This is a genomic window from Devosia equisanguinis, from assembly GCF_900631955.1.
In the GTDB taxonomy this organism is placed as follows: domain Bacteria; phylum Pseudomonadota; class Alphaproteobacteria; order Rhizobiales; family Devosiaceae; genus Devosia; species Devosia equisanguinis.
Genome location: NZ_UZWD01000038.1, coordinates 1 through 230,203, shown reverse-complemented (window position 1 = coordinate 230,203; position 230,203 = coordinate 1). Strand labels below are relative to the sequence as shown.

General features: G+C 61.9%; 212 protein-coding genes, 3 tRNA genes and 1 pseudogene (1 of these 216 cut by a window edge). 132 read left to right on the top strand and 84 right to left on the bottom strand.

Annotated features, from left to right (window positions below; translation table 11 throughout):
• From gyrA to DEVEQU_RS15985, 8 genes are all read left to right on the top strand, one after another.
• On the top strand, positions 1–1,802 hold the 3' portion of the coding sequence (gene gyrA, locus DEVEQU_RS16020) for a DNA gyrase subunit A (RefSeq protein WP_223214258.1). It extends 949 nt beyond the left edge of the window; 1,802 of the gene's 2,751 nt are visible here — the last part of the coding sequence; the start codon falls outside the window, past its left edge; its stop codon occupies positions 1,800–1,802.
• Positions 1,803–1,866: 64 nt separating this feature from the next.
• The gene (locus tag DEVEQU_RS16015) at positions 1,867–2,367 is read left to right on the top strand and encodes a GNAT family N-acetyltransferase (protein ID WP_164550445.1); all 501 of its coding nucleotides are present in this window, start codon (positions 1,867–1,869) and stop codon (positions 2,365–2,367) included.
• A gap of 69 nt (positions 2,368–2,436) precedes the next feature.
• A complete protein-coding gene (gene coaD, locus DEVEQU_RS16010; protein WP_126151593.1) occupies positions 2,437–2,931 on the top strand; it encodes a pantetheine-phosphate adenylyltransferase in 495 nt (164 codons plus the stop codon).
• Positions 2,928–3,515, top strand: a complete 588-nt coding sequence (locus DEVEQU_RS16005) for a peptidylprolyl isomerase (protein WP_126151592.1) — start codon at positions 2,928–2,930, stop codon at positions 3,513–3,515. Before coaD ends, DEVEQU_RS16005 begins: the two co-directional genes overlap by 4 nt.
• A gap of 124 nt (positions 3,516–3,639) precedes the next feature.
• Positions 3,640–4,152, top strand: a complete 513-nt coding sequence (locus tag DEVEQU_RS16000) for a peptidylprolyl isomerase (protein WP_126151591.1) — start codon at positions 3,640–3,642, stop codon at positions 4,150–4,152.
• Positions 4,153–4,325: 173 nt separating this feature from the next.
• Complete coding sequence (locus DEVEQU_RS15995; protein WP_126151590.1) at positions 4,326–4,775, top strand: DMT family transporter; 450 nt, start codon at positions 4,326–4,328, stop codon at positions 4,773–4,775.
• Between the two features lie 68 nt (positions 4,776–4,843).
• Positions 4,844–5,926: a tRNA preQ1(34) S-adenosylmethionine ribosyltransferase-isomerase QueA gene (queA, locus tag DEVEQU_RS15990; RefSeq protein WP_126151589.1), complete on the top strand. Its 1,083-nt coding sequence runs from the start codon at positions 4,844–4,846 to the stop codon at positions 5,924–5,926.
• On the top strand, positions 5,923–6,549 hold the full coding sequence (locus tag DEVEQU_RS15985) for an exopolysaccharide biosynthesis protein (protein WP_126151588.1): 627 nt from the start codon (positions 5,923–5,925) through the stop codon (positions 6,547–6,549). Before queA ends, DEVEQU_RS15985 begins: the two co-directional genes overlap by 4 nt.
• A 4-nt stretch (positions 6,550–6,553) precedes the next feature.
• Here DEVEQU_RS15985 and cysW read toward each other — a convergent pair whose 3' ends face one another.
• The 4 genes from cysW to DEVEQU_RS15965 all read right to left on the bottom strand — a co-directional run bounded on the left by cysW (position 6,554) and on the right by DEVEQU_RS15965 (position 9,768).
• Positions 6,554–7,363, bottom strand: coding sequence for a sulfate ABC transporter permease subunit CysW (cysW, locus tag DEVEQU_RS15980; RefSeq protein ID WP_126151587.1), 810 nt, complete (start codon positions 7,361–7,363; stop codon positions 6,554–6,556).
• A complete protein-coding gene (gene cysT / locus DEVEQU_RS15975) occupies positions 7,363–8,199 on the bottom strand; it encodes a sulfate ABC transporter permease subunit CysT (RefSeq protein WP_206437870.1) in 837 nt (278 codons plus the stop codon). Before cysT ends, cysW begins: the two co-directional genes overlap by 1 nt.
• A 109-nt stretch (positions 8,200–8,308) precedes the next feature.
• Positions 8,309–9,307 (bottom strand): sulfate ABC transporter substrate-binding protein, encoded by a 999-nt coding sequence (locus tag DEVEQU_RS15970; protein WP_126151585.1) that lies wholly within the window; start codon positions 9,305–9,307, stop codon positions 8,309–8,311.
• A 209-nt stretch (positions 9,308–9,516) separates the two neighbouring features.
• Positions 9,517–9,768, bottom strand: a complete 252-nt coding sequence (locus DEVEQU_RS15965; protein ID WP_126151584.1) for a GlsB/YeaQ/YmgE family stress response membrane protein — start codon at positions 9,766–9,768, stop codon at positions 9,517–9,519.
• Positions 9,769–9,927: 159 nt separating this feature from the next.
• Between DEVEQU_RS15965 and DEVEQU_RS15960 the strand changes: the two genes are divergently transcribed.
• Positions 9,928–10,842: a phosphotriesterase family protein gene (locus DEVEQU_RS15960; RefSeq protein ID WP_126151707.1), complete on the top strand. Its 915-nt coding sequence runs from the start codon at positions 9,928–9,930 to the stop codon at positions 10,840–10,842.
• A 102-nt stretch (positions 10,843–10,944) separates the two neighbouring features.
• Positions 10,945–11,688: a GGDEF domain-containing protein gene (locus DEVEQU_RS15955; RefSeq protein ID WP_126151583.1), complete on the top strand. Its 744-nt coding sequence runs from the start codon at positions 10,945–10,947 to the stop codon at positions 11,686–11,688.
• Positions 11,689–11,701: 13 nt separating this feature from the next.
• On the opposite strand, the gene rimO is transcribed toward DEVEQU_RS15955, so the two are convergent.
• Positions 11,702–13,027 (bottom strand): 30S ribosomal protein S12 methylthiotransferase RimO, encoded by a 1,326-nt coding sequence (rimO, locus tag DEVEQU_RS15950; RefSeq protein WP_126151582.1) that lies wholly within the window; start codon positions 13,025–13,027, stop codon positions 11,702–11,704.
• A 232-nt stretch (positions 13,028–13,259) separates the two neighbouring features.
• Here rimO and DEVEQU_RS15945 point away from each other — a divergent pair, with 232 nt between their 5' ends.
• Positions 13,260–13,643 (top strand): DoxX family protein, encoded by a 384-nt coding sequence (locus DEVEQU_RS15945; RefSeq protein WP_126151581.1) that lies wholly within the window; start codon positions 13,260–13,262, stop codon positions 13,641–13,643.
• A 158-nt stretch (positions 13,644–13,801) separates the two neighbouring features.
• A tRNA-Leu gene (locus DEVEQU_RS15940) sits at positions 13,802–13,885 on the top strand.
• 240 nt (positions 13,886–14,125) lie between these two features.
• Here the strand turns inward: DEVEQU_RS15940 and DEVEQU_RS20025 are convergent.
• The 3 genes from DEVEQU_RS20025 to DEVEQU_RS15925 form a co-directional block, all read right to left on the bottom strand.
• Positions 14,126–14,686 carry a DUF3817 domain-containing protein gene (locus tag DEVEQU_RS20025; RefSeq protein ID WP_206437868.1) on the bottom strand — a complete coding sequence of 187 codons (561 nt, stop codon included), beginning with the start codon at positions 14,684–14,686 and terminating at the stop codon, positions 14,126–14,128.
• A 109-nt stretch (positions 14,687–14,795) separates the two neighbouring features.
• Entirely contained in the window at positions 14,796–15,104 is a 309-nt protein-coding gene (locus DEVEQU_RS15930) for an AzlD family protein (RefSeq protein WP_126151580.1), read from the bottom strand.
• Positions 15,088–15,816, bottom strand: a complete 729-nt coding sequence (locus DEVEQU_RS15925) for an AzlC family ABC transporter permease (protein WP_126151579.1) — start codon at positions 15,814–15,816, stop codon at positions 15,088–15,090. Before DEVEQU_RS15925 ends, DEVEQU_RS15930 begins: the two co-directional genes overlap by 17 nt.
• Positions 15,817–16,089: 273 nt before the next feature.
• Here DEVEQU_RS15925 and DEVEQU_RS15920 point away from each other — a divergent pair, with 273 nt between their 5' ends.
• Entirely contained in the window at positions 16,090–17,448 is a 1,359-nt protein-coding gene (locus tag DEVEQU_RS15920) for an MATE family efflux transporter (protein ID WP_126151578.1), read from the top strand.
• Between the two features lie 70 nt (positions 17,449–17,518).
• On the opposite strand, the gene DEVEQU_RS15915 is transcribed toward DEVEQU_RS15920, so the two are convergent.
• Complete coding sequence (locus DEVEQU_RS15915) at positions 17,519–17,791, bottom strand: hypothetical protein (RefSeq protein WP_126151577.1); 273 nt, start codon at positions 17,789–17,791, stop codon at positions 17,519–17,521.
• Between the two features lie 96 nt (positions 17,792–17,887).
• Positions 17,888–19,471, bottom strand: a complete 1,584-nt coding sequence (locus tag DEVEQU_RS15910) for a serine hydrolase (protein ID WP_164550444.1) — start codon at positions 19,469–19,471, stop codon at positions 17,888–17,890.
• A 325-nt stretch (positions 19,472–19,796) separates the two neighbouring features.
• Here DEVEQU_RS15910 and clpS point away from each other — a divergent pair, with 325 nt between their 5' ends.
• The 5 genes from clpS to DEVEQU_RS15885 all read left to right on the top strand — a co-directional run bounded on the left by clpS (position 19,797) and on the right by DEVEQU_RS15885 (position 24,925).
• Positions 19,797–20,216, top strand: coding sequence for an ATP-dependent Clp protease adapter ClpS (clpS, locus tag DEVEQU_RS15905; RefSeq protein ID WP_126151575.1), 420 nt, complete (start codon positions 19,797–19,799; stop codon positions 20,214–20,216).
• Between the two features lie 9 nt (positions 20,217–20,225).
• Positions 20,226–22,565 (top strand): ATP-dependent Clp protease ATP-binding subunit ClpA, encoded by a 2,340-nt coding sequence (gene clpA / locus DEVEQU_RS15900; protein ID WP_126151574.1) that lies wholly within the window; start codon positions 20,226–20,228, stop codon positions 22,563–22,565.
• 156 nt (positions 22,566–22,721) lie between these two features.
• Entirely contained in the window at positions 22,722–23,312 is a 591-nt protein-coding gene (locus DEVEQU_RS15895) for a TetR/AcrR family transcriptional regulator (protein ID WP_211199031.1), read from the top strand.
• A gap of 13 nt (positions 23,313–23,325) precedes the next feature.
• Entirely contained in the window at positions 23,326–24,534 is a 1,209-nt protein-coding gene (locus tag DEVEQU_RS15890) for a GDSL-type esterase/lipase family protein (RefSeq protein WP_126151573.1), read from the top strand.
• A gap of 25 nt (positions 24,535–24,559) precedes the next feature.
• Positions 24,560–24,925 carry a YciI family protein gene (locus DEVEQU_RS15885; RefSeq protein WP_126151572.1) on the top strand — a complete coding sequence of 122 codons (366 nt, stop codon included), beginning with the start codon at positions 24,560–24,562 and terminating at the stop codon, positions 24,923–24,925.
• A 75-nt stretch (positions 24,926–25,000) separates the two neighbouring features.
• On the opposite strand, the gene DEVEQU_RS15880 is transcribed toward DEVEQU_RS15885, so the two are convergent.
• The 9 genes from DEVEQU_RS15880 to DEVEQU_RS19945 all read right to left on the bottom strand — a co-directional run bounded on the left by DEVEQU_RS15880 (position 25,001) and on the right by DEVEQU_RS19945 (position 32,111).
• Complete coding sequence (locus DEVEQU_RS15880; RefSeq protein WP_126151571.1) at positions 25,001–25,633, bottom strand: pyridoxamine 5'-phosphate oxidase family protein; 633 nt, start codon at positions 25,631–25,633, stop codon at positions 25,001–25,003.
• 92 nt (positions 25,634–25,725) lie between these two features.
• The gene (locus DEVEQU_RS15875) at positions 25,726–26,373 is read right to left on the bottom strand and encodes a YoaK family protein (RefSeq protein ID WP_126151570.1); all 648 of its coding nucleotides are present in this window, start codon (positions 26,371–26,373) and stop codon (positions 25,726–25,728) included.
• Between the two features lie 54 nt (positions 26,374–26,427).
• Positions 26,428–26,844: an HIT family protein gene (locus DEVEQU_RS15870; RefSeq protein WP_126151569.1), complete on the bottom strand. Its 417-nt coding sequence runs from the start codon at positions 26,842–26,844 to the stop codon at positions 26,428–26,430.
• A 16-nt stretch (positions 26,845–26,860) separates the two neighbouring features.
• Positions 26,861–27,988, bottom strand: coding sequence for a hypothetical protein (locus DEVEQU_RS15865; protein ID WP_126151568.1), 1,128 nt, complete (start codon positions 27,986–27,988; stop codon positions 26,861–26,863).
• Between the two features lie 53 nt (positions 27,989–28,041).
• A complete protein-coding gene (locus DEVEQU_RS15860) occupies positions 28,042–29,238 on the bottom strand; it encodes a GNAT family N-acetyltransferase (RefSeq protein ID WP_386849519.1) in 1,197 nt (398 codons plus the stop codon).
• The gene (locus DEVEQU_RS15855) at positions 29,207–29,968 is read right to left on the bottom strand and encodes a glycerophosphodiester phosphodiesterase family protein (protein ID WP_126151567.1); all 762 of its coding nucleotides are present in this window, start codon (positions 29,966–29,968) and stop codon (positions 29,207–29,209) included. Before DEVEQU_RS15855 ends, DEVEQU_RS15860 begins: the two co-directional genes overlap by 32 nt.
• Positions 29,969–30,047: 79 nt before the next feature.
• Entirely contained in the window at positions 30,048–30,506 is a 459-nt protein-coding gene (locus tag DEVEQU_RS15850; protein ID WP_126151566.1) for a RidA family protein, read from the bottom strand.
• Complete coding sequence (locus DEVEQU_RS15845) at positions 30,503–31,831, bottom strand: DNA polymerase IV (RefSeq protein ID WP_126151565.1); 1,329 nt, start codon at positions 31,829–31,831, stop codon at positions 30,503–30,505. The genes DEVEQU_RS15850 and DEVEQU_RS15845 overlap by 4 nt, the downstream gene beginning before the upstream one ends.
• Before the next feature lies 1 nt (position 31,832).
• On the bottom strand, positions 31,833–32,111 hold the full coding sequence (locus DEVEQU_RS19945) for a DUF3572 family protein (protein WP_164550443.1): 279 nt from the start codon (positions 32,109–32,111) through the stop codon (positions 31,833–31,835).
• Positions 32,112–32,282: 171 nt separating this feature from the next.
• Here DEVEQU_RS19945 and DEVEQU_RS15835 point away from each other — a divergent pair, with 171 nt between their 5' ends.
• Together DEVEQU_RS15835 and DEVEQU_RS15830 are read left to right on the top strand one after the other, a co-directional pair.
• Positions 32,283–32,654 carry a response regulator gene (locus tag DEVEQU_RS15835; protein WP_126151563.1) on the top strand — a complete coding sequence of 124 codons (372 nt, stop codon included), beginning with the start codon at positions 32,283–32,285 and terminating at the stop codon, positions 32,652–32,654.
• Positions 32,655–32,741: 87 nt separating this feature from the next.
• Complete coding sequence (locus tag DEVEQU_RS15830) at positions 32,742–34,112, top strand: PleD family two-component system response regulator (RefSeq protein ID WP_126151562.1); 1,371 nt, start codon at positions 32,742–32,744, stop codon at positions 34,110–34,112.
• A gap of 381 nt (positions 34,113–34,493) precedes the next feature.
• On the opposite strand, the gene rpmG is transcribed toward DEVEQU_RS15830, so the two are convergent.
• The 4 genes from rpmG to DEVEQU_RS15810 all read right to left on the bottom strand — a co-directional run bounded on the left by rpmG (position 34,494) and on the right by DEVEQU_RS15810 (position 38,171).
• On the bottom strand, positions 34,494–34,661 hold the full coding sequence (gene rpmG, locus DEVEQU_RS15825) for a 50S ribosomal protein L33 (RefSeq protein ID WP_046104197.1): 168 nt from the start codon (positions 34,659–34,661) through the stop codon (positions 34,494–34,496).
• 96 nt (positions 34,662–34,757) lie between these two features.
• Positions 34,758–35,153, bottom strand: coding sequence for a DUF983 domain-containing protein (locus tag DEVEQU_RS15820; RefSeq protein WP_126151561.1), 396 nt, complete (start codon positions 35,151–35,153; stop codon positions 34,758–34,760).
• Positions 35,154–35,156: 3 nt separating this feature from the next.
• A complete protein-coding gene (rnr, locus tag DEVEQU_RS15815; RefSeq protein WP_126151560.1) occupies positions 35,157–37,436 on the bottom strand; it encodes a ribonuclease R in 2,280 nt (759 codons plus the stop codon).
• 63 nt (positions 37,437–37,499) lie between these two features.
• Entirely contained in the window at positions 37,500–38,171 is a 672-nt protein-coding gene (locus tag DEVEQU_RS15810) for a hypothetical protein (protein ID WP_126151559.1), read from the bottom strand.
• Between the two features lie 119 nt (positions 38,172–38,290).
• Between DEVEQU_RS15810 and DEVEQU_RS15805 the strand changes: the two genes are divergently transcribed.
• Positions 38,291–39,334: a dipeptidase gene (locus DEVEQU_RS15805; RefSeq protein ID WP_126151558.1), complete on the top strand. Its 1,044-nt coding sequence runs from the start codon at positions 38,291–38,293 to the stop codon at positions 39,332–39,334.
• A 36-nt stretch (positions 39,335–39,370) separates the two neighbouring features.
• Here the strand turns inward: DEVEQU_RS15805 and DEVEQU_RS15800 are convergent, their stop codons facing one another.
• The 6 genes from DEVEQU_RS15800 to DEVEQU_RS15775 form a co-directional block, all read right to left on the bottom strand.
• Positions 39,371–40,072: a polysaccharide deacetylase family protein gene (locus DEVEQU_RS15800; protein WP_126151557.1), complete on the bottom strand. Its 702-nt coding sequence runs from the start codon at positions 40,070–40,072 to the stop codon at positions 39,371–39,373.
• A 143-nt stretch (positions 40,073–40,215) separates the two neighbouring features.
• On the bottom strand, positions 40,216–42,852 hold the full coding sequence (gene topA, locus DEVEQU_RS15795; RefSeq protein WP_126151556.1) for a type I DNA topoisomerase: 2,637 nt from the start codon (positions 42,850–42,852) through the stop codon (positions 40,216–40,218).
• A gap of 109 nt (positions 42,853–42,961) precedes the next feature.
• A complete protein-coding gene (gene dprA / locus DEVEQU_RS15790) occupies positions 42,962–44,092 on the bottom strand; it encodes a DNA-processing protein DprA (RefSeq protein ID WP_126151555.1) in 1,131 nt (376 codons plus the stop codon).
• 2 nt (positions 44,093–44,094) lie between these two features.
• The gene (gene plsY / locus DEVEQU_RS15785; protein WP_126151554.1) at positions 44,095–44,703 is read right to left on the bottom strand and encodes a glycerol-3-phosphate 1-O-acyltransferase PlsY; all 609 of its coding nucleotides are present in this window, start codon (positions 44,701–44,703) and stop codon (positions 44,095–44,097) included.
• Between the two features lie 97 nt (positions 44,704–44,800).
• Positions 44,801–46,093: a dihydroorotase gene (gene pyrC / locus DEVEQU_RS15780; protein WP_126151553.1), complete on the bottom strand. Its 1,293-nt coding sequence runs from the start codon at positions 46,091–46,093 to the stop codon at positions 44,801–44,803.
• Positions 46,090–47,061, bottom strand: a complete 972-nt coding sequence (locus DEVEQU_RS15775; protein ID WP_126151552.1) for an aspartate carbamoyltransferase catalytic subunit — start codon at positions 47,059–47,061, stop codon at positions 46,090–46,092. Before DEVEQU_RS15775 ends, pyrC begins: the two co-directional genes overlap by 4 nt.
• Positions 47,062–47,391: 330 nt before the next feature.
• Here DEVEQU_RS15775 and DEVEQU_RS15770 point away from each other — a divergent pair, with 330 nt between their 5' ends.
• The gene (locus tag DEVEQU_RS15770; RefSeq protein WP_126151551.1) at positions 47,392–47,940 is read left to right on the top strand and encodes a DUF2442 domain-containing protein; all 549 of its coding nucleotides are present in this window, start codon (positions 47,392–47,394) and stop codon (positions 47,938–47,940) included.
• Here the strand turns inward: DEVEQU_RS15770 and ruvX are convergent, their stop codons facing one another.
• Positions 47,941–48,348 (bottom strand): Holliday junction resolvase RuvX, encoded by a 408-nt coding sequence (gene ruvX, locus DEVEQU_RS15765; protein WP_126151703.1) that lies wholly within the window; start codon positions 48,346–48,348, stop codon positions 47,941–47,943.
• A 119-nt stretch (positions 48,349–48,467) separates the two neighbouring features.
• On the opposite strand from ruvX, the gene DEVEQU_RS15760 reads away from it, so the two are divergent.
• From DEVEQU_RS15760 to DEVEQU_RS15735, 6 genes are all read left to right on the top strand, one after another.
• A complete protein-coding gene (locus tag DEVEQU_RS15760) occupies positions 48,468–48,992 on the top strand; it encodes a hypothetical protein (protein WP_126151550.1) in 525 nt (174 codons plus the stop codon).
• A gap of 89 nt (positions 48,993–49,081) precedes the next feature.
• Positions 49,082–49,369, top strand: coding sequence for an Asp-tRNA(Asn)/Glu-tRNA(Gln) amidotransferase subunit GatC (gatC, locus tag DEVEQU_RS15755; protein WP_126151549.1), 288 nt, complete (start codon positions 49,082–49,084; stop codon positions 49,367–49,369).
• 2 nt (positions 49,370–49,371) lie between these two features.
• Positions 49,372–49,854, top strand: a complete 483-nt coding sequence (locus DEVEQU_RS15750; protein WP_126151548.1) for a GNAT family N-acetyltransferase — start codon at positions 49,372–49,374, stop codon at positions 49,852–49,854.
• On the top strand, positions 49,851–50,309 hold the full coding sequence (locus DEVEQU_RS15745; protein ID WP_126151547.1) for a hypothetical protein: 459 nt from the start codon (positions 49,851–49,853) through the stop codon (positions 50,307–50,309). Before DEVEQU_RS15750 ends, DEVEQU_RS15745 begins: the two co-directional genes overlap by 4 nt.
• Complete coding sequence (gene gatA, locus DEVEQU_RS15740; RefSeq protein WP_126151546.1) at positions 50,302–51,786, top strand: Asp-tRNA(Asn)/Glu-tRNA(Gln) amidotransferase subunit GatA; 1,485 nt, start codon at positions 50,302–50,304, stop codon at positions 51,784–51,786. Before DEVEQU_RS15745 ends, gatA begins: the two co-directional genes overlap by 8 nt.
• Before the next feature lie 120 nt (positions 51,787–51,906).
• Positions 51,907–52,224: a hypothetical protein gene (locus tag DEVEQU_RS15735; RefSeq protein ID WP_126151545.1), complete on the top strand. Its 318-nt coding sequence runs from the start codon at positions 51,907–51,909 to the stop codon at positions 52,222–52,224.
• Positions 52,225–52,231: 7 nt separating this feature from the next.
• Here DEVEQU_RS15735 and DEVEQU_RS15730 read toward each other — a convergent pair whose 3' ends face one another.
• Complete coding sequence (locus DEVEQU_RS15730) at positions 52,232–52,843, bottom strand: DUF998 domain-containing protein (protein ID WP_126151544.1); 612 nt, start codon at positions 52,841–52,843, stop codon at positions 52,232–52,234.
• Between the two features lie 79 nt (positions 52,844–52,922).
• On the bottom strand, positions 52,923–53,180 hold the full coding sequence (locus DEVEQU_RS15725) for a YjhX family toxin (protein ID WP_126151702.1): 258 nt from the start codon (positions 53,178–53,180) through the stop codon (positions 52,923–52,925).
• Positions 53,181–53,438: 258 nt separating this feature from the next.
• On the opposite strand from DEVEQU_RS15725, the gene DEVEQU_RS15720 reads away from it, so the two are divergent.
• The 3 genes from DEVEQU_RS15720 to gatB all read left to right on the top strand — a co-directional run bounded on the left by DEVEQU_RS15720 (position 53,439) and on the right by gatB (position 55,922).
• Positions 53,439–53,753, top strand: coding sequence for a chorismate mutase (locus DEVEQU_RS15720; RefSeq protein ID WP_126151543.1), 315 nt, complete (start codon positions 53,439–53,441; stop codon positions 53,751–53,753).
• Positions 53,754–53,846: 93 nt separating this feature from the next.
• On the top strand, positions 53,847–54,305 hold the full coding sequence (locus tag DEVEQU_RS15715) for a GNAT family N-acetyltransferase (protein WP_164550442.1): 459 nt from the start codon (positions 53,847–53,849) through the stop codon (positions 54,303–54,305).
• Positions 54,306–54,422: 117 nt separating this feature from the next.
• A complete protein-coding gene (gatB, locus tag DEVEQU_RS15710; RefSeq protein ID WP_126151541.1) occupies positions 54,423–55,922 on the top strand; it encodes an Asp-tRNA(Asn)/Glu-tRNA(Gln) amidotransferase subunit GatB in 1,500 nt (499 codons plus the stop codon).
• Between the two features lie 32 nt (positions 55,923–55,954).
• On the opposite strand, the gene DEVEQU_RS15705 is transcribed toward gatB, so the two are convergent.
• The 4 genes from DEVEQU_RS15705 to purM all read right to left on the bottom strand — a co-directional run bounded on the left by DEVEQU_RS15705 (position 55,955) and on the right by purM (position 58,930).
• Positions 55,955–56,143: a hypothetical protein gene (locus DEVEQU_RS15705; protein ID WP_126151540.1), complete on the bottom strand. Its 189-nt coding sequence runs from the start codon at positions 56,141–56,143 to the stop codon at positions 55,955–55,957.
• A gap of 93 nt (positions 56,144–56,236) precedes the next feature.
• The gene (locus DEVEQU_RS15700; RefSeq protein WP_126151539.1) at positions 56,237–57,130 is read right to left on the bottom strand and encodes a DMT family transporter; all 894 of its coding nucleotides are present in this window, start codon (positions 57,128–57,130) and stop codon (positions 56,237–56,239) included.
• Positions 57,131–57,272: 142 nt separating this feature from the next.
• Positions 57,273–57,809 (bottom strand): phosphoribosylglycinamide formyltransferase, encoded by a 537-nt coding sequence (gene purN, locus DEVEQU_RS15695; protein WP_230405486.1) that lies wholly within the window; start codon positions 57,807–57,809, stop codon positions 57,273–57,275.
• Between the two features lie 44 nt (positions 57,810–57,853).
• Positions 57,854–58,930, bottom strand: coding sequence for a phosphoribosylformylglycinamidine cyclo-ligase (gene purM, locus DEVEQU_RS15690; RefSeq protein ID WP_126151701.1), 1,077 nt, complete (start codon positions 58,928–58,930; stop codon positions 57,854–57,856).
• A gap of 134 nt (positions 58,931–59,064) precedes the next feature.
• Here purM and DEVEQU_RS15685 point away from each other — a divergent pair, with 134 nt between their 5' ends.
• From DEVEQU_RS15685 to DEVEQU_RS15670, 4 genes are read left to right on the top strand one after another with little or no spacing between them, the layout of a single operon-like run.
• Positions 59,065–60,159, top strand: a complete 1,095-nt coding sequence (locus DEVEQU_RS15685) for an AI-2E family transporter (protein WP_126151537.1) — start codon at positions 59,065–59,067, stop codon at positions 60,157–60,159.
• On the top strand, positions 60,143–60,865 hold the full coding sequence (locus DEVEQU_RS15680) for a P-loop NTPase family protein (RefSeq protein ID WP_126151536.1): 723 nt from the start codon (positions 60,143–60,145) through the stop codon (positions 60,863–60,865). Before DEVEQU_RS15685 ends, DEVEQU_RS15680 begins: the two co-directional genes overlap by 17 nt.
• Positions 60,865–63,030, top strand: a complete 2,166-nt coding sequence (locus DEVEQU_RS15675; protein ID WP_126151535.1) for an RNA degradosome polyphosphate kinase — start codon at positions 60,865–60,867, stop codon at positions 63,028–63,030. The genes DEVEQU_RS15680 and DEVEQU_RS15675 overlap by 1 nt, the downstream gene beginning before the upstream one ends.
• Before the next feature lie 2 nt (positions 63,031–63,032).
• On the top strand, positions 63,033–64,568 hold the full coding sequence (locus tag DEVEQU_RS15670) for a Ppx/GppA phosphatase family protein (RefSeq protein WP_164550441.1): 1,536 nt from the start codon (positions 63,033–63,035) through the stop codon (positions 64,566–64,568).
• Positions 64,569–64,574: 6 nt separating this feature from the next.
• Here DEVEQU_RS15670 and rnd read toward each other — a convergent pair whose 3' ends face one another.
• The gene (gene rnd / locus DEVEQU_RS15665; protein WP_126151533.1) at positions 64,575–65,744 is read right to left on the bottom strand and encodes a ribonuclease D; all 1,170 of its coding nucleotides are present in this window, start codon (positions 65,742–65,744) and stop codon (positions 64,575–64,577) included.
• Between the two features lie 196 nt (positions 65,745–65,940).
• Between rnd and aspS the strand changes: the two genes are divergently transcribed.
• The 13 genes from aspS (at position 65,941) to DEVEQU_RS15600 (ending at position 81,430) form a co-directional block, all read left to right on the top strand.
• Entirely contained in the window at positions 65,941–67,731 is a 1,791-nt protein-coding gene (gene aspS, locus DEVEQU_RS15660) for an aspartate--tRNA ligase (RefSeq protein ID WP_126151532.1), read from the top strand.
• A gap of 131 nt (positions 67,732–67,862) precedes the next feature.
• On the top strand, positions 67,863–69,464 hold the full coding sequence (locus DEVEQU_RS15655) for an EAL domain-containing protein (protein WP_126151531.1): 1,602 nt from the start codon (positions 67,863–67,865) through the stop codon (positions 69,462–69,464).
• Positions 69,465–69,579: 115 nt separating this feature from the next.
• A complete protein-coding gene (locus DEVEQU_RS15650) occupies positions 69,580–71,865 on the top strand; it encodes an NADP-dependent malic enzyme (RefSeq protein ID WP_126151530.1) in 2,286 nt (761 codons plus the stop codon).
• 109 nt (positions 71,866–71,974) lie between these two features.
• A complete protein-coding gene (locus DEVEQU_RS15645) occupies positions 71,975–72,373 on the top strand; it encodes an FtsB family cell division protein (protein WP_126151529.1) in 399 nt (132 codons plus the stop codon).
• Between the two features lie 113 nt (positions 72,374–72,486).
• The gene (gene pdhA, locus DEVEQU_RS15640; protein ID WP_126151528.1) at positions 72,487–73,506 is read left to right on the top strand and encodes a pyruvate dehydrogenase (acetyl-transferring) E1 component subunit alpha; all 1,020 of its coding nucleotides are present in this window, start codon (positions 72,487–72,489) and stop codon (positions 73,504–73,506) included.
• A 95-nt stretch (positions 73,507–73,601) separates the two neighbouring features.
• Positions 73,602–74,987, top strand: a complete 1,386-nt coding sequence (locus DEVEQU_RS15635; RefSeq protein ID WP_126151527.1) for a pyruvate dehydrogenase complex E1 component subunit beta — start codon at positions 73,602–73,604, stop codon at positions 74,985–74,987.
• An 11-nt stretch (positions 74,988–74,998) separates the two neighbouring features.
• Positions 74,999–76,396, top strand: coding sequence for a pyruvate dehydrogenase complex dihydrolipoamide acetyltransferase (locus tag DEVEQU_RS15630; protein ID WP_126151526.1), 1,398 nt, complete (start codon positions 74,999–75,001; stop codon positions 76,394–76,396).
• Between the two features lie 11 nt (positions 76,397–76,407).
• A complete protein-coding gene (locus DEVEQU_RS15625) occupies positions 76,408–77,058 on the top strand; it encodes an SGNH/GDSL hydrolase family protein (protein ID WP_206437867.1) in 651 nt (216 codons plus the stop codon).
• Between the two features lie 23 nt (positions 77,059–77,081).
• The gene (gene lpdA / locus DEVEQU_RS15620; RefSeq protein WP_126151524.1) at positions 77,082–78,521 is read left to right on the top strand and encodes a dihydrolipoyl dehydrogenase; all 1,440 of its coding nucleotides are present in this window, start codon (positions 77,082–77,084) and stop codon (positions 78,519–78,521) included.
• A gap of 86 nt (positions 78,522–78,607) precedes the next feature.
• Positions 78,608–79,648, top strand: a complete 1,041-nt coding sequence (locus DEVEQU_RS15615) for a Gfo/Idh/MocA family oxidoreductase (RefSeq protein ID WP_126151523.1) — start codon at positions 78,608–78,610, stop codon at positions 79,646–79,648.
• A gap of 77 nt (positions 79,649–79,725) precedes the next feature.
• Positions 79,726–80,676 carry a lipoyl synthase gene (gene lipA, locus DEVEQU_RS15610; protein WP_126151522.1) on the top strand — a complete coding sequence of 317 codons (951 nt, stop codon included), beginning with the start codon at positions 79,726–79,728 and terminating at the stop codon, positions 80,674–80,676.
• Positions 80,677–81,123, top strand: coding sequence for a type II toxin-antitoxin system RatA family toxin (locus tag DEVEQU_RS15605; RefSeq protein ID WP_126151521.1), 447 nt, complete (start codon positions 80,677–80,679; stop codon positions 81,121–81,123).
• Positions 81,124–81,127: 4 nt separating this feature from the next.
• Positions 81,128–81,430, top strand: coding sequence for a putative quinol monooxygenase (locus DEVEQU_RS15600; RefSeq protein WP_126151520.1), 303 nt, complete (start codon positions 81,128–81,130; stop codon positions 81,428–81,430).
• A 13-nt stretch (positions 81,431–81,443) separates the two neighbouring features.
• On the opposite strand, the gene DEVEQU_RS15595 is transcribed toward DEVEQU_RS15600, so the two are convergent.
• Together DEVEQU_RS15595 and DEVEQU_RS15590 are read right to left on the bottom strand one after the other, a co-directional pair.
• Positions 81,444–81,947, bottom strand: a complete 504-nt coding sequence (locus DEVEQU_RS15595; protein WP_126151519.1) for a CinA family protein — start codon at positions 81,945–81,947, stop codon at positions 81,444–81,446.
• Positions 81,948–83,144, bottom strand: coding sequence for a bifunctional 2-C-methyl-D-erythritol 4-phosphate cytidylyltransferase/2-C-methyl-D-erythritol 2,4-cyclodiphosphate synthase (locus tag DEVEQU_RS15590; protein WP_126151518.1), 1,197 nt, complete (start codon positions 83,142–83,144; stop codon positions 81,948–81,950). It abuts the gene before it with no gap.
• 169 nt (positions 83,145–83,313) lie between these two features.
• Here DEVEQU_RS15590 and dusB point away from each other — a divergent pair, with 169 nt between their 5' ends.
• The 7 genes from dusB to hflX all read left to right on the top strand — a co-directional run bounded on the left by dusB (position 83,314) and on the right by hflX (position 92,658).
• Positions 83,314–84,315, top strand: a complete 1,002-nt coding sequence (dusB, locus tag DEVEQU_RS15585; protein ID WP_223214256.1) for a tRNA dihydrouridine synthase DusB — start codon at positions 83,314–83,316, stop codon at positions 84,313–84,315.
• Entirely contained in the window at positions 84,312–85,451 is a 1,140-nt protein-coding gene (locus tag DEVEQU_RS15580; RefSeq protein WP_126151517.1) for a two-component system sensor histidine kinase NtrB, read from the top strand. Before dusB ends, DEVEQU_RS15580 begins: the two co-directional genes overlap by 4 nt.
• Positions 85,448–86,896, top strand: a complete 1,449-nt coding sequence (gene ntrC / locus DEVEQU_RS15575; RefSeq protein ID WP_126151516.1) for a nitrogen regulation protein NR(I) — start codon at positions 85,448–85,450, stop codon at positions 86,894–86,896. Before DEVEQU_RS15580 ends, ntrC begins: the two co-directional genes overlap by 4 nt.
• Before the next feature lie 189 nt (positions 86,897–87,085).
• Positions 87,086–89,461 (top strand): sensor histidine kinase, encoded by a 2,376-nt coding sequence (locus tag DEVEQU_RS15570; protein ID WP_126151515.1) that lies wholly within the window; start codon positions 87,086–87,088, stop codon positions 89,459–89,461.
• Positions 89,462–90,844 (top strand): nitrogen assimilation response regulator NtrX, encoded by a 1,383-nt coding sequence (gene ntrX / locus DEVEQU_RS15565; RefSeq protein WP_126151514.1) that lies wholly within the window; start codon positions 89,462–89,464, stop codon positions 90,842–90,844.
• 186 nt (positions 90,845–91,030) lie between these two features.
• Positions 91,031–91,282, top strand: a complete 252-nt coding sequence (hfq, locus tag DEVEQU_RS15560) for an RNA chaperone Hfq (RefSeq protein ID WP_126151513.1) — start codon at positions 91,031–91,033, stop codon at positions 91,280–91,282.
• A gap of 8 nt (positions 91,283–91,290) precedes the next feature.
• On the top strand, positions 91,291–92,658 hold the full coding sequence (hflX, locus tag DEVEQU_RS15555; protein WP_126151512.1) for a GTPase HflX: 1,368 nt from the start codon (positions 91,291–91,293) through the stop codon (positions 92,656–92,658).
• A gap of 57 nt (positions 92,659–92,715) precedes the next feature.
• On the opposite strand, the gene mazG is transcribed toward hflX, so the two are convergent.
• Positions 92,716–93,525: a nucleoside triphosphate pyrophosphohydrolase gene (gene mazG / locus DEVEQU_RS15550; RefSeq protein WP_126151511.1), complete on the bottom strand. Its 810-nt coding sequence runs from the start codon at positions 93,523–93,525 to the stop codon at positions 92,716–92,718.
• Between the two features lie 374 nt (positions 93,526–93,899).
• On the opposite strand from mazG, the gene DEVEQU_RS15545 reads away from it, so the two are divergent.
• The 7 genes from DEVEQU_RS15545 to DEVEQU_RS15515 all read left to right on the top strand — a co-directional run bounded on the left by DEVEQU_RS15545 (position 93,900) and on the right by DEVEQU_RS15515 (position 102,443).
• Positions 93,900–95,723, top strand: a complete 1,824-nt coding sequence (locus DEVEQU_RS15545; RefSeq protein WP_126151510.1) for an ABC transporter permease — start codon at positions 93,900–93,902, stop codon at positions 95,721–95,723.
• Positions 95,723–96,871 carry an ABC transporter ATP-binding protein gene (locus tag DEVEQU_RS15540; protein WP_126151509.1) on the top strand — a complete coding sequence of 383 codons (1,149 nt, stop codon included), beginning with the start codon at positions 95,723–95,725 and terminating at the stop codon, positions 96,869–96,871. Before DEVEQU_RS15545 ends, DEVEQU_RS15540 begins: the two co-directional genes overlap by 1 nt.
• Positions 96,872–96,906: 35 nt before the next feature.
• Positions 96,907–98,004: an ABC transporter substrate-binding protein gene (locus DEVEQU_RS15535; protein WP_126151508.1), complete on the top strand. Its 1,098-nt coding sequence runs from the start codon at positions 96,907–96,909 to the stop codon at positions 98,002–98,004.
• 65 nt (positions 98,005–98,069) lie between these two features.
• On the top strand, positions 98,070–99,176 hold the full coding sequence (locus tag DEVEQU_RS15530) for an ABC transporter substrate-binding protein (RefSeq protein WP_126151507.1): 1,107 nt from the start codon (positions 98,070–98,072) through the stop codon (positions 99,174–99,176).
• Positions 99,177–99,343: 167 nt separating this feature from the next.
• Positions 99,344–100,189 carry an inositol monophosphatase family protein gene (locus tag DEVEQU_RS15525; protein ID WP_126151506.1) on the top strand — a complete coding sequence of 282 codons (846 nt, stop codon included), beginning with the start codon at positions 99,344–99,346 and terminating at the stop codon, positions 100,187–100,189.
• Positions 100,186–100,833, top strand: a complete 648-nt coding sequence (locus DEVEQU_RS15520) for a dual specificity protein phosphatase family protein (protein WP_126151505.1) — start codon at positions 100,186–100,188, stop codon at positions 100,831–100,833. The genes DEVEQU_RS15525 and DEVEQU_RS15520 overlap by 4 nt, the downstream gene beginning before the upstream one ends.
• Positions 100,830–102,443, top strand: a complete 1,614-nt coding sequence (locus DEVEQU_RS15515) for a metallophosphoesterase family protein (protein WP_164550439.1) — start codon at positions 100,830–100,832, stop codon at positions 102,441–102,443. The genes DEVEQU_RS15520 and DEVEQU_RS15515 overlap by 4 nt, the downstream gene beginning before the upstream one ends.
• A 6-nt stretch (positions 102,444–102,449) precedes the next feature.
• Here the strand turns inward: DEVEQU_RS15515 and DEVEQU_RS15510 are convergent, their stop codons facing one another.
• On the bottom strand, positions 102,450–103,466 hold the full coding sequence (locus DEVEQU_RS15510; protein WP_126151503.1) for a LacI family DNA-binding transcriptional regulator: 1,017 nt from the start codon (positions 103,464–103,466) through the stop codon (positions 102,450–102,452).
• A 238-nt stretch (positions 103,467–103,704) separates the two neighbouring features.
• On the opposite strand from DEVEQU_RS15510, the gene DEVEQU_RS15505 reads away from it, so the two are divergent.
• The 3 genes from DEVEQU_RS15505 to DEVEQU_RS15495 all read left to right on the top strand — a co-directional run bounded on the left by DEVEQU_RS15505 (position 103,705) and on the right by DEVEQU_RS15495 (position 107,677).
• A complete protein-coding gene (locus DEVEQU_RS15505; RefSeq protein WP_126151502.1) occupies positions 103,705–105,360 on the top strand; it encodes a Na/Pi cotransporter family protein in 1,656 nt (551 codons plus the stop codon).
• A gap of 316 nt (positions 105,361–105,676) precedes the next feature.
• A complete protein-coding gene (locus DEVEQU_RS15500; protein WP_126151699.1) occupies positions 105,677–106,732 on the top strand; it encodes an ABC transporter substrate-binding protein in 1,056 nt (351 codons plus the stop codon).
• A gap of 75 nt (positions 106,733–106,807) precedes the next feature.
• The gene (locus DEVEQU_RS15495) at positions 106,808–107,677 is read left to right on the top strand and encodes an inositol monophosphatase family protein (protein WP_223214254.1); all 870 of its coding nucleotides are present in this window, start codon (positions 106,808–106,810) and stop codon (positions 107,675–107,677) included.
• 132 nt (positions 107,678–107,809) lie between these two features.
• Here DEVEQU_RS15495 and DEVEQU_RS15490 read toward each other — a convergent pair.
• Positions 107,810–107,886, bottom strand: a tRNA-Arg gene (locus DEVEQU_RS15490).
• Between the two features lie 76 nt (positions 107,887–107,962).
• Between DEVEQU_RS15490 and DEVEQU_RS15485 the strand changes: the two genes are divergently transcribed.
• Together DEVEQU_RS15485 and prfB are read left to right on the top strand one after the other, a co-directional pair.
• Complete coding sequence (locus DEVEQU_RS15485; RefSeq protein ID WP_126151501.1) at positions 107,963–108,490, top strand: peptide deformylase; 528 nt, start codon at positions 107,963–107,965, stop codon at positions 108,488–108,490.
• Positions 108,491–108,539: 49 nt separating this feature from the next.
• A protein-coding gene (gene prfB / locus DEVEQU_RS15480) for a peptide chain release factor 2 (protein WP_126151500.1) occupies positions 108,540–109,668 on the top strand; the annotation gives its coding sequence in 2 pieces (ribosomal slippage) (positions 108,540–108,608 and positions 108,610–109,668; 1,128 coding nt in all).
• A 65-nt stretch (positions 109,669–109,733) separates the two neighbouring features.
• Here prfB and DEVEQU_RS15475 read toward each other — a convergent pair.
• A complete protein-coding gene (locus DEVEQU_RS15475; RefSeq protein WP_126151499.1) occupies positions 109,734–110,873 on the bottom strand; it encodes a M23 family metallopeptidase in 1,140 nt (379 codons plus the stop codon).
• Between the two features lie 72 nt (positions 110,874–110,945).
• Positions 110,946–111,455 (bottom strand): peroxiredoxin, encoded by a 510-nt coding sequence (locus tag DEVEQU_RS15470; protein WP_126151498.1) that lies wholly within the window; start codon positions 111,453–111,455, stop codon positions 110,946–110,948.
• 141 nt (positions 111,456–111,596) lie between these two features.
• Between DEVEQU_RS15470 and DEVEQU_RS15465 the strand changes: the two genes are divergently transcribed.
• Entirely contained in the window at positions 111,597–115,073 is a 3,477-nt protein-coding gene (locus DEVEQU_RS15465) for an AsmA-like C-terminal domain-containing protein (RefSeq protein WP_126151497.1), read from the top strand.
• Between the two features lie 57 nt (positions 115,074–115,130).
• Here DEVEQU_RS15465 and tyrS read toward each other — a convergent pair whose 3' ends face one another.
• Together tyrS and DEVEQU_RS15455 are read right to left on the bottom strand one after the other, a co-directional pair.
• Positions 115,131–116,381 (bottom strand): tyrosine--tRNA ligase, encoded by a 1,251-nt coding sequence (tyrS, locus tag DEVEQU_RS15460; protein WP_126151496.1) that lies wholly within the window; start codon positions 116,379–116,381, stop codon positions 115,131–115,133.
• Positions 116,382–116,513: 132 nt separating this feature from the next.
• A complete protein-coding gene (locus DEVEQU_RS15455; RefSeq protein WP_126151697.1) occupies positions 116,514–117,176 on the bottom strand; it encodes an alpha/beta hydrolase in 663 nt (220 codons plus the stop codon).
• 284 nt (positions 117,177–117,460) lie between these two features.
• Between DEVEQU_RS15455 and DEVEQU_RS15450 the strand changes: the two genes are divergently transcribed.
• From DEVEQU_RS15450 to aroA, 8 genes are all read left to right on the top strand, one after another.
• On the top strand, positions 117,461–118,606 hold the full coding sequence (locus DEVEQU_RS15450) for a cysteine desulfurase family protein (RefSeq protein ID WP_126151495.1): 1,146 nt from the start codon (positions 117,461–117,463) through the stop codon (positions 118,604–118,606).
• Between the two features lie 63 nt (positions 118,607–118,669).
• A complete protein-coding gene (gene sufB, locus DEVEQU_RS15445) occupies positions 118,670–120,199 on the top strand; it encodes a Fe-S cluster assembly protein SufB (RefSeq protein WP_126151494.1) in 1,530 nt (509 codons plus the stop codon).
• A gap of 60 nt (positions 120,200–120,259) precedes the next feature.
• Complete coding sequence (gene sufC / locus DEVEQU_RS15440) at positions 120,260–121,021, top strand: Fe-S cluster assembly ATPase SufC (RefSeq protein WP_126151493.1); 762 nt, start codon at positions 120,260–120,262, stop codon at positions 121,019–121,021.
• Complete coding sequence (sufD, locus tag DEVEQU_RS15435) at positions 121,021–122,229, top strand: Fe-S cluster assembly protein SufD (RefSeq protein WP_126151492.1); 1,209 nt, start codon at positions 121,021–121,023, stop codon at positions 122,227–122,229. Before sufC ends, sufD begins: the two co-directional genes overlap by 1 nt.
• A gap of 79 nt (positions 122,230–122,308) precedes the next feature.
• Positions 122,309–123,529, top strand: coding sequence for a cysteine desulfurase (locus tag DEVEQU_RS15430; protein WP_126151491.1), 1,221 nt, complete (start codon positions 122,309–122,311; stop codon positions 123,527–123,529).
• A gap of 10 nt (positions 123,530–123,539) precedes the next feature.
• Positions 123,540–123,911: an SUF system Fe-S cluster assembly protein gene (locus DEVEQU_RS15425; RefSeq protein WP_126151490.1), complete on the top strand. Its 372-nt coding sequence runs from the start codon at positions 123,540–123,542 to the stop codon at positions 123,909–123,911.
• Positions 123,912–123,965: 54 nt separating this feature from the next.
• Complete coding sequence (locus DEVEQU_RS15420; RefSeq protein WP_223214253.1) at positions 123,966–124,346, top strand: HesB/IscA family protein; 381 nt, start codon at positions 123,966–123,968, stop codon at positions 124,344–124,346.
• A 119-nt stretch (positions 124,347–124,465) separates the two neighbouring features.
• On the top strand, positions 124,466–125,746 hold the full coding sequence (gene aroA, locus DEVEQU_RS15415; protein ID WP_126151489.1) for a 3-phosphoshikimate 1-carboxyvinyltransferase: 1,281 nt from the start codon (positions 124,466–124,468) through the stop codon (positions 125,744–125,746).
• Between the two features lie 51 nt (positions 125,747–125,797).
• Here the strand turns inward: aroA and DEVEQU_RS15410 are convergent, their stop codons facing one another.
• The 3 genes from DEVEQU_RS15410 to parE form a co-directional block, all read right to left on the bottom strand.
• Positions 125,798–126,865 carry a GGDEF domain-containing protein gene (locus DEVEQU_RS15410; RefSeq protein WP_126151488.1) on the bottom strand — a complete coding sequence of 356 codons (1,068 nt, stop codon included), beginning with the start codon at positions 126,863–126,865 and terminating at the stop codon, positions 125,798–125,800.
• A 143-nt stretch (positions 126,866–127,008) separates the two neighbouring features.
• On the bottom strand, positions 127,009–128,400 hold the full coding sequence (locus tag DEVEQU_RS15405; RefSeq protein ID WP_223214252.1) for a DEAD/DEAH box helicase: 1,392 nt from the start codon (positions 128,398–128,400) through the stop codon (positions 127,009–127,011).
• Positions 128,401–128,739: 339 nt separating this feature from the next.
• Complete coding sequence (gene parE / locus DEVEQU_RS15400; protein ID WP_126151486.1) at positions 128,740–130,749, bottom strand: DNA topoisomerase IV subunit B; 2,010 nt, start codon at positions 130,747–130,749, stop codon at positions 128,740–128,742.
• Positions 130,750–131,561: 812 nt separating this feature from the next.
• Here parE and DEVEQU_RS15395 point away from each other — a divergent pair.
• Positions 131,562–133,079, top strand: a complete 1,518-nt coding sequence (locus tag DEVEQU_RS15395) for an ABC-F family ATP-binding cassette domain-containing protein (protein WP_126151485.1) — start codon at positions 131,562–131,564, stop codon at positions 133,077–133,079.
• 7 nt (positions 133,080–133,086) lie between these two features.
• On the opposite strand, the gene DEVEQU_RS15390 is transcribed toward DEVEQU_RS15395, so the two are convergent.
• Positions 133,087–134,256: a GGDEF domain-containing protein gene (locus DEVEQU_RS15390; protein WP_126151484.1), complete on the bottom strand. Its 1,170-nt coding sequence runs from the start codon at positions 134,254–134,256 to the stop codon at positions 133,087–133,089.
• Positions 134,257–134,889: 633 nt separating this feature from the next.
• On the opposite strand from DEVEQU_RS15390, the gene DEVEQU_RS15385 reads away from it, so the two are divergent.
• From DEVEQU_RS15385 to DEVEQU_RS15335, 11 genes are all read left to right on the top strand, one after another.
• On the top strand, positions 134,890–135,333 hold the full coding sequence (locus DEVEQU_RS15385; RefSeq protein ID WP_223214251.1) for a pseudoazurin: 444 nt from the start codon (positions 134,890–134,892) through the stop codon (positions 135,331–135,333).
• Positions 135,334–135,417: 84 nt separating this feature from the next.
• Positions 135,418–136,842, top strand: coding sequence for a hypothetical protein (locus DEVEQU_RS15380; RefSeq protein ID WP_126151483.1), 1,425 nt, complete (start codon positions 135,418–135,420; stop codon positions 136,840–136,842).
• A complete protein-coding gene (locus DEVEQU_RS15375; protein WP_126151482.1) occupies positions 136,843–141,093 on the top strand; it encodes a VWA domain-containing protein in 4,251 nt (1,416 codons plus the stop codon).
• A 16-nt stretch (positions 141,094–141,109) separates the two neighbouring features.
• Positions 141,110–142,126 carry an AAA family ATPase gene (locus tag DEVEQU_RS15370; RefSeq protein ID WP_126151481.1) on the top strand — a complete coding sequence of 339 codons (1,017 nt, stop codon included), beginning with the start codon at positions 141,110–141,112 and terminating at the stop codon, positions 142,124–142,126.
• Positions 142,123–142,998 (top strand): DUF58 domain-containing protein, encoded by an 876-nt coding sequence (locus DEVEQU_RS15365; RefSeq protein WP_126151480.1) that lies wholly within the window; start codon positions 142,123–142,125, stop codon positions 142,996–142,998. Before DEVEQU_RS15370 ends, DEVEQU_RS15365 begins: the two co-directional genes overlap by 4 nt.
• Complete coding sequence (locus DEVEQU_RS15360; RefSeq protein ID WP_126151479.1) at positions 142,995–143,969, top strand: ABC transporter ATP-binding protein; 975 nt, start codon at positions 142,995–142,997, stop codon at positions 143,967–143,969. The genes DEVEQU_RS15365 and DEVEQU_RS15360 overlap by 4 nt, the downstream gene beginning before the upstream one ends.
• Complete coding sequence (locus DEVEQU_RS15355) at positions 143,966–144,718, top strand: ABC transporter permease (protein ID WP_126151478.1); 753 nt, start codon at positions 143,966–143,968, stop codon at positions 144,716–144,718. Before DEVEQU_RS15360 ends, DEVEQU_RS15355 begins: the two co-directional genes overlap by 4 nt.
• Positions 144,719–144,740: 22 nt before the next feature.
• Positions 144,741–145,754 (top strand): ABC transporter substrate-binding protein, encoded by a 1,014-nt coding sequence (locus DEVEQU_RS15350; protein ID WP_126151477.1) that lies wholly within the window; start codon positions 144,741–144,743, stop codon positions 145,752–145,754.
• Positions 145,751–146,623, top strand: a complete 873-nt coding sequence (locus DEVEQU_RS15345; RefSeq protein ID WP_223214250.1) for an ABC transporter ATP-binding protein — start codon at positions 145,751–145,753, stop codon at positions 146,621–146,623. The genes DEVEQU_RS15350 and DEVEQU_RS15345 overlap by 4 nt, the downstream gene beginning before the upstream one ends.
• 26 nt (positions 146,624–146,649) lie before the next feature.
• A complete protein-coding gene (locus tag DEVEQU_RS15340) occupies positions 146,650–147,444 on the top strand; it encodes an ABC transporter permease (protein WP_223214249.1) in 795 nt (264 codons plus the stop codon).
• Positions 147,445–147,447: 3 nt separating this feature from the next.
• A complete protein-coding gene (locus DEVEQU_RS15335) occupies positions 147,448–148,305 on the top strand; it encodes a transporter substrate-binding domain-containing protein (protein ID WP_126151475.1) in 858 nt (285 codons plus the stop codon).
• A 5-nt stretch (positions 148,306–148,310) separates the two neighbouring features.
• On the opposite strand, the gene DEVEQU_RS15330 is transcribed toward DEVEQU_RS15335, so the two are convergent.
• The 8 genes from DEVEQU_RS15330 to DEVEQU_RS15295 form a co-directional block, all read right to left on the bottom strand.
• On the bottom strand, positions 148,311–148,919 hold the full coding sequence (locus DEVEQU_RS15330; protein ID WP_126151474.1) for a zinc metalloprotease: 609 nt from the start codon (positions 148,917–148,919) through the stop codon (positions 148,311–148,313).
• Entirely contained in the window at positions 148,916–149,761 is an 846-nt protein-coding gene (locus DEVEQU_RS15325) for a substrate-binding periplasmic protein (protein WP_126151473.1), read from the bottom strand. Before DEVEQU_RS15325 ends, DEVEQU_RS15330 begins: the two co-directional genes overlap by 4 nt.
• Positions 149,762–149,847: 86 nt before the next feature.
• On the bottom strand, positions 149,848–151,611 hold the full coding sequence (locus tag DEVEQU_RS15320) for a pyrroloquinoline quinone-dependent dehydrogenase (protein WP_126151472.1): 1,764 nt from the start codon (positions 151,609–151,611) through the stop codon (positions 149,848–149,850).
• Between the two features lie 69 nt (positions 151,612–151,680).
• Complete coding sequence (locus DEVEQU_RS15315) at positions 151,681–152,205, bottom strand: c-type cytochrome (protein WP_164550438.1); 525 nt, start codon at positions 152,203–152,205, stop codon at positions 151,681–151,683.
• A 275-nt stretch (positions 152,206–152,480) separates the two neighbouring features.
• Positions 152,481–153,773, bottom strand: a complete 1,293-nt coding sequence (locus DEVEQU_RS15310) for a type III PLP-dependent enzyme (RefSeq protein WP_126151470.1) — start codon at positions 153,771–153,773, stop codon at positions 152,481–152,483.
• Positions 153,760–155,292 (bottom strand): AMP-binding protein, encoded by a 1,533-nt coding sequence (locus DEVEQU_RS15305; protein ID WP_126151469.1) that lies wholly within the window; start codon positions 155,290–155,292, stop codon positions 153,760–153,762. Before DEVEQU_RS15305 ends, DEVEQU_RS15310 begins: the two co-directional genes overlap by 14 nt.
• Positions 155,289–155,555 carry an acyl carrier protein gene (locus DEVEQU_RS15300; RefSeq protein WP_386849518.1) on the bottom strand — a complete coding sequence of 89 codons (267 nt, stop codon included), beginning with the start codon at positions 155,553–155,555 and terminating at the stop codon, positions 155,289–155,291. The genes DEVEQU_RS15305 and DEVEQU_RS15300 overlap by 4 nt, the downstream gene beginning before the upstream one ends.
• 27 nt (positions 155,556–155,582) lie before the next feature.
• Positions 155,583–156,428, bottom strand: a complete 846-nt coding sequence (locus DEVEQU_RS15295) for a hypothetical protein (RefSeq protein ID WP_126151467.1) — start codon at positions 156,426–156,428, stop codon at positions 155,583–155,585.
• Positions 156,429–156,737: 309 nt separating this feature from the next.
• Between DEVEQU_RS15295 and DEVEQU_RS15290 the strand changes: the two genes are divergently transcribed.
• On the top strand, positions 156,738–158,120 hold the full coding sequence (locus DEVEQU_RS15290) for an exopolysaccharide biosynthesis polyprenyl glycosylphosphotransferase (protein ID WP_164550437.1): 1,383 nt from the start codon (positions 156,738–156,740) through the stop codon (positions 158,118–158,120).
• Positions 158,121–158,123: 3 nt separating this feature from the next.
• On the opposite strand, the gene DEVEQU_RS15285 is transcribed toward DEVEQU_RS15290, so the two are convergent.
• Genes DEVEQU_RS15285 through DEVEQU_RS15275 form a run of 3 tightly spaced genes read right to left on the bottom strand, consistent with a single transcriptional unit; the run spans position 158,124 to position 161,588 of the window.
• Positions 158,124–158,885, bottom strand: coding sequence for a polysaccharide deacetylase family protein (locus DEVEQU_RS15285; RefSeq protein WP_164550436.1), 762 nt, complete (start codon positions 158,883–158,885; stop codon positions 158,124–158,126).
• 16 nt (positions 158,886–158,901) lie between these two features.
• Positions 158,902–160,182 (bottom strand): O-antigen ligase family protein, encoded by a 1,281-nt coding sequence (locus tag DEVEQU_RS15280; RefSeq protein WP_126151464.1) that lies wholly within the window; start codon positions 160,180–160,182, stop codon positions 158,902–158,904.
• Positions 160,179–161,588 carry a GumC family protein gene (locus tag DEVEQU_RS15275; RefSeq protein WP_164550435.1) on the bottom strand — a complete coding sequence of 470 codons (1,410 nt, stop codon included), beginning with the start codon at positions 161,586–161,588 and terminating at the stop codon, positions 160,179–160,181. Before DEVEQU_RS15275 ends, DEVEQU_RS15280 begins: the two co-directional genes overlap by 4 nt.
• Before the next feature lie 461 nt (positions 161,589–162,049).
• Here DEVEQU_RS15275 and DEVEQU_RS15270 point away from each other — a divergent pair, with 461 nt between their 5' ends.
• The gene (locus DEVEQU_RS15270) at positions 162,050–163,363 is read left to right on the top strand and encodes a lipopolysaccharide biosynthesis protein (protein ID WP_126151462.1); all 1,314 of its coding nucleotides are present in this window, start codon (positions 162,050–162,052) and stop codon (positions 163,361–163,363) included.
• A 41-nt stretch (positions 163,364–163,404) separates the two neighbouring features.
• The gene (locus tag DEVEQU_RS15265; RefSeq protein WP_126151461.1) at positions 163,405–164,844 is read left to right on the top strand and encodes an exopolysaccharide biosynthesis polyprenyl glycosylphosphotransferase; all 1,440 of its coding nucleotides are present in this window, start codon (positions 163,405–163,407) and stop codon (positions 164,842–164,844) included.
• Here DEVEQU_RS15265 and DEVEQU_RS15260 read toward each other — a convergent pair.
• Together DEVEQU_RS15260 and DEVEQU_RS15255 are read right to left on the bottom strand one after the other, a co-directional pair.
• Positions 164,838–165,911 (bottom strand): glycosyltransferase family 2 protein, encoded by a 1,074-nt coding sequence (locus DEVEQU_RS15260; RefSeq protein WP_126151460.1) that lies wholly within the window; start codon positions 165,909–165,911, stop codon positions 164,838–164,840. The two genes, DEVEQU_RS15265 and DEVEQU_RS15260, sit on opposite strands and share 7 nt — an antisense overlap.
• Positions 165,911–166,927, bottom strand: coding sequence for an endo-1,4-beta-xylanase (locus DEVEQU_RS15255; protein WP_223214248.1), 1,017 nt, complete (start codon positions 166,925–166,927; stop codon positions 165,911–165,913). Before DEVEQU_RS15255 ends, DEVEQU_RS15260 begins: the two co-directional genes overlap by 1 nt.
• Positions 166,928–167,150: 223 nt before the next feature.
• Here DEVEQU_RS15255 and DEVEQU_RS15250 point away from each other — a divergent pair, with 223 nt between their 5' ends.
• The 9 genes from DEVEQU_RS15250 (at position 167,151) to DEVEQU_RS15210 (ending at position 175,888) form a co-directional block, all read left to right on the top strand.
• Entirely contained in the window at positions 167,151–168,059 is a 909-nt protein-coding gene (locus DEVEQU_RS15250; protein WP_329601476.1) for a glycosyltransferase family 2 protein, read from the top strand.
• Positions 168,060–168,110: 51 nt separating this feature from the next.
• On the top strand, positions 168,111–169,079 hold the full coding sequence (locus DEVEQU_RS15245; protein ID WP_126151459.1) for a glycosyltransferase family 2 protein: 969 nt from the start codon (positions 168,111–168,113) through the stop codon (positions 169,077–169,079).
• Positions 169,080–169,135: 56 nt separating this feature from the next.
• Entirely contained in the window at positions 169,136–170,257 is a 1,122-nt protein-coding gene (locus DEVEQU_RS15240) for a hypothetical protein (RefSeq protein WP_126151458.1), read from the top strand.
• Positions 170,258–170,341: 84 nt separating this feature from the next.
• A complete protein-coding gene (gene asnB / locus DEVEQU_RS15235; protein WP_126151457.1) occupies positions 170,342–172,291 on the top strand; it encodes an asparagine synthase (glutamine-hydrolyzing) in 1,950 nt (649 codons plus the stop codon).
• A 14-nt stretch (positions 172,292–172,305) separates the two neighbouring features.
• Positions 172,306–172,560 carry an acyl carrier protein gene (locus DEVEQU_RS15230; RefSeq protein ID WP_126151456.1) on the top strand — a complete coding sequence of 85 codons (255 nt, stop codon included), beginning with the start codon at positions 172,306–172,308 and terminating at the stop codon, positions 172,558–172,560.
• Between the two features lie 4 nt (positions 172,561–172,564).
• A complete protein-coding gene (locus DEVEQU_RS15225; protein WP_126151455.1) occupies positions 172,565–174,085 on the top strand; it encodes a class I adenylate-forming enzyme family protein in 1,521 nt (506 codons plus the stop codon).
• Positions 174,086–174,091: 6 nt separating this feature from the next.
• Positions 174,092–175,084 (top strand): NAD(+) synthase, encoded by a 993-nt coding sequence (gene nadE / locus DEVEQU_RS15220; RefSeq protein WP_126151454.1) that lies wholly within the window; start codon positions 174,092–174,094, stop codon positions 175,082–175,084.
• A gap of 95 nt (positions 175,085–175,179) precedes the next feature.
• On the top strand, positions 175,180–175,665 hold the full coding sequence (locus DEVEQU_RS15215) for a CAP domain-containing protein (RefSeq protein WP_164550434.1): 486 nt from the start codon (positions 175,180–175,182) through the stop codon (positions 175,663–175,665).
• Positions 175,655–175,888, top strand: a complete 234-nt coding sequence (locus DEVEQU_RS15210) for a sulfurtransferase TusA family protein (RefSeq protein WP_329601475.1) — start codon at positions 175,655–175,657, stop codon at positions 175,886–175,888. The genes DEVEQU_RS15215 and DEVEQU_RS15210 overlap by 11 nt, the downstream gene beginning before the upstream one ends.
• Positions 175,889–175,892: 4 nt before the next feature.
• Here the strand turns inward: DEVEQU_RS15210 and DEVEQU_RS15205 are convergent, their stop codons facing one another.
• Complete coding sequence (locus DEVEQU_RS15205; protein ID WP_126151452.1) at positions 175,893–177,062, bottom strand: D-alanyl-D-alanine carboxypeptidase family protein; 1,170 nt, start codon at positions 177,060–177,062, stop codon at positions 175,893–175,895.
• 158 nt (positions 177,063–177,220) lie between these two features.
• On the opposite strand from DEVEQU_RS15205, the gene DEVEQU_RS15200 reads away from it, so the two are divergent.
• A complete protein-coding gene (locus tag DEVEQU_RS15200) occupies positions 177,221–177,790 on the top strand; it encodes a DJ-1/PfpI family protein (protein ID WP_126151451.1) in 570 nt (189 codons plus the stop codon).
• Between the two features lie 70 nt (positions 177,791–177,860).
• Positions 177,861–178,277, top strand: a complete 417-nt coding sequence (locus tag DEVEQU_RS15195) for a winged helix-turn-helix transcriptional regulator (protein WP_126151450.1) — start codon at positions 177,861–177,863, stop codon at positions 178,275–178,277.
• A gap of 66 nt (positions 178,278–178,343) precedes the next feature.
• Here DEVEQU_RS15195 and DEVEQU_RS15190 read toward each other — a convergent pair whose 3' ends face one another.
• From DEVEQU_RS15190 to mgtE, 4 genes are all read right to left on the bottom strand, one after another.
• A complete protein-coding gene (locus tag DEVEQU_RS15190; RefSeq protein WP_223214247.1) occupies positions 178,344–179,204 on the bottom strand; it encodes a division plane positioning ATPase MipZ in 861 nt (286 codons plus the stop codon).
• Between the two features lie 101 nt (positions 179,205–179,305).
• Positions 179,306–179,731 carry a DUF1489 family protein gene (locus tag DEVEQU_RS15185; protein ID WP_223214246.1) on the bottom strand — a complete coding sequence of 142 codons (426 nt, stop codon included), beginning with the start codon at positions 179,729–179,731 and terminating at the stop codon, positions 179,306–179,308.
• Positions 179,728–180,405: a glutathione S-transferase family protein gene (locus DEVEQU_RS15180; protein WP_126151448.1), complete on the bottom strand. Its 678-nt coding sequence runs from the start codon at positions 180,403–180,405 to the stop codon at positions 179,728–179,730. The genes DEVEQU_RS15185 and DEVEQU_RS15180 overlap by 4 nt, the downstream gene beginning before the upstream one ends.
• Before the next feature lie 429 nt (positions 180,406–180,834).
• Positions 180,835–182,250 carry a magnesium transporter gene (mgtE, locus tag DEVEQU_RS15175; RefSeq protein ID WP_126151447.1) on the bottom strand — a complete coding sequence of 472 codons (1,416 nt, stop codon included), beginning with the start codon at positions 182,248–182,250 and terminating at the stop codon, positions 180,835–180,837.
• Positions 182,251–182,376: 126 nt separating this feature from the next.
• Between mgtE and DEVEQU_RS15170 the strand changes: the two genes are divergently transcribed.
• From DEVEQU_RS15170 to DEVEQU_RS15160, 3 genes are all read left to right on the top strand, one after another.
• A complete protein-coding gene (locus DEVEQU_RS15170) occupies positions 182,377–182,715 on the top strand; it encodes an MmcQ/YjbR family DNA-binding protein (protein ID WP_126151446.1) in 339 nt (112 codons plus the stop codon).
• Between the two features lie 201 nt (positions 182,716–182,916).
• Positions 182,917–183,687 carry a WecB/TagA/CpsF family glycosyltransferase gene (locus DEVEQU_RS15165; protein ID WP_126151445.1) on the top strand — a complete coding sequence of 257 codons (771 nt, stop codon included), beginning with the start codon at positions 182,917–182,919 and terminating at the stop codon, positions 183,685–183,687.
• Between the two features lie 96 nt (positions 183,688–183,783).
• Positions 183,784–184,620: an alpha/beta hydrolase family protein gene (locus DEVEQU_RS15160; RefSeq protein ID WP_126151444.1), complete on the top strand. Its 837-nt coding sequence runs from the start codon at positions 183,784–183,786 to the stop codon at positions 184,618–184,620.
• A 111-nt stretch (positions 184,621–184,731) separates the two neighbouring features.
• On the opposite strand, the gene DEVEQU_RS15155 is transcribed toward DEVEQU_RS15160, so the two are convergent.
• Positions 184,732–184,816: transfer RNA gene (locus DEVEQU_RS15155), tRNA-Leu, on the bottom strand.
• A gap of 148 nt (positions 184,817–184,964) precedes the next feature.
• A complete protein-coding gene (locus tag DEVEQU_RS15150; protein ID WP_126151443.1) occupies positions 184,965–185,198 on the bottom strand; it encodes a FliM/FliN family flagellar motor switch protein in 234 nt (77 codons plus the stop codon).
• A gap of 51 nt (positions 185,199–185,249) precedes the next feature.
• On the opposite strand from DEVEQU_RS15150, the gene lipB reads away from it, so the two are divergent.
• Both lipB and DEVEQU_RS15140 read left to right on the top strand, forming a co-directional pair.
• A complete protein-coding gene (gene lipB, locus DEVEQU_RS15145; RefSeq protein ID WP_223214245.1) occupies positions 185,250–185,990 on the top strand; it encodes a lipoyl(octanoyl) transferase LipB in 741 nt (246 codons plus the stop codon).
• Between the two features lie 64 nt (positions 185,991–186,054).
• A complete protein-coding gene (locus DEVEQU_RS15140) occupies positions 186,055–186,594 on the top strand; it encodes a DUF4282 domain-containing protein (RefSeq protein WP_126151441.1) in 540 nt (179 codons plus the stop codon).
• A 396-nt stretch (positions 186,595–186,990) separates the two neighbouring features.
• Here DEVEQU_RS15140 and DEVEQU_RS15135 read toward each other — a convergent pair whose 3' ends face one another.
• A complete protein-coding gene (locus tag DEVEQU_RS15135) occupies positions 186,991–189,465 on the bottom strand; it encodes a penicillin-binding protein 1A (RefSeq protein WP_126151440.1) in 2,475 nt (824 codons plus the stop codon).
• A 75-nt stretch (positions 189,466–189,540) separates the two neighbouring features.
• Positions 189,541–190,767 carry an N-acetylmuramoyl-L-alanine amidase gene (locus tag DEVEQU_RS15130; RefSeq protein ID WP_164550433.1) on the bottom strand — a complete coding sequence of 409 codons (1,227 nt, stop codon included), beginning with the start codon at positions 190,765–190,767 and terminating at the stop codon, positions 189,541–189,543.
• A 599-nt stretch (positions 190,768–191,366) separates the two neighbouring features.
• On the opposite strand from DEVEQU_RS15130, the gene DEVEQU_RS15125 reads away from it, so the two are divergent.
• A complete protein-coding gene (locus tag DEVEQU_RS15125; RefSeq protein WP_126151438.1) occupies positions 191,367–194,090 on the top strand; it encodes an Rne/Rng family ribonuclease in 2,724 nt (907 codons plus the stop codon).
• 456 nt (positions 194,091–194,546) lie between these two features.
• Here DEVEQU_RS15125 and DEVEQU_RS15120 read toward each other — a convergent pair whose 3' ends face one another.
• Positions 194,547–195,593 (bottom strand): DNA topoisomerase IB, encoded by a 1,047-nt coding sequence (locus DEVEQU_RS15120; protein ID WP_126151437.1) that lies wholly within the window; start codon positions 195,591–195,593, stop codon positions 194,547–194,549.
• Positions 195,594–195,839: 246 nt separating this feature from the next.
• Between DEVEQU_RS15120 and DEVEQU_RS15115 the strand changes: the two genes are divergently transcribed.
• Positions 195,840–196,124 carry a hypothetical protein gene (locus tag DEVEQU_RS15115; protein WP_164550432.1) on the top strand — a complete coding sequence of 95 codons (285 nt, stop codon included), beginning with the start codon at positions 195,840–195,842 and terminating at the stop codon, positions 196,122–196,124.
• Between the two features lie 12 nt (positions 196,125–196,136).
• Here DEVEQU_RS15115 and DEVEQU_RS15110 read toward each other — a convergent pair whose 3' ends face one another.
• The 3 genes from DEVEQU_RS15110 to DEVEQU_RS15100 are packed head-to-tail and all read right to left on the bottom strand — an operon-like array spanning position 196,137 to position 200,947.
• Complete coding sequence (locus DEVEQU_RS15110; RefSeq protein ID WP_126151435.1) at positions 196,137–199,283, bottom strand: efflux RND transporter permease subunit; 3,147 nt, start codon at positions 199,281–199,283, stop codon at positions 196,137–196,139.
• A 3-nt stretch (positions 199,284–199,286) separates the two neighbouring features.
• On the bottom strand, positions 199,287–200,486 hold the full coding sequence (locus DEVEQU_RS15105) for an efflux RND transporter periplasmic adaptor subunit (protein ID WP_126151434.1): 1,200 nt from the start codon (positions 200,484–200,486) through the stop codon (positions 199,287–199,289).
• Positions 200,483–200,947 (bottom strand): GbsR/MarR family transcriptional regulator, encoded by a 465-nt coding sequence (locus DEVEQU_RS15100; protein ID WP_126151433.1) that lies wholly within the window; start codon positions 200,945–200,947, stop codon positions 200,483–200,485. Before DEVEQU_RS15100 ends, DEVEQU_RS15105 begins: the two co-directional genes overlap by 4 nt.
• Positions 200,948–201,109: 162 nt before the next feature.
• Here DEVEQU_RS15100 and DEVEQU_RS15095 point away from each other — a divergent pair, with 162 nt between their 5' ends.
• From DEVEQU_RS15095 to DEVEQU_RS15010, 18 genes and pseudogenes are all read left to right on the top strand, one after another.
• Positions 201,110–201,880, top strand: coding sequence for an MBL fold metallo-hydrolase (locus DEVEQU_RS15095; RefSeq protein ID WP_126151432.1), 771 nt, complete (start codon positions 201,110–201,112; stop codon positions 201,878–201,880).
• Between the two features lie 233 nt (positions 201,881–202,113).
• Positions 202,114–202,518 (top strand): annotated as a pseudogene (gene rplU, locus DEVEQU_RS15090) (50S ribosomal protein L21); the annotation flags it as partial.
• Between the two features lie 132 nt (positions 202,519–202,650).
• Positions 202,651–202,917 (top strand): 50S ribosomal protein L27, encoded by a 267-nt coding sequence (gene rpmA, locus DEVEQU_RS15085; protein ID WP_126151430.1) that lies wholly within the window; start codon positions 202,651–202,653, stop codon positions 202,915–202,917.
• Between the two features lie 119 nt (positions 202,918–203,036).
• On the top strand, positions 203,037–203,564 hold the full coding sequence (locus tag DEVEQU_RS15080) for a GNAT family N-acetyltransferase (protein ID WP_164550431.1): 528 nt from the start codon (positions 203,037–203,039) through the stop codon (positions 203,562–203,564).
• Complete coding sequence (locus tag DEVEQU_RS15075) at positions 203,561–204,088, top strand: GNAT family N-acetyltransferase (RefSeq protein ID WP_126151428.1); 528 nt, start codon at positions 203,561–203,563, stop codon at positions 204,086–204,088. The genes DEVEQU_RS15080 and DEVEQU_RS15075 overlap by 4 nt, the downstream gene beginning before the upstream one ends.
• Positions 204,079–204,603, top strand: a complete 525-nt coding sequence (locus DEVEQU_RS15070) for a GNAT family N-acetyltransferase (RefSeq protein WP_126151427.1) — start codon at positions 204,079–204,081, stop codon at positions 204,601–204,603. The genes DEVEQU_RS15075 and DEVEQU_RS15070 overlap by 10 nt, the downstream gene beginning before the upstream one ends.
• Positions 204,600–205,172, top strand: coding sequence for a GNAT family N-acetyltransferase (locus DEVEQU_RS15065; RefSeq protein WP_126151426.1), 573 nt, complete (start codon positions 204,600–204,602; stop codon positions 205,170–205,172). Before DEVEQU_RS15070 ends, DEVEQU_RS15065 begins: the two co-directional genes overlap by 4 nt.
• A 19-nt stretch (positions 205,173–205,191) precedes the next feature.
• A complete protein-coding gene (obgE, locus tag DEVEQU_RS15060) occupies positions 205,192–206,235 on the top strand; it encodes a GTPase ObgE (RefSeq protein WP_126151425.1) in 1,044 nt (347 codons plus the stop codon).
• Positions 206,236–206,407: 172 nt separating this feature from the next.
• Positions 206,408–207,541: a glutamate 5-kinase gene (proB, locus tag DEVEQU_RS15055; RefSeq protein ID WP_126151424.1), complete on the top strand. Its 1,134-nt coding sequence runs from the start codon at positions 206,408–206,410 to the stop codon at positions 207,539–207,541.
• Positions 207,538–208,818, top strand: a complete 1,281-nt coding sequence (locus DEVEQU_RS15050; RefSeq protein ID WP_126151423.1) for a glutamate-5-semialdehyde dehydrogenase — start codon at positions 207,538–207,540, stop codon at positions 208,816–208,818. The genes proB and DEVEQU_RS15050 overlap by 4 nt, the downstream gene beginning before the upstream one ends.
• A 166-nt stretch (positions 208,819–208,984) precedes the next feature.
• Positions 208,985–209,623: a nicotinate-nucleotide adenylyltransferase gene (locus DEVEQU_RS15045; RefSeq protein WP_126151422.1), complete on the top strand. Its 639-nt coding sequence runs from the start codon at positions 208,985–208,987 to the stop codon at positions 209,621–209,623.
• 247 nt (positions 209,624–209,870) lie between these two features.
• Positions 209,871–210,197 (top strand): ribosome silencing factor, encoded by a 327-nt coding sequence (gene rsfS, locus DEVEQU_RS15040; protein ID WP_126151689.1) that lies wholly within the window; start codon positions 209,871–209,873, stop codon positions 210,195–210,197.
• A 15-nt stretch (positions 210,198–210,212) separates the two neighbouring features.
• Positions 210,213–210,695 carry a 23S rRNA (pseudouridine(1915)-N(3))-methyltransferase RlmH gene (gene rlmH / locus DEVEQU_RS15035; protein WP_126151421.1) on the top strand — a complete coding sequence of 161 codons (483 nt, stop codon included), beginning with the start codon at positions 210,213–210,215 and terminating at the stop codon, positions 210,693–210,695.
• A 96-nt stretch (positions 210,696–210,791) separates the two neighbouring features.
• On the top strand, positions 210,792–212,216 hold the full coding sequence (locus DEVEQU_RS15030; RefSeq protein ID WP_126151420.1) for a murein hydrolase activator EnvC family protein: 1,425 nt from the start codon (positions 210,792–210,794) through the stop codon (positions 212,214–212,216).
• A gap of 7 nt (positions 212,217–212,223) precedes the next feature.
• Entirely contained in the window at positions 212,224–213,642 is a 1,419-nt protein-coding gene (locus DEVEQU_RS15025; protein ID WP_223214244.1) for a S41 family peptidase, read from the top strand.
• Positions 213,643–213,787: 145 nt separating this feature from the next.
• Positions 213,788–214,918, top strand: a complete 1,131-nt coding sequence (locus DEVEQU_RS15020) for a divergent polysaccharide deacetylase family protein (protein ID WP_126151419.1) — start codon at positions 213,788–213,790, stop codon at positions 214,916–214,918.
• A gap of 11 nt (positions 214,919–214,929) precedes the next feature.
• Complete coding sequence (locus DEVEQU_RS15015; protein WP_206437864.1) at positions 214,930–215,466, top strand: RNA pyrophosphohydrolase; 537 nt, start codon at positions 214,930–214,932, stop codon at positions 215,464–215,466.
• Between the two features lie 7 nt (positions 215,467–215,473).
• Positions 215,474–216,163 (top strand): aspartate/glutamate racemase family protein, encoded by a 690-nt coding sequence (locus DEVEQU_RS15010; protein ID WP_126151417.1) that lies wholly within the window; start codon positions 215,474–215,476, stop codon positions 216,161–216,163.
• Between the two features lie 8 nt (positions 216,164–216,171).
• On the opposite strand, the gene DEVEQU_RS15005 is transcribed toward DEVEQU_RS15010, so the two are convergent.
• The 6 genes from DEVEQU_RS15005 to DEVEQU_RS14980 all read right to left on the bottom strand — a co-directional run bounded on the left by DEVEQU_RS15005 (position 216,172) and on the right by DEVEQU_RS14980 (position 223,520).
• Positions 216,172–218,328, bottom strand: coding sequence for a methyl-accepting chemotaxis protein (locus DEVEQU_RS15005; RefSeq protein WP_126151416.1), 2,157 nt, complete (start codon positions 218,326–218,328; stop codon positions 216,172–216,174).
• A gap of 213 nt (positions 218,329–218,541) precedes the next feature.
• Complete coding sequence (locus tag DEVEQU_RS15000) at positions 218,542–218,967, bottom strand: F0F1 ATP synthase subunit epsilon (protein ID WP_126151415.1); 426 nt, start codon at positions 218,965–218,967, stop codon at positions 218,542–218,544.
• An 85-nt stretch (positions 218,968–219,052) separates the two neighbouring features.
• Positions 219,053–220,492, bottom strand: a complete 1,440-nt coding sequence (gene atpD / locus DEVEQU_RS14995; RefSeq protein ID WP_126151414.1) for a F0F1 ATP synthase subunit beta — start codon at positions 220,490–220,492, stop codon at positions 219,053–219,055.
• 21 nt (positions 220,493–220,513) lie between these two features.
• Positions 220,514–221,401, bottom strand: coding sequence for a F0F1 ATP synthase subunit gamma (locus tag DEVEQU_RS14990; protein WP_126151413.1), 888 nt, complete (start codon positions 221,399–221,401; stop codon positions 220,514–220,516).
• 22 nt (positions 221,402–221,423) lie between these two features.
• Positions 221,424–222,959, bottom strand: coding sequence for a F0F1 ATP synthase subunit alpha (gene atpA / locus DEVEQU_RS14985; protein WP_126151412.1), 1,536 nt, complete (start codon positions 222,957–222,959; stop codon positions 221,424–221,426).
• Positions 222,960–223,520, bottom strand: a complete 561-nt coding sequence (locus tag DEVEQU_RS14980; RefSeq protein ID WP_126151411.1) for a F0F1 ATP synthase subunit delta — start codon at positions 223,518–223,520, stop codon at positions 222,960–222,962. It abuts the gene before it with no gap.
• 432 nt (positions 223,521–223,952) lie between these two features.
• Between DEVEQU_RS14980 and DEVEQU_RS14975 the strand changes: the two genes are divergently transcribed.
• Together DEVEQU_RS14975 and DEVEQU_RS14970 are read left to right on the top strand one after the other, a co-directional pair.
• Positions 223,953–224,207, top strand: coding sequence for a type II toxin-antitoxin system ParD family antitoxin (locus DEVEQU_RS14975; RefSeq protein ID WP_126151410.1), 255 nt, complete (start codon positions 223,953–223,955; stop codon positions 224,205–224,207).
• Positions 224,194–224,481: a type II toxin-antitoxin system RelE/ParE family toxin gene (locus DEVEQU_RS14970; protein ID WP_164550429.1), complete on the top strand. Its 288-nt coding sequence runs from the start codon at positions 224,194–224,196 to the stop codon at positions 224,479–224,481. Before DEVEQU_RS14975 ends, DEVEQU_RS14970 begins: the two co-directional genes overlap by 14 nt.
• Before the next feature lie 4 nt (positions 224,482–224,485).
• On the opposite strand, the gene DEVEQU_RS14965 is transcribed toward DEVEQU_RS14970, so the two are convergent.
• A complete protein-coding gene (locus DEVEQU_RS14965; protein WP_126151408.1) occupies positions 224,486–226,654 on the bottom strand; it encodes a primosomal protein N' in 2,169 nt (722 codons plus the stop codon).
• Between the two features lie 92 nt (positions 226,655–226,746).
• Positions 226,747–227,754: an omptin family outer membrane protease gene (locus tag DEVEQU_RS14960; protein WP_164550428.1), complete on the bottom strand. Its 1,008-nt coding sequence runs from the start codon at positions 227,752–227,754 to the stop codon at positions 226,747–226,749.
• A 76-nt stretch (positions 227,755–227,830) separates the two neighbouring features.
• Here DEVEQU_RS14960 and DEVEQU_RS14955 point away from each other — a divergent pair, with 76 nt between their 5' ends.
• The 3 genes from DEVEQU_RS14955 to DEVEQU_RS14945 form a co-directional block, all read left to right on the top strand.
• A complete protein-coding gene (locus tag DEVEQU_RS14955) occupies positions 227,831–228,760 on the top strand; it encodes a tyrosine recombinase XerC (RefSeq protein ID WP_126151687.1) in 930 nt (309 codons plus the stop codon).
• 70 nt (positions 228,761–228,830) lie between these two features.
• The gene (locus DEVEQU_RS14950) at positions 228,831–229,787 is read left to right on the top strand and encodes a DMT family transporter (RefSeq protein ID WP_126151406.1); all 957 of its coding nucleotides are present in this window, start codon (positions 228,831–228,833) and stop codon (positions 229,785–229,787) included.
• An 81-nt stretch (positions 229,788–229,868) separates the two neighbouring features.
• A partial coding sequence (locus DEVEQU_RS14945) for a hypothetical protein (RefSeq protein ID WP_206437863.1) occupies positions 229,869–230,203 on the top strand: 335 nt, incomplete at its 3' end.

Sequence of the window (230,203 nt, the reverse complement as noted above, 5' to 3'; positions counted from 1 at the left end):
GTGATGCGCTCCCCGATGTGGTGCTGAACCAGCTCTATCGCTTCACGCCGCTGCAAAGCTCCTTCGGCTGCAATTTCGTCGCGCTCAACGGCGGCAAGCCGGAGCTGATGAACCTCAAGCAGATTCTCGATGCCTTCATCGAGTTCCGTGAGGAAGTCGTTACCCGTCGCGCCCGCTTCCTGCTCAACAAGGCCCGCGACCGCGCCCACGTCTTGGTCGGCTTGGCCGTGGCGGTTGCAAATATCGATGAAGTCATCGCACTCATTCGCACTGCACCGGACCCGGCTACCGCCCGCGAGCAGTTGATGACGCGCCGCTGGCCGGCCGCCGACGTGGCGCCGCTGATCGCGCTGATCGACGATCCGCGCCATCGCATCAACGAGGACGGCACGTTCAATCTCTCCGAAGAGCAGGCGCGCGCCATTCTCGAGCTGCGTCTGGCACGCCTCACGGCCCTTGGTCGCGATGAAATCGGCGATGAACTCAATGGACTAGGGGCAGAGATCGAGGACTATCTCGATATTCTGCGGTCGCGCGATCGCGTGCGCGACATCATCCGCACGGAACTGGAAGAAATCCGCGACCAGTTCGCCACTGCCCGTCGGACCGAAATCTCCGATCATGCGGCCGATTTCGAGGACGAAGACCTCATTGCCCGCGAAGACATGGTGGTGACCGTCAGCCATGGCGGCTACATCAAGCGCGTTCCGCTGTCTGCCTACCGGGCGCAGAACCGTGGCGGTAAGGGCCGCTCCGGCATGGCCACGCGCGAGGAAGATTTCGTTTCGCGTCTCTTCGTGGCCAATACCCACACGCCGGTGCTGTTCTTCACCAGCCGTGGCATTGCCTACAAGCTCAAGGTCTGGCGCCTGCCGCTTTCCGCCGCCAATGCGCGTGGCAAGGCGCTGATCAACATCCTGCCGCTGGAGCAGGGCGAGCGCATCACCTCGATCATGCCATTGCCCGAGGACGAGACCTCCTGGGGCAATCTCGACATCATGTTCGCGACGACCCGCGGCACCGTCCGCCGCAACTCGCTGGCCGACTTTGTCGAGGTGCGCCAGAACGGCAAGATTGCCATGAAACTCGACGAGGGCGACGAGATCGTCGGCGTCGACACCTGCACCATCAATAACGACCTGCTGCTGACGACGGCGCATGGTCAGGCCATCCGCTTCCGCGTCGATGATGTCCGCCTGTTTAAGGGACGTGACTCCATGGGCGTGCGCGGCATTCAGCTTGCAGATGGCGATAAGGTCATTTCCATGGCTGTGATCAACCACTCGGACGCCTCTGCGGAAGAACGCGCCGCTTATCTCAAAATGAGCCGTGCTATGCGCGGTGAGATCGAGGACGCTGCGGGTTCGGACGAGGGCGACGTGGTCGCTGGCGACCTGCCGCAGGAGCGCTATGCCGAAATGGGTGCGCTCGAGCAGTTCATCCTGACCATTTCCGAGAACGGCTACGGAAAGCGCACCTCCAGCCACGAATACCGGATCACCGGGCGCGGCGGTAAGGGCATCGTGGCCATGGCGGTCAACAAGCGCAACGGTAATCTCGTCGCGTCCTTCCCGGTGGAAGATGAAGACCAGATCATGCTGATCAGCGACGGCGGCCAGACCATTCGCTTGCCGGTTGGCGGCGATAAGCCGATCCGCATCGTTAGCCGCGGTTCGCAGGGCGTGATCGTGTTCGATACCGCCGAAGACGAAAAGGTCGTCTCGGTCGAGCGGATCAGCGAGCCGGAAAACGACGAGGACGAGGGCGGTGACGCTCCGCCCGCCGAACCTGTCGCAGAGTAAGATCAAGGGGCGCTTCGGCGCCCCTTTCGTTAAGCGGCCACGTATATTTGAGAGACCAAATTCCTTGTCTCATTCAGACGTCGAGATCGTTGACCTCCGGCAGGCGCCAGAGTGTCTGGCTTTGGTCGCAAACCGTATCTGGCAGACCTGGTGGGAGGCAGATGGCTACACGTTGGCCGACGTCGTGACGGCGTTGGAGGATGTGATCAAGGCGGCCGACCATCCGTTTACGCTGGTGGCAGTCCGCCAGCGCCAGTTCCTCGGCACGGTGACCAGCATCATGGATGACATTGGTGCGCGGCCTGATTGGGGGCCGTGCCTTGCTGCGCTCTGGGTTGAACCCGAGGCGCGCGGCGAGGGCTTGGGGGAAGCACTGATGCATGCCGTAAGCCAACGCCTGTCAGCGCAGGGCTTCGAGCGCGTCTACCTTTCAGCCAAGCCCAAGATGCGGGCCTACTACCTGCAGCGTGGCTGGACCATGATCGACAGTGACATCGACAAGGACCATCAAGATGTGTTCATGCGCCTGTTGACCCCATGCCATGATGGTGCCGCCGAACGGTAATCCGGCTCCATCAGCTTGCCAAATCGCGGAACCCCGTGACAGAAGTTTGTGCAGAAAAGGGGGAAGAGCATGAGCAGTCTGGTCGGGTTTTATCCGGGGTCTTTCGACCCTCTCACCAACGGCCATCTCGATGTCATCGAGCGTGCCTGCAAGTTGGTGGATACGCTTGTCGTTGCTGTCGGCGTCAGCGCCACCAAGAAAAACCCGCTCTTTACCCATCAGGACCGCGTCGCCATTCTCGAACAGGTGCTCCCGGCCATTGGCAAGCGCACCAACACCGAATTTCGTATCGTCGATTTCTCGGGACTGATGGTCAATGCGGCCCGCGATAACGGGGCCAAGCTGATCATTCGCGGCCTGCGCGACACGACCGACTACAATTATGAGATGCAGATGGTCGGAATGAACGCGCAGATGGCGCCCGACCTGCAAACCGTGTTTTTGCCCTCCAGCCCGCCGGTGCGGCATATCTCGGCCACATTGGTGCGCCAGATCGCCGAAATGGGCGGGGATATTTCCGCCTTCGTCCCGCAAATCGTCCTAAAGGCTCTGCAGTCCAAATGATCAAGCTGACCCGCCGCACCTTTGCCGCACTCGCCCTTGGCGCGACGCTCGTCGCCGCCAATCCGGTTTTCGCCCAGACCGGCACGCCCCATCTGATTCTGACGCTGGACGACGGCGTGGTCGATATCGAGCTGTTGCCTGCCATTGCTCCCAAGCATGTCGAGCGTATCGTCACCCTCACCGAGCAGGGCGCCTATGATGGCGTGGTCTTTCATCGCGTGATCGACGGCTTCATGGCCCAGACCGGCGACGTCCAGAACGGCAAGGCTGATAGCCCGAATTACAACCTCGCCATGGCCGGTACGGGTGGTTCCGATCTTCCCGACGTCGAGGCCGAGTTCAATTCCGAAAGCTTCCAGCGCGGTGTTGTCGGCGCCGCCCGCTCGCAGAATCCGAATTCGTTCAACTCGCAGTTCTTCATCACCACCGCCGATGCCAGCTTCCTCGATGGCCAGTACACGGTGTTCGGCAAGGTCGTCTCGGGCATGGAGGCCGTGGACGCTTTGGAGAAGGGCCCGCAGTCCCAGAATGGCGCCGTGGCCAATCCCGACAAGATCATCACCGCAAAGATCGAATACAAGTAATTCGAATGGCATATGGGGCGCGCCGATCGCGCTGCCCCCATCAAGCGCAAGGCTTTGCCTTGCGCTTGGCGTTTATTGCCCCTAAATCCGGGCCACCGTTCCTCTGAACCGAAAGAGACATGCCATGGCTTATGCCGATCCCGAAAACACCCTCGTTATCGAAACCACCAAGGGCAAGGTCGTCATCGCCATGCGTCCCGACGTGGCTCCCGGCCATGTCGAGCACATCAAGAAGCTCGCGCGTGAAGGCGCCTATGACGGCGTGGTGTTCCATCGCGTCATTGACGGCTTCATGGCCCAGACCGGCGACGTGAAGTTTGGCAATACCAATCTGCCGGAGTTCAATCCCTCGCGCGCCGGCACCGGCGGTTCGCAATATCCGAACATCAAGCAGGAATTCAGCGCCGAGCCGCATCTGCGTGGCACCGCGTCCATGGCCCGTGCCCAGGACCCGAACAGCGCCAATTCTCAGTTCTTCATCTGCTTCGCCGATGCGCCCTTTCTCAACCGCCAGTACACGGTGTGGGGGCAGGTGATCGAGGGCATGGAAAATGTCGACCAGATCAAGCGCGGCGAGCCGGTGATCAACCCGGACAAGATGGTCTCCGTCAAAGTCGCAGCTGACATCGCTGAATAAACTGGTACTGGCGGCTTCGGCCGCCAGTCTGCTTTCTGGCCTGCCGATCGAAAGACGCGGCCGGAGCGCTGAGTCTTGCTGCCACTCTCTGGACGATGACCTGCCAATCGAGTGAGCATGGGGCTATGGCCACTGATTCCGTGGCCATCGTCGGAAAGAGATCGACTTTGAAAATGGATGCTATTCTTTGGGCGCTGATGGGCGTCATCGCCGGCATGTGCATTGCCGTTCAGGCGCCGATCAATGCCAGTCTCGGGCGGGCGCTCGAGGTGCCGGTTGCGGCGGCCGCAGTATCGTTCTTGGCTGGTGGCATCGTGCTTTGGGCTCTGGCCTTCATTTTCAGCCATCTGAGTGGCGTTGCCATCAATTTTGGTGCTCCCCAGCCCTGGACCTTCGTCGCCGGCGGCTTGCTGGGGGCATTTTACGTGTTCTCCAACATCACACTGACGCCGATGATCGGCGCGGCAGCTGTCATGGCTCTATCGGTCGCGGGACAGTTGGTGGGGGGCCTGTTTCTCGACAAGATCGGCTTCATGGGCATGGCCGTGCGCGAAATCAGCATGGGGCGGTTGGCGGGGGCTGTGCTTCTGGTCGTTGGCGCGGTCATGATCCGTGTGCTTTAGCCGCATTACGGCAACTTTGCTGCCCCAGACCCGTTCCCGCTGCGCAGCACAAATGCTAACGAGCCGATATGCGCGTTTCTGATTTCGACTTCGACCTGCCCGAAAACCTCATCGCCCTTCATCCCGCCGAGCCGCGCGACAGCGCCAGGCTCCTGGTGGTCGAGGAGGGCAAGCCGTTGCTCGACCGGCACATTCCCGACCTCAAGCAATTGCTGCGTCCCGGCGACGTGCTCGTGGTGAACGATACACGGGTGCTGCCCGCCGAGCTAAAGGGAACGCGAATTCGCGGCGAGAACCGGGCAGGGGTGTCGTTCAACCTGCACAAGCGGGTCGACGCCCATACCTGGCGCGCTTTCGCCCGTCCGGCCAAGAAACTGGCGCTTTTGGACGAACTCGAGCTCGGCAATGGCGGCGCTGCCGACGCCCTCCTGGCCCGTGTCAGTGGGCGTGGTGAATCAGGGGAAGTGACGCTGGAGTTTGAACTCGGCGGCGCGGCCCTCGATGAGGCCATCAAGTCGCACGGCGCCATGCCGTTGCCGCCCTATATCGGCGCCAAGCGTGGCGTCGAGGAGCGCGACAAGGTCGATTACCAGACCGTATACGCGGCCGAGGATGGCGCTGTCGCCGCTCCGACCGCGGGCCTTCATTTCACCGAAAGCCTGTTGCAACAGCTGGCCGAGATGGATGTGGCCATGGAACGGGTGACGCTGCATGTCGGTGCTGGCACCTTCTTGCCGATGAAGGTCGACGACACCGACGACCATGTCATGCATTCCGAATGGGGCGAGATCGATCAGGCCACGGTCGAGCGCATCAAGGCACGACGCGACGCCGGTGGGCGCGTGGTGGCCGTCGGCACGACCAGCCTGCGTCTTCTGGAAACAGCATCGCTGGCTACCGGCGAGCTAATGCCTTTTGTCGGGGATACCGACATCTTCATCACGCCCGGCTTCCGCTTCCGGACCGTGGATCTGCTGATGACCAATTTCCATCTGCCCAAATCCACACTGTTTATGCTGGTCAGTGCCTTTGCCGGCTTCGACACCATGAAGGCGGCCTATGGCCACGCCATCGCTGATGGTTATCGCTTCTATTCCTACGGTGACTCGTCGCTGCTGCATCGCGCGCCACACCCCAGGGACCGCGCGTGACGCCCAGGCCGCGTCCGGTTACTCGTTACACCAACCGCATCGTCGCCGTGCTGCGGCGCGAAGCTGAGGGTGATGCCTCCAAGCTGACCATTGCGCGGCTGATTGAAGCCATGGGGCCACAGGCCCACAGGGTATTGATCCTGATGTTGACCCTGCTCAACATGATCCCGGGCCCCCCAGGCTTCGGCGGCACTATTGCCTGGACAACATTTGCGGTTGCTCTGGCCATGGTGCTGGGTCGCCCCATCCGATTGCCTGGCATCATCGGTCGCCGAAAACTGCCGCTCAACGCCTTGTTGAAAGGCAGCGAGCAGGTGGCCAAGGTGACGCGTTTCGTTGCACGCTTTTCCAAACCGCGCCTACGTTCGATGACCGGTGCGGCGGCGACTGTGCCCTATGGTATCTTCACCATGGTGGTGAGTGTGGCGATGACTATTCCCATTCCCTTCATCAATGCCATTCCCAATGTCGGGCTCTGCGTTCTTGCCTTTTCCGTGCTCAATCGCGACGGTGTCGGCGCCATTGCGGGTGTTTTAATCGCCTGCATCGGCTTGGTCATCGAGGTGCTTCTCATCCTCGGCGCCATCAATCTTAGTTTCGTGGCCTTTGACGCACTGTTTTAGCGCCTCAACGATGCTCCCATGCTTCCAGCAGCGATTTGGCGATCAACGTCAGTACGGCAATGAGTGCGAGCGTCGAGGCCGCCGCGAAAGCGCCGGTAATATTGAAGTCGTTGAAGAGAAGGTTGATCTGCAGCGGTAGCGTGTTGGTTTGCCCACGAATGGCACCCGACACCACCGACACGGCGCCGAACTCGCCCATGGCGCGTGCATTAGTGAGAACGGCGCCATAGACCAGTGCCCAGCGGATATTCGGCAATGTCACGTGAAAGAACATCTGCCAGCCATTGGCACCCAGCGAAAGCGCCGCTTCCTCATCCTCGGTGCCCTGCTGGCTCATCAGCGGAATGAGCTCGCGCGCGACGAATGGGGCAGTGACGAAAAGACTGACCAGGACAATGGCGAGCGGCGTGAACATGATCTGGATGCCGACCGCCTGCAGTGTGGGGCCAAGCAGGCCCTGGCCACCATAAAGAAAGAGGTAGACCACGCCAGCGACGATTGGGCTCATGGCGGCGGGCAACTCAATGATGCTGATCAGCAATTGCCGTCCACGAAAACGGAACCGCGTCACCAGCCAGGCCAGGCAAGTTCCTATCACGATATTGGTCGGCACCACGATCAGCGCGGTCACCACGGTCAGGCCAATGGCGTGCAGCGTGTGCGGTTGGACGATATTTGCCAGGTAGACGCCGATGCCTTCGCGCAGGGCGAAGGAGAATATCAGCACCAAGGGCACCACCAAAACCAGTCCGGCCAGCAAGAAGGCGATGCCTATAAGGGTGATTTCTGCGAGCGAGCGGGCAGGGTGGTGCATCAGGCCTTCCGATCCACATAGCGGGTTTGCCAGGCAGCGAGTGCGTTGGTGGCGATCAGCGTCAGGAAGGCGACCAGCAGCAGCACAAAAGCCAATGCCGCAGCAGCTTCGTAGTTATATTCGTCTAGCCGGATGAAAATCAGCAGCGATACGATCTCCGTCAGTCCCGGCAGATTGCCGGCGATGAATACCACGGCGCCGAACTCGCCAAGCGAACGGGCAAAGGACAGCACGCAACCGCCGATAAACGCGGGAAGAATGGCGGGCCAGATCACCCGCGTGAAGACCTGGAGCGACGAGGCCCCCAGCGTTTTCGCCGCTGCTTCCAACCCTTCGTCCAGATCTTCCAGCACTGGTTGGACGGCGCGGACGACGAAAGGGATGGACGTGAAGGTCATGGCAGCAATGATGCCGAGTTGCGTGTAATTGACCTTGAGGCCATTGGGCTCGAGAAACTGCCCGTACCAGCCATTATTGGCAAACAGCGTCACCAGCACCAGCCCAGCCACCGCCGTTGGCAGAGCAAAGGGCAGATCGACCAACGCGTCCAGGATACGGCGCCCTGGAAATTGGTAGCGCGTCAGCACCCAGGCCAGCAGCAAGCCAACAATGCCGTTGAGTACCGTCGCGACGATGGCAGACGAGAAGGTAATCTGGTAGGCCGCGAGCGCGCGGCGCGAGGTGGTGATCCGCCAGAACTCAGCCCAGCCCATGCCGCCCACCTTGAGCAGCATCGCCGTGATCGGCAGCAGGATGATGAGAGTGACGTAGAACAGCGATACGCCCATGGTCAGCCCGAAGCCGGGGAGCAGATGCTTGCTGCGGGATCTGGGCATTGGCCGCCTTTTATGCGTTAGGCGGGCATTGCCCGCCTGTGTCATCCGCTGTTGATCGCAATCCACCCGCCCGCGTCGGCGACGCAGGCGGATGGCTGTCGATGTGGGATTACTGGTTCACGAAAACCGTATCGAGCAGGCCGCCATCGGCGAAATGCTCTTCGGCAACCTTGGCCCATCCGCCGAACGCTTCGTCGATATTGACCAGGCGTACGGCCGGGAAACGGTCCGCGAACTCGGTCGCAACCGCTTCATCATTGACGCGGTGGTTGCGCTCCGCCGCAATGCGCTGGCCGTCGGTCGAGTAGAGGAAGTCGAGATAGGCCTTGGCGAGATCACGGCTGCCACGCGCGTCCACCACCTTGTCGACGATGGCAACGGGGAACTCGGCGAGCAGGCTCACCGACGGCGTGACGGCCTGGTACTTGTCGGCTCCAAGAAGGTCCACTGCGCTCAGCGTTTCGGCCTCGAAGGTGATCAGCACGTCGCCGAGCTCACGCTCCGTAAAGGCCGTGGTAGCGCCGCGGCCGCCAGTCTCGAACACCGGCACGTTGAGGAACACCTTGGTCAGATATTCTTCCACCTTCGCCTGATCGCCGCCAAAGGCTTCGTTGGCCCAGGCACGCGCCGCGAGATAGGTGTAACGCGCATTGCCCGAGGTCTTGGGATTGGGGAAGATCACCTTCACATCGTCCCGGGCGAGATCGGCCCAGTCGGTGATGTTCTTGGGGTTGCCGGCGCGCACCAGGAAAGAGGGGAAGGAATAGAAGGGCGATGCATTATTGGCGAATTCGGTCTGCCAATCTGCAGAGACGAACCCGCCTTCGACCAGCTTGTCGATATCTGTGACCTGATTGAAGGTCACGACATCGGCAGGAAGACCCTCGAGAATGGCGCGGGCCTGTGTCGATGTGCCGGCATGCGACTGGTTTACCGTGACCTCGGTGCCGCTGTGCGCCGCATAGGCTGGCACGAAAGCGGCATTCTCGGCTTCGAACAGCTCGCGAGCAATGTCATAGGAGGCATTGAGGATATCAGTGGGCTGGGCCAGGACCGGGGTGGCGCTTAAAACCAGCGCCGCGGCAAGGGAGGCAACAAACTTGTTCATCGGACGCTAAATCCATCTCGTTCGGGTCGAATTAGCGTCGTTGTTGCCGTGGTCCGAAGCGGGGGTAAAGCGGCAAAAAACCGTTTGGGATGACTAATTTAACCGCCATGGCGGTTTGGGAAAAGACGTTGCGCCACATGCTTGGACCACGCCATTTCCTTCCAGTCGGGAAATGGCCGGACACCGCAATAGGCGTCCGGCCAAACCTGTTATCGCGACACAGCGCGACCTATGAAGATGATAATGCAGGCGCCGATGAATCCGGCGATGAGGTAGCCAAGCCAGCCACCGAAAGAGATCCCCAGAAGGCCGAACACCAGGCTGGCGATAATTGCGCCGACAATACCGAGCAGCACATTCTTCAGGATACCGCCACCAGCGTTCATAAACATGCTTGCCAGCCACCCGGCGACGCCGCCGATGATGATGGCCGCGATCCAACCCACTCCGTCAAAACCCATTTGCCTTCTCCTCGCATTGAGTCCTTCGACAACGCGAGCGTGGCACACTGGTTGCGAAAGGCAAGGCCCACGGCAGTCTCCCAAAATCTTGCGATGTCGATCGCATCTTTACACGCGGGAAATGAGCAGTGGCTGTGGCTAAAAAAGAGGGAGATGGTGATGCCGCAGTTGATAACCACACTGGGTCGCTTTGATCGTGAGCAATTGGGACTGATTCTTCCCCACGAGCATGTGTTTGTCGATTTGCGCACCCCTGACCAGCCGGGCTACGCCACCGGGGATGCCGAGGATGTGGTGCGGCTGATGGCGCCAGAAATCGAGGCGATCAAGGCGCAGGGCGTGACGGCCCTGGTTGAGTGCTCCACCGGCGGCGTCGGCCTGCGGGTCGATATCGATCTTGCGGTGTCAAAAGCCACCGGCCTGCCTATCGTGGTGCCGACAGGCAATTATCGCGAGCCATGGATTCCCGACTGGGTCCGTGACGCCAGCGACGCCGACCTCGAGCGCTGGATGGTCAGAGAATTGGTCGATGGCGTCGGAGACACCGGCGTTGTGGCCGCCTGGATCAAAGTGAGCGCTGGAGACGATGGTATCACGCCGATCGAAACCCGGATCCTGCGCGCTGCCGCCCGCGCCTCGGCACAGACCGGCGCCATAATCGGGTCCCACACGATCAAAGGCCGAGTCGTGCTGGACCAGCTCGACATCATCGAAGCCGAAGGCGGATCGGCGAGCCGTTTCATCTCCATCCACACCCAGGAGGAGAAGGATTTTGGCCTGCACGAAGAGCTCTTTGCCCGCGGTGCCTGGCTTGAATTCGACCATATCGGTCGCGCACCCGACGACGACATTGTCGCTCTGGTGCGTCGAGCGCTCGAGGCCGGGCAGGGTGAGAGGCTGCTGCTCAGCCATGACCGCGGCTGGTACGACCCCGCGCAGCCGGGCGGCGGAACGCCCATGCCCTACACACATCTCGTGGCCTCGTTCCTGCCCGCGCTGCGGGCCGCGGGCGTGGATGAGGCAGTAATCACGCGATTGACCCACGATAACCCTTTCAACGCTTTCGCGCGCTAGGTTCGCCCGCCCCAAATAGAAGCAATTGCAGATAGCTCGCTCTGACTTTGTTTACGCGAGTCTGAGACCACAGGCGGGATGCGTGTCGGTCGGCTGAGAGTAATGCAAGTGAAATGGCCATCCCGTTATGTTCTGCGTAAGACGGCGTTGGTGTCGGTGATCGCAGCTGCGATTTCCATTTCTTTATCCACCGGCGTTCGCGCCGTGCTTGGGATCGAAGCGGATACTGTGACGGTTCTCGTCCGCTTGATCCTGCCGTTCGCCATTGCCATTCCAATTGCCCTGGTAGGCTTTTCGAAGCTGGAAGAAACGCTGAACGCCTATCGTGACCTGATGCGCAAGAGCAGCGAACTGGCTCGCCGTGCGGCAACCGATCCGCTGACGGGGCTGCTGAACCGTCGCAGCTTCATCGAGCAGTTCGATCTCACCATGGCGCACGGTGTCGGCGGGCTTTTCGTGCTTGCGGACGCCGATCGCCTAAAGGCCATAAATGACCAATATGGCCACCTTGCCGGCGACGATGCCATCATTGCCCTGGGGAAAGCTCTAGAGACTGTGATGGGGGCTGATTGTCTCATTGCGCGCATCGGCGGCGACGAGTTCTGCGCTTTCGTGCCCAACCGCACCGCGACGCTGAATGACGCCCAACTCGCTGAAATCAATCGGCTCGCCACTGAAGGTTTCGCCACCCGCAGCGGCAATGACCGCCAGCCCGTTTCCGCGACTTGCGGGTCGGTGGTGCTGCGACCACCAACCACCTTCCGGGAGGCAATCGAGCGCACCGACCGTCGGCTCTATGGTGAGAAGCAGGCACGCTCGAGCTCCGGCGCGGTTCAGTTCGCCTGAGCCACCGAGGCGTTTATTGGGCAGCAGGTTCGGCGAAAAGGTCGTATTCGTCGTTGTCAGTGACATTTACCGAGACGATGTCGCCGATCTTGATATTGGTCGCATTGTCGATGATGACCTGACCATCAATCTCCGGCGCGTCCCACTTGGAGCGAGCGATGGCGCGGTTTTCTTCCGGGCGCACGTCGTCAACGATCACGTCGATGGTCCGACCGACCTTCTTCTGCAACTGATGGAACGACACGTTCTGCGCCACTTCCATCAGCTGCGCAAAACGCTCTTCCTTGACCTCGTCGGGCACGACACCATCGAGTTCGTTGGCTGTGGCGCCGGTGACCGGCTCATACTTGAAGCATCCGGCCCGGTCGATTTCGGCTTCCTCGATGAAATCGAGCAGCATTTCGAAATCTTCCTCGGTCTCGCCAGGGAAGCCGACGATAAAGTTGGAGCGCACGGTGAGATCTGGCACCTGGCGCTTCCAGTCGAGAATGCGGTTGAGCGTCTTTTCCTGGTGTGCCGGGCGGCGCATGGCCTTCAACACATTTGGCGAAGCGTGCTGGAAGGGAATGTCGAGATAGGGCAGGACGAGGCCCTCTGCCATCAGTTCCGTCACCGGATCGACATGCGGATAGGGATAGACATAGTGCAGGCGCACCCAGGCGCCGAGCTCGCCCAGTTCCTTGGCGAGGTCATAGAACTTGGCCTTCACCTCGCGACCGCGATACTTGGAGGTGGCATATTTGATGTCCAGGCCATAGGCACTGGTGTCCTGGCTAATCACCAGCAGTTCCTTGACGCCAGAGCGGATCAGGCCCTCGGCTTCGGACAAGATGCCGGCGGCAGGACGCGAGGCGAGGTCGCCGCGGATCTGCGGAATAATGCAGAAGGAGCAGCGATTGTTGCAGCCTTCGGAAATCTTGAGATAGGCGTAGTGGCGCGGCGTCAGCTTCAGCCCGCTCTCCGGCACCAGGTCAACGAACTTGTTCGGCACGGGCGGCAAATGGTCATGCACCGCCGAAACCACGCTTTCATATTGATGCGGGCCGGTGATGGCGAGCACCGAGGGGTGGGTCTCGCGGATGAGGTTTTCCTCGACGCCCAGGCAACCGGTAACGATCACCTTGCCGTTTTCATTCAGCGCTTCACCAATGGCCTCGAGACTTTCCTGCTTTGCCGAGTCGAGGAAGCCGCAGGTGTTCACCAGGACGATGTCTGCGCCCGCATAGTCTCGGCTGAACGAATAGCCTTGCGCCCGCAATGTCGTCATGATGCGCTCGCTATCCACAAGCGCCTTGGGGCAGCCGAGGCTGACGAGTCCGATTTTAGGCGCCTGAGTCATCTGCGCAGCATGGTCCAGTCATTTGAAAGATAGCGCGTCATATAGAATCTTTGACGGTTACGCAATGTGACTGCCCCCGCACGCGATGCTGGTCTGGTTTGCCGCCAACGCCCAACACGGCAAGTTGATAGTGTTTTCGCGAACAGTGCGTCTGACATTGGTGCAATTTTGCGATGTAATTGGATGCGCTACCAAATCCCCCCGCGCTAGTACCGGCGCAGCATGAAAGAGCATTTCCATGACCGATCGTCTCTCCGCATACGCGCCGCAGGCTCTTGCCGTGCTGCGCATCGTCGCCGCGCTCCTGTTTTTCCTCCACGGCACGCAAAAGCTGTTCGGCTTCCCCGCCACCGACTTCATGCCGCCAGTGGGTAGCATTTTCTGGTTTGCCGGCGTGATCGAGATCATCACCGGCATCGCCATTGCCCTGGGCTTCTTCACCCGCCCGGCAGCGTTCATTGCCTCGGGCACCATGGCCGTCGCTTATTGGATGGTACACGCGCCCGGCAATCTGTTCCCGGCCAATAATGGCGGCGACGCCGCGATTCTGTTCTGCTTCGTCTTCCTTTACCTGGTCTTTGCTGGCCCGGGTGCCTGGAGCATCAACAAGCGTTGATAAGCACCTGCGCCAGGATCGCACTGTGAATGAGGGCTGCTCCGCTGGAGCGGCCCTTCTTGTTGCCGAGGCAGTTGCGACGACCGCTCTGGTGGATGCGCGAGTTTTGCAGCTTGCGAGCCGCGAGCGGCGATGCTACGCAGGCACCGCTTTGGATTGCCCCTCTGGCGGAATGGTAGACGCAGAGGACTCAAAATCCTCCGCCGCGAGGCGTGCCGGTTCGAGTCCGGCGGGGGGCACCAAAGATTTCAAAGAGCGCAGTTATTTCACGTTTCTAGGTGGTTAGCGGGCGAACGTGCCCACCCCATTTCCGCGACGTGTCGTTTGTTACTTCATGGACTGGAGTAGCCTACAGGTTTTGGCTTCAGGCCGGATCTATCAATGTAACGCGCAGCGGATGGCAATCACACTATATCCGTGCCCTCGACCCGCTGGCCGACTGTAAGCGAAGCGGGCGCCCCCCCTCACCGGCCGGCGGCAACTTACTGCGATAGCTCAGCCTCTTTGCGCTTCAGGAACGAGTCGTTCAGAAACGTCCCGAACGGGAAAAACGATGCGATTGTGGTTCTGGCCCATTCCAGAACTGTGAAGCTTTTTCCCCATAGGGCAACGATCATCATCAACAGATAGGCCAGAAAAGCCCATCCATGGATGGTGCCGACTGGAGGCACCAGATCTGGGAAATCGAAGAAGTACTTTGCTGGCATGGCTACGAAAAATAGCGCCAGGGTGGTCACGCCTTCAAGAATGGCGACGTATCGGAAAGCTTTAAACATGCTGCCGATATCGTACTTCACCCTCGAGGTGTCGTCGTGACCGATTGTCGCCCTGAACTGGCTTCGTCCATAGACCACGCGTTTGAGGCGACGAGTGACGCGACGCGTATGGTCAGTTTTACGCCGGAGGAAGACCAAACGCCTCGACGCCCATCCATCGCTTGAACGGGTGCGGCGTTTGCCCCGAATGAAGTCGGCAGCGCTGACGCATAGGCAATGGCTTGTGGATCCTGAGAAAATTACACTTTGGTCTTTGATCGCCGCCATCGTTTTGCAGTCTCGATAGGTCTCGTCAGCGCATTCTTCGGATAATTGGCCCGGGCTTACATTGCGATGCTGACGGAGCTCAAGCGCTACTCTCACAAAAACGCCTATCTTACGCGCCCAGCCAGAGGCGCATGAGAAAGATTGTCAGTACGCCGCTGGCCATTGCCGCGAAGAGATTTCGCGTGACGAGGAACACGACAGTTGTTGCGGCAGCAGCGATGACTTCGGCGATTGATCCAGAGACGAGGGCCGGCGCGACAAGGGCAGCGAGCACTGCTCCCGGGATGTGACGAAGCCAAGCTGCAGCAAAGCCGGTGCGCGGCAGGCGATCAGCCAGCAAAAGGCCGCTCGCCTTGATGGCAATGGTCATAAGCGCCATGCCGAGAATTGCGAGGACCGCTTCAGGACTGGTGTGCATGTTTGCGCACCTCCATGATTGCACCCGCCAGGCTGCCGACGATACCACCCACAAGAATGTGCCAACTCCCCTGCAGCCAATGCTGGGTGACAATGGCGGCCAGGGCGGCCACAAACCATGGCAGAAGATCGCCCCGGCCTTTCCACATCCCCAGCAGCAGGGCGAGGAATGTAGCCGTGAAGGCAAAGTCGAGCCCCCAGCGCGAGGGGTCATCAATGGCCGAGCCCAGGAAATAGCCGGTGAGATTTGTCGACATCCAGGAAATCCAGGCGAGCGCGCCTCCGCCCATCAGAAACGCCACGCTACCCTGGCCGCGCGCCATTGCGGCGACGGTCATGGCCCAGTTCTCGTCCGTCACCAGATACATGCTGAGCGCCCCGCTCCCGAGTTTGTCCTGGGGAAACAGCGGTCGCAGCGTAGCTGTCAGAAGCAGGTAGCGGAGATTGACAATCAGTGCCGCCAGCACGAGCGGGCCGATGGGCAGGGTCGCCGGGGTACTGGTCCAGAGGTCGAGTGCAACGAATTGCGCCGACCCCGCAAACACAAAGCCGCTCATCATCATGACTTCAAGCGCGCTCAACCCCGCCCCGCGCGCCAACACGCCCCAGACCAGACCATAGGCAGCGACCGAAATGGCCACCGGCACGCATGCGCGTGCTCCGGCCAGAAACTGGTCTAGGACGAGGGACGGGTTTGGATTTTGCGCACTCATCAGGCTCGCATATCACGGAGCCGGCAGCAGAATGCCATGATTATTGCTGATGGGGATCATCGCTGCCACTGATGGCACTCCCGTCTCGATTGACGAGGGCTTGAGCCGGGCGTAGATAGTCCGCCGTGTCATTGCCGAGCCTCCAGCGCCCGTCCAGCCAGCATCCGTCTACTTCGGTGCAAAGCGGTCCCACCGGCGCACTAGTCCGCTAGTTGTGCCGCCCCCGGGGCCGAGCGAGTTGACCTGCGCGTTTTCGTTCCCCGGAGTGTTCACATGAACCCCCATTCGACTCGACCGCTGTGGCAGCGGTTTGCCGTCTTCCTCGTCCCGCTTATGGCCTCGAATATTCTTCAGGCGTTGTCGGGGACGATCAATTCTATCTTTATCGGCCAGATGATCGGAGTGGATGCGCTGGCGGCGCTTGCCACCTTCTTCCCGATCCTGTTCTTTCTCATCAGCTTCATCATCGGCCTCTCCGCCGGCTCGACCATCCTGATCGGGCAGGCCTGGGGCGCGCGCAATGTCGACCGCGTCAAGCAGGTGACAGGCACAACCATTACCGCCGCCGTAGTAATGGGCCTGGTCGTCGCGATCATCGGCTCGGTTTTTATCGAGCAGATCATGAGCGTGCTCGGCGCGCCGGAAAATATTCGGCAGACCGCCATCGACTACGGACGCATCATGTTCCTCGGCATGCCGGGTTTCTTCGTCTTCCTCGTGGTCACTTCGGTGCTGCGCGGGGTTGGCGACACCATCACGCCGCTGTTCTCGCTTCTGCTCTCCATGGTCGTTGGCATCATCCTGACGCCGGCGTTGATCGAGGGCTGGTGGGGCTTGCCGGCACTGGGCGTCAACTCGGCTGCCTGGGGCTTCATCGCCGGCTTCGTCATCGTCTTGGTGTTTCTGTTCTTCTACATGCGTGCCCGCAAGATGCCGCTGGCTCCAGATGCGACCATGCTTCGTGCCTTGAAGCCGGACTTCAAGCTGCTAGGTCTTATCCTAAGGCTAGGGGTTCCTGCTGGGCTGCAGATGGTTGTGGCGTCTGTGGCCGGCATCGTGGTGGTCGGGCTGGTCAATCGCTTCGGTTCCAATGCGACAGCTGCCTATGGCGCTCTCAACCAGGTGCTGAACTATGTGCAGTTCCCAGCCATGTCGATCGGCATCGCCACCTCGATCTTCGGCGCCCAGGCGATTGGGGCGCGGCGGCAGGAACAGCTGGGCGCCATCACCCGCACGGCCTTGATGATGAACCTGATCATCACCGGCGCGCTGATTGCCTTGGCCTATCTGTTCAGCGAACGCCTGGTTGCACTGTTCATCACCGACCCTGAGGTGATCGATCTTACTCAGCATTTGCTGCACATCGTGCTCTGGGCCATTCTCCCCTTTGGCTGGGGTGTGGTGTTTTCGGGCATGATGCGCGCCAGCGGCATGGTCTACGCACCCATGGCCATTGCGCTGGCGGCGATCCTCATCATCGAGCTGCCCGGCGCCATCTGGCTGAGCCAGACCGACTTGGGCCTCTCCGGCATCTGGGTTGCCTATGCAGCCAGCTTTACCGGCATGATGCTGATGCAGGCGGCTTGGTATTATTTCGTCTGGCGTCGCAAGGACATCGTGGCGCTGGTCTAGGCGCCGCAAACGAAAAGACCGGCGACATGTTGGTGTCGCCGGTCGCTCAAAGGCCAATCTGTCGGTTCTGTCAGTTATCGCCCAGCGTCAGCCGAACGGCGCGTTTGCCACCGGGGGCGAAGACATCGACTTCGACATGGACCGGATCCTGTGCCATGCGGCGGGTCCGGGCAGACAGCGCCATCACCACCGCCAGCAGGTCGCCGACCGAACGGCGCTGACGGGGCATTATGCTGTCGCTAAGACCGGCCAGCACCCGATTGCGTACGCGCATATCGGGCGAGGCCAGGGGAGAGCGGCCGATGAAACCGGCCAGTTCGATGAGGGCGTTCCGTTCACTCATGGGGCTACTCCAAACACAAGCACCAAGCTGTTTCCCCGTTCACCGGCCGGCGCTTGTTCGCGCTGTACCTATTCTTTTTGCGGCTGTTTCCAGCCGTTAGCCCTGCATGGCGAGACACGCCAGGCTCTGATCCTTGAGACGGTTGCACATGGTCGTGGCGTCGTCGCGATTGCCGAAACCGATGAAGCGGGCACGATAGAACGTCTGACCGTTCTTCTCGAAGCGTTCGACATAGGAGCGGAAGTCACCAAGGCCATTCACCTTGCGGGCCGCATCCGAAAGCATGGCGCGAGCGCTGTCCTCGGAGGGGCCGGCGCCGATCTGCACGATCCAGCCACCGACATCAGGCGTCGCCTGAGCCACCGATCCCGAAGTCATCAGGTCGATCGGCTGGTTGTCATTGGCCTGAACGCTGCCCGGGGGCAACAGCGGCGCGGATGCCGGAGTCTGGCCGAGGGCGGCCGGTGGAGCGCCTAGATTATAGGTTTCGCTGAGCCATGCACCGATCACGTCCTGGCTGGGATAGGCAGGCTGCGGCGCCTGGGTGGGAGCAGCAAGGACGGCGGCAGCCTGCACGGCGGGCTGCAATGTCTGTGCGGTCGGGGGCGGCAGCGGCATGGGTGCAGTGCTGGCCACGGCAACGGGCTGTGCCTGCATCGGCTGGCTCTGCGGCTGCGCACCATTGGCAGCCACAAGCGCGGCGAAGCGGAAGGCCGGCATCGGCATGGGGGTGACGAACACCGGCTGCGTCGGCTGAGCGACGGCAACCTGCACATTATTGTTGCCCTGGCGGCCCGGCAGCGGCACCAGCGCGGTGCGCTGATAATCGCCGCGGCGACCCTTGGGCAGGTAGTTGGCCACAAGCTGACGCACCTTTTCATCACGCGCGCCGGCCGAATTGAAGCCAAAGGCGACGATGACGATGTGGCGGTTATCTTTGCGTGCGGCGGTCAACAGGTTGGAACCGGCAGCATTGATGTAGCCGGTCTTGATGCCGTCGACGGCACCCATATAGCCGAGCACGCGGTTATGGTTGCCATAGGTTTTCCCGCCGAAGCGGAAGGCAGTGGTCTGGAAATACTCGTAATATTGCGGGAAATGCTGGTAGACGGCGATGCCCAGGATAGCCTGGTCGCGCACCGTGGTCAGCTGACCGCCATCGGGCAGGCCAGAAGCGTTGCGATAGGTGGTGTTGCGCATGCCCATGGCGCGGGCCGTAGCGGTCATGCGCTCGGCGAACTTTGTTTCCGAGCCAGAAATATTTTCTGCAATGACCCTGGCAATGTCGTTGGCCGAGAGGGTCACCAGAGCCTTGATAGCGTCCTCAACCGAGATGGTGGCACCGGCCCGCAGGCCCAGCTTGGTCGGAACCGCCGAGGCGGCGTGACGGGACACGGTCATCTTGGTGTTGAGCGAGAGATTTCCGGCGTTCAACTCCTGGAACAGGATGTAGAGCGTCATCACCTTGGCCACGGAGGCGGGGTAACGCTTGGAGTCGGCGGCTTCCTCGTAGAGAACCTGTCCGGACTTGGCGTCCACGACGATGCCGGCATATTTGCGGAGGTTTTCAATCGCGTGCGCCGGTGCTGCAGCGTGCAGGCTGACGGCAAGCGACAGAAAAAGTGCTGCAAGGGCGCGGAAAAACACGACGCGCCAGGGGGTCTTCGCCAGGAAAATCACCCGGTACTCCAATTACTCAATCGGGCGGCCTCATGCCCGTACGCAACACAACAATCGATGTTCCGAGTGGTCCCCAAACCCCGCAACATCATCCTTTTCGACAATATGGCCTGCGCCGTTACCATTCCGTAAAATGCAATCGATTTTTGGTGCTGAGTCTCCAAATGGCCACGAGGCAATGCGATGCCTCTTCAATCCCGGCCTGACCGAACCTCCGCGGCGCGGTCAAATAATCGGGATGGCATGGCCCTTAACACCGCGCCATTTTTGCTTACATAATGCACCTAACCAGCTGCTTCGTTTCCTCTGGCGACAGTCGACCCCAATGACCATGATTTCTCTTGAGCCCATCCCGTCCAAATCCGCCGCATTCCAGCAGCGCCAGGGCTTTGCCTTGGTCAGCGGACCTGCGGACAAGGACGATGGGAAAGGCGGCGGCAACGATGCAGGTTTTGAAACCGGGACGGCGACCAAGACGCGTCCCAAAACCAAGCGGCCGAACCTGTACCGGGTTCTGCTGCTCAACGACGACTACACGCCGATGGAATTCGTCGTTCTGGTGCTGCAGGACGTCTTCAACAAGTCGCGCGAAGACGCCATGCGCATCATGCTGCACGTTCACCAGAAGGGGGTGGGTGAGTGCGGCGTATATCCTTACGAAGTCGCCGAAACCAAGGTGACCCGCGTCATGGATACGGCACGCAAGAACCAGCATCCGCTGCAATGCGTGATGGAAAAACAGTAGGAACATCATATGCCCTCATTTTCGCGCGGACTCGAAAAGGCCCTGCATCAGGCAATGAACCTGGCTCGGGAGCGTAACCATGAGTTCGCCACGCTCGAGCACCTCCTGCTGGCGCTGACCGACGACCGCGAGACGATCGCCGTGCTCACCGGCTGCGACGTCGATATCGACGCGCTCAAAAGCGACCTCGAAGATTTCATCAACGAAGAACTGGACAGCCTCGTCGTGCAGAACGGCCAGGATGCGCGTCCCACGGCGGCGTTCCAGCGCGTCATTCAGCGCGCCGTTATCCATGTTCAATCCTCCGGCCGCGAAGAGGTGACTGGGGCCAACGTGCTCGTCGCTATTTTCGCCGAACGCGAGAGCCACGCCGCCTATTTCCTCGAACAGCAGGACATGAGCCGGCTGGACGCGGTCAATTTTATCTCCCACGGCATCACCAAGTCCGGCCATAGCGAAGAGCGCAAGGTGCGCGGCGCCGAGGACGGGGAGGGCGCGGCCGAAGGCGCTGCGGAAAGTAAGAAGAGTTCGGCACTCGCCGATTTCTGCGTCAACCTCAATGACAAAGCCAAGGCCGGCAAGGTTGATCCGTTGATCGGTCGTGATGCCGAACTGCGCCGCACCATCCAGGTGCTCTGCCGCCGCTCGAAAAACAATCCGCTCTATGTCGGTGATGCCGGCGTGGGCAAGACCGCGATTGCCGAGGGTCTGGCCCGCAAGATCGTCGAGGGCGATGTTCCAGAGGTGCTCAAGGAAGCGGTGATCTACTCGCTCGATATGGGCTCGCTGCTTGCTGGCACCCGCTATCGCGGTGACTTCGAGGAGCGTCTCAAGCAGGTGATGAAGGAGCTCGAGAAGATGCCGCATGCGGTGCTCTTCATCGACGAAATTCACACCATGATCGGCGCCGGCGCAACCTCCGGCGGCGCGCTCGATGCGTCGAACCTGCTCAAGCCAGCCTTGGCCAGCGGGGCGATCCGCTGCATCGGCTCGACCACCTACAAGGAGTACCGTCAGTTCTTCGAGAAAGATCGGGCTCTGGTTCGTCGCTTCCAGAAGATCGACGTCAATGAGCCGTCTGTCCCGGACGCCATCGAGATCGTGAAGGGCTTGCGGCCCTATTTCGAAGAGTTCCACAAGATCAAGTACACGGACGAGGCTCTCAAGGCCGCCGTGGAACTCAGCGCGCGCTATATCACCGATCGCAAGCTGCCCGACAAGGCCATCGACGTGATCGACGAGACCGGCGCCAGCCAGATGCTGCTTCCCGAGGACCAGCGCAAGAAGCTGATTGATGTGGAGGATATCGAAACCACCATCGCCTCGATTGCTCGCATTCCGCCTAAGTCGGTGTCCAAGTCCGATGCCGAACTCCTGTCGGGACTGGAACAGAGCCTGCGCACGGTTGTGTTTGGACAGGACGATGCGATCACGGCACTGTCCTCGGCGATCAAGCTGGCCCGTGCCGGCCTGCGCGAGCCGGAGAAGCCGATCGGTTCGTACCTGTTTACCGGTCCGACCGGTGTCGGCAAGACGGAAGTCGCCAAGCAGCTGGCCGATACGCTCGGCGTCGAGCTCCTGCGCTTCGATATGTCCGAATATATGGAACGCCATACGATCAGCCGCCTGATCGGTGCGCCCCCGGGCTATGTCGGCTTCGACCAGGGCGGATTGCTCACCGATGGCGTCGACCAGCATCCGCATTGCGTGGTGCTGCTGGACGAAATTGAGAAGGCTCATCCGGACCTCTACAATGTGTTGCTCCAGGTGATGGACCACGGCAAGCTGACCGATCACAATGGCAAGGCGGTCGACTTCCGCAATGTCATCCTGATCATGACGTCGAACGTTGGTGCATCCGAACTGGCCCGCTCGCCCATCGGCTTTGGCCGCAAGCGCGAGAAGGGCGACGACGAAGAGGCGATCAACCGCACCTTCTCGCCGGAGTTCCGCAACCGCCTCGACGCGATCATCTCCTTCGCGCCGCTGCCGCGTGAAGTGGTGCGCCGCGTCGTTGAGAAATTCGTGCTGCAGCTTGAAGGCCAATTGGCCGAACGCGGGGTCACGATCAACCTTACGCCCGAAGCCGCCGACTGGCTGGCCGAGCACGGTTATGACGAACGTATGGGTGCACGCCCGCTAGGTCGCGTGATCCAGGAATACGTCAAGAAACCGCTGGCCGATCAGGTGCTTTTCGGGGAACTCGTCAATGGCGGCAATGTCACCGTGGCCGTCGTCGGTGAAGGCTCCGAGGCCAAGCTGGAACTGGTAGCCACCCCACCGCGTCCAGCAAAGCCCAAGGCGTTGCCTAAGCCGAAGAAGCCAAAGGCAACGGCAGACAAGAGTTGACGCTGCCAGCAGCGTTAACCATGAAGAGGCCGGGAGCGATCCCGGCCTTTTTGTATTCGATGTCCGCACGCCTGAACCCCCGGCATGTCACTCCGTCGGCATCTTGCCAAACAAAACTAACACTGTTAGGAAAAAGGCTAATACATATCGTTTTGGGTGCATGCGGTGGTCAGGGTAGGCCTAACACGAGACAAAATCATCGCAGCGGCGGCCAGGCTTGCCGATGAAGACGGGTTTGACAGCCTGACGCTGGCGGCAATTGCAAGACTGTTCGACGTGCGGTTGCCCAGTCTCTATGGCCATGTGGAAAGTGTGCACGAGCTCAAGAAGGGCGTCGCTCTTCTCGCTCTGCAGCGTCTGGCTGACCGGACGGAAGAAGCGGTCGCAGGGCGGGCAGGCAGAGACGCTTTGTTCGGACTGGCCAATGCCCATCGCGACTTCGCGCGCCAGCATCCGGGCCTGTTCCAGGCGTCTCGTTATCCACTTGATGGTGCAAGCGCCGCAGCCAGTGGCGGCGCGCGCCTGGCGCGGGTCAACCACGCGATGCTGCGGGGCTATAACCTCGAAGACGAAGACCGTGTCCACGCCACGCGGTTGATCGGCTCATTCGTCTTGGGCTTTTCTCTGCTGGAGCTGGCCGGGAGCTTCAGCCACAGCGCCCCGGATGTCGAGCTGTCCTGGAACCGCGACATCGACGCCCTTGATGCTCTGTTGCAGAGCTGGGCGAGCCAAACAAACAAGAGCTGAAAGCGCCTGCAAGATGAAAGCCCCCCGCTTAACGATCACCACAGCAATCGCACCATCTCTGATGCGCGGCTTTGCCGAGCTTGGGCGGACTGATTTTGGCGTGCTGCCCCACCGCCTGCCGGCGAAGGCGCGCGCACAATGTTCAGATCCACAGTTGGCTATGGTTGAAACCGAGCCCTCTGCCGTTCGGCTGGTGTTTCAGACCGTCGCCACCGCTATCGAGCTCGACGTCATGACCACGCGGCGTCAGATTGTCGGCGTTCCTCCTCGGCCGGTCGGCGTCTTTGACTTGTGCGTCGATGGCCGACTTGAACGCCAGTTATCGGCAAAGGACGCAACCATCCTGCGTTTCGACATGGCCTCTGGAGCCATGGCTCGCGAAGCGGCGGCAGTACAAACGCTTCGCTTTGACGGCCTGGCAGGTAATGAGAAACGCGTAGAGATCTGGCTACCGCACAACGAGGTCACCGAGCTCGGCGTCTTGAGGTCGGATGCGCCGCTCAACACGGTTTCGGAAGAGGGCAGGCCGCTTTGGGTGCACCACGGAAGTTCGATCAGCCACGGCTCCAATGCTACCTCGCCGACAGGAATCTGGCCCGTCATTGCGGCGGCATCCGCTGGCCTCGATCTGATGAATATGGGATTTGGCGGCAATGCTCTGCTCGACCCGTTCACCGCTCGCGCCATCCGCGACAGGCCGGCCGATGTCATCAGCGTCAAGATCGGCATCAACGTGGTCAATGCCGACCTGATGCGGCTGCGCGCTTTCGGACCTGCTGTGCATGGATTTCTCGACACCATTCGCGATGGCCATCCCGACACGCCGCTGCTCGTCATTTCGCCGATCTACTGTCCGATCCACGAAACCACGCCCGGTCCAGGTATGTTCGACCTTGATGCTCTAGCGAGGGGCGAGACAAAATTTGTCGCCCTTGGCAAGGCCGAGGAGGTCCGCTCGGGCAAGCTAACCCTCAGCGTTATTCGCGAGCAGCTTGCGGCCATTGTCGAGCAACGGAGCGGTGAGGACGCCAACATTCATTATTTGGACGGGCGGCATCTTTACGGCGAAGCCGACCATGAGCGCCTGCCGCTGCCAGATCGTTTGCATCCCGACGCTGAAACGCATCGCCTCATTGGCGAGCGGTTCGGACCGGTCTTGCAAAAATTGATGCCAATGTCGAATTCCGCCGCTCTCGCTCGTCGTGGTTCAGAACGCCCATGATACCGGGGCACACAGGAGACTGACGATGCGCTACTTCATGTCCATTATTCCGCCGGCCGACCTCAAGCCCGAGGATGTTAGTCAGGAGCTCATGGATGCCATGGGGCCCTGGATGGAGAAGAACCTGGCCTCAGGCGCGCTGGTGTCCACTGGCGGCCTTAAGCCGGTGAGCGAGGGACGGCGGCTGGGTGGGCAGACTGGCGCGGTAGTCATAACCGATGGCCCTTTTGCAGAAGCCAAGGAAGTCATTGGCGGCTACGCGGTTTTTGAGGCGCCTGATGTGGAAGCGGCGTCGCGGATCGCCCAGGAGTTTCTGCAGCTGCATATCGATTCAGGTCTGATCGATGTGGTGCTGGAACTGCGCGAGATCGCTGGCGGGGTCAATATCTGAACGAGCGGTTTAGCGGGCAGGCGCCTATGGGCTCGTCGCCCGTTTCGTTTAGCGGCCATGTGCAGTGGGCACCGGTCAGTAAAGTGTGCGCTTGTAGTCTTCTTCCAAGCCGGCATCGATCCTGGCCATTTCCTCCGGACCCGGCGCGACCGAGGTCTCATCCAGGATAATCTTGATCAGCGACGGCATGGCTTTGCGGTCCTGGTGATGCGCAGGGTCCCAGAGATGCGAACGCCGGAATGCCTTGGCGCAATGCATGAAGACTTCGCGAACCTCCACGACGATGGCGAGCGTCGGCCTGCGATTGTTCACCACCATTGTCTCGAGCAAGGTCGGGTCGGTGGTCAGTTTGGCAGTGCCGTTGACGCGAAGCGTATCGTCGAAACCGGGAATGACGAACAGCAGTCCCACATTGGGGTTGGCAACGATATTGGACAGGCTGTCGAGCCGATTATTGCCTGGGCGGTCGGGGATTGCGAGCGTCTTGTCATCGAGGATGCGCACAAAGCCAGGCGGATCGCCGCGCGGACTGACATCGGCGCGGCCCGCAAGGTCCTGTGTCCCGATGCAGACAAAGGGCGAGCGAGCAATGAATTCGCGTGAGTGTACGCCCAAGCTACTCTGAAATTTCTGCACCGCCAGGTCGTGCGTGGCGGGATAAAGTGCACGCAGCGTCTCCTCGTCCTCGATCAGGTGAGTTGCGTCCATATCGTCCTCCTCGAAACGGATGTGGTGGCCTTACCACGTTCATCTCAGAATGAGGTACGTACATCATTTTTGTCAAGCGCAAGAACCTTGCCTCACCCGGCCTCTCGGCTGCCGGCCAGAAGATGGCCCATAGTGAAGGCACCGTATACGGCGATAGGGATGTAAAGCGCGTGAATGCCAGCCCAGCGGTAGGCGAGGGCGCCGGCGGTAGCGCCGCCGAGAAGCCCGAACCAGATACCCAGATGCTGCAGCCAGCGCAGCGGAGGTACCTTGCCTTGCAGGGCGAGGGCCAGCTCCTGGCCTGCAGTATAGAGCGTGCCGGTAACGAAAGTAGCGCCGAGTCGCACTGTGCTTCGCATCGGCAGGATGGCATTTTGCGCGCCGGCCGAGGCCGCGAGGACCAGCATGGCGATGGCGGACGGCACGCCGGCCAACACCAAGGCTGTCGTAAGGCAGACCCCAACAAACACGGCGCCGCTCACCGCCGCAGGGCCCCACCGAACATTTGAAAAAGCCAGCGCCGCACCGATCACTGAGCCGATGAAGAATAGAGCCACCAGGGCCATGGTCATGCCGAAGACTGGGTAGGCGCCTGCCACGAGCGCGGCGCCGCCTTGGGTGGTATTGCCGCTCATGAATGAGACGAAATAGCCGCCCAATTCGATAAAGCCGACTGCATCTATGAATCCCGCCGCGCCGGTCAGCAGCATGCCGAGGACGAGATGCCGTGCTGGAGCCATCGGCAATACCCCTTTGGTCTCGCGGCTACACGCCGCATCGTTCGGCGATGAGGACTAGATGTGGGCGCCGATGTCTTTGGCCAGAGCTGCCAGTTCAGCGTCATTAGCGCGGCCGCCGGCATGGGCCCCAAGAGCCACGCCCTCATAGACTGGAATGAGGTGGAAATGCAGGTGGAACACGGTCTGTCCAGCCGGTGCCTCGTTGAACTGGGCCAACCGCACGCCGTCGGCATTAGTGGCCGCCTTTACTGCCTGCGCCACCCGCTGCACCAGTGGCATCAGGGCACTGAGCGCCGCCGGATCGGCATCGAGCAGGTTGCGCGATGCAGCCTTGGGGATGACCAGGGTATGGCCCTTCGACTGCGGAAAGATGTCCATCATTACCAGAGCGGTCTCGTCCTCATAGACCTTGTGGCAGGGCATGTCGCCCTTGAGGATCGTCGCGAAAATATTGTTGGGATCGTAGCTCATCGCACCCTCATGGATTTTATTCGCCTGCCGTAGCCGGGGCTTCCTCGCCCTGGTTTTTGGCGTAACGGAAACGGAAGAAGTTGAGAACGGCCAGGCCGGTCAGCGTCACCGGTACATATTTAAAGCCGCGCGTAATGAAGAACAGCGCGATACTGACCGCGGTTTCGGCACTCATCGCGCCCTTGCCCATTGCCGAGGTAAATGACGATGGCACGATGTGGCGGTAGATGAGATCGTTCGAGCGATAATAGCTGCGCGCACGGGCGGCAAAGGCACGCTTTGAGGAAGAGTAATCCTTCAGCTCGTCTAGTCCCATATCGCCGTGAAACTCTACCTCAGAGCCGACAGCCCAGACTTCGGGAGCGGTCAGGCGTGCCTTGCCGTGTTCCACAAAGAGATCGATGAGATCGCGAAACGTCACATAATTGGCATTCCAGCAGTCATCGCTCTTGGCGCCATGCGCCAACACTAGAACATCGGCGCGCTCGAGTTTGTCACGGATCGCATCATACTGCCCGGGTGAAAAGTCCACGCCCGATTTGGCAGTGTCGACAATGGCCCCGCGTTTTTGCAGCGCCTTGACCATGGCCGCGCCGAAAGCGCCGCTTGCGCCGGTGACGAGAAACCGCCGGCCCTCGATCTGGCAGGTGGTGCCCATGATCAGGTCAAAGGCATTGGTGAATGACGAAAAGAAATTGTGCGGATAGACGTGATGCATGGCATGGTAGTTGTTGTTCACCCACAACAATCCCTGTTTGCCGCCGACACGGTCCATCGACATGTGATTGTAGTCCAGTCCCTCTTCACGCAGCGTTTGCACCAGCATGACCGTGCGGATGACCGCCACAGCGGCAATGGGTGGCCAAGGAAACACCAGCAAGAACAGTGCGGTTCCGACCATGCCGGTCAAGTACTCCGGCAGAATGTGAAACCAGATATTTGCCCGGGCATAGGCCGGGTTGACCTGCATATCCAGTCCTAGAAATTTGTGGTGCACCCAGTGCCACGACGAGAATTTGCGCAGCAGCGGATTGGTGGAGCGCTCCCAGCGATGCAACAACCAATGGAGCGCGTCGAATAAAGCCGTCGATACGACGAAAACGAGTCCTGCCTGCAGCAGGAAGATCAGAATGTCCCAAACCATGATGCCTGTTTAGGCCCTGCCGTCGCCCACGCAAAGAACTTTTGCCCCTCGCATCACCGTTGTTGCCGGTCACCGCGCCGGAATGGCGTAAATTCTTCGAGAATTTCTTGCTCGCGCGCCACGGCGGCCTGTTCTTCACGAAGATAGTCGGCCACCGCGTGGCGCAGTCCCGGATGGGCGATCCAGTGCGCGGAATGAGTCGTCACCGGAGCATAGCCGCGTGCCAGCTTGTGCTCGCCTTGGGCGCCAGCTTCGACGACAGCCAGTTTGTGCGCGATGGCATAATCGATGGCCTGGTAGTAGCACACCTCGAAGTGCAGGAATGGCACGTCGCGCGTCGCGCCCCAGTTTCGGCCGAACAGACGATCGCGGCCCCGGAAATTGATGGCGCCGGCGATAGGCTCGTTGCCATCATAAGCCAGCATCAGCACCACCCGATCGGCCATGTACTGCCCGAGCAACGAGAAGAAAGCGCGGTTGAGATAGGGGCGCCCCCATTTCCGCGCGCCAGTATCCTCATAAAAAGCGAAGAAGGCGTCCCAGTGCTCCTCGCGCAAGTCAGTGCCTGAAAGCCACTTGACCGTTATTCCGTCGGCCAGGGCGTCGCGACGCTCGCGCCGGATGACCTTGCGCTTGCGCGATGACAGGGTGTCGAGGAACTGCTCGAAATCGGCAAAGCCCTCATTGCGCCAATGGAATTGCGTGTCTTTGCGCGTCAGCCAGTCCAGTGAGCCGGCCAGTTCCACCTCTGCATCGGGCAGGAAAGTGAGATGCACCGAGGACGCATTCCGCTGTCCGGCCAACTGCTGGGCCGTGGAGAGCAGGGCCGCCTGAATGTCGATTTGTCCCGATGGCACCAGCAGTTTCGAAGCCGTCGCTGGGGTAAAGGGCACCGAGCCCTGCAGTTTGGGATAGTACTGCCCACCCGCACGCTCCAGCGCATTGGCCCAACCATGGTCGAACACATATTCGCCCATGGAGTGGGATTTGAGGAATAGGGGCAGTAGGCCGACAGACACGCCTTCGGCATTGTTCAGCAGGATGTGCTGCGGCTGCCAGCCGGTGCGTGCAGTGGCGCAACCGGATTCTTCGAGCGCCAGAAAGAACGCGTGGTCGAGGAATGGATTGTCGACCACGCCATCTGTGGAAGGGACAAGGCTGTTCCACACCGCGGCGGGGATGGACGCCGTGGTGGGGTGGATATTTGCCGTTAAGCCGTCAGTCGACACGGTCGGGATTGAAGCCTTCAAAGACGATCTGATCGATATGGGGACGCGCGGCCTCCGCTTCAACGGCGGAGCGGATGGTCCAGGCGGTGATCGGTTTACCAAGCGCGCGCCAGAACACGATCGCCGGCAGTGTCAACGCGGCCTTGTCGCAGGAAATGAAATCGAACTGCGTTTCATGCCAGTGGAGAAGGTGGCGCATGCTGTAGCGCTGCTCCTCTGTGATCCCTGGCGGATAGTCTTCACCCTCATAATCGTAGGTGATGATCCCGCGCGGACCGGCAAAGCCGAAGTCACGGATCAGGCTGATCAAGCGCGGATCGAATGACTCAACGGTCACTGCGCCGTTGTAGCGGGCCAGCGAGCCGGCCGCCGCCTCTGCCAGGCGCCGGGTGGCCTCGGCATCGGGCTGGTGCTTGAGTTCGATCTGCAGCAGGGCGCGGCCATCGATCTGCTCGAGGAAAGCATCCAGCGTCTGCGGCCGGTCACCGGCCTTGCTGTCCTTGAGGCCGATATGGGTCAGCTCAGCAACCGGCCGATCACTCACCAGTCCTGTTTCGCCCGTCAGCCGATCGAGCACCTCGTCGTGAAAAACCACTGGCACCCCGTCCCGGCTCAGCTGCAAGTCGCACTCGATGGCGAAATGGCCCGCAATGGCCGCTTCGAATGCGGCGGCACTGTTCTCGACGATGCCGGCGGCGCGATCATGCAGGCCGCGATGCGCGATGGGACGGGGAAAGAGCTGGCTGGTCATGGCTTCCTGCCGAAATGGTGAAGGCGCGTCGGATGCCACAGCTTCATGACAAACCGATCACGCCTCACCGGTAGATCGATTAAACCTCGATCACCGCATCAATTTCGACCGCAGCGCCGAGGGGCAGGGCGGCTACGCCGAAAGCGGCGCGAGCATGCTTGCCCTTGTCGCCCAGGACGCCGACCAACAGGTTCGATGCCCCATTGGCCACCAGGTGCTGCTCGAAGAACTCTGGTGTCGAGGCGACCAGCACGGTGAGCTTGAGGATCTGCTTGATCTCATGCAGCGGCACGCCGGCCATATTGACGACCTGAGAGAGAATGTTGACGGCGGCCAGTTCAGCCGCGTTGCCACCTTGGACCACATTCATGTTATCGCCGAGCCGCCCTTGTACGACGCCCTGCTCATTGCTCGAAATCTGGCCGGAAACATAGATGAGGTTGCCGCTGCGGGTCACCGGAACATAGCTGGCCACCGGTGCCTTTGCGGGCGGGAGCTCGTAGCCATACTCGCGCAGCTTCTGGATCGGATCGGTCATCGTGTCTTGCCTTCGATATCGTCTGTTTCTTCCGCGGACTGCGGCTGGGAATCGGGCCGCGCCGTATAGAGTTTACCTCGTACCACGGCCTCGCGCCCAAAGCGCGTACGAACACGGTCCATGGCCCGTTCGGCGGCAGCCTTTCGCGCCACCTGAGGCTCCAGCAGATCGGCCGGGTCAGACCCATCTGCCGCATCGAGACCGGAGACCCCGATGCCGATCAGCCGGAATGGCGTACCGTCCGCCTCGTGCTGCAACAGACCCAGCCCGGTTTCATAGAGCATGCTGGCCAGTTGCGTTGGCATCATCAAATGCCGCGCCCGCGTGCGCAACCGAAATCCGGCAGTTTTTAGCTTCAGCGTCACCGTGTCGCCGACCACGCCCTTGGCCTTGAGCCGCTCGGACAGGCGCTCGCAGCATTTGAGCAACTGGGTGGAGAGCTCTTCGATGCTCGTGATGTCGGTGTTGAATGTGGTTTCCGAGGAGATGGTCTTCATCTCGCCGTCTATGCTGACCCGGCGACTGTCCTGGCCCCGTGACAATCGCGCCAGGCGCGCGCCGGATTCGCCATAGAGCCGCAGCAAGCGCACCGGGTCTTCCTGCTGCAACTGGCCGATGGTCACATAGCCGTCCTTGCGGAGCGTTTCGCTGAACACCTTGCCGACGCCGAAGATCAGGCCGATAGGCCTCGGCGCGAGAAAATCGAGGGTTTCGGCGGCACCGATCACCGCAAAGCCGCGCGGCTTGTCGAGATCGGAGGCAACTTTGGCCAGAAATTTGTTGTGGCTCAGCCCCACCGAAATGGTCACGCCGACATCTTGCTCAACCGTGCGGGCAAAGCGCGCCAGGGACAGGGCAGGGGGCGCCTTGTGCAGGCGCTCTGTACCAGTGAGGTCGAGAAAGGCCTCGTCGATCGAGAGCGGCTCGACCAGCGGCGTCAGCGTTTCCATATGGCGCCTGATCTGCCGGCTCACCTCCACATATTTGCTCATATTGGGCTTGATGATCACGGCCTGGGGACAAAGCTCGCGTGCCTTGAACATCGGCATGGCCGAGCGCACGCCAGATTGCCTGGCAATATAGCAGCAGGTGGACACCACGCCGCGTACCCCGCCGCCAATGATCAGCGGCTTGTTCGCGAGGGAGGGATCATCGCGCTTCTCGACAGATGCGTAAAAGGCGTCGCAGTCCACATGGGCAATGGACAGAGCGAAAAGTTCGGCATGCCAGCGGACACGTGGCGATCCGCAGGATGGACAGCGCGTGGGCGCCGCCGCCGCCGGCGCCGATGAAAGGCAATCGCGGCAGAGCCAGGCCGCCTGCATGTCAGCCGGCCGGATTGAGCTTGTGCCAGACGCGCATGAAGGTCTCTGGCGTTAGGCCGCTATTGGCACAAAGAGCGAGTAGAATCCCCTCATTGGCGGCAAAGTGGTCGATGAGGCCCTGCTGCAGCCGACGCGAGCCCAGCGAGGCCCGCAAGGTGTGCGGGTCGAAGCCGGCCTGCTCCATGAAGGCCAGCAATTCTTCAGGATGCTCTGCCAGGTAAGCCAGGCAGAGATCCGCAAGTTCGGTAATGTCTGGTGCGGCACGGCTGGACAACGGCAAGACCCGCCCCCATTTGGTGTTTTGTAACGGTTTGAATGCTAAAGCATCGGCAGGAGAATGCGAACTGGTTTCCGGTTCGTTCCGGTGCGAAAAACGCGGAACAGGGTGTTTGACGGCAGGCGTTCGAATCGAACGTCTCGCCGATCTTTCCCGGCGCCGAAGTGAGGAATGATGCCCAAGTCGGTCATGATCGTGGAAGACAACGAGCTGAACATGAAGCTCTTCAACGATCTGCTGGAATCGCGTGGCTATCGCGTCATCCAGACGCGCAATGGCATGGAGGCACTGGATTTGGCCCGCGCGCACATGCCCGACCTGATCCTGATGGATATCCAACTGCCTGAAGTTTCCGGCCTTGTGGTCACCAAGTGGCTCAAGGACGATGACCAGCTTGCCCATATTCCCGTCATCGCTGTCACCGCCTTCGCGATGAAAGGCGATGAGGAGCGCATTTTGCAGGGCGGTTGCGAAGGGTACATCTCCAAGCCGATTTCCGTGTCTCACTTTCTGGAAACCATTGCCCACTATATTGGGCCCGCCTGACCTATCCGGCGCGCCCCGTGGCGCCACAGGCATGCTCGACGCCGGCGATGAGACGCCCGGCGGGCCCACACGTGTCGAGGTATTGGCGTGACCGCCCGCGTACTGATCGTAGACGACATCCCCACCAATATCCGCCTGCTTGAGGTTCGCCTGACCGCGGAATATTTCGAGGTGGTCACGGCCACCTCCGGGCAACAGGCGCTTGAAATATGCCAGACGCAGGACATCGACATCGTCCTGCTCGATGTGATGATGCCGGGAATGGACGGCTTCGAGGTCTGCCGCCGCCTCAAGGCCGATTCGCGCACCCATCACGTGCCGGTGTTGATGGTGACGGCGCTCGATCAGCCCTCCGACCGGGTCAAGGGCCTGGAGGTTGGTGCCGACGACTTCCTGACCAAGCCCGTCGACGACATGCAGCTGATGGCGCGTGTCAAAAGCCTCATCCGCCTCAAGTCGCTCACCGACGAGCTGCGCGCCCGCGCGCTCACCGGCCAGCAGATCGCCATCGAGGACGCATTGCGCGCCATGGACCAAATTTCCGCCAGTGGCGGCTCGGTCCTGATTATTGATACGGATGCGCGCCATGCCGACCGCATCAAAGGCCACCTTGCACCGGAACATCAGGTCGATGTGTTGACCCAGCCCGCCGATGCGGTTTTTCAGGTTTCTGGCGCCTCCTACGAGCTGGCCCTGGTCAGCATGAGTCTGACGGATTTCGATCCCCTGCGCGTCTGCTCGCAGATCCGCACACTCGAGCATGCGCGCAACCTGCCCATCATTCTGATGGCCGACGAGGCCGACAAGCCGCGTGTGGTGCGGGCGCTTGACTTGGGCGTCAACGACTTCATCAGCCGTCCGGTCGAGCGCAATGAGCTTGCCGCGCGGGTACGCACGCAGATCCGCCGCTATCGCTATGCCATGGAATTGCGCGAAAGCGTCAACCACACCATGGCGCTGGCCGTTACCGACGAGCTGACGGGCCTCTACAACCGTCGCTATTTTGATCGTCATCTCAACGTCATGCTCGGCAAGGCGCAAGCCCAGGAACGGGACATGGCGCTGATGATTCTCGATATCGATCACTTCAAGTCGGTGAACGACAATTACGGCCACGACATCGGCGACGCCGTACTGCGCGAGTTCTCGGCCCGGCTGAAGCGCAATATTCGCGGCGTCGATCTTGCCTGCCGCTTCGGCGGCGAAGAATTCGTGGTGCTGATGCCCGACACTGATTGGAGCAATGCTGAAGTGGTCGCTGAGCGGGTGCGGCAGGCCATTGCCGAACGGCCGTTCGACGTCGGTCTGCCGCGTCCGCTGTCGATTACGGTGTCCGTCGGTGTGTCGCTCAATGAATCGCTGACGGACACGCCTGAAATGCTGATCAAACGGGCCGATGTGGCGCTGTATCGGGCCAAGCGCGAAGGACGCAACCGCGTGATCTTCGACGCCGCCTAGCCGCCACCGCCGTTAGGGTTATCTGTTATAGTTAACAAAGAGTTGCTTGGCGTTAACCAAGGGAATTGCTTGGTTATGGGCAGGCCCGGACTTAGTGTCTGTTCAGAAGGGGGCAGTTGCTCACCCTTTACAGTTCCCTACGGTCCACCTCAGGTCCGCCGCAACTCCTGAGTTCCGTAGGGCGGTTGGTCCGGATGCGGTTAGAGTGGCCTCTTCGACATGCCGCTCCGGACCAGCCACTCTTTCTTCGAAACTATTGATTGATGACGTTTGGGGTCAAGGCGCAAGCTGGACATCACAACATTCCATCGACAGTTCCGACAAAAACAAAACCCCGCAATCGCTTGCGGGGTTTTGGGCATTCAAAGCTGGAAGACCAAATTACTTGATCTTGGCTTCCTTGAACTCGACGTGCTTGCGGACGACCGGGTCGTACTTCTTGAACGCCAGCTTTTCAGTCTGGGTACGGGCGTTCTTCTTGGTCACGTAGAAAAAGCCGGTATCGGCCGTCGACACGAGTTTGATCTTGATAGTGGCGGCCTTGGCCATTTGGGTCGTCCTTCACAAAACGAAAGGCGCTGCATCTGGGGCAGCGCCGGAATTTGAGCGCAAACTACGGATTTGCGCTGGATTGTCAAGCGCGGATCAGTCGGCCTGGCCGGTTCCGAAGCCATACATGCGGTTTGCCCATTGCAGACCGACAATCGCCCCCTTGATCGAGGGCAGGATAGCCAGCGGCAGGACAATGGCCAGCGGGATCATGGTCCAGACATAGGTCATCGGCTCGACCCTGTAGGCCATGTCCATGTGCAGCATCAGGAAGATGATGACGTGCCCGACAATGGTGATGGCGATGTAGGGCGGAAAATCATCGGCGCGATGATGATTGAGTTCCTCGCCGCACACATTGCACTGGTCCGCAACCTTGAGATAGGCGCGAAACATCTTGCCCTGGCCACAATGGGGACAACTGCACAGTGCGCCGCGCCCCATAGCCTGGCCGACGCTGCGATGCTCGAGAACTTGGGTTTGCTCTTCCATAGCTTACCTCTTTCTCCGACCCTTTGGGCCGAAGCTCCTAGATGGGCCCTTCGAGGCCCGGCGGCCAGATGGCGGATTGCCGCGCCTACCTTCGGTCAGGAGCTCGAAGCGGAGTGCCCCGGCTACCGGGGCGGCCTCGAGCAGACGCACCTCGACGCGGTCGCCGAGCGCAAATGTTTCGCCGGAGCGCTCGCCGATCATCGCCTGGCGTTCCTCGACATAGCGATAATAGTCCTGGCCCAGCGTCGAGGCCGGCACAAAGCCATCGGCCCCGGTCTCGATGAGGCGGATGAAGAGGCCCGACCGGGTAACGCCCGAGATCCGGCCGTCGAATCGAGCGCCGATCTTGGTCGCCAGGAACTGCGCCAGCAGACGATCCGAGGTCTCGCGTTCCGCCATCATGGCGCGGCGTTCGGTGGCCGAAATATGCTGGGCAATGCCTGGGAGCTTCGTGGCTTCCTGCTCGCTCAGGCCATCGTCGCCCAATCCGAGTGCCTGGATCAGCGCTCGGTGCACGATGAGGTCGGCATATCGACGAATGGGCGATGTGAAATGGGCATAGCGGTCGAGATTGAGGCCGAAATGACCATAGTTCTCCGCCGCATACTCGGCCTGCGCCTGGCTTCGCAGGACCATTTCGCTGACCTGCTCGATACTGCCGGCCTTGCGCGCCTGATGAAGAATGCCGTTGAAGTCCGAAGCGCGCACCGCATCAGTTTTCTTGACCGAAATGTCGAGGCTCCCCAGGAAATCGCGTAGGGCCTGCAGCTTTTCCGAGGATGGCTCGTCATGCACGCGATAGAGCAGGTCACTGCGCTTTTGCTCCAGCGTCTCGGCCGCGGCCACATTGGCCAGGATCATCATCTCTTCGATCAGCCTGTGCGCGTCCAGCCGCTCGGGAATGCGGATGTCTGCCACCATGCCCTTGTCGTCGAGCACGATCTTGCGTTCCGGCAGGTCGAGATCGAGCGGCCCACGATGGTCGCGCGCCTTTGCCATCGCCGCATAGGCCGCCCAGAGCGGCCGCAGGATAGGCTCCAGCAGTGGTCCTGTCTGATCATCGGGATTGCCGTCGATGGCCGCTTGCGCCTGCTGGTAGCTGAGTTTAGCGGCCGAGCGCATGAGAATGCGGTGGAAAGTGTGGCTGCGTTTGCGGCCATCGGCCCCCAGAACCATGCGCACGGCGAGCGCGGCGCGTGCTTCTCCTTGCTTCAGCGAGCACAGATCGTTGGAAATGCGCTCCGGCAGCATCGGCACCACGCGGTCGGGGAAGTAGACCGAATTACCGCGCAGATAGGCCTCCCGGTCCAGCGCTGTGCCGGGGCGTACATAGGCGGCAACGTCCGCAATGGCGACAGTGACAACGTAACCACCGGGATTGGCTGCATCCTCATCCTTGGCGGCGTGCACGGCGTCATCGTGATCCTTGGCGTCAGGCGGGTCGATCGTCACCAGCGGCAGATCGCGCCAGTCTTCGCGCCCTTTAAGCGTGGCCTCCTTGGCCTCTTCTGCCTCGCGGATGACGCTATTGGGGAACTTGTACGGAATTTCGAGGCTGTGGATGGCAATCAGGGAAACCGCGCCCTCCGAGGCCGGGTTGCCGATCACATTGGTCACCCGAGCGCGCGGGATCATCAGCCGGCCGGACAGCTTCACCTCGACCTCGACCAGATCGCCATCGGCGGCATTTCCAAGATCGCCCAGCGGAATGCGCATTTCCTTCTGCTTGCGATCCACCGGAATGAGGCGTGCGCCCTCATTGTCCATGCGCACGATGCCGATCTGCGCCCGACGTGGCTTGTCGAGCACCTTCATCGGCTTGGCTGAATAGTCCGGAACGGGACCGTCGCCCGCATCGATCCGGGCGAGGATGCGGTCGCCGGGGGCAGGGGCCACCCTGGAATGGGCATCGACCAGGACCCGAACGCGCGGCATCTCGCCTTCTTCAGGATTCCACTGCGCCGGAAAGGCATGCAGATTGTCCGGATCGGCATCGCTGGGAATATCGAGCACAGTCACATGGGGCAGGGCCGCGGTGCGGCGCAGCGCCTTGCGGGTCCGGGTGATCACCCCTTCGCCTTCCAGCTCGGCTAGCATGGCCTTGAATGGCCGGCGCATGTCCCCCCGAATGCCGAACACTTTTGCCAGGTCACGCTTGCCCTTGATGTCGTCCTGTTCAGCCAGGGCAGCGAGGAGCTGCTCGCGGCTCGGGAGTTCCGAGGCGCGCGTCTGCACAGCACGCTTGGGGCCGGAAGTGTTTTTGGATTTTGGTGTTTTGGCCATTATTCGGTTTCTGCGGGATGAGCCCCTTAGATAAGGCACTCACCCCGCTTTGCCAAATCGAGGTCAGTAACTTTCGGCGACACCGCAGCGCCACTGGCTGTATTCGTCCACGAAGCAATAGAGCTCCCAGTCGTGATCGACGATCCGGGCGGTGGATTGCGATTCCTCCTCACATACTGAAAGCTTAACGCGCATCGGATAAATGACCGCGTTTTCAGGCGCGCCATTGGTCACCAGGGTCGCGCCCTGACCCTCGAGCATCGAGCGCGTATTGTAGAAGGGGTCGCCGTGAACGAGTGAATGGATGGTGACGCTTACGTCATAGCCGTCCGTGGCTACCCCGGTGAAGTAGTCGCGGATCAACTGGCGCATCAAGTCATCGGACGCGGTAACGCTGCCATCGACGATCCCGGCATATTGCGTCATTTCGCAGCTTTGCGCCAAGTCATTGCCCGGTGTGATGGGGCCTGGCTGTGGGGCAGGGCGAGCCCAGGCGTCCCGCTGCTTGGCGAGATCTTCGTTCCAGCCCTCTATTTCCGGGCCCATCGTGCCGTCCGGATGCTCATAGCGGAAGCTGCATTTGGGGTAGGGCGTGGTCCAGCATGACAGGATGCGGGCCATAGTGCCCTTGTCGTCGATCTGAAAGTGATCGCCTGCCTGAACCTCGGCGGCGGAAGCGTGGCTGCCGGTCAGGGCGAGCACTACAAACGTAACGGCAGTGGTAATGAAGCGCATGGCGAATTCCCAATTGGAACTCGAATATAGCTTTAATAGCTCACTGAGCCAATATTTAAGTTGGGGTTGTGATCGGCATCGGCAGCGGGTTGGATGGAACGCTCAAAGAGAGCGATTCCATGAACATTCCATTTTTCGACGGCCACAATGACACCCTGCTGCGTCTGGTGGATCATGCGCGCCAGGACAAGGCGGCACTGTTCATCGAGGGCACGGCAGACGGCCATATCGATCTGCCGCGCGCCCGCTCCGCCGGCATGGCTGGGGGCTTTTTCGCAATGTTCCCGCCGCCTCTCGCGACCAGCCTTGCCGGGGTGGCTGCAAACCCCATGGGCGACGGACAATTGCCGCCCGACCTCGATCTCGCTCCAGCGCAGCGCTCGACCTTCGCCATGGCGGCACTGCTCTATCGCCTTGAGCGCTTGGGCGCACTGTCGGTTTGCCGCTCGGCCGCCGATATTCGAAGCGCTATAGCCGCCGAGCGAATGGCGGCCATTTTTCATATCGAAGGTGCTGAAGCCATCGATCCGGCCTTCGACAGTTTCGAATTGCTTTATGCGGCGGGCCTGCGGTCCATCGGGATAACCTGGAGCCGCGCCAATGCCTTTGGCACCGGCGTGCCTTTCCGGCACAATGCCGATCCTGAAATCGGCCCGGGTTTGAGCGATGCCGGCAAAGCTCTGGTCCGGCTGTGCAATGCGCGAAACGTGCTCGTTGATCTCAGCCATCTCAACGCTGCCGGGTTCCGCGACGTTGCCGCCATTTCGACGGCCCCGCTCGTTGCGACCCATTCCAATGTCCACGCCATCTGCCCCTCGACTCGCAATCTCATGGATTGGCAGCTTGCCGCCATTCGCGAGAGCAGCGGCATCGTCGGCCTGAACTATGCCACGGGCTTTCTGCGCCCCGATGGACGGTTTGTCGCCGACACGCCCATCGAGCTGATGGTGCGCCATGTCGATGCACTCATCGAGGCCGTAGGCGAAGATGGTGTCGCCCTCGGCGGCGATTTCGACGGCGCCATGGTTCCGGCCGATATCGGCGATGTCACCGGCGTGCCAAGACTACTGCAGGCGCTCATGGACAAAGGCTATGGCGAAACGCTGGTGCGCAAGATCGCACTGGACAACTGGCTGAGCCTGATTGAACGGACCATCGGCTGAGGTGGGCCCGCCGTCCGTGAGGTGTCGCGCAAGGGCTTAAAGGTCGCCCAGCCGAACGAACTGGTAACCACTCCGTTTCAGTTCCATCAGACCCCGAGCAATGCCCTCGCCAGCGGCGCGTTTGGGCTGGTTGATATGGGCGATGATGACATCGCCATCCTTGGCTTTGCGGATTTGCGCCTCGGCCGCTGCCGCCGAGGCGGTCGCGCCGTAGTCGGCATTGAGCGAAAAACCGGCAACGCGAAAGCCGAGACGGCCGATTTCATCCAGCGCGTCCTGGGTATAGAGCGCCGTAGCACCGCGGAACCAACCGGGCTTGGTACCAAAGCTGGCAATGATCGCCTGGGCGCCGCCCAGCACTTCGTCGTCAACCGCGGCCAGGGTGCCGGCGGGGGTGATGCCATAAGGCTTTTCCGTTCCCGTGACCGCCGGAACATGATTGCGACCGTGATTTTCGATGTTGAACAGGTCCGGCCGCCTCGCCAGCACCGCCACAGTCTCGGCATTGACCAGCAGCCAGCGCTCGGTGACGAACAGGGTCACCGGAATGTTCTCAGAGATAATGACGTCAAGGATGCGATGGTCGATATCGCCGGAGCAGGCATCCAGGGTCACCGCCACGCGCGGCACGCTCGACTGCGCCTTTGGAAGGTGCAGGGCCGGTTCGAGCAATGTGCCCGCAATTGCGGGCGCCAGGCTCAACATTGCCGCCACACAGACAGTCACGATCAGCCGCATCGCCATCTCCGCCGGATTTGACCTCAGAGTGGTCAGTCAGGCGACCGAGTCGCAAGCAGATTTGCGCGTTGAGGTCACTGACTGACGGCAGAGACCTCAATGACCAAGCCACACTCGGGCGTACCCGAGTGCGCGTCACACCATTAAAATGGAACGTCTTCGTCGGCCACCTTCTTGGCTGCCGTCTTCTTAGGCGCTGCCTTCTTGGCCGGCGCTTTCTTTGCGGCGGTATCGGTCTTGGCTGCAGCCGCCTTCTTAGCTGGTGCCTTTTTGGCCGGCGCCTTCTTCACTTTGGTGCCGGTCACTTCGGCGCGGGCAGCAATCCACTGCACGGCCTGCTCCAGCGTCACGTCTTCCGGCTTCACATCCTTGGGGATGGTGGCGTTGACCTTGCCCTGGTTGACATAGGGGCCATAGCGGCCGGCGCGCACGGTGATGGCACCGTTGTCGTGCTCAAAAGTCTGAATGGCAGCCACGGCAGCACCGCCACCACGCTTGAACCCACCGGCAGCCTTCTGCGCAATGAGGTCTACGGCGCGGTTCAGCCCGACCGTGAACACCTCTTCGACATCCGGCAGATTGGCATATTTGCCGTCATGCAGGACAAATGGCCCGTACCGTCCGATACCGGCTGATATCGGCAGGCCAGTCTCGGGATGCAGACCCACTTCACGCGGCAGCGACAGCAATTGCAGCGCCTTGTCCAGCGTCAATGCCCCAGTCTCCCAGCCCTTGGGCAGCGAGGAGCGCTTGGGCTCCTTGCCGTCACCGAGCTGCACATAAGGGCCGAAGCGGCCGGTCTTGAGGAAAACCTCCTCGCCGCTTTCCGGATCTGTACCCAGCACGCCATCGCCCGCTGCGGCTTCCGATGACTGGCCCGAGGCCGCATCGGACAGCTGCATGGTATGCTTGCATTCGGGATAATTCGAGCAGCCGATGAAAGCGCCGAACTTGCCCAGTTTCAGAGACAGTGTGCCGGTGCCGCAGGTCGGGCAGCGGCGTGGATCGGAACCATCTTCCTTGGGCGGGAAGATGTGGTCGGCCAGCAGGTCATTGAGCGCGTCGAGCACTTCGGACACGCGAAGGTCCTTGATCTCCTCGACATTGCCCATGAAGTCGCGCCAGAAGTCACGCAGCACCTGCTTGTAGTCGAGGTCGCCTGCCGAGATTTCGTCCAGCTGTTCTTCGAGCCCTGCAGTGAATCCGTACTCTACATAGCGGGTGAAAAAGCTCTCGAGGAAGGCCGTGACGATGCGGCCGCGATCTTCCGGATGCAGCGCCTTGCCTTCCAGGCGCACATAATCGCGGTCTTTGAGCGTCGTCACCGTAGCCGCATAGGTCGAGGGACGGCCGATCCCCAGCTCTTCCATCTTCTTGATCAGGCTCGCCTCGGTATAGCGGGCGGGCGGCTGGGTGAAATGCTGCTCGATCTCGACCTTCTTGAGCTCGGGCTTGTCACCGATTTTCAGCGGGGGCAGCTCGCGGCCATCCTCGTCGTCCTCGCCATCGGTCTTGGCCTCGACGCCATAAAGAGTGAGGAAGCCGGGGAAGGTGACGACGGAGCCGGTGGCGCGCAACATCAGGGCGCGGGCCGGAACATTGACCGCGATATCAACCGTGGTGCGGTCAATTTCGGCGGAAGCCATCTGACTGGCAAGGGTACGCTTCCAGATCAACCCATAGAGCTTGGACTGGTCGGCATCCAGATTGAGCTGCTCGGGCCGCTTGAACATGTCGGTGGGACGGATGGCCTCGTGCGCTTCCTGGGCGTTCTTGGCCTTGGTCTGGTAGATGCGGGCCTTCTCCGGCAGGTATTCCTCGCCGAAGTATTTCCCGATTACCGAACGCGCCATGGCAATGCCTTCAGGCGCCATCTGCACGGCGTCGGTACGCATATAGGTGATGAGACCGTCTTCGTAGAGCCGCTGCGCGATTTGCATGGTGCGGTTCGGCGACAGCCCGAGGCGCGAGGAGGCATCCTGCTGCAGCGAGGAGGTGGTAAACGGGGCGTAGGGATTGCGCTTGGTCGGTTTCTTCTCGACATTGGCGACGTTGAACTGCCCGGCTTCGATCAGCGTCTTCAGCGCCGTCGCGTCCTCGCCGGTCTTGATGTCGAGCTTGTCCGTCTTCTTGCCGTCGACCGAGAAAAGGCGCGCGACAAAATTCTTGCCAGACTGCGCCAGTTGGGCCTCGACCGACCAATATTCATCGGCCTTGAACTTCTCGATCTCGGCTTCGCGGTCAGAGACCAGGCGAAGCGTCACCGATTGCACACGGCCAGCAGAGCGCGAGCCCGGCAGCTTGCGCCAGAGAATGGGGGAGAGCGTGAAGCCGACCAGGTAGTCGAGCGCGCGCCGCGCCAGATAGGCATCGACCAGCGGCATGTCGATGTCGCGGGGCTTGGCCATGGCCGCGGTGACCGCGTCCTTGGTGATGGCGTTGAACACCACGCGCTGCACCGGCGTGTCTTTCTTCAGCGCCTTTTTCTGCCGCAGCACATCCAGAATATGCCAGGAGATCGCCTCGCCCTCGCGATCAGGGTCGGTTGCGAGGATCAGTCCGTCGGCGCCCTTGAGCGCACCGGCAATGTCGGAAATGCGCTTCTTGGAGGCGGTGTCCACTTCCCAGGACATGGCGAAATCCTCGTCGGGACGCACCGAGCCATCCTTGGCCGGCAGGTCACGGACGTGGCCGAAGCTGGCAAGAACCTCATAGTCCTTGCCCAGATATTTGTTGATTGTCTTGGCTTTAGCCGGACTTTCAACGACGACGACCTTCATTCCGCTATCCGTTCCGCAACGCACTCTCAAAGAGCGCGCAACATGGTGAACGCAAATGCCGGTGTCAACGGGGCGTATTTTCGGCGCGCTGTCCGCTCAGCGCCGAGGCTCAGCTAAACCTCAACGCCACCAACTGACCGCTCGACCACTCGACGCGTCCCCCAAGGTCAAGCTCGAGCAGCAGGATCTGCATGGCGGCCGGGGCAATCCCGGTTTGCGCCACCAGTTCATCCACCTCGATCGGTGTCGTCGATAAAGCGGCCAGCAGCCGCTCGCGATCACTTTCTGCCGGCATGGCCTCGTCGGCACCGAATTCGCCATCCGGCAGCCATTCCGGATCGAAGAGGGCGCTGCGGGCAGGGTCGGCACTGCCCAGCACCTCCACGATGTCCCTCGCACTGGTGATCAGCCGCGCCCCTTGCTGAATCAAGGCGTTTCCACCCTCGGCGCGCGGATCGAGCGGCGACCCGGGAACCGCGAAGACGTCGCGGTTCTGTTCCAATGCCAGCCGGGCAGTGATCAACGAGCCAGATCGCTTTGCGGCCTCGACCACGACAATGCCCAACGACAAGCCGGAAACCAGCCGGTTGCGCCTGGGGAAATCGCGCGCCCGTGGCTCCCAGCCCAGCGGCATTTCGGTCAACAATGTCCCGCCATTATCGAGAATGTCGTGGGCCAGCGGGATGTTTTCGTCGGGATAGATGCGATCGAAGCCGCCCGCCAGTACAGCGACCGTTCCGGTATTGAGGCTGGCACGGTGGGCCGCCGCATCTATGCCGCGTGCCAGGCCCGAAACCACCGTGTAACCCAGCGCGCCCAGTTCTTCAGCCAGCAGCCGTGTCATCTTGACGCCGGCCGAGGACGCGTTGCGCGCTCCGACCACGCCAACCGTTCGCAACCAATCCACCCGATCGCCGCCTGCCATGGTCAAGAGCGGCGGCGATGCAGCGATATGCAGCAGGTGGGGCGGGTAATCACTTTCGCCCTGCGCCACCAGTCGGGCGCCATAGCGGCTCAGCCCGGCCATTTCGTCTTCCGCCTGGGACTGGGAAATGACGCTGAGTGTACGACTCGACTTGCCGGAGAGCGTGGGCAAGGCGGCAATGGCTGCCTCTGCCGAGCCGAAGCGATTGAGCAATTGGCGGAAGGTGACCGGGCCGACATTGTCAGTCCGCAACAGGCGAAGCCAGGCGATGCGTTGGGCCGGCGTGAGCTCTGTGGTCACCCGGCCCCGAACCATGATCAGGCCGCTTTCCTGCCGCCGCCGATACTGGGCTCCGTGCCTTTGATCAGCCGCGCGATATTTTCCCGATGCTGGAAGAACAGCAATAGAGCGAGGCCCGTCACCACCAGCGCCAGGCGTTCGCTGCCCAGCACATAGGCGAAGATCGGCGCGGTTGCGGCAGCTGTGAGCGCGGCCAGCGAGGAAATCTTGCGGGTGAAGGCGATGAGCAGCCAGACGGCGCAGAAAATCAGGCCGACAATCCAGTTGAGCGCCAATAGCGAGCCGATCATGACTGCGACGCCCTTGCCACCCTTGAAGCCGAGCCAGACCGGAAAACAATGTCCCAGAAAGGCACCCAGGGCCGCGACTCGAGCGGCGTCTTCGCCCCAGAAGTGACGGGCCAGAAGCACCGGGATGACCGCTTTGAGGGCGTCGAGCACCAGCGTGCCGGCGGCCAGACCCTTATTGCCGGTGCGCAGTACATTGGTGGCCCCGATATTGCCGGAGCCAATGGCGCGGATGTCCCCGAGTCCGGCGGCACGAGTCAGGATCAACCCGAAAGGGATGGACCCGCACAGATAGCCGAGGACCAGCGCGTAAAGCAGCGGCAGGATTTCGGTGGGCATGTTCTGTCTCCCTCGTTAACCAAGACAACTACCCTCAGCCACCCCGCCTTCACAAGAGGGCCGGCGTGAGGAATGTTGAGAACTGCGGTGCCCCACCTTACTCTGCTAACTGGTAGACGGTCTTGCCACCGACAATGGTGCGCATCACCTTGCCGGCAAGGCGCGCGCCCTCGAAGCTGGTATTACGAGACTTGGAGCGAAGCGAAGCCTCGGTCACCTGCCAGGGATAGTCGAGATCGATCAGGATCAGGTCGGCAGGCGCGCCTCTGGCAATGCGGCCACTCGCGAGTCCGAGAATCTGTGCCGGGCGAATGGTCATGGCCCGCAGCAGTGTGAGCAGGTCGATTTCCTCCGCATGCACCATCCGCAGCGCCGCACTCAGCAGCGTTTCAAGGCCAATGGCGCCGTTGGAAGCCTCGGCAAAGGGCTGGCGCTTTACCTCGGTGTCCTGCGGGTCGTGGTCGGAGTGGATGGTATCGATGACCCCGGCACGCAAGCCATCGACCAAGGCGCGTCGATCGTCCTCGCCTCGTAGCGGCGGGTTGAGCTTGAAATAGGTGCGGTAGCGGCCGATGTCGTTTTCGTTGAGGCAGAGATTGTTGATCGACGCCCCAGCGGTGATCCGGCCATTCCTGGCCTTGGCTGCCTGCACCAGCTCCACCGAAACCGCTGTTGAAATCTGGGCTGCGTGGTAACGCACCTTGGCAAGCGCAGCCAGTTGCAGGTCGCGCGCCAGGGGAATGGTCTCAGCTTCGCGGGGAATGCCCTTGAGCCCGAGAATGGTGGCAAAGAAACCCTCATTCATCACGCCGTCGCCAACCAGTGCCGCGTCGGCAGCCTGATGCACGAAGGCCATGTCGAAATTGGCGGCATAGCTCATCGCCGTCCGCAGCAGCGCGCTGGACTGGATCGATTGCGCACCATCGGTGAGACAAACCGCGCCGGCTTCCTTCAGCAAGCCAAACTCCGTCATCTCCTTGCCGGCCAGCCCCTTGGTGATCGCAGCCGCAGGCAGGATGCGGGCAGGGGATTGCGCCTCAGCCCGGCGAATAAGGAAGTCCACCAGCGCGCCATCGTCCACCACCGGGGTCGTATCCGGCATCATCACGAAAGACGTGACGCCACCCGCGACCGCAGCGGCGCCCGCCGAGGCGAGTGTCTCGCGGTACTCCTTGCCTGGCTCGCCGACGAAGACGCGCATGTCGACCAGCCCTGGCGCCAGCACCAGGCCATTGGCATTGACCACTTCGGCATCGTCGGGGACACCGACAGGGCCACCCAGCGCCAGGTCGCTGATGCGGCCATCTTCAACCAGCACGGCGCCCATCTGGTCGGTGCCGGAAGCGGGATCGACGACGCGCGCGTTCTCGATAAGCAGGGGCCGGGTCATGCGTCATTCCTCGCAGGAAGCAGGGCATCAAGCACGGCCATGCGCACGGCCACCCCCATTTCGACCTGGTCGGTGATCACCGAGCGGGAACCATCGGCAATGGCGGGATCGATCTCCACGCCGCGGTTCATAGGACCGGGATGCATGACGATGGCATCGGATTTGGCATAGGCCAGCTTGGCCTCGTCGAGCCCATAAAAGCGGTAGTATTCGCGAACCGAGGGGATCATCTTGCCGTTGGCGCGCTCGTGCTGCAGGCGCAGCATCATTACCACGTCGGCCCCCTTGAGCCCCGCTTCCATGTCGGTGAACACCTCGGTGGCCAGGTTTTCAATGCCCGCTGGAAGCAGGTTGCGTGGAGCAATGACGCGGGTGCGCACATGCAGCGCGCCCAGCAGCAGCAGGTTTGATCGTGCGACGCGCGAATTGGCGATATCGCCGCAAATGGCGACGGTCAGTCCAGCAAGCGTGCCCTTGTGGTTACGGATCGTCAGGGCATCGAGCAGCGCCTGGGTCGGGTGCTCATGCGCGCCGTCGCCGGCATTGACCACCGAGCAGCCGACCTTCTGGCTCAGCAGTTCGACCGCCCCGGCCGCAGAATGACGCACCACCAGCACGTCCGGCCGCATCGCGTTGAGGGTCGCCGCAGTGTCGATCAGCGTTTCGCCCTTCGAAACCGACGAGGTCTTGACCGACATGTTGACCACCAGCGCGCCCAAGCGCTTTCCGGCGATCTCGAACGAGGACTGGGTGCGCGTCGATGGCTCGAAGAACAGATTGATCTGCGTCTTGCCAGACAGCGTCGGAAGCGACTTCCGCTCCTGCCGAGAAATGGCGATCATTTGCTCGGCGCGATCCAGCAGGTCGATGATTTCGTGCTGCTTCAGATCGGCAATGGAAATGAGGTGTCGCTGGGCGAACGGGGGGAAGTCACCGGATTGCCCGGCGGGAGAATTCTGCTGCGGCATGTCGCATCCCTTGCGATTTGCTGCGGTCTAGCGGAGGGGCGGGCAGGGGGCAAGTCCCGCGCCAAATTATTGCGTTAAACTTTAAGGCCTACCTATTTGACACAACTGAAATAATAGAACATTATGTGAACATAAAGTGATCCAAAAGATAATTTGTGGCACCTTAAGTATGAACGCGTATTGAAGCTTTGGTGCGCACTTGCTGCTCTATGTCTGGCAATTTTGTTCAGATAAGGCGCAGTCGCATGAAAAAGTGGATGGCGTGCAGGGTTGTTAGGCTTGGTACTTCTGCTGGGTGGAATGTCGCGAGCAAAGTGCGGAAATTGATGTGTGAATGTTTGCGAAGTCGCTGCGCTGGCGAGCTTAGCGTGCATTTTGGTTTGCGTTGGCGGTGCAGATTTAAACATCGAAAAAGGTAACGACGAGGTCTGGATGAGCCAGGTTCTGCTTCTTCAGGGGGAAAAAAATCGCCTAAAGCGCGTGCATCCACTTACAGGTTATTTTGTTCGGGTTACCTGGTCGGATGATGTCACTGAAATTAAGGACTTGGGCCCTCTTTTGCTTAATCATCGAGCGTTCAGCAAAGTGCGCTCTGATAGCGACCTGTTTGACACCGTTCAAGTCGGTGACCAAGGCCGCAGACTCGTCTGGGATGATGGTGCCTCACTGAACATTAGTGCCATTGAGAAGCTGCCGCGAACCAGCATGGATGCTTCTGAGTTCAAGAGCATTATGGCCGATTTGCACCTTAACAGCGATGCGCTGGGACGATTGCTGGGGTTGTCACGGCGAGCCATTACTGGCTATCGAGGTGGCGTTCCCATTCCAAATGCAGTGGTGTTGGCAATGCGCTATGTTGCGCAGCGCTGGGATGCTTAATCAAGCCTTCCGAAGTCGATCCAAAGCGCCTTGCAGAATGTAGCTGGCCGCAAGCTTGTCGACCACTTCGGCGCGGCGGTCGCGGCGAAGGTCGGCTTCAATCATCATGCGGGTCACAGCCGAGGTCGAGAGGCGTTCATCCCAGAAGGCGATAGGCAGGTTGATCCTGGGCGCGAGATTGCGGGCAAAGGCCCTTGTCGATTGGACGCGCGGTCCCTCCGTCCCATCCATGTTGAGCGGGAGTCCCAAGATCAGAGCGACCACCTGATTCTGCGTGATCAGCTCAACGATCCGCTCCGCATCCTGCGTGAATTTGGTGCGCTTGATCGTCTCGAGCGGCGTGGCCGAATAGCGCATGCCGTCTGAGATCGCGACCCCAATGGTCTTAGTCCCGAGATCGAGCCCCATGATTTTGCCGGTCTGCGGAATTTCGGCGAGGGGATTGTCGAGGGTCACGTGGGGCTCGCTGAATGGGAAGTAATTGTCCTATAGGCTGTGGCATGTCGGTTGGCGAAGGAAAAGGGCTGATGAAACTTACCTGGTTCGGAAACACCGCCTTTCGCCTGCATATTGGTGGTCAGATCATTGTACTTGATGCTGCTGCAGCCCCGAATGGGGTGGATGCTGCTGAGGTGCTGAGTGGTGCTGATCGGGTAATTGAACGCAACGTGAATGAGCCGCTTCTCGATGCGCGGACATGGAGACCCCGCCCGCGGGAGCGCCTGCTCGATGCCGGTGATCTGCCTCGGCCCGTCGACATCTGGTCGCTCGGGCCCGATTGCATTTTGCTGGATGCCGACGAAGATGCGCCGTTGCTGTTAATCGCCGGTCCCTTGCCGACACTGGGTCGTTGGGCCGAAAAGGCGATCGTCATTCTTGCCGGGCAGCAGTTGATGCGGCGAGGCGAACAGCTGGTTGATGCGGTGATTCCACGCCTCATCGCATTAGCGGGTAGCGACGCCGAGGTCGAGGCAGCCTTTATTCAATTGCCTGCCAAACTCGACGGAGCAGGGCTGTTGGCTCTCTCCCCTGGCCTTGCCGTGGAAGTCTGATCCGACGCATAAGCCATTTTCATTGTCATTATGCCCGGCGCGTTGCTAATAACGCGACGAAGACGCCGTTATCCCAGTTGGAGTTTGCCATGTCCGTCGACGCCGCCACCGTCAAGCGCATCGGGCGCCTCGCGCGCATCCGCATCGAGGAGGAGGAAGTCGCCGGCTACCAGCAGGAGCTCAACGCCATTCTCGGCTTTGTCGAGCAACTGAGCGAAGTCAATGTCGAGGGCGTAGAGCCCATGACCTCGGTGACACCGATGAGCCTGCGCCGCCGTGACGACGTCATCAGCGACGGTGGCTATGCTGAGAAGATCGTCGCTAACGCGCCGCTCTCGGAAGATAATTTCTTCATGGTGCCGAAGGTGGTCGAATAAAAATGGCGGTGTCGATTGCCATCGAGACCCCGCTGCAGGATGACGTTCGCGCGCTCGTTGCCGCGCTGAATGATCACCTGTTGCCGCTGTCCCCGGAAGAGTTCCAGTTCAAGATGACTGTGGAGCAGATGGCCGGCAGCGATACCACGCTGTTTGTCGCTCGCGACGAGGCGGGGCAGGCGGTGGGCATGGGGGCGCTCAAGGTACACAGCCCCCAATTGGGCGAAGTCAAACGCATGTTTACCTTGCCCGAAGTGCGCGGGCAGCGCGTTGGCCGGCATTTGTTGGAACGCATCATCGAACTGGCCCGCGAGCGCAAGCTGGATGTCGTGATGCTTGAGACCGGCACCGGTGATGGCATGGCCGAGGCGCATCGTCTCTACACCCGCTACGGCTTCGTCCCACGTGGCCCGTTCCTCGACTATCCCGACAGCGAATGGTCCGCCTTTTTCGAATTGCCATTGATGGCGGAGGCGAAAGCATGAAATCGACGGCTCTTCCGCTTCTTCTGCTGCTGGGGGTGGGCATCGCTCACGCGCAGGAGGACCTCGTCATCGACCAAAGCAAGCTCTACGTCACCGAGCCGAAGGCGTGCCAAGCCATCGAGACGCAGAGCATCGACGCGTTTGTGGAGATGGATTTCCTCAGCCTGACCTTCGAAGGCGGTATCCAGTCTCTCGAATTCCACTGCAATTTCTATGACATCAAGAGCCGGCCCAACACGCCGCTCCTGTTTGTCGATGCTGTATGCTCGCTACCTGGCGAACTCTATCCGGACAGCTTTGCCATCGCGCCCAATGGTGAGGATTCCATCCTCGTTGTCTCCGGCACGGAAACGACTCTGGGTCTGGCAGGAAGCGAAGCACCACCATCCGACTTTCCTGTCGGTACCACGATTTATCACCGCTGCGACAATCTGAGCGAGATACCCATTGACTGACCTGACCAAACTCAGCCTCGCCGATGCCCGCAAGGGCCTCAAGGACAAGAGCTTCACCGCGCTGGAGCTGACCGACGCCTATATCGGCGCCATCGAGGCCGCCAATCCGAGCCTGAACGCCTATGTAGCCACCACGCCGGAACAGGCGCGCGACATGGCCAAGGTCAGCGACGAAAAGCTGGGCAAAGGGCAGGGCGGGTCGCTGGAAGGCATTCCGCTCGGGATCAAGGATCTCTTCGCCACCAAGGGTGTCCACACCCAGGCGGCCAGCCACATTCTCGATGGCTTCAAGCCGGAATACGAATCCACCGTTACGGCAAATCTCTGGCGCGATGGCGCAGTCATGTTGGGCAAGCTCAACATGGACGAATTCGCCATGGGCTCGTCTAACGAGACCTCCTACTACGGTCCCGTGATCAGCCCGTTCAGGGCCGATGGCAGCAATGCCAATCTCGTGCCTGGCGGCTCCTCGGGTGGTTCAGCTGCTGCAGTCGCCGCATGGCTTTGCGCTGGCGCGACCGCGACCGATACGGGAGGCTCCATCCGCCAGCCTGCCGCTTTTACGGGCACAGTCGGCATCAAGCCCACTTATGGACGCGCCTCGCGATGGGGCACCGTAGCCTTCGCCTCCTCACTCGACCAGGCCGGCCCCATTGCCCGCACCGTCGAGGATGCGGCAATTCTGATGACATCGATGTCCGGCTTCGATCCCAAGGATTCGACCAGTGTCGATATTCCGGTTCCCGATTTTGCTGCCGCCGTTGAGCGTGGTGTGAAGGGGCTGACCATCGGTGTTCCCAAGGAATATCGTATGGACGGCATGCCCGCGGAGATCGAAAAGCTCTGGACCCAGGGTCTCGAATGGCTCAGGGCCGAGGGCGCGACGGTCAAGGACATTTCCCTGCCGCACACCAAATACGCGCTGCCTGCTTACTACATCGTCGCTCCTGCCGAAGCCTCGTCCAATCTCGCCCGCTATGACGGCGTGAAATATGGCCTGCGCGTTTCGGGCAAGGACATTACGGACCTCTACGAGCTGACCCGTGCGGCCGGCTTCGGTCGCGAGGTCAAGCGCCGCATCATGATCGGCACCTATGTGCTCTCCGCAGGCTATTTCGACGCATATTACGTCAAGGCGCAGCAGGTCCGCACACTAATCAAGAAGGATTTTGAGGACGCCTTTAATGCCGGCGTCGACGCCATCCTGACTCCTGCCACACCGTCTGCCGCGTTCGGCATTGGCGATGAAGCGCTGGCCGCCGATCCGGTCGCCATGTACCTCAACGACGTCTTCACCGTCACCGTGAACATGGCTGGCCTGCCGGGCATCGCCGTTCCGGCTGGCAAGGACGGGCAGGGGCTTCCCTTGGGCCTGCAGCTTATCGGCAAGCCCTTCGACGAAGAGACCCTGTTTGCAGCCGCGCGCGTCATCGAAAAGAGCGCCGGCGGCGACTTCGCACCCAAGCGCTGGTGGTAAGGCAAATACCGGGCGGCGCTTGATTGCGCCGCCGTTCCGGCCTATTTGCGGCCAATGCACAAGTTTAAACTGGTAGTGACGCGCCCCCTGGCAGCGTCCGGGCCGACAGGGGTTACGCCGATGGCCGTTGATATCTTTACGACGCTGGATTGGTCCGAGCCGCCCAAGGACATGAGCAAGCCGCTGCAGGCGCTGTGGTGGCTGAAGAAGGGCGAACTGCGCGTCGGTCCCGAATGGGAAAAGGCGCATAATATCGTCCAGTCCATGGAAGGCGTTCAGGCCTTCGACTGGGTCCATGCATTGATGCACTGGATCGAAGCCGATATGGGCAATGCCGATTACTGGTACCGCCGCGCCGGCAAGCGCCGCGCCACCGCCAGCGTTTCATCCGAGTGGGAGCACATCGCGGCCGCACTGAGCGAAGTCACGCGACACTGATCCGACATTATCGGGTGGCGCGCGCCTCTATTGTGGCGAGTGCCGCGATCCAGATCAGATAGCTGCCGATGGTCAACCGCTGATATAATCCCATCAGCGGCAGGCTTTGTGCCGACGCCATTGCCGCCAGCGCGCCCGATACCAGCATGACCGCCAATAGCGCCAAGGTTGTTCTGGTGAAGGTGGGATACTGCCGGCGCGCCCGCCAGCCCCAGGCCATGGCGCCAAGGGCGGCTATGCAGGTCAGCACCAGCAATCCTGCCAACACCATGTGGACAATGCCGGGCACCGTAGCCGGCGTGCCCTGCGCATCCATAGGTGCCAGTTCGATCAGCACGCCGAAGAGACCGTTGAAAAGGATCATGACTGCGCCGACTTGCAATATGCGATGATCCATGCGGCCGCTCACCAAAAGGCCCACTCCAAACACCAGCAGCAGCATATTGTAGGCCACAAATGCCGCCGATATTGGAGTGGCATACACCGCCCCGGTTTCGAAGAGCGCGCTGACCGGCTGGGACAGATGGTCGTATCCGGGCGTTATGTCGCCACCAACCAGGACGGTGGCGACATAGACAATCGGTGCCGCAATTCCGGCGAAAAGCATATATCTGCGCATGGCACCACCAACTGACCGAGTAGTCCCACCATGCGCAGATTTGACGCGTGTGTGTTGATCGACGTCAAGCCGCCATGGCTTACCGGTTGTCCACCTGACTGCGGACTAATTCCAGACCACGCCGCGTGATGCTATAGGGGCCTCCGCCTTGCGATCGGATCGCTTTCTTCGCCCTGAGTTTGTTGAAGATCAGCGGCGTCAAGCCGCTCATCAGCCAGCCGTCTCGATTGAAAAACTCGAATTCGGCGATTTTGCCGCGTTGGTCTCGAATGACGGCGATACGGCCACCCTGCGCGAGGGCGTGCAGCACCCGCTGTTCGTTCCGGGAAATATCCATGGAAAAGTCTGAAAGCCTGAATGGCGGCCAAGTGGCCGCAACAAACGGAGCCCTGCCGGCATCACGCGCGGCAGCGGCTTGGTTCACTCATGCCCGCCGCTTTTGGACGGGCTATCAGGCAATCTCAGACTGGCTAGACATGCTGTAGAATTAGGCCTGCACGGCGTTAATGACCAGAGCCTGCGACGCTAGTGGGTTGAATTCAGTACGGTCACGGTGCAAACCAGCAACAGCTTTTTCTGAGCCGAGGATAGTGCCGTGACCGCTGCCAAAATGCCCGCCCAATGCGAAACCAAGGATGACGTTCGCGCCGAGATCGATCGGATCGACCAGGCTTTGATCGCCCTGTTCGCGGAACGGCACGGTTACGTGACCCGTATGGCAGAGATCAAGACCGACCCGCACGAAGCCTATGACCCGGCGCGCATCGAGGCCATCGTTGCAAAAGTGCGCGCTCGCAGTTTGGACCTTGATCTCGACGAAGATCAGGCCGAACTTATCTGGCGGACCCTGATCGATTGGAACATCAATTACGAGAAGGGCATCATCGCGGCACGTCGCCGCGCAAAATAAGCGGGCCACCCGCCACGCGTGGGTCGTCCCGAAACGGGGGTGATCATGCCGGCTATCTCCATACGCAAGGCCATACAGGCAGACAGACCTGCAATGGCCAGCATTGCCTATCGTGCCTGGGAGAGCGGCATCTTGCCGATCTTGCCGGATAAGCCGGGGCAGGAGGAGGCGGAACGCCATCGCCTGGCCCGCGCGGTGGAGTTTGGCTGGCAACACGCCATCAGCGCCGAAATCGATGGCGTCGTGGTCGGCTGGTGTTCGCGCGCCCCCAGCCGGTCCTATGTCCCGTTTCTTTTCGTCATGCCCGAATTGCAAGGCCACGGCATCGGCGCCCAGCTCCTGTCCCGCATGGAGACCATTCTGGAACTGGAGGGAGCCGAGCGCATCCTGCTCGAAACGCCTGCCGATCATGTTCGGGCCGTCCGTTTTTATGAGCGGCAGGGCTACCATATTCTGGCGCTGAAGGCCGATGCGCGAGCCGGGCACGATCCGTTCGCCAGCGTCCACCTGGAAAAGCGCCTGCGTCCCTATAGCGGCATTATCGAGGGTTAGGTCGGCACAGACGCCTCGCGTCGGCTTTAGGTCAGCGCCAACTGCCGAGCCCTGTTGCAACCCTTGCCCAACATCGCTAAGCACGAACTGAAAAATTCCGACTTTCAGGACTGCCAAGTGACCCTCGTCGATACCCGCACCCCCGACAAGAAGCGCCTGATTTCCGGCTCGACCGGCGATTGGGAAGTGATCATTGGCATGGAAGTGCATGCGCAGGTAACAAGCGAAAGCAAGCTGTTCTCCGGCTCATCGACCGAGTTCGGCAACCCGCCGAATGCCAATGTCAGTTTCGTCGACGCAGCCATGCCCGGCATGCTTCCGGTGATCAACGAGGAATGCATCCGACAGGCCGTGCGCACCGGCCTTGGTCTCAAGGCGCAGATCAACAAGCGCTCGGTGTTCGATCGCAAGAATTACTTCTACCCCGACCAGCCGCCCGGCTACCAGATTTCCCAGTACAAGGACCCGATTGTCGGGGAGGGCAAGGTGCTGCTCGACATCGACGGCGAGCGCGTCGAGATCGGCATCGAGCGCCTGCATCTGGAAACTGATGCCGGCAAGCTTATTCATGACCAGCACCCGAATATGAGCTTCGTCGACCTGAACCGAGCCGGCGTTGCATTGATGGAAATCGTCTCCAAACCCGATATGCGATCGTCGGAGGAGGCCAAGGCCTATCTCTCCAAGCTGCGCACCATCCTGCGTTATCTTGGCACCTGCGACGGCAATATGGAGCAGGGCTCCATGCGCGCCGACGTCAACGTCTCCGTGCGTCGTCCCGGTGGCGAGTTCGGCACCCGTTGCGAAATCAAGAACGTGAACTCGATCCGCTTTGCTGGCCAGGCAATCGAATACGAAGCCCGTCGACAGATCGATATTCTTGAAGATGGCGGCGAGATCGACCAGGAAACCCGCCTGTTCGACCCCAAGAATGGCGAAACCCGCTCCATGCGCTCCAAGGAAGACGCGCAGGACTATCGCTACTTCCCCGATCCGGACCTGCTGCCGCTCGAGTTCGACGATGCCTTTATTGCTGGACTCGCTGAAAACCTGCCAGAACTGCCCGATGAGAAACAGGCGCGCTTCATCCGCGATTATGGCGTCACTGCCTATGACGCCATGGTGCTGACCCTCGATCGCGAAACCGCCGATTACTACGAGGCCTGCGTCGCCTTTGGTGGCGGCAAGCGTGACGGCAAGGCCGTGGCCAATATTCTCAACGCCGACGTGGCAGCCTTCGCCAATAGCCAAGGTCTCGCCGTCTGGGAAACCCACCTCAAGCCGAGCCAGATTGCCGGCCTGGTCGACCTCATTGCCGGCGGTACCATCTCGTCCAAGGGCGGCAAGGATGTCTTGCAGATTCTCATCGCCGAAGAACCGGAAGGCGAACCCGCCGACATCGTCGAGCGTCGCGGCCTGAAGCAGGTGACCGATCTCGGCGCCATCGAGAAAATCGTCGACGAAATCATCGCCGCCAATCCGGATCAGGTGGAAAAGGTCAAGGCCAAGCCGACCATGATCGGCTGGTTCGTCGGCCAGGCCATGAAGGCCTCGGGTGGAAAGGCCAATCCACAGGCACTGAACGAGCTGATGAAACAAAAGCTCGGCATCGAATAGGAACAGGCGGCCCTAGGGCCGCCTTTTTCATGTCATGGATTGATGTCGTGGCCCGGCTCTGGCGGCAGGTTGGGGTCGAGCGGTTCGGTATCCTGGTCGTTCCGCAGCGGCGAGGTATGGGGGTTCTCCGCATCGCCAGTGGGCAGACCCACGGGCATCGGCGGCACCGGCTCTTGCCGACGATGCGGAGCCTCCGGCTCACGTTTGCGCGGATTTGTCATGGCATCCTCCTGTTGGCTTGGCCGCGACCGCCATTTAGGGCTGGCACGCAGCGTCTGTTAGCCAACGAAAGCGACCGGTCTTATGTTCCGCTTCTAGCCTGGCTGCCCCACCCGCCACATGCGCCGAATGCGGCCATCGATGAACAACAGGCCGAAAAAGATCACCAGCATGCCCAGTACCTGGATGGGCAATACGGTTTCGCCAAGCGCCGTCACGCCGATCAGCAGCGCGGAAATCGGCGCGATGAAGGTGGTGGTGGCGAAATTGGTCGGACCGACGCGCGGCAGGATGCGGTACATGATCTGGAAGGTGAAAGCGGTCGAGAGCAGGCCAATGGCCAGCGCAGCGCCCCAGGTTTCCGGCCGCGTCATCACCGGTACGCCCTCGGCGAAAAATGCTACCGGGATTGCCACCAGCGCAGCGCCGGTCAGCGCGATCGATGCAAAGGCTGTAGGCTCTACATGCTTGTAGCTGCGGGTAATGTTGAGCGACAGAGCGTAGCACAGCGTTGCCCCCAGGCATGCCGCAATGGCCCAGATCTGCGAGCTGCCGCCTGACGACAGGGCCGGGGACACCAGGATCGCCGCCCCGACAAAGCCGATGAACACGCCGGTGAATTTGGTCCGCGTTGCCTTCTCGCCGCCAATCCAGAAGTGCGAAACGATCGCTGTAACCATCGGCGTCAGCGCATTGATGATGGCCGCGATGCCGCTGGCGAGATGCGCCTGGGCTAATGGGAAGAGTGCAAAGGGGATCGCATAGGCGATGACGCCGAGGGCACCCAGCTGCAGCCAGAGTTTGGGGTCGCGCGGCACCGGTTTGCGCAGCGCCATGAGGAAAACCCAACAGCCGATCGCGCCGATTCCGACACGCAAAGACGTCACCCAGAGCGGGCCGATCTCGCGAATGAGGATGGCGTTGAAGACGAAGGAACAGCCCCAGATAGCGCCGAGGAGAACAATCAGAAACCAGTCACGCAGACTCATGCGGCACCTCTTGGAAGAGGCGCGACGCTACGCCGACCCGGAACGAAGGTCGAACCGATTTTCACGATGGGCCTGATCAATTGCGGTGATGAGGCCTATCGGCTTGGCAGCAGGTGAGCGGCCGAAATCGAGGCCTTTTACGCTAAGCCCGAACCTCGCCTGAGGCCAGCATCCGCAGGGCCTCGGGGTAAATCCGATGCTCCTCGACCAGGATCCGGTCGGCAAGACTTTCCGGCGTATCGCCCGGGAGGACCGGCACCCGCGCCTGGAGGATGGACGGGCCTTCATCGAGCCCCGGGGTCACGAAGTGCACGGTGCAGCCATGTTCGCTAACGCCATCGGCGAGCGCCCGCTCGTGGGTGTGCAGCCCCTTATAGGCGGGAAGGAGGGATGGATGGATGTTGATCATCCGGCCCTGCCAGCGATCGACAAAATCCTCGCCCAGGATGCGCATGAAGCCTGCAAGGCAGACATAGTCCACCTCCCAGCTTTCCAGCACCTGAGTCATGGTGTCTTCAAACATGTCGCGGGTTGGAAACTTGCTCTGCGCTAGTGACGCCGTAGCGATCCCATGGCCGGCCGCAATAGCAAGGCCCGGTGCGGCCGCCCGGTTCGACAAGACCCCCACGATTTCAGCGGGATAGTCCGGCGCTTGCGCAGCAGCAATCAGCGCCGACATGTTTGATCCGCGTCCGGAGATCAGGATGGCAACGCGCTTCCTGCTCACAGGGACAGGGCCCCGCGGAAGGTCACTGGTTCGCCCTGGCGTGCGGTCAACTGGCCGACAATGGCAGCGGTCTCGCCATTGGCGACGAGGCTTTCCACCAGCTTCTCGGCATCTGCCGGCGATACGGCGACCAGCATGCCCACGCCACAATTGAAAGTGCGGAGCATTTCGCGCTCGCTCATTCCGCCCACCTTGCTCAGCCAGCCGAACACGGCCGGCACCGAAATAGCGCCAAGGTCGATATCGGCCGCCAGCTGCTCGGGCAGCACACGTGGAATATTGTCGATGAAGCCACCGCCGGTGATATGCGCCAGCGCCTTGATCCCAAGCCCGGCCTTGAGCGCCGCCAGCAGCGGCTTCACATAGATACGGGTGGGCTCGAGCAGTGCCTCGGCCAGCGTCTTGCCGGTCGCAAATGGTGCAGTGGCATCCCAGCCGAGGCCCGAGAGCTCGACGATCTTGCGGACCAGCGAATAACCGTTGGAATGCACGCCCGAGGAGGCAATGGCCACCAGCACATCGCCTGCGGCAATATCAGGCCGCGGCAACAGCGCACCGCGCTCGGCGGCGCCCACTGCAAAACCGGCGAGATCGTAGTCATTTCCGTGGTACATGCCCGGCATTTCGGCGGTTTCCCCGCCGATAAGCGCACAACCTGCCAGCCGGCAACCATGGGCTATGCCTTCGACGATAGCCGTGCCCTGCGCGACGTCGAGCTTGCCTGTGGCAAAATAGTCGAGGAAGAACAGCGGCTCGGCGCCTTGCACCACAAGATCGTTGACGCACATGGCCACCAGGTCCTGCCCGATCGTATCGTGCTTGCCGGTGTCGATGGCGATCTTGAGCTTGGTGCCGACCCCATCATTGGCGGCCACCAGCACGGGATCGACAAAGCCAGCGGCCTTCAGATCGAACAATCCGCCAAAGCCGCCGATCTCGCCATCGGCGCCGGAACGCCGAGTGGAGCGGACGGCGGGCTTGATGGCTTCGACAAGCGCATTGCCAGCGTCGATGTCGACACCGGCCTGCTTGTAAGACAGACCGTTTGGTGGCAGGTTTTGGGCGTCGGACATGAGCGTGGTGCCAATGCTGGGGATATCGGGCACATACTAATGCCCAAGACCCGGGTTGGTTGAACTTTTCGGTGCTGGCCGTTAGAGGGCCTGATAGCTTCTTGGATACACAGACGCAAGGGCCGCCCGGCACCATGAACCTTAGAAATCAAGTGCTGGTCTGGATCGGCTTCTTCCTGGTGCTGATCCTGCTGTTGTGGGTTTTCCGCGGCATCCTGCTGCCCTTCGTGGTCGGTTCGGCGCTCGCCTACCTGCTCAATCCAATCGTAAACCAGCTGCAACGCTGGAAAATCGGTCGCGCCTGGGGCACCGCCCTCGTGCTGCTTGGTGTTGTCGCCATCGTTGTCAGCATTTTCGTCATGCTGCTGCCACTGGTGATACAGCAGGTGATCGGTCTTATTCAGCGTCTCCCTGGTTACGCCGCCGATCTGCAGGCACTCGCCCGCCGTTGGGCGCCGGAGCTCAACCAGTGGCTTGGCCCGGAGCGCGCCGCCCAGGTCGAACGCAGCGTGTCCGATCTTTTGGGGCAGATGGTGGGTCTGGTCGGCGTGGTCACCACCGAGATCGTCAATTCCAGTATCACCGTGATCAGCGTCATCGGTTTTGTCATCGTCACCCCGGTGGTCGCCTTCTATCTGCTGCTCGATTGGGACGGCATGGTACGTGGGCTGCATGGCCTGCTGCCACGTCGCCACAAGGCCGAAATCCTGGGTATTTTCCGCGATATCGACAGCTCCATGGCCGGTGTGATCCGCGGGCAGGGCGGTGTATTGTTGATCGACGCCGCCTACTATGCCACCGCGCTATCGCTGATCGGGCTCAATTTCGGCCTCGCGGTCGGTTTGATCGCCGGGCTTTTGAGCTTTATTCCCTTCGTGGGCTTCGGCTTCGGTTTTACGCTCTCGGTGGGCATCGCCATCGTGCAGTTCTGGCCGAACTGGTGGATGGTTGCCGCCGTGGCCGGCATTTTCCTGGTCTGGCAGTTCATCGAGGGCAACATCCTTTATCCCAAGCTGGTTGGGTCTTCGATCAACATCAATCCCGTCTGGCTGATGTTCGCCCTGCTGGCCTTTGGCACCTTGTTCGGCTTCCTTGGCTTGTTGCTGGCGGTGCCGCTGGCGGCCATTGGCGGGGTGCTGGTGCGCTATGGCGTGCGCAAGTACAAGGCCAGTTCGCTCTATCTGGGGCCGGGACGCGGGACGGGAACTAGCGATGTCACCCTTGACTAGCAGCGCCCGGCAACTGCCGCTCGACCTTGGTCATGAGCCATCGCATGGCGAGGATGATTTCCTGGTTGGCGAAGGTAATGCGCTGGCCTATGGCCGCATCACCGCATGGCCAGATTGGTCCGATGCGACCACCGTCCTTCTCGGTCCCGCAGCCTCGGGAAAGTCGCACCTGGCGCGCATCTTTGCCGATCGCAGTCAGGCCATCGTCACCGGTCCGGAAACGCTGGCTCGTTTCGCAGGCGGCACCGGTGGCGAAAACCTGATCATCGAAGATGTCGACCGAGCCGGTTTTGATGAGCACGACCTGTTCCATGTGCTCAACCAGGCCATGCGAGGGCAGCGCGCTTTGTTGCTCACGGCACGGACCGAGCCACAGGATTGGCCATTCAAGACCGCAGATGTGCTTTCACGGGTTCGCCGTGGGCCGATTTTTCGGCTGGAGAGCAGCGATGACATTGAGTTGTCACACATTTTCGTAAAACTGTTCGGTGATCGACAAATCAAGGTCGATCCGAAGGTTATCGGCTATCTTGTCGCGCGCATGGAGCGCAGCCAGCAAGAAGCCGCAATCCTGGTCGATCTGATGGACAGGCTGGCCCTTGCCAAAGGGTCGGCCATTACCCGCATAATAGCTGCGGAGGCACTGGCGCTCCGGCAGGAGGCCGAAACGCCCGGGCAGCTTCAGAATTTGGACCCGACAAGCTGATGAACGATATGAGCGAGATTGCCGAAGCCGAGGGTGCCGTTCCCGATGTCGAGGCGCTGCGCACCAGCCCGGCCCGCTTCGTCAATCGCGAGGTCAGCTGGCTCCAGTTCAACATGCGTGTTCTGGAAGAGGCCGGTAACGAAAATCACCCGCTCTTGGAGCGGCTGCGGTTTGTGTCGATTTCGGCCAACAATCTCGACGAGTTCTACATGGTGCGCGTCGCCGGCCTTAAGGGCCAGATTCGCGCCGGCTTGACCAAACAAAGTGCCGATGGCCTGTCGCCGGCCGAGCAACTCGATGAGATCGCTACCCTGGCCCAGCACCTGCAGCTCGAGCAGCAGGATCACTGGCAGAATCTACGCGAGGAGCTGTTCGCGCAGAATGTGGTTATCCACGAGACCAATGACCTCAGCACCGAGCAGGTAGCCTATCTGCAAAAGCTGTTCCGTGAGGAAATCTTTCCGGTCCTGACGCCGATTGCGGTCGATCCCGCGCATCCGTTTCCGTTCATTCCCAATCTCGGATTGGCGCTCGCGTTCGAGCTCAAGCGACCGAACAGCGACCAGCCATTGACGGCCCTGGTGCGTATTCCGGGCAATCTCGACCGCTTCATCAATCTCCCCAGCGCATTGGCCTCGGAAGGACGCACGGAAGTCGTCACCATCGATACGCTGGTGAAACTCTTCTTCCACAAGATGTTCCCCAGCCACGAAGTGGTCGGGTCAGGCGCTTTCCGTATCATTCGCGACAGCGAGATCGAAATCGACGACGAGGCTGCCGACCTGGTGGTGGAGTTCGAAAGCGCCTTGCGTCAGCGTCGCCGCGGCCAGGTGATCCGCCTCGAAATCGAGCGGTCCATGCCGCGCGCGCTGAAACGCCAGATCGGCGAACAGCTGGGCGTCAAGGAAGCCGAAGTCTTCGAGGTCCAGGGTTTTCTCGGCCTCGCTGACGCGCGCAAGATTTGCGACGTCGACCGTGCAGATCTCAAGTTCCAGCCCTATCACGCGCGCTTCCCCGAGCGTATCCGCGATTACAATGGCGACAGTTTTGCCGCTATTCGCGCCAAGGACATCCTGGTGCACCATCCGTTCGAGAGCTTCGACGTGGTTGCCCAGTTCCTCATGCAGGCGGCGCGCGATCCCGATGTCGTGGCCATCAAGCAAACGCTCTATCGCACCTCTTCGGACAGCCCCATCGTCAAAGCGCTGATCATGGCCGCGGAGGCCGGCAAGTCTGTGACTTGCCTTGTGGAGCTCAAGGCGCGCTTCGATGAGGAAGCCAATATCCGATGGGCCCGCGATCTGGAACGGGCAGGGGCGCAGGTTGTATTCGGCTTTATCGAGCTCAAGACCCACGCCAAACTGAGCCAGGTGGTCCGGCGCGAAAAGGGCAAGCTGGTCAGCTACTGCCACATCGGTACTGGCAATTATCACCCGATTACTGCCAAGATTTACACCGACCTCAGCTACTTCACCATCGATCCCTCGATCACCCGCGACGTGGCCCGCGTGTTCAATTTCATCACCGGCTATGCCCGCCCAACCGAGCTTGAGACCATTGCGGTGTCGCCGGTCAATTTGCGCGAAACGCTGTTGCAAAACATCGCGCGCGAGATCGAATTTGCGCGCACCGGTCAGCCGGCCTCGATTCTTTTGAAAATGAATTCCCTGGTCGATCCGCAGGTTATCGACGCGCTCTACGACGCCAGCCAGGCGGGAGTTAGGGTCGACCTGATCGTCCGCGGCATCTGCTGCCTGCGCCCTGGAATTCCCGGTTTCTCCGACAATATCCGCGTGAAATCCATCGTCGGCCGCTTCCTGGAACATAGCCGCATCTATTGTTTCGGCAATGGTGAGGCCATGCCGTCCACACGCGCCATGGTCTATATCTCGTCGGCCGATATCATGGGGCGCAACCTTGATGGACGCGTCGAGGTGATGGTGCCCATCCTCAACAAGACGGTGCACAAGCAGATTTTGGATCAAATCCTGGTTGCCTATCTCCGGGACAATCAGCAGAGTTGGGAAGTGCTGCCGGATGGTAGCTCCCACCGTGTGCGGCTGAGCGAGGGCGAGGAGCCTTTCAACGCCCACAACTACTTCATGACCAATCCCTCGCTCTCGGGACGCGGCAGCGCTGGGGCTCGTGAGGGAGAAGAGGCCTGAATTTGACTCAGTTCTGGGGCGTTGACGCCGATCCAACTGCGCAGGGACGTCTCAAGGGCGCGCGCCCTGTTGCGGTACTCGACATCGGATCCAACTCCGTCCGTCTGGTTGTCTACGAGCGTCATGCGCGCTCTCTGACGCCGCTTTACAATGAGAAGTCCGCTTGTGCGCTCGGGCGAGGCATCGCCCAGAGCGGGCGGCTGGCCGAAGCCAATATGGAAAAGGCCCTCGAGGCTATGAAGCGCTTTGCGCTCGTCGCGCGCATGATGCGCGTCGGCAAGATACACGTTCTCGCCACCTCTGCCGTGCGTGACGCCGCCAACCGCGCCCAGTTCGTCTCCGCGGTCGAGGCCGTTATGGAAACCCGGGTGAGGGTGCTCACCGGCGAGGAAGAGGCGCATTTCGCCGCTCTCGGCGTCGTCGCCGGTATCCCCGGTTTTGAAGGTATTGTCGGCGACCTGGGCGGCGGCAGCCTCGAATTGTCCTCGGTGTCTCATGGTGCCGATACCAATGGCCAGTCCTACGAGCTGGGTGTCATTCGCCTCCAGGACGATGGCGATGGTTCGCCGGTCAAGGCCGCCAACATCGTCCGCAAGCGTCTCGCCGATTCCTTGGTCAGCGCGGCCGAACCCGGGGGCCAGTTTGTGGCCATCGGGGGCACCTGGCGCTCCCTTGCCAAGCTGCACCAGGCCAAACGGCAGTACCCGCTTCACATGGTTCAGGACTATGTGGTCGATGCCGCCGATATGATCGCATTCTGCGACGAGATCGTCGCCGCCGACTCGCTCAAATCCTATCCCGGCGCGTCCAGTGTCAGCAGTTCGCGCCGCGACCTCGTGCCATTCGGTGCGGCGGCAATGGCCGAGTTGCTCCGCATCGGGCGTTTCGCCAGTGTTGTATTCTCGGCACTGGGTGTGCGCGAGGGCTATCTCTACGGCCTGCTCAGCCCCCAGGAAAAAGCGGTCGATCCGTTGATCCAGGGTGCGGAGGAATTATCCATTCTGCGCTCGCGCTCCCCGGCGCACGCCAATGATCTGATAGAGTTTACCAGCCAATATATGGCTATAGCAGGCATAACCGAGACACAGGATGAGCAGCGCCTGCGGGTTGTTTCCAGCCTTCTCGCCGACATTGGCTGGCGCTCGCACCCCGACTATCGCGGCCCGCAGAGTGTTGACTCGGTCGCTTATGGATCGCTGACCGGCGTCGATCATCCCGGTCGCTCCTTCCTCGCCCAGACCCTGGCCATTCGTTATGACGGGCTCAAGAGCAAGGCGGCGCAAACACTTGTCGGATTGGGCAGTGAGCATCTCACGGCCCGGGCGCGCCTGCTTGGCACCCTGTTCCGCGTGGCCTATCCGATGACCGCCGCTATGCCCGGCATTCTGGCTCGGACCCGTTTCGGCATCGATGGCAACACCCTGGTGCTGCATCTGCCCACCGATCTTGCCTTCCTCAATGGCGACCATTTGCGGAACCGGCTACGCCAGTTCGCCGACTGTGCCGGCCACGCCGACGCCAAGGTTCAGGTCGGATAGAGGCCTCTACTCGGCTGGTTCTTCGCGCTGCACCGCAATTTCGATAACGCCCTTGCGCGTGGCGACGAGCCCGATACGGCCATGCTTGATGGCCAGGGCCTTGTCCCCGAACAGCTTGCGCCGCCAGCCCTTGAGCGCCGGCACATCGGCGTCGTCGTCGAGCACCAGCGCGTCGATTTCGTCTGAAGTCGCGATGATTCGCGCCGCCACGCCCTGCTGCTCGGCCACAGCCTTGAGCAATACCCGCACCAGGTCTCCGACCGCGCCCTTGGGCGACGGGCCACGATAGCGTTCCGGCATCGCCGGGAGCTCTGATTTCGGCAGCGCCTCGACATCCTTGAGCAAAGAGATGATATCGGCGGCGGCGCTTGAGCGTCCGAAACCGCGCGGCACGGCACGTAGTTTTTCGAAAGCCTCGGCGCTCAAAGGCCGCTGCATCGCAAGCTCATACAGCACGTCATCCTTGAGAATGCGGCTGCGCGGCTGGTCGGTTTCCTGCGCCTTGCGCTCGCGCCACTCGGCCAGCACCTTGAGGGCCGCCAGTTCGCGGGCGCGGTTGAATTTCATCTTCAACCGTTCCCAGGCCTGTTCGGGCTGCACCACATAGGTGTCGATGCTGCGCAATGTGGTCAGTTCGTCTTCGACCCAGTCCCAACGGCGGGTGCGATCCACCTGTTGGCGCAGTTCGCGGTAGATGTCGCGCAGATAGGTGACGTCAGCGAGCGCATAAAGACGCTGCTTCTCGCTCAGCGGCCGGGCCGACCAGTCGGTGAAGCGCGAGGACTTGTCGAGATCGACCTTGCAGATCGCCCGCACGAGGCTGTCATAAGAGGCGCTGTCGCCAAAACCGCAGACGCTGGCCGCGATCTGGGTGTCGAAGATGTTGTGCGGCACCGAACCCGTCAGCTTGACGAAAATTTCGATATCCTGCCTGGCGGCATGAAAAACCTTGGTAACCGACGGATTGGCCAGCAAGGCGAAAAACGGCGCCAGCTTGATATCGGGCGCCAGCGGATCGATCAGCACCGCCTCGTCATTGGTCGCCACCTGAATGAGGCAGAGGCGGGGCCAATAGGTAGTCTCGCGCAAAAACTCGGTATCGACCGTTACAAAGTCATATTGGGCAGCGCGCTCACAAAAAGCGGCGAGCGCGTCTGTGGAAACAATCAGGTCCATCCGGGCTACCGTCTTAAAATAGTCAACATTCTCCCTAGCAGGTCATTGGCCTTAGCTCCACCATCGATTTCCGTGTTTGGGGGGCTAAGTGCCTTCGGAACCGCGCAATTCGGCCGCCGCTTGACAAGTGGGGGCGGCCATGCGCTTTTCCCGCGCAAGATTCAGGTCTTTTTCCCAAGCATTCCGAGCAGAAATCATGAGCACACATCGTTACCGCACGCATACCTGTGGCGCACTCACGGCGACCGATGCTGGCAATAATGTGCGCCTCTCCGGCTGGGTCCATCGTGTCCGTGACCACGGCGGGCTTCTGTTCATCGACCTGCGCGACAATTACGGCCTGACCCAGTGCGTCGTCGACCCCGATTCCCCGGCTTTCTCGGCCGTTGAAAAGGTGCGCTCCGAATGGGTCGTGCGCATCGATGGCGAGGTCAAGCTGCGCGATGCCTCGGCCGTGAACCCGAACCTGCCCACCGGCGAAATCGAAATCTTCATCCGCGAGATCGAAACGCTCTCGGTGGCCAAGGAGCTGCCGCTGCCCGTATTCGGCGATCAGGAGTATCCTGAGGACGTGCGCCTGCGCTATCGCTTCCTCGACCTGCGCCGCGAAAAGCTGCACGCTAACATCCTCAAGCGCACCAAGATCATTTCGGCCATGCGTGCCGGCATGGGCGATGCTGGCTTCACCGAATTCTCCACCCCGATCCTGACGGCCTCGTCGCCGGAAGGCGCGCGCGATTTCCTGGTGCCCAGCCGTATCCATCCCGGCAAGTTCTTCGCGCTGCCCCAGGCGCCCCAGCAGTATAAGCAACTGCTGATGGTGGCTGGGTTTGACCGCTACTTCCAGGTCGCACCCTGTTTCCGCGATGAAGACCCGCGTGCCGATCGCCTGCCGGGCGAATTCTACCAGCTCGACCTTGAAATGAGCTTTGTGACTCAGGAAGACGTCTGGAACACAGTCCAGCCGGTGATCACCTCGGTGTTCGAGAAGTTCGCCGATGGCAAGCGCGTCACCAAGGACTGGCCACGCATTCCTTACGACACCGCGATCCGCAAATACGGCTCGGACAAGCCGGACCTGCGCAATCCCATCGAGATCCAGGGTGTTACCGAACACTTCGCTGGTTCCGGCTTCAAGGTCTTCGCCAACCAGATCGAGGCCGATCCCAAGGTCGAAGTCTGGGCGATCCCGGCCAAGAACAAGGCTGGTGCCGAGCCGATCGGCCGCGCTTTCTGTGATCGCATGAATGGCTGGGCTCAGGGCGAAGGCCAGCCCGGTCTTGGCTATATCTTCTTCAAGGACGGCGCCGGCTCCGGTCCGATCGCGAAGAATATCGGCGAAGAGCGCACTGCGGCTCTCAAGGCCCAGCTTGGCCTCGATGATGGTGACGCCGTGTTCTTCGTCGCCGGTCGTCCGGACAAGTTCTACAAGTTCGCCGGCGAAGCCCGCACCAAGGTTGGTACCGACCTCGGCGTCATCGATACCGAACAGTATGCACTGTGCTGGATCGTAGATTTCCCATTCTACGAATGGAGCGAAGAGGAAAAGCGCATCGACTTCGCGCACAATCCCTTCTCGATGCCGCAGGGTGGTTTTGAGGCTCTCAACTCCGCCGATCCTCTGTCGCTTAAGGCATATCAGTACGACGCGGTCTGCAATGGCTATGAGATCGCCTCCGGCTCGATCCGTAACCAGGAGCCCGAGACCATGGTCAAGGCTTTCGAGTTGACGGGCAAGTCGCGCCAGGAAGTCGAAGAGCAGTTCGGCGGCCTTTACCGTGCCTTCCAGTATGGCGCTCCGCCCCATGGTGGCGCTGCCTTCGGTATCGACCGCATCGTCATGCTGCTCTGTGGTGTCGCCAATTTGCGCGAAATCACCGCTTTCCCGATGAACCAGCAGGCCGAAGACCTGCTGATGGGTGCTCCCAGCCCCGCCGACAACAAGCAACTGCGCGAGTTGAGCATTCGCCTGAACGTGCAGAGCTGATCTCTGGGCGAGGGTGGCTGTGGCCACTCTCGCCCTTATCTCCGCCGTCTTGGTTAACCGCCCGTTAGGGCGCCGTTAAACGCTTCATTGCTATTGCTGAATTCGTCATTCCGACGAGGCGGATTCGCAGCGTGAAGTCCAACATTATCCATGTGCTGATGCTGGTGGGCGCAATTCTTGCGTTCGTGCCCATCCTGGCCGTGGACTATTTCCTGGACGGCTATGCGCTTTATCGCGAACGCGCCGTAGTCCAGCGTCATGTCGACGAAATCGCCGCCACCATAGATGCTAATGCCCTCGAGGGGGCCGATGTGTTGCGCAAGGTGGTGTCGGCTGTGCCGTCTCTATGCACCCCGACCTTTGTCGCTGCCGCGCAGGATGCAATCGAATCCAGCCTCAATGTCAGGCAGATTTTGGTCGAAAACCTCGACGGCGTACAATATTGCGATGCCTTTGGCCGTAACGTCCGCAATTCGCCGCTCACCCAGGCCTTGCCGGTGCCTGGCCTGGCGGACACTATCTCCATTGTCCAGTTGGGCGATCTCTCGACGCCAGCGATCAAGGTCACCCAGAATTTCGGTGAAATGCGGCGCATCTCGGCCTTCGTTCCGCTGCTTGTGCAGCCCGAGGCGGCCCTGCTCAGCACCATGCAAGATGGCGCCATGGTCCGTATTTCGCTCACCAATGGTCTGTCCATGGTGGCGTTGGGGGACACGGATGGCTTTGATGCGCGCACCAGCAGCTCCGCCTATGTCAGCGCCCAAGGCTATGCCGGGCAGTTTCCGATCAAGGTCGAATATGCCGTCCCCTTTCCCTTGGTCAGGGCGAACTATGCCGATCTGGACATTATCTTCACGATCCTTGCCGGCATCGGCAGCTCGATGTTCCTGCTTTATAGCCTGGCCTATGTCCGTCGCTCCCGCGTGCCAGCCTTCGGTCTCGAGCGCGCCATAGGCCGCAACGAAATCAAGCCTTACTACCAGCCGGTAATCAACCTCCGCACCGGCGAACTGGTCGGGTGCGAAGTGCTGTGCCGCTGGGAAAAGCGCAATGGGCAAACCGTGCCGCCCGGCGCCTTCATCGACTATGCCGAGGCGACCGGTCTTGCTATTCCGATGACCCTGTCGCTGATGCAGCAGGTTAAGAACGACCTCAGCGAATTGTGCAAGACGCTGCCCGACATGAAGATCGCCATCAACTTGTTCGAGGGCCACTTCCGCGACTCGGGGATTGTCGAGGATGTGCAGGCGATTTTCACCAATTCGCCCATTGGCTTCCATCAATTGGTGTTTGAAATCACCGAGCGCCGCCCGCTCGGCAATTCTGCTGCCACCACCAGCGTCATTTCTGGCCTGCATGCCCTCGGCTCGCGCCTCGCCATGGACGATGTGGGAACCGGCCATTCCAATCTGGCCTATCTGGCAACTCTGGGTGTCGACATCATCAAGATCGACCGCATCTTCGTCGATATGATCAAGCCGGGAACGACCCAGGTGCCCGTGCTCGACGGCCTCATCGCCATGGGCAAGGATCTGGATTGCGAAATCGTCGCCGAAGGCGTCGAAACCGAAGAGCAAGCGCTTTATCTGCGCGCCCACGGCGTCCTGCACGCCCAGGGATATATCTTTGCCCCCGCATTGAAGGTCGGCCCATTCAAGGAGCTGGCTCTTGCCCTCAACTCGGCAAGCTTTGGTGATGAAACGCCGGTCGAATTGGTCAGCAACGCTGCCTGATTTGTGCCGCAACTGACTGCCAGAGGCCTTCCGGGGCACCGGCATAGCCTTCGCCCCTTTTCATTCGGCGCGTTTGGTGGCACCAACGCGGCCAGAAAGCCAGCGGAGGGAAAGCGTGTCTACCGACATCACTGAACAACGAAAAGCACTGCGCGAGGCCGCCCTGCATTTCCACGAGTTTCCCAAGCCGGGCAAACTCGAAATCCAGCCGCTGAAGCCCCTCGGTAACCAGCGCGATCTGGCGCTGGCCTATTCCCCCGGTGTTGCTGCACCCTGCGAAGAAATTGCCGAGAACCCGGATGCGGTCGCGCGCTACACTTCGCGCCAGAATCTGGTTGCGGTGATATCGAACGGCACCGCCGTGCTCGGCCTGGGCAATATCGGGGCGCTGGCCAGTAAGCCGGTGATGGAAGGCAAGGCCGTTCTGTTCAAGAAATTCGCCGGTATCGACGTCTTCGACCTGGAAGTCGATGAAATCGACCCGCAGAAATTCATCAATGCGGTGACGCCCCTTTGGCCCACATTCGGCGGCATCAACCTTGAGGACATTCGCGCGCCGGATTGCTTTGAGATTGAAGAAGCGCTGCGCGAGCGCATGCCGATTCCTGTCTTTCATGACGATCAGCACGGCACCGCCATTATCGTCGGCGCCGCAGTGCTGAATGGGTTAGAACTCTCTGGCAAGAAGATGGACGAGGTCAAGATTTGCGCCTCGGGGGCAGGGGCCGCCGCCATTGCCTGCCTTAACATCCTGGTGGCGCTCGGCGCCAAATACGAAAATATCTGGGTTGCCGACAAGGATGGCCTGGTCACCCACAAGCGGAACGACGTCAATGACAAGTGGCGCGGCCAGTTCCGCCGCACCAGTGAGGCCACGACCTTGGCCGAGGTCATCGATGGTGCCGACGTTTTCCTCGGGCTTTCAGCCGCTGGCGCACTGAAGCCAGAAATGCTGGCCAAAATGGCGCCGAAGCCGCTGATCCTGGCGCTTGCCAACCCCAATCCGGAAATCATGCCGGAACTGGCCAAGGAAACCCGTGCCGATGCGATCGTCTGCACCGGACGCTCGGATTATCCCAACCAGGTCAACAACGTCCTCTGCTTCCCCTTCATTTTCCGCGGCGCGCTCGACGTCCACGCGACCACCATCAATGAAGAGATGAAGCTGGCAGCCGTGCGCGCCATCGCCAAGCTGGCGCATGAGCCTGGCCTGGAAGTCTCGCCTTCCGGCGCACCCGCCGTGTTCGGTCCCGAGCACGTCATTCCCAATCCGTTCGACCAGCGCCTGATGCTGCGCATCGCCCCCGCCGTGGCCCGTGCTGCCATGGAAAGTGGCGTCGCCAAGAGGCCGATCGAGAATTGGGAGGCCTATTACGACAGCCTCAACCGCTTCGTGTTCCGTTCCGGCCTGGTCATGAAGCCGATGATCGACCGGGCTCAGGGGCAGGGCAAGCGCATCGCCTTTGCCGATGGCGAAGACGAACGCGTGCTGCGCGCTGCTCAGGTGCTGCTGGAAGAGCGCATTGCCCGTCCGATCCTCATCGGCCGTCCGGCCGTCATCGAGGCGCGCATCGAGCGCTTCGGCCTCAGCATCAAGCCGGGCGTCGACTTCGAGGTGATCAACCCCGAAGACGATCCGCGCTATCGCGACTATGTCAGCCTCTTCCACGCGCTGGTGGGCCGCAATGGCGTGACCCCCGACACCGCCCGCACCATCGTGCGCACCAATACCACCGTGATCGCCGCCCTGGCGGTAAAGCGTGGTGAAGCCGATGGCATGATCTGCGGCCTGCAGGGGCGCTACATCAAGCACGTTCGCGATGTACGTTCAATTATCGGCCTGCAGGATGGCATCAAGGACGTTTCGGCGCTTTCCATGCTGATCCTGCCGCGCGGCGCCTTCTTCCTCACCGACACCTATGTCAACCAGAACCCCAGTGCCGACGAGCTGGTTTCTATCGCCCTGCAGGCGCGCGACCATCTCAAGCTGTTCAACATCGAGGCGCGCGCCGCCTTGCTGAGCTATTCCAACTTCGGTTCGCGTGACGGCGACAGCGCCTTCAAGATGCGTGAGGTCTATGCCAAGCTCCAGGCCGTGGCCCCCGACTTGATCGTCGAAGGCGAAATGCAGGGCGATCTGGCCCTCAACCCGGCGCTGCGCGAGCGCTACGTGCCGGAAACCGTTCTCAAGGGCGAAGCCAACCTGCTGATTTTCCCCGATCTCGATGCGGCGAACCTCTCCATGACACTGCTCAAGGAAATGAACAACGCGCTCGCCGTCGGCCCCATCCTGATGGGCACCAAGGCGCCGGCGCACATTCTGGCGCCCTCGGTCACCAGCCGCGGCATCGTCAATATGGCGGCGATCGCCGCCAATGAGGCCGTAGCTACCCAGTCCTGAGCGGGAACTGGCTGATCACGATACACGCGAAGGCGGGCCGTGGCGCCCGCCTTCAACTCCATATTAATCCCCTGTCAGCCATATTGGGTCGTCTCCTTTTGGACTGCCCATGCCCACCCGTCTCAAACGCCCACCGTTCTGGCGCCCTCTTGGCCTGACCGTGGCCCTTTTGGCCTTTCAGGGCTATCTGGGCTACTCGGCCATTTCGGGCCAATTCGGTATTGAGAGTCGCGAGCAGATCCTGGCCGATATTCGCGTGCTTAAGGATCGCTCCTCGGCTCTGCAGGCAGAGATCGACGCGTTCGAGCACCGGGTTTCGCTGATGAATCCGCGCCACCTCGATCCTGACCTCGTGGTCGAGCGCGCCCGGGCCCTGCTCAACATGGCCAATGCCGACGACATTCTCGTCATGGTCGAGCCAGGAACAGGTAAACCAATTTCCGGTAAATTCGTAGAATTAATCGATAACGAGTTAATCTCGATTATCGAAGCGGATTCAACGCTTTAGATTAATATCTGCACCCTGTGGTCGGCAATGTTATTGCGCGGTCGCTTGCAGTATAGTGCGCGCCATGGCCTGATGGCCACGCGGTAAATTCCCAATTCGACCCGGAGCGAAGCATGGCGCGCAAGGCAACGGCCCCCAAGGCTACGACGCAGTCCAATGTCCCCCAGTTCACCCAAGAGCAGGATCTGGAAGCGTTCCGGGAAATGTTGCTCATTCGCCGTTTCGAGGAAAAGGCCGGCCAGCTTTATGGCATGGGCCTGATCGGCGGCTTCTGCCACCTCTATATCGGCCAGGAAGCAGTGGTCACCGGCATCACCATGGCCTCCGAGAAGGGCAGCGACGCTCAGATAACCGGCTATCGCGATCACGGCCACATGCTGGTCATGGGTCTTGATCCCAAGGGCGTCATGGCCGAGCTCACCGGTCGTCAAGGCGGCCTGTCCAAAGGCAAGGGCGGCTCGATGCACATGTTCTCCAACGAGCACCGCTTCTATGGCGGTAACGGCATTGTTGGTGCCCAGGCCTCGCTCGGTACCGGCCTGGCCTTCGCCAGCAAGTACAAGGGGGATGGCTCGGTCTCCATCACCTATTTCGGTGACGGCGCCGCCAATCAGGGCCAGGTCTATGAGAGCTTCAACATGGCCAAGCTCTGGAACCTGCCGGTCGTCTACATCATCGAGAACAACAAATACGCCATGGGCACGTCGATCGAGCGTGCTGCCGCCACCACCGACTTCTCCAAGCGCGGCGCGTCGTTTGACATTCCCGGCGAGCAGGTCGATGGCATGGATGTGCGCATGGTCTATGACGCTGCCCAGCGCGCCATCGAGCATGCTCGCTCCGGCAAGGGTCCCTATATTCTCGAAATGCTGACCTATCGCTATCGCGGCCATTCCATGTCCGACCCGGCGAAGTATCGCAGCAAGGAAGAGGTCACCAAGTACCGCCAGGAACGTGACCCGATCGAGCAGGTCCGGGCGCGGCTCCTCGAAGCTGGTGTCGTCACCGAGGACGATCTCAAGGCCATCGAAACCGACATTCGCGCCATCGTCACCGAAGCGGCCGATTTTGCCACCAATGATCCCGAGCCGGATGCATCCGAGCTCTGGACCGACATCATTATCGAGGCCTGATCGAGGCCGGCCCCAAGGGGTCGGGTCTCACGCCGCTTTTGTTGAGTTTCGCCGTGTGGCCGCAGAGCCCGGCGTCGAATTGCTGGAGAGCAGATATGCCCCAAATCCTCATGCCCGCTTTGTCTCCCACCATGGAAGAAGGCAAGCTGGCCAAGTGGCTGGTCAAGGTCGGCGACGTGGTCAAGTCCGGTGACGTTCTCGCCGAGATAGAAACCGACAAGGCGACAATGGAAGTCGAGTCGGTCGATGAAGGCACGGTCGCAGAAATCCTGGTTGCCGAAGGCACTGAGGGCGTGAAGGTGAATGCGCCTATCGCGCTTATTCTGGCCGAAGGCGAAAGTGCCGGTGAGGCGCCTGCCGCTGCCCCGGCTGCGGCCGAAGCGCCGGCGCCGAGCATGGTCGAGGCCGAGGCTCCTGCGCCTGCTGCTGCAGCACCCGTCGCCGCCGCTCCCAAATTCGAGCCTCAGAACGATCCCGACCTGCCCGAGGGCGTCGAGATGGTCGAAATGACGGTCCGCCAGGCCCTCAACGAGGCCATGGCTGAAGAGCTGCGCCGCGACAAGGACGTCTTCATCATCGGTGAAGAGGTCGCCGAATATCAGGGCGCCTATAAGATCACCCAGGGCCTGCTGCAGGAATTCGGCCCCGAGCGCGTCATCGACACGCCAATCACCGAGCATGGCTTTGCCGGCCTCGCCGTCGGTGCTGCCTTTGCTGGCCTCAAGCCAATTGTAGAGTTCATGACCTGGAACTTTGCCATGCAGGCAATCGACCAGATCATCAATTCCGCCGCCAAGCAGCTCTATATGTCTGGTGGCCAGGTGCAGGCGCCGATGGTGTTCCGTGGCCCGAACGGACCTGCCGCCCGCGTGGGTGCGCAGCACAGCCAGGACTATTCGGCCTGGTATAGTCACGTCCCCGGTCTCACCGTTGTCGCGCCCTATAGCGCCGCCGACGCCAAGGGGCTCCTCAAGGCGGCGATCCGGTCGCCCAATCCGGTGGTGTTCCTCGAGAACGAAATCCTCTACGGCTCCACCGGCCTCGTACCCAAGGTGGACGATTTCGTGCTGCCGATCGGCAAGGCGCGCATCGCCCGCAAGGGTGCCGATGTCACCATCGTCTCCTTCTCAATGGGCATGCGCTACGCCACCCAGGCTACCGAAAAGCTGGTTGCTGCCGGCGTCGATGTCGAGCTGATCGATCTGCGCACCCTGCGCCCGCTCGATAGCGACACCGTCATCGAGTCGGTCAAGAAGACAGGCCGTCTCGTCACCGTCGAGGAAGGCTGGCCGCAGGGCGGCATTGGCGCCGAGCTCTCGGCGCGCGTCATGGAGCAGGCCTTTGACTACCTCGATGCGCCTGTTATCCGCGTCACCGGCAAGGATGTCCCCATGCCCTATGCCGCCAACCTCGAAAAGCTGGCGCTGCCGAACGTCGATGAAGTGATCGCGGCCGTCAATGCCGTGACCTACCGCTCGTAAGGAGACCCGGGATGCCAATCGATATCACCATGCCGGCGCTCTCTCCGACGATGGAAGAGGGCAAGCTCGCCAAGTGGCACGTCAAGGAGGGCGACAGCGTCTCCTCCGGTGACGTGATCGCCGAAATCGAAACCGACAAGGCCACGATGGAAGTCGAGGCCGTAGACGAGGGCAAGATCGGCAAGATCCTCGTTGCCGAAGGCACCGACAACGTGAAGGTCAATGCGGTCATTGCCGTGCTGCTGCAGGACGGTGAAGAGGCAAGCGCTATTGGCTCGGCTCCGGCCCCGAAAGCCGAGGCGCCAAAGAGCGACGCCAAGGCGGACGCCGGCACCGTAGAGCGCGCCGATGCTGCCACCCAGACCGCGCCGACCGCCAAGGCCGACCCGGCACCAGCCAAGTCCGCGCCTGTTGCGAACAGCAATACCGGATCGAGCGCTCCGGCAAAATCCGCACCCGCCAAATCTGAGGGCGGCCGCGTTTTTGCCTCGCCGCTTGCCAAGCGTCTTGCCAAGGAAGCCGGTATCGACCTGGCGGCTATTTCCGGCACTGGGCCGAAGGGCCGGGTAATCAAGTCGGACGTCGAGGCCGCCAAGTCAGGCAAGGCCCCGCTCAAGGCAGCTCCGTCCGCATCTGCCCCGACGGCAAGTACCGCTCCGGCGACCGGCATGAGCAAGAACCAGGTCATGGCGCTCTATGAGGAAGGCACCTACGAGGTCGTCCCCAATGACGGCATGCGCAAGGTCGTGGCCGCCCGCCTCACCGAGAGCAAGCAGACCGTTCCGCACTTCTATCTGACACTCGATTGCAAGATTGATGCGCTGATGGCCGCTCGTGAGCAGATCAATGCTTCTGCGCCCAAGGGTAAAGACGGCAAGCCGGCCTTCAAGCTCTCGGTCAACGACTTCATCATGAAGGCCTGGGCCATCGCCCTGCAGCGCGTCCCCACTGCAAACGCAACCTGGGCCGGCGACTCAATCCTCTATCACAAGCGTTCTGACGTGGCGGTTGCTGTCTCGGTGCCCGGCGGTCTCTTCACACCGGTCGTCAAATCCTGCGACACCAAGACCCTGCGTGAAATTTCCGAAGAGGTGAAGGACCTGGCAACCCGCGCCAAGTCCAAGAAGCTCGCTCCGCATGAGTATCAGGGCGGCTCGTCGTCGGTTTCCAACCTGGGCATGTTCGGCATCAAGCACTTCGCCGCCGTGATCAATCCGCCGCATGGCACGATCCTGGCTGTGGGCGCCGGTGAAGAACGCGTCTATCCTGAAAATGGCCAGATCAAGATCGGCCAATTCATGACCGCCACGCTCTCCTGCGACCACCGTGCCGTCGACGGCGCCCTGGGCGCCGAAGTGCTCGGCGTGTTCAAAGGGCTCATTGAAAACCCGGTGATGATGCTGGCTTAGGGGGCAGGGTGATGAAAACCATCCTCGCCTATGGCGATAGCCTGACCTATGGCGCCAATCCCAGGCAGGGCGGCCCTCGCCATGCCTATGAGGATCGCTGGCCGACCGCGCTCGAAAAGGCGCTCGGCGGCAAGGCGCGCGTGATTGCCGAAGGTTTGGGTGGGCGTACCACAGCGGCTGACGACTGGCACGCTGCTGCCGACCGCAACGGCGCCCGCATTCTGCCGACGCTGCTCGAAAGCCATAGCCCGCTCGACATGGTGATCATCATGCTGGGTACCAACGATCTCAAGCCGTCGGTATGCGGCTCTGCGCTTGAGGCCTCTTTTGGCATCCGGCGCCTCGTGCATCTTGTTCGCGGTGTTTCCGCAGGCAAGGGTGAGACCCCGCCGCAGATCATCATCGTGTCGCCGCCGCTGCTATGCGATGGCAAAAACGCCGACATGATGGGCCACTTTGGCGGCGCTGCTCACGGTATCGCCCAGTCGCGCGAATTTGCCGGACACTATGCCCGTCGCGCCGAGGAACTGGGCACCGGCTTTTTCGACGCGTCCACCGTTTCCGTGGCTTCGCCGCTCGACGGCGTCCATCTCGACGCGACCAATACCCGCGCTATCGGCGACGGTCTTGCGCCGCTTGTCAGCAAAATTCTGGGTCTCTGACCCAAACCAATCTGGAGGCCCTTATGGCTGACCAATACGATCTTCTCGTCATCGGCGCCGGTCCCGGCGGTTACGTTGCAGCCATCCGCGGCGCGCAGCTGGGCATGAAGGTGGCCATTGTCGAGCGCGAACACATGGCCGGTATCTGCTCGAACTGGGGTTGCATCCCCACCAAGGCGCTGCTGCGTTCGGCCGAAATCTACGGCCATATGGGCCATGCCAAGGACTACGGCCTAACCGCCGAAAAGTTCGGCTTCGACCTCGAAGGCATCGTCAAGCGCTCCCGCGCCATTGCCGCGCAGATGAACAATGGCGTCCAGTTCCTCATGAAGAAGAACAAGATCGACATCATCTGGGGCGAAGCGACCATCACCAAGCCGGGTGAGATCAAGGTCGCGCCCACCAAAAAGAAGATCGTCGAGCCGCAGGGCCCCATTCCCAAGAACGCTCTGGGCGAGGGCACTTACAAGGCCAAGAACATCATCATCGCCACCGGTGCCCGTCCTCGTGTGCTGCCGGGGATCGAGCCTGATGGCGACAAGATCTGGACCTATTTCGAGGCACTCAAGCCTGCCGAAATGCCCAAGTCGCTGGTCGTCATGGGCTCGGGCGCCATCGGCATCGAATTCGCGTCCTTCTATCGCTCGCTGGGCGCAGAGGTGACGGTAATCGAACTCTTGCCGCAAATCCTGCCGGTCGAAGACGCCGAGATTTCCGGCCTTGCCCGCAAGCGTTTGGAAAAGCGCGGCATCAAGTTCCTCACCGAAGCCAAGGTCGCCAAGGTCGAAAAGACCGGTAACGGCATTGTTGCCCATGTTGAAACCAAGGACGGCAAGACCCAGCAGATCGCTGGCGACAAGCTGATCTCGGCGGTCGGCGTCATGTGCAATATCGAAGGCCTCGGCCTCGAAACCGTCGGCGTCAAGACCGAGCGCGGCGCCATCGTCATCGATAACTACGGCAAGACCAATATCGATGGCATCTGGGCCATCGGCGACGTCGCCGGCCCGCCGATGCTGGCGCACAAGGCCGAGCATGAAGCCGTCATCACCGTCGAAAAGATCGCCGGCCTCAAGGTCCATGGCCTCGACAAGACCAAGGTGCCCGGCTGCACCTATTGCGAGCCCCAGGTTGCCAGCGTCGGCCTCACCGAAGCCAGGGCCAAGGAAGCCGGTCGCGAGATCAAGGTCGGCCGCTTCCCCTTTGTCGGCAATGGCAAGGCGATTGCGCTGGGCGAGCCCGACGGTCTGGTGAAGACCATTTTTGACGCCAAGACCGGCGAACTGCTCGGCGCCCACATGGTCGGCGCCGAAGTCACCGAGCTGATCCAGGGTTTTGTGGTCGCCATGAACCTCGAAACCACCGAGGAAGAGCTGATCCACACCATCTTCCCGCATCCCACGCTTTCCGAGTCCATGAAGGAAAGCGTGCTTGATGCATATGGTCGCGCCCTGAACATCTAGCCGATCTCAATCGTTGGTCCGGGTGAAAGCCCGGGCCATTCCCTTTCGCCCGCGCTCAGGAACGTACAACCAAAGGAGTTTTCCACATGGTCAAGGCAATCCAGATCGGTCTGGGACATTGGGGTTTCAGCTGGACCCGAGACGTTATCCCCAAAGTTCCCACTGTCGAGATGGTGGGTTACGTGGATACCAATCCCGAGGCGACCGCCCGCGTGCAGAACGAATTGGGCATTGACCCGAAACTCTGCTTCACCAGCCTCGAAGACGCAGCTCATCACACCGATGCCACTCTGGCTATCTGCACCTTGCGCACTGAAGCCCACTATCCCGTGGTCAAGCGCTGCCTTGAGCTCGGCTATAATGTGTTGGTCGAAAAGCCTTTCACCAGCACCATTGCCCAGGGCAAGGAACTGGTTGCCCTTGCCAAGGCACAGGGTAGGGTGCTCATGGTCAGCCAGAACTACCGTCACCAGCCGGCGCCTATCGCCGCGGCCCGGCTGATCGCCGAAGGCAAGTTCGGTGCGCTCAACATGGTCTCGATAGACTTCCGCCGCCACGGCCCCAGCCAGGGCTATCGTTATTGGGACATGCCCGATCCGCTGCTGGCCGACATGTCCATCCACCATTTCGACCTCATGCGCTTTGTGCTCGGCGACGAGCCGGTACGGCTATCCTGCCGTACCTGGAATCCGCCCGGGAGCCCCTTCCGCTATGATCCGAGTGGTGTCGCAACGATCGAATTTGCCAGGGGCACGATCGTTTCCTACCGCGCCAGCTGGATGAATTCCGGGCCGGTGACGCCTTGGGCCGGCGAATGGGCCATGGATGGCGCCGAAGGGCAGATCGCCTGGAGCTCACGCGATCACTTCCGCGACCGTACCGGCCCCGACCAGGTCAGCCTGCTTGCGCTCGATGGCAAGCCGGAACCGCTCAAGCTCGATCCCGTCGCTTTTCCGGACCGGACCGGCACGCTCAACGCCATGGCCACGGCGCTCGAAACCGGCATCATTCCGCCCGGCTTCAGCTCGGGTGAAGACAATCTCGGCTCACTGGCGCTGGTCCGCGCAACCATCCTTTCTGCGAGCCACGGTGGCGACTGGGTGGATATTGCCGACGTCATGCACTGAACGCATACAAGACCAGGCACGGGTTGAACCGGCCGCCTTTGGGAGCGATATAGGGGCTAGCCCCAGACAGGACTGATATGGTCACGCTTATCGATAATGCGGCCCGCCCGCGTCACCCGGAAAAAGCCAACCGGCCCGAAAGCATCGTGCTGCGCAAGCCCGACTGGATTCGCGTCAAGGCGCCGGGCTCCCCGGTCTACAAGGAAACCCAGCAGATTGTGCGCGAGAACAATCTCGTCACCGTCTGCGAGGAAGCCGGCTGCCCCAATATCGGCGAGTGCTGGTCCAAGAAGCACGCCACCATGATGATCATGGGCGAGATCTGTACCCGCGCCTGCGCCTTCTGCAATGTGCGCACCGGCTTGCCGACTGCCCTCGATCCCAACGAGCCCGAAAATGTGGCCAATGCTGTGGCCAAGCTCGGTCTCGAGCATGTCGTCATCACGTCGGTGGATCGCGACGATCTGGCTGATGGCGGTGCCCAGCACTTCGCCGACGTCATTCTGGCGATCCGTGCTCGCAACCCCAGGACTACCATCGAAATCCTGACGCCCGATTTCCTCCGTAAGGACGGCGCTCTCGAAATCGTGGTGGCGGCCAAGCCGGATGTGTTCAACCACAATCTGGAAACCGTGCCCTCCAAGTACCTGAAGGTGCGTCCTGGCGCCCGCTATTTCCATTCGATCCGGCTGCTGCAGCGGGTCAAGGAACTCGATCCTACCATCTTCACAAAGTCCGGCATCATGGTCGGGCTCGGTGAAGAGCGGAACGAAGTGCTCCAGCTCATGGACGACCTGCGCTCCGCCGATGTCGATTTTCTCACTATCGGGCAATACCTGCAGCCGACCAAGAAGCACTACCCGCTCCAGCGTTTCGTCACGCCGGAGGAGTTCAAGTCTTTTGCCACCGTGGCAACGGCCAAGGGGTTCCTGCTGGTGTCGTCGAGCCCGTTGACGCGGTCGTCCCATCATGCCGGCGAAGACTTCGCCCGCCTTAGGGCCAACCGGCTGGCAAGGCTCGGCCACTGAATGAAGCGTTTCTATGAACGGCATGTGCCGCATCTGCCGCAGCGCATGTTCGATGTCGTCTCGGACCTCTCCAACTATCCGCGCTTCATTCCCAACTGCCAGGCCATGCAGGTTCGATCCGACCCTGCCGCGCCCGCCGGCGGCAATGTGCTGCTGGCCCGCATGACCATCGCCTTTGGTCCGATTACTCAGGCCTATACCAGCCGGGTAACCCTGGATGCGGAGCGGATGACCGTTCGCGCCAAGGCCGTCGATGGGCCCTTTTCCTACCTCGACAGCATTTGGAGTTTTGAGCCCGAAGGGCAGGGCACGAGGGTCCGCTTTGAGATCGACTTCAAGATTTCCAATCCGCTGATCTCAGCGGTAGCGGAGCCCGCCTTCGCCGCCAAGCAGGAAGAAATCATGCGCGCTTTCTGCGACGAGGCCGATCGTCGCTTCGGAGTTTGATCCTGTGACGGCCAAGCTCCGCCTGACCGGTCGCCTTGTCTGCGCCTCGCAGGCGGAGGTGGATGCCGTCCACCGCTATCTGCCGGAACACGTTCGCCTCACCCGCGCCGAATCCGGTTGTCTCTCATTCGAGGTGACAAAGACCCACGACCCCATGGTCTGGCGGGTCGAAGAGCTGTTCGTCGACCAGGCAGCCTTCGATGCCCATCAGATGCGGACCAAAGCCTCAGCCTGGGCGCACAAGACCGCAGGCATTCGACGCGACTATGAGGTCAGCATCATTGTGGACGGACCGGGCAAGGCATAGGCTGAAGATCGACTTATTGCGGCGGATCGCTCGTCAGCACCTGCAGCACCAGATCAAGCGCTGCCTCCACGGTCGCCTTGCGGATCGCATCACGGCCTATGTCGCCGAAGCGATGCTCGATCACCACCGTCGCAAGGTCTGAGGATACGGCCACATAGACGAGCCCCACCGGCTTTTTGTCACTGCCGCCATCCGGACCGGCAATGCCGGTTGCCGCCACGGCAAAATCGGCGCGGGCCGTGTTGCGAGCGCCGTCGGCCATGGCGCGGGCTACCTGGTTGCTGACCGCGCCATAGTCGCGAATCAGTCGCGATTGCACGTGGATCATCTTGGATTTGGCGGCATTGGCGTAGGTCACATAGCCGCCATAGAGCGCCGCGGATGCACCGGGAATATCCGTCAGCGCCGCCGCAATCATGCCGCCTGTGCAACTTTCGGCGGTGACGATGGTCTTGTTGGTCTGGGAGAGGAGGTCGATGATCTGTTTGCCCACGCTGGGCGGAGTCTGTTTGGCCATTCAGTCGATCCTCGGCACTTCCACGCTTGCACTTGCCATTGCCACGATGCCTTCCTCCCGCCCGATAAACCCGAGCTTCTCATTGGTCGTCGCCTTCACCGCCACACGGCTCGCCGAAATCCCCAATGTTTCGGCAATGACCGCGCGCATGGCAGAGGCGTGAGGGCCGATCTTCGGCGCTTCGGCAACGATTGTCACGTCGCAATTGACGATCCGTCCACCGAGCCGCGCGACTAATTCGCTGGCGTGGCGCAGAAAGATGGTCGAGGCTGCGCCTTTCCATTGCATGTCGCTGGGCGGGAAGTGCACCCCGATATCGCCTTCACCAATGGCCCCCAGAATGGCGTCGGTAAGCGCATGCAGCGAGACATCCGCGTCGGAATGGCCGTTGAGCTTGGCCTTGTAGGGAATGCGAACGCCACAAAGCCAGACGGCATCGCCCGGCTCGAAGGAATGCACGTCATAGCCAGTGCCAATGCGGGTTTCCATCTGCTTTGCTCCTGTCAGGATGTGCTCGGCGCGCACAAAGTCTTCCGGATAGGTGAGCTTGAAATTTTCAACATCACCCATGACCATTCCGACCCGCAAACCCGCCCATTCGGCAATTTCGGCATCGTCGGTGAATTCGCGCCGAACATTCACGGCGCGCATATGGGCAGAGAGAATTTGCCCGAAACGGAAGCCCTGTGGTGTCTGCGCGGCTGAAAGCTGCCGACGATCTTCCGTTGCCGCGACCTGCCTGCCGTCGATTGAGCGCTTGATTGTGTCGGTAAGCGGCAAGGCGGGTAGGGCGCCGTCAAGATTCTGCAACAGCGCGATGACATCACCGATCACCTCCAGCGAGACCATTGGTCGCGCGGCATCGTGAATGAGCACTAGATCGGGCCGTAAGGGGCCGAGCGCCATGAGACCGGCAAGAACGGACGCCTGCCGGTTGGCGCCACCGCCAATTGCCGGCAACAGCCGCGGGTCGCCAAGTCCCAGATTATCGAAGCGCTCCCGATGCTGCTCGTTGATCACGGGCAAGACATGAGTGACCTGCGGATGGTCGAGAAAAGCCTTGATCGAGCGGGAGAGAACCGGGGTGCCGGCAACAAGGCGATACTGCTTGGGCACCTCATTGCCATCAACGCCGACGCGTTCGCCTTTTCCTGCAGCGACGATGATGACGGCTATGGATTTTGAACGTTCAGACATATACGCACTTCGCGAAAACCGCCGACACGCCCCGTCTAGCCTTCACCCTGCCATGCGGCAAGAGCAGGGCTGATTTCCGACCAATGTCCTATGCGAAGCTGTTGCGCGCTCAGGTAAAATGATTATTGTGCGGGCACCTTATCGTATTTGAACATTTCTGGGGCAATTCGTGACGGCTAGTGCCTGCGCTTTGAGCATTGGAGGCCATGCGGTACGCAATCGCGCGTTTCTCGCCCCCATGGCCGGCATTACCGATCGACCCTTCCGCGAGATCGCCGAACGCTATGGCGCAGGTCTCGTCGTTTCCGAGATGATCGCCAGCGCCGCGCTGACCACCGGCCATGATGACATGGTGCGCAAGCTCGGCCGGGCAGGGACCTTGCCGCATATGGTGCAGCTCGCTGGCTGCGAGCCACGCTGGATGGCTGAAGGCGCCCGTATCGCCGAAGATGCCGGCGCCGATATCATCGACATCAATTTTGGCTGCCCCGCCAAACGCGTTACCACCGGCTATGCCGGGTCAGCGCTGATGCGTGTGCCGGACCAGGCCCTGGCCATTGTCGAGGCGGTCGTGGCCGCCACATCACGCCCGGTCACGGTCAAGATGCGGCTCGGCTGGGATGACGACAGTCTCAACGCGCCGCAGATTGCGCGCTTGGCCGTGTCCGCTGGAGCCCAGATGATCACCGTCCACGGTCGCACCCGACAGCAGTTCTACAAGGGCCAGGCACGCTGGAGTCTCGTGCGCGAAGTTGCCGAAACAGTGGATGTGCCGGTTGTGGTCAATGGCGATATTGTCGATGCCGTCGCAGCCGTCGAGGCGCTCAAGGCGTCTGGCGCTGCCGCTGTCATGCTCGGCCGAGGTGCCCAGGGGCGCCCATGGCGCGTGGGTGAAATCGGTGCCGCACTGGCCGGTGAAGTGCCAGCCTCTGCCCCTGCAGGTGCAGAGCTCGTCTCGCTGATCCAGAACCACTACGAAGACATGCTCATCGAATATGGCACCGAGGTCGGCCTGCGCGCTGCCCGCAAGCATCTCGACTGGTATGCCGAGGCTGCAGGTCTGGCGCTCGACAAGCCCACCCGCAAGTCGCTTCTCGACAATGATCAGCCCGCCGACGTGCTCAAGCTGATCGCTATCCTGTTTTCCGACGATTGGAGGGCAGCCGCATGAACGCCGCTCTGTCTGCCGACTTGGCCGCCGTTCCATCGACCGCCGTGCTCCAGGCACTGCCGCAGCCGATCATCGTCCTCGACGAAACCCGGCAGATTCTGTTCGTCAACTACGCGGCAGAAGCATTTTTCGGCGCCTCGCTGGGCGTTTTGACCCGCCAGCGGCTAGATGATCTCATCGCCTTCGGCTCGCCGATCATTTCCCTCGTGGAAACCGTGGTTCAGCGCCGGGCGCCGATGACCGAGTATCGCGTTCGCATCGGTTCCTCTCGCTTCGGCGATGAGCGTATTGCCGACGTATTCGCCACCCCGCTGACCGATGCCGACCACCGTGTTGCCGTGCTCATTCAGGAGCGCACCATGGCCGACAAGATCGACCGCCAGATGGTGTCCCGCGGCGCGGCCCGCTCCGTCACCGGGCTGGCCTCTATGCTGGCTCACGAGATCAAGAACCCGCTCTCTGGCATTCGCGGTGCCGCGCAATTGCTCGAGCAATCCGTGCCGGCCGACGAAATCCCGCTGGCTCGCCTTATTCGCGAGGAGACCGATCGTATCGTCGGGCTGATCGATCGGGTCGAGGTGTTCGGCGATGAGCGCCCGATGGAGCGCGAGCCGATCAACATTCATATTGTGTTGGATCGCGTTAAGCTTCTGGCAAGGAATGGGGTCGCACGCGGCATTGTCTTCTACGAAGAATACGACCCGTCGCTGCCACCGGTCTTTGGCAATCGCGATCAGCTCATCCAGGTCTTCCTGAACTTGATTAAGAACGCTTCCGAAGCGCTTGAAAGAACTCAGAAACCTGAAATTCGGATAACCACAGCTTTTCGCCCTGGCATTCGCATCAGCGTCGCCGGCGTCGCCGAGCGCATTTCCCTGCCGCTTGAAATTGTCATCGAAGACAACGGCCCCGGCGTCCCCCCCGACATCCTCCCCTTCCTGTTTGATCCCTTCGTGACCACTAAAACCAACGGTTCCGGCCTCGGTCTGGCTCTGGTCGCCAAGATCGTGGGAGACCATGGCGGCGTCATCGATTGTGATAGCCGCCCGGGCCGCACGCGCTTCCGTATCCTGCTGCCGGTTGCCAGCGGCGCCTTTCTGACACCTGTCGATGCCGAAGAGGGTTCCCCCAAATGAGCCATGTCGTTCTGCTTGCCGATGACGATGCCGCCATCCGCATGGTTCTCAACCAGGCCCTGACCCGCGCCGGCTACGAAGTGCGGCCCACCGGCAATATCTCGACCATGTGGAACTGGGTGAGCCGCGGCGAGGGCGATATTCTGATCACAGACGTGGCCATGCCCGACGGCAATGCCTTCGAGGTCATGCCCAAGATCAAAAAGCTGCGCCCCGACCTGCCGATGATCGTCATGAGCGCCCAGAACACCTTCATGACCGCTATCCGCGCGTCCGAGGTCGGCGCTTACGAGTATCTGCCAAAACCCTTCGACATCACCGAAGTGCTTTCGGTGGTTTCGCGCGCCCTTTCCGATGCAAAAAAGCCGTCCAAGACAGAGCGCACCGATGACGAGCCCGGCGAGGCCATGCCCCTGGTTGGCCGCTCCACTGCGATGCAGGACATCTACCGTGCTCTGGCGCGGCTGATGCAGACGGATTTGACGGTCATGATCACCGGCGAAAGCGGCACCGGCAAGGAGTTGGTGGCTCGGGCCCTGCACGACTTCGGTAAGCGCCGCAATGGTCCTTTCGTGGCCATCAACATGGCCGCCATTCCCCGCGACCTGATCGAGGCTGAGCTTTTTGGCCATGAGAAGGGGGCTTTCACCGGCGCCAATACCCGTTCATCGGGCCGCTTCGAGCAGGCAGAGGGTGGCACGCTCTTCCTCGACGAAATCGGCGACATGCCAATGGATGCGCAGACGCGTTTGCTGCGCGTGCTGCAGGAGGGCGAATACACCATGGTCGGCGGCCGAAGTGCCATCAAGACCAATGTCCGTATTGTCGCGGCTACCCACCGCGATCTCAGCCAGATGATCCGCCAGGGTTTGTTCCGCGAAGATCTTTACTATCGCCTCAATGTCGTGCCCATCCGTTTGCCGCCGCTGCGCGAGCGCATCGATGACATTTCCGACCTGACCCAGCATTTCCTGCGCGCCGCTCAGCGCGACGGCGAGCCGATCAAGACGGTGTCGCCCGAAGCCATCCGTTTGATGCAGAACTATTCCTGGCCCGGCAATATCCGCGAGTTGGAGAACCTGGTCCGCCGTCTCTCAGCGCTCTATGCGGACGAACAGATCTCGGCTGAGATCGTCCAGAACGAGCTCAACATTGCCGATCGACCGCAGGTTTCGGCCGCTTCGGGCCCCATCGACCTGTCGACGGCGGTGGAAACCCATGTGAGCCAGCTGCTGCGCGAATATGAGCCCAATCTGCCCCCGCCGGGTCTCTACGAGCGAGTCATTGATCGCGTCGAGGCGCCCTTGATCGCCATGGCGCTCAACGCCTGTGGTGGCAACCAGATCAAGGCCGCTGACCTTCTCGGCCTCAATCGCAACACCTTGCGCAAGAAGATCCGCACTCACAGCATCGAGATCATCAAGCACAGTCGTCGCGGCAGTTAAGGCCGCTCGGTTCTCCCAGGGCGCCTGATTTCTACGCCTTCGCCCGTATGGCGACCCGGTCCGCTCCGTTCAAGGTCAAGTGGTGTCACATTTTGGCAACATTTATCTTGAAGGGTCGACCGAATTGGGTCAGGTTTCGCCTTCCCTTTGACCCCCGTCCGTTTGAGCGGTGGCTTAGTTAGGGAAATTATGGGCTTTTGCCCTGCGGTGAAGCCAGAAGACGGGCGGTGCATGACCGAATTGGTCGCAGCCACAGAACCGGATGATAGACAGGGAGCGGTGCCGCCGCAGCCCGTGCGTCGTTCTGTGCTTGGCATTCAGCAGAACCGGCCCCTTCGCCTCCTCGGGTTTATTGTGGTGTCGGCATCCGTGCTGATGTCGTCGATTTCATTCCTGATTCTTTCGGGTGCGACCAATATCCAGCCCTCCGCTACCGTCTGGACGATTATCTGGATCGTCACCGGAATTTTGGTGCTGTTGGTTATTGCCCTAGTTGTCACCGAGTCCGTGCTGCTTTTCCAGGCGCGGATGCGTCGTCTGCCGGGCGCGGGACTGCAGCTGCGCATCGTAGCGATGTTCGCCTTCGTGGCAGCCGTACCAGCGGCCCTGGTGGCTGTGGTGGCGACCATTGCCCTCAACCAGGGTCTCGATCAGTGGTTTTCCGAGCGGACGCGCGCCATGGTGGAAAGCTCGCGCCTCGTCGCGCGCTCCTACATGCTCGAACATGCGCAGGTGCTGCGCGACGACATCATCTGGGTCGCCACCGAACTCGAGCAGGCGCACAGCACTTTCGTCGACGACCCGACGCGCTTCGAGCGCATCCTGACTGCCCTCGCAATCACGCGCTCGCTTCCGTTCACCTCGCTTATTGATCGCGGCGGCACTGAAATCATGCGAGCGCAGATCAATGTCGCGGGGTCCTATCCGCGCCTTCCGGCTGGCGTCACCGATGGGGTGGTCGAGGGTGTTCCCACGCAAATTGCTCCTGGCTCAACCCAATTCGTGGGGTCAATCGTCAAGCTGCGTGGCTATGACGATACCTATCTCTTCGTTGCCCGTCCCGTCGATGCCGAAGTGCTAGAATATATGCGTCTAACCGACGAGAATATAACGGAATATCGCCAGTACGCCTCTAATCGCCTCGTCTTCCAGATCACCTTCACCATCATGTATGTGGGGCTGGCGGTGGTTCTACTTCTCGCCGCCCTCTGGGTGGGTATTGCCTTGGCCAATCGCTTTGTCGACCCGATCCGCAACCTCATGGTTGCCTCGCGCCGCGTCAGCGCCGGCGATCTGGACGTACAGGTGCCGGTGCAGGAGGGGCGGGGCGATCTGCGCGACCTTTCCAACGGCTTCAACCGCATGACGCAGCAGTTGAAGAACCAGCGCGAGGCCCTTCTCATGGCCAACGAGGTCAACGAAAAGCGGCGCCAGTTCACCGAGGCGGTGGTGGAGGGCGTGTCGGCCGGCATCATAGGTCTTGATCCATTTGGCGCCGTGACACTGGTCAATGCACGCGCATGCGAAATGCTGGGCAAGACGGAAATCGAACTCATGGGTGAGCGGATGGAAGGCATCATGCCCGAAATCGCCCCCACCATGGAAAAGGCCCGCTCGGCCCGCCGCGGTCAGGTGCGCGACCAGATTCACCTCGGCAACGAAACCGACCGCCGGATTTACCAGGTTCAACTGACGCGTGAAGGCTCCATCACGGAATCCAAGGGCTACGTGCTGACCTTCGACGACATCACCGATCTTGAATCGGCGCAGCGCACCAGCGCCTGGGCGGACGTGGCGCGGCGCATTGCCCACGAAATCAAGAATCCTCTCACCCCGATCCAGCTCTCGGCGGAGCGCCTGCGCCGCCGCTATGGCAACAAGCTCGACGACGACCGCGAAGTCTTCGACAAGTGCATTAATACCATCGTCCGCCAAGTGGGCGATATCGGTCGCATGGTCGATGAATTCTCTGCCTTTGCACGGATGCCTGAATCGGCCCCGGAAATGGCCGATCTCAGCGATACCATCCGCCAAGCCGTGTTCCTCGAAAGCGTCCGCCTGCCTGAGGTCAATATCGTCACGCAATTGCCCGACGACGCAATCATTGCCTGGTTTGACCACCGCCTTGTGTCTCAGACCCTTACCAATCTGATCAAGAATGCGGTCGAGGCGTTCGAAGACATTCCCATGTCCGCCGATTGGCAGCCGACCATAACCGTTCAGGGTCAGATCGAGGGCAATCACGCCCGCGTGGCGGTTTCAGACAACGGCAAGGGCTGGCCGAAAGACAACCGGCAGCGCCTGCTCGAGCCTTATATGACAACGCGCGAAAAGGGCACAGGCCTCGGCCTTGCCATCGTCGCCCGCATTATCGAGCAACATGGCGGCATCATCGAACTGATCGATGCCGAACCTGATCTCCAGGGAAGGGTAGGTGCCTGCGTCACCTTCACCTTGCCAATGCATTCCCCTACGCACACCACCAATAAGAGCGAAAGCGACGAAGACAGTGTCGCAGCGCTCCAACAGGAGGAGCCGCAATTGCATGCGGTTGTTCAAAAGTAGATGGCACTCGACATCCTTATTATCGACGACGAGGACGATATCCGTGACCTGATCGCGGGCATTCTCGAAGATGAGGGCTTTGAAACCCGCCAGGCACACGACGCCGACAGTGGTCTCAACGAGATTGCGCGGCGGCGGCCCAATCTGGTTTTCCTCGATATCTGGATGCAGGGCTCGCGCCTTGATGGGCTGCAACTACTCGACGTGTTCCAGAGCCAGCACCCCGAAATGCCTGTGGTGATGATCTCGGGCCACGGCAATGTCGAGACGGCGGTGTCGGCGATCCGGCGAGGCGCTTATGACTACATCGAAAAACCGTTCAAGATCGACCGGTTGCTGCATGTGACCCAACGGGCGATGGAAGCCACAAGGCTCCGCAGTGAAGTGGCTGAACTCAAGGAGCGCTCCGCCGGCAAGAATGCCGATATGGTGGGCTCATCGCCGGCACTGCAGCAGGTTCGGGGCACGATCGAAAAGTCTGCGCCGACCAATTCGCGCATTTTCATTTCCGGTCCATCGGGCGCCGGCAAGGGCTTGGTGGCTCGGCTCATCCACCAACGCAGCCCGCGCGCAGAATCTTCCTTCATCGAAATCAACGCCTCCCTCTATGCTCCCGAGGAAGTTCCCGTTGTGCTGTTCGGGCGTGAGGCACGAGAGAAAAACGGCCTGCTCAAGGTCGAGGTCGGCGCTCTGGAGCGCGCCCATGGTGGTACGCTTTACCTGTCGGAAGTGACGACACTGCCGCCGGCCGTACAGGCGACCTTGTTACGCACGCTGGTCGAGAACCGTTTCCACCGCGTCGGCGGCTCTCAAGCAGTTCCGATCGATGTCCGGATCATTTCGTCCAGTTCGCAGAATGTCGCGGCGCAGATTGAGGCCGGCGACTTCCGCTCCGACCTGTTCCACCGCCTTTCCATTGTGCCGCTACCGATTACCCCGTTGCGCGAACGTCGCGAAGATGTGCCCCCACTGGTTTCGGTGTTCATCGAGCAGGTCTGCCGCATGCACAATCTGCAGCGCGTCAATATTGGCGATGATGCCATGGCCGTGCTGCAGGCACAGGAATGGCCGGGGAATGCCCGCCAGCTGCGCAATTCCATCGAACGGCTGCTCATCCTAATGAAGGACCAGCAGCCCGAGGGCGGTTTGATCACTGCCACGATGTTGCCCTCCGACATCGGCGAGGTCCTCCCCACCGTCGGCGACACCGACTCATCGGCGCACCTGATGAGCCTGCCGCTCCGGGATGCTCGTGAAGTGTTCGAGCGGCAATATTTGCTGGCCCAGATCGAGCGTTTTGGTGGTAACATCTCCAAGACGGCCGAATTCGTCGGCATGGAACGCAGTGCCCTGCATCGCAAAATCAAATCGCTGGGCCTTTGAGCGGCAACAGAAAAATAGCGGGGTGCCATGCACCTCGCGCGGGTAGGCAGGTGTTTGGAACTGTGCCATACTCTTTTTATTGTATGATAAATCCGGAGTTTTTGGCTGGGCGGCAGCCAACAATAACCGGGTACTAGAATTAACCATGACAACAGCGACAATAAATGCCGCGACCAAGAGGCCTGAATGCCCAGCGAAAAGCAGCAAAACCTGCAAGATGCCTTCCTTAATCACGTCCGCAAGCAGAAAGTGCCGGTGACGATTTTCCTCGTTAACGGTGTCAAGCTGCAGGGTGTGATCACTTGGTTCGACAATTTCTGTCTGCTGCTGCGCCGCGATGCGCAGTCGCAGCTCGTCTACAAGCATGCTATTTCGACCATCATGCCGGGCGCGCCGATCCAGCTGTTCGATCCTGAGCAGAACGTCGATCGCGACTGACGGGCCATATGGACGACTTTGACGACGAGGACGGCGGCTCCGGCGGTGGGCGCGAAAAGTTCATCGACCGCCAGGAAAAGCCGACGCGAGCGGGGCTGATTTGCCCCGACGTGCGCGGCCATATGTCTTTGCATAGCATTGAGGCGCGCAAGGCCGAGTTCGAGGGCCTTGCAGGCGCTATTCGGCTCGACATCGTTTTCTCCGAAGTCGTCAAGGTCCGAGAGATCCGGCCCGCTACCTTTATCGGTGGCGGCAATGTGGAATCCTTGGCCAAGCGTGTCAAAGAGGACGAGATTGATCTGCTCCTCGTCGATGCCGCGCTGACGCCCATCCAGCAGCGCAATCTCGAGCGCGAGGCCGGCACCAAGGTGTTGGACCGCACGGCGCTGATCCTCGAAATTTTCGGCGAGCGTGCTGCCACCCGTGAAGGCGTGTTGCAGGTCGAGCTTGCCCATCTCAACTATCAAAAGAGCCGGCTCGTGCGCTCCTGGACCCACCTTGAGCGGCAGCGCGGCAGCGGTGGCATGGGCTTTATGGGCGGTCCGGGCGAAACCCAGATCGAAAGCGACCGTCGCCAGATCACCGAGCGCATCGTGTTGCTTGAAGACCGCCTGGAAAAGGTCAAGAAGACCCGCGCCCAACAGCGGCAGAAGCGCAACAAGGCGCCTTATCCGATCGTGGCATTGGTCGGCTACACCAATGCCGGGAAATCCAGCCTTTTCAATATATTGACCGGCGCTGGCGTCTTTGCCGAGGACCTGCTGTTCGCGACCCTCGACACCACGATCCGCAAGCTCGAATTGCCGCATGGACGTGAGGTCATGCTCAGCGATACGGTAGGCTTCGTCGCAGACCTGCCGCACGACTTGGTCGCTGCCTTTCGGGCCACGCTGGAGGAGGTCGTCGATGCCGACGTCATCCTGCATGCACGTGACATCGCCAATCCTGACCACTCCGCCCAGGCCCAGGACGTTCTGACTGTGCTGGCCGAGCTCGGCGTTAACCCCGAGACGACGCCTGTTATCGAGGTCTGGAACAAAATCGATCGCCTCCCGGATCCCGAAACTGCGCTCGCATCGGTGTCGCCAGCCGGCAAGGTGGCAGCCACCGTGCCGGTTTCGGCCAAGACGGGGCAGGGGCTCGACGCGCTCAAGCTGGCCATCGAGTCCGCATTTGGCGACAAGAGCCGGACCTACCACGTTCATGTCCCGCACAGCGCCGGCAGTGACATTGGTTGGCTGCACAGCCATGCAGAGATCATCGGCCGCAACGAGCCTACCGAGCTCGGGTCCGACTACGTGGTGCGTGTGGACACAAGGCACCGCGCTGCATTCCTTGAGCGCTTCAACGGCCGCATCGCCATTTCAGATCTCTAGGACAGACCGGTGGGCGGGCCGCCAAAGCTCGCCCCCCCCCAGCGATCTCAGCTGGCGCTAAGCCTTGTCCGCCTTTCGGATCTCGTTCCAGTAGCCGTCCATCCGCTCAAGTCCCGCTTCGGTCGGCGCAATCCCGTCCTCGCGGCAACGGGCTTCTACGTAGTGGAAGCGACGCGTGAACTTGCTGTTGGCATCGCGCAGTGCGGCTTCGGCATCGACCCCGGCATGTCGCGCCAGGTTGGCGACCGCAAATAGCAGATCGCCGATTTCTTCATGCGTCGCGGCGCTGTCTCCCGATACCTGCGCCTCCGCCACTTCCTGGAGCTCTTCCTCGACCTTGGCTTTTACCGCGGTAAAATCGGGCCAGTCAAAACCAACCTTGGCCGCACGCTTGGTCAGTTTTTCGGCTCTGGCCAGCGCCGGCAGCACCTGCGGAACATCATCGAGCAGTGATGGTTCAGTCTCGCCCCGGCGATCCGCCTTGGCCGCACGTTCCCGGGCCTTGATCGCTTCCCAACGATTCTGCGCATCGGTAGCGCCATCGGCAGTCACGTCGCCAAAAACGTGTGGGTGCCGGCGGATCAGCTTCTCGGTGATGGCATAGACGACATCACCGATGTCGAAATGGCCAGCTTCTTGCGCCATCTGGGCGTGATAGATCGGTTGTAGCAGCAGGTCTCCAAGCTCCTCGCGCAGATCAGAAAAGTCCTCACGCTCGATCGCATCGGCGACCTCATAGGCTTCTTCGATCGTGTAGTGGCGGATGCTGCGGAAATCTTGCTCAAGATCCCAGGGGCAACCCGATTGGGGGTCTCGCAGCGCCGCCATGATTTCGATGAGTCGGGAGATGTCGCGGGAGGGCTGCATGGGAGAAATCCTGGGAATCGATCACGTGCGGACGATGCTGTCTTAGCTATAGTCAAACCGATCCTTGATGCCCAATCCCTATTCACGCAGCAATGCCTTCAGCCTGCGAGCGGCTCTGTTCAGCGCATTTTCCTTGTCCTTCCCTGGCTCATTCGCAGTGCTGAGACGGCATTGCAAAGCTGTGCAATTGTGTATTGACAGTCCGGCAAGGCTGCGGAATGATCGGTATCGAAGAGTGGCGTACGAACAAGCAGAAACTGCAAGACGCGCCACGATTTTCCGCAGTGCCATGCTGGCGCTCGGGAGGAGATAACCATTGCACGGCTTTGCGTTGCGGTTGCCCGCCGCTCCATTGCGCCGTTTTGGGGGAGTTCATGACGCAAATTGACGTGGCCGCGGCCCCGGCTGCACCGGGAAGTCGTTGGCGCTACCGGCTCAAACTGGCGATGCGCGAGCCCGCGACGCTGATCGGCCTGGTGATGGCCGCACTGTTTCTCTATCTCATTGCCGTGCCGATCATCTCGATCCTCTCGGACGCGGTGACGGTCCAGTTTGGCGACGAACGGCGCAGTCAGTCGCCCGTCGGCACCCACACGCTCTACTATCTGCAGCGCGCCTTCACCTCCCCGGTGGCGCATGATCTGTTCTGGACGCCGCTGCTCAACACTCTCAAAGTGGGCTTTGGCGCCATCATCCTCTCGGTGACCGTCGGCGGAGTCCTGGCCTGGCTGATCGCGCGCACCGATATGTTCGGCCGCCGCTGGTTCGCCACGGCGCTGATCGTGCCCTATATGCTGCCAGCCTGGACCTTCGCCCTTGCCTGGACTACCCTTTTCAAGAACCGCACCGTCGGTGGCCAGCCGGGCTGGCTCGAAGCTGTCGGCCTGACGCCGCCGGATTGGCTCGCCTATGGGCAGGTGCCGATCACCATCATCCTGGCGCTGCACTACACACCCTTCGTCATCCTGTTGTTCGGCTCGGCCCTGCGCCGCTTCGATAGCCAGCTCGAGGACTCTGCGCGCATCCTTGGGGCATCCGGTCGTACGGTGGCCTGGCAGGTGATCATGCCGCTGATGCGTCCGGCGCTGATGTCGGCCGTGGTGCTGATCTTTGCAAAATGCCTGGGCGAATTCGGCGTGCCCTATGTGCTGGGCCTGCCGGTGAAGTTCGACGTGCTCGCAACCTCGCTCTATCGCTCGATCAGTTCGCGTCAGACCGGCGTTGCCGGTGTGCTGGCCGGCGCCATCATGCTCATCGGTATCCTGGCGATCCTGGTGGATGGCTATCTGGCACGCGAAGCCCGTCGCTTCGTTACCGTCGGTTCCAAGGGCTCGATGAACCGCACCTCGCAGTTGAAGAAGTGGCGCCTTCCCGCGTCCGGCTTTGCCGCGGTGATGTTCATGATCTCTGTTGGCCTGCCGCTCCTCACCCTGGCGCTGTCCACCATCATGCGTCGTCCAGGCAATTTCGACTGGTCCAATTTCACGCTCGACTACTGGATCGGTCAGGACCTGCCGACCGTCGCCATGCGCACCGGAATCCTGCTCAGCCCCGATCTCTGGCAGGCCGCTATGAACACCATAACCATCGTCGGCACCGCATCGGTCTGCTCGGGTATTTTGGGCATCCTCACCGGCTATGTGGTGGTGCGTTCCAATGTCCGGCCGCTCTCCTTCTTCATGCGGCAAGTCACCTTCATGCCGTACCTCGTGCCCGGCATTGCTTTCGCCGCCGCCTATCTCTCGCTCTTCGCCGTGCCGCGTGGTCCCATTCCCGCGCTCTATGGCACGTCATTGATCCTGATCCTGGCGCTAATGGCCGACCAGATGCCCTATGCTTCCCGCGCCGGTATTTCGGCCATGATGCAACTGGGCAAGGATCCTGAAGAGGCGGCGCAGATCGTTGGTGCCGGCTGGTTCCGCCGCATGATCTCGGTGGTCATTCCGATCCAGAAGGGTTCGCTGGTCACCGGTATCCTGTTGCCGTTCATCTCCGGCATCAAAGGACTGTCACTTTTCGTGGTTCTGGCCGTGCCCGCCACCGATGTGCTGACCACCTTCTCCCTGCGCCTCGTCGACTACAACTATACCCAGGCCGCCAATGCGGTTGTCCTCATCATCGCCGGCTTGGCTTATGGCGGCACCGTGCTGGCCCAGAAGCTGACCCGTACCAACCTGGCCGAAGGACTAGGCAACTGATGCCCGATATCATCCTGCGCAACGTGCAAAAATCCTACAGCGCCAATTCCCCAAAGGCGGTGAGCGATCTGGACCTTCATATCGGCAATGGCGAGTTCATGTGCCTGCTCGGCCCGTCGGGTTGCGGCAAGACCACCACGCTTCGCATGATTGCCGGTCTCGAAAATCTCAGTGACGGGGAAATCGTCGTTGGCGACAAGGTGGTGGACAGTCCCGCGCGGGCCCAGTTCATCGGGCCGGAAAAGCGCGGCATGGGATTGGTGTTCCAGTCCTATGCGCTTTGGCCCCACCTCACCATCGAACGCAATACCGATTTCGGACTGCGTTTGCGCAAGGTGCCCAAGGCCGAGCGGGAAGAGCGCGTGACCAAGGTCATGAAGGCGCTCGACATCGAAAAATACCGCACCCGCTATCCGTCCCAGCTGTCCGGCGGACAGCAGCAGCGTGTTGCCCTGGCCCGCATGCTGGCCGTCAATCCCGGCGTCCTGCTGCTCGACGAGCCACTCTCCAATCTCGATGCGCGGCTGCGTCTCGAGATGCGTGCCGAACTCAAGCGTATCCACGCCGAATTCCGCACCACCATCGTTTTCGTCACCCACGATCAGTGGGAAGCCATGACCCTGGCGACGTCGATTGCGGTCATGAATGAGGGGACGCTGCAGCAACTTGGCACCCCCAACGACATCTATGATCGTCCGGCCAACCGTTTTGTCGCCGAATTCGTTGGCAGCCCACCGATCAATATTCTTGAGATCGGTGCCGGTCATGCGCTCGATCTCGCGGTCAATGAATGGCTGCGTCCGCGGCTGGGCACGCGTGGCGAAGTCGGCTCTGTTGGCATCCGCCCCGAAGCACTGTCCTTCACCACCAGCGAGGCAGCGGTGCCCTCGGGCAGCTTCCGTCATCGCGCTGAAATCGGCGGCATCCTGCCCACTGGTGGCAGTTGGATCATCGAGCTCAAGGTCGATGGGCGCATAGTTTTCGCAACGACGACCGAAGCACCGACGCTACGGGGCGGCGAGACTGTCTGGCTGCATGCTCGGCCCACAGCGCTGCATGTCTTCGACAAGGCCCGCAATCGGCTCGAAGAAGCCGACGCCGCGCTGCAACGCGCGGCCAGCGGCGTGGCGGCCGTCAAAGGCGCCTGACCACACAGCAAGATTTCAATTCCGGGAGGGAATTCATGACTAGACTATCCGCATTCGGACTGGCGCTGACGGTCTCCATGCTCTCGCTTGCCGCTCAGGCCAGCGAACTCGATGACCTGATCGCCGCCGCCAAGGGCGAACCGCCGACCACTGTCTATGCCGTCACCGGCAAGATCGTGGAAACGGCCGAAGCATTCAGTGCCAAATACGGCCTGGAGGTCACAGGCAAGAAGGTCAATGAATCCGGCCAGATCGACCTGCTTATCCGCGAACACCAGTCCGGCAACGTCACCGGTTCGGTGTCGCTGGCGTCGGATGCCTCGGTGATCATTGCCGATCTCATCGGGCAGGGCCTGGTGGAAAGCTGGGCGCCCGAAGATATCGCGCCGCATCTGCCCGAATCTGCGCGCAATCCGCTCGTGGTGGTCAACGATCCTCATGTCTGGGCCTATAACAGCGAGGCCTATGAGAGCTGCCCGATCACCAATATCTGGCAGCTGACCGACGCCGACTGGTCGCGCCGGGTCACCGTCATGGATCCGCTCGACAAGCCTGCTTATGCCGATTGGTTCAACCAGCTGGCCGACCATCATGACGGTGCTATGGCCGCCGCCTATGAGGCCCATTACGGCAAGGCGTTCGAGGGTGTCGAAGGCACCGCGACCGAAGCCTGGGTAAAGGCCTTTGCCAGCAATAGTCCGCTCGTGGGTGACAGCAGCGTCGTTGCCGAGGCGATCGGCGCCCCCGGCCAGGCCGAACCATTCTTCGGCATGCTATCGACGGCGAAATTCCGTGACAATGAAAGCAAGGGTTTCAAGCTCGCTATCTGCAACGACATGCAGCCCTTTTCCGGCTGGCTCTATCCCGGCCTGGGCGTCATCGCCAGCGAGACGCCGTCGCCGAACACAGCAAAGCTTTTTATCCATTACCTGCTCACGGAAGAGGGTATCGCCCCGCAACGCGTCGACGGCAAGGTTCCGTCCGATCCGCGTATTGGCCTACCAGCGGACGAAGCCTCAGGCGTGGCCGCGGTCATGGATCAGTTGATGGTTTGGGACACCGGGTCAGCGGTTTCCGATATCGACGCCCGCCAGGATTGGCAGGACATCTGGCGCACCAGCCTGACCCGCTAACCAATGTGTATCCGCGCCACCCGAGGAGGAGTTGGGTGGCGCGGCGATTTCCTGGAGGAGAAATCATGAAACGACGCAGCTTTGCTACTGCCACTGGACTGGCGCTGCTTTTGACATCAGGCGCGATCGCGCAGGATTTTGACCTCGATGCACTGATCGAGGCCGCCCGTGCGGAGCCGCCGCTGACCGTGTTCGACAGCACCGGCAAGATTGTCGACATCGCCGAGGGGTTCAGCGCCAAGTATGGCATCGAGGCGATTGGCACCAAGTCCAAGGCCACCGCGCAGATGGAGACCATCATTCGCGAAGTTCAGTCCGGCAATGTGCAGACCGACGTGTCGCTCATTGCCGATCCTGCGGCCGTGATCGGCCAGTTGCTGCCCGCCGGGTTTGTCGAGAGCTGGGTGCCCCCCGACCTCGAGGCCGATATCAAACCCGAGGCGCGCAATCCCTTGCTGGTGGTCTCGAGCCCGAACATCTTTACCTACAATACCGCGCTGTTCGATACTTGCCCGGTGACAAATATCTGGCAACTGACCGAGCCCGAATGGAAGGGCAGGGTGTCGATGCAGGACCCGCTCGGTAAGCCCAGCTATACTGACTGGTTCAACCAGATGCGCAGCTATGCCGACGACCGTATCGCTGCCGCCTATCAGGCGCAGTACGGCAAGCCGATTGAGAGTGAATTCGACAGTGCCGCCGAGGCTTTTGTCGCCGCGCTTGCCGCTAACGGGCCATTGCTCACCGATTCCGACTCTTCAGCAGCCGAAGCTGTGGCGGCACCTGGACAGACCGAGCCGTTTGTAGGTCTGGTGTCGGCGGCCAAATTCCGTGACAATGAGGGCGCTGGCTTCACCCTTGGCCTCTGCTCGGGAATGAACCCTATCATCGGCTTCGCCAACGCCACAGTGGGCGTCATCGTCAAGGGCACCGATAGCCCAAATGCCGCAAAGCTGTTCATTCACTACGTGATGACCGCTGAAGGCATCGCCCCACAGGCCGAGGATGGCAAGGTATCGTCGAACACCACAGTTGGCCTGCCTGGCGATGAACCTTCCGGGATCGGTGAGCATCTAGATGAACTACTGACCTACAACGCCGCCAGCGGTCTTGATGATTGGGACACCCGTCAGGACTGGCAGGATTTCTGGCGCATTCACTACAAGCGCTAATGCACCGGGTTGGGCCGGGCATTTTGCCCGGCCCGCTTACGCCCCGCCGCATTGGACCTCTCAGCGAACGGCATAACCATCACGACACTGTCTCGAAACGGTTGCAAATTTAGGTTGCACAGCTGTGCAATAATCAGCAAGGTGCGGCCAATGAAGGAATCTCCCAAATGACACTTGATGCGCTCGCCATCGATCGGCGTGAAACGTTTCTCGCGCAGCTGACCAGGGAGGCGGCGTCTATCGCCTTGGCCGGTTTCCAGCGCCAAGCCGGTGCCGCGGTCAGTCTCAAGGGGCCGCAGGATTACCTGACGGAAACGGATGGGCAGGTTGAAGAGTTCGTGCGGCGTCGCATCGCCGATGCCTTTCCCGAAGACGGTTTTCTCGGTGAAGAGGGCGGTGGTATACCAGGCCAGCAGGCCTGGGTGGTCGATCCCATCGATGGCACCGCCAACTTCGCCCGCTCGATTCCGCATTTTTGCGTTGCCATCGCCTTTGTTGCCAATGGCGCTGTGCAGCTCGGCAGCATCGTCAATCCGGTGCTTGAAGAGACCTATGCGGCGCGCTTGGGGCGCGGCGCCACGCTCAACGGTCGCCCGATCCATGTTTCCGGCGTCGACGATATCGCTGCCTCATCCGTCGAGATGGGCTGGTCGGGTCGTCGTCCCCTGGCCAATTACCTCTCCGCCATCGAGACGCTCTATGTCGCTGGTACCAATGTGCGGCGTGGCTCCTGTGGTGCCCTCGGCCTCGCTTATGTTGCCGATGGCCGCAGCGATGGCTATGCCGAACTGCACATGAATTCCTGGGACTGCCTGGCGGGTCTGCTCATGGTGCGCGAGGCAGGCGGCGTCACCGGGCCTTTCCTGGCCGTGCACGGCCTCACCGAGGGCGCGCCGGTCCTGGCTGCAGCACCTGGCGTGGCCACAGTCATGTCGCGCGCCACCGGTATTCCGCTGCACGAAGAGATCGATTTACTGCCCGACGCGGCCTATCAGCAAAGGAAGACAGCATGAGCGACAAGCCCAGCCCCCGCTACGATCGGCCCCATATCAGCAAGGTCTATGAAGACTTGCCTGGTTTCGGTGTCGATCTCTATGTCGGCGGCCGCGAAGGCGCCTCCGATGTACCTCTGTTGCTCGAGAATGGCATTTCCACGGTTCTGAATTGCGCCGTGAATCTCGACTTCAACTACGTCGCCGAGCCCGACGAGGTCTCTCACGACAGCCGCGTTGGCTACGGTGCAGCCCCCATCCGCTATTACAAGCTCGGCATTGTCGATGGACCGGGCAATCCCGACACGATGATGCTGGCCGGCTACTATCAGCTGCGCGGTGCCCTCGACCAGATCCTGCCGGATCGGCCGAGCTATCCCACCCGCACCAGGGGCAATCTCCTGGTCAATTGTCGGGCCGGCCGGTCGCGCTCGGTGATCCTCGCAGCGCTGTTTTTGCACCTGCATATTCCCGAGCAGTTTCCCCGCCTGGTCGACGCCATTGACCACGTCCGCATCAAACGCGAACTGCGTCGTGACGAGTGGCACGAAACGCCCAAGCCAATGCTGATCGCTGCCGCCGAGCGCACCGCCCATTGGGTGCATCTCGTCGAATCCGACCGGACGGCCGCTCAGGCGAAAAAGGTCGCTGGAGCGTCGGCGTGATCCGTTTTGCAGTCATCGCCGACCCGCATGTGCACGATTGCGATTGGGTCCCCACAGGGTCAGGCCTGCCGGGTGCCATCCGCAGTTTCGGCGAGACCGGGCAATCGACCCGCATCTTCAACGAGAGTGTGCCCGCGTTTCGTGCCGCGCTGACAGCGGCGGTCGAGGCAGGCGCCAAGATTGTTGTTCTGGTTGGCGACCTCACCGATGATGGCCAGCGACCGAACATCGACAAGGCGCTTTCTATCATTGCTGAGTTTCGGAAGCGCCATGGCCTGAGGGTTTTGATGACCCCCGGCAATCACGACTTCTTTGCTATCGATGGCCGACCGCAGCGCAAGACGTTCCTTGCCGCCGACGGTATGCGTGTGGCCGTGGACAGCGCGGCCTCCGCTGAAGCTGCCACCCTGGGCAGTGGCGAGGCCTTGCAAATCCTCTCCGGCTTGGGCTTTACCCCGGACGCGGCCGATCGCCACTGGGAGACGCCGTTCGGCCACGATCCGGACTGGCAGGCGCGCAGCTACAGGACAACGAGCCCGAACGGACACACTGCCTGTGATATGATTGATGCGTCCTATCTGGTCGAACCGCTGGACGGCCTTTGGGTGCTTTCCATCGACGCCAATGTCTGCATTCCCCGCGACGATGCCACCGATTTCACTGATCCCATGCATTTTCTCGATCCCAGCAAGCTTGGCTGGGATGTCGTGGCAAAGCATCGCCCGCACCTTTTGGGCTGGATCACCGATGTGGCGTCACGCGCGCGTCGACTGGGCAAGCACCTGGTCGCTTTTTCGCACTATCCTCCGCTTGATGTCTTGGGCAATAGCGCCGCGACAGAAATTCCGGTGTTCGGCGCAAACGGCCTCGCGCAGCGCATTCCAGACCTGAGTGTTGCTGAAGCTCTGGCGGCCACTGGCATCAAACTACATTTTTCCGGCCATTTGCACGTTAACGACACCGCGCGCTATCGCTCGACCGCCGGTGGTTTCGTCAACATCGCCGTGCCGTCTCCGGTTGGCTATGGAGCCGGGCTAAAAATCATCGATATGACGCCGACTGCGACCCATGTCCGCACGCTTCCATTGCGTCGCGTCGAGGGGCATGACATCGCCTTCGCCGCCTATCGCGCCGAAGCTGCGCATATGCATCGGGCGGCGCCCGCTGCGAGCAAGGCGGTTGACCATGGTCAGTTCCTCAACCGTCATCTCTGCCACCTTGTCCGCCGTCGCTATCTGCCGCGCGAATGGCCGTCCGACCTCGAGGCATTCGTGCAGAGCGCCAAGGTATCCGACCTGCTGAAATTGCTCGGCGTGACCCTGCCAGTCGTCAACGACTTCTCCATGTTGTGCATGGTGGAAGACTGGTATCGGTTCCGCAAGGCAGGCGCTTTGGCCTTGCCCGACATTGCAGCAGAGCGCGTGGCGCTCTATCAGCGCCTGGTGTCTGGTCCGCGTGCCGAGCCCGAGACTGAGCTTGCCGCTCGCATGGCGGTGATCGTGGACCTTTTGGGTCTCTATATGAACCGGCAGCCGAGTATCGACTTCGCCATCATGCCGAACCTTGACATCATCGAGGGTGGTGCAGAACAGGGCAGGGCGGTCGCGTAGTCGCGTTCAGGGCCGCACAGTCTTGCGCCACACCACCTGCGTCGGCAGCACGACCGGCTGTCCGGGCTCGGCATCTTCCTTCTCCACGATGGCGACGATGTGGTCGGCGATCTCGGACAGCGGCTGGCGGAACGTGGTGAGCTCGTAACCGAGCCATCCGGCTTCGGGGATGTCGTCGAAGCCTATAACGCAGAGATCCTCTGGGATGTTCATGCGGAATTCGAGCCGCGCCGTATCCATGAACCCCAGCGCCAAGAGGTCGGTGACGCAAAACACGCCATCCGGGCGGCGCGAGGTGGCCAGCACCTGCCGCGCGCTGTCCACGCCGGTCTGATAGCCGGTCGGCCCGGCACGTGAGACGCTGACCTCCAGGCCATGCTCGGCGGCCGCCTCGACAAAAGTCTTTTCGCGCATTTCCAGGCCGGGCGTGCCTGCTGTGGAATTGATCACGGCGACGCGGCGGCAACCGGCGCGCTTCAGCATCAGGCAGGCCTCAAGGGCCGGGGTTCTATTCTCGACCGAAATGAATTCCGGCCCTTTGATCGGGTCGGCGCGGTTGATGAGAATGACGCGTTGGCCGTTTTCGAGACAGGTCTTGACCAGCGATGCCGGCGGCGTCCCGGAAATGACTACGGTGGCATCGGCGCGATAGTTGAGCGTCTGCCGCAATGCCGCTTCAACGCCTTCCGCTTCGCCCGAGGTGTTGAGCACCATCACCACCTTACCGATGGCCTGCAGCCGTCGCGTGATGATTTCGACGATGGAAGCCTGGAAGGGGGCCTGCATGCCGGCCACGATAAGGCAGACAATTCCGGTGCGATGCCAGAGCAGGCCGCGCGCAAGGTGATTTACGTGATATCCCAACTGGTCGGCCGCCGCGAGCACCTTGGCCCTCGTCTCTGGCGATACGCTCGCGCCATCTGTGAAGGCTCTTGAGACCGCAGAGCGCGACACGCCGGCAAGCTCGGCGACCTTGTCGGCGCTGACAGAGGCCTTGCGCGGCTTCGTCTTGACCTTGGACATCTGTGCTCCTCCTCAGGGCGCTGTGCTTGTTGCACAGTTTTGCTGCAAACCTGTTACCGTTTCCTGCCGACGCACCGCACCGCCGCCTCAAAAGCCTCGGAAATCCGCAGCTTCGATGCAATTTATGCCGGCTGATCGCCACCGCTGTCATAACCCAGGGCGAGCTTGTTGCAAAGCTGTGCAATGCGTGTAATGCTCTCCTTTGGCTGAAGCCGTCTGCTTGGAGAGGGGTAGGGTTTTGGAATCCACCATAGGTTTGGTTGATCTGCTGGGCGCGGCCGCGTTGCTGCTCTGGGGTCTGCGCATGATCAAGACCGGCGTGCTGAGGGCCTATGGGACAGTGCTCCGCCAGCGTCTGGGACGAAGCACAGCCAACCGATTCATGGCGGCGTTCTGGGGGTTCCTGGTGACCCTGGGCCTGCAATCAAGCACGGCGACAGCGGTAATCATTGCCTCGTTCACTGCCCGTGACATTATTCGCCCCCGCATGGCCCAGGCCATGATGCTGGGCGCCAATTTCGGCACCGCCGTGGTCGCGCTCGTCCTATCGGCCGATATTCATTGGGTCGGCAGTGCGCTGCTCTTCTGCGGCGTCATGCTGTTTAATCTCTCGCAGGGAAGCCGCAACCGCAATCTCGGGCGCGCGATTATCGGGCTTGGACTGATGCTGCTCGCGCTGCAACTCTTGGGGGGCGTAACCGCGCCGTTGCGCGAATCCGAGACTCTCATCACTGTCCTTGCTGCCTTGGGCGAGGCGCCGGTCTTTGCCGTTATTCTTTCGGCCGGGCTGGCGGTCATGGCGTCGTCTTCGCTCGCCGTCGTGGTTCTGGTCATGATGCTGGCAGCCGCTGGCGTCGTCGGACCGGAACTGGCGCTATGGCTGGTCGCTGGCGCCAATTTGGGCGGGGCCATACCCCCTTACCTGGCAGTGCGTTCCGAGGGGCTGCCGGCCCGCCGCCTGACCCTTGCAAATCTGCTGGTGCGCAGCAGTGGTGCCATGGTGGTGCTGATTTTTGCTGCGCCATTGGCCGAACTGTTGTCGCGCTGGTTTACTGATCCTGCGGCCTTCGTCGCCGCCGCGCATCTGGGATTCAGCGCGGTTCTGCTCCTCGTGTTTCTGCCTCTCCTTGGGCCGGTCACGAAGCTGGCGGAACTCCTGCTGCCGGCGCGTGCCGACGCCGACGGCGAAGCACAAACCTATCTCGACGAGGGACTCATGTCGTCACCCGACATGGCCATTGCCGTGGCTGCGCGGGAAACCCTGCGTATGGGCGACCTCATCGGTTCTATGCTCGATCAGACGCAGCGCTCTCTGCGTGATGGCGACGAGGCGACCTATGCTCTGGTATCGCGCCAGGAAGAAGAGGTGGACCGGCTGCACGAGGCCATCAAGCTCTATGTCGCGCGCATCAGCCGCCTCGATCTCGAAGAAGACGATGCCCGCCGCGCTAGCGAGGTGATTTCCTACGCCATTAATCTTGAGCATGTTGGGGACATCATCAAGCGAGGCCTCGCCGAGATCGCCGCCAAAAAGGCACGTAAGAAACTTTCTTTGTCCCCAGAGGGACTGGCAGAAATCTCCGAATTTTTCCAGTACACGCGGGACAATCTGCAGCTGGCGCAGGCCATTTTTATGTCACGTGATCCTGATATTGCCAAGCGACTGCTCGCCCAGAAAATCGAAATCCGCAGGCTTGAGGCACGGTCTGCCGGCTTGCACATGGCACGCATGCGTGCCGGACGGACGGAGAGCGTCGAGACCAGTTCGATTCATCTGGACCTGCTGCGCGACCTCAAGCGCGTCAATGCACATCTCGCGTCAGTAGCCTATCCTATCCTCGAGGAAATTGGCCTGCTTGACGAAAGTCGGCTGCGTAGCGCCAAGGGTGATTAGTCGCCTCTACCCCTACCACTCCACCCCTCTCCGGCACGGCCGAACTACGCGCCTCATATGCCAAGACAAAAGTTCGCTGCATCGTAGCGGAATTTTTATTCCACCACCCATCAGTTTTGGAATTTGTCTGTTGCAATGCAGTGCAAGTTGAGCTCAACTTTTGATCGTGAACAGCCGTGCAAGGCGCGGCCGAAAACAATATGGGGCGCACCCACGGACCGCAGGGCGTTTCGCCGCGAGCGGTGATTTTCGGAGGAGGGAAGCTGTGAACACAAATCTCAAACGAGCCCTGCTGCTGTCTGCCGCGGCCGGCTTGATGGCCGGTCCGGCAATGGCCCAAACGGTGGACGAATTGCTCGCTGCCGCCAAGAACGAGCCGCCGATCACCGTCTATGACAGCACCGGCAAGATCGTCGACATGGCCGCCAATTTCGAGGCCAAGTACGGGCTCAAGGCCGTGGGCCAGAAAGTTTCGGCCAATAGTCAGCTGGAGATGATCATCCGGGAGAGCCAGGCCAACAATGTCCAGGGTGACGTGGCGCTGATCACCGATGCACCGGCGGTCATGGCGCAACTGCTGCCGAATGGCTTTGTCGAAAGCTGGCTGCCGGCCGATTTGGCTGACAAGATCGCGCCGGGCTTCCAGAACCCGCTGGCCATTTCCACCAATGCCAATGTGTGGGCCTACAACACAGAGGTCTATGAGAGCTGCCCCGTCACCAACATTTGGCAGCTGACCTTGCCGGAGTGGCGCGCCAAGGTGGCCTTCGTCGATCCTTTGACCAAGGGCACCTATACCGACTGGTTCAACCAGATGGAGATGCATGGCGATGCCGCCGTGGCCACCGCCTATAAGGAACAGTTCGGTAGCGATCTCGATACCAGTTCTGAAAGTGCTACAAAACAGTGGTTGAAGGCCTTCGCCGCCAATGCGCCGCTGGTGGTGGATGGCGACGATCCGGTGTCAGAAGCGGTCGGCGCTCCGGGGCAGGCGGCTCCTTTCTTCGGGATGCTGAGTTCGGCCAAGTTCCGCGACAATGCCGACAAGGACTATAAGCTCGGCCTCTGCGCCGAGATGACGCCATGGGCTGGCTGGACCTATACCAAGCTGGGCTTGATTGCGACGGGCACGGACAGCCCTAACGCTGCCCGCCTTTTCGTCCACTATATCCTCACCGAGGAAGGCATCGCGCCTCAGGTTGCCGACGGCAAGATATCGACCAATTCCGACGTCAAGATCCCCGACGAAGAGCCATCGGGGCTCGCCGATCATCTCGACGCACTCTTCCCCTACGATGCCACGACCGGTCTAGACGACTGGGAGACCCGCCAGGACTGGCAGGATTTCTGGACCATCAACTACCGCAAATAGCCAAGTATTGGCGGCCCTGAAACATGGGCCGCTACCGCCGCCGACCATCCTGGCGATGATTAACCTGGACCCAATATGACCCTGCCTATCAATCTCTCGCCGCACCAGCGCGCAGAATTGTCCACGCGCCTGATGCAGGTTGCCAAGGACGCGGCGTTTCTTGTCGGCCCTTCGCTTCGCGCCGCGTTCCGTTCGACCATGGCGGTGGACTACAAGGTCGATCTCCACGACATCGTCACCATCCACGACAAGCAGAGCGAGATCGCGATTCGCGACTACATCCTGGCCGCCGAACCTGACTCCACCCTCCTGGGCGAAGAGGGGGGCAGTGTCGGGACGGGGCGGGTGCATTGGTATGTCGATCCGATCGACGGCACCTCGAATTTCGCGCGCGGCCTGGCCTTCTGGTGCGTTTCCATCGGCGCCATGGTCGATGACGAAATCGTCGCCGGCGTTGTCTATGATCCAATCGCGGAGCAGCTGTTCTCTGCTGATCTGGAGGGCGCCTGGCTCAATGACCGGCCGCTAAGGTCGCAGGCCGCCCTCGACGAAAGCCACGCAACCCTGATCACCGGCTATCCAGTGGCGCGTGATTTCCGCCTCGATGGCAAGGATGCTGCCCTCGAGCGTTTCGGAACCCTGGTGGAAACCTTCTCGACCCTGCGTCGTCCAGGCAGTGCCGCGCTGACACTGGCTCATGTCGCTGCCGGATGGTCCGACGCCGCAGTCGGCTTTGGCGTCAATCCGTGGGATGTCACTGCGGCTATGCTGATCCTCAGGAATGCCGGCGGCACCTACAGGCCGCTCACCCTCGGCAAAGTTGGCGTCGATGCTCCTGCAAACCAATGCCCCGGGTATGTGGCTACCGGCGCGGGCGCTCACTATCCGACCCTGGACCGCGTGGCCGACAGCATCGACATGAGCCGCAAAGCCGCTCGCCGTTAGTTCGGTCGCTACCCGTCTTCCAAGGCGCGCAGCTCGTCAGCGTCTGGACAAATTTGCTAAGCTGAGCGATTTTGGGAGCGCTGCACAGAACGACCCGCATCCTTGGGGGTAGCAAAACCGATCCAATGTCTCTGGTGACCCCGACTGGATTCGAACCAGTGGCCTCAGGATTAGGAATCCTGCGCTCTATCCTGCTGAGCTACGGGGCCGACCGCGTTCGACCTAGCAGCGGCAGGGGTGATTTTCAAGCTGTACCGGCGCTCAGGGCTGTTTTAACCAGGTGCCATGACACACCTTCCAGATATCGTGCTCTATCCCCACCCGGCTCTTTCCAAGGCGGCCATGCCTCGTCCAGTGGACGACGAAATGCGCAGCGTCGGGGCGGCACTCCTGGACGTTGCCCGGTCAGTTAACGCCCATGGCCTAGCCGCCGCCCATATTGGCCGCAATGAGCCGCTGGTGGTTGTGAGCTTCGGCCCGCTCGAAACGCGCGACTATCGACTGTTATTCAATCCCGAAATCGTGGCCATAGATGGGGAAAATTCTCCGGGAGCAGAGGGTTCGGTATCCTTGCCGGGGATCGAGGTGGACATTGCGCGGCCCACAGGGGTGAGGTTGCGCTATGACAATGGCGATGGCGAAAGCACAGAACTAGCGCTGACCGGCTTCGCGTCACGGGTGGCACAGCACGAAATCGATCAAATGAAAGGCATTTTCTTTCTGGACAAGCTCTCCCGCCTGAAGCGCGATGCTGCGCTGCGCCGCTATGGAAAACGCGCACGACTGGGGAATTTGAGCGGGCAGGGCGGTTGATCCAGTGCTCTCGGTCCGGTAAACGGAGCCGGAACGAAAAGGAATTGCAATGCGCGCGGAAATTGAAAAAGCCGTTGCCGAAATCGAGCAGGTTCTGACCCTGCTGAGGAGGCATCTTTGACTGGGATACAGCTGAACTCCGTCTCGATGCGCTAACGGCGCAAACTGAATCTCCCGACTTCTGGAACGACCCGCAGAAGGCCCGCGTCACCATGCGCGAGCGCGATGACCTCGACGTGGCGGTGAAAACCGTGCGCGAGCTCGAAAACGGTATTCGTGACAATATCGAGTTGATTGAACTGGGCGAAGCCGAGGGCGACGCCGAGGTGATCACCGAAGCCGAAAACGCTCTGCTTGAACTCAAGCAGGTGGCCAGGCGCACCCAGATCGAAACGCTGCTTTCCGGCGAAGTCGATACCAATGATTGCTACGTGGAAATCCACTCTGGTGCCGGCGGCACGGAGAGCCAGGACTGGGCCAACATGCTGCTGCGCATGTACACCCGTTGGGCTGAACGCCGGAAAATGAAAGTCGAAGTGCTTGAAATGCACGACGGCGAAGAAGCCGGCATCAAGTCCGCGACCATCCTGGTCAAGGGCCACAATGCATATGGCTGGCTCAAGACCGAAAGTGGTGTGCATCGGCTGGTGCGCATCAGCCCGTACGATTCTGCCGCCCGCCGCCATACGAGCTTTTCAAGCTGCTGGGTTTATCCGGTGGTCGATGACAGCATCGACATCGAAATCCGCGATGCGGATCTGAAGGTCGATACTTACCGCTCCTCGGGGGCGGGCGGCCAGCACGTCAACACCACGGACTCGGCCATCCGCATTACCCACATTCCGTCAGGCATTATCGTTGCCTGTCAGCAGGAGCGCAGCCAGCACAAGAACCGGGCTACGGCCATGGCCATGCTGAAATCGCGCCTCTACGAAATGGAATTGCAAAAGCGCGAAGAGGCCGCCAATGCCCAGTCGGCCAGCAAGACCGATATCGGGTGGGGCCATCAGATCCGCTCCTATGTCCTGCAGCCCTACCAGATGGTCAAGGACTTGCGCACAGGCGTGGAAAGCAGCCAGCCTGCCGCTATTCTGGATGGCGACATCGACGAGTTCATGGAGGCTGCCTTGGCGCAACGCGTCGGCGTCGCGACCGACGTCGTCTCCGACGAAGCCTGATAAAGCAAACACCCGGCCATCGTGCCGGGCGTTTCACTTTCGGCGCTGCTGCACGCGGCGCGCGCCTAGTCCACCATTGCCATCAGCCGCTTGCCGGCATCCATGAACGGCGAGGGGTCGATGGCCTGATCATCGCGGCGCACTTCCAGATGCAGGTGGGGCCCGGTAGAGCGGCCCGTGGAGCCGACTTTGGCGATGGGCGTGCCGGCCTGAACTGCCTGACCCTCCTTGGTCAGAAAGGCGCTGAGATGGGCGTAGCGGGTCATCAAGCCGTTGGCATGGCTGACCTCGATGACATTGCCATAGCCCGATTTGGTGCCAACAAAACTCACCACGCCCGCTGCCGCACTCAACACCGTGGTGCCGGAAGGCGCCGCCCAGTCCAGCCCGGCATGGAAGGCGCGCCCGCCGGTAAACGGATCGGTCCGATTGCCGAAGCCAGAGCTTCTCCGAAAATTGCCGGCAATCGGCATATGGACTGGCACGGAATCAAGGCTATCGCGCGCCACCTTGTAGCGTAGCAGCGCATCCATGACCGCATTGGCGTCTTCGATCATCGGCGATGCATCCGCACCGTCGACGGCATCGAGCAGCGGGCCGCCAACGCCGTTGAGGCCGGCTTCCGGCAACTGCAGGCGAATGCCCAGCTTGCCCAATTCTGATGAAATGCCTTCAGTGCGCTGGTTGGCCGCGGTGGCAATGCCGGTCATCGCCATCTGCGTCTCTTCCATCATCTGAGCGACGGCTTGTGCCGTCGCCGGCACGTCGGGATTGCCAGCGGCGCCAATGGTCATCTGCGGTTTCGGCACGGATGCATCGGGCTTGACCGCGGCAATGCCGAGCTGATCGGCTTTCTCCACCAGGACGCGGACCAGTTGATGCTGTTCCAGCAATACGTCCTGCTGCTGCGCCAACTCCTGCAATTGCAGGTTGATGTCGCCCGCCTGGGCATAGCTGCGGGAATGCAGCCGGTCGATTTCGACCCGCATCTGCGCCAACCGGTCCTCATAGGCCGAGACCACGAGATTGTTCTGCCCGCTCATCAGCCGGGCGATGTCGGGCGCCATGAGGAGGCCAGTTGCGGTTAGGGCATTGGTGCCAAGCAGCGCCGCAAACAGTCCATAGAACAGGGCAGGATGGATCCCCTTGCGCGCAAGTGCCGCGCCTTTAGTCTCGCTTCTGCGATAGCCGGACGCTTGCAACACGCCGCACCCCCAAAACCAGCCCCTTATGGTTAGGGAAATATAACCGGCGATGGTTAAGAAAGCCGAAAACCGTCAGCGGGACCCGCCCTTACGGGCTTTTCCCGCCCCGCCCGACAGGACGCCATCGAGCGCTTCCAGCATCTTGGCAGCGTGGCCCTTGATGCGCGTGGCCCGTACGATGGCGGCAACCCGGCCATCGGCACCGATAATGAAACTGGTGCGAACAAGCCCCATGAATTCCCGGCCATAGAGCTTTTTGAGCTGCCACAGCCCGAAACCTGCAATGGCCTTGTGCTCGGGATCGGCCACCAGCGGAACGGTCAAGCCATATTTGGCGCGGAACTTTCGATGTTTGTCGAGATCATCAGGCGAAATGCCGATCAGCGCCGCATCGCGGTTGGCAAAGTCTGCCGCCAGTTCGGAGAATTCGCGGTTCTCGTCGGTGCATCCGCCCGAGTCGTCCTCGGGATAAAAGAAGATCACGACCGGCTGGCCGCGCAAGGCGCTGAGGGTCACCGTGCTACCGTCGTCGCGCGGCAGTGTGAAGTCTGGTGCGATATCGCCGATCTTGAGCTGGGTCATGAGGCTTTCCTAGGCAGCACTCTAATGCAATAGAGGGTGTTGGCGCCACATTCCAGCCGGTATCATCTCGCAATGGACCGCAATGGGCGGTTGATTCTGAAGGGCGATGGGGGAAACGGCTGACCCTCGATCTGGCGGCAAGTGAACGAAGCGACCATTTCAACAGATCAGCCCAATCCCAAGCCAAAGGCCGGCAATCGTCGCCCCTTGCGCCGCGTTTCAAAAATTGCGGTCTGGGTGCTCGGCGTGCCTGCCGCGCTGCTGATCCTGCTCTATGTCGTGCTGCTGATTACCCCGGTGCGCCTGCCGTTTACCGGCCAGGCGGTTCGCGGATTTGTCCAAGGGTTTATTCCGCCCACCTCCAGCATCGAGATGGGCGACATGGCACTGGCGCTGGAAAGCGGCATTTGGCCAGTCATTCAGTTCTCACCGGTCGTCCTCACTGACAGCAAATCCGGCGCCCGTGTCGCAATGGCGGCGCTCGAAGTCGGCTTTTCGCCGGCCCGCGCCCTGCTTGGGCAGCCCGGGGCAACCGTGACAGTGGTCGAGCCGCACATCCAGATGGTTCAGGATCTCTACGGCCCACGCCTCTCAACGTTCGAAATGGTCGATAGTCCTGATGGTGGCACGCCCACGCTCCGCGTGTTGGAGGGCGAAGACGCCTTTCCCACCATAGCCATCTCTCCGGAGGGTATCGGATCGGCGCCTGGCAAACCCGTGCCCATGCGATCGGATAATGACTGGCTGATCTACAATCTTGAAGCCAGCGAAGTGGCGATCAACGACCTCGTCGCGCAGATCGAACAGGGCAAGTTCTCGCGTCTCATGGTCCGAGGCGGCATCATCGACATGTCGGACACGGTCTATAGTCTGCATCGACGCTTCGAAAATGTCTCGCTCGAGATTGGCCCGGCTACGGGGGCCAAAGCTATTCACGGCGAGTTTGGCGCGCTGATCGGCGGGCGCACCGTCTACGGCACTATAGATCGCGGTGTCGCCGATGACGGTTCATCACGTCTCCAGGTCGATATTACCAATCTCGATTTCGCGGCCTTCCTGCCTTTCATAGACGATGCCGAAAGCATGGCGGCGATGCGGGGTGCGGGGGCTGTTTCGCTGGACGTGGCCTTCAGTCCAGCCGGTGGCAAGCTGGTGGATGGGACCATGAAGGTTGATCTGACAGGGTTGGACCTGCGGATCGGTCAAGATTATTTCCCGGTCGCCAGTTCCATCCTCGAAATCAACTGGCTGCCCGCTGAAGGCCAGTTCAAGCTCGCCGAAGGCGCCTTGCAGATCGGGCAGAGCTCGGCCCGAATTTCCGGCACATTTGCCTTGGGGCTGGATCGCACTTATGGACCGACCATTGGCATTGCTCTTAACGCGCGAGACGTTATCATCCATCCAAACGACATGAACGCGCCAGCCCAACCATTTGACTTCATGGATTTTTCTGGTTGGTCAGCCCCCTTATATGGCGCCCTCGGCATCGACAGATTCGTGGCTCGAAAAGGCGATGCGGTTGTCGAAACCACTGGCCGCATCGACATGTTGCTGGCGGGGCTGGGCGTCAAGATGGAGGTAGCCGGGCAGGGGGTAAGTGCTGACGATCTCAAACGGCTCTGGCCTTATGTGATGGGCAAGGAAAGCCGCGACTGGTTCGTTGCCAACGTTACCGAGGGCGTGGTCAAGACGTCGCGCATGCAGTTCCGATTCCCAGTTGGCTCCATGGCCCTTGAAGGTGAGGACAAGCCCATCCCCAAGGGCGGTATGCATGTGGAGATCGTCGGCGAAAACGTCGCCATCAAAGCCACCGAAACCATGGCACCGATTGTCATCGACGGCGAAACGCGCCTCGTGGTCGACGACGCCAATGTGACCATTGCAGGTGGCGGCGGCGTGATTGACACGGCCGACGGCGCCATCACCGTCCGCAATCCTGCTTTGGTGATGGACAATGCCAATCCCGACGAACGCATCGTCGAAATCTCGGGCGATCTATCCGCACCCATTCCTGCGCTCTTGGACTTGATCAAAGAGCAACAGCCGGATGCCTTGGCAAATGCCGAACTGCCGGTTGATCTTGCAGCACTCGAAGGCTCGGTCGATCTCGGTCTCGTCGCCACCATCGTATTGGCCGACGAGAAAACCGGCCGCGCCATGGACCTCGACTATGTCATCAATGGCAGCGTCAATGATTTCGCCAGTACCCAGCCCATTGAGGGCCGCAAGATCGGCAATGGCCAGTTGGCATTCTCCGCCTCGCAGGATGGTTACCAGTTGGGTGGAAATGCCGAGATAGACGGCATGAAGGCAGAGCTCTCCATTGAAGGCACACCGACCACTGAACCGGTCTTCCGGCTGGGCTCGACCGTGGCCGTTGCCGACCTTGCGGCATTGGGCTTCGATGTTTCCCAGTTCGTCAGCGGCCGGGTGCGCTTCGTCGCGCAACCCATGGCCAATGGCGCCCTCAGCATGCTGGTCGATCTGCGCGATGCCGGTCTCGCCATCAAGGATTTGGGCATCAACAAAGCCGTGGGCACGCCCGGCAGCCTCACGGCGACCATCAAGCCCGAAGGCGATACCACAAAGCTCGAAGACATCGCTTTGTCCTTTGGCACCGTGTCGCTGGCCGGCGGGCTTGAATACCACGCGACCAAGGGGCTGGTCTCAGCCGATTTCTCGACCTTTGCCCTCAGTACTGGAGATCGTGCCCAGGTCGCAGTCGCACCCATCGAGGGCGGCTATCAGGTGCGCATTCGTGGCCAACAGCTCGATCTCAAGCCGATGTTGAGCCAATTCTTCAGTCTCGGGCAGGGTAGCGGCGGCGTGCAGTCGACGCAGTTCACCCAGACCATTGCCCTCGATGTCAAACTGGACCGGGCCGTTGGCTACTACGCAACCACCGCCTTCAATGTCGACCTCAACCTGCTTCTTGCTGGGTCGGACCTGCGCCGCGCTGCACTAACGGCCCAGTTCGGCGAGGGCAATGCCGTCTCCGTCACCACGAACCCGGCGCCAAATGGCCGCACCATGAGCGTCGCCTTCAACGACGCCGGAACCATCCTGCGCCTGCTCGGGGTTTATTCGCAGCTGGCCGGCGGCTCGGGCAGCCTCGTGCTCACCACAGATCGCACCCAGGATGTCGAAGCAGGCCAACTGGTCATGCGTGATTTTGCCATCGTCGATGAAAAGAACGTGGTTCAGGTCCTCGGAAATCACTCCGATTCTCGCGCGGCCATCTCGGCCAGCAATCGCCTCGACTTCGATGCCGCGCAGGTCGATTTCCTGCGCCGCAAGGACCGGGTTGAGGTGACCAATGCGCTGCTGTCGGGTGATACCGTGGGCGGCACTATGCGTGGGTTCATCTACACCGATCGCCGCCAATATGATCTGGCGGGCACCTATGTGCCGCTCTACGGCCTCAACAACGCCTTCCAGCAAATTCCGCTGCTCGGGCCGCTGCTCGGTGGTCGTGCCGGCGAGGGCCTGCTTGGAGTGACGTTTGCCGTGCAAGGGCCCCTCGACAACCCGCAGTTCCGCATCAATCCGCTGTCGGCTCTCGTGCCAGGAGCGTTCCGCGAGCTCTTCGAATTCCGCTCGCGTGAATTGCCGCGATAAAAAAGGCGCCGCACCCAATGGTGCGACGCCCTTTCAAACGTCAATGTGTTCGGACGATCAGATCGGCTTGATCAGCGCGTGGCGCTTCTTGCCGACGGACAGCTTGATAACGCCTTCCGTCAGCAGGGCGTTTTCGCCAAGGCTGAGCTTGTCATCCTCGACGCTCTCATCGTTGACCTTCACCGCGCCAGAGGCCACATGGCGGCGCGCCTCGCCATTCGAAGCGGCAAGGCCGACCTTGACCAAGGCATTGAGGATACCGATGCCGGAATTCAGTTCGGCATGGGTCACCTCGGCGGTCGGCAGTGACAGATCGATGGCCCCGGCCTCGAACGTCGCCAATGCCGTCGCGGCGGCCTGAATGGCGGCATCACGGCCATGCACGATAGCCGTCACTTCGGTCGCCAGGATTTTCTTGGCTTCGTTGATTTCGCTACCACCCAAGGCGCCGATGCGCTCGATCTCGGAGATCGGCAGTCGGGTGAAGATCTTAAGGAACTTCACCACGTCGGCGTCTTCAGTGTTCCGGAAATACTGCCAGAAGTCATAGGGGCTGAAGAGGTCGCCATTGAGCCAGACGGCGCCAGAGGCGGACTTGCCCATCTTCTCGCCACTCGACTTGGTCAGCAGCGGCGTGGTCAGCGCATAAAGCTGCGGCCCGCCCATGCGATGGGAGAGATCGACACCGTTGATGATGTTGCCCCACTGATCAGAACCGCCCATCTGCAGCACTGTGCCATAGCGCCGGTTGAGCTCGACGAAGTCGTAGCCCTGCATGATCATGTAGTTGAATTCGAGGAAGCTCAGTGACTGCTCGCGATCAAGGCGCAGCTTCACCGAGTCGAAGCTCAGCATGCGGTTGACCGAGAAATGGCGGCCGACATCGCGCAGAAATTCGACATAGTTGAGCTTCAACAACCAGTCGGCATTATTCACCATCATGGCAGGGTTGGAACCGCCATAATTGAGAATGTTGCCGTAGACCCGCTTGATGCTCTCGATATTGGTGGCGATCTGCTCGACCGTCAGCAGTTTTCGCTGATCGTCGCGGAAGGACGGGTCACCCACCATGGAAGTGCCGCCGCCCATCAGGCTGATGGCCTGGTGCCCGGTTTCCTGCAGCCAATAGAGCATGGTAACGGTAATCAGGTTACCGATATGGATCGACGTCGCTGTCGCGTCATAACCGACATAGCCGGTGATCTTGCTCGTTGCCGCGAGCTGATCCAGCCCTTCTGGATCGGAAATCTGGTGAATGAAGCCGCGCTCGTCGAGCACGCGCAGGAAGTCGGATTTGAACTTGGTCATTTTGAACCACTGAAGCCTGGTGAGACCTCATGGCGAGCCTGTCGAACCATGAGATCGTTTTGTTTGGAACCTCGCCCCTGGACAGGCTCAGGGCGGGGTTCCTCCAATCGGTCGCTTCAATGCGCCACTAACTCAGCGCCCGCCGCCGTCCGCGATTTCCTGACGACGACGGTCGAGATACTCGGCACAGTTGGCCGTCAATTCGTCGATCTTGCCTTCGAAGAAGTGGTTTGCCCCTTCCACGACCTGCTGTTCGATGGTGATACCCTTCTGTGTCTTGAGCTTGTCGACCAGCTTCTGCACCGAACTCGGCGGCGCGACGCGGTCCTTGTCACCATGGATGATCAGGCCGGAAGACGGGCAGGGGGCAAGGAAGGAGAAATCGTAGAGGTTTTCCGGCGGCGCGATGGAGATGAACCCTTCCACTTCCGGACGGCGCATGAGCAGCTGCATGCCGATCCAGGCGCCGAAGGAGAAGCCCGCAATCCAGCACCCTCGCGATTCGCGGTTGATGATTTGGAGCCAGTCCAGCGCCGCCGCTGCGTCGGAAAGCTCGCCGATGCCGTGGTCGAACACGCCCTGGCTGCGGCCGACACCGCGCGAATTGAAGCGCAGCACCGAAAAGCCGCGTTCCGCGAACATGTAGAACAGATTGTAGACGATCTGATTGTTCATCGTCCCACCGAACTGCGGATGCGGATGCAGCACGATCGCGATCGGTGCATTCGGCTCCTTGCCCGGCTGATAGCGGCCTTCCAGGCGCCCTTCCGGGCCGTTGAAAATCACTTCTGGCATAGGTTTGTTTCCGGCCTTCTCGGCTGTGTCACAACGGTCGTTCCGGGCCCTGGAAAGCTGACCGCGCGGCTTGACTAAGCGCGGGGGGCTCCCTAAAACATGGGTCCGAAAAACCAGTTTAGAATTGTTCAAAACGCGGTTTTGGCCACGGATCGGCCATTTGGAGCGCCCCTTGTAATGAAGTTGGGCCTCGAATTTCAAGAAGTGTTTGGTTTTGATGGGGTTCGAACCCCGCAAGCCGCACATGAGAGGTATGAAGGGTGCGCATGCGCCCGGATAACGCGATGAGCAAAGCTGCGGTCTATCTCGATCACAATGCTTCATCCCCGCTTCGGCCAGAAGCGCGGGAGGCGTTGCTTGCTGCGCTCGAGCTCAATGGCAATCCGTCGTCCGTCCATGGGCATGGTCGGGCGTTGCGGGACCGGATCGAGACCGGCCGACAGCAGGTGGCGCGCCTTTGTGGCGCCGAGACGCGCCAACTCGTCTTCACCGGTTCAGCCACCGAGGCGATCACCCAGGCAATCGTCGGTGGCGCCAAAGCATTTGCACCCGATGCCATTGTGGTCAGCGGCGGCGAGCACGCAGCCGTACTGAAGGCTGCAGAGGCAACCGGCCTTGACATATGGACTATCGGGCTTCAGGCCGATGGCCGCCTTGATTTGGATCAACTGGTTGCCGCGCTTGCTCGTGCTGACGCCGAAGGCATTACACTCTTGGTCGCGCTGCATTGGGTCAATAATGAAACTGGTGTCGTCCAGCCGATGGCGCGGGTAAATGCCCTTGTCGGCCCTACGCGCCATAGCCTCTTCGTCGACGCGGTACAGGCGCTCGCCAAGCTGCCGTTGGACTTTGCCGCTTCTGCACCAGACATGATGGCGATCAGCGCCCACAAGATCGGTGGCCCTGCAGGCATAGGCGGCCTTTTGGTCAAGGGCCATGCCGACACTGTCAGGTTGATTCCGGGCGGCGGGCAGGAGCAAGGCCGCCGCGGCGGCACCGAGTCTGCTGCGCTCATTGCTGCCTTTGGCGCCGCTGCCGCTGCCGCGAGCTATAATGCTGACGCCATGCGCGCCCTCGCCGACACCGTCGAGACCGGCTTGCGGACCATGGCGCCGGATGTGGTGATCTTTGGCCAATCAGCCGAACGGATCGGCAATGTCGTCAACTTCGCCGTGCCCGGCCTCGGCAATGCCACCGCCATGATGGCACTGGACCTGATGGGGCTCTCGGTGTCCTCAGGCTCGGCCTGCTCGTCGGGCAAGGTCGGCGCCAGCCACGTCCTGGCGGCCATGGGCGTCGACAAGGCGCTTGCCGGATGTGCCCTGCGGGTCAGCTTCGGCTGGAATTCACGCGTCGAGGATGCCGAGGCATTTCTCGATGGTTTCGAAACGCTCCTTTCCCGCCGGAAGCGGGGAGGGCAGGCGGCCTAGCCGCCCAAAAGTCTATCGTTCGCGGCGGCCTTGACCCGCCGAGGGACAAAAAGGAGAAGCCGAATGGCGGACTACGATATTCCGACCCTCAAGGAAGAGATCGACCGGGAAACGGTCGAACAGGTGCTGGCGCTCGACGTCGACAAATACAAGTACGGCTTCGAGACCGACATCGAATCCGATGTGCTGCCGCCCGGCCTGACCGAGGATACCGTCCGTTTCATTTCCGCCAAGAAGCAGGAACCGGAATGGATGCTGGAATGGCGCCTGGACGCGTTCCGCCGCTGGCAGACGCTCGAAGAACCGAACTGGGCAAAAGTCCACTATCCCAAGATCGACTACCAGGCGATCAGCTACTACGCGGCGCCCAAGTCGGTGACTGGTCCGAAGAGCCTGGATGAAGTCGATCCGGAACTGCTCAAGACCTATGCCAAGCTCGGCATTCCGCTAAAGGAACAGGCGATCCTCGCCGGTGTGCAGGGCGCGGGCGAGCCGACCGGTACGCCGTTCGGCGCCGGCGTGGCCGTCGACGCCGTGTTCGACTCGGTATCTGTCGTCACCACCTTCCGCGAAGAACTGGCCAAGGTCGGCATCATTTTCTGCTCGATTTCCGAGGCGGTGCGTGAGCACCCGGAACTGGTGCAGAAATATCTCGGCACCGTTGTCCCGGTCTCCGACAATTATTACGCCACGCTCAATTCCGCCGTCTTCACCGATGGGTCTTTTGTCTACATCCCCAAGGGCGTCCGTTGCCCCATGGAATTGTCGACCTATTTCCGCATCAACGAAAAGAACACCGGCCAGTTCGAGCGCACGCTGATCATCGCCGACGATGACAGCTATGTCTCCTACCTGGAAGGCTGCACGGCTCCGAGCCGTGACGAAAACCAGCTTCATGCTGCCGTCGTCGAACTGGTGGCGCTCGATAATGCCGAAATCAAATATTCCACCGTCCAGAACTGGTATCCGGGCGATAAGGACGGCAAGGGCGGCATCTACAATTTCGTCACCAAGCGCGGGGATTGCCGCGGCGTCAATTCGCACATTTCCTGGACGCAGGTGGAAACCGGCTCGGCCATCACCTGGAAATATCCGAGCTGCATCCTGCGCGGCGATGGTTCGCGCGGCGAGTTCTATTCGATCGCCATCTCGAACGGCTATCAGCAGGTCGATAGCGGCACCAAGATGATCCATCTGGGCAAGAACACGTCCAGCCGTATCATCTCCAAGGGCATCGCCGCCGGTTTCTCGGACAATACCTATCGCGGTCAGGTCTCGGCGCATGCCAAGGCGAAGAATGCCCGCAATTTCACCCAGTGTGACTCGCTGCTGATCGGCGACAAATGCGGTGCCCACACGGTGCCCTATATCGAGAGCCGCAACGGCACGGCCGTGTTTGAGCACGAGGCCACGACCTCGAAAATCTCCGATGACCAGATGTTCTACTGCATGCAGCGCGGTCTCTCGGAAGAGGATGCCGTCGCCCTGATCGTCAATGGCTTCGTCCGCGACGTGCTTCAGCACCTGCCGATGGAATTCATGGTCGAAACTCAGAAGCTGATTGCCATCAGCCTCGAAGGCAGCGTCGGCTAAACCTGTAACAGATCAATTTCCGGGTGGCGCGACACGCGACCCCGGCCTTGGAGAAAAAAGATGACCACTCCCGTTCTTGAAATCCGCAATCTGCATGCCCGTATCGAGGACCGCGAAATCCTCAAGGGTGTAAACCTCATCATTCCGCCCGGCGAAGTCCATGCCATCATGGGCCGCAACGGCTCGGGCAAGTCGACGCTATCCTATGTCCTCGCAGGCAAAGAAGATTATGAAGTCACCGAGGGCGAAATCCTGCTCAACGGCGAAAACATCCTCGAAATGGAGCCCGACGAACGCGCCGCAGCGGGCCTCTTCCTCGCCTTCCAGTACCCGATCGAAATTCCGGGCGTCGCGACCATGACCTTCCTCAAGGCCGCTATCAACGCCCAGCGCAAGGCGCGCGGCGAAGATGAGCTCAAGACCCCGGACTTCATGCGTCTGGTCAAGGAAGCCGGTGCCCAGCTCAACGTCGACAGCGACATGCTGAAGCGTCCGCTCAATGTCGGTTTCTCCGGCGGTGAGAAAAAGCGTGCCGAAATCATGCAAATGGCGCTGCTCAAGCCCTCGCTCGCCGTCCTCGACGAAACCGATTCCGGCCTCGACATCGACGCCCTGCAGGTCGTCTCCAAGGGCGTCAACGCCCTGCGTGATGGTAAGCGCTCCATGCTGGTCATCACCCATTACCAACGTCTGCTGAACCACATCGTGCCTGACGTGGTGCATGTCTTCTCGGATGGCCGGATCGTCGAGAGCGGTGACAAGGACCTGGCGCTCAAGCTCGAAGCCGAGGGCTATGCCAATTACGGTGGTGAGGCAGCATAATGCGTCCAAACTTTCCCGTAAGGCTCGGCTCCGCCGAAGAGACCCTCATTGCTCAGCTCAAGGCTGTCGGCGCTGATCAGGTCGCCGAACGCATCACCGTGGCCGGCCTGCCGACCCGTCGTGTCGAGGCCTATCACTACACCGATTTGAAGACCCTGCTGCGCGCCGTTCCAGCGCTTGGCCAACCGGCCAACGAAGCCAGCGCTCCGGCGCTACGGGTGCCGGGCGCCTTCAATCTGATGATCGCCAATGGCGTGATCCAGAACGCCTCCACGGCTCCCGCAGGCGTTATCGTCGGCCAGGCCCATGGTGGCGTTTTGACCACGCGCGACGACGTCATCGTCAATATCGGCAATGCTTTGGCCAAGACCGCGCTCACCCTCACGCTTGAGGGTAGCGTCGATCCGGTCATTCAGATCGAGCGCCGCATCGAAGGCGAAGCTGCCCACGTGGCCGATGCGCTCAAGGTGTTCGTCGCCGATGGTGCATCCGCCACTATTCTCGAGACCTTTTCCGGCTCCGATGCTGCCCATGTCGGCAACCATGCCAGCTATATCGCCCTAGGCAAGAATGCTGTGCTGACCCATATCACGCTGGATCTCAGCGCCTCTGGCGTCAGCCACTTTGCCACCAACGAGTATCATCTCGCCGATGGTGCCAAGCTGCGCACGCTGATCATCCATGCCGGCGCCAACCTCGCCCGCACCCAGCTGTTCCCGACGCTGGGCGATGCCGATGCTCACGCTGATATCACCGGGCTCAACCTCGTCTCGGATGGGCAGCACGCCGATATCACCATGGAAACGACGCACGCCGTTCCGCATACCTCCTCGCAGCCGCTGTTTAAGTCCATCACCCGTGGCCGCTCCAAGTCCGTCATTCAGGGCAAGCTGATCGTCGCTCGCGACGCTCAGAAGACTGATGCAAAGTTCATGCATCAGGGTCTGATGCTGTCGGATGACGCGGAGATCCTCTCCAAGCCGGAACTGGAAATCTATGCCGACGACGTCGTCTGCGGCCATGGCTCCACCTGCGGCAAGCTGGACGAAGACAGCCTGTTCTACCTCTTGAGCCGCGGCATTCCCAAGGCTGAGGCCGAGACCATGCTGGTCCGTGGCTTCATCGCCGAACTGCTCGACCCGGTGGAAGACGAAGCCCTCAACGAAGCCCTGCAAGGCGTCGTCGACGGGTGGTTGCTGGGACAGTAAGCGGCCGGAGCTTCGGCTCCATTGCATCCCTCCCCTCAAGGGGGAGGGGAGACCAGAGGGCCACTCCGGTGGATGATTGATGACCTTCGACCTCGAAAAAATCCGCGCCGATTTTCCCATCCTGTCTGAGCAGATTCATGGCCATCGCCTGGTCTATCTCGATAGCGGCGCGTCGGCGCAGAAGCCGGTGCAGGTCCTCGACCGGATGGACCATGCCTTCCGGCATGAATATGCCAATGTCCATCGTGGCTTGCACACGCTGGCCAACCGCGCCACCGAGGGCTACGAGGCCGGTCGCGAGAGCGCTCGCCGCTTTCTCAATGCCGCTCGGATCGAGGAGATCATTTTCACCAAGTCGGCGACCGAGGCAATTAATCTGGTCGCGTCCTCCTTCGGCGGGCCCCGCATTGCCGAGGGTGACGAGATCGTGCTCACCATCATGGAGCACCACTCCAATATCGTGCCCTGGCATTTCCACCGCGAACGCAAGGGCGCGGTGATCAAGTGGGTGGATGTGCGCGACGATGGTAGTCTCGATCTCGATGCTTTCGAGGCGTCTCTGAGCGACAGGACGCGTATCGTGGCGGTTACACATATGTCCAACGTGCTGGGAACCATCAATCCGATCAAGGACATGATCGCGATGGCGCATGCACGCGGCATTCCGGTTTTGGTCGATGGCTCACAGGGGGCAGTCCACACCAAGGTGGATGTGCAGGATCTCGATGCAGATTTCTACATCATGACCGGCCACAAGCTCTATGGCCCCACCGGCATCGGAGTGCTCTATGGCAAGTACGATCTTCTCGCCGACATGCAGCCCTATCAGGGCGGCGGGGAGATGATCGAAGCCGTTACGCTTGAGGGCGTCACCTATAACGAGCCGCCGCATCGCTTCGAGGCCGGCACGCCCCCCATTGTGCAGGCCATGGGCCTCGGAGCCGCGCTCGACTACATGGAAGGCCTTGGCCGCGACGCCATTGCCGCCCATGAACATGACGTGGCCGAATATGCGCATGAGCGGCTCAGTCGCATCAATTCACTGCGCATGATCGGTACAGCGCCCGGAAAGGGCGGCATTTTCTCCTTCGAGATCGCCGGGGCCCACGCCCACGACGTCGCCACCATTCTCGATCGCTACGGTATCGCTGTTCGGGCTGGTACCCATTGCGCCCAGCCGCTGCTTAAGCGCTTCGGCGTGACCTCTACCTGCCGCGCGTCCTTGGCCCTATATAGTGGCAAGGACGATGTGGACGCGCTGGTCGACGGCATCGAGCGCGCCCAGAAATTTTTCGCCTGAGGAAGGCACAATGACCGAAGAAGCCATCGATACTCGCATCCAGCCGACCATGCCCTCGACCATTCCCGAGGGCGAAGTCGAGCGCATCACGTCCGATCTGATCGGGGCGCTCAAGACGGTCTATGACCCTGAAATCCCAGTCGATATTTACGAACTCGGCCTGATCTATAAGGTCGATCTCGACGATAATCGCAACCTCACCATCGACATGACGCTGACTGCGCCGGGCTGCCCGGTTGCTGGCGAAATGCCGGGCTGGGTCGAGAATGCGGCTCGCGGCGTGGAAGGCATTCAGGACGTTACCGTCAACATGGTCTTCGATCCCCCCTGGGACGCCTCGCGCATGAGCGAAGAGGCTCAGGTCGCGTTGAACTGGTGGTAATCGCGCGCATTTGCGCCTATATATCGTGAACCGCCGATAAAAGGTCACACGCCTATGCCGTTCAAGATCATGTCGCTGACCGATGCCGCCGCGGAGCGCATCACCGAGATCATCGAAGACAGCGAAAAGCCCGTTGTCGGCTTGCGCGTCGGTATCAAGAATGCCGGCTGCGCCGGTGTGTCCTACACCATGGATTATGTCGAGGCGCCTATCGCCGGCGATGACCACGTGGAAGATCACGGTGTCCATGTCTGGGTCGATCCGAAGGCCACGATGTACCTGCTTGGCACAGTGATGGATTTTGAGCAGTCCAAGATGGGTTCGAGCTTCACCTTCAAGAACCCCAACCAGACCGGCGCCTGCGGCTGCGGCGAAAGCGTGACGCTGGCTGCGGCGGATCTGAAAGCGCTGGCCGAGGCCAGGGCAGGGGCTTAGTCCCCACCCTTCGGCCACCCGCCTCCCCACCATTTGGGGGGAGGTTAGGAGGGGGTCGTTCGCCTTGCCGGTGGAACGAAGTTGCACAGCGCTTCGCCATGGTGCATTGATCCCCCATCATGCCGAACGCTCTTCCCCCTGCCTACACCATTATCCCGCCAAACCGTCCATTGACCGGCCGCGTTTCCCCGCCTGGAAGCAAGTCGATCACTAATCGCGCCTTGCTGCTGGCTGCCTTGGCCGAGGGCACCAGTACGCTCACTGGCGCTCTCAAAAGCAAGGACACGGTGCTGATGGCTCGCGCCCTGCGCGAAATGGGCGTGACAGTGGACGAGCCGGACGCGACCAGTTTCCGCGTCACCAGTACCGGCAGGCTGGTCGCGCCTGCGGGGCCGCTGTTCCTGGGCAATGCGGGCACCGCCACGCGCTTTCTGACCGCCGCTGTTGCCACTATCGAAGGCTCAGTGGTCGTCGATGGCGACGAAGACATGCGGCTGCGCCCGATCAAGCCGCTGGTCGATGCCTTGCGCTCGCTCGGCATCGCTGCCGAAAGCCCCACCGGCTGCCCGCCTGTTACCGTTCGCGGCAATGGCCGTTTCGGAAAGGGCAGGGTGGAGATCGATGGTTCGCTTTCTAGCCAATACGTCTCAGCACTCCTGATGGCCGCGCCCTTCGGCGATGGCCCTATCGAAGTCGCACTGACCGGCAAGGATATCGGCGCGCGTGGTTATGTCGACCTGACGCTCGCGGCCATGCGCGCCTTTGGCGCTGCTGTGGAGGCCCGCGACGACGGGTCCTGGTCAGTTCAGCCCACCGGCTACAGGGCCACAGACTTCCACATCGAACCAGATGCCTCAGCGGCCACCTATCTCTGGGGGATCGAGGCGCTGACCGGTGGCAGGATCGATCTCGGCGTGGAGGCTTACGCCTTCACCCAGCCCGACGCCGCCGCGCAAGCCATCATCGCGTCGTATCCCAATATGCCCGCCGTCATCGACGGCTCACAAATGCAGGACGCAGTGCCGACAATGGCCGTGGTCGCGGCCTTCAACAACACGCCTGTCCGCTTCGTCGGCATCGCCAATCTGCGTGTCAAGGAAACCGACCGCATCCGCGCCGTCGCCAACGAGCTCAATCGCATTTTTCCGGGCCTGGCTATCGAAGAGGGGGACGACTTGCTCGTCGCTTCGGACCCTGCGCTCGCATCGAGCCTTGCTGGCCGCAACTCCCGCATCAAGATCGAAACCTACCACGATCACCGCATCGCCATGAGCTTTGCGCTGGCCGGACTACTGATACCCAACATCGTCATCCTGGACCCGGCCTGCACCGGCAAGACCTATCCCGAATATTGGGACATGTTGAGATCGCTGGGTGTGGAACTGGCGGCGACCGAATAGGTCGTCGTCACCCGCAAGGGTGCAACGGCAAAGAAGCAGAGAAATACCGGATCAGGCGGCGGAGACGCCGGTACTGGCGGTGACATCGATCTCGACCAGATCGATTTCAGCCACCACACGATTGCGGCCGGCGCGCTTGGCCGCGTAGAGGCACCGATCGGCGCGCTCAATCAGCGAGGACGCATTGTCGTCGGCGCGGAACATCGCGACGCCGAACGAAGCAGTGACGCGCCCGAGCTTTTCATTGGTCGAGCGCTTCAGCAATTCCTTGGCCTGGATGGCCTTGCGCACATTTTCTGCGGCAATCACGGCGCCATCGAGATCGGTGGAGGGCAGCACGGCGACAAATTCTTCGCCACCATAACGGGCCGCCAGATCGCGGCCTTTGATGTTGGACTTCAGCGTCATAGCCACAAGCCGCAACACCTGGTCACCCGTCTGATGGCCATAGGTGTCGTTGAATTTCTTGAAATAGTCGATATCGACCAGAACTAGGCTCAGCGGCGCGCGCGTGCGCTTGGCATCATCGATGGCGCCGGCGAGGCCCTCGTCAAAGCTCTTGCGATTGGCGATCTTGGTCAGCGGATCGAGCATCGACTCCCGCCGCACATCGTCGAGATCGCGCTGCAGAGCGGCAATATCGTCGCGCGAGGCTTCGAGCTTCTTTTCGAGCTGGCGATTGGTGTCCTGCATACGACGCGTTTCCGACAATAGCCGCTGAGCCAGTTGGCGCATCGCGTCTTCACTGAGGTCGCGCTCGAGGTCGCCTGTCGCCGACTGTAGCGAGCCGGAATAGGCATTGGCTGTGGTCATCGCCGAATCGATAGCGTCATGCACCGCCTCGATACGCGCATGCATGCGCTGCGACACGCTCGACATCCGCTCATTGGCGTCGGATTTCATGAACTCGTAGTAGAGCGTCTCGGCCAGTTCGGCCGATGGCATCGTGCCGCCCCGGAAGATGGCGTTGATCCGGTTGTTAAGAGAGGGATTTACGCCGGTCGCGTAAGTATAAAGCAACTCGTAAAATTGCGGATAGGGGGGTATCCCGCTCCGCTTCAGCAGGTCGAATGCAGCGGTGGCATAGCCCAATGCGCGCTTGAATTCTTGATCCGACACTGCCTACCCGCGCCCCTTTGCGCCGCGCCAAAGGTCCAGGACCTTCGGTGAGTCGTTTTATCCTAAATACCGTCCCAACTGCCTTGCACACAACATGCCGCTAACAAGTTTCCTATGTTAGCAGCCACAATATTGCTTTTGGATTACTGTGCGAGCCGTGTTGGCCGCAACAAGAACGCCGGAATTGGGCCATCGTCGCCAAAAGGCGAGTTGCTCTCGACAACATCGTCATTCCGCTTTGCAGGCCGAGTCGGGGCAGGGCGCGACGCAGCGGCGGGCTTCTGAACCGGCTTTTCTTCGGCCTTTGTTTCCACCGGTCGGGTATTGGCTCGGCCGCGCCGACCGCGCTTCGGCTTTTCCTCGGCTGCGGGAGCCTCCTCATTTGCCGCCTGGGGCGCAGAAGACTTGCCGGTCTCCAGCCATTCGATCGGCTTCTGGATCAAGTTCAGAATGGCATCGAGATGCTTGCCATCGGCGGGAGCCACCATGGTGTAGGCCACGCCCGAACGTCCGGCACGACCCGTACGGCCGATGCGGTGCACGTAATCTTCCGCATGCACTGGCACGTCGAAATTGAACACATGGCTCACTGCCGGAATGTCCAGGCCACGCGCTGCCACGTCGCTGGCCACCAGAAGGGTCAGTTTGTTGGTCTTGAACGCATCAAGCGTTTCCATGCGGCTCTTCTGGTCCATGTCGCCATGCAGGGCGCCGGCAGAATATTTGTGACGCTCCAGCGACCGGGCGAGTGTGGCCACGTCGCGCTTGCGATTGCAAAAAATGATGGCGTTGGTCAGGCCTTCGGAAGCGTCGATGAGCGAGCGTAGGGCGGCGCGCTTCTCGTCCGGCTTGGACGAGACCTTGACCAGCTTCTGGTCAATGGTGTCGGCGGTCGATGCGGCGCGGGACACCTGCACATGCACCGGATCCTTGAGGAACTTTTTGGTCAGCTTCTCGATCTGGCCATCCATGGTCGCCGAGAACAACATGGTCTGGCGGCGCGGCGGCAGGCGATTGACGATCTTTTCGATGTCATCGATGAAGCCCATGTCGAGCATGCGGTCGGCCTCATCGATCACCAGGATTTCGACGCCGTTGAGCATGATCTTGCCGCGTTCGATCTGGTCGAGCAGGCGGCCGGGGGTGGCGATGAGCACATCTACGCCGCGGTCGAGCTTCTTGTTCTGGTCTTCGAACGACACGCCGCCAATGATCAGAGCCATGGTGAGGCGACTGTTCTTGCCGTATTTTTCGAAATTCTCGGACACCTGGGCTGCCAGTTCGCGCGTTGGCTCAAGAATGAGCGTGCGCGGCATGCGGGCCCGGGCGCGGCCGCTTTCGAGCAGCGTCAACATCGGCAGCACAAAGGAGGCGGTCTTGCCGGTGCCGGTCTGGGCAATGCCGATCAAGTCCTTCTTCTGCAGAAGGTGAGGGATAGCTTGTGCCTGAATTTCGGTGGGCTTGGTATAGCCGGCCTCTGCCACCGCATCGGTGACTTTGCTGGAAAGTCCAAGTCCGGAGAATGTATCGGTCAAGTCTGTGGTTCCACTCATGGATTCTGGCCTGGGAACGGCTGGTCCGAACATGTCGGGCCGGGCTCCCGGTCTTTGAAGATGGGGTTCCGCGTCAACGCGCGGGGCCCGTGCAGCTCTGCGGACAGATGGATGAAGACGCATCCGCACTCGGGCGCTGGAACTGATGCAGGCAGCATCTGCGCACCAATGCCCCACCGGGCTCGCCGATCAGGGGAAAACAGTAGTTTGTCCCTGGTCTTCAAGTCATACCGGCGGCGCGGACCATAGCGCAAAGCCCTTGCCTGTCAACGGTCTCGGGCGATTTGACTGCTATTGCGGTTAAGCGCAGCGTCGAAATCGCTAGATATCGAGGTCAGTAACGAAGGCCGCGTTCTCCTGGATGAACTCGAAGCGGGCTTCTGGCTTAGTGCCCATCAGCCGGTCGACTGTTGTCTTGGTGGCGTCGCGATCATCCAGAATCTTGACTTGCAGCAGGGTGCGCGTGACCGGCGACATGGTGGTTTCGCGCAAATGTGCGAACGGCATTTCGCCCAGACCTTTGAAGCGTGTGATGTCGACCTTGCCCTTGCCGGTGAATTCGGTCGCCATCAACTCGTCTTTGTGTGAGTCATCACGCGCATAAAGCGTCTTGCCGCCCTGGCTGATGCGGTAGAGCGGCGGCATGGCCAGGTAGAGGTGGCCATTTTCGATCAGGCGCGGCATTTCCTGGAAGAAGAAAGTGATCAGCAGCGACGCAATATGGGCACCGTCGACGTCGGCGTCCGTCATGATGATGATCTTGTCATACCGCAGATCGTCTTCGGCATAGCGGTCGCGCGTCCCGCAGCCGAGCGCCTGGATCAGGTCGGAGATCAGCTGGTTCGCAGCCAGCTTGTCGCGACTGGCGCCTGCTACGTTGAGGATTTTGCCGCGCAACGGCAGCACCGCCTGATTGGAGCGATTGCGCGCCTGCTTGGCCGATCCACCTGCCGAGTCGCCCTCGACGATGAAGATCTCCGCGCCCTGGGCGGCATTTTGCGTACAGTCGGCCAGCTTGCCCGGCAGCCGCAGCTTTCGCGTGGCGCTGGCGCGATCGATTTCCTTTTCCTTGCGGCGGCGCAGGCGCTCCTCGGCCCGCTCGACAGCCCAGTCCAGCAGCTTGCCCGCCTGTTGCGGCGAGGCCGCCAGCCAATGGTCGAATGCATCACGCAGCGCCGTGTCCACAATGCGCGTCGCTTCGCCCGAAGCCAGCTTGTCTTTGGTCTGGCCGACGAATTCGGGCTCGCGCACGAAAACAGACAGCATGGCCGAGCACGATGTCAGCACGTCCTCGGCAGTGAGGTTCGCTGCCCCCTTGTTCTTGGTCAGCTCCGCATAATTCTTGAGCCCGCGCAGCAGCGCCATGCGCAGGCCAGCCTCATGGGTGCCACCATCGGGCGTCGGCACGGTGTTGCAATAGGATTGCACGCCACCATCGCCAATGGTCCAGGCAATGGCCCATTCCACCGAGCCATGGCTGCCCGGCCGGCCGCTCTTGCCCGAAAATATCTCGTCGGTGATCCGCGTCTCGCCTTCGATGCGGGCGGTCATGAAATCCTTGAGCCCATCGGGATAGTGGAACACCGCCTTGGCCGGCACGTCTTCACTGGCCAGGCTTTCGTCGCAGCTCCAGCGCAGCTCGACGCCGCCGAATAGATAGGCCTTGGCCCGGGTCATGCGGAAAATGCGGCCGGGCGAGAAATGAGCGCTGACGCCGAAAATCTGCGGATCGGGATGGAAGCGCGTCGTGGTGCCTCGACGGTTCTGCACCCTTCCGACCGGCTCGACATCATGAACGACGATGCCGCGGCTGAACTGGATGCGATAGAGCTGCTGCTCGCGCGCCACCTCGACCACCATATCGTCGGAAAGCGCATTCACCACCGAAACGCCGACGCCATGCAGGCCGCCTGAGGTTTCATAAGCCTTGGAGTCGAACTTGCCACCGGCATGCAACACGGTATGCACGATCTCAAGTGTCGACCGGTTGGGAAATTTCGGGTGCTTTTCAACCGGGATGCCACGGCCATTATCGGTAACCGTAATGTATCCGTCGGCACCCAGATGCACTTCGATGCGCGAGGCATGCCCGGCAATGGCCTCGTCCATGGAATTGTCGATCACCTCGGCGAAGAGGTGGTGATAGGCATTGGAATCTGTGCCGCCGATATACATGCCGGGCCGGCGCCGAACCGGCTCCAACCCTTCCAGAATCTCGATATCGGCGGCGCCATAAGCCTCTTGCGTCTGCGCAGGCGCGCTCGCCTTTGCCGGTGTCGGCTTTTTGGGCTGTTCCGGTTGAGGCGCGGCGCTACCGAAGAGATCTGACATGCACGTTCCATTGCTTGAGCCCGAATCGGGCAACACCGATTCCTAGCATAACCCAGCCATTTCCGGGCACTCGACGCTTGTCCGCAATTCCCACAGCCGCGCAAGCCTCCGCGCCGTCAAGCAGAACGGTAGACGAACGTTTGACCTGAAGGGGAGGGACCTTCAGTTGCAGCTGCGTAGCGCATGAGGCGGCGAGAGCACAAACCGAGTCGCTGAATTCATGCGGGTGCGTGGTCCGGTCCCCGGATCGATACACTTTGAGTCCCAAAACAAGGCGTTCGGTTTACGCCTCGTTTGCTTCTTGAAAGCACTTTCTTAAGTGCACCCTGATAGAAAGATGGACATACGGTTTTTGTCTGGAGTTGCCGTATGCGAGCCGATCCGACGAGTATTGCGTATCCACCGAAAGGTATCGGTTCATCACCCCTCGGTCATTGGCCGGAAGCCGGAATTTTCAGTATTGCGTACCGGCTGGCCAATCTCCGCGTGTCCCGTTTGGGCACGCTTTTCGGGGTAAGCCTTGTCTTCTTTCTCGCATGAACTGGCTTGCGTTGCTTCGGCAGCGCAGCTAGTCATGTGCGTGTCCACAACGCGAACGGGGGAGGGCTGCATGACTGTATTTCACACGCATCGTCAGCGCGGACCCGTTTATGCCCTGCGGCAGATGCTGCAGGGCTGACCGGGACTGGTTCGGCACGATAGACGTTCCAACACCTTCTGGTTTGCCCTTCATGGCGGCTTGTCAATCAAGCCGCTGAGAGTTTGGCAATGGCGCCTGTCTGCGTGACGCGCCGATCCAGAAAGACTAAGCAATGGCAACCATCAGCCTTCGCAACGCTGGCCACCGTGCTGGCGAAACCCTGTTTTCCAATCTCAACCTGGTGATCGGCGATGCCGACCGCATCGGTCTCGTCGCCGCCAATGGTCGAGGCAAATCCACACTGCTGCGCGCCATGGCTGGCCTTGTCGAGCTTTCCGATGGCGAGATGACGCGCTCGCGCGGCCTGGCCATCGGCTATGTCCCCCAGGAAGTGCCGGCCGCGAGCCTCGCACTTTCCGCGCGCGACTTCATCACCCAGGGCCTCGGTGCAGCCACCGAACAGGACGAATTCTGGCGCGTCGACATGGTGCTGGAAGAATTTGCCATACCCGAACATCTACGATCTCTGCCGCTTGGACAATTGAGCGGCGGCTGGCAGCGCATGGCTTTGCTCGCGCGCGGCTGGGTGGGGCAGCCCGACATACTCCTCCTCGATGAGCCCACCAATCATCTTGATGTCGGCCGCATCCTGGCGCTCGAGACCTGGATGGACTACGCCACTCGCACTATGCCAGTGGTCATTGCTAGCCACGACCGCGCCTTTCTCGACGCCACCACCAACCGCACTTTGTTTCTGCGCCCCAGCGAGCAGGTCTATCTGCCGCTGGCCTATTCGGCCGCCCGCCAGGAGCTCGATCGCGTCGATGCTGCTGCCGAAGCGCAACGAGAGCGCGACCTCAAGCAGGTGTCGCAACTGCGCAAGCAAGCGGCCAAGCTCACCAATATCGGCATCAATTCGGGTAGCGATCTGCTGACGGTCAAATCCAAACAATTGCGGGAACGGGCAGAGAAGATCGAAGGTCAGGTCCAGTCGGAGCACAAGGAGCGCACCGGTCTCGTCAAACTCGGCAATAGTGGCGCCGATGCGCGTGTGATGATGGCGTTCGAGGCCGTTCCAGTCAGTACGCCCGATGCGCGGGCGCTCTTTACCATCGCCAAACTGCATGTCTTCCAAGGCGACCGCATCGCGCTGCTCGGTCGCAACGGCACCGGCAAGTCACAATTCATGCGGCTGGTATCCAGGGCCCTGGGCGGCGATGTGCCGCCAGGCATGCGGCTCAGCCCCCAGATTGCACCCGGCTATCTCGACCAGGACCTGAGCTGGCTACCGCTCGATCCGTCACCGCTCGATTACCTCTTACATCGCTTCGACGAAGGTGATCGGCGCACCGTCGCCCTGTTGGCCGGCGCCGGCTTCGCTCCGGATCGCCAGACCAGGCCGATCCGGACGTTGTCACTGGGCCAGCGGGCGCGTGTGGCGCTCCTGGCCCTGCGCCTGGCAGAGCCGAATTTCTATCTTCTGGACGAGCCGACCAATCACCTCGATATCGCCGGACAGGAGCAACTCGAAGCCGATATCTGCGGGCAGGGGGCCACCTGCCTTCTCGTCTCCCACGATCGGGCCTTCCTGCGTGCGGTGGCGACCCGCTACCTCATGATCGATGGCAAAAAACTGGTCGAAGTGGATAGCCCGGAGCCGTTCCTGGCACAGATGGCGGCTGACGCGTAGCTCGAGGTCAGGCCCGCGCTTGAGGCCGGATGGAATGCAACTGGATCGCGCTGTTTTCAACGCGATCCTTGCCGGCGCGCTTGGCGCGATACAGCGCCTGATCGGCGCGGTGTAGCATCTGCGCCAGCCCTTCGCCGGTATCGCGCCAATGCAGGCCAATGCTGAGCGTCACCATTTTCTCCACTGGCGGGCCCGAGCCATCAGATTGCGCCAGGGCCAAGCGAATATCATCGGCGATTGCGCGCAGCGGCGGCCGCTCCATGTCGCTATAATAAAGGGCAAACTCCTCGCCACCGATGCGTGCCGCATACAGCGCCTGGCCATGGTGCGCCAAAATCTCGGCCACGTGCCGGATGACGGCGTCGCCGGTCTGGTGCCCATAGGTGTCGTTGACCTTCTTGAAGTCGTCGATATCGGCGATCAGCAGTGCCGGCTTCTTTGCCGTTGTGAGATCGCTTTCCACCAAGGTTTCGAACCCGCGCCGATTCAGCAATCCGGTTAGATAATCGTGGTTGGCCTCAGTCTTGACCTGCTCGTAGATATCGAGCGCAATGGCCGCAAGAAACACGAAGCCGACGCCAACCGAAAGAATGGGCGTGAAGGCAACGACGGTGGCCCAATAGGTCGATTGCAGAAACGTGCCCTCGGCGCCGATATCGAGGACGTGCAGATGCGCCAGGATCGGCCGGACGATCGAGAGCAGCATTCCGAAGCACACCGCCGCCGCGATCATGTAGTCGGCCAGCGCCCAGTTCGGCTTGCGCCGCAAATGCACCAAGGTAACGAGGGAAATGGCATTGAAGCCGATCGCCATCACGTAGATGCGCCCGAGCGTTGAGGGCATCACCACCTCGAACCAGGCAAATCCCGCAACCGTGAGTGCCACCAATACTATATACATCGGCACCGGCACTCTGAGCCCGGCGCGCATGATGGTGCACACGCAAGCCAGCGTTACCGCGCTGAAAAATCCGACATTGGCAACGTAACGCGAAAAGTCGGCATTGGGGCCGATACCATAGGCCGTTGCCCAAAAGGCAATGGATGTCAGCGCGAACGCCACCGAAATCAGCCCCAGATGACGTTGTGACGTCCAGCGCAATGCCAGGGTGGCGAAAGCTCCTGCCAATAGCAACGAGAGCAAGGGGTTCATGACGGCAAAGAACTGCTGAACCATGGCGCGAATTTTCCTGCCGACATGCGCCTTTATGCGCGCCCGGATGATAAAGATGCACAGATAACCGCGACGTTAATCGCATCGCGCCATTCCGCGCGTTTTCTACCGTGCGCAGCCATTTATGGCGGAACCAGACGCCGAACAGCCATCAAAACCCACATTTCGCATCAATAAAAGTTCCATAATATATATTATGCGAATTACGCTTGAGCGCTACCCCCCACACACAGCCGCCGCGCCATTGTTGCCTCCCATTTTGCCACGCGCCTCTCTGTGTTGGACAATTGTCGTCCCCGAAACCCTCACGGCCACTCCTGGTTTGCCCCATCAAGGTATGCGCAGTCGCCACATCGCTGGCTCCGGTCGCTTCGCACGCAAGTCCGCCCCACTGATGTGCCCGAAATCGTCGGGTTCTAGCGCAATGAGCGCGCCCGACTTTGAGCGTCGCTTTTTTGAACAATTTTCACCCGACCCATATTGATAGCCTTCCCGCCCCGGCCTAACATAACAGTTGGAGGATTTCTCAAATAACGAGTGTTTGGAGCTGGTTACGGCTCCTTGCAAGCACCGGAAGTTTAACCCCGCCAGGCGGCTGCCCCAAGCACGCCTGTCCAACAGTCTTGGAGCAAATAATTGAAATTCCATAAGATTCTGATTGCCGCGTCGCTGGTTTTGGCGTCCACACTGTCTATTTCCGCCGCCGAATATGAAGTTCACATGCTCAACAAGGGCGCCGATGGGAAAACCATGGTGTTCGAGCCGCACTTCCTGCAGATCGCTGTGGGTGACACGGTCAAGTTCATCCCCACAGACAAGGGCCACAACGCCGAGACCATCAAGGACATGTTCCCCGAGGGCGGCAACCAGTTCAAGGGCAAGATCAACGAGGAATTCAGCGTCACCTTCGACGTGCCGGGTGCCTATGGCTACAAATGCGCCCCGCACTTCGCCATGGCCATGGTCGGGCTGATCGTCGTGGGCGAAGATCCCGCCAATCTCGATGCCATCGTCAATGCGCGCGGTCCTGCCAAGGTCAAGGACGCCTTTGCTGAACTCGCAGCCATGGTTGGCCAGTAAGACCATCGCCAGCGGAGCCTGTTCTTTTGCAAGGTCGCATCGAGACGATCACATGGAGCAGGCTTCGCGAGCGGAGCATGGGGGATGTCTGGGCAAAGCGCATCTGACGCAGGTCAGATCTCCAGGGTTCTGACTGCGGTCGGGCATCGCGCCAGCGTGGCGCGTCTGCTGCCAGTGTCGATCACCGCTTTGGCGATTGGCGTGGCAGCTCTGGGAGGAGCAATTTTCGTCATGGGGCCGAATTGGCCCCAGGCTGGCTGGCTGATTGCCGGCGGCCTGTCGTTGAGCCTTTTGGCCATCGGCATGGTTGCGCTTGCCCGGACCACACGCCCCGACATCGTCGCGCGGCGCATAGACCATCGGCTTGGCCTCGCTGAACAATTGTCTTCGGCCACTGCTGCCGCTGGGTCTGCCGTTGACAGTCCTATTGTGCGCTCGTTGCTGGTCAATGCCGGTCGTGTAGCGCAGAACATCGATGTCAAACGCGCCGTGCCACTGGTGACGCGGCCGCTGGGCCTCAGCCTGGCAGCCCTGCTGCTGGCGATCTGCGGTACCGTCCTCGCCTTCGGTCTCATCGCCGGTAACGTCCAGGTATCGCTCGAAACGCCGCAAGCGATCGACGCTCCCGATACAGGCGCTGAGATCACGGCCGACGCGCTCGACGTCTTGGCCGAGCTGGTCGCCGAAGACGCTGAACGGCGCAACAGCGACTACCTGGCCGCCTTGGCCAACTCCGTCAAATCGCTGGCGGAAAAGGCGCGGAACGGCGCGACCCAGGCTGAACTCGAAACCGAATTGCAGGCGCTCCTCGATCACGCTGCCGCGGGCTATCAGGGAAAAATGCCGGAGTGGATGAACGGGCCGGGCGAACAGCCGGCAGGCGTGGTCCAGAATGCGCTCGCCTTCAGCACAGCGCGCCAGAAGGCGGCCGAGGAGCGCGCCAGATTGGCGGAAATGCGCGGCGATGGCCCTAAGGTGACGTCCTCCGACATGTACACCTTGCCCGAGGATCGCCTTTCTGCCAGCGCAGCGCCCCAACCGGCAGGCAATAGTGCTCCGAATGAAAACGCAGTCGCTGACCGCGAGGGCCAGTTGCAAAGCGAAAGCCTGGGCGGCGGCGACACTTTGGCACGGCCCATGGAAGACGAGGCCTTTGCCAGTGCAGGCTCCCTGCCCGTCGGCGCTGCCGCACAATCGGGCAAGGGGGAAAGCAATATCGCCGGCGGCGGCTCGCAGGCCCTCGCCGATAATAGCCAGTTTCTCGAAACCATGGCCGATCCGACGCAGTCGATGTCGATCGCCGCCGACCAGGTGGGCGAAGGCAGTCGTATTCGCATGCATATGCCCACGAGCGCCGACCCCAGCCAAACGGCGACGTTCGACGGTTTGCAGGGCGCCGATTGGAGCCGGCAGATGGCGCAGATCGTCACCCGCCAGGCGATCACGCCCGAAGCTAGCGTGGTGGTATCGCGCTATTTCAACCGTCCAGTGAAGAGCGGGGAGCAGTAGATGCAGTTCCTCGCCCCCCTCGCTTTGTTGTCCGGTTTGCTGGCACTGGTGATCCTGGCATTCCATATCAGGCGGCGGCGCACGCTGAATGTGCCGAGCCTGGTGATCTGGCGGCAATTGCAGGCCGGCCAGGTGCGACGCAACCGCACTTGGCAATGGCCGAACCCCAGTTGGTCCCTGGCGCTGCAACTACTTGCACTGCTGGCGATGGTGATGGCGCTGTCGCAGCCCCTCTGGAACCGCGGCCCACCGGTCGATCACTGGATTTTCGTCGTCGACCGTTCCGGCGCCATGCAGGCACAGGCAGGCGCGGGCAGCCTGCTCGATGAGGTCAAGGCCGATTTGCGCGATCACATCACCGGGGCAGCTGGCGCAGGCCGGCAATCGCTTGTCGCGGTTGGCGCCGATGTCACACCCGTGGCTATCGACCAGGCCCTGACTGGGTCGGCAATGGCGGATGCCGTGGGCAGCCTCGCCGCCGAGCATGGTCATGCCGATTGGTCGCGCCTGAAGGCCGCCTTGGCCCCAATCATCCGTCCAAACGAAAAGACCCGGATCGTCATCTACTCCGATCACGCGGTGACGCCGGATTTCGGCCGGGCCGAGATCTCAGTCGAGCCGGTCATCGTCGCCTCGCAATTTCCCAATGCTGCTATTTCAGCCACGCTGGAAGCCTCCACCAAGGTCGCCAATCGCTGGACCCTGTCTGGTACCGTGCGGCTCGATCCGGGCCAGGCCGCGGCCGAAATGATCGTCGGCTTTGCGACACGCGGCGACGAGCAACCGTTGGAATGGACGCGGCGGACCATCGCCACGCCCAATGAGCCAGACGACGCCGTCCGCTACCGCACCTTTTCGGTGACGCTGGAATTGCCGGGCGCGGGGATCGTCAGTGCCACCCTGGCTGACGACGGCAACGCCTATGACAATGCCGCGCGCTTCGTCATCGGGGCACAGCCCAAACCACTCGACGTGCTCTATGTCGGCGCCGGCAACCAGCCCCTGCTCTCGGCTTTCCGCGCCATCGAGGGTACGCAGATCTTTCAGGCCCCTCGCCTGCCGAACGATGTCAGCGCCTATGGGCTTGTGGTCGTCGATGGCAGCTTTGTCGATCGTCAGCCGGAGACCAATACGCTCTGGATCGGCAATGCCGGCATCGACGGTGAAACGCTGGCGACGGGTTCTTCCCTGCCGCCGACCAGCGCCATCGACGCCCATCCGCTGATGCGCGGCGTGACGTGGACCGGCATCGACACCGGTGGCAGCGTCGTCCTGCCGGTCACTGAGACGGCGGAAATTCTTTTGCGGACTGGCGATGCGCCGCTCATCACCACGGATCGAACCCCGTTCGGGCGCAGCATCGCCTTGGCCTTTGATCCGCGCCAATCCAACTGGCCGCAACAGCCGTCTTTGCCGATTTTCACCGCCAATCTGGTCGATTGGCTTGGCATCGCGCCCCAACCCGTCTTGCAGCCGAGCTGCGTTGCGGGTGCCCGCTGTGCGCTCGACCGACGGCTCGAGGGCGGCACTCTGACGCTTTTGGGTGGCGATGCCCAGGCCTCCGCCAAAATGCTTCCGGCCGGCTGGGTTCCGACGGTCGCCGGTCTGTACCAGGTCGAACGCAACGGCCTCGCCAAGCTGATCGCCGTCAACCCCGACATTGTGCCTCCTGGCGTGGACAGCATCGCTACATTCGATGAACCCGCCAGCTTCCCGCTGCCGCTCTGGTCCTTCTTTATTGGCCTCGCCATAGCCGCCCTGATTGCCGAGGCCATCGTGTCAGGGCGCGGCGCCGAACGGTTCCTGCAGCGCGAGGGCCTGCGGTCGAGCAATCCCTTGAGCCAGCGCCGACGCATAGCCCTTGGCCTCCATGTCGCAACTTTGGCGCTGGCCATGGCTGCGTTGGTCAACGCTCCCCTGCCCTGGCGCCAGGCCGGTGAATACCTGGTGCAATTGGCCTCGGCCGGCAGCGCACCCGACGCTGATATGGTGGATCGGCTCATCGCCGCCGGGCCGGTGATCGCCATGGATGCCACAGAAATGCCAGAGCGCATCGGCCCCTTGGCCAATGCTATTGCCTTGGCCGCCGCAAGCGTTCCATGGGGCGAGCCGGGCCATATCGTGGTCACCGGCCAAACAGCTACAGACGATGACGCGTTCCAGGCTATCAGCGATACCTTGCGGGACAACGACATCGTCCTCGACGTCATAGCCCCGCCCTTCGTCGAAGACGCTGTACTCGTATCGGCCCTCGAAGCGCCTGAGCCGGTTTTCGTGGGGGATACTGTGCAACTCGTCGGCATTGTCCACGCCCGCGACGCTGCGCCAGCGCATCTGCGCTTCGAGCGCGACGGCGCGGTGCTCGTCGATCAACAGGTGGCGTTGCAGCCCGGTGACAACCGCGTCGAGACCATCTTGACCGACCTCGCCGCCGGCCCGGCCACCTACACGCTGAGCGTGACCAGTGCAGCCGACGACACACCTGCGAATAACAGCCTAACCCGCGTCATCGATGTCGGCGATGCTGGCGACGTCGCAGTTATCGCCACGGACCCAGCCCGCGCGTCCCAGTTCATTGCCTGGCTCGGTGGCCAAGGCATTACCGGCACGGCCATCGAACCCAAGCGCGTACCCTATAAGCAAGAGGACTGGGCGCGATATGACGGCGCCGTGCTGATCGATCTCCCCGCCATTGCCTTGACCACCTTGCAGCAGGAGCAACTGACCCAAGCTGTCGCCGAGCAGGGCATGGGCCTGTTGATGCTGGGCGGCCCCAACAGTTTTGGCCCTGGCGGCTATCTGCAAACGCCTCTCGACGATGCATCGCCTCTCTCAAGCCGCGTGCCGCGCGATGCGCCAGAGGCGACACTGGTCTTCGTCCTCGACCGCTCCGGCAGCATGCAGCAGCCGGTGGGCAATGGCACGCGTCTCGACGTGGCCAAGCAGGCGACGCTTGCCGCCGTTCGGCTGCTCAACCGCAACAGCCAGGTGGGCATTATCGTCTTCGATTCCGAACCGATCACCGTCCTGCCGCTATCGCGCATTTCTGACCCCAACGTCGTCTCCACCGCCCTGAGCGGCGTGGACCCAGGTGGCGGCACCTCAGTCTATCCCGGGCTCGAGGCCGCCTATGACATGCTAGGCAATGTCGATACACCCGCCCGCCACATCATCGTCATGACCGACGGCTTGAGCCAACCCGCTGATTTCGCCGGCCTGCTCAACCAGATCCGCGGCTCAGGCATCACCGTGTCCACGGTCTCGATCGGCGAAGGCGCCGAACGCGGGCTGATCGAACAGATCGCCCGGCTGGGTGGCGGCACCTTCCATGCCACCAATGATTTCGCCGCCCTGCCCTCCATTCTCTCGCAAGAGGCGATGCTGCTCTCCGGTTCGCCCATCGAGACCGGTACCACGCAGCCACTCTGGGCCAGCCGCACCGAACCGTTCCTGCGCGGCCTGCCGCCGACCATGCCCACCATCGATGGCTTTGTGCTGACGACGGCCAAGCCCGAAGCACAATTGTCCGTGGTCGTGCCCGACAACAAGGGCGAACCCATGCCCTTGCTGGCGTCCTGGCGCTTTGGCGCCGGCCAGGTGTTGGCGCTGACCACCGAGGCCGTCGGGCCCTGGTCCTCTCGCTGGCAATCGCTCGAAAGCTATGCCCCGTTCTGGGCCCAGGTCGTGCGGCAGTTCCTGCCCGGCGTTGAGCGCGGCGATCTCGTGCTCGATCTCGTTCGCCGTGGCGACGGCATCGTCGTCAATCTGACGCTGCGCGATGCGGAATTAGGCGCACCGAGCCTTGCCGTGTTCGAGGGCGATACCTTGCTCGCCAACCTGCCGCTTGACGCCATCGGCGCGGAAAAATACCGCGCCGTCTTCTATCCACAAACAGCCGGCACCTATCGCTTCGAGGCCAAGGCGGGCGACGTCATGGCGACATCTGGCCTCGCGATGAACTATCCCGCCGCCCTGGGTATGCTGCCACCAGACCGCGCCATCCAGCATCTGACGCAACTGTCCGGTGGAAGAACCGACCTGGCCACGCCAATGCGCCGTGACGTTCCGGATCGCTGGGTCATGCGGCCTGCCAGCCCGCTCTGGCTGGGGCTGGCCATCCTGCTCTTCATGGCGGCACTCTGTGTCCGCTACACCCGCCTTTTCGCCCCGCGTCAAAAATCAACATCAATCTCGCCGCCGGCGGCTTCGGAGCAATCTCGCTCCAATGTCGAGGAAGCCGCGCATGCCTAGTTCAGGGAACAGCACCATGTCCGCAAATGCCGCCACCGCCGAGCAGATGGCCGATGCCGAAATGAACCGCCTGCTCACCGCGCTGCGCGCCGCCCAGGCGGAAATCGGCCGGACGGTTCTGGGCCAGGAGCGCATCGTCGAAGACCTTCTTATTGGGCTCATCGCCGGCGGCCACGTCCTGCTCGAGGGCCCGCCGGGCGTCGGCAAAACGCTGCTTGTGCGCACCCTCGCCACGGCGACAGGCCTGTCCTTTGCCCGCGTGCAGTTCACCCCCGACCTGATGCCCGCCGATATCACCGGCTCCATGGTACTGGTCCCCGACACCAATGGCCGCAACACCCTGGAATTCCAGCGTGGCGCCATCTTCACCCAGTTGCTGCTGGCTGACGAAATCAATCGCGCTACCCCGCGCACCCAATCTGCCCTGCTCGAAGCCATGCAGGAGCGTACCGTCAGCGCCGCGGGCCAGACCATGCCGCTACCAGAGCCCTTCTTCGTCCTGGCCACGCAAAACCCGCTCGAAATGGACGGCACCTACATTCTGCCCGAAGCCCAGATCGACCGCTTTCTGCTCCAGCTCGACGTGCCCCTGCCGACGGCCGAAACGCTCGCCGCCATTCTCGACAGCACGACGGGCAGCGTCTCCACCACCGTTCAGCAATTCCTGACGCCGGCTGATATTTTGGCCATTCAGGCCTTGGTGCGCAGCGTGCCCATGGCAGACCATGTGCGCCGGGCCATCGCCAATTTTGCCATCTCAACCCATCCGGTCGGTGCCAATGCCAGCGCCGATGTGAAGCGTTATCTGCGTTTTGGTCTGAGCCCGCGCGGCGCGCAGGCGCTGGTGCTGGCCGCCAAGGGCCACGCCCTGCTCAATGGTCGCTTCAATGTCAGCTTCGACGACATCAGGGCCATGTTGCTCGCCACCACGCGCCACCGCGTTCATCTCAATTTCGAAGGTCGCGCCGATGGCGTGTCGCTCGAAACGCTGCTCGGTAGACTGCTCGATGCCAGCATCAAGGGGGTGTTGTGAGCCCCTCGCCCGCCTTGCTCGAACAGCTGTCCACGGCCCGCTTCGTCATGACCCGCGCGGCCCCATCGGTCGGTATCGGCGAACGCCGCTCCGCCACCAAGGGCGTGGGCCTCGAATTTGCCGAGCATCGCCCCTATCGCCCCGGCGACGACGTGCGCCATCTCGATCCCCGCGTCATGGCGCGGCTGGGCGAATCCTATATCCGCCAATATTTCGTCGATCGGCAATTGCCGGTTTTCATCCTGCTCGACGGCACAAGGTCCATGCTGGCGGGCAGTCCACAGAAATTCGCCATCGCCGCTGAGATCGCGCAGCTCGCCGCCTTTGTCGGGTTGGCGGCGGGCGACCGCGTCCGTGTCGGTGTATCCGGCGATGGCGGGTTCCGCTGGTCGCAGCCGCTGCAGGGCGGCGCACGTGCGCAAATCCTCTTTGACTGGTTTGCAAAGCTCACGCCCGGTGGACGCAGCGATTTCGGACAGGACATCGAGACAGCACTGCGCGATATGGGACAGGCGGCTTATGTCGTCGTGGTCAGCGACTGGTGGGACGAGCGCATGCAACGGGCGCTAGATATGCTGGACGGCCAGGGCCACGAGGTCGTGGGCATTCAGGTCGCGGCGCCGGAGGAGATTGATCCCACCGCGCTGGGCAATGGCAGCGTGCTGCTGGTAGACGAGGAGACCGGCGATGAGGTGGAAACCGTGATCGATGAAGCCGTGATCGCGGACTATCGCGCGACCCTCGAAACCTTCAAGGCCAATCTGCGCCAACGCCTTGTCAGCCGCGGCGGGCGGTTCTTTTCACTCTCCTCGTCCGCCGATATCACCCGTTTCTTTCTGCGCGATCTGCGCGCTGCGGGAGTGCTGCTATGACCCAAACCAACCCCGCCATAGCCGTCAACGGACTCACCAAGCACTATGGTCGCATGACTGCGCTCGACGCGGTCGATCTCACCGTACCCAGCAACACCATGTTCGCCCTGCTCGGCCCCAACGGCGCCGGCAAAACCACGCTGATCCACATTCTCTGCACCATTCTGGCCGCCGACTCCGGCACGGCGTTCATCGCCGGCACCGATCTGCGACGCCACCCGCTGCAGGCTCGCAAGAATATCGGCGTGGTGTTTCAGGAACCCAGCCTGGACGATCGGCTCACCGCTTACGAAAACCTCGATTTCCATGGCCGCGTCTACGCCATGAAGGCGGCGGACCGGAAGGCAGGGATCGACGAGCTGCTCTCCCTGGTAGAACTCGAAGACTGGCGACACGCGGCTACCCGCACCTTCTCTTCCGGAATGAAGCGCCGGCTCGAAATCGCCCGGGCACTGCTGCATAAACCGAAAATCCTGTTCCTGGACGAACCCACTGTCGGCCTCGACGCGCAATCGCGCGCCGGCATCTGGTCCTATCTCGACAAACTGCGCACCCAGCGCGATCTCACCATCGTGGTAACCACCCACTACATCGAGGAGGTCGAGGCCTGCGACAAGGTCTCGATCATCGACCACGGCAAGATCATCGCCGAGGGCTCGCCGCTCGATCTCAAGCAGCAATACGGCAAGGAGACGGCTCGCGTTGTCCCCCGTGATGCGGCAATCGGCGATGAATTGCGCACCCGTTACAATGCCCTACAGACCGGCAAGGATGGCAGCATCGTCATCGACGCCGGCACGCCCGGCTTCGCCGACCAGTTTCTGGCCGAATATGGCACCCGCATCCGCCAAGTGTCATTCGACATGCCCAGTCTCGAAAGCGTGTTCTTAACCCTCACGGGGCGCGAACTGCGCGACCGCGGCGCCAGCGACGGCGAAAAGCGCGCCGGGCGGAAGGGTCGGCGCTCATGAGGATTGCCCTCTATCGGCTCATCTTCCTGGCCGGACTGATCGCGCTCTGGTGGCTCGCCTCCACGCAGGTCGAGCGCAATCTCGTCCCATCGCCTTGGGCCACTGCCCTGGCAGCGCGGCAATTGATTGCCGAAGGCCGGCTGGGCAGCGCTCTGGTGGATAGCATCAGCATCTATCTCGGTGGCTATGGCGCCGCCATCATCGTGGGCATTCCCATCGGCATTCTCATGGGCACGCTACGCCCTTTGGGCAAGACGCTGGAAGTCTTCGTCTACGCGCTCTCGGCCACGCCGCGTGTCGCCTTCATTCCACTCATCATCGTCTTCCTCGGCCTCGGGCCCCAGGCAAAAATCCTCATCATCTTTCTGGGCGCAGTAATGCCCATTCTCATCAACACCTATGCCGGTGCGCTCAACTCCGACCAGGAGCTGATCGAGATGGCCCGCTCGGTGGGCGCCCCACGCCGGCGCATTTTCGCCAGCATCGTCCTCCCCGGCGCCGTCCCCTTCATTCTCGTGGGCCTGCGGGTTGGCGCAACCATCGGCTTGATCAACACGGTCGTGGCCGAACTCTACACGGCCGTCAAAGGCCTCGGCGGTCTGCTCGCCATCTATGGCAATACCTTCCGCATGGCCGAGTATTTCGTCATCGTACTGACGCTGGCGCTGATCGGCGTCATCATTACCGAAGCCCTGAGATTTCTGGAACTTCGCCTCGGCCGCTGGCGCCGCAGCGATGCAGTTCTGTAACGTTTTTTCTAGGAGGTGCCTCATGAAGGCCAAACTGCTTACGACCCTCGCAGCCGCGCTGCTGCTCACCGTTCTTCCCGCCCAGGCCGATCCATTTCGGCTGATCGTCACCGATCTCGAAACGCCTTTGGTGCCCAACTCAGTCATGGATCTGGCCCTGCAGCAGGGCTATTTCGAACGCGAAGGCGTCGAGGTAGAGCTGGTGCGTGTGCAGCAGACCCCATCGGCCCTCGCGGCTCTGCAGGCCGGCGAAGGCGAAATGGCCAATATTGGCGTCGATGCCCTGCTCCTGCTGGTCGCCGGCGGCGCCAATGACCTGCGCGCCGTAGTCTCGCCGAACAAGTCCCTGCCCTTCCTGATCGCCTCCAAGGACGCCATCGCAACGCCCGCCGATCTCGCCGGCAAGAGCTTCGGCATCGGCCGTCCCGGCAGCCTCGATCAGTCGCTGAGCACCCGCGTCATGGCCGCCAATGGCGTCGATACCGACGCGGTGGAGTTCGTGGCGCTGGGCCAGCCCAATGTCCGCGCCCAGGCTCTCGTCGCCGGGCAGGTTGATGCCACCACCATTTCCATCGGTGTCTGGAGCTCCATTCCCGACAAGACCGGGCTGCATGTCCTGATTGACCAGGACGCCTACTATGCAGCCGCACCCCAGGTCAGCAAGGTCAACATCGTCACCCAGAAAGTGCTCGATGAGCGCCGTGACGACGTCAAGAAGGTCATCACCGCCCTGATCAAGGCCTCGCGCGACTATGCCGCCGATCCCGCAGTTTGGGTTGCAGCGATGGAACAGGCCCTGCCCTCGGCCGACAAGGCGACCCTCGAACAGCTTGGCCAGAGCTTTGCCAAGAGCTGGAGCGTCAATGGCGGCCTGTCCAAGGTCGACCTCGATGCTACCGTGACTGCACTCTATACGGGCGAAGATTTCGCCTCGGCGCGTCCGGTCGAGCTCAGTGAGTGGGTCGATTTCTCGCCGGTGGACGAAGTGCTGGCTGAACTCGGCACTGACGACGCCATGGATCCGGCGACAAGATGAACTATCCCGTCGCCCCCACCAGCCATGCCATGACCAGCGCTCCGGCGACGGCGCCTGCACGCATCGTGCTGGAGGGCGTCAACAAGACCTTCGGTGCCGGCGAGAAAAACGCCGGCACCGTGGCCCTCAAGGACGTCAACCTGGCCGTGCCGGACCGGGCCTTCGTTTCGCTGCTCGGCCCCTCAGGCTGCGGCAAGACGACGGTATTGCGGATCGTCAATGGCCTGCTCGCTCCCGATAGCGGCAGGGTATTGATCTCGGGCGCGCCGCCGCGCCCCGGCCCCAATATGGGCTTCGTTTTTCAGTCCTTCCGGCTCATCCCTTGGTCGACCATTCGCGGCAATGTGGAATTCGCCCTCGTCGACGCCATCCCCGACCGTGCCGAGCGGCGCGCTCGTGCCGATCGCTATATCGAGCTCGTCGGCCTCAGCCGCTTCGCCGATGCCTATCCCAGCGAACTCTCGGGCGGCATGCGGCAGCGCGTGGCCCTGGCCCGGGCTTTGGCTGTCGAACCCGACATCCTGCTCATGGACGAGCCCTTTGCCAGCATCGACGCGCAGACGCGCGAACTCATGCAGATGGAACTGATGCGGCTGTGGTCGGCGCGCCAGTCGGTGGCGCTCTTCGTCACCCACAGCGTCGATGAGGCCATTCTTCTCGCCGACCAGGTCGTGCTGATGGGTCCACGCCCCGGTCGCATTCTCGAAGTGATCGATGTCGGCCTTGAGCGGCCGCGCTGGACCTATGACGTGCGTGCCGAAAAACGCTTCATCGAATTGCGTGCCTATCTCTGGGATCGCATCCGCACCTTGGTGCTGAACGATCCCGGTTCCGATTTTTATGGCCGGGACCTCGGGACCGGACGCTAGACGACTTGGGAGGATACCCTTTGGGCTTGCTTGGGGGAATTTACGCGATCTGGCTGCGCGAAGTGAAGCGCGCCCTGCGCGACCGCGGCCAGCTGATCGGCGGCATCAGCCGGCCACTGATGTGGGTGCTGATCATGGGCATCGGCCTCAATCCCTATTTTCGGGGCGAGGTCTTCGGCGAAGTGCGTTTTGCGGTGCCCTATACCTATATTCAGTTCATTTTCCCGGCCATTGTCGTCCTCAATATCATGTACACGTCCGTCCAGTCGGCAGTGTCGGTGATCTGGGACCGCGAATTCGGCTTCCTGCGCGAGGTCCTGGTGTCCCCACTACCCCGCTGGGCCGCGCTCCTCGGCAAGATCCTCGGTGGCACTACCATCGCCGTGTTCCACGGCTGCCTGGTGCTCGTCCTTGCGGCCTTCGCCGATGTGGTGATCACTTGGGATCGCCTGCTGATCGGGCTGGGCCTGATGTTCCTTCTCGCCTTCGGCCTGACCTCGTTTGGCGTCGTGCTCGCCTCCCGCATTCGCAGCTTCGAAGGTTTCGGCGTCTTCTCCAACGCCATCATCCTGCCGCTCTATTTTCTCTCCAGCTCGGTTTTTCCCCTCGATCCGGCGCTGACACGGGCACAAACGCTGGTGGTCTACCCGGAATGGCTGGTCACGCTGGTGGAATGGAACCCCGTCACCTATGCGGTCGACGCCATGCGCGGCACCTTCATCCAGTTCCACCAGTTCGACCCCGCCATCGGCCCGATTCTGCTTGCCGCCATGGCCGTTGGGTTCTTCATCTGGGCCCTGCTCGATTTCCGGAAAGCCTGATCCATGGCCTCTCCTCAGGGTAGAAAGCCACCGCCATCACGTCCCCGCTGGTTGGGCGACCTCGGCACTCTGGCCATCATCGGCGCGCTGTTCGGCGCGGTTTATCTGCTGCCGCCGGATAATTCCTTTGAGGCTGTCGAAAAAGCCGGACGCATCACTGCCTGCATGCCGACGCTTTATCCGCCCTTGGTCACTGCCGACCCGGCTGAACCGGGCTTCGACGTCGAGCTCATGGGGCTCATCGCCGAACAGCTGGGCCTGCGCCTCACCGTGCTGCCCAATGCGGCAATGGCCAAGGATTTCAATCCACGCAGCTGGCGCGTCACCCGTGCACAGTGCCAGGTGCTTGCGGGCGGCATAGCCCTGACCACGCCGGTGCTTTCTTATCTCGACGCCACCGCGCCTTACCTCTCGACCGGCTGGGCTGTCGTGTCAAAGGAACCGCTGGCCAATCTCGAAGACAAGTCCATTGGCTTTTACGCCGGTTTGAGCGGCCTCGACCGCGTTGCCCTCAGCCGGCAGTTGCGCGCCATGGGCCTGCGTCCGCGCATCGTCAATTCCGCGGAAGCGCTGGAACAGGGCCTCTCGGACGGCACCTTCGATGTCGGGATCAGCGAAGCATTGGTGGCGCGCCAGATCGCCGGCGCTAATGACTGGTCGGTCGCCTGGGCGCCCGGCGTCGAGGAGCGCTACCCGATCGGCATTGGTCTTTGGAAAGGGGACCTGACGCTCAAGCGCAAGCTGGTGTCCGCCCTCGGTCAATTGGAGGCCGACGGAAGTCTCGACGCGCTCAAGCAAAAATACGACATTGCCGATATCGGCGGGGTGATGGGCGGCGGTGCGGTTCCCGATCTCGAGTAGGTGCCCTACCCCCCGGTGAAGCCGCGCAGCGTGGGCTCCACCATTCGGAATGCCGCACCGCGATCGATAATGGCCAGCCCCACGAGCACGATGGCGATGATAGTGGCGCGTGGCTGCACCGCTTCATAGAGCCTGGGCGCGGCGGCCTGCAGCAGATAGCCCCCGGCAAAGGGCGGCAGCGGGATAAGATTGACCACGGCGAACACGACGCTCATCTGCGCAAAGGTGCGCAGCGCCAGGTTGATGCTGTTGGAATAGGACGGCGGCAGCGTCGTGACGACAATGCCGCGCAGTTGCAACAGCACTAGGAACACCACCACAGGCACTGCAAGGCTTGTCAGCACCGCCACAACGAGTCCCGCTCTGCCGTGGCGCAACTCGCTCGGCTCAAGGTCGAGTTGGCGGATCCAGCCAGCCATGCTGAACACAGCGGCGACCACGCCGAGCGGTGCCGCATGTGCCAGCGGATTGGCGGTGAGCCGTCCATCGTGGCGTGGCCCCCTGTCACCCAATGCCGTGACCATGCCGACCAGCGTCAAGCCGTGCACCATGCCCACCAGCAAAATGCCGATGATGCGGATGATGATGATTTGCAGCGGCAGTTCGAAACTCATTGCGGCACGCTCGTCGGCCCGAGATGAAACTGGTCGACCAGGTCGGCCAGTGTGCCGTCATTGATCAATTCGCCAATGGCGTCGCCGAGAATGGAATTGAGATAGGTGTTGTTGGATCGCGTCGCCATCCCGATATCGGTCCGCCGGTCGACGAAAGGCAGCGGCAGGATGTGATAGCCAGCAGCCTCTGGATCGCCATCGGTGGCGAAATACAAGGCTGGCTCCCAGATCACCGCCGCGCCGATCTCCCCACTCTCCAGCTGCTCCAGGATGCGCTGGTTATGATAGAGCGTGGCGCGCTTCCATCGCTGGTCCTTCGGTCTTGTGTTGAGAAAGCTTTGCAGCCGGTTGTCCGACACCGAAAGACTGCGGGTGCCGATACGCTGGTCCAGTGGCAGGTCGTCGATCGTTGCGATCCCTTCCTGTTTCGTGACCAGCAAGTTGCCGGTTGAAAGATAAGGGCGCGTCAGCAGGATCCAGTCGGGCACCGAAGTCGCCAGCACGTAACCCATGATCACGTCGCATTTTTCGGCCAGCAGGATGAACAGCGCATCCTCGAGCCAGGGCAGACGATAATCCAGAGGATTGGTGGGAATGCGCGGATTGGTCATGGCGACCAGCTTGGGTTCCACCAGCAGTACCGAGCCGATGGCCTGTGCCAGTTCCTGCTCGAAACCGGCCATCATTCCATCGGGGTTGTAGCAGAAGCTGATGCTGTTCCCATCCTGCCGCAAGGTGTCGGTATAGAGGTCGCGCGGCACGACATCGAGTGCCGGCTGCGCGTGCACTGGCGCAGTAGAAACAGCCAGCACCAGACCAAGAATTGCAAAAACCCGGTTCATATGAACCTCCGACACCCGAACCTTCCAAAAGAGAGGCCCGGCAAAGACTGGCTTTGCCGGGCCCCGATCATGCAAGCCTCAGCCGATTACTTGGCAGCGGCCTCAGGCAGGGCGAACACATAGACTGCGTTGCTGCCCGAAACGGTGTCGGCAGTGGTGCCCGAAGCTTCGATGAACAGCGTGGCATAGCCAGGGCCACCGGCCGGGATCGCGATATACTGGCGACCATCGACTTCATAGGAAATCGGGTGCCCGGTAGCGCGAGACGGCAGGGTCGTCGACCACAGCACTTCGCCCGTTTCCTGGTCGATTGCCTTGAACTTGCGATCGGTACCACCAACAAAGATCAGGCCGCCACCGGTCGAAACGATCGGCGCATAGAGCGGGGTCTGGTCAGTCCAGCTCCAGACGGTCTTGCCGGTTTCCACATTGATTGCGTCGATACGACCGGTATTGGTCACGCCTTCAGGCATTACCAGTTCCAGCTCGGTGTTGTAGACGTCGAGGCCGGTCGGCTCCTGGTCGAGAACGGTGTAGTTCGCGCACATATTGTTGAGCGGAACGAACATCACCTTGGTTTCGGGATTGAAGGCCGTGGGCGGCCAGTCACGACCACCCAGATAGGTCGGGCACATGAAGGTCGGTGTATCGACTTCAGTGGCGATGGCGGCTTCGTTGATGGTGACAAGACCAGTCTCGTCGACCTTCTCGATCAAGTTTTCCTGCACCGTGTCACGGGCGAAGATGAATTCGCCGGTCTGGGCGTCGAACTGCCACATCACGCCGGTCTTGCACGGCACGCCGGTCAGAACGCGCTTCTCGCCCGGGGTTGCGGTGCCAAGGGCCAGCAGGCCTTCCATGTCCGCAGACGGGTTGGAGTTGATGTCGACCGGGATCATTTCATAGGTACATTCCTGGTCCCAGTTGTCGCGCGGCAGAACCTGGTGGCGCCATACGATCTCGCCGGTCTTCGGCTTCACTGCGAAGCGAGTGTTCGAACCATAGAGCGTGCCGCCAACGGTATTGCGCTGGAATTCGGCAGCCGGGCCGGCACCGGTGGAACCGTAGAAGACGAGGCCAGTTACCGGGTCATAGGTCATCTGGCCCCAGGCGCCGGTCATCCAACGCTGGTCTTCGGTGGAGTCGCCCCAAGTGTCGTCACCCTCTTCGCCGGCCTTCGGAATGAAGGTATTGCGCCAGAGTTCTTCACCGGTAGCAGCGTCGTGACCGGTCACATAGCAGCCGAACTCCGAGAACTGGCAGGTCGAGCCGGCAACGACAACGCCATCGGCCACGATCGGACCGGTGGTGTTGGAGATCATGTCGGCGCCACCGCCACGATCGCTTTCCCAGGCCACCTGGCCGGTCTTGGCGTCGAGGGCAACGATGAAGTTGTCCCAGGAGACCATGTAGATCTTGTCTTCATAGAGCGCGATGCCGCGCTTGTTCTCACCCAGCGAGTTCAGTGTCTCGCGGTCGGGCAGCGTGCGACGATATTCCCACACCAGCTGGCCGGTGGCTGCATCGATAGCCTGCACCACGTCGCCAGGAGCGGCGATGAACATTACGCCGCCGAACTCCAGCGGAGCGGACTGCAGATTGCCCGGCTCCAGGGCGCGGCCCCAGACCATGGTCAGGTTGCCGACATTGTCCTTGTTGATCTGGTCGAGCGGGCTATAGCGATAGTTCATCACATCGCGGCCATAGGACGGCCAATCGCCGGCATCCGGATTGGCCAGGATCTCGTCCGTCACCATCGGCAACGCACTGATATCGACCTGCGCATAGGCGACAGTGCTCACGCTGAGCATCGCAGCCGATGCCAGCAACACGGAGATTTTGGATTTCATTCTCTTCCCTCAGTGGCAGAGGCGCGCGGATAACCCGCACGTCATTTTTGGTTGGTAGGCACGTAAAAATCAGTCTTTCGGCTTGCGCACGATGTAGATGTTACCCAACTGTTCCTCGTTCCAGACCAGCTGCTTGTCGCCCGGTTCGGCACCATGCAATTCCATGATGTAGGCCACGATATTCACGTAGTCCTGTTCCGAGCCGATCTTGCCGGCATTGCCGGGCGGCATGTTGGTGCGGGCAAAGGTGTAGAAGTCCAGAAGAGAGGTCTCTTCCCACTTCTTGTTGAGGTTGGCACCTGTCACGCCCGGACCGCCCGGAGTGCCGCGACCGGTCTTGCCATGGCAACCCTGGCAATACTGGGTATAGAGCGGCGCACCAGCGGCAGCCTGTTCGGCAGTAAACACACCGTCCCAGATCGTCCGCTCGGACGTGTCGATGCTATCCGAGGAAACTTGCTCGGTTGGCGCGACTTCTGGCAGGTCACCGATGACGGGGGGCTTTGCATCGCCCCCGGCATGCTGGGCATAGACAGGAATAACGACTGCGGCGACGGCAAGCGCAGCTGCCGCGCGGAAAAATAATCTTCTCAAAATAAAACCTCCGACGGCAATTTCGTCCGTGAGCACTTGGGCAAGCACCACGGTCTGTTTGCCTGTTCCACCTGACCCTAAATCCGTGCGGCCGGTTGTCGCAAGACAAATTTGCGCAGGGCGATAAATTTGCTGATTTAACCGAGCAGTTTAGGGCCCGCTATGGGCATTTCGCCGTCTCGCAGACCCCGCTGGCACCGCAAAATCGGGTCGACCCGGCCATGAAAATGGCCATCGCGCGTGTTTGGGCGAGTCGCACGCCTATGCGGATAGTGTCACAGCTGTGCAGATCGCATGGTCCCGGCCTCGACAATGACCTCCGCGGCCGCTGGGTGGCTGAGAAAGCCAGACGGGCTCGCCGTCGCGCCATAGGCACCCGACTGCAGTACCGCAATCAGATCGCCTGCCTTGAGTTCGGGAAGCAGTGCTTCGCGCGCCAGCGTATCGAGCGGCGTGCACAGCGGACCAACGACCGTGGCCGGGTAAAGAGCACCCTCGTCCATGCGACTGGCCGCAACAACCGGAAAATCCCGCTTGATGATCTGCCCGAGATTGCCGGAGGCAGCCAAATGGTGATGCATGCCGCCATCAGTGATGACGAAGCGCGTCCCGCGAGAATGCTTTACCGCGTTGATCTCGGCCACATAAGCCCCACCAGGCCCGGCCAGAAACCGGCCCGGCTCGACGATTACCTTGGCGGCCTGCAGCAGCGGATGCGATCGAAGCTGGCTGGACAACTGCGGCAGTCCGGCAGCGACCGCATTCAGGTCCAGCGGCGCTTCCCCGGCGTAGTAAGGAATGCCCAGGCCCCCGCCCAAATCAATCGTTTCCAGCGGCCCGCCCCACTTTTCGGCGATGTCACCAGCGATGCGAATGCCATGCTGCCACTGGTTCAGCAGTGCGGCTGCCTCCAGGATCTGCGTGCCGCCATAGACATGAATGCCGACCAGTGCGATCCCTGGAGCATGTCGCACAAGGTCGAGCACGCCGTCGATATCCTCCTCGCAAAAGCCGAAGGCCGTGGGCTTGCCGCCCATGCGCATTGCCCCGGCCTGTGCCGCCGCAATGGGATTGATCCGTAACGAAACCCGCACCAATCGTCCAAGCCGCGTGGCGATCTCGGACACCCGCTCGATTTCCTCCACGGTCTCGAGGTGAATTTCGCCTATGCCCTCGCCAATAACCGCATCGAGCTCGCCACGACGTTTTCCCGGGCCGGCAAAGAGGATTTGCTCTGCGCGCGCGCCTGCCAGCCGGGCCGCCCGATATTCGCCCAGCGACGCGATCTCCACCCCCGCGCCTTCGGCGAGAAACAGTGAAATCACTCCTTTCGCCGGATTGGCCTTTACCGAGTAGTGGATCGCGGCAAACCCATCGAGCGCTGCGGCAAGCGCGCGATAACTCTGCCGCATGGCATCGGCGTCATAGATGAACACCGGCGAGCCGACGGTCTCGACAATCTCGGCAACGCGTAACCCGCCGATGACCAGATCCGGGCCGGAAACGGCAAATTGCGTCCTGGCCAAATCCGGGCCGTGCGGTGGCTTGGGGGCTTCAGGACTGGACATGGATGCTCCGATCGCGCACCAGCGTCGGATAGTCCACCTTGCCATTGGGTGTCGTCGGCAAGGCATCGACCAGTTCCAGGGCGCGCGGCACCATATAGCCGGCAATGGTCTCGCCGAGTTGACGCAGCACCGCCATTGCATCGATGCTCTCATCCAGCGGCACGGCGACGGCATGCACCTTTTGACCCGCCAGGGCGTCGGGCAGTCCGATTGCCGCGACGTGGCGGAACAGGCCGGTGGCCATCAATGCCTCTTCGACCTCGGTGGGACTGATGCGATAGCCGGAGGATTTGATCATTCCGTCACCGCGGCCGACGAAATTGAAAAACCCGTCCGCGTCTTCGACCACGAGATCGCCGGAATAGCAGACAGTTTCCCCGCCCTCCAACGCATCGCGAAACGGATGTGGCCGCAGCACCCGCGCCGTTTCCTCCGGACGCCGCCAATATCCCAGCGACACGGTCGGTCCGCGATGCACCAATATGCCCGGCTCGCCCGGCGCTGCTCTGCGCCCATCCTCGGTCACGGCAAACACCTCGCATTCCGGTATCGCCTTGCCGATAGATGTCGGCCGGCGCTCGATTTCCTCCGGCGGCAAAAAGGTCGAGCGGAACGCTTCGGTCAGACCGTACATGAGGAAAATCTGCGTCTCGCCCAAAAGCGCCCGCAGCGCCTTGACCGTCGCCTCGGGCACCCGCCCACCCGAATTGGTGATATAGCGCAAATGCGGCAGCGCAGTTTTACGCAAGAGCGGTGCGCCCTGGGTGAGAATGGCCCAGATGGTGGGCACCCCGGCCAGGCCGGTGATTTCATTGTCCCGCAAGGCCCGCACGATCTCGTCGCCGAAGCGGAATGTGCAGATCACGAGGCTTGCGCCCTGCTCCACCACGGTCAGCAGCTGATTGAGCCCATAGTCAAAACTGAACGGCAGGATGGAAAGAATGCGATCCTGGCCACTGATCCCGAGATAGGTGCGCACGATGCGCGTGCCGGCCAGCAGGTTGCGATGGGACAGCATCACGCCCTTCGGCATGCCAGTCGAGCCGGACGTGTAGAGAATGGCCGCCAGATCCTCGCCAATCCCTGCCTCTGTTGCACCGCTGGTCGGAGCCGTCGCTTCAGCCATATCTTCGACATAGAGCACAGTGCAGCCGGAAATGCCCTCAAGCGCCGGCTCCACCAGCGCGGCAAGGCTGCGGCTTGAAACCAACACCCTTGCTTCGCAGTCGCTGACGATGTGGCGCAACTGTGGTGCCTTGAGCAGCACATTCACCGGCACGAACACTCCGCCCGCCGCGCTGGCACCAAAAATGGCCCAGCATTCTTCGAGCCCACGGGGCAGATAGATCGCAACGCGATCGCCACGTGACAGCCCATGCGACACCAGCTGCGCCGCACACTCGCGCACCGCCTCCCCGAACTCACCATAGCTCAAATGGCTGTCGCCAAAGCTCAGCGCCCGCCGTTCGGGGTCGGCGGCATCAAGCAGATGGTGCAGTAGAAACGGCGTTCGCGTCACCGGCGCGCCTGTCGAACAAAGGCAATCAGCTGGCCCGGCGTGCCCAGCACCGAAGGATCGAAATCGGCATCCGACAATTCGATGCCGAAATGCTCACTCAGAAACATCATCAATTCGAGAAAGCCCAGCGAATCCAAGGCACCGCCCTCGATCAGGGGCGTATCTTCGCTGCAGCCTTCGAGCGCGGGAAAGCGCGATTGAAGATAGGAATAGACGCTGGCATCGACATCGTCCTGCCTGGTTACGCTCACAGCAATGCTCACATTCATTCTCCGTAGGCCGGTGTCCGGTCAAAGGTGTAAAAAAACGAGTTCCGAATATGCTTTGTCGATACGCCCCTGCGCCCACTCCCCTTTGACCTGCACAGGCGCGGGAATACTGCGCATCCGGGCGGTGGGCGGGTGATCACCTTCGGTCGCGGGCATAGTGAGCGCCAGTATACCAGATCTCAGCAGGAACCGGGCTATTGTGGCCCCGCTCTCGACCATCACTTTGCCGTCCTCGGCGTAAATGAGCCGCACCACCATGCGACCATACCGTCGGCTTGGGCTGAAGATGAGCGGAGTATAGCGCTCCCCCGTCCTGTGCACCGCACAGATGCATCCGGCCGCGTGGTGCAGCGCCAACATCGCCTCGTCGGCCGGCGTCAACACGCCTGCAGGCATGTCGGCCGGACGCAGGACCTCGCCCTCGGATCGACCGCGCAGCGCTGTTAGCGGCAATGGCAGCAGCACCACGCAGTCGGACACCGTCGAAAAACCGAGCGCCTTATTCAGCCGCGCCGTTTCCGGCGATGGCGAGATGTCGGTGTAAATGGCGGACTTGTCGGCAGTGACCTGCATCAGCATGCGCGCGGCCTGCCAGCGATGTTCGGCGCGAACATACCAACTGGAGAGATTGACGATCCTCTTGCCGTCTCGACGCCAGCTGGCAATGGTCAGGATGACGCCGACAGCCTCATCGTCCACCTGCATGAGATAGCCAATTGGCCCCGCATCGGACTTGCCAGCATAGTCGCCAAGCGCGTCTAATGCCTGCTTCCAGAACGCTGGCGAGCGTTCGGGAAACCCTTCCACAAGCAGCGACAATGCCTGGTCCAGGCAGCGCTCATCGATAGGGCTGGCAAGAACAGACACGTTTCCCCCAACGGTCTTTCGGTCAACATTGGCGGCAGATATGCCACTACGAGCCCCTAACAATGCATAAAGCTGCGAAGATTTGCAGTGTTTCCCACGCGAACGGTTAAATCTCCAACCTCACGTTCATCTGCTCTCCATGCGTAAAATTTTAAGCATTAACATTAGCTTAACCTTTTGCTTAGGAATTCCGGCGCTCTGACGTAATGCTCAACTCAGACCATTTTTGGCCGAGCCATGAGCGTTTCAGACCTTTCGAGATCGACACAAAATCACGACCTGCACACCTCACGGCAGGTGCGCGATCCCATGTGGATCTGCGCCAGTGTCGCTGCGGTTGAAGGCCTTGTCGTCGCCTCCGTCTTTATGGCTTCCGCCATGCTCTACCACTTCATCCTCCTGCAGACCGCATTCCAGTATTTTGCCGCCCCGCTCTACATTGCCTTTTCCTTGTTGATCGGCCTCATCTATGCCGGTTTCTCGGCGGTCGCAGCGTCGCGGTTTCTCGATGGGCAGCGCCGTCGCGACACCACCCTGCCCTTCTCCTTCTTCAGCTGGACCATTGCTTTCGCGGCCATGCTGATGATCGCGTTTCTCGCCGGCGTGGTCGGTGATCTCTCTCGGGTCTCCTTGACCTCGGCCTTTCTCGTCGGCGTGCCGGTTGTGGTGGTCATGCGCAGCCTGGTGCAAAGCGTGCTTAGCCAGCAGATTTCCCAGGGCGAACTCCGCTTCCAGAAGATCGCCCTGATCGGCGAGCGTGAACTCGTGCTCGATTTCCTGCTGCAAAGCGACCTCTGGCGCCACGGGCACGAGCTGACCAATACGCTCTATCTCGAGGATGCAATGCGCGACGGCGCTGTCGCCGCCGAAAACGTGGCCGCGTTCGCCCGCGCCGCCCTGCAGCAAGGGGTGCGCTACATCGTCATCACCGGCGACATCGCCCATATCAACGACCTCGACGGCTTGATTTCGGACCTCAAGCGCTTCTCGCTCAATGTCGTCTATGCACCCGCCATCCAGAAGAACCGCATCGAATTCCTCGATGTCGTTCCCATCGGCCCCAATCGCACCCTGCGCGTCTTGCGCAAGCCGCTCAGCGATGGCGCAGTGCTGCTCAAGCGCGCACTCGACATTATCGGCGCTGGTCTGGGGCTTCTGGCGCTGGCGCCCCTGCTGATGATCACTGCGGCGCTCATCCGCCTGGATAGCCCTGGTCCGGTGATTTTTCGCCAGATGCGCCGTGGCTTTAACGGCCAGCCGTTTTCAATCATGAAATTTCGCACCATGACGGTGACCGAAAGCGGCTTTGCCATGACCCAGGCCACCCGCGACGACGCCCGTATAACCCGGATTGGCCGCTTCCTGCGGGCCACCAGCGTCGACGAACTGCCCCAGCTGTTCAACGTTCTCAGGGGCGATATGAGCCTGGTCGGCCCTCGCCCGCACGCCATCAGCCACGACGACGAACTCAGCGCGCAACTGGCCCAATATGCCCATCGCCAGCGTATTAAGCCCGGCATTACCGGCTGGGCGCAGGTCAACGGCTATCGCGGCGAAACCGCCACCATGGCGCAGATGCAGGGTCGCACAGACTACGACCTCTACTATATAGACAATTACTCGCCGTTCCTCGACCTCTGGATCATCCTGCTGACCATCGTGTCGCCGAAAACGCGCCGCAACGCCTTCTGAGCATCAGGCCGGTGTGCCCGTGATCTCCGCATAGGCCTCCGCAACGGTGCGGATGGCAAAGCCCATTTTCTGCGTGCGTTCGACCAGCCGCTCCAGGGCCTCGGGGGTAATGGAGAAAGGCACAGTCGCATCCGCGACATGATGAGTGAAAAAGATCAGCCAGCCCCGCTCCTCCGCCTGCCGTTCCAGCCAATACTCGGCCGCCTCGAGAAAGCCCGGCAGTTCCCGCAATTCCACCGATTTGAGATTGGTGAAATCGGTCCCCGTGCCATTGATCCCGGCGCGCCCACCGCGAATGGTCGTATAGCGCGATCGCATTGCCAGCGTCGCCGGCGGCCAGGCCATGGTATAGGGAATGGCAAAGCTGCGTTTGCCACCACCTCCATCGAGGCCAGCCAGGATCTGCTCGTTGTCGGCGAGATCGTCACGCAGCGCAGCGCCGGAATAGTCACGCAGCCGGCGATGCGCAAAGGTGTGGCAGGCCAGTTCGTGACCGCGCGACGCCAGGTCCTGTGCAGTCTTCCGATCCATGAACGGTGGTTCGGCCTCTACATCGTCGAAAAACCGGCCTGCCAGATAGTACGTGCCCCGTGCCCCATGACGCTCAAGGATCGGCGCGCCGAGAGTGGCCGCCGACAGCGGCGCATCGTCGAACGAGAACGAGACGATGGGTTGATCCAGCCTTATGTCAAACCGTGCCCCCAAAGGCAGACGCGCCACGCGATTGGCGATCCTGTCGACGATGCCACCAATATTTCTAGACAATCGTGCCCCCCCAGCTTCAGGATGAATGGCGTGCGGTCAGATAGGAGATGCGCGAGAGCCTCAGTCCGTACGTCGCCATCAGAAGCGAGAACCAGACCGGCCCATTGATAGCGAGAAAAATGCTTTCCATGCTGGCAAGGAGAATGCCGAACATCCAGATGCGTCGGAACAGCAGATTGAGCTCCCAACCCGGCCCTGGCGCGCGACTGGCATTGATATCGCGCAGCGGCAACACCACCAGCCAGATCAGGATCAGGATCAGCGCCGGAAAGCCACCGTCGAGGATGACCGAAAGATAGCTGTTATGCGTGTCCGACGCCGTGGTGGCCCAGGTTTCGACATCGGGCATCACCATATCCGCCTGCCCGGTGGTCCAGAACAGGGTGAACCCGTACCCCGTGATGGGCCTATGCGCGATGGCGTCATAGGCCAAGCGCCAGATATCGACACGGCCGGTAAAGGTCGGGTCGATGCCAAGGCTCTCGATCAAGGCGCTGACCTGCGGGCTGAACGTCGCGCCCAGGGCGCCGAGATTGACGGCCAGCAGCGCCGAGATCACCGCGATGCCGGTCCATTTGGGATGGCGATCTGTGATCCAGACCAGCGCCAGCGTGGCCGGCAACATGCCCAGTGCCGTCTTGCCGCCGGAAAAATAGAGAAACACGAAAGCCGCAAGCGCGATGGCAGTGCCGCCGAAACGCGACCATTTGTGCCGGAGATAAAGCCCCATCATCACGATGATGGCCATGGCCGGAGCCGCAAGGTTTTTGTGGCCGAAAATGCCCCGCCAGTCGCCGGCCAGAGATGGTTCGTCCGGATGCGTACCCTGGTGGATCGAGTAGTGCGGCAGCATTGCGACGCCGAAATAGCTCATCACCAGGACAATGATCGACCCAATGGCAATCAGCCGGGCAAAGGTGGCTTCGTTCCTGGGCAGGAGCAGAGCAGCACTGGCCGCGACACACGCAATTAGCGCGAGGAGCAGCCGGCGTACCGCGTCCAGACCATGTGGCGAGAAGGCGGAGACCGCCATAAGCCAGATGAACAGTATGAGGATCAATAGCTTGGGCGATAGCAAGAGCGACGAATTGCTCTGGAACAGCGCGGAGAAAATGATCGCGCCCAACATCAAGACCGCCACGAGCTGGCTGGTCTGCCCCAGGAAGCTGTTTGGGGGCAATGAGATGTCCATGTAGATGTAGAAGGACACCCAGTAGAAGAGGTAAATCACCACAAACAGGGCCGTGGCGAACGCGCCCCTGCTTCTCGCCACCACGATATCGTCAGCGGGCGTCAAGGCTTTCGCGAAGCGGGCTTGGTGGCTTTTCCGAGCATCAGCAGCAACCCCAACCCGGCGGCACAGGCCAGGCCGAACATGAGGCCGGCAAAGCCACCGCCTGCTGCAAGAACTGATGTCCGCGGCGGATAGGAGCGGCTCTCCGGCGGCACCGCGGCCGAAATCACCTGCGTGCCCGACGTGTTGACATTGCTCATCTCCTGCACGCGGGTCAGTTGCGACAGGAATGCCTGGTAAACACCGCGGCGCACCTCTGCCTCGCGCTCCATCTCACGCAGGGTTACCAGAGCGGTATTGCTCTGCGAAATGCTGGACCGGCTCTGCGCCACCTGGGCGGTAAGGCCGTCGACCAGTGCCTGAGCCTGTTGCACATCGGCGCGCGCCGCCGAAACCTGCCGCTCGATTTCGCGACGGATCTGCGCCCGGATAGCCTCGACCTGCGGCTGCAATGCCTGAATCTCCGGATGGCGCGGTCCCAGCCGGGCCGACAGCGAGTCGAGCTGTCGCACCACTTCGGACTCTTGCGCCCGCAGGGCAGCAATGGCCTCCGAAGCCAATTCCGGTGACGCCGCATTGCCATTGGCAAAGGCGGTCTCGAGGCTCACCTGCCGCGCCTGCGCATCAGCAAGACGTGAGCGGGCGGTGTTGAGTTCGGTATTCACTTGGGCGATCGACTGATTGTCGAGCGACTCCCCATTGGTGGCTTCCAGTCGGTTTTCCGAACGATAGGCCTCGACCGCTTCTTCGGCGACCAGAACGTCGCGGCGCAGATCGGCGAGACGAGTGGAAATATCGCGCGTCAGCCCATCGACCGAGTTCGCGTCCATGGCCGCCAATTCTGCCTGGAACGCCGCGACGACGCCGTTGGATACGGCAACGGCCTTTTCAGGGCTTTCCGCCCACACTGAAAGTGTGGTCATCAGCGAGTTGAGCCCGCGCGTCGTGGTTACCCGTTCGGTCAGCGTGCGTCGGGCCGCCAACTGGCGGTCCTCGTCGCTGCCGCTCGTGCCGGCAAATTCCGGATCGTTGGCGAGATCGAGATCAGCCACCGCGCGCGCCATGACATTGCCCGACGAGAGCACATGGTTGCGGCTTTCGGCAGTCAGCAATTGCGCATCACGCGCCTGGCCCTGCCCGAACATCGGATCGTCGGCGCTCGAGGCGACCGACGTGTAGAGCAGAATATCGGCATAGGTGGTGTATCGCGCCGGCACCAGCGTTCCGAAGGAGTAGCCGGCAAACACCCCGGCAAAGGCACAACCCGCCGCTATCCACCAAAACCGCTTGACCCAACCCAGCGCCGTCCACGCATCGATGCCAGCCAAACGGTCAGCCAGCGTTTCAGGCTTTGGCGGCTCTACGGCCTTGGGGCGCGACATGAGGATAGACTGATGCACCGAGGTCATCGGGCGGTCTCGAAGCGGTACGGAACCAGGCGCATGGCCGCCGGACGTGCCAACAGAACGCGCGGCAACGCGACGAGGCTTGGGCCTTAGGTCATGAGTTTCGTACATATGACGACAGACGTTCCGTTCGCACTGATGCTAAGCTGCACCATAGCGCAGCATCGCTTTGTGTGGTGCTAAAACCCTGCGTTTGGTTAAGCGTTTTGGTTTCAGCCGGCAGCTCACTGCCCTGTAAAGCCGCAATATTATTAAGTTGAGGCAACCGTTCCTACACCCTCGACTGCAGACGCGACGAGCTGCATAGAATTAGGGCGCAGGAAAAGAAGGATTAACTCTAGAGTTAACCCCGTCGCCGGTTTCCTGCACTTCAACCATCCAGCTGTGGCATAACCACGGTTCAAAGAGCCCGGACCAGACCCGCCTTGGATGCCCGCAAAAACACCGTCTTGAACAGCAGCTTCATGCAGCAGGGCCTTCGCCTGCTCCTGTCCTATGCCGGCTCTGGCTCCAGCATGCTCGCTGCCAGTGCTTCGCAGCTGATCACCTTTGCGCTTTTGGCCCGTTATCTCGGCAGCGAACAATTCGGCCTCTATGCCATCATCACCGCCTTGACCAATGTGGCGGTGCAATTATGCGGCATCGGTTCATCCGAGGCCCTTATTCGCCGCAGCGCCCAGAACCCCGACGACTACCCCCCGCTGCTCGGCCACACCATCATTCTCAGCGTCGTCAGCTCGGTGGTTCTCGTTATTGCCGGCCTTATCATCATGCCGATGACGGTCACCATCGCGCCCGATCCGTGGGTTGCCACGCGCACGAGCCTGCTGATCCTCATTTCAAACATTGTGCTGCTCAAGGTGGTCTCGATTGCCACCAGCGCCTACATCGCTCATTCGCGTTTTGCTGTTGCCAACGCCATCGAGTTCGGCTTCGCCATCCTGCGCACCCTGACTGCCTTCATGGCTTGCCTCGTCTTCAGCACCTCAACAGTCGCGGACTGGGCCTTTTGGCATTTCGGTCTGCACGTGGTGATCGCCGTGGTGGCCATGTGGTCGCTGACCTATCTCGGCAAGCCCAAATTTGTCTTTGTCCGCGAGGAGTTCATGAACGGGGTGTTCTTCAGCACCCAGTTCCTGTTCAAGGCCCTGCGGCAGAACGCCGACCTGCTCGTCCTAAATGCCCTGGCCGGCGCCGAGATCGTCGGCAGCTATTCGGTGGCCAGACGCATTCTGGAAAGCTCCTATCTTGCCATCGAGGCGCTGAACCGGCTGGTTTACCCGGGGTCGGCCAAAGCCGCCAAGGTCGGAATGGTGGCCCTGCTCCATCGCACCCGCAAGGTGTTGCTGGCCTCGCTGGCTGTCTCGACCGCCAGCGCCTTGGCCATTTTCGTGCTGGCTCCGCTGCTGCCCTGGCTCTTCGGCGACGATTATCCGTCGCTGATCACCTTCACCCGCGTTCTCTGCTTCGTGCTGATACCGATGGCGATCTATGCCTCGGCCATGGAGGCGCTCGGCGCGGCAGGACGACAGGGCACCCGCGCCGCCATTTTCAACACTGCCAATTTCTTTGGGGCCGGTCTCGTCGCACTCATGACCTGGCAGGGGGGCATCAACGGCACCTTTGCGTCCTACTATATTGTCGAAATCGCCATCGCCATCGCCAATTGGGCGGCGCTGGTGCATTACGCACGTCAATCGGTGGCGAGTCGCGATGTGGATGCGGCCGGGGCCGTGGATGCAGATACGGTGCGTAAGGCGAAAAAGGAAAACGCCTGACACACACGAATTCGGCCAGAGGGAGTGGCGGAAAGATCGGCATGATCGAGAGGGAACTGCGCAAGACCGGCATTGAGCACCGCCAGCGGCGGCGCTTCAGTGTATCCAGCCGCGTCTTTCTCGCTCTTGTGCTTGCCGCTGCCGAAACAGCGATCGCCAGCGGCTTGGCCTTGGCTGGGATAACAGTTTCACCCATTCTCCCCGAGACAGCCAGACATGGGGCACAGTTCATTCTGCTGCTCGTTTTTGCTCTTAGCTATGGCTGGTTCACCACCAATGCCGCCCTGCGCTTCCTGCGCGCGCCCACGGCCTTCTATCCAGTGCCGCTGGAAGCGGCACTGACCTACATCGCCTGCTTCGGCGCACTGGTGCTCGTTGGCTTCGCTCTCGGTGGTACGGTGGCACCCCTCGAACTGACCGCATGGATTGTCGGTTCGGCGGCAGTGCAGGCGCTGGTGCGATCGAGCATTTTCCGCGCCATCCAGACCATGCTCGAAAACGGCCAGTTCCAGATCGAGCGCGTCGGGCTTATCGGCAGGGCTGCCGATATCGAGCGTCTGGGCCGACAGGCCCCGGTATGGAAACAGGGCGCGCAGGTGGTGACGACACTAGCTCTTGACCAAAACCTCGCCGAAAGCGCTCCAGAAAGCGCCGCGCTGCACGCCTTCATCGAAGACTGCGTCGAACGTGGCTGTTCACAAATCCTGTTGGTCGGCCACGCCGGCGATCTCGAGGCCATCGGCGTCATCATCACGCCGGCACGCGAATTTGCACTGGACGTCGTCTATCTCGCCTCTCCGGTCGAAAACGGCGCCTCGCGGCAGATCGCCGATGTGGCAGCGCTCGGCCCTTCCGGCACGCTCATCCTCCAGGCCCGGCCACTCGGTTTCATCGGGCTCCTGACCAAGCGCGCGCTGGATATGTTTGGCGCCGGATTCGGCCTCTTGCTGCTCTCGCCGCTACTGCTCATCGTGGCGCTGCTGATCCGGCTCGACAGTCCCGGCCCGGTGCTGTTCCGCCAGCGCCGGCGCGGTTTCAACGGGCAGGAATTCTCCATCTACAAGTTCCGCAGCATGACGGTGACCGAAGATGGCGGCGATGTGCGTCAGGCGCAAAAGAACGATGCTCGAGTAACCCGTCTTGGCGCCTTCCTGCGCCGCAGCTCCATCGATGAACTGCCGCAATTGCTCAACGTGCTGCGGGGCGAAATGAGCCTGGTCGGCCCCCGCCCCCATGCATTGGTGCATGACGAGGAACTGACCCAGAAGGCAGCCGATTACGCCTTTCGTCGTCGCATCAAGCCGGGGATCACCGGCTGGGCCCAGGTCAACGGCTATCGCGGCGACACCTCCACCCCACACGCCATTGAAGGCCGTGTGCTGTGCGATCTCTACTATATCGACAACTGGTCGCTGGCCCTGGACCTCTGGATCATCCTGCTCACCGTCTTGTCGCGCCGTGCCAGCAAGAACGCCTACTGACCGAGCAGCCGCGCCCGATTGGCTGCGATCAGCTGCCGCAGCGCCTTCTTGAGCCGCGCCGGGCGGCTTTTGGCGGCGAGCGCGTCCGACCAGTCGATCATGCTGGCATTGACATCGAAATCGCCTAACTGCCCGTCAGGCAGGTCGCTGCTCTCGGTTCGGCGGATAAGCTCCGGCAACTGCCGATAAAAGGCAGGATTGCGATAGGGCGGATGCAGCGAGAACATGCCGGGCGCGCCGCCCAACAGGTCGACGCGCTCCAATCCCAATCGCTCCATGCTGGCGCTCAGCACTTCTTCGGCCGGCATGGTCAGCGGTGACTGATCCAACAGATGCGCCCGTAGCCGACGCTTGAAATCAGGCCGCACCAATGGCAACGAACCGATCCGCTCGACAAACCGCCGCATATCCAGAACGAAAATACGGGTACTGACGGCGTTGAAGCCATAGGCCGGCACATCGAGCCCAAGCCACTGCGGCGGCACGAAGGCCCGACGGCCAGGAAAACCCACATGCAGGCTCTCGTCGATCGTTCCGTCCGCTCGCGGCGGCCCAGAGAACGGGCAGACGAACAATGCGTCCGGCCGCGCGTCAAAGACGGCATCGGCTTCCGCCATCCAGCGCTGGCTCATGCCGCCGAACAGCATGTCGCTGTCCATATGCAGCACACGCTCGGCATTGGCACGATAGAGGCCATAGAAGTAGGCGTAGAACGGCCCGCCATCGAATGCCTTGAGCGGCAGTGAGGGCTCGGCGGAAAAGAACGCCTTGCGTACCCCTTCAATAGCTTCGGAAGAATAGTTGACCAGATCGACATGGATCGCTGTATCCGAACCCGACAGCCTCTCGAGCAAACCCGTCAGCTGGGCCAGCTTCTCATCATAGTCGGCAGCGTGATAGCGCCCTGTCGTACTCACCTTGTGGTCGAGCGTGATAACGACGCGATCCACCTGGCCGCGCCAGGCCCGCAATTGGTGGGGCAGCGTCTCGACCACGTGGTCCACATCGAGCGGATGCATGTTGATCTGCAGGGCATGGCCCACCAGCGGGCCAAGAGAGGCGTTCATCACAAAGTCCCGTTCCGGAAATCGTCGATGACATCCATGAACAGCTTTGGCTTAAAATTCTCATCCAAAGGCAAGGGCCGGTTGGGTGTGCCATCGGGGCGCGGATAGGCCCAGCGGATCCAGCTATAGGGATCGCTGATCCCCCAGGTGGTGATCGAACTCGCCCCGCCGCCATCCGCAATGGCCTTGAGAAAATCGCGCACCTGCGCCGCGATCACCCGATCACGTTCATCGGCATCCCTAGGCAGGTTGACGTCGATGACATCCAGTTCCGTCACCAGCACGTCGAGCCCCCAGGATTTGAGCTCGGCAACGAATGCAGCCAGTTCGTCCTTGGCGATCGCCCTGCCCCCGCGCAGATGTCCCTGAAAGCCGATAGCGGTCACTGGCGCCCCTTTGTCGAGCAGGCTCTGGATCAGATCGCGGAACGCCGCCCGCTTGGCCGGACCATATTCATCGGCAAATTCGACATCATATTCGTTGAGCACCAGCGTACTGTGCGGAGACAGTTCATGCGCCTTGCGAAAAGCCATGGCGATATGGTCCTCGCCCAACCGTTCCTGCCAAAACCCATCTCGCCGTGACTTAACGCCATTCGGCACATCGGGAATTGCCTCGTTGACCACGTCCCAGCTGGTTATGTCGGGATAGCGCTGAATCAGCGTCTCGATATGCTCAGTCATCAGCGCCTCGGCCGCTGCCGCTGAAGTAATCTTCGAAACCCATTCGGGCAGCGCTGCATACCAGACCAGCGTATGGCCATGCACGGCAAGGCCGTTCACCCGCGCATAGTCCACCAGCGCGTCGGCCTGCGAAAAGTCCCAAGCGCCCTCGGATGGCCGCAGCAGTTCGAACTTCATTTCCTGCACTGGCGTGATGCGTTGGCACCAGCGCGCGATCTCCGCCCCCAGCCGCGGCTCGATCGCCATGTCGGGCCAATAAAGCGCCGCCCCGAACGGCATGTTCTGCTGTGCAAAGGCAGGACTCGTCAGCCACGGCGCAAGCGCTGCTGCCATGAACGGGGTAGTGCCCTGTTTAAGAAAATGTCGTCGCGTAATGGTCATCGGAACCCCGCACTCAGCTTGTCAGACAAGATAATCGAGCCCCCCAAGACAAAGAAGCCTTTGGCCCTCGAAGGGTTAATTGTTGCAATGCCCATCAGAGGTTAACCAAAGCAAGAGGGCCGGGATGATTTATCGCGGGATGGGCACTATAGAAAAACGGTCAAGGAGGCTGGCAGTGATCAGCGTCATTATTCCCGTCCGCAATGGTGAACCCTATATTGTCGAGGCCATCGAGAGTGCCTTGGCCCAGGGTGATTGCGTGCGCGAAGTAATCGTGGTCGACGATGGCTCAACCGACGCCACCATCGCCAGCATCCAGGCCATCGCTGATCCCCGCATCCGCCTTTTCACCAGCCGCGGCGCCAGGCCCTCCGGCGTCTCCGGTGGGCGCAATTTCGGTTTCGAGCAGGCAACCCAGCCCTGGGTCATGTTTCTCGACGCAGATGATCGCCTGCGCCCCGGCGCCTGTAGTGCCCTGCTTGCTGCAGCCGGCCCGTCCGATGCCGTCGCCGTCTATGGCGACTATGAGCGCATCGACGCTGCTGGCACCACCATTGGCCGCCGACGCCTCTTGGGCCGCCGCGCCAAGCCTGAGGGCGATGTCACCGAAAAACTGCTCGCCGGCAATTTCCTCGTGAATGGCGGTGTCGCCCTGATGCGCGCCGAGGCCTTTCGCAAAACTGCCGGTTTCCGCGAGGATCTGCGGTATTGCGAGGACTGGCACGCCTGGTGCCTCTTGGCCGCCCAGGGCGAATTCCTTTACGTCCCCGGCCTCTGCGTCATGGACTATCGCGTCCATGCCGGCAGCACCATGATGGCCAAGCGCCTGAGCTTTGACGACTACCGTCCGGCGCTCGACGCAATCTATGCCGAACCGCGCCTCACCAAAAATCGCGCCCCGGAGCGGCTGCGTACCCTGCGCCAGGCCGCCGAGGCCCATCTGAGGGCCTATCTCGCCGCCCAGGCCGTTCGCGATCGCCGCTATCTGAGCGCGCTCCAGGGCCTTGTACAGGCCATCATCACTTCGCCGTCCAAGGCGCTTCGCAACACCGCGCTGGTCGGCTCGGCCGCGTTCGGGATTTGACAACATGTTGCGGTCAATCCTCCGGCAGAATGTTCGACAGGAGGCAAGGCCATGAGCGCTGACACAAATATCCGTGCTGTCGTCTGCATCCCGACCTTCCGCCGTCCGGAATGGCTGGCCCGCACTCTCACCTCGGTCCTCTCCCAGAAGACCGATTTCGCCTTCGCAATCGTCGTGGTCGACAATGACGGCGCCGGTCAGGCCGGCGCGGCCGTGGCTCGCACCTTGCTGGCCGATATCGAGGCCGGACTGGTGCTGGTGGAGCACAAGCAGGGCAACTGCCATGCCATCAACACTGCTTTTGGCGCGGCCCGTAAGCACTTCTCGACCGCCGATTATCTACTCATGATCGACGATGACGAAGAAGCCATGCCCGGTTGGCTGCAGGCCATAGTCGACGCCGCCGACGGCTCCGGCGCCGATATCGTCGGCGGCCCGGTGAACCGCGAAATGGTCACACCACCCGGTCCCGGCATTGCCGAACACCCGCTCTTCTTCTCCATTGCCCAGCCGACCGGTGCCATCGACATGATCCATGGCTCCGGCAATTGCCTCATCTCCCGCCGTGTCTTCGAAACACTGCCAAGCCCCGAACTCGACCTGCGCTTCAATTTCCTCGGCGGCGGCGACATGGATTTCTTCACCCGCTGCCGCAAGGCGGGAAAGCACTTCTTCTGGTCGTCTGAGGCCGTGGTGCTGGAATATGTGCCGGCCGACCGGCTCACCGCACAATTCCTCATGCGCCGCTCGCTGCGCACCGGCATGATCAACTATGCAATCGACCGCAAATATCGCCCCGGCGCCGCCGGCCTCGCCACGCTGGCGCTCAAGAACCTCGTGAGCCTTGGCCTGTCGCTGCCGCGCGCCATCGGCCTCCTTGTCCAGCGCCGTCACTGGCTGCCTGCCAGCCATCCGCCGCTCATGTCCATCGGCCGCATGGCGGCCATGTTCGGCAGCACGGCCGAGCCCTACAAGGCCGCCAATGCGCCGCTCGCCGCCGCCCCCGACACCAAACCCTAGCCGCGTCTTGCCCGAGATCTCGATGAACGACCGCCTCCAAGCAGGACCTCTCCCCCGTGAGTGACCAGGCCACCCGCATCCGCCCGATCGAGGCCAGAGATATCGACGCTGTCGCCGACCTGTTCGCCTCGATCATGCTTGCCTGGAGCAAGCCGGCAACCAACGATCTCCGCCAGTTCCTGCGCCAACATTTCATCGACGGTCCCTTTGCCGATCCGGCACTACCGTCCCTGGTCTTCGAACAGGACAATGCCGTCGAAGGCTTTATCGGCGTCACTGCCCAAGACTTGGCGACCTCCGACCGCAGCTATAAAGCCGCCATCGCCTGCGCCCTGATGGTGCGCGACCATGCCGCCAATCCGCTGGCCGGGGCACGCCTGCTGCGCGCCATGCTGGCCGGAACACAGGACCTCACGCTGACGGAAACCGCCGGCGACGAAACCCTCGGCATGTTGCGCAGCCAGGGCGGCGTACCACTGCCGCAGCACAGCATGACTTGGTTGCGGGTGCTGCATCCGGCGCGCTTCGCCGTGGATTTCGCCGCCAAGCGCTTGCCGCCGCTCGGGATCACCAAGCCACTAGCCCGCTTTGTCGATAGTCGTAAGCGCCAACCTGCCCCAGGTGCTCCTCTCAAATGGAGCCGCTGGGTCCCAACCGCGCCACAAAAGGGCATCTCGGTCCAACCCATTTCGCCCACTGATTTCTTCGATCTCACCGCGGACCTGACCCAACCCTACGACATCCGCCCGCACTGGTCCGACGCCGGACGCGCCGCCATGCTGGCCGAAATGCAGAGCAAGCGCCTTCACGGAGACCTGCAACTGGCCAAGGTTGCCACGGCATCCGGCCGTCCCCTTGCAGTCGCCGCTTACTACCTGACGCGCGAAAAATCAGCCCATCTGCTGCAACTGCTTGCCCGTCCCGGCCAGGAAGGCATCGCATTGGACGCTCTGTTTGCCGAAGCGCACGAGCGGGACGCCATTGCCTTGCAGGGCCGCACCGACCCGCGCCTCATGAATGCGCTGCTGGGCCGCCGTGTCTTCATGGTCAACGAGAGCAGCAGCGTCGTGCATAGCCGCAATGCCGAGCTTGTCGATACGTTCGTTTCCGGCCGCGCGCTTATGAATGGACTGGTCGGCGAACGCTGGAGCCGGCTGGTCGGAGACCGATTTGACTGACCCCGCGCCCTTAAGGGCCGGGCAACTTGTGCTGATATAGTTTGTCGCACCGCTGCTAACCCGGCGGCATGGGGGATTGAGTGCATGTGCGGACTGGCCGGCTATTACGGGCATTTGGGGGAGGCTAGCCATGGCTCTGCCCTGCTCACGGCCATGACCGATGCCATCGCCTATCGCGGTCCCGACGATAGCGGCCACTGGCAGGGCCACGGCATCGGCCTCGGGCATCGCCGCCTCTCCATTGTCGGCCTCGCTGATGGCCAACAGCCGATGCACAGCGCCGATGAGAGGCTGGTCATTTCTTATAATGGCGAGGTCTTCAACCACGTCGAACTGCGGCGCGATCTCGAACAGCGTGGACACGTCTTCCGCAGCCATTCGGACACCGAGGTCATCCTTGCCCTCTACGCCCAATACGGCACCAATTGCGTCGATCACATCAATGGCGATTTCGCCTTTGCGCTCTGGGACAAGCCGGCCCAACGTCTGCTGCTGGCCCGCGATCGCATCGGCGTACGGCCGCTTTTCTACACCGAGGCCAAGAGCATCCTGTTCTTCGCCTCGGAGATCAAGGCGCTGCTGGCCACTGGTCAGGTCCGCGCCGAACTCGATCCCTTCGCCCTCGACGACACCTTCACCCACTGGGCGCCCCTGCCGCCCCGGACGATGTTCCGCAACATTGTCGAACTGCCGCCCGGCCACCGATTGGTCATTGACGCCGGCCACCAGCGCCTCGAACGCTATTGGCAGCTCGACTTCCCCGATATCGACCACTCCCGCGCCGAGCCAGATATCGGCCACACCACCGACGAAATTCTCGACCTGCTCGACGACGCCGTGCGCATTCGCCTGCGCGCTGACGTGCCGGTCGGCTCCTACCTCTCCGGCGGCCTCGATTCCTCGCTGACCACGGCCTTGGCCTGCCGCCATGTCACCCAGCAATTGCATACATTCTCGGTGGCCTTCACTACGCCCGAATTCAGCGAAGCCAAATGGCAGGAGCAGGTGGCGACGGCCCTGGGCACCCGTCATTCTGTTGTCGATTGCAGCCCCGGCGATATCGGCGCCATGTTCCCCGAGGTTATCGCCCACACCGAAACGCCGATCCTGCGCACCGCGCCCGCGCCGCTCTTCGCCCTGTCCCGCCTTGTCTCGGACAACGGGCTCAAGGTCGTGCTGACCGGCGAAGGTGCCGACGAGGTGTTTGGCGGCTACGACATCTTCAAGGAAGCCAAGGTCCGCCGCTTCGCCGCGCGCCAGCCCGGTTCCCGCTTTCGGCCGCTGCTGTTCAAGCGCCTCTACCCCTATATGGCGGCGCTGCAATCACAGTCGCCCGAATATCTGGCCGCCTTCTTCGGCGCCGACCCTGAGAGCCTGGCGGACCCGCTGCATTCGCATCGCCCCCGCATAAAGGGCACCTCGGCGGCCAAGCTCGTCTATTCCGCCGAACTCAAGACCGCGCTCGCCGGCTACGATTCCGTCGACGCGATGATCGCCCAGCTGCCGCAGCGCTTTGGCCGTTGGCACCCGCTGCATCAGGCGCAATATCTCGAAACCACCTTCCTCTTGCCGCGCTACATCCTTTCCTCGCAGGGCGATCGCGTGGCCATGGCCCATGGCGTCGAAGCCCGCTTTCCCTTCCTCGATCACCGCGTGGTCGAGCGCGCCGCCGCCTTGCCGCCCGAGTTCAAGCTGCGCGGCATGACCGAAAAGTTCATCCTCCGCCAGGTCGCCGCACGCCTGTTGCCGCCATCGGTGGCCGCGCGTCCCAAGCAGCCCTATCGCGCCCCCGACAGCGCCTCCTTCGTCGGCCCGCACCAGCCGGCCTATCTCGATACCGTGCTTTCCACCAACGCCGTGGAACATGCAGGCCTGTTCAATCCCAAGGTGGTCACCGGCCTCCTCGGCAAGGCGCAGCGCTCCGGCCTCGACAGTTTTCGCGACAACACCGCTTTTGTCGGCGTCGTCTCCTCCCAAATCTGGCATCGCCAGTTCATCGAAAATGCCCAATACCGTGCCTTGGGCGCGGCTTGAACAAAGAGCTTCAAATGACTGAAAACATAGAGCAAAACATCAAGAACTTTATCGTCGAACAATTCCTGTTCGGCGACGCTAGCGTGGCACCGGCCAATGACGCCTCGCTGCTCGACGACGGCATTATGGATTCCACCAGCGTTCTCGAACTGGTCGCCTATATCGAGGAAAGCTACGGGCTCGAAATTCCCGACGCCGACATCGTCCCGGCCAATCTCGACTCCATCGCGGCCATTACCCGCTACATCACCGCCCGCAAGGCCGCCTGACCCCATGCGCATCGAGTCGTTCCTCACCGACGCCACCAGGAGGTATGCGGGCAAGACCGCCCTCGTGTCGCAGGGCGAACGGCTGGATTATGCCACGCTCAACCGATACTCGGATCGTCTCGCCGCGCATTGGCAGTCAAAAGGCCTCAAGCGCGGTGATCGCGTAGTGCTGCTGCTCGACAACAGCTGGCAGGCGGCCGTGGCGCTGTTCGCCTGCTTCAAGGCCGGCGCAATAGCGGTGCCGATCACTCCGCTCACCAAGGGGGAGCGTCTGGCTACCATTCTGGGCGACTGCACCCCAACCATCCTCGTCACCCAGGCCCGGCTGGCCGGCCTGGTCGAGACTGTCGGGCCCGTGCCGCTCGGGACGCTCGTCGTGGACAAGCCCTCGGCCAAACTCCCTGCCGCCGATCTGCTCGAGTCAGTCGTCCAGCAGGACGCATCCCCGCTGCCGAACACTGGCATCGATTCCGATCTCGCCATGCTGCTCTATACCTCAGGCTCCAGCGGCGAACCCAAGGCGGTGATGATCAGCCACGGCAATGCCGATGCCGCCTCCGCCTCGGTGCTGGCCTATCTCGACGCCCGCGACGACGATGTCATTCTCAACACCTTGCCCATGTCGCACGGCTATGGGCTCTACCAGCTGATCATGTCGGTCCGCAGCGGCGCCACTCTGGTGCTCGAGCGCAGCTTTGCCTTCCCGCAGTCCATTTTCGCCACCATCGCCGCCGAGGGAGTCACCGCCCTGCCTTTGGTGCCAAGCACGGTGGCCACCATTCTGGCGCAGGATAATCTCGCCCCCGGCGCCTTCCCCACTCTGCGCTACATCACCAGCGCCGCCGCCAACCTGCCGGTGCCCCATATTGAGCGGCTCAAGGCCTTGATGCCCGATATCCGCATCTATGTGATGTATGGCCAGACCGAGTGCAAAAGGGCCACCTATCTGCCGCCCGAGCGTCTGCTCGACAAGATCGGCTCCGTCGGAATCGCCATCCCCAACACCGAGGTCTTCCTCGTCGACCCGGATGGCCAGCGGCTGCCGCTCGGTGCCGAAGGGGAGCTGGTGGTGCGCGGCCCCCATGTCATGCAGGGCTATTGGCAAGCCCCCGACAAAACCGCCAAGGCGCTGCGCAGTGGCGACCACCCCTGGGACAAGTTGCTGTTTACCGGTGATATCTTCCGCACCGATAGTGATGGCTTTCTCTATTTCATCGGCCGCAAGGACGAGATCATCAAGTCCCGCGGCGAGAAAGTCGCCCCCGCCGCAGTCGAGGCCGTATTGCTCGCCTTTCCGGGCATCAGTGAAGCGCTTGTCTTCGGAGTCCCCGACGAAGTGCATGGCGAGGCGATCCTCGCCATGGTCGTCTGCGCGCAAGAGCTCGATGAGCGCGAAATTGTAAAATACTGCGCCAGCCGCCTCGAAGACTATATGATTCCGAAAACGATACTGTTTCGCAACGACCTTCCCCGTACACCGTCAGGCAAGGCAAGTCGCCGGCTGGCGGCAGCAATGCTAGAGTAAACCCAAATGGCACAGACGCCTCCCTTATCCACCGAAACCCTGGTCCTCGACGCCGAGGTGGAGGTTCAGCGCATTTCCGCCTTCCTGCGCACCAATCTGCGCACTCAACTGCACCGTCAGGGTCTGGTGCTCGGCATATCCGGCGGCATCGACTCCAGCGTCAGCGCCGCCCTCGCCGCCAAGGCGCTAGGCGCCGAGCGCGTTTTCGGCATCTTCATGCCGGAAAATGACAATGATCCGCTGAGCCTGGAACTCGGCCAGAAACTGGCCTCCCATTTCGGTATCAAGGCCGAAATCGAGAACCTCGGACCCAGCCTTGAGGCCATGGGCTGCTATGCCCGCCGCGACGACGCCATTCGCAAACTGGTGCCCGAATACGGTCCTGGCTGGCGCAATAAGGTGGTGATTAACCAATCCACTGAACAGCAGGCGATCGGCTTCTCGACCCTGGTGGTGCAGTCGCCAAGCGGTGAAATCCAGCGGGTGCGTATGCCCGCCGATGTCTATCGCACCGTGGTTGCCGCCACCAATATGAAGCAGCGCCTGCGCAAGCAGGTCGAATACTTCCACGCCGACCGGCTCAATTTCGCCGTGATTGGCACCCCCAACCGGCTCGAATACGATCAGGGCTTCTTCGTCAAGAACGGCGACGGCGCTGCCGATATCAAGCCGATTGCCCATCTCTACAAGAGCCAGGTCTATCAGCTGGCCCGCCATCTCGGCGTCCCCGCCGAGATCTGCCAACGCTTGCCGACCACCGACACCTATTCGCTGGCCCAGACGCAGGAAGAGTTCTACTTCGCCCTGCCGTACCAGAAGATGGATCTGTGCCTCTATGGCCTCAATCATGGCCTTTCCGCCGAGGCTGTAGCAATTGCGGCCGAACTGACCCCGGCCCAGGTCGAACTGGCCTGGCAGGGCATTCAGGCCAAGCGCCGGACCACGCGCTACCTGCATCTGGCGCCACTGCTCGTGGAGCCGGTCGCCGAAATCCACTGATCTCGGAACGGGAGGCTTTATCCTCCCGTTAACCGGTCACTAGGCTCGGCATGCTAGAGGGCGGGCGGGGCTCGGATGGATTGAAAAGGATAAAGATGCTTTCCTCCCGCAAAATTCTGGCCGTGTCCGCAATGGCGCTGGCATCCGTCGTGGCTCTCGCCGGCTGTTCCTCATTCGGTGGTGGCGCCTCGTCCGCCGGTGCGCTGACACCGGCCCTCAGCGCCCGCATGGACCAGCCCAATGCGGTGCTCGACAGCCAACAGGCCATCAACCTCGTCAACGCCTATCGGGCCACTCGCAATATGCCGCCGCTGGTTGCAGATGCCGGCCTTAATGGCACCGCCCAGGCCCTGGCCAGCCAATATGCCCAGACCAATCAGGCGCCCGCCAAGCCACAGGCCCTCGTCGAAATGAAGCTCAGCGCCGGCTACGCAACCTTCGCCGAAACCTTCTCGGGCTGGCGCAACAGCCCCGCCGATGCCAACGCCCTTGTCGCCCCGGCGACCAAGGCCGGCGTCGCCGTGGCCTTCAATCCGACTTCAAGCTATGGCGTCCACTGGGTTCTCGTCCTTGGCAATTGATGCCCGAACGCTCGACGCCAGGGGGCTAAAATGCCCCCTGCCCGTCCTCAAGATGGAAAAGCAGCTGCCCAATCTTCCCAGCGGCGCAACGCTGATCGTGCTGGCTACCGATCCCATGGCCAAGATCGATATCCCGCTTTTTTGCCGTCAGAACGGCTATGCCTGCGCCATCGACATCGATGCCGAAGGCGTCATGGCCTTCAGCATCCGGAAGTCGAACTGATCGCCTACGGCCGGAAACTCGGCCGCGGCATCGGGTACGGGATCATCACCCCGGCAGAAACCGGAATACCGGGACGCAGCGTCGCATCCGGCGCAGGTGTTACATTGTCCGCCACGGTCGGCATGGAGAATTGCGGCACGTGTGGCGGCCGCGGACGCGGCAAGGCAATGCCGGTGCGTATCCGGCCCAGGTCGACTGCGGTATACGCGCGCTCGGCGACCTGGTCGGTCAGGAAGCTCGGCTGGTCCTTGAGACCCATCGGAAATGCCGCTTCCTGCGCCTTCACATAAGTCGCCGCATCCTTGCCGCAGATCAACGACCGCATATCGGTCGGCGCCGCCCCGACAGCATTGCCGAGCGTCAGCAAGGTCTGCCCATTGGGTCGCAACTGACCCGAAAGCCCCTTGAGAAACAGATCGGCGGCACGCTCATTGCGCTCGCGTCCAGATGACCCGCCCAGCACCACGGCGAGAAGTCGGCGGCCGTTGCGGTCCACCGTAGCCACGATATTGAGCCCAGAGGCACAGACATAGCCGGTCTTCATGCCATTGGCGCCGGCAAAGCTCTTGAGCAGGCCATTGTTGGATTCCAGCTTCGCCTTGCCCAGATTGACCACGCTGGTCGAAAACATCGGCATATATTGCGGAAAGCTCTGCTCGATATAGAGCGCCAGGATCGCCAGGTCGCGCGCTGTGGTCACCTGCGCCGGATCGTGCAGGCCATGCGGATTGGTGTAATGCGTGCCGGTCAGCCCCATGCGCCGCGCCACGTCATTCATCTTCGCGACGAAATTGGCCTCATTGCCGCCCACCGTCTCGGCAATCGCCATGGCAACGTCATTGGCCGACTTGACGATGAGGATATAGAGCGCGTCCTTGAGGGTAATGGCGCTGTCCACCGGCAGACCCGACTTGCTCGGCGCCAGGTTGAACGCCTTGCGCGAAATGGTCACCGGCGTGTCGAGCGTCACATTGCCGGCAGCAATTTCCTCGAAAGCCACATAGGCAGTCATCAGTTTGGTCAGCGATGCCGGGTGCCAGGGTAGACCCGCATCCTCTGCATAGAGCACGTCCAGCGTTGCCCGGTCCGCCAGAAGCAGCGGCGTTGCCCAGGCTGGCACCAGGCCGGCGAGAACGAGCATCAGGGCAACTAGCAAGCGACGAACAAAAGCCAAGGCGGAAAGACTCCGGCAAATTGTGGAGGAATGGCGCTCTCTTACCAGCGCAATCGGGCGATCTCAAGAAAGGCAGGCCTGCACTGACGCCTCTGTGAAGGTGCTGACACCTCCTGTCGCAGCGCGGTGACACCTTGGCGGCAACAAAGGAGGTCAGCATGACCACGATCATTACCATCCTCACCCCGGGCTATGCCGATTGGGAGACCGCCCTGCTCAACGCCGGTGCCCGCGACTACTACAAGATAGAGACCCGCTTCGCCACCATCGACGGCGAAATGGTCACCTCGGCCGGCGGAATGCAGGTTACTCCGCATATGGCCGTTGCCGATATTGATCCGGACAGGATCGACGCCGTGATCGTCAATGGCGGCAGCATCTGGTCGACGCCCGCTGCGCCCGATATTGCTGAGGTGCTGCGCGCCACCCATGCCGCCGGCAAGACCGTGGCCGGCATCTGCGATGGCGTCATGGCGCTTGCACGCTCCGGCCTGCTCGATACGGTCAGCCACACCGCCAATGGCCCCGAAAGCCTTCCGGATACCGGCTATGCCGGCGGCGCGCATTTCACCGGCAGTCCCAAGGCCGTGCTCGACGGTCGCATCGTCACCGCACCGGGCACCGCACCCGTCAGTTTCATGGGCGCCGTGTTCGAATCCCTCGGCCTGCGCAATGGCGATCTCGACTTCTATCTCGGCCTCTACGCTGCCGAGCACACCGCGGCTTAATCCACCCCTAGTCACAACTAGTAACTGTGTCTATATTTGTGCCTGAGTTTCAGACCAAGGAGACACAGCCATGTCACTGACAGACACCTCGCAACATGCCAATTGCTCGGCCATGTCCGATGTGCTCAATCGCATCGGTGACAAGTGGAGCGTCATGGTCGTCGGCATGCTCGGGCGCAACGGCACGCTGCGGTTTAACGAGCTCAAGCGCATGATCAACGGCGTGTCGCAACGCATGCTGACCCTCACCCTGCGCAATCTCGAGCGCGACGGGCTGGTCAACCGGGTGATCTATCCGGAAGTCCCGCCGCGCGTCGAATATAGCCTCACGGAACTGGGCAAGACCCTGCAGCAGCCGATCAGCGCCTTGTGGGACTGGTCGGCCGAAAATCATACGGCGATCATCGATGCCCGCACCATCTACGACGCCCGCGAAAACGCCATTGCCGCCCAGGAAACCCGCAAGATCGCATACGCCCGGGGTTAGGCCACAATCACTGCACCACCCTCGGGCCTGAAACGAGGGCCACTGCCCGCTCGTACAGCAATTGCCTTACCGGCTCGCCGCCTCGGCCTCTAGCGTGCGCCGCGCCTCGGTATGGCCCCCGGCCGGCAGGTTAAGCGCCGCCACAAGCGTCCGATATTCCTGCCGCGCGCCAAGATGCGAAGCCGATGGCACGCCGCCCAACAGCTCGTCATCCAGCGGATCGAACACCGTCATTCCCGACGCGAACAACGAACGGAAGATCACCCGCTCGGCAATGCCGTCGGCAACCCGGCACCCCAGCCGCATGGCGATCCGGTCGAGCATGGTCTGCACCTGCCGCATATTGCGCGAAGACAGCATGGAGATGCGGTTACGCACCAGCACCCAGTCGATGGTCTTGCCATCGATCGCCAGCCGCTCCGATCGTGCCCGCTGCACCAGCCGGGCATAATGGCTCAACTGCCTGGGCTCGCCGGTAACCGGGTCGACCTGCGCCATGACGCTGAGATCGATCAGGCTGTCATTGACCGGGGTCACCAGCGTATCGGCCAGCGAATGGGCCAGCCGCGTCAGATTGGTGTCGAACCCCGGCGTATCCACCACGATGAAATCGGCGCTGCCCTCCACCTCGCTGATCGCCTGCCGAAACAGGTCGAACTCCACCCTGTGATTCTCGCGTACGGAATCGCCGCGCGCCAGCGGTAGTTGAAAATGGGTGGTGTGCGGCACGCCCAGCCCCTTGGCTCGCGACCAGTCGCGCCGGTTGCGCACATAGTGGGTAAAGGTCTGCTGCCGGCTGTCCACGTCGATGCTGGCCACCCTATGCCCTTGATAGAGCAGGTAGATAGCCAGGTGAAAAGCGGTGGTCGACTTGCCCGACCCACCCTTCTCATTGCCGACGACGATGACATGCGCGCTTTGCCGCACCACTGAGTTCCTCAAATCATCCGCGCGCAGTCTTAGGGCATCCCCCCCGCGGCACAAGAGGGGTTATGATGAACAAAAGTTAAACCAAGCGTGGCGCGAGGCTAGAGCAGCCCGAGTCGAGCCAGGTCCGCGGCGATCTCCATCGAATTGTCGCTGTCATTGGCGGCAATATCGGGCGGCGCGTCCTTCGGCTCGAGATAGCGCCAGCCTTGGAAGGGGCGCTTGGGATAGGGCACGGTCTTGATGAGCTCCGGCGCCATGATGATGTCGCAATAGTCCTTGCCTTCGGCATCGGTATATTTGGCCAGGCGCAGGATCGGCTGGCGGCAGACGATTGACCCCGCGATCACCCAGTAGATCGAGGACTGTCCCTCCATCTCCCCGGCGCGCTTGGGCATCATGCGGGTGCGATGCACATGCACGTCTTCGCCGTAATCGGCGCCCCACCAATGCGCCCGCTCATTGCGGTAGCTTTCCAGCTCCTCATAGCTCGAAACGCCCACGCAGAGCTTGACCATATGGATCATGCCAAAGTCCCCGGCGCCACGCGCCCCTGAATCACATCGATTTCGTCGTCGTCCACCACCCATGGCTCCTGCAGCGCCTTGGCCAGCCAGTCCTGAAAGGCCGGCAGGGCATAGATCGCCTCGACATACCCCGCCACGCGGTCTGATACCGGCAGCTCATATGTCCGCAGCCGCGTCGCCACCGGTGCAAACATGGCGTCCGCCGCGCTGAAGGCGCCAAACAGATAGGGCCCGCCGGACTTTTCCAGCAGGCTTCCCCAGAGCGTCTCCACCCGATGCAGATCGCCGGCCACGGCGTCGAGATCGACCTTACCCGGATGGCTGGCGCGCAGATTCATCGGCGCTCGCGACCGCAGGGTCGAAAACCCCGCATGCATCTCCGCCGCCGCCGACCGTGCCAGGGCCCGGTCACCTTGGTCTCGCGGCCAGATCGCCCTGTCGGGAAATTTCTCGGCCAGATATTCGATAATGGCGATGGTTTCGGCCACTGCCAGCTCGCCATCGATGAGCACCGGTACCTTGCCGGTCGGCGAACGCCGCTGCAACGCCTCGCGCCAACCCGAGCCCGATAGCATCAGCACCTCGTCCTCGAACGGGATCTCGAAATGCCGCAGCACCAGCCATGGCCGCAGTGACCAGGACGAATAATTCCGATTACCAATCAATATTTTCATCGACTGTCCTCACATCGCCAGTCAGGCGCACTCACCAGTGGATGCCCGGGTTCCCAAAAATAGAACCCCTGCAACGCCTTTTCCAGATGGCGCATCAGCACATCCTGGCGAGACCGGAAAAATGGCGAGGGGCGCCCAGTGGCCAGGGCGCCCCTCTCCAAATCGAACGTCGATAAGTGCGGGGGTCTAGACCCCGGCAACGACGGAGAAAACCAGCCCCATCGAAACGAGGCAAACCAATGTCCATGACGCGGCGCGCCAGAAATTGGTCTTCGGTTGACTGCGCATAGCTCGCTCCTTGTCAGCCGTTCATGCCAGTGCCGCGCCAGAGTCGAGGCACCGGTAAGTGAATCGTTAACTGGCGGGCAAATGGGAAGCAAGCGACCGAAATGCAACACTTCGCGCGGTCAAATTGTGGAAAACCTGTGGTCAGAACAACCCGAACCAAAGTCCGGCAATGCCCAAAAAGGCAAAGAATCCAACGATGTCGGTAATGGTGGTGACAAACACGGCCGAGGCGATAGCCGGATCGGCTTTCAAACGGTCGAGCGTGATCGGAATGAGAATTCCGAAGGTGCCAGCCACGATCATGTTGATCACCATGGCCATGCCGATGACCACGCCGAGCCCGACATTACCATAGCGCAGCGCCGTCACGATGCCGATCAGAATGGCGAAAATCACGCCATTGACCATGCCCACCACCATTTCGCGGCGAATGAGGCGTTTGAGACGCCCGCCATCCAGCTCCCGCATGGCAAGGGCGCGCACCGTCACCGTCATGGTTTGCGCCCCGGCATTGCCGCCCATGGAGGCGACAATGGGCATCAGCACCGCTAGCGCCACCATCTGCTCGATCGTCCCGTTGAAGAAGCCGATGACGAAGGAGACTAGCACCGCCGCCACCAGATTGATCACCAGCCAGGGCACGCGGCTGCGCACGGTGTCGAGTGTCGTGTCGGACACGTCCTCGTCACCCACGCCGGCCAGCAGCTTGATATCCTCGTCCGCCTCTTCCTGGATCACGTCGACGATGTCGTCGATGGTCAGCACACCGACCAGCCGCCCGCTTTCATCCACCACGCCCACTTCCACCAGGTCGTAGCGTTCGAAGGTGCGGGCGGCTTCCTCCTGATCCTCATTGGCATCGACCAGCACGAGGCTGGTATTCATGATCTCGTCGACCTTGGCGCTGCGCTGCACCCTGAGGATGCGGTCGAGCGGCACGGTGCCCTGCACCTTGTAGGCCGCATCCACCACATAGATCTGATAGAACTCGTCCGGCAGATCCGCTTCCTGGCGCAGATAGTCGATGGTCTGCCCAACCGTCCAGAACGGCGGAATGGCGATGAAATCGGTCTGCATCCGCCTGCCGGCGGAGTCTTCGGGAAAATCGAGGCTGCGCTTCAGCGACAGTCGCTCGAAGGTCGGCAGCGCCGACAGAATTTCGTCGCGATCCTGCTGCTCGAGATCCTCGAGCAGATACACCGCGTCGTCATTGTCCATCTCCGCCACGCCGCGAGCGATGGCGGCATTGGGCAGGGCATCCATGATTTCGAGGCGGATGCTCTCGTCGACCTCTGTCAGGGCCGAAAAGTCGAATCGATCCCCCAGCAGCCGCACGAAGCGGAGCCGCTCCTCCGGATCGAGCTGCTCCAGCACGTCGCCGATATCGGCGGTATGCAGCGGCTCCACCACGGAAACCACGTCATCGACACGGTTGGCCTCGAGAAAAGCGCGCAGGCGCTCGAGCCAGAGGGCGCTGATGCGGCCCTCCGGATCACGAAACACATTGGTCTCCATCCCGGCATCGTGGCCGAGGTCCAGGTCGGATTCTTCGCTCATCAGGGAGCCCTTTTCGTATCCTGGGTGTTTCAGGGGCGGAACAAGCTCTATCCAAACCATTGACGATGCGCCAGTACGGTCGCATGCAAATCGATGATGCATTTGAACGGGATCACGGAGACGGCCATGTCTGAGAGCGATCAGCTTCAACACGCCATTGCGCGCCTGCAACGCCTCGCAGAGGAGCGTCACCTGGATTGCGTAAGTCTGCGCGATGAGCGGCAGGCGCCCACCCTCGCCACCGGCGATGCCCACTTCATCCATCTCATCGACGCCGACACGGCTGCCCTGCACTGCCCCGTGCAGCAGAAAATCCTGCTGATGGACGTGTCACCGGCCATTTATTTCGAAACCGATGCCTATATCGGCGAGCCCATCGTGCTGATCCATCTCGACCAGATCGACGATGAGGAACTGGCGCTGCGCCTCGAAGACGCCTGTCGCTTCCGCTCGCCGGCCCCCTGAACGGCGCCCCCGGCTATTTACTCATTAACCGCAAGCCAAGCCAAACCTCGACGCTTGCGCCATCAGCGCCTAGATCATTTCAAACCGAGGTGGACTATCGCCTCTTCGCCTCCCTCCCCTCAAGGGGAAGGGGCGACAGGTCAGCATCGACCAGAACGTGAAACGCTCCAGATCGAGCGGGCGAAGAACCAGGTGGCGCCCATGGCCTATGCGGATTTCAGACAGGTTCCCACGACCACGGTTGGCGGCATGACGCTGAGCGTGCTGACCATGGATGATGCCGCCGCCGTCATGCTCGATGCCGCCCGCAGGCACCAGCGCGGCAATCGCCCCCTCTATTTCACCTCGGCCAATGGCGAGGTGCTGGCCCGCGTCGCCAGCGACAAACAGGTCGCCGCCCTCTTCGCCGAAGCCGATCAGGTGCTCGCCGATGGGCAGCCGCTGGTGGTTGGCTCGCGCTTCCTCTGCAGCCTGCCCCTGCCCCAGCGTGTCGCCACCACTGACCTCTTCCACTATGTGGCGCGCCTTGCCGAGCAAAATGGTTCGACATTCTATCTTTTCGGCGCCACCGAGGCGGAAAATCGCAAGGCCGCCGAAATCATCGCCCGTGACTATCCTGCACTCAAAGTGGTTGGTCGCTCGCATGGCTATCTTCAGGGTGCCGAGCTCGACGCCAAACTGGCCGAAATCAACGCCCTCGCCCCCGATATCTTCTGGCTGGCCATGGGCGTGCCGCGCGAACAGTTTTTCATCGCCGAACATAGCCACAAACTCAGCAATGTCGGTCTGATCAAGACCTCCGGCGGGCTGTTCGACCACATTGCCGGCAAGACCCGCCGTGCGCCGGCTCTGCTACAAAAGCTCGGCCTCGAATGGCTGTGGCGCATCGGTCAGGAGCCGCGCCGCCTGTTCTGGCGCTATTTCACCACCAATCCCTATGCGGCCTTGCTGATTCTCACCCGCTCGCATTGACGACCGCTCGGCCCCCTTGTGCGAGAAAACGCAACTGTGATCTGCTGATCCCGCGCCCGACGGCCCCCACCGTCCGGCTCGATCAGGAGATAAATCATGCGCATGCTTTTCGCGGGAGCCCTCTTGGCCCTTGCAAGTTTCGGCCCGGCCATGGCCGCCGATGAAGATGTGGTCATCAACGGCACGGGACGGAACATTCCGGCCACCATCACCCTGCCAGAGGGCGATGGCCCCTTCCCCTTCGTGGTCATGTTCCACGGCACCGGCTCAAATCGCCATGAGGCTGGCAATGGCTACGACCTGCTGGCCCCGAAACTGGCCGAAGCCGGCATTGCCAGCGCCCGCTTTGATTTCGCCGGCAGCGGCGACAGCACTGTCGACTATGTCCAGTACACTCCCTCGAGCGGCATGCAGGACGGCCTCGACGTCATCGCCTATATGCGCGGGCTCGAGCAGATCGACGACGCGCGCCTGGGCCTATTGGGCTGGAGCCAGGGCGGCATGATCGCCATGCTCACCGCTGCGCGCACGCCAGACGTGAAAAGCCTCGTCACCTGGGCCGGCGTGCTCGACATGTCCTTCTACCTCGCCGACCAATACGACGACGCCAAGGCCAATGGCTTTACCGTCATGAAGTTCGACTGGCGCGAGCCGCTGAACCTGTCGCTGAACTGGTTCGAGGAAGTGCGGGCCCTCAAGTTGGCCGATGAGCTTGCCAACTACAAGGGCGCGCTCCTGGCCATCAATGGTTCCGCCGATACTGTCGTCGACCCAGCCATTGCGGACGCGATCGTGGCCGCCGCCGGTAGCGACAACAAGCAGGTCGAGATCATCGACGGCGCCGACCACACCTACAATATTTTCTCGGGCGACATGACCGCCTTCGACAAGCTGATGCAGGTGACCGTCGACTGGTTCGCCAAGACTCTCTGAGCGATCAGGGCGCAACGCGCCTGCCCTCGTCTGCCCGGCCACGCCGGGTAGACCCCCAAAAACAAAAAAGCCGCCTTGCGGCAGCTTCTTGTTTGTCACTCACTAAGTGACTGGTGCGGTCGAGAAGACTCGAACTTCCACGCCTCGCGGCACAGCGACCTCAACGCTGCGCGTCTACCAATTCCGCCACGACCGCACTGTGTGGTAGAAGCCCGACGCCATTGGCGCCGAAGCGATTGGGGATGTAGCAAAGGTCTTGGACAACCTCAAGCGCTTAAATCGAGAATTCTTGTAAGCCTGTGGACATCCTGCAGGCGGATCGCCATATGCATCGCGGATGGGCTTCACGCGTGGCGCAAAACCTTCTCGGTCACGAAGACGCGCAACTGTCCCTCTTCGACATTCACCTCGCCCCGGGCGATCAGTGTATTGTTGGCGTAAATCTTCAGCGGGTCATGCTCGCCCGCGTCCAGTTCGATCACCGCGCCGCGGCCCATGCGCAGCAAATGGTGGATCGGCATGGTGGTCGCGCCGAGTTCCACGGTGATATCGACTTCAATATTGTCCAAAGTGTTCATAGATAGAGACAACAAGCATGGTGGGCCTGCGGGATGCAGGACGGATTCGCCGTGCAGCAGAGTCCTTCAGGGCTGGTTATGGAAGCGTTAACAGGCGCCGCAGAGGCGTGCCAAATTCGGTCGAAACTCCATCGCGCCGATTACCGTCCCGTTGAATGGTGCATCTTCGATGCTCCGCTCGATTATGAAACCGCACTGGCCATGATGGATGAGCGCGTGGCTGCCATCGCTGCCGGCACTGCCAGTGAGGCAGTCTGGCTGCTGGAACACCCCGCGCTCTACACCGCAGGCACCTCGGCGCGCCCGGAAGACCTGCTCAATCCGCGCTTTCCGGTCTATCCGGCCGGGCGCGGCGGGCAATATACCTATCACGGTCCCGGCCAGCGCGTTGTCTATGTCATGCTCGACCTGACCCAGCGCGGCCGCGATATCCGCTGTCTGGTGCAGAGGCTGGAGCAATGGGTGATCGACACCCTGGCCGCCCACAACATTCCCGGCGAGCGCCGCGACGGACGCGTCGGCGTATGGGTGCAGCGCCCCGAAAAGGGTCTCGGACGCGAGGACAAGATCGCGGCGATTGGCGTGCGGGTGCGCAAATGGGTCACCTTTCACGGCCTGTCGCTCAACGTCTCGCCCGATCTCAGCCATTACAATGGCATCGTCCCTTGCGGCATCACCGATCAGGGCGTGACCAGTTTCGAGGACATGGGCATTCTCCTCTCCATGCCGGAGGTCGATTCTGTGCTCCGCGCGCAATTCGAAGCGCTGTTCGGCCCCACACTCGTGCTATGAGCCCTTGTCAGGCCCTGCCTGGCCGGCTCAATCTGATCCAACCAACCGGAGCGAGGATCCCGCTATGACCCTGGATGACCTCAAACGCCTGCTCTCGCGCCAGACCCTGTTCCGGCTCGATGCGATTCTCTCCCCCAAGCTGGTGCCGATTCTCTACGCGCTGGGGCTGGCTTCCATTCTGCTCTGGGCCATCAACCACTTCTTCTTCCGCTTCGGCACCGGTTTCGGCAATGGCCTTTGGGGCATTCTCGAAATCATCGTCTTCGGCCTCCTGGCCTTCGTGGCGCTGCGCATCGGCAGCGAAGCGCTGTTGGTCTGGTTCCGCTCCCACGAGGCGACCGGTGAGAGCGTGCAGCGTTCGCGCTATTCGGCTTCTCTTCTCGATGAAGTGCGCGACGCCATCCGCGATCTGGCCGAACAGGGCGACGAAACCGATTTCGCCGAGGCCGACGAATATATCACCCCGGCCACCGAGCCGCTCCCCCACGTCGCCCAGCACCCAGCCGGCGATAGCGAGATCAAGCGCGAACCCGCCACCAAGCCCGGCGAATCCTTCAAGCCCCGCCGCACCGCCAAACGCACCCCGCCCAATTCGCTCACCTGAAACCCGAGCGCGCCACGTCGCCTTCGGGCGTGACCCAAGGGCCACTCAAACAGCCACCGAGGCGCAACAATTGCGCCCCCGGGCCGCCTCCCACTTTGTGGCACGGCCATCGGGTTTGGCCAATAAGACGCGGGCTCTCATCCCTCCCCGCATAGGAGGAGATAGACCGGCCGGTGCTTCAGACACCAAGTTTCCCAGGACGCGATGCAGCCCCTCCCCCTCCTATAGGGGGAGGCCGGGTGGGGGTGTGCAACAGGCTCAAACCCATATGCGGTAGCCCTCAGCCTGAGGCGTGAACTAGGGCGGGATGTCCATCGGTAACGAGCAAGGACACCGTCGCTTGAGCGCTTAGTCGCCCACCCCGCCATCGCAACCCAACCCAGACCTAAACTGCCCCTAAAACAGCCCGCCACGTCCCAGGCTCGGGTCCATGAACCCGCCATTGCCGCTCGGTTGGGTCGAAATCCCGCCGCCATATTGCTGCTGCATGTTCTGCTGGCGCTGGATGGCGTCCATGGCGTTGACGTCGATGCCGATGATGGAGGTCATCTGGTTGGGGCCGCTCCCGGGCTTGAACGCCTCCTGGATGGCCGCCTCGCCTTCGAACGCCTTGGCGCCGGTATTGGGATTGATCCAGGCGGTGGTCATGCCTGTGGGCACGTTGAACGGGGTCGGAGGCTTGCCCTGCAGGGCCTTGGCCATGAAATTGGTGAAAATCGGCACCGCCATGCCGCCGCCGGTCGAGGACGAACCCATCGAGCGCGGCTTGTCGTAGCCGATATAGATGCCCACCGCCAATTCCGGGGTAAAGCCGACGAACCAGGCGTCCTTGTAGTCATTGGTGGTGCCCGTCTTGCCTGCCACCGGGCGATTCAGCGCCCGTGCCGCCGTGCCGGTGCCGCGCTGTACCACACCTTCCATCATCGAGGTGATCTGGTACGCGGTCATCGGGTCGAGCACCTGCTCGCGATTGTCGAGAATGCGCGGTTCGCCCTGCCCGTGCCAATCCTCGGCGGCGCAGCCCTCGCAGATACGATGGTCGTGGCGATAGACCGTGGTGCCATAACGATCCTGGATGCGGTCGATCAGCGTCGGCACGATCTTGCGCCCACCATTGGCAATGGTGGCATAGGCAGCCGTCATGCGCATATCGGTGGTTTCACCGGCACCCAGCGCCATGGCCAGAACCGGCTGCATATCGTCGTAAATGCCGAACATGCGGGCATAGTCGGCGATCAGCGGCATGCCGATATCGCGGGCCAACCGCACAGTCATCACGTTGCGGCTGCGCTCGATGCCGCGGCGCAGCGTCTGCGGTCCATAGAATTGCTGCGAGTAATTTTCCGGCCGCCATACCGACCCATCGGCCATGCGCACTTCCACGGGCGCATCCAGCACCACCGAGGCCGGCGTATAGCCATTGTCCAGCGCCGCCGCATAGACGATGGGCTTGAATGACGAGCCGGGTTGCCGGAGCGCCTGGGTGGCGCGGTTGAACTCGGATTCCGCGAAGGAGAAGCCGCCGACCATAGCCAATACACGGCCTGTACGCGGGTCCATCGCCACCAGCGCACCCTCGATCTCGGGCACCTGCTCGAGCGTGTAGATTCCATCCTTGCCCGCCACCGGCGAAACATAGACCACGTCTCCGACCTTCAGAATATCCTGCAAGGGCTTTGAAACCCAACGGATTTCCGGCCCGGACAGCGTGCCCACCGTGCGCTCGGGCGACAGTGCACCATCGACGTCATTGTCCGGTCGCAGGCCAATCGTCGCCTGGTTGCTGCCCATCTCCAGCACCACGGCCAGCTGCCATTCCGGCACATCGCTCAGCGGCTTGATGGCGGCGACATCGACGCCCCAGTCGTCGCCCAGCTCGATGCTGGCCACTGGCGTCCGGAAACCGCGGCCGTGATCGAAGGCGATCAAGCCGTCCATCAATGCCCGCCTGGCATATTCCTGCAGCCGCGGCTCCAGCGTCGTGCGCACCGACAGGCCGCCGCCATAAAGCTGGTCCTCGCCGTAGAGCTTTGCCAGTTCACGCCGCACTTCCTCGGTAAAATATTCGGCCGAATAGAGCTGGCTGCCCGCCGCGCGCGGGATGACGTTGAGCGGCTCGGCCTTGGCAACCGCGGCGTCGGCGGCGGTCACATAGCCATTCTCCACCATGCGGTCGATCACCCAGTTGCGGCGCTCGATGGCTGCCTGCGGGCGACGGAACGGATGATAATTGTTCGGCCCCTTGGGCAGCGCCGCGATATAGGCAGCCTCAGAAAGGGTCAGTTGATACAGCGCCTTGTCGAAATAGTTGAGCGCCGCCGCCGCCACGCCATAAGAATTGAGCCCGAGGAAAATCTCGTTGAGATAGAGCTCGAGGATCTTCTCCTTGGTGAAGGTCGACTCGATGCGAATGGCGAGAATCGCCTCCTGGATCTTGCGGTCCCAGGTTTGCTCGGAGGTCAGCAGGAAGTTCTTGGCCACCTGCTGGGTAATGCTGGAGCCACCGCCCTGGATGGAATTATTGCCGTCCATGCGCGCCACGAGATTGTCGCGCACCGCGCGCACCAGCCCTTCGAAAGCGATGCCGCCATGGCTGAAAAACTCCTTGTCCTCAGCCGAAAGGAAAGCCTGCACCAGCAGCGGCGGCACCGTCTCGATCGGCTGGAACAGCCGGCGCTCACGCGCATATTCGGCCAGCAGCGTCCCGTCTGCGGCATGCACGCGCGTCGTCACCGGCGGCTGATAGTCCTTGAGCACGGTATAGTCGGGCAGTTGCGCCGTCACCGTCGCCAGATAGACGGCGCCGACTGCCACGCCGGCCAGCGCCAGGAACATGCCGAAACCAAAAAGCCAGCCGAGCAATCGAAACATTCAGTCAGCAATCCTGCGCTGCGAGCGCCAGCACCGCTTCCGGCGTCGAGGCAGTCTTAAAATCATAGCAAATGCTCATGGCTGGGTCTCCAGGCTGTCGAAATAGCTGGAAATACCCCGAGCGATGGCATTGGCGGTCCGGTCCCGCCAGTCCGATTGCATCAGATTGGCGATATCATTGGCATTGGACAAGAAGCCCAGCTCGATCAGTACCGAGGGCACGTCAGGCGCCTGAAGCACGAAAAAATCCGCCTGCCGCACCGGGAACCGGCGCAGCGCCACGCTGGGCTCGAGCTGGTGCACGATAGCCTGTGCCGCCATGAAGGACTGCACCCGCATTTCGCGGCGCATCAGGTCCAGCAGAATATCCACCACCTCGGGCGCCATCTGCTGCGGCACGGTGAAACCGGCAATCACATCGGTCTTGTTTTCCGAGTCGGCCAGCACCTTGTCGAGCACGTCGGTGGCGTTTTCGTCGCGCGTATAGACGCTGGCGCCGCGAATCTCGGGCTGCTGGAAGCTGTCGGCGTGGATGGACAAAAACAGGTCTGCCTTGTTGCCGCGCGCCAGCGCCACGCGCTCTTCGAGCCGCAGATAGGTGTCGTCCTCGCGTGTCAGCGCCACGTCGAACCGCCCCGACTCCACCAGCAATTCCTGCAGGCGCAGGGCGAAGGCGAGGACGATGTCCTTCTCCTTGATGCCACCGGCCGCTTCCGCGCCGCTGTCGATGCCGCCATGACCTGGATCGATCACCACCAGCGGTTTGCTGTCGAACGGCAATTCCGATCCGCCGGCTGGGGTCGACTGGGCCGGAGCAGTGGCGATGCTTTCCGATGCCTGTCGGTCGCGCTCGACATTGGCGGCGAATTCCTCGGGCGTTGCGGCGATGATATCGACCACGAGCCGCGCCGGCTGGTCCTCGAACGGGTCGAGCACATAGGCCTGCTGCACCTGGGCCGGGCCCGACAATTCCAGTGTGGTGCGCACTCGATCGGGCGCCGCCTGCTCGATCGTGTAGGCGGAGACGAGGCCCGGCTCGCTCGGCACGCCCTCCGCTTCAGGCACCGAAAACGTCCCCGCCCGCACATCGACCGCAAGCCGGTTTGGCTCGCTCAACGATACGAAGGAGAACTCGGTCTTGCCGGCAAGGTCGATCACCAGGCGCACGCGCTCGGGCGTGGCCGTCAGGCGCGCATCCATGACATTGGGCAGGCCCGGGGGCTCCTGCGCCAGGCTGGGCACAGCCAGCGCCATGGCGGCAAACAGCACGAGCAGCGTCAGGCGGAAAAATTCTCGGGTCAAACTTGGGCCGGCCCCTGGGTGGTGAACGGGTCGCATCGCATGGCGCTCGGGCGATTCTGCGGCATGGATGGCCTTATGCGATGATTTGCGCCCCCGGCCAAGAAAGCAGCGTTGAAATTGGCGCCACTCGAGACAATTTGACTTTCCTGTTGCCAATCTGGCGCATTTTTCCTACATGCTGAAGCTGCAGGCGCGTGTGTTTCGCGGCCATTTTCGAGGGACTGACACCCCTTCCATGGCTCGAAACAGGGCTGGACGGTCATACGCAGAAGGCGTTCCGGTCCAGAACGGAAGTTGCGGTTTCAGCGCCCGTTTGAAGAATTTCGGCTTTCAACAGCCGGACGGTGGCAGGCCCAGGGCCAGCCACCCAATAGGAAGAGGTCATATGGCCCGCAGGCGGACAGAGCGCGACGCGATCGAACAGACCGATTGCCGTTTTGCTTCGCCCTTTCTCCCGGCCAAGACCACCACAAACCCTGCGCTGAACGTGAGAGGTTCGCGCCCAATTCTATCCAACCCATACGCCCCGCAACGCGCCACACCCAGGATGCCGGTTTTCCGGCGGCCTCTTGTCGGCGCGCGGGTGCGCGGAGTTCATTATGGCGACCAAGAGAATGCTGGTGGATGCCATCCACCCGGAAGAAACACGGATTGTCGTTACCGCCGGTAACCGGCTGGAGGAGTTCGATTTCGAATCGGCGACCCGCCGCCAATTGCGGGGCAATATTTACCTCGCCAAGGTCACGCGGGTGGAGCCCAGCCTCCAGGCGGCCTTCGTTGAATATGGCGGCAATCGCCACGGCTTCCTCGCCTTCAGCGAAATCCACCCCGATTACTACCAGATCCCCGTTGCCGACCGCGAAGCCCTGCTGCGCGACGAAGAGCACGAGGACGAAAGCCATGACGACGCCGAAGACACCGTCTCGGTGCCCGAAGGCGTTGCTGAAACCGATGCCGAAGCCGATCCGCAGGAACCCGGCGAGGCCAGCCATATCGAGCAGGCCCCGGCCAATAGCGAACCGGTCGAATCCATCGGTGGCGCCGACGCGCTCGAGGAAGTGCCGGAGCGTCGCCGCTCCAGCCAGCAGCGTCGTCACCAGTACAAGATCCAGGAAGTCATCAAGCGCCGCCAGGTGATGCTGGTGCAGGTGGTCAAGGAAGAGCGCGGCAACAAGGGCGCCGCTCTCACGACCTATCTGTCGCTCGCCGGCCGCTATTCCGTGCTGATGCCGAACACGGCTCGTGGCGGCGGCATCTCGCGCAAGATCACCAATGCGGCCGATCGCAAGCGCCTCAAGGAAATCACCTCGGACCTGGAAGTGCCGCAGGGCATGGGCGTCATCCTGCGCACCGCAGGTGCCTTGCGCACCAAGGCCGAGGTCAAGCGCGACTTCGAATATCTGATGCGCCTCTGGGAAAGCGTGCGCACGCTGACCCTGCAGAGCCAGGCGCCCTGCCTGGTCTATGAAGAAGGCAGCCTGATCAAGCGGACCATCCGCGATCTCTACAACAAGGACATCGACGAAGTTCTGGTCGCGGGCGACAACGCCTATCGCGAGGCCAAGGACTTCATGAAGATGATCATGCCGTCCCACGCCAAGAACGTGAAGCCTTATGGCGAAGAGCAGCCGCTCTTTTCCAAGTTCGGCGTCGAGAACCAGCTCGACCAGATGTTCTCGCCCGTGGTCACCCTGCCCTCCGGCGGTTACATCGTCATCAACCCGACCGAAGCACTCGTTTCGATCGACGTGAACTCGGGCCGCTCCACCAAGGAGCATAATATCGAGGACACCGCGCTCCAGACCAATCTGGAAGCCGCCGATGAAGTGGCTCGCCAACTGCGCCTGCGCGATCTTGCCGGTCTCATCGTCATCGACTTCATCGACATGATGGAGAACCGCTCCAACCGGGCCGTCGAGCGCAAGCTCAAGGATTGCCTCAAGGACGACCGCGCCCGCATCCAGGTGGGTCGCATCAGCCATTTCGGCCTCATGGAAATGAGCCGCCAGCGCATCCGTTTCGGCGTGGTCGAAAGCTCCACCCACAAGTGCCCGGTCTGCGAAGGCACCGGCCTCGTGCGCTCCACCGAATCTCTGGCGCTGATGATCATGCGTCACATCGAGGATCACGTGCTGCGCAAGCAGGGCCAGTCCATCAATGTGCGCGTGCCCACCGACGTGGCGCTCTACATCCTCAACTACAAGCGCGACACCCTGACCGCGCTTGAGGCCCGCAACGCGCTCTCGATCACCATCACCGCCGATAGCAAGCTCACCGGCCAGCAGTTCGGCATCGAAAAGGGCGAAACCCGCGTCTCGTCCTATGTCGATCAGCGCGTGGCCGCCCATGTCCGCGTCGACAGTGCCGTCATTGAAGACGATGTCGAGGAAGAGATCGTCGAGGACGCCGACGAGAGCGAAGAAACCGAAGCCCGCGCCGACACCGGCGAAGGTGAGGGCAATGGTCGTCGTCGTCGCCGCCGCCGCCGCCGTGGCGGCAATGGCGAGCGTTCGGAAGAGCGCGCACCGCAGCAGCAGCAGGCTCAGGACTATGATGCCGAAGCCGCTGGCGACACCGAAGAGGGTGATGAGGACGACGACAGCGCCGAGAACGGCGCGGCCCGCAATGCCGCCGAAGGTGATGGCGAAAACCGCCGTCGCCGCCGTCGCGGCCGCCGTGGCGGTCGTCGCAACCGTCGCGACCAGGATGGCGAGGCCAATGGCAACGAGGCCACCGAGAACGGTGATGCCGTGACCGAAGAAGCCGCAACGGCGGCCGCTCCGGCCGAGGCAGAGGCTGCTCCGGCTGTTGCCGAAACCACCCCTGCAGAAGCCGCTCCCGCTTCGGAAGAGGTCGCTGCCGAGCCTGTCGCCGAAGAAAAGCCCAAGCGTAAGCCCCGCGCCCGCAAGCCCAAGGCCGAAACCGCTGAAGCCGTACCGGCTGAAGCTGCGCCCGCCACGGAAGAAGCTGCGAGCGAGCCCGCCGCCGAGGAAAAGCCCAAGCGCAAGCCTCGTGCCCGCAAGCCCAAGGCTGAAGCTGCCGAGGCGACGACCGAAGCTGCCGTCAGCGCCCCCGCTGCCATCGAGGCAGCACCGGCCGCCGAGCCAACCAGCGCAACTGCAGAGCCTGCGCCCGAGGCCAAGCCTGCCCGGATCCGTCGCGTGAAGAAGGAACTGCCGCCCGAGGGCGTCGTGGTCACCTCAAGTGCCGCGCCGGCCGAAGAAACCCCGGACAGCCCCGCCGAAAGCGAGGGCAACACCGATGGCGAGCCGGACAAGAAGAAAAAGGTCGGCTGGTGGCAGCGCCGCCTCGGCCTCGGCTAAAAAATAAGGGGCGGCCTCCGGGCCGCCCTTTTTCCATCCGTTTGCGCATACTGGCGCATCTCGTTGAAGTCTGGGCCTCTCACCGCCTGCGCTTCCCTCGCCTTGACCGGCAGCGCGGTCGCATACGGGTTCGAGCGTGTTGCACACCCCTCCCAACCGCCCCCTTGAGGGGAAGTGTTCACTTTGGGCTCATCGGGAGGCACCGAGGCTTAGGCTCCTGCTCTCCCTCCCCCTTCTACAGGGGGAGGTTAGGTGGGGGTGCTGCAGGTTCAGCAAACTCCAATCAACGAACGGATTCCCGGATGGTTCAGCACCCCCACCCTCATTCCCAGTCCGTTCGAGCGTAGCTCGAATGGCCTTCTCAACTAAAATCGCTCCACTGGAGCGATTTTGCCTCCGGCACGGGTCGAAGCCCCTCAAGGGGAGGAGAGTCCGTGGCCATATGCGATAGCCCTCTTACCCCCGCCCCAGACGCCGCAGAAAGTGAAGGGTCTCGACCTCATCTAGGTCGAGCATCTCGACCGGCTTGAGCCGCCCGGAGCGGCGCAATTGACCCTCCTGCCAATGCTCCTGCACCGCCGGATGCACATAGCATTGCCGGCAGACGGTGCGGGTATTGCCCAGCCGCGCCGCCACCTGGTCGATAATGGCATTGACGGTGCGGGCCTGGCCCGACTTGGTCTCGGGGCGTTCCGTGGCTTCGAACAGGCCAAAAGCGCGCACTGTGGCCGCCCAGGTACGGAAATGCTTGGAGGTAAAACCGGGCCCGGCAAAGTTCGAAATATAGGCGTTCACATCGCGCGAGGAGATGGCGTGATTCCCCTCCTCGCCCTCATATTTGAACAGATGCTGCCCCGGCAGGTCCTGCAGGGAGCGCACCAGTCGGGCGATGCGTCGGTCGGCCAGTTGCAGCCGCCAGTGTTTGCCCGATTTGCCCTTGAAGCGGAAATGCAGAGTGCTGCCTGAAATCTCGACATGGCGATTGCGCAATGTCGTCAGTCCGAAACTCTTGTTGTCGCGCGCATAGCTGGGATTGCCGACGCGGATCAGGCTGTTATCGAGCAACCAGACCACCGAGGCCACCACGCGCTCATAGCCCAGTGAGCGGCGGCGCAAATCCACCTCCACCTGTTCCCGCAGGGTCGGCAGCGCCGCGGCGAAGGCGGCCAGCGTCTCGAACTTGGTGGCGCTGCGGTGCTGCGTCCAATCGGCATGATAGCGATATTGCTTGCGGCCGCGCTCGTCGCGACCGGTGGCCTGGATATGGCCGCTCGCGTCTTTGCAGATCCACACATCCTGCCAGGCTGGCGGAATGACCAGCGCCTTGATGCGCTGGAGGTCCCGCGCGTCGGGCCGCGCTCCATCGGCGTCTAAATAGGAAAAACCGGTGCCGCGGCGCAGGCGGCGCCAGCCCGGGCCGTCATCGGAGCAGTAGGACAGGCTGGGAGCGGGCGCGATCTCGTCGGCGCGCATCCGGTCATAAAGCGGTCGCAGTGGAAACATGGCACAGCCTCGCGGAGCTACCGCCGAGCAATGACCGACCTGCCACCGCAGTTCCTGGCTGGCTGATCACTTCTGCGGAACATGAGGCGCGTGGTGACGTTGGTGCCCCGCAGCGCTTTCCCTGTGAAGAGGCAACTGATCGCCATCGCCTTTCGTTAACAAATCGTTACCATCTGGCACGGCGATTGCCCCTGAAGGGTCATGATGCCGTGGTGCCTGGTCCATTCCGGACCAGGGCGGCCCAAAATGGAACAGTCGATGCACGGACTGACCGAGAACGACACAGACCGGGACAATAGCCTTGTGGGCCTGCCCACCCTGATCGAGGCCAATGGCGCGCGTCCCTCTTCGGCCCGCACTGCCCCCACCGCCGCCTTTGTCAGCCAGCTGATCGCCGCGCGCGACCGCCTGCCCCCGCAACGCGCCCGTCGCCAGGGCACAGTCGACGGCGCCATCGGCGCCTATGGCAAAGGCGCCCGCATCGCCGAGCGCCGCATGCCCCAGGGCTACCGCAAGTCGGTGGTAGCCTGAGCTTTTAGCGTTTCAAGTTTGGCTACCCGCCTCCACTGGAGCGGCATGCTCCATGTCGTCGGGGGCCTTGGGCATGATGCGGCGCATGAAGACACTGAAGCGGTCGATATAGGTCAGGAGCACCGGCACCACCAGCAAGGTCAGTGCCGTCGAGCTGATCAGCCCGCCGATCACCGCATGGGCCATAGGCGCGTTCTGGCCGCTGCCTTCGTGCAGATTGAGGGCGAGCGGCAGCATGCCGAAGATCATGGCCAGCGTGGTCATGATGATTGGGCGGAAGCGGGTGACCCCGGCCTCCACCAGTGCGTCATAGAGATTCCAGCCCTCGCGCACATGCTGGTTGGCATTGTCGACCAGCAGGATGGCGTTCTTGACCACGAGGCCCATCAACATGATGAAGCCGATGGCCGAGAACATGTTGAGCGTCGAACCACCGATCAGCAGCCCCACCATCACCCCGATAATGGCAAGGGGGAGCGAGCCCATGATGGCCAGCGGCTGGAGGAAACTGCCGAACTGGCTCGCCAGCACCAGGTAGATGAAGATGACGGCGAGCAGCAAGGCCGACCCGACCGTGCCCATGGTGTCGGCGATCTGTTCAACTTCCCCACCAAAGGAGCTGCGATAGCCGGCAGGGAAGTCGATCCGCGCCAGCGCCGCCTGCAATTGCGGGGCGACCGCCCCCAGTTCCACCCCTTCGACATTGGCGGTAATGGTGACGCCGCGCTGCAGGTCCTGCCGGTTGATGGTCGAGGGACCGGTGCTTTCCACCACCTCGGCCACCTGCCCCAGCGTGATCATGCCCGCAGAACCGGTGGCCCCGGACTGAGCGATCGGCAGATTGCCGATGGCATCGACATCGTTGCGCAGATCCTGCGGCAGCCGCACCACCACCGAATAGACCTGCCCGTTCTGGGCCGTCCAGTCGGCGACATTCTCGCCGCTGATCAGCGGCCCCAGAGTGGCGGCGATCTGGCCCATGGAGACGCCAAGACTATCGGCGAGCTCGCGATTGACCCGGATACCCACCACCGGCTCGGCGTCGTCAAGGCTCGACGACACGTCGATCAACCCGTCGATGCGGCGCATATCGGCCATCAGCTGTTCGGAGAGCCGCTCGAGCACCACGATGCTGTCGCCATAAAGCGTCACCGAGACCGGTGCCGTGCCCGCCCCCAGATTGGAGGCCACCGAGACCTCGAATTCGGCGCCCGGCACCGCTTCGAGCGCCCGGCGAACCCGCGGCATCAGCTCACTGGGCGTGGAACTGCGCTCGGTCTTGTCGACCATGGTGACGGTGAGCGTGCCGCTATTGGAGCCGGAGGCGGCAAGACTGCCGGAAATGGTCGAATAGGTGGTTTCGATATCTGGGAAGCTGCGCACCACCGCCTCGGCCTGGCGCAGCTTGCTGGCGGTATATTCCTTGGCCGAGCCGGCCGGGGTTTCCACCTTGATGGTGAAGATACCCGTATCGGTGGCCGGCATGAATTCGACGCCGACGCGCGGGAACAGCATGACCGAGCCGACCAGCGACAACAGTGCGATCAAGAGCACGGTCTTTCTAAATTTCAGCCCCCAGCGGATGAGATGGCGATAGCCCTCGGTGATCCATTCGAACAGCCGGTCGAACTGCTGCACCGCCTTGCCCACCGGGCCGCGCTTGGCATGGGGATTGGCCGCCGGATCGTACCAGACGCTCGACATCATCGGATCGAGGGTGAAGGCGACGAAGAGCGAGATTAGCACCGCCACCGAGACGGTCACGCCGAACTGCAGGAAGAACCGGCCCATGATCCCGTCCATGAAAGCCACGGGCAGGAACACCGCGACGATGGAGAGCGTCGTCGCCATCACCGCAAGGCCGATTTCATTGGTGCCATCCAGCGCCGCCTGGCGGTGGCTCTTACGCATATGCAGGTGTCGCGTGATGTTTTCGCGCACCACGATGGCATCGTCGATGAGAATGCCGACGGCCAGCGACAAAGCGAGCAGGGTCATGGTGTTGAGCGAAAAGCCCATCACATGCAGCGCCACCATGGTGCCGATGATCGAGATCGGCAGCGTGAGGCCGGTGATGATGGTGGAGCGCCAGGAATTGAGGAACAGGAAGACGATGACCACCGCCAGCGCCGCACCCTCCACCAGCATGTTCTGCACGGCGTGGAAGGAATCCTCCACCGGCTTGGCATTGTCCACCACCACCTGGATCTTGACCGCATCCTTAGGCAGTTCGGTGGCCTCGAGCCGATCGATGGTGCGGCGAATTTCGGCGGCGACCCCGACCGTATTGGCGCCCTGGGTCTTGAGAATGTCGATGGCCAGCGCCCGCTCGCCATTGAGAATGGCGAGGCTCGTGGCCTCCCCGGTGCCGTCCTCGATGGTGGCCACGTCGCGCAGTGTGACGGGCTGCCCGCCCTGGTTGCCGACGGTGATATCGTAAAAATCCTGCTCGTCCTCGAGCCGCCCCAGCACCTGGATCGAGCGGACGATGCTGTCCTGGGTGATGGCGCCGGCGGCCAGATCCTTGTTGGCGGCCTGCAGCGCCGAAATCACCGCGCCGGGGCTGATATTGAAGGCCGAGAGGCGATCGGGATCGATATTGATATTGAGCTGCCGCGGCACCCCGCCGACGACGCTGGCGCTGCCCACTCCATCGATATTGGACAGGCGCTTGGCGATGACATCCTTGGTCAGCGCGGTGAGGTCGCGATCCGAGAGCGTCGTGGAGCTGACCGCCAGCGACAGCAGCGGCAAGGCCGCCGGATCGAAGCGCAGCACCTGTGGATCATTGGCGCCGGCCGGCAGCCGCGCCTTGACCGGGTCGATCTTGTCGCGGACGTCCTGGGCCTTCTGCTGGGAATTGGCCTCGAGGTCGAAGATCATGATGATCATGGCCTGGCCGGCCTGGGCCACCGACTGGATGGTATCGAGCCCGGCAATGGTATTGACCGCATCCTCTATGGGCTCGATGACGTCGGCCTCCACCGCCTCGGGCGAGGCGCCGGGATAGGAAACGACCACCGCCACGACCGGCAGGTCGATATCGGGCAGCTGCTCCACCGGCAGGCGCTGATAGGAATAAATGCCGAAGACCATGATCGCCACCATGACCATGGTGGCAAAGACGGGATGATTGACGCTGATGCGGGTCAGGAACATGGCTCAGTTCCCCAGCACTTCATAGGCGTCTCCGGCCGCAAGGGTGGTGAGCGCCGCCGCGACCACCACATCGCCTGCGGCCAGTCCCTCGACCTCGCGCACACGGCCGCGATCCCATTCGGCGCTGGGGGTGACCGGCTTGCGCACCAGCGTGCCATTGTCGAGCACCAGCACGAAGCTGCCATCGGCATCCTCGAAGAGGGCGGTGGCCGGCAGGGCGATGGCATCGCGCTTTTCCGCCACGGTAATATAGCCGGTCGCGAACATGCCCCCGCGCAACAGGCCCTCGGTGTTTTCGATCGACACATAGATCGGCACCGCGCGAGTGCCTGAAATCGCCACCGGATTGACCCGCGTGACGCTGCCGGTGAAGGTCCTGCCCTCGATCCCGGTGACGGTAATGCCAACACTCTGGCCCGGCTTGACCAGCGCACTGGAATTGACCGAGGCAGAGGCGTCGAATTCCATGGCGTCGAGATTGACCACGGTAAAGAGCGGCGTGCCGGCACTGATCGTCTGGCCCGGCTCCACCGAACGGACTGAGACCACACCATCGAGCGGCGAGCGCACCGTGGCATTGTCGAGCGCGATTTCGGCGCTTTCGACGGCGCTTTCGAGCCCTGTGAGATTTGCAGCGAAGGTCGCAACCGAGGTGCGCGCCTGTTCCAGTGTCGAGGGACTGGCCAGGCCCTGGCGTGCCAGTTCCTCGGTGCGTTCAAGCTGCTGGCGCGCCGATGCCAGTTGCAGGCGCGTGGCCTCGGCGGTGGCGCGCTGCTGATTGACCTGCAGCGCCAGGGTGGCCCGATCGATCTCGGCCAGCACCGCGCCTTGGGCAACGGTGTCGCCCGGCCGCACGGTGACGCTCAGCACCCGGCCCGACGCCATGGACGCCACAGCCGACTGCTGGCCCGGCACCAGCGTGCCGGTGACCTTGACAGTCTGGCTCAGCGTCGTCGGGGCAATCTCGACGATTTCGCTGGCCAGCAATTGCTTGACCACCGGCGCCGTGTCTTCGCTGGAAACCCCCGGCTCAGGGGCAGGCGGGCGCAGCAGCACGAAGCCGACGGCCCCCACGACGATCACGCCCAGCACCACCCAGCGCAGGATACGGCGCTTGGGCTTTTCGCCATTGGCGATGCGGCGGGCATTTTCCTTTTCGAAACGGCTTTGGGCCCATCCGGGCTTGGCATGGACTTGGGTCATTCACTGTCCCCCTGGGGTGGACGCTGACGCAGCGTCTCGGCCCACTGATCGAGAATTTCTGCCGACTGGCTGTAAAAGCCGGTGAGATGATCGATGCGCTTTGCCGCATCCTGATCCTCGGCCCGCAGCGCGGCGGCACAGGCTTGCATGGTGGCGGCATAGCGCCGGAACCGGGTAGCGACGTCGCCGATCATATCGGTATAGGGCGACTGCACCATCTGGTAGTAATCCTGCCGATCCCCGGCGCGGGTGGTGAGCTTGAGCACCCCGCCCTTGGCCAGCAGACGCGTATTGGTGCTGACGCTGGCTCGACTGACGCCGAGCCGCTCACTGATCTGGGAGAGGCTCATTTCGCGGCCCTCGGCCAGGAGCAGCCCGAAAATCCGCCCGGCAATGCGCGGCGCTCCACTATCCTGGAGCACCAGTCCCATCTCTTCGATAAACCGGTCGACGGCGGCCATGGCGAACCTTGCTTCATTTCGTTCAGTGCATACTGAACATACGAGACGATGTAAACACCATCAGCCCCAATCCGCGCAAAGTCATCACGATCCCGTGACTGCCCGATCCCTGCCCCGGTAAGGGCGTTGGTTTGGATCATCGCGATAAAGGGAGAAAAGATAATGCCGAGACGCCGCACCGTTCTCACCGGCCTTGCCGGACTGCCCCTGCTCATGCTTGCTGGCGCCCAGTTCAGCCCGCTTCTTGCCCAGGACACCGACTTGGCCGATACCATCGCCACCGATCAGGGCGACCTCACCATTCATCCGGTCGACCATGCCAGCATGGTGCTGCATTGGGGCGATCATGTCATTTATGTCGACCCAGTGGGCGGCGCCGAACGCTATGCCAGCCTGCCCGCGCCCACCGCTATCCTCATCACCCATGGCCATGGCGACCATTTCGACCTGCCCACGCTTGAAGCCATCGCCACCGGCGTGCCGATCACGGCCAATGCCGAAGTCTTCGACAAGCTGCCCGAGGACCTGAAGGCCAATGCCACCAGCCTGGCCAATGGCGAGGCGGGCGACATTGCCGGCATCCCGCTGCGCGCCGTCGCTGCCTACAATACCAGCGAGGACCGCCTACGCTATCATCCCCAGGGCGTCGGCAATGGCTACATTCTGAGCTTTGGCGACAAGACCGTTTATGTGGCCGGGGATACCGAGCCCACGCCCGAAATGCTGGCCCTCAGCGATATCGATGTCGCCTTTCTGCCGATGAACCTGCCCTATACCATGACGCCCGAACAGGCGGCGAAAGCGGTCAACGCGTTCAAGCCGGCCATCGTCTATCCCTACCATTATGGCGATAGCGATCTCGGCCTCTTCGAAAATGCCGTCGACAAAGGCATCGAGGTCAGGCTCCGCAACTGGTATCCCAGCGCCGGCTGAATGGCCCTCAGCGCCCGCCAGGCTCTTGACTCCGGGGCCCTTTGCCCTGATAAGCCCAGCAACCTGCGCATTGGCCCTGCCTTTGCGCTGGTTGTGTTTGAAAACGCTGCTCGAGGCTGCCGGCCGGTATGACATCGGCCCTCTGACCCGAAAAGCCCGCGGAACGGCACGAAATCCGCGGCGCCACAGAGCGCGACAGATAGGGACCGGTTGCACATCCAGCCGGCATGAATATGACTTTCGCCGTTATCAAGACGGGCGGGAAGCAGTACAAAGTTGCTGCCAACGACGTCATCAAGATCGAAAAGCTCGACGCCGAAGCCGGCGACATCGTCACCTTTGACGAAGTCCTCATGGTTGGCGACACCATCGGCGCTCCGCTGGTGGAAGGCGCCCTGGTCGCTGCTGAACTGGTGGAAACCAAGAAGCAGAAGACCGTCATCATCTTCAAGAAGCGTCGCCGCCACAATTCGCGTCGCCGCAATGGCCACCGTCAGCTGCTGACCACCGTCCGGATCACCGAGATCCTGACCGGCGGCGCCAAGCCGACGATCAAGGCTGCTGCCAAGGCAGAGACCACCGAAGCCGTCGCCGAAAAGGCCCCGGCCAAGAAGGCTGCGCCCAAGGCTGAAGCCGCCGCTGACGCACCGGCCAAGAAGCCGGCTGCCAAGAAGGCTGCTGCCAGCGAAGACACCGCCGCTGAAAAGCCGGCGAAGAAGGCCCCGGCCAAGAAGGCCGATAAGGCCGACAAGGAATAAGGAGCTTAGACCATGGCACATAAGAAAGCAGGCGGTTCATCCCGCAACGGTCGTGATACCGCTGGCCGTCGTCTTGGCGTGAAGAAGTTCGGTGGCGAAGCTGTGCTCGCCGGCAACATCATCATCCGCCAGCGCGGCACCAAGTGGGCTCCGGGCACCGGCGTCGGCCTGGGCAAGGATCACACCATTTTCGCACTCGTGGACGGCCATGTGTCGTTCCGCACCCGTGCGAACTCCAAAGTACACGTTTCTGTCGTCCCGGCAGAGGCCGCCGAATAACCCGGCAGGCCTGACCAACCCGCCGGTGACCAGTTCCCCGGCGCAGTGTTTGGCAAACAACAGATGCGAAAGGGGAATCGGTCCGCCGGTTCCCCTTTTTCCGTCTGGAGTTTTGCATCGTGACCACCATCAAGAGCCGTCTGCCCCAAACGCTCACCACCCAGCGCCTGGTCCTGACCGCGCCGACCCTTGACCATGTCCCGGCCATCGCAAAACTCTGCAACAACAAGAACATCCACCAATGGATGAGCCGCCTGCCCTTCCCCTATGCGGAAGCGGATGCGCGCTTCTTCGTCGAGACCGTCGTCCCCAGCGCCGAAGAGGCCTGCTATGGCATCACGCGCGAGGACGAATTCATGGGCGTTGTGGGCCTCCATTTCGCACAAGGCGAATTGCCCGAGCTCGGCTATTGGCTGGGCGAGCCCTATTGGGGCCATGGCTATGTCACCGAGGCGGCGCGCGCCGTGGTCGCGGCGGCCAGGGCGGCAGGGGCCAGCGCCCTGCGCTCGCGCGCACTCAGCACCAATGCCCGCTCGCTCAACGTTCTCGGCAAGCTCGGCTTCCTCGAAACCGGCAAGGGCGCCGAGCCCATCGGACCCAATGCCGGCATGCCCGCGACCTTCCTCAGGCTGGACTGGGACAGATGATCACGCTCAAGACCGATCGCCTCATCCTGCGCTCCGCCCGGCCGGACGATGCGCCCAGCTATACTTTGGGCATTGGCGAATTCGCCGTTGCCCGCTGGCTCACCCCGGTGCCCTGGCCCTGCTCGCTGGCCATGGCCATGGACTGGCTGCGCCAGACGCCGCGCAATACGCCCGAGCATGCGCTGTTCATCATCGAACGTCCCGGCAAGGGATTGATCGGTTCGATATCGCTGATGGACGAACTCGGCTTCTGGATCGCCCGCCCCTTCTGGGGACGGGGTTATGGCACCGAAGCGGCCGCGGCGGTGATCTCCTGGCATTTCAGCGAGACCGAGCGCGAGGCCATTCCCTCCAGCGCCCATCACGACAATGCCGCCTCGCTCAGGCTGCAGCACAAGCTCGGCTTTGTCGATGAGGGCCATGAAATGCGCTATTCCCAGGCCCTGCAAAACCATGTCGATCATGTGATAACCAGACTGACGCGCACCGCCTGGCAGGCGCGGGGAGACCAACAATGCGCCTGACAGACACCCTCCCCCAGACCATCGCCACCGAGCGTCTGCTGCTGCGCGCCCCGCGCATGAGCGATGCCGAAGCGCTGGTGACAGAGGCCAATAATTGGAAAGTGCTGGAGCCCACCGCGAGCCTGCCTTTTCCCTATCTACCCGAACATGCCGAGGGGTTTATCACCCGCGCCGCGCATAAACCGGGCCAGCGGTCCTATGTCATTGCGGGCAGCGGGGATGACAGGCTCAAGGGCGTCATCGGCTTCTACTTTTTCGAAGACCGCCCGGTCGAGCTCGGTTATTGGCTGGGCGAAAGCCATTGGGGTCAGGGCCTTGCACCCGAGGCGGTCACCGGTTTGGTCGAGGCCGCCGAAGCTTTGGGGATCACCCCCATCCGCGCCCGTGTTCTCGCCGGCAATGCCGCCTCGGTGCGCGTGCTGCAAAAGACCGGCTTTGTCGTGATCGAGGAAACGCTGAGCGTGGTCGAACGCCATCGCGGCCGGCCGCTGCTCCTCATGGAGCGCCGCCGATGAACCCAACGCTCAATACCGCCCGCCTGCTGCTGCGCCCCCCGCAGAGCCTCGACGCCCCAGCAATCGCCCGCTACCTCAACGATATCGACGTGGCTGGCAATCTGGCGCGCGTGCCCTTTCCCTACCATCTCGCCGATGCGCAGGGCTGGCTGCGCACCCGCAAGCCGGACCTGGCTCCCGACGAGGTCAATTTCGCCATCGAGATTCATGGCGCCTATGCCGGCCAGGTGGGATTTCATCCCGGCGCCGAGGGCCCCGTGATCGGCTATTGGCTGGGCAAGCCCTTCTGGGGCCGGGGCATCATGACCGAAGCGGTCACCGCCAGCCTCGCCTGGTTCTTTGCGGCAACGGCAGCGCCCATGATCTATTCCGGTGTTTTCCATTTCAATGCCGCCTCGCTCGCCATCCAGAAGCGGTTGGGCTTTGTCGAGACCGGACGATCAAGCCTGCTCTGCCTTGCGCGCGGCGCCGAGGTGGAGCATATCGAGACCCAATTGTCGCGCGAGAGTTTCCAGGACCACCAGCACCGGTCGGCGCCGGGCGGAAACCATACGCAAGCGAACACCTAGCCTGGAAGGCACGACAGCAATGAAATTTCTCGATCAGGCCAAGGTCTATATCAAATCCGGTTCCGGCGGCGCCGGCGCCGTCAGTTTCCTGCGCGAAAAATTCGTCGAATTCGGTGGCCCCGATGGCGGCAATGGCGGGCGCGGCGGCGACATCATCGCCGAATGCGTCGAAGGCCTCAACACCCTGATCGACTATCGCTACCAGCAGCACTTTCGCGCCGATACCGGCGTGCATGGCATGGGCCGCAACCGCACCGGCGCCGATGGCGCCGACGTCATCCTGCGCGTCCCCAAGGGTACCCAGATTTTTGAGGAAGACCAGGAAACCCTGATCGCCGATTTCACCGAGGTCGGCCAACGGGTCGTGCTGCTCAAGGGCGGCAATGGCGGCTTCGGCAATGCCTATTTCAAGACCAGCTCCAACCAGGCGCCGCGCCGCGCCAATCCCGGTCAGGAAGGCACGGAAAAAGGCATCTGGCTGCGGTTGAAGCTCATCGCTGATGCCGGCCTCGTCGGGCAGCCCAATGCCGGCAAGTCGACCTTCCTCGCCGCCGTCTCCGCCGCCAAGCCAAAGATCGCCGATTACCCCTTCACCACGCTCCACCCCAATCTGGGCGTGGTGCGCGTCGGCGAGCGCGAATTCGTGCTGGCCGATATTCCGGGTCTCATCGAAGGGGCGAGCGAGGGCATCGGCATTGGTGACCGGTTCCTCGGCCATATCGAGCGCTGCAATATTCTCATTCACCTGATCGACGGCACCAGCGAAGACGTGGCCCATGTCTATAAAGCGGTGCGCTACGAGCTGGCCGCCTATGCCGACGTGCTGGCCGACAAGGACGAGATCGTCGTCCTTAACAAGGTCGATGCGCTGAGCGAGGACGAGATCAAGGCCAAGGTCAAGGCCCTCAAAAAGGCCTCCAAGGCCGAAGTGCGCCTGGTCTCGGGCGTCACCGGCCAGGGCGTCGAACAGGTGCTCTGGGACGTCATCAACTTCCTCGACGCCGAAAAGGCCGAGGCTGTCGAGATGGAAAAGAAGGCCACGGAAACAAAATGGACGCCGTGATGGGCAGTCTCCTCGGCACAATTGTAGCACCCCCTCCCAACCTCCCCCTGAAACAGGGGGAGGGGTGGGCTGGTTGCGGCCCTCGATCGCGTCACGCGCACAAGGCCGCCCCTCCCCCTTCTTCAGGGGGAGGCTGGGTGGGGGTTTCTGGATTGCCTTTGGAAACCATCCGATGAACCCCCTCGCCCCCTATCGCCGTATCACCATCAAGATCGGCTCGGCTCTGCTCGTCGACAAGGCCGGCAAGCTGCGCGCAGCCTGGTTGGCCGATCTGGCCGAGGACATTGCCGCGCTCAAGTCCGAGGGCCGGGAGATCGTCATCGTCTCCTCCGGCGCCATTGCCCTGGGCCGGGGCCTGCTCGGCCTCTCCGCCGTCACCCTCACGCTCGAGCAGAGCCAGGCCGCTGCCAGCGCCGGACAGATCGCTCTATCCCAAGCCTGGGCCGAGGCATTGGGCCGGCACCAGATCGTCACCGGGCAGATCCTCATCACCCCCAATATCACCGAGGAACGTCGCTACTTCCTCAATGCGCGCACCACCATCCAGACGCTGCTGGGTCTGGGCGCCATTCCCATCATCAACGAGAATGACAGCGTCGCCACCGCCGAAATCCGCTATGGCGACAATGACCGCCTCTCGGCCCGCGTCGCCACCATGATCGAGGCCGATCTTCTGGTGCTTCTCTCCGATATCGACGGGCTCTATACAGCCCCGCCGGCCAAGGACCCCGCCGCCGCCCACATTCCGGTGGTCGAGCGCATCACCCCGGCCATCGAGGCCATGGCCGGCGGCGCCGCCAGCCATCTCTCGCGCGGTGGCATGACCACCAAGGTCGAGGCCGGCAAGATCGCCACCCTGGCCGGCACCGCCATGATCATCGCCAAGGGCACTGAAACCCATCCGCTCAAGCGCCTGGGCGAAGGTGGCTTACACACGCTCTTCCAGGCCGCCACCTCCCGCGCCCAGTCGCGAAAACGCTGGATCATGGGCACGCTGGCCGTCTCGGGCACCGTCCAGGTCGATGCCGGCGCGGCCGGTGCGCTTAAGAATGGCCGCTCGCTGCTGCCCGTCGGCGTCACCCGGATCACCGGGGAGTTCGAACGCGGCGACACCATTGCCGTGATCGGCCCGGATGGTATCGAAATCGCCCGCGGCCTCTCCGGGCTCGACAGCGACGATGCGCGCCTGGTCATGGGCAAGAAGAGCCACGCCATTGTCGAATTGCTGGGCGCTGGCAACCGCGCCGAAATGGTGCATCGCGACAATATGGTCCTGACAGGCAGTAAAGAGGAGCTAGCGTCATGAGCGCCGTCCAAGCCACCCCGAGCCTTGCCGAGATCATGGGCGAGATCGGCCGAAATGCCCGCATCGGCGCCAGCGCCCTCAAGATCGCAACCTCAGAGCAGAAGCGCACTGCCCTGCTCACCGCCGCTGGCGCCATCAACGCCCATCGCAAAAAAATCCTTGCCGCCAACGAGCTCGACATGGCCGCCGCGCGCGAAAAGGGCATTTCCGGCGCCTTTCTCGATCGCCTGCTGCTCACCGACGCGCGTATCGACGGCATTATCGAGGCCGTAAAGACCATTGCCGAGCTGCCCGATCCGGTGGGCACGGTCATCGCCGAATGGGATCGGCCCAATGGCCTCCATATCGAGCGTGTCCGCACCCCCCTCGGCGTCATCGGCGTCATCTTCGAAAGCCGCCCCAATGTTACGGCAGATGCCGGGGCGCTCTGCATCAAGTCGGGCAATGCCGTCATCCTGCGCGGCGGCTCGGATTCTTTTCATTCCTCCCGCGCTTTGGTCGATTGCCTGCTCGACGGGCTGCATCTGGCCGGCCTGCCGGTCGAATGCGTCCAGCTCGTGCCCACCACCGACCGCGAAGCGGTGGGGGAAATGCTCAAGGGCCTGGGCGGCAATATCGACGTGATCGTGCCGCGTGGCGGCAAGTCCTTGGTGGCGCGTGTCCAATCCGAAGCGCGCGTGCCGGTCTTTGCCCATCTCGAGGGCCTGGTGCATGTCTATATCGACCGCTCGGCCGATCTCGACAAGGCCGTCGCCGTCACCCTCAACGCCAAGATGCGCCGCACCGGCATTTGCGGCGCCGCCGAAACCCTGCTGGTCCACAAGGACGTGGTCAAAACCCATTTGAAGCCGATCATCACTGCGCTCGTGGCAAAGGGCTGCGAAATCCGCGGCGATGCGCAGGTCATGTCATTGATCCCCGAAGCGCTGGAAGCCACCGAGGAGGATTGGAAAACCGAATATGAGGACGCCATCATCTCGGTGAAGGTGGTCGACAGCATCGAGCAAGCCATCGCCCATATCGAGCATTATTCCAGCCATCACACCGAAGCGATCATCGCGGAGGACCTGGAAGCCGTCGAAAAATTCTTCAACGAAGTCGACAGCGCCATTCTCGTCCACAACGCCTCCACCCAGTTCGCCGATGGCGGCGAATTCGGTTTTGGCGGCGAAATCGGCATCGCCACCGGCAAGATGCATGCGCGCGGCCCGGTTGGCGTCGAACAGCTCACCAGCTTCAAATACCGCCTGCGCGGCAATGGGCAGTTGAGGCCTTGAACTTGGTTTCTGTTCTGCTGGGCCCCCACCCAACCTCCCCCGGAAGACGGGGGAGGGGCCCATCCAGTACGCCACTCTCTCAGCGCCCCTCCTCTTCTCCTCCCCCTCCTTCAGGGGGAGGCCGGGTGGGGGTGTTCATGGCTAGCTCTTCGAAGCAGCGCCACCCATGACCCTGCGCCCGCCCCTCCGCATTCCCGGCATCACCACGCTGCCCCCCTCGGCATCGGGCATGCGCATCGGCCTTTTCGGCGGCTCGTTCAATCCCATCCATGACGGCCATATCCTGGTCATGGAGGAAACCATGCGCCGGCTGGAGCTCGATGCGCTCTGGGTGCTGGTCACCCCCGGCAATCCGCTCAAGAACAATGCGAAACTGCCATCGCTCACCGAGCGGGTGACGGCGGCCCGCGCCCGCATTGGCCATCCGCGCATCCGCGTCACCGGCTTCGAGGCCGAGAAGGGCTTCGTCTATACCTGGCAGACCATTGCCTTCCTGACCCGGACGATGCCCGACCGGCGCTTTGTCTGGATCATGGGCGCCGACAGTCTCGCCGATTTCCATCGCTGGGAACGCTGGCGCGATATCGCGGCCATGGTGCCCATTGCCGTCTATGCGCGACCGGGATCGGGCCGGCGGGCCCTGGCCTCCCGCGCTGCCAGCGTGCTCGACCATGCCCAGCTCGACGAGAGCGCCGGTCCCCTCCTGCCCTATGCGCAGCCGCCCGCCTGGATCTATCTGCAGGGGCGTCAATCCGCGCTGTCCTCGACCGCCATTCGGGCCCAAAAGGGGCTGACTACGGCGTGATCGCGCCATGACCTTGCAAAAATCCCCATAAACGCGCATATTTGGCCGGAGTGATCACTGTCACCGGAACAGGAACTGACGGCTTGCCGTTTTTCACGACGCCGCAACATTCCGATCAACAACCAAGGATGCTTATCTCTCGCATGACCCATGCACGCGCATGGGCGGAAGGCCGTTTCTGATGGCCGCGCTGCCCGAAAACACACTTTCCGCTTCGCCGACCCCGGCTGCCACCGCTTCGAAGTCCATGATCGACGTCATTCTCGATACGCTCGAGGATGCCAAGGCCGAGGAAACCGTTGCCGTCGATATCACTGGCAAGTCCTCGCTGGCCGACCATATGGTGGTGACCTCGGGTCGCTCGCACCGGCACGTCGCCGCTGTCGCCGACCAGCTGATCTCGGCCCTGCGCGACCATGGTCACGGCAAGCCGCGGGTCGAAGGCTTGCCCCATGCCGACTGGGTCCTGGTTGATGCCGGCGATGTCATCGTCCACATCTTCCGCCCGGAAGTGCGCGAGTTCTATAGCCTCGAAAAGATGTGGCAGGCCGATTTCGCCGCCGACCAGCACTGAGCCGGACCGCACTGGATGCGCATTGCCATTGCGGCCGTGGGCCGGATGAAGAACGGGCCGGAGCGCGAGCTCGTGGCCCGTTATCTTGAGCGGGCCAGCGGCACCGGCAAGCCCCTGGCGCTGACCGGCTTTGACGTCTTCGAGATGAGCGAAAGCCGCGCCGGTTCCGCCGCGTCCCGAAAAGCCGAGGAAGCCAAGGCCATTCGCGCCGCCCTGCCGGACGGTCTCCTCGTCACTCTCGACGAACGCGGCAAATCCATCACCTCGGACGCCTTTGCCACCCAGCTCGGTCGCTGGCGCGATGATGGCCGCGCCGCTATCGGCTTTGTGATCGGGGGCGCCGACGGCATCGACCCCGACCTGGTGCGTCAGGCCGATCTCAGCATCAGCTTTTCCCCCATGGTCTGGCCGCACCAATTGGTGCGCATCATGCTGGCCGAGCAGCTTTATCGTGCCACCACCATTCTGTCGGGCCACCCCTATCACCGGGGCGACTGAGCCCCACATGGTTAAGCAATGTTAACCAGCGGTTTGCCAGCCGCTTGCTATGGTGCGCGGGACTGATTCGGGCGATTGCCCAGGCAAGGAGATGCCATGCGGCCAGGGCCGGGCAGCACAGTGAAAGCGGTTCTGACCGGGCTGGCCCTTGCCGGACTGGTGGCGCTGCCGCTTTCCGCGCAAACCCAGACCGTCGCGCCCGATCCCGCCGTCTCCACTCCAGCCGAAACGCCAGCGCCCGACGCCGCTGCGCCAATAGACACCGAGGCCACCCCGGCAGCGTCTGAGCCTGGCGCCGCGCCGGAGGTCACAATTCCGGCCACCGATACCGCCACCACCAGCGCCGCCGACCTCGAAACCGTGGAATCCTCGCTGAGCCTCAGCCGCGAGCGCATCGACGCGCTCAAGGCCGAAATCGCCGAGATGGAGGGCGACCGCACCCAGCAGAACGCCGCCCTGATTGCCGCGGCGCAACGCGTCAAACTGGCCGAAATCGAAGTGGCCGATGTCGAGGAGCGCCTCTCCGACCTCATCGTGCGCGAACTCGAAGTGCGCGGCCGACTCGATGGCGCCGATGCCGAAATCGCCAATGTGCTCGCTGCCCTGCAGCGCATTTCACTCAATCCTCCGCCGGCGCTGATCGTCGATCCCAGCGATGCCCTGGGTTCGGCACGCGGCGCCATGCTGATCGCTGCCATCGTCCCGCAATTGCGAAGCCGCGCCGATAGCGTGGCCGCCGATCTCAAGACCCTGACGGGAATCAAGGAAGAGGCGCTGGCCGAAGAAGCCACGCTCAAGGCCAACCACGCCGTGCTCGAGGAAGAGCAATTGCGCATCGCCACCCTGATCGCGGCGCGCAAGCAGGGCATTACCCAGCGCAGCACCGAGCTCGAAGCCGAGGAGGCCGAAGCCCTGGCGCTGGCCGAGCGCGCCAGTTCCTTGCGTGAACTGGTTGGGGCCCTGAGCGAGCGCGCCGCCAACAGCGCCGCCGGCACCCCGCAGAACCAGCAGCCCGACGCCCCAATGCTGTCGCCCGAGGCGATCCAGCTGGCTTTTGCCAATGCGGCGCGCACCGAGCCGGCCGTGCCCTTCCCCATGGCCCGCGGCTATCTCGCCCGCCCCGCCAATGGTGAAGTGGCCGTCGCCTTTGGCAGCAATGACAGTCGCGGCGGCATCGCCCAGGGGCAATCCATCCTGACGCGCAACGACGCCCAGGTCCTGGCCCCGGCCGATGGCTGGGTGCTCTATACCGGCCCTTACCTCAATTATGGCCAGATCATCATTCTCAATACCGGCAGCGGCTACACCGCACTTTTGGCCGGGCTTGATTCGATCAGCGTCTCGATCGGGCAATTCGTGCAGATGGGCGAACCCGTGGGTGCCATGGGATCACGCACAATTGGACGGACGGTCACCACCAATGCTGGAAACGCCCAGCCGACCCTTTATATTGAACTGCGACAGAACAACGAGCCTTTCGACCCCGAGGGGTGGTGGGCCAGACAAGAACAGACGGGATAGATAATTCATGCGCTTCCCCCTTATCGGCGCCGGCGCCCTTGCCGTTGCCCTGCTGGTGCCCGCCACCATGCTCATCGCGCAGGACCAGGCCCCGGCTCCCGCAGCCCCGGCTGCCCCGGCCGAGGAAGCCCCGCAGGTCCCGCTCGATCCCAATGCCGAGCAGCCTGAGCCGACCCCCGAGGAAAAGGCCGCCGCCGAGCCGCGCGATCCCTTGCAGGTCTATGCCGACCTCAATCTCTTCGGCGAAATCTTCGACCGCATCCGCAATGAATATGTCGATCCCCCCGATGAGGAGGAGCTGATCCGCGCCGCCATCAGCGGCATGCTGCGCTCGCTCGATCCGCATTCGGACTATTTGCCGCCCGTCGACTATGACGAGACCCGCCAGGACATGTCCGGGCAGTTCGGGGGCCTTGGCATCGAAGTCACCCAGGAAAACGGCATCGTCAAGGTGGTGTCGCCCATCGACGAGACTCCGGCCGCCCGCGCCGGCATTCTCGCCAATGACCTGATCGTGGCACTGGATGGCGTCTCCATCGAAAATCTCTCGCTCGACGAGGCCGTCGACAAGATGCGTGGGCCGATCGGCACCACCATCAAGGTCACGGTGATCCGCGAGGGCGTCAACGAACCGCTCGATTTCGAATTGACCCGCGCGACCATCTCGATGCGCGTCACCCGCTGGTCGATGGAAGGCGACGTCGCCGTCATCCGCCTGGCCCGCTTCACCGAGCAGGCCTTTGTCGGGCTCGAGCGCTCCATCGAGGACATCTACAAGGAGCGCAATGGTACCCCGCCCAAGGGCATCATTCTCGATCTGCGCAACAATCCCGGTGGCCTGGTCGATCAGTCGGTCTATGTCGCCGACGCCTTCCTCAACAAGGGCTCGGTGGTGCTGACTCGCGGCCGCTCCGAGAACGAAAGCGCCCGCTACGACGCCCAGCCCGATCCGCTCGATGCCAAGCTGGCCGATGTGCCGCTGGTGGTGCTGATCAATGGCGGCTCCGCCTCGGCCTCCGAGATCGTCGCCGGTGCTCTGCAGGACCACAAGCGCGCCACCGTGGTGGGCACGCGCTCCTTCGGCAAGGGATCGGTGCAGTCGATCATCTCGCTGGGTCCCGATGGCGCCATGCGCCTGACCACGGCCCGCTACTACACCCCGAGCAACCGCTCCATCCAGGCCTTGGGCATCACGCCCGATATCGAGATCAAGCAGACCGTGCCCGAAGAGTTCAAGGGCCGTGACGAGATCATCGGCGAAGCCGGGCTGGCCGGCCACATCACCGTGGATGGCCAGGAAGAGACCACGGTCGGCTCTTCGGTCTATGTGCCGGTGGACAAGGCCGAGGACAACCAGCTGCAATATGCCATTCGCCTGATCGATGGCGAAGAGACCAACCCGGCCTATCCGCCCAAGGCGGACTGACATCCGAACCGGTCTGCCGGTGCCAACACGATCACTTCACCGATTCAGCGAAACGGTGAAGTGATCTAGACTAGGGGAAGCGCGGGACCCTGATTCTCCCGCGCTTCCGGCCTTTCCCTCTCAGAAGAGCGAACCCGACCCCGCCATGGCCAACGATCTCAGCACACCATTGACCGGCCGCAAGCGCCGTGGCGACGGTGGCCGGGGCCGTTTGCACCTGCCGCTGGGGCGCATTCTCTTCGGCATCATCGCCGTGATCGTGCTGGGCCTGGTGCTGCGCGTGGTCATGGTCGAAGATCCCAATGGCGGCCGCCCCTCCCAGGAAGTGGCCATCACCTCCACCCGCGATGGCAATGCCATCGCCAATGCCGTGGCCAGCGGGCCGGTGACCATTACCGCCGATCCCGAGCAATTCCCCGCCGGCGCCGCGATCACCGAGATGACGGCCGGCCACGATGCGCCCGCCGACATGGGGCCGCTGCCGGTGCGCGACACCACTGGCGCTCTGCCCGATCTCAGCGAAGAAACTGCCAATGGCGCCATCCCACGCATTTCCGGCACTGGCACGCGCCCCTTCGAGGCCTATCGCAATGCCGCGCCTGTGGTCAGCGGCCCCAAGGTGGCGATCATCGTCACCGGCCTTGGCATCAACGAACAGGGCTCGCTCGACGCTATCGGTCAGTTGCCGCCCGATGTGACACTGGCCTTTGCCCCCTATGGACGGCAATTGCAGAACACGGTTTCGGCCGCGCGCTCCTCCGGCCACGAGGTAATGCTGGAGATCCCGCTCGAGCCCTTCGACTACCCACAGAACGATCCCGGCCCCCATACCATCCTCACCGGCGAAGCCCCGCGCGCCAATCTCGAAAAGCTGTTCTGGCTGATGGCGCGATTTGGCGGTTATTTCGGCGTCATCAACAATATGGGCGCACGCTTCACCGCCTCGGGCACCGACTTCTCGCCGATCATGGAAGAGTTGGGCGCCCGTGGCATCGGCTATATCGATGACGGCTCCTCAAACCGCTCGGTGGCCCAGCAATTGTCCAGCACCAACAAGGTGCCCTTTGCCAAGGCCAGCCTGATCATCGACGCCAACCCCTCGCGCCAGGCCATTCTCGCAGCGCTTGCCAGCCTTGAAAACCAGGCCATGGAAAGCGGCGGAGCCATCGGTATTGTGAGCGCCCTGCCCATATCGGTGCAGGCAGTGACCGAGTGGTCGCAAGACCTTCAAGCGCGCGGGATAACCTTGGTGCCCGCCAGCGCCCTGATGAAATGAAAAGACCTGCTATGACGACCCGCCCTGACCGTGACGCCCTGCCCTATCGTGACTGCGTGGGGGTGGCCGTCTTCAATGCCGAGGGCAACGTGCTGATCGGGCGGCGCAAGGCCGATCCCAATTCCGAGGACCGCAGTGAAGTCGCCGCGCCATGGCAGATGCCGCAGGGCGGCATCGACAAGGGCGAAGACCCGCTGCGCGCCGCTTTGCGCGAGCTGCACGAGGAAACCAATATCGTCTCGGTCAGCCTCCTGGCCGAGGCACCGGAATGGATCCATTACGACCTGCCCGACGAGGCCCTGGGCATTGCCCTCAAGGGACGCTATCGCGGCCAGCGCCAGCGCTGGTTTGCCTTCGCCTTTACCGGCAAGCCCAGCGAGATCGATGTCGAGACCCCAGGTGGCGGCAAGTTTCCGGCCGAGTTCGACGCCTGGCGCTGGGAAAAGCTGAGCCGCACCCCCAGCCTGATCGTGCCGTTCAAGAAGCCCGCCTATGAAAAGGTGGTCGAGGCCTTTGCCGATATCCCGCAGCGCTTCACCCATGTCTGAGGCCAGCATGAAGACCATCGGCCTGATCGGCGGCATGAGCTGGGAATCCACCGCCCATTACTACCGGGTGCTGAACCAGGAGACGGCGCGTCGTCTCGGCGGTCTGCATTCGGCGCCGCTCATCGTCCATTCGGTCGACTTCGCCGGGATCGCCGCCATGCAATCGGCCGGCGCCTGGGACGAAGCGGGAGCCGCGCTCAATGGCGTGGCGCGCGGTCTGGTCGCCGCCGGTGCCGACATCATCGGCCTTGCCACCAACACCATGCATGTGGTGGCCGACGCCATTCAGGACGGCATTGCCCGCCCCTTCGTCCACATCGCCGATCCCACGGCAGAGGCCTTGCTCGCCGACGGTTTCGATACGGTGGGCCTGCTGGGCACGCGCTTCACCATGGAAATGGACTTTTACAAGGACCGGCTGCTGGCGCGTGGCCTCACCCCGTTGATCCCCGAGGTGGAACGCACCAATCTCAACGGCATCATCTATGACGAGCTGTGCAAGGGCATCGTGCGCGAGGAGTCGCGCCGCATCTATCAGACCGCCATCGACCGGCTCGCCGCGCGCGGCGCCCAGGCCGTTATCCTGGGCTGCACCGAGATCGGCATGTTGATCGACGACAGCACCTCGTCACTGCCCACCTACGACACCACCGATCTGCACGCCAAGGCCCTGGTTGACGCGGCCCTCGCCGGCTGAGCGACCGCTCAAGCCGCCGCGCGCTGCTTCGGCATCTGTTTGTCCTCATCGAGCCGGAACACGTCGACAATCCGGTCCAGGGCCTGGGTCTGGCCCTCGGTCTGCGCAATGACCGAATTGGTCTCTTCCACCAATGAAGCATTGTGCTGCGTCATCTGATCGAGCGTGCGCACGGCCATGTTGACCTCTTCGATCGCAGAAGCCTGCTCACGGCTGGCCTGGGTGATGGCCCGCACCAATGCGCTATTCTCTTGCGCCGCCTCCAGAACCGCACGAAGTCTGTCACCGGCCTCGACCACAAGCTGTGCCCCGCCCGTCACTTCCGTGCCGCTCTGTTCAACAAGCGCCTTGACCTCATTGGACGCCTGCGCGGCGCTCTGCGCCAGCCGCCTCACCTCCACCGCGACGACGGCAAAACCCTTCCCGGCGTCACCCGCCCGTGCCGCCTCGACCGAAGCGTTGAGCGCCAACAGATTGGTCTGGAAAGCGATGTCGTCGATCAACCCGATGACGTTGGAGATCTTCTGCGAAGAGGCGGTGATACGCGCCATGGCCCCGGTCGCCTCCTCCATCACCGCGCGGCTCTCCTGGGCGACGGCAGAGACGGTCTCGGCCTTGCGCGCTGCCTCTTCGGCCATGCCGGCATTGCTGGCCACCGTCGCCGCCAGCTCTTCCATGGCTGCCGATGTCTGCTCGATGGTGGCCGCCTGCCGCGTCGTGCGTTCCGACAGATCATTGGCGCCGCTCAGCAGCTCGCCGCTGGCTGTCCGCAGCGAGCGCGTCGTCATGCGCAGCTGCCCCACCACATCGGCAAAGCGCTCCACTGTGCCATTCAGCGCCATGCGCAGGTCTTCGAACTCGGCAGGAAAAGGCGTGTCGATCGTATGGGTCAGGTCGCCCGAGGCCAGCGTCTTCAGCCCTTGGCCAATGGCGGCGACGGACTGCTTGCGCGCTGTCACGTCCGTGGCGAACTGAACGACCTTATAGGCCCGTCCTTCGGCATCCGCGATCGGGGTAAAAGTGCTCTGGATCCACACTTCGCGGCCATCGCGCGTCCGTCGGCGGTACTCGCCACTCTTGAACGTGCCCTCTGCTAACTCGGTCCAGAACTGAATATAGCTGACACTTTTAGGATCGGCGTTGAACAGGAACAGCGCATTGGGCTGGCCGACAACGTCTGCAGCTCCATAGCCCAGCAACCGCAGGAAATTTTCATTGGCACTGATGACGGTGCCATCGAGGTGAAACTCGGCCACGATCTGGCTCCGACCAATGGCCTGCAATTGCCCCGTATGATCGGCTGCCTCGGCAAGATGATGCCGCGCCCGCTCGTCGAGCGCGGCTTTTTCCAGCGCATTGGTACGAAAAATCTCGACGGATCGCGCCATGGCGCCGACTTCGTTGCGCACATGGAGATAGGGCACTTCACAATCGAGTTCGCCGCCGGCTATGGCGTCCATCGCCTTAGCCAATTGGGGAATGGGTCGGATCAGCCCGCGGGCCACCATGAGCGCGACGAGTGCAATCAAAACCAGGGCCAGCAGGGCCGTTGCTCCCAGCACCAGCATGGATTGTCCGAGCACCGCCTCCAGCGGCGTGCGGTCAACCGCGATAAGCAGGGCCCCAATCACTTTGCCATCGGCCGTGGCAATAGGCTGGTACCGCATCAGGTAGCGCTTGGCCTCGATCTGGTCGGCCACCTGCACCGCGCTGCCGGCCATAAGGGTGTCGAACAAAGCACTGCCGGCAGGGATGGCGCGATCCACTGCCCGCTCTCCGCTCGACAGGACCAGGCTGGTGCTGCCGACGAGAAAGTCCGGACTGACCTCAGGGTCGAACACATAGATGGCAGCGCCCTGGCCCGCGACACGCGAGACCGTGTCGATAACGTCGTGCGTGCGGAACCGCGGCATGCGTTGCGCAGAAAGACCTGTGACCTCGCCCGGCTCGTCGAGCACAACGTCCAGGCTGGGCAGATTGACCTGGAGGATTTGCGCTGCAACGCGCGTGGATGTCATGACCGCGGCGTCAGTATCCCGCTGCACGGTGCCACTGAGGCTGAGATACAGCCCTGCGATAACCGCCAGCATGGCGGCCGCCAAGGCCGCGATAGTCATGGCCGGAATGGCGAAGGTCAGACGCAGATTGCTCAGAAACGTGCCCATCGTAATGTCCCCATTTGCCGGCCCTCCAGCCGGACACCACCCGCTCCCTGAGCTCAGAGACTGGGGCCTAAATGTTAACTCGACGTTGCATCACGGAAAATTTCTAATTATATCAATGACTTGCCTAAACGCTGGGCAAGGCGCTCAAATTAAAAGCAAAAAGGCCGCCTCCAGAGGAAGCGGCCTTACAGTATGGTCGGCAGATCAAATGCCTTAATGGACGTGGGCGCCGTTGATCTGCTGGGCCTCGATGGCGAGGTTCAACAGGCCAGATACCACTTCCTGGGCATAGGACTTGTCCTCGGGCGAAGCGGCGCGGGCCAGTTCTTCCTCGGCGGCCTTGATCTGCGTCTGCAGATCGCCATGGTCGAAATGCGCGAAGGGAATGGAACGCTCGGCCAGGATGGTCAGCCCGGACGGCGACACATCGGCAAAGCCACCCTTGACGAAATAGATGTCGGCATGGCCGGCATCCTTGGTCACGGTGATGAAGCCGGGACGCAGCGTGGTCATGAACGGCGCATGGTCGTTCATCACCGTGAAATAGCCTTCCGTGCCCGGGACGGTGACCGACACGACGGTCTCCGACAGCACCAGGCGCTCGGGCGAAACGATCTCGATCTTGAGGCCTTCAGCCATATTTTTGGTCCCTTAGCGGAGAGAGCCCGAAAGCTCGAGCTTAGGCGCAGGGCCCGCCGCTGGCGGCGAGCCCGGATTGGATAGCTTAGGCAGCCTGGGCGGCCAGCTTCTGGGCCTTGGCAACGGCGTCTTCGATGGTGCCGACCATGTAGAAGGCGGCTTCCGGCAGGTGATCGTAGTCACCATTCACCAGGCCCTTGAAGCCCTTGATGGTGTCTTCGAGCTGCACGAACACGCCCGGCGAACCGGTGAACACTTCGGCCACGTCGAAGGGCTGGCTCATGAAGCGCTCGATCTTGCGGGCGCGGGCCACGGTCAGCTTGTCTTCTTCGGAGAGCTCGTCCATGCCCAGGATGGCGATGATGTCCTGCAGAGCCTTGTACTTCTGCAGGATCGCCTGAACTTGACGGGCGGTCTCGTAGTGCTCGACGCCCACAACGTTCGCGTCGAGAATACGCGAGTTGGAAGCCAGCGGATCCACGGCCGGGTAGATACCCTTTTCCGAGATGGCGCGGTTGAGCACGGTCGTCGCGTCAAGGTGAGCGAAGGTCGTGGCCGGGGCCGGGTCGGTCAAGTCGTCGGCGGGCACGTAAACGGCCTGCACCGAGGTGATCGAGCCCTTGGTGGTGGTGGTGATGCGTTCCTGCATCGCGCCCATGTCGGTCGACAGCGTCGGCTGGTAACCCACGGCGGAGGGGATGCGGCCCAGCAGAGCCGACATTTCGGCGCCGGCCTGGGTGAAGCGGAAGATGTTGTCCACGAAGAACAGCACGTCCTGGCCCTTGTCGCGGAAATTCTCGGCGACGGTGAGGCCCGTCAGCGCCACGCGGGCACGGGCACCGGGGGGCTCGTTCATCTGGCCGAACACCAGGGCGCACTTGGAGCCGGCGGCGGAGCCACCATGTTCCTTGGGGTCCTTGTTCACGCCCGATTCGATCATTTCGTGATAGAGATCGTTGCCTTCGCGGGTGCGTTCACCCACGCCGGCGAACACCGAGTAACCACCATGGGCCTTGGCGACGTTGTTGATCAGTTCCTGGATCAGCACGGTCTTGCCCACGCCGGCGCCGCCGAACAGGCCGATCTTGCCGCCACGAGCGTAGGGAGCGATCAGGTCCACGACCTTGATGCCGGTGACCAGCACCTGGCTTTCCGGGGACTGCTCGACGAATTCGGGCGCATCCTGGTGGATTTCGCGACGGGCAGCGGCCGGGATCGGGCCTGCTTCGTCGATGGGCTCGCCGATCACGTTCATGATGCGGCCCAGGGTTTCGTCACCGACGGGCACCGAGATCGAAGCGCCGGTATCGGACACTTCGGTGCCGCGAACCAGACCTTCGGTCGTGTCCATGGCGATGGTGCGCACAGCGTTTTCGCCCAGGTGCTGCGCCACTTCCAGGACCAGACGCTGGCCATTATTGGTGGTTTCAAGCGCGTTCAGGATGGCGGGCAGGTGATCGTCGAACACCACGTCAACGACGGCGCCAATGACCTGCGAAACGCGACCGGCCTTCTTCTCTGCCATTTGTTCGTCCTCGCTGATGGGTTAGAGCGCTTCCGCGCCCGAGATGATTTCGATGAGTTCTTTGGTGATCTGGGCCTGACGCTGGCGGTTATAGCTCAGCTGCAGCTTACCGATCATTTCGCCGGCATTGCGGGTCGCATTGTCCATGGCGGACATCTGCGCACCGTAGAACGAGGCAGAGTTTTCGAGCAGGGCGCGAAGGATCTGCACGCTGATATTGCGCGGCAACAGGTCTTCGACGATCGCTTCTTCGTTCGGCTCGTATTCATAGGGCACGGCGGGAGCGGCGGCATTGCCTTCGCCCTCGATGCGCTCGAGCTTGGCCGGAATGATCTGCTGGGCCGTCGGCACCTGGCTGATCACGCTGCCGAACTTGGCGAAGAACAGGGTGGCCACGTCGAATTCGCCGGCGGCGAACATGGCGAGCACCTTGTTGGCGACCAGCTCGGCCTGGGTGAACCCGACCTGCTTGATCTCGCGGAAGTTGAAGGTGTCGACGATCAGTTCCGGATATTGCCGGCGCAGAATGTCATGACCCTTGCGGCCAACGGTCAGAATCTTGACCGTCTTGCCTTCGCGGATCAGCTTGGCAGCGTGATCGCGCGCCAGGCGGGCGATGGAGGAGTTGAAACCGCCGGCCAGGCCGCGCTCGCCGGTGGCAACCACCAGCAGATGCACCTGATCCTTGCCCGTGCCGCCAAGCAGCACCGGGGCGTTTTCCTGCCCATCATAGACGGCGCCAAGCGCTGCCAGCACCTTGCCCATGCGCTCGGCATAGGGACGCGCGGCCTCGGCAGCTTCCTGGGCGCGACGGAGCTTGGCCGCCGCGACCATCTGCATGGCCTTGGTGATCTTTTGGGTCGATTTGACCGAGTCGATCCGGTTTTTGAGGTCCTTTAGCGACGGCATTGCCTGTCGTCTCCTTCAGGGCTTAAGCCGCGTAGGTCTTCTTGATCTCATCCAGAGCCGACTTCAGCTTGGCGCGGGTGTCGTCGCTCAGAGCCTTTTCGGCGGCGATGGTCTTGAGGATGTCGGCATATTTCGAGCGCATGTTCGACAGAACGTGCTTTTCGAAGTCCTGCACCTTGGTGACCGGAATGCTGTCGAGATAGCCCTGGCCGCCGGCAAAGATCACCGCAACCTGTTCTTCCGTCTTGAGCGGGGAGAACTGCGGCTGCTTGAGCAGCTCGGTGAGACGGGCACCACGGTTCAGCAGACGCTGGGTGGCGGCGTCGAGGTCCGAACCGAACTGGGCGAAGGCGGCCATTTCGCGATACTGCGACAACTCACCCTTGAGCGAGCCGGCAACCTGCTTCATCGCCTTGATCTGGGCCGAACTACCCACGCGGGACACCGAGAGACCGACGTTCACGGCCGGGCGGATACCCTGGAAGAACAGGTTGGTCTCGAGGAAGATCTGGCCGTCGGTGATCGAGATCACGTTGGTCGGAATATAGGCCGACACGTCGTTGGCCTGCGTCTCGATGACGGGCAGCGCAGTCAGCGAACCCAGACCGTGGTCTTCGTTCATCTTGGCGGCGCGTTCGAGCAGACGGGAGTGCAGGTAGAACACGTCGCCCGGATAGGCTTCGCGGCCCGGCGGACGGCGCAGCAACAGCGACATCTGGCGGTAGGCAACGGCCTGCTTGGTCAGATCGTCATAGGCGATCACGGCATGCTTGCCATTGTCGCGGAACCACTCGCCGATGGCGCAGCCGGTGAACGGCGCGATATACTGCAGCGGTGCCGGATCGGAGGCGGTTGCTGCGATCACGATCGAGTAGGGCAGAGCGCCCGATTCTTCGAGCTGACGCACGAACTGGGCGACGGTGGAGCGCTTCTGACCCACGGCGACGTAGATGCAGTAGAGCTTGTCGGTGTCCGAGGCGTTGGCATCGTGTGCCGGGCGCTGGTTGAGGAAGGTGTCAAGAATGATGGCGGTCTTGCCGGTCTGGCGGTCACCAATAACCAGCTCGCGCTGGCCGCGGCCGATCGGGATCAGCGCATCGATGGCCTTGAGGCCGGTGGACATGGGCTCGTGCACGGACTTGCGCGGCAGGATGCCGGGAGCCTTGACGTCGACGCGGCGGCGTTCGGTATGCTCGATCGGGCCCTTGCCGTCGATCGGATTGCCGAGACCGTCGACCACGCGGCCGAGGAGGCCCGGCCCCACGGGGGTGTCCACGATGGCGCCAGTACGCTTGACGACGTCGCCTTCCTTGATCGAACGGTCATTGCCGAAAATCACGACGCCGACATTGTCGGTTTCGAGGTTCAGCGCCATGCCCTTGATGCCACCCGGGAACTCGACGAGCTCACCGGCCTGCACCTTGTCGAGGCCGTAGACGCGGGCGATACCGTCGCCAACGCTCAAAACCTGGCCGACTTCGGAAACCTGGGCTTCCTGGCCGAAATTCTTGATCTGGTCCTTGAGGATCGCAGAGATTTCCGCGGCTTTGATGTCCATTTATCCGACCTCTTTCATGGCGATTTTCATCGCAGCGAGTTTTGTCTTGAGCGAAGAATCGATCATCTGCGATCCGACCTTCACCTGAAGGCCACCGATCAGCGAGGGATCGACGAATTGGTTGAGTGTGATGGTCTTGCCCAGCTTGGCCTTGAGCGTCTCGGCGAGGGCCGAAGCTTGTTCCGAGGTCAGGGGGGCAGCCGACGTCACCTCGGCAGTCATTTCGCCACGGGCGGCAGCGGCCAGCTCGCGGAAACCGACAATGATCTGGTCGAGCGCGAACAGGCGCCCGTTCCGCGCCACGAGGCGCAGGAAGTTGGCGACCAGCGGATTGACCTTGGCCTTGCCGATAATGGCATCGAGGGCCGCAGCCTTGACGTCGCTGGTGATCACCGGCGAGCGGAGATAACGCGCGAAATCATCGCTTTCGCCGATCAGGCGGGAAATATCGGAAAGCCCGGTTTCCACCTGGGCCAGCTGGTTCTCGCTCTCTGCGAGATCAAACAGCGCCGACGCATATGGCCGCGCGATCTGGGTAAGCACTGAATTCTGCGCTGCCAATGCCGCTTCACCCTCTTTCTGGCCTGCCCTGTTGTCAGCTTCGCTATTGGAAGCCCCGGGCGGGTTATGAACGCTTGGACGTGCTCGGAAACGGGGTTCGAGCCGGACCCCTCTAAAGTCGCGCTCGCTCTAACATAAGCCCGGCGCGCCACGCAAGGCTTGGCAACGCGATTCAATTGTGGCGAAAGTGTCGCAGGCTTCGAGGCGTCCCGCAGGGAGAAAGGCTCCAGTGGAGCCTTTCTAGCAGAGAAGGCCATGAGAGCTATGCTCGAATGGCAAGGCGCCCCACAGGGCAAATCGGTCTAGTGGACCGATTTGAGCCGAGAAGGCCATGACGGCTATGCCGGAGTGGCGGGGTCGACCGGCAGATATCGCAACTTGCTCTGCCAAAATACCAAATTTTGGTATCATCCCCTATCAGGAGGCAACGTCATGGCTCGCAATACATCCGTTTCTCTAAGCGATCACTTCGCCGAATTCGTCGACGATCAGGTCGAAACCGGACGCTACGGCTCCGCCAGCGACGTGATCCGCGCTGGGTTGCGCCTACTAGAGGAGCACGAAGCCAAGGTCAAAGCGCTGCATGACGCCATCAGGGCCGGAGAAGAATCGGGGCCGGCAACGCCATTTGACCGCGATGCGTTTCTCGCTGAACTACAAAGCCGTCATGCCCATGAGGGCAATTGACCTCAAGCCTTTGGCCAGAGAGGACTGGCGCGGCATCTGGGACCATGGAATAGAGAATTGGTCGGCAACGACGGCGAAAAGCTATTACAACCGGATTGCAAATCGTCTGGAGGACCTTGCAGTCGGCAAGCTCATTGGTCTTCCCGCCTATAACTATCCGGGCGTCCTGAAGAGTCTGATCGGGTCTCATGCCATCTACTTCCGCATCGAGCCAAAGACCTTGACCGTCTTGCGAATTCTTCACCAAGGCATGGATGTCGGCAAAAACCTCTAACCACTCACATAAAACTCATCGGATCGATGTCGATCTGCACCTTGATGTCGCCCTTGGGCCGTTCACCGCTTGCCAGCCAGAAGCGGACGTAACCGGAAAGATCAAAGTCCTTGCCCGACTGGGCCAGAAGCCGCACCCGATGGCGGCCGCGAATCATTGAAACAGGCGCATCGGCCGGCCCGAACAGCCGCACCCCCTCTGCCATCGGCGCCGCCGACAGCAGCGTGCGCGCATAGGCCATGGCGCCCGCCTGCTCATTGGCCGAGATGATCAGCGCCGCCAGCCGTCCAAAGGGCGGCATCCCACCCGCCTCGCGCGCCAGCAATTCCTGCGCATAAAAAGCCTCGCGATCGCCCGACACCATGGCCTTCATCACCGGATGGTCGGGATGATAGGTCTGCAAAAACGCCTTGCCGTGCCGGCTCGCCCGTCCGGCCCGCCCCGCCACCTGCGTCAGGATCTGAAAGGTCTTTTCGGCAGCGCGCGGATCGCCATGGGCGAGGCCGAGATCGGCGTCGAGCACCCCCACCACCGAAAGCTTTTCGAAATGGTGCCCCTTGCTGACCAGCTGCGTGCCGATGATCAGATCATATTCGCCCCGCTCCACCTCGGCGAAGCGCTCGCGCAATTGCCCATGGCTGCCCATATCGGTCGACAGCAGCACCCGCCGCGCATCGGGAAAGCGCGCCGCCGCCTCCTCGGCAATACGCTCGATGCCCGGGCCCACGGCCACCAGGCTATCGGCCTCGCCACAGGCGCTGCAGCTCTTGGGCGTGCGCATTTCGTGGCCGCAATGATGGCACATGAGCACGCCGCGAAACCGGTGTTCCACCATCCAGGCCGAGCAATTCGGGCATTGATATTGATGGCCACACGAGCGGCACAGGGTCAGCGGCGCATAGCCGCGCCGGTTGAGGAATAACAGCGCCTGCTCGCCCCGATCGAGCGCCGCAAACACTTCCCGCGCCAGGATCGGGGCGATCCATTCGCCCTTTTCCGGTCCGTCGGTCCGCATGTCGATGGCGGTGACATCGGGCATGGCAGCAGCCGCAAAACGGCTTTCGAGCCGCACATGGGCATAGCGCGCCTGATTGGCATTGTTGCGTGATTCCACCGAGGGCGTGGCCGAGGACAGCACCACCCGGGCCCGCGCGAGATTGGCGCGGACGATGGCCATGTCGCGCGCGTGATAGGTAAAGCCGTCCGATTGCTTATAGGCGCCGTCATGCTCCTCATCGAGCACCATAAGGCCCAGTTCACGGAAGGGCAGGAACAGCGCCGAGCGCGCCCCCACCACCGCCCTCACCGTGCCGTCCAGCACGCCGCGCCACACCTTGGCGCGCTGCGCCGGGGTCATGTCTGAATGCCATTCGGCGGGCCTGGTGTCGAAGCGGCGGGTAAAGCGGTCGATGAAAGTATTGGTAAGCGCGATCTCAGGCAGCAGAATCAGCGCCTGACGGCCGGCACGCAATGTGTCGGCCACCGCCTCGAAAAACACCTCGGTCTTGCCGCCCCCGGTCACTCCGTCGAGCAGCGCCACCCCGAACTGCTGGGGGTCGAGCGCCCTGATCTGGTCCAGCGCCGCCTGCTGTTCGGCGTTGAGCACCGATGGATTGCCATCGGGATCAGGCGGCAAAACCACGGGCGGCGGCGCCATTTCGAGCTTTTCCAGCGCCCCGACCCGTTCCAGCCCCTCGATTACCGAAGGCGACACTCCGCTGGCCCCGATCAGCGCCGGCTTGGGCCAGGCCATGTCGTCCATCAGGCAATCGAGCACCCGCAGCCGCGCCGGCGTCAGCTTTTCCGGCTCATGCCCGGTGCGGCGATAGGCGATGACAGGCTTGGGTGCATCCAGCGCTTCGGGCGAGCGCAACACGCCGCGCAGCACCTGACCCGGCGCCGCCAAAGTGTAGCGCGCTACCCACTCGACCAAAGCCAGCAACTCCCCTGACAGGGGCGGAACGTCATAGGCATGGGCGATTTCGCGCAGGCGGTTATGAGCGATATTATCCTTGGGCGGACCCCAGACCACGCCCAGCACCAGGCGCGGCCCCAGCGGCACGGCAACGATGGCGCCACGCTCCACCACCATGCCGGCAGGCACGCGATAGCTATAGGGGCCTTCGACGGCCACGCCGACCATGACGGCGACGATGTCGGGATGATCCAGCATTTGTGCCCGTTCTGTTCGCGTCAGAACATAGGAGCATCAGCTGATTCTGCAAGAACAAGCCGGCCGAAATCGGCCGCGCTGTCCCACATGCTTCAGAAATTACCGCGCAGGCTCGCGGTGAGTTCGACACTGCGGAAATCGCCCCCCGCGCCGCCCCCGGTGGCGCTCACCAGCGTGCTGGTGGAGCCGATGAACATCTGGCTGTCGCCGCGTTGGCGGAAAATCTGGCTATAGCGTGCGCCCAGCACCACTTCGGCCATAGGGCCGATGGCATAGCCCACATCCGCGCCCGCCGTCAGTGTCGGGGAGACATAGAGCTGGTCGACGAATTTGAGGTCACGCAGCCAGTGATTGTCGGTTCCCAGCGCATTGACCGTCAGGCCGCCACGCAACAGGCCACCGATGCGGATATTGCCATAATGCTGCTCGCCTTCAACGCCGGCGAACACTTCGGGAAGCTGCTGGCGATAGGTAATGCCGCGGCCAGGGGGCATATCCCCGATCAGGTCGCGAAAGCCGCCTGGGGAGGAATAGGCATAGGAGCCGCCATGGGCGGTCCATTGCACATCGGTGAATTTGAAGCCGCTCTGCAGCCGCACCAGCGCCTGGTCGGTGCGCGAAAGATCATAGCCGATGCTGGCGGCGCCGGTCCAGAAATGGTCGAGATTGGTGCTGGGATGCTGGGAGCGGTCTGTCCAACTGCCGAAATTGTCGCTCGGCCCCGTCCAGTCATAATCCTCCATATAGGAGGCGCCGTAACCGGCGACGCTGCCTTCCAGCCCGACGCTGAACCCGCCACCAAGATCGGCCGACAGATTGCCGCGCAGCACCGGCGCGCGGCTCTGCCAGATCAGCTGGCTCAGCGTTTTGTCGCCGTTATAGACGAGCTCATTGGCCTCGATGAAGGCCGCCCCGATTCCGGCCTGCACCCGCACGCTGTCGCTATCGGAGACGGCGTGCCGATAATCCTCGGTGCCGAAGCCGCCGCGAAAGGCGATCGGATCGCCCTTGCCGGGTTGATAGACCAGGCTCTGGTCGGCCGCGAGCGCGGGCGTGGCAAGGGCAGTGGCAGTCGAAAGAGCGAAAAGGATGGAGCGCACGGGAAATCTCCTTGTGCGACCAGTTGACCATGCCCAGGTTAAGACAGGGTTTACCATGTCCGTTGACACTTCAGTCATGACCGACGCCGCCTTTGCCACCGATGATTTCGTGCGCGCCCAGCTTGCCGGCTGGCAGACCGAGCTCGGCGCCGTGCGGCGCCTCGCGCCCAAGACGCTCGAAGCCTATGGCCGCGACCTCACCCAGTTCATGTCCTTCCTAGCCGATCACATGGGTGGGCCGGTGACGCTCAAGTCGTTGCGCGAGCTGCGCGGCGCCGACATTCGCGCCTTCATGGCCCAGCGCCGCAGCGAAAGCCTCGGCTCGCGCTCGCTGGCGCGGGTGCTGTCCGCACTCAAGAGCTTTTTTGCCTATCTCGAACGGCAGGGCGTGGTGTCGGTGGAAGCGCTCAACGTCATCCGCACCCCCAAAATCGGTCGCTCGCTGCCCAAGGCGCTGACCGTTCTAGAAGCCCGCGCCACCATCGACACGGCGGGCGAAATGGAAGAGCGCCCCTGGGTGGGCGCGCGCGACATGGCGGTGATCGCGCTCTGCTATGGCTGCGGGCTGCGCATTTCCGAAGCCCTGGCGCTGACCGGCGCCGATCTCGAGGCCGATGTGCTGCGCGTCACCGGCAAGGGCGGCAAGATGCGCATGGTACCCCTGATCGCGCCGGTGCGGCGGGCCATCGATCTCTATCGCGAGCTCAGCCCCTTCAAGCTCTGGCCCGAAGAGCCGTTGTTCCGCGGCGTGCGCGGCGGCGTGCTGTCGCCCCGGCTCATCCAGCTGCGCATGGAGCAATTGCGCTCGGTATTGGGCCTGCCGCCCTCCGCCACGCCGCATGCCCTGCGCCATTCCTTTGCCACCCATTTGCTCGGCAAGGGCGGCGATCTGCGCTCCATCCAGGAGCTATTGGGCCATGCCAGCCTCTCCACCACCCAGATCTACACCGCCGTCGATACCGACCGGCTCCTCGAAAGCTACGCAAAAGCCCATCCGCGCGGATAAGCGCGCCAATTGGACGGAAAGGCCCCGACGGGGGCTTTGACGCTGCCGCCGCCAAGCCTATGGATGGGTCATGACCAGCCCCTCAACACCCAGTCCCGCGCCGCAAGCGGCTTCGATCGACATGCTCGGCTATGGCTTTGCCCTGACCGGCGCGGCGCTGTTCTCGACCAAGGGCATTTTCATCAAGCTGGCCTTCGCCGAGGGCGCCTCGACCGAAATCGTCCTGGCGCTGCGCATGCTGGTGGCGCTCCCTGTCTATCTGGTGATTCTGCTTGTGCTGCTCCGCCGCAATCCGCAGACCCGCGCCCTGCTCACCCCGCGCCGCCTGCTGGCTTCCATGGCGGTGGGGAGTCTCGGCTATTATCTTTCGAGCTATCTCGATTTTGCCGGCCTGGCCTTCGTCTCCGCCCAATATGAGCGGCTGGTGCTCTTCACCTATCCGTTCTTCGTGCTGCTGTTCGGGGTCTGGTTCTTCGGCGACCGCATGAACTGGCGGCTGATGCCGGCCATGCTGGTCACCTATGGCGGGCTTTTGGTCATCTTCGCCTGGAACCTCACCATGCGCCCCGACGGCCTGTTCATCGGCACCGCGCTGGTCTTGGGCTCGGCCCTCACCTTCGCCTTTTACCAGCACCTGGCGCGCCGGCAGATGCTGGTCATCGGCTCTGGGCTTTTTACCTGTATCGGCATGTCCACCGCCGCCGTGCTCGCCATCGGGCAAAGCCTTCTGGCCGACGGTCCCGCCGCCTATGGCGAACTCTCGAATCATGTCTGGTTCTATGGCCTGATGCTGGGCATTTTCGGCACGGTGCTGCCCTCGTTCCTGCTCAATACCGGCATTGCCCGCATCGGCGCCCGCGCCACCTCCTCCACCGCCTCGCTCGGCCCGGTTGTCACCATCGTCCTGGCCGTGTTCATTCTGGGCGAGGAGTTCACCTGGATCCACGCCATCGGCACCGCCCTCGTGCTGTTCGGCTCATCCTGGTTCGCCCGCCAGGAAAGCCGCGCCGCCCGCGCCGGCAAATAATTCTTCCTCACGACGATGTGTGCCTGCCGCAAAGCCGCTATATTGTCGCTTCTATAGTGCTGGCCCAATTGGAGGACACCGATGCGTGCATTGAACACACTCATGGGCGGGGCGATGGTGAGCCTCATGCTGGCCACCAGCTTCACGGCGCCGGCATGGGCCCAACCGACGCCCAATGCGGCCAATATCGATTTTGGCGACGATTCCTCGCCCTGGGCCAAGGATGGCGAATGCGACGATCCGCGCTTCACCGGCCCCGGCGCCGCCCAGGAACTGGTGGAAGCGGACCGCATGAAGGACGCCACCGACTGCCGCGCCGCCTTCGAAGCGGGCAAGGTCACGTTCAAGGACGACGCCGGTACGCCGCCTCCACCCCCTCAGGGGCAGCCGGGGACGCCCCCGCCCCTGCCGGGAAC

Bases quoted from the DNA above. Each gene is read 5' to 3' on its own strand.
- coaD (WP_126151593.1), top strand. From the start codon at position 2,437: ATGAGCAGTCTGGTCGGGTTTTATCCGGGGTCTTTCGACCCTCTCACC.
- DEVEQU_RS16005 (WP_126151592.1), top strand. From the start codon at position 2,928: ATGATCAAGCTGACCCGCCGCACCTTTGCCGCACTCGCCCTTGGCGCG.
- DEVEQU_RS16000 (WP_126151591.1), top strand. From the start codon at position 3,640: ATGGCTTATGCCGATCCCGAAAACACCCTCGTTATCGAAACCACCAAG.
- DEVEQU_RS15995 (WP_126151590.1), top strand. From the start codon at position 4,326: ATGGATGCTATTCTTTGGGCGCTGATGGGCGTCATCGCCGGCATGTGC.
- queA (WP_126151589.1), top strand. From the start codon at position 4,844: ATGCGCGTTTCTGATTTCGACTTCGACCTGCCCGAAAACCTCATCGCC.
- cysW (WP_126151587.1), bottom strand. From the start codon at position 7,363: ATGCACCACCCTGCCCGCTCGCTCGCAGAAATCACCCTTATAGGCATC.
- cysT (WP_206437870.1), bottom strand. From the start codon at position 8,199: ATGCCCAGATCCCGCAGCAAGCATCTGCTCCCCGGCTTCGGGCTGACC.
- DEVEQU_RS15970 (WP_126151585.1), bottom strand. From the start codon at position 9,307: ATGAACAAGTTTGTTGCCTCCCTTGCCGCGGCGCTGGTTTTAAGCGCC.
- DEVEQU_RS15965 (WP_126151584.1), bottom strand. From the start codon at position 9,768: ATGGGTTTTGACGGAGTGGGTTGGATCGCGGCCATCATCATCGGCGGC.
- DEVEQU_RS15960 (WP_126151707.1), top strand. From the start codon at position 9,928: ATGCCGCAGTTGATAACCACACTGGGTCGCTTTGATCGTGAGCAATTG.
- DEVEQU_RS15955 (WP_126151583.1), top strand. From the start codon at position 10,945: ATGCAAGTGAAATGGCCATCCCGTTATGTTCTGCGTAAGACGGCGTTG.
- rimO (WP_126151582.1), bottom strand. From the start codon at position 13,027: ATGACTCAGGCGCCTAAAATCGGACTCGTCAGCCTCGGCTGCCCCAAG.
- DEVEQU_RS20025 (WP_206437868.1), bottom strand. From the start codon at position 14,686: ATGGCGGCGATCAAAGACCAAAGTGTAATTTTCTCAGGATCCACAAGC.
- DEVEQU_RS15930 (WP_126151580.1), bottom strand. From the start codon at position 15,104: ATGCACACCAGTCCTGAAGCGGTCCTCGCAATTCTCGGCATGGCGCTT.
- DEVEQU_RS15925 (WP_126151579.1), bottom strand. From the start codon at position 15,816: ATGAGTGCGCAAAATCCAAACCCGTCCCTCGTCCTAGACCAGTTTCTG.
- DEVEQU_RS15920 (WP_126151578.1), top strand. From the start codon at position 16,090: ATGAACCCCCATTCGACTCGACCGCTGTGGCAGCGGTTTGCCGTCTTC.
- DEVEQU_RS15915 (WP_126151577.1), bottom strand. From the start codon at position 17,791: ATGAGTGAACGGAACGCCCTCATCGAACTGGCCGGTTTCATCGGCCGC.
- clpS (WP_126151575.1), top strand. From the start codon at position 19,797: ATGACCATGATTTCTCTTGAGCCCATCCCGTCCAAATCCGCCGCATTC.
- clpA (WP_126151574.1), top strand. From the start codon at position 20,226: ATGCCCTCATTTTCGCGCGGACTCGAAAAGGCCCTGCATCAGGCAATG.
- DEVEQU_RS15890 (WP_126151573.1), top strand. From the start codon at position 23,326: ATGAAAGCCCCCCGCTTAACGATCACCACAGCAATCGCACCATCTCTG.
- DEVEQU_RS15885 (WP_126151572.1), top strand. From the start codon at position 24,560: ATGCGCTACTTCATGTCCATTATTCCGCCGGCCGACCTCAAGCCCGAG.
- DEVEQU_RS15880 (WP_126151571.1), bottom strand. From the start codon at position 25,633: ATGGACGCAACTCACCTGATCGAGGACGAGGAGACGCTGCGTGCACTT.
- DEVEQU_RS15875 (WP_126151570.1), bottom strand. From the start codon at position 26,373: ATGGCTCCAGCACGGCATCTCGTCCTCGGCATGCTGCTGACCGGCGCG.
- DEVEQU_RS15870 (WP_126151569.1), bottom strand. From the start codon at position 26,844: ATGAGCTACGATCCCAACAATATTTTCGCGACGATCCTCAAGGGCGAC.
- DEVEQU_RS15865 (WP_126151568.1), bottom strand. From the start codon at position 27,988: ATGGTTTGGGACATTCTGATCTTCCTGCTGCAGGCAGGACTCGTTTTC.
- DEVEQU_RS15855 (WP_126151567.1), bottom strand. From the start codon at position 29,968: ATGACCAGCCAGCTCTTTCCCCGTCCCATCGCGCATCGCGGCCTGCAT.
- DEVEQU_RS15850 (WP_126151566.1), bottom strand. From the start codon at position 30,506: ATGACCGATCCGATCCAGAAGCTGCGCGAGTATGGCTACGAGCTCCCG.
- DEVEQU_RS15845 (WP_126151565.1), bottom strand. From the start codon at position 31,831: ATGCAGGCGGCCTGGCTCTGCCGCGATTGCCTTTCATCGGCGCCGGCG.
- DEVEQU_RS15835 (WP_126151563.1), top strand. From the start codon at position 32,283: ATGCCCAAGTCGGTCATGATCGTGGAAGACAACGAGCTGAACATGAAG.
- rpmG (WP_046104197.1), bottom strand. From the start codon at position 34,661: ATGGCCAAGGCCGCCACTATCAAGATCAAACTCGTGTCGACGGCCGAT.
- DEVEQU_RS15820 (WP_126151561.1), bottom strand. From the start codon at position 35,153: ATGGAAGAGCAAACCCAAGTTCTCGAGCATCGCAGCGTCGGCCAGGCT.
- rnr (WP_126151560.1), bottom strand. From the start codon at position 37,436: ATGGCCAAAACACCAAAATCCAAAAACACTTCCGGCCCCAAGCGTGCT.
- DEVEQU_RS15810 (WP_126151559.1), bottom strand. From the start codon at position 38,171: ATGCGCTTCATTACCACTGCCGTTACGTTTGTAGTGCTCGCCCTGACC.
- DEVEQU_RS15805 (WP_126151558.1), top strand. From the start codon at position 38,291: ATGAACATTCCATTTTTCGACGGCCACAATGACACCCTGCTGCGTCTG.
- DEVEQU_RS15800 (WP_126151557.1), bottom strand. From the start codon at position 40,072: ATGCGGCTGATCGTGACTGTCTGTGTGGCGGCAATGTTGAGCCTGGCG.
- topA (WP_126151556.1), bottom strand. From the start codon at position 42,852: ATGAAGGTCGTCGTCGTTGAAAGTCCGGCTAAAGCCAAGACAATCAAC.
- dprA (WP_126151555.1), bottom strand. From the start codon at position 44,092: ATGGTTCGGGGCCGGGTGACCACAGAGCTCACGCCGGCCCAACGCATC.
- plsY (WP_126151554.1), bottom strand. From the start codon at position 44,703: ATGCCCACCGAAATCCTGCCGCTGCTTTACGCGCTGGTCCTCGGCTAT.
- pyrC (WP_126151553.1), bottom strand. From the start codon at position 46,093: ATGACCCGGCCCCTGCTTATCGAGAACGCGCGCGTCGTCGATCCCGCT.
- DEVEQU_RS15775 (WP_126151552.1), bottom strand. From the start codon at position 47,061: ATGCCGCAGCAGAATTCTCCCGCCGGGCAATCCGGTGACTTCCCCCCG.
- ruvX (WP_126151703.1), bottom strand. From the start codon at position 48,348: ATGGGGCTCGATCTCGGGACTAAGACCATTGGGGTCGCGATCTCAGAC.
- DEVEQU_RS15760 (WP_126151550.1), top strand. From the start codon at position 48,468: ATGAAACTTACCTGGTTCGGAAACACCGCCTTTCGCCTGCATATTGGT.
- gatC (WP_126151549.1), top strand. From the start codon at position 49,082: ATGTCCGTCGACGCCGCCACCGTCAAGCGCATCGGGCGCCTCGCGCGC.
- DEVEQU_RS15750 (WP_126151548.1), top strand. From the start codon at position 49,372: ATGGCGGTGTCGATTGCCATCGAGACCCCGCTGCAGGATGACGTTCGC.
- DEVEQU_RS15745 (WP_126151547.1), top strand. From the start codon at position 49,851: ATGAAATCGACGGCTCTTCCGCTTCTTCTGCTGCTGGGGGTGGGCATC.
- DEVEQU_RS15735 (WP_126151545.1), top strand. From the start codon at position 51,907: ATGGCCGTTGATATCTTTACGACGCTGGATTGGTCCGAGCCGCCCAAG.
- DEVEQU_RS15730 (WP_126151544.1), bottom strand. From the start codon at position 52,843: ATGCGCAGATATATGCTTTTCGCCGGAATTGCGGCACCGATTGTCTAT.
- DEVEQU_RS15725 (WP_126151702.1), bottom strand. From the start codon at position 53,180: ATGGATATTTCCCGGAACGAACAGCGGGTGCTGCACGCCCTCGCGCAG.
- DEVEQU_RS15715 (WP_164550442.1), top strand. From the start codon at position 53,847: ATGGCCAGCATTGCCTATCGTGCCTGGGAGAGCGGCATCTTGCCGATC.
- DEVEQU_RS15705 (WP_126151540.1), bottom strand. From the start codon at position 56,143: ATGACAAATCCGCGCAAACGTGAGCCGGAGGCTCCGCATCGTCGGCAA.
- DEVEQU_RS15700 (WP_126151539.1), bottom strand. From the start codon at position 57,130: ATGAGTCTGCGTGACTGGTTTCTGATTGTTCTCCTCGGCGCTATCTGG.
- purN (WP_230405486.1), bottom strand. From the start codon at position 57,809: ATGTCGGCGCTGATTGCTGCTGCGCAAGCGCCGGACTATCCCGCTGAA.
- purM (WP_126151701.1), bottom strand. From the start codon at position 58,930: ATGTCCGACGCCCAAAACCTGCCACCAAACGGTCTGTCTTACAAGCAG.
- DEVEQU_RS15685 (WP_126151537.1), top strand. From the start codon at position 59,065: ATGAACCTTAGAAATCAAGTGCTGGTCTGGATCGGCTTCTTCCTGGTG.
- DEVEQU_RS15680 (WP_126151536.1), top strand. From the start codon at position 60,143: ATGTCACCCTTGACTAGCAGCGCCCGGCAACTGCCGCTCGACCTTGGT.
- DEVEQU_RS15675 (WP_126151535.1), top strand. From the start codon at position 60,865: ATGAACGATATGAGCGAGATTGCCGAAGCCGAGGGTGCCGTTCCCGAT.
- rnd (WP_126151533.1), bottom strand. From the start codon at position 65,744: ATGGACCTGATTGTTTCCACAGACGCGCTCGCCGCTTTTTGTGAGCGC.
- aspS (WP_126151532.1), top strand. From the start codon at position 65,941: ATGAGCACACATCGTTACCGCACGCATACCTGTGGCGCACTCACGGCG.
- DEVEQU_RS15645 (WP_126151529.1), top strand. From the start codon at position 71,975: ATGCCCACCCGTCTCAAACGCCCACCGTTCTGGCGCCCTCTTGGCCTG.
- pdhA (WP_126151528.1), top strand. From the start codon at position 72,487: ATGGCGCGCAAGGCAACGGCCCCCAAGGCTACGACGCAGTCCAATGTC.
- DEVEQU_RS15635 (WP_126151527.1), top strand. From the start codon at position 73,602: ATGCCCCAAATCCTCATGCCCGCTTTGTCTCCCACCATGGAAGAAGGC.
- DEVEQU_RS15630 (WP_126151526.1), top strand. From the start codon at position 74,999: ATGCCAATCGATATCACCATGCCGGCGCTCTCTCCGACGATGGAAGAG.
- DEVEQU_RS15625 (WP_206437867.1), top strand. From the start codon at position 76,408: ATGAAAACCATCCTCGCCTATGGCGATAGCCTGACCTATGGCGCCAAT.
- lpdA (WP_126151524.1), top strand. From the start codon at position 77,082: ATGGCTGACCAATACGATCTTCTCGTCATCGGCGCCGGTCCCGGCGGT.
- DEVEQU_RS15615 (WP_126151523.1), top strand. From the start codon at position 78,608: ATGGTCAAGGCAATCCAGATCGGTCTGGGACATTGGGGTTTCAGCTGG.
- lipA (WP_126151522.1), top strand. From the start codon at position 79,726: ATGGTCACGCTTATCGATAATGCGGCCCGCCCGCGTCACCCGGAAAAA.
- DEVEQU_RS15605 (WP_126151521.1), top strand. From the start codon at position 80,677: ATGAAGCGTTTCTATGAACGGCATGTGCCGCATCTGCCGCAGCGCATG.
- DEVEQU_RS15595 (WP_126151519.1), bottom strand. From the start codon at position 81,947: ATGGCCAAACAGACTCCGCCCAGCGTGGGCAAACAGATCATCGACCTC.
- DEVEQU_RS15590 (WP_126151518.1), bottom strand. From the start codon at position 83,144: ATGTCTGAACGTTCAAAATCCATAGCCGTCATCATCGTCGCTGCAGGA.
- DEVEQU_RS15580 (WP_126151517.1), top strand. From the start codon at position 84,312: ATGAACGCCGCTCTGTCTGCCGACTTGGCCGCCGTTCCATCGACCGCC.
- ntrC (WP_126151516.1), top strand. From the start codon at position 85,448: ATGAGCCATGTCGTTCTGCTTGCCGATGACGATGCCGCCATCCGCATG.
- DEVEQU_RS15570 (WP_126151515.1), top strand. From the start codon at position 87,086: ATGGGCTTTTGCCCTGCGGTGAAGCCAGAAGACGGGCGGTGCATGACC.
- ntrX (WP_126151514.1), top strand. From the start codon at position 89,462: ATGGCACTCGACATCCTTATTATCGACGACGAGGACGATATCCGTGAC.
- hfq (WP_126151513.1), top strand. From the start codon at position 91,031: ATGCCCAGCGAAAAGCAGCAAAACCTGCAAGATGCCTTCCTTAATCAC.
- hflX (WP_126151512.1), top strand. From the start codon at position 91,291: ATGGACGACTTTGACGACGAGGACGGCGGCTCCGGCGGTGGGCGCGAA.
- mazG (WP_126151511.1), bottom strand. From the start codon at position 93,525: ATGCAGCCCTCCCGCGACATCTCCCGACTCATCGAAATCATGGCGGCG.
- DEVEQU_RS15545 (WP_126151510.1), top strand. From the start codon at position 93,900: ATGACGCAAATTGACGTGGCCGCGGCCCCGGCTGCACCGGGAAGTCGT.
- DEVEQU_RS15540 (WP_126151509.1), top strand. From the start codon at position 95,723: ATGCCCGATATCATCCTGCGCAACGTGCAAAAATCCTACAGCGCCAAT.
- DEVEQU_RS15535 (WP_126151508.1), top strand. From the start codon at position 96,907: ATGACTAGACTATCCGCATTCGGACTGGCGCTGACGGTCTCCATGCTC.
- DEVEQU_RS15530 (WP_126151507.1), top strand. From the start codon at position 98,070: ATGAAACGACGCAGCTTTGCTACTGCCACTGGACTGGCGCTGCTTTTG.
- DEVEQU_RS15525 (WP_126151506.1), top strand. From the start codon at position 99,344: ATGACACTTGATGCGCTCGCCATCGATCGGCGTGAAACGTTTCTCGCG.
- DEVEQU_RS15520 (WP_126151505.1), top strand. From the start codon at position 100,186: ATGAGCGACAAGCCCAGCCCCCGCTACGATCGGCCCCATATCAGCAAG.
- DEVEQU_RS15510 (WP_126151503.1), bottom strand. From the start codon at position 103,466: ATGTCCAAGGTCAAGACGAAGCCGCGCAAGGCCTCTGTCAGCGCCGAC.
- DEVEQU_RS15500 (WP_126151699.1), top strand. From the start codon at position 105,677: ATGGCCGGTCCGGCAATGGCCCAAACGGTGGACGAATTGCTCGCTGCC.
- DEVEQU_RS15495 (WP_223214254.1), top strand. From the start codon at position 106,808: ATGACCCTGCCTATCAATCTCTCGCCGCACCAGCGCGCAGAATTGTCC.
- DEVEQU_RS15485 (WP_126151501.1), top strand. From the start codon at position 107,963: ATGACACACCTTCCAGATATCGTGCTCTATCCCCACCCGGCTCTTTCC.
- DEVEQU_RS15470 (WP_126151498.1), bottom strand. From the start codon at position 111,455: ATGACCCAGCTCAAGATCGGCGATATCGCACCAGACTTCACACTGCCG.
- tyrS (WP_126151496.1), bottom strand. From the start codon at position 116,381: ATGACCAAGTTCAAATCCGACTTCCTGCGCGTGCTCGACGAGCGCGGC.
- DEVEQU_RS15455 (WP_126151697.1), bottom strand. From the start codon at position 117,176: ATGCCAGAAGTGATTTTCAACGGCCCGGAAGGGCGCCTGGAAGGCCGC.
- DEVEQU_RS15450 (WP_126151495.1), top strand. From the start codon at position 117,461: ATGAGCAAAGCTGCGGTCTATCTCGATCACAATGCTTCATCCCCGCTT.
- sufB (WP_126151494.1), top strand. From the start codon at position 118,670: ATGGCGGACTACGATATTCCGACCCTCAAGGAAGAGATCGACCGGGAA.
- sufC (WP_126151493.1), top strand. From the start codon at position 120,260: ATGACCACTCCCGTTCTTGAAATCCGCAATCTGCATGCCCGTATCGAG.
- sufD (WP_126151492.1), top strand. From the start codon at position 121,021: ATGCGTCCAAACTTTCCCGTAAGGCTCGGCTCCGCCGAAGAGACCCTC.
- DEVEQU_RS15430 (WP_126151491.1), top strand. From the start codon at position 122,309: ATGACCTTCGACCTCGAAAAAATCCGCGCCGATTTTCCCATCCTGTCT.
- DEVEQU_RS15425 (WP_126151490.1), top strand. From the start codon at position 123,540: ATGACCGAAGAAGCCATCGATACTCGCATCCAGCCGACCATGCCCTCG.
- DEVEQU_RS15420 (WP_223214253.1), top strand. From the start codon at position 123,966: ATGCCGTTCAAGATCATGTCGCTGACCGATGCCGCCGCGGAGCGCATC.
- aroA (WP_126151489.1), top strand. From the start codon at position 124,466: ATGCCGAACGCTCTTCCCCCTGCCTACACCATTATCCCGCCAAACCGT.
- parE (WP_126151486.1), bottom strand. From the start codon at position 130,749: ATGTCAGATCTCTTCGGTAGCGCCGCGCCTCAACCGGAACAGCCCAAA.
- DEVEQU_RS15395 (WP_126151485.1), top strand. From the start codon at position 131,562: ATGGCAACCATCAGCCTTCGCAACGCTGGCCACCGTGCTGGCGAAACC.
- DEVEQU_RS15390 (WP_126151484.1), bottom strand. From the start codon at position 134,256: ATGGTTCAGCAGTTCTTTGCCGTCATGAACCCCTTGCTCTCGTTGCTA.
- DEVEQU_RS15380 (WP_126151483.1), top strand. From the start codon at position 135,418: ATGTCTGGGCAAAGCGCATCTGACGCAGGTCAGATCTCCAGGGTTCTG.
- DEVEQU_RS15375 (WP_126151482.1), top strand. From the start codon at position 136,843: ATGCAGTTCCTCGCCCCCCTCGCTTTGTTGTCCGGTTTGCTGGCACTG.
- DEVEQU_RS15370 (WP_126151481.1), top strand. From the start codon at position 141,110: ATGTCCGCAAATGCCGCCACCGCCGAGCAGATGGCCGATGCCGAAATG.
- DEVEQU_RS15360 (WP_126151479.1), top strand. From the start codon at position 142,995: ATGACCCAAACCAACCCCGCCATAGCCGTCAACGGACTCACCAAGCAC.
- DEVEQU_RS15355 (WP_126151478.1), top strand. From the start codon at position 143,966: ATGAGGATTGCCCTCTATCGGCTCATCTTCCTGGCCGGACTGATCGCG.
- DEVEQU_RS15350 (WP_126151477.1), top strand. From the start codon at position 144,741: ATGAAGGCCAAACTGCTTACGACCCTCGCAGCCGCGCTGCTGCTCACC.
- DEVEQU_RS15345 (WP_223214250.1), top strand. From the start codon at position 145,751: ATGAACTATCCCGTCGCCCCCACCAGCCATGCCATGACCAGCGCTCCG.
- DEVEQU_RS15335 (WP_126151475.1), top strand. From the start codon at position 147,448: ATGGCCTCTCCTCAGGGTAGAAAGCCACCGCCATCACGTCCCCGCTGG.
- DEVEQU_RS15330 (WP_126151474.1), bottom strand. From the start codon at position 148,919: ATGAGTTTCGAACTGCCGCTGCAAATCATCATCATCCGCATCATCGGC.
- DEVEQU_RS15325 (WP_126151473.1), bottom strand. From the start codon at position 149,761: ATGAACCGGGTTTTTGCAATTCTTGGTCTGGTGCTGGCTGTTTCTACT.
- DEVEQU_RS15320 (WP_126151472.1), bottom strand. From the start codon at position 151,611: ATGAAATCCAAAATCTCCGTGTTGCTGGCATCGGCTGCGATGCTCAGC.
- DEVEQU_RS15310 (WP_126151470.1), bottom strand. From the start codon at position 153,773: ATGTCCAGTCCTGAAGCCCCCAAGCCACCGCACGGCCCGGATTTGGCC.
- DEVEQU_RS15290 (WP_164550437.1), top strand. From the start codon at position 156,738: ATGTGGATCTGCGCCAGTGTCGCTGCGGTTGAAGGCCTTGTCGTCGCC.
- DEVEQU_RS15275 (WP_164550435.1), bottom strand. From the start codon at position 161,588: ATGACCTCGGTGCATCAGTCTATCCTCATGTCGCGCCCCAAGGCCGTA.
- DEVEQU_RS15270 (WP_126151462.1), top strand. From the start codon at position 162,050: ATGCAGCAGGGCCTTCGCCTGCTCCTGTCCTATGCCGGCTCTGGCTCC.
- DEVEQU_RS15265 (WP_126151461.1), top strand. From the start codon at position 163,405: ATGATCGAGAGGGAACTGCGCAAGACCGGCATTGAGCACCGCCAGCGG.
- DEVEQU_RS15260 (WP_126151460.1), bottom strand. From the start codon at position 165,911: ATGAACGCCTCTCTTGGCCCGCTGGTGGGCCATGCCCTGCAGATCAAC.
- DEVEQU_RS15255 (WP_223214248.1), bottom strand. From the start codon at position 166,927: ATGGCAGCAGCGCTTGCGCCGTGGCTGACGAGTCCTGCCTTTGCACAG.
- DEVEQU_RS15245 (WP_126151459.1), top strand. From the start codon at position 168,111: ATGAGCGCTGACACAAATATCCGTGCTGTCGTCTGCATCCCGACCTTC.
- asnB (WP_126151457.1), top strand. From the start codon at position 170,342: ATGTGCGGACTGGCCGGCTATTACGGGCATTTGGGGGAGGCTAGCCAT.
- DEVEQU_RS15230 (WP_126151456.1), top strand. From the start codon at position 172,306: ATGACTGAAAACATAGAGCAAAACATCAAGAACTTTATCGTCGAACAA.
- DEVEQU_RS15225 (WP_126151455.1), top strand. From the start codon at position 172,565: ATGCGCATCGAGTCGTTCCTCACCGACGCCACCAGGAGGTATGCGGGC.
- nadE (WP_126151454.1), top strand. From the start codon at position 174,092: ATGGCACAGACGCCTCCCTTATCCACCGAAACCCTGGTCCTCGACGCC.
- DEVEQU_RS15215 (WP_164550434.1), top strand. From the start codon at position 175,180: ATGCTTTCCTCCCGCAAAATTCTGGCCGTGTCCGCAATGGCGCTGGCA.
- DEVEQU_RS15200 (WP_126151451.1), top strand. From the start codon at position 177,221: ATGACCACGATCATTACCATCCTCACCCCGGGCTATGCCGATTGGGAG.
- DEVEQU_RS15195 (WP_126151450.1), top strand. From the start codon at position 177,861: ATGTCACTGACAGACACCTCGCAACATGCCAATTGCTCGGCCATGTCC.
- DEVEQU_RS15185 (WP_223214246.1), bottom strand. From the start codon at position 179,731: ATGATCCATATGGTCAAGCTCTGCGTGGGCGTTTCGAGCTATGAGGAG.
- DEVEQU_RS15180 (WP_126151448.1), bottom strand. From the start codon at position 180,405: ATGAAAATATTGATTGGTAATCGGAATTATTCGTCCTGGTCACTGCGG.
- mgtE (WP_126151447.1), bottom strand. From the start codon at position 182,250: ATGAGCGAAGAATCCGACCTGGACCTCGGCCACGATGCCGGGATGGAG.
- DEVEQU_RS15170 (WP_126151446.1), top strand. From the start codon at position 182,377: ATGTCTGAGAGCGATCAGCTTCAACACGCCATTGCGCGCCTGCAACGC.
- DEVEQU_RS15165 (WP_126151445.1), top strand. From the start codon at position 182,917: ATGGCCTATGCGGATTTCAGACAGGTTCCCACGACCACGGTTGGCGGC.
- DEVEQU_RS15160 (WP_126151444.1), top strand. From the start codon at position 183,784: ATGCGCATGCTTTTCGCGGGAGCCCTCTTGGCCCTTGCAAGTTTCGGC.
- DEVEQU_RS15150 (WP_126151443.1), bottom strand. From the start codon at position 185,198: ATGAACACTTTGGACAATATTGAAGTCGATATCACCGTGGAACTCGGC.
- DEVEQU_RS15140 (WP_126151441.1), top strand. From the start codon at position 186,055: ATGACCCTGGATGACCTCAAACGCCTGCTCTCGCGCCAGACCCTGTTC.
- DEVEQU_RS15135 (WP_126151440.1), bottom strand. From the start codon at position 189,465: ATGTTTCGATTGCTCGGCTGGCTTTTTGGTTTCGGCATGTTCCTGGCG.
- DEVEQU_RS15125 (WP_126151438.1), top strand. From the start codon at position 191,367: ATGGCGACCAAGAGAATGCTGGTGGATGCCATCCACCCGGAAGAAACA.
- DEVEQU_RS15120 (WP_126151437.1), bottom strand. From the start codon at position 195,593: ATGTTTCCACTGCGACCGCTTTATGACCGGATGCGCGCCGACGAGATC.
- DEVEQU_RS15115 (WP_164550432.1), top strand. From the start codon at position 195,840: ATGGAACAGTCGATGCACGGACTGACCGAGAACGACACAGACCGGGAC.
- DEVEQU_RS15110 (WP_126151435.1), bottom strand. From the start codon at position 199,283: ATGTTCCTGACCCGCATCAGCGTCAATCATCCCGTCTTTGCCACCATG.
- DEVEQU_RS15105 (WP_126151434.1), bottom strand. From the start codon at position 200,486: ATGACCCAAGTCCATGCCAAGCCCGGATGGGCCCAAAGCCGTTTCGAA.
- DEVEQU_RS15100 (WP_126151433.1), bottom strand. From the start codon at position 200,947: ATGGCCGCCGTCGACCGGTTTATCGAAGAGATGGGACTGGTGCTCCAG.
- DEVEQU_RS15095 (WP_126151432.1), top strand. From the start codon at position 201,110: ATGCCGAGACGCCGCACCGTTCTCACCGGCCTTGCCGGACTGCCCCTG.
- rpmA (WP_126151430.1), top strand. From the start codon at position 202,651: ATGGCACATAAGAAAGCAGGCGGTTCATCCCGCAACGGTCGTGATACC.
- DEVEQU_RS15075 (WP_126151428.1), top strand. From the start codon at position 203,561: ATGATCACGCTCAAGACCGATCGCCTCATCCTGCGCTCCGCCCGGCCG.
- DEVEQU_RS15070 (WP_126151427.1), top strand. From the start codon at position 204,079: ATGCGCCTGACAGACACCCTCCCCCAGACCATCGCCACCGAGCGTCTG.
- DEVEQU_RS15065 (WP_126151426.1), top strand. From the start codon at position 204,600: ATGAACCCAACGCTCAATACCGCCCGCCTGCTGCTGCGCCCCCCGCAG.
- obgE (WP_126151425.1), top strand. From the start codon at position 205,192: ATGAAATTTCTCGATCAGGCCAAGGTCTATATCAAATCCGGTTCCGGC.
- proB (WP_126151424.1), top strand. From the start codon at position 206,408: ATGAACCCCCTCGCCCCCTATCGCCGTATCACCATCAAGATCGGCTCG.
- DEVEQU_RS15050 (WP_126151423.1), top strand. From the start codon at position 207,538: ATGAGCGCCGTCCAAGCCACCCCGAGCCTTGCCGAGATCATGGGCGAG.
- DEVEQU_RS15045 (WP_126151422.1), top strand. From the start codon at position 208,985: ATGACCCTGCGCCCGCCCCTCCGCATTCCCGGCATCACCACGCTGCCC.
- rsfS (WP_126151689.1), top strand. From the start codon at position 209,871: ATGATCGACGTCATTCTCGATACGCTCGAGGATGCCAAGGCCGAGGAA.
- rlmH (WP_126151421.1), top strand. From the start codon at position 210,213: ATGCGCATTGCCATTGCGGCCGTGGGCCGGATGAAGAACGGGCCGGAG.
- DEVEQU_RS15030 (WP_126151420.1), top strand. From the start codon at position 210,792: ATGCGGCCAGGGCCGGGCAGCACAGTGAAAGCGGTTCTGACCGGGCTG.
- DEVEQU_RS15025 (WP_223214244.1), top strand. From the start codon at position 212,224: ATGCGCTTCCCCCTTATCGGCGCCGGCGCCCTTGCCGTTGCCCTGCTG.
- DEVEQU_RS15020 (WP_126151419.1), top strand. From the start codon at position 213,788: ATGGCCAACGATCTCAGCACACCATTGACCGGCCGCAAGCGCCGTGGC.
- DEVEQU_RS15015 (WP_206437864.1), top strand. From the start codon at position 214,930: ATGACGACCCGCCCTGACCGTGACGCCCTGCCCTATCGTGACTGCGTG.
- DEVEQU_RS15010 (WP_126151417.1), top strand. From the start codon at position 215,474: ATGAAGACCATCGGCCTGATCGGCGGCATGAGCTGGGAATCCACCGCC.
- DEVEQU_RS15005 (WP_126151416.1), bottom strand. From the start codon at position 218,328: ATGGGCACGTTTCTGAGCAATCTGCGTCTGACCTTCGCCATTCCGGCC.
- DEVEQU_RS15000 (WP_126151415.1), bottom strand. From the start codon at position 218,967: ATGGCTGAAGGCCTCAAGATCGAGATCGTTTCGCCCGAGCGCCTGGTG.
- atpD (WP_126151414.1), bottom strand. From the start codon at position 220,492: ATGGCAGAGAAGAAGGCCGGTCGCGTTTCGCAGGTCATTGGCGCCGTC.
- DEVEQU_RS14990 (WP_126151413.1), bottom strand. From the start codon at position 221,401: ATGCCGTCGCTAAAGGACCTCAAAAACCGGATCGACTCGGTCAAATCG.
- atpA (WP_126151412.1), bottom strand. From the start codon at position 222,959: ATGGACATCAAAGCCGCGGAAATCTCTGCGATCCTCAAGGACCAGATC.
- DEVEQU_RS14975 (WP_126151410.1), top strand. From the start codon at position 223,953: ATGGCTCGCAATACATCCGTTTCTCTAAGCGATCACTTCGCCGAATTC.
- DEVEQU_RS14970 (WP_164550429.1), top strand. From the start codon at position 224,194: ATGAGGGCAATTGACCTCAAGCCTTTGGCCAGAGAGGACTGGCGCGGC.
- DEVEQU_RS14965 (WP_126151408.1), bottom strand. From the start codon at position 226,654: ATGCTGGATCATCCCGACATCGTCGCCGTCATGGTCGGCGTGGCCGTC.
- DEVEQU_RS14955 (WP_126151687.1), top strand. From the start codon at position 227,831: ATGACCGACGCCGCCTTTGCCACCGATGATTTCGTGCGCGCCCAGCTT.
- DEVEQU_RS14950 (WP_126151406.1), top strand. From the start codon at position 228,831: ATGACCAGCCCCTCAACACCCAGTCCCGCGCCGCAAGCGGCTTCGATC.